The organism is Frigoribacterium sp. SL97, from assembly GCF_026625765.1.
In the GTDB taxonomy this organism is placed as follows: Bacteria; Actinomycetota; Actinomycetes; order Actinomycetales; family Microbacteriaceae; genus Frigoribacterium.
The window spans coordinates 507718-737104 of the sequence record NZ_CP113062.1; the positions used below are offsets into that span (position 1 = coordinate 507718).

Below are 229387 nucleotides of genomic sequence, written 5' to 3' on the forward strand. Positions count from 1 at the left end.
CGACGATCGACCCACTCGACGCCTCCGTCGGTGACATCGTCGGGGAGCGCTTCGAGATCATCAAGCGCCGCGGATCTGGATCGACCGGCGTCGCGCTCGAGGTCACGGACTACGAGCGAGACTTCGAGTACGTCATCTTGAAGCTCGCCAAGGACGATGCCGCTGCGGCCCGCCTCGCAGTCGAAGCAGAGATCCTCGACCGCCTCGACCACCCGCGGATCGTCAAGCGACTCGACGGCCCGGTCGCGGTCGGCACGCGTCAGGGCCTGCTGATGTCCGATGCGGGTCTTGAGACGATCGCTGATCGCATCCGCCTGGAGGGCAAGGCGACGATCGAGCAGCTCGAGCGCTACGCCCTCGACTTGTTCGACGCGGTCGCGCACCTGGAATCGAGGGGGGTGTTCCATCGCGATATCAAGCCCTCAAACCTCGCGGTGAAGCCGGACCCGGGAACACGCAAGCCGCACCTGACACTCTTCGACTTCTCCCTTGCGGAGGAACCGCTGACGAACATTCGCTCGGGCTCCAAGCCGTACCTTGATCCGTACCTTGGCCCGACCCGCCAGTACGACAGTGCCGCGGAACGCTTCGCCATCGCCGCGACGCTGTTCGAGCTGGCTACGGGCGACCCGATCTGGTGGGAGCAGGGCGACGCGCCAACCTCGGCGTCGGACGCGCCGATTGTCCAGCCGGGCATGTTCGATGCGGCGATCGCGGACGGGCTCGTCGCGTTCTTCCGAACGGCGCTCGCACCGAAACAGGCCGACCGGCACGCGAGCCTCGACGCGATGCGGAAGGCGTGGGTCGCCTCGCTCGCCGGTGCGGCGGCCGACCTCGACGTCGAGGCGAACGATGCGAAGGCGGCGGCGGCCACCGAGCCGACGCCGCTCGCCGAGGCGGGGCTCAGCGCCCGCGCCCTCTCGGCACTCGCCCGCCTCCGTGCGACGACTGTCGGGGAGCTGCTCGGGGTCCCGCCGATGCAAATCAACCAGATCCGCGGACTCGGTGAGCAGGTCCGTCGCGAGATTCAGGGGCGCATCCGGGAGTGGCGGCACCGTCTCGCCGCGACGACCGCGGAACACAATTTCACCGCCGAGGTCCCAGGACGCCGCGCCGTGGAAAAGTTCATTGCGACGATCTCGGTGAAGCAGGACGAGACCTCAGAGGACCGCTACAAGCGAGTTAAGAAGAACCAGACGCTGAAGGTGGTGACTGAGGACGTGGCGCGCTGGGTACGTGAGCTCGGCTACCTCGCGACGCTCGATGAAATCCAGCGGCGCCTGCTGCGGGAGTACGGATCGACACTGAACGACCCTCAGCGTACCGGCGCCGCGATCGCCGTGACCCGCTCGGTGCTCGAACTTGACAGCCGATCGCGCGAGCCACTATTCGTCTTCCAGGCGACCCGCGATCGGTCGAAGACGGCGGTCGCCTTCGCCCCCGAAGACGAGACTGGCCTCACTTTCGATGAGGCGGAATTGCACCTCGAGGCACTGCTCCACTTCGGCGGCGTGATCGATCAGCTCCTCGGCCAGCAGGAGATCGTCTCCAGCTCCAGATTGCGGGATGAGCTCCTCAGGTCCGGCGCTCCACCGCTGCGTGTGTCAGACACGAGGCTCGTGCAGCTTGCCGTTGGCCTGTCGGAACGCGGCCGTCTCTCGTCGATGGGCGAGGTGTATCGGTCTGATCTGGACCCAGCGAAGGCGGTCGAGCTGGCCCTCCGGGGCGCGCCGACGCGCGAGCTCGCCGTGCAGACGATCGAGCAGAGAGTCCGAGCTCGATTCCCGGAGGTGTCCGGTGTCCCTGGCCTCCCGGCACTCGATGCCCCGGTCAAGGCCGCGATGCCGCATCTGGAGTGGCAGGAGGCGGCGGGCAAGTTCGTCACGCGGGCCATCGACACGATTTCGCTTTCGCACACGAACTCCGCGACGACCTGGGGCCGGCCTGCGGAGGACCCGACCATCGCCGCAAAGCTCAAGGCGTCGATCCGCGACCGTGCCGCCCTGACCCTTGTCGTCCCGCGCAAGCAGAGCCTGCTCACCTCGACGGCAAGACTGGCGAAGGAGCATGGTCTCACCGTCGTCGATCTCGCCGACGTCGCAATCGAGTCACTGAAGTCGACGGCGACCGCGAAGAAGGTGGACTGGCCCACGGTTCTGAAGGCGGATGGCGAACCGGCCGACTCGCGCGGTCGGAAGAACCTGGAGCGCCTTGGGCGGGAGGCGATCATCCCCGCCTGGACGAACTTGCTCGCGATCGCCGAGCCCACAATCTTTATGAACGCCGCCGTGTTCGCTCGCTTCGGCCTCGTCGACCTCCTCGCGACGGTGACGGACCTCGCGACGCCGCGCGCGGCCGCCCGATGGTTCCTGCTGCCGAGGCCGCTCTCCGGTGGCACCCCGGACCTGGACGGCGTCCCGATGCCGTTTGGCGCGGACGGCTGGCTCGAGCTGAGCCTCGACGCATTCGAGCCTGCTGAATCCTCCGACTCGACCAGGGTGACCGCTCCCACAGAGCTGCCCACCCGGAAGGCGCCCACGACGTGATCGATTCCGCTGCTCTGCTCTCCGACCTCAAGCAGGTCCTCAAGGCCCTGGAGGCCGACCTCAAGGTTCGCGCCGAGGACTCGTCGACCGACTGGGGCGGACGCCTGCACGACGAGTACGACCGTGCTAAGGCGAAGGAGCGCACTGGCCTGGCCTGGATCGAGTGGCGTGACGGCGAGGTGTCGCAGGCAGCGGTCGCCTGGATCATCGCGACGGTGTTCATCCGCTTCGCCGAGGATAATGGCCTTCTTGCTGGTGCCGAACTTGACGGCCGACGGGTGGCACTCCCTTGGATCGCGGCACCCGGTGAAGGCCTGGAGCGCGCGGTGGAGAACGAGACCGCGTTCTACGCGGCATCACCGACGATGACGAGCCGTGACTGGCTGCACCAGGCGTTCCGCACGCTCGCCTCCCTGCCGGCCGGCCGGCCACTCGTCGACCCGGACCACTCGCCGGTGTGGCACGCCCGGATCTCGGCAACCGCCTCCGATGATCTGTTGAGGTTCTTCCGCCACACGACGCCGGCAGGCGAGCTTGTGCACGACTTCAGCGACGCGGAGTTCGACACCCGCTTCCTCGGCGACCTGTACCAGGACCTTTCCCAGTATGCGAAGAAGACCTACGCGCTGCTGCAGACCCCGGTCTTCGTCGAGGAGTTCATCCTCGACCTCACACTCACCCCGGCAATCGCCGAGTTCGGCCTCGCCGGGCTTAAGCTCATCGACCCGACCTGCGGCTCCGGCCACTTCCTGCTCGGCGCCTTCGACCGGCTCGTGAAGGGGTGGGCGGCGGCCGCACCGAATGTCGATCTCGGCGAGCGGGTGCAGCGCGCCCTCGACTCGATCCACGGCGTTGATCTCAACCCCTTCGCCGCCGCCATCGCCCGGTTCCGCCTCACCGTCGCCGCGATAGAGGCCGCCGGAACAAAGACACTCGTCGCTGCGCCGGCCTTCCATTATCACGTCGCGATCGGCGACTCATTGCTTGGTGGGCAGTCGGTGCAGCTCGGCTTCGACCTCGGAGACGAGAAGGAGTTCGAGTATTCAGTCGAGGACCTCCAACAGCACGCGGATATCCTTCGACCCGGGCAATATCACGTAGTTGTCGGCAACCCGCCATACATCACTATAAAGGATCGGGCTCTTAACCAGCGGTATCGGGAGATGTACTCAACATGCGCCGGTACATATGCACTGTCCGTGCCATTCATGGAACTGTTCTTTCGGCTGGCCCTGAAACCGGATGGCGGAGCTGCTGCCGGTTACGTCGGACAGATCACCTCCAACTCGTTCATGAAGCGGGAGTTCGGCAAGAAGCTGATCGAGCAGTTCCTGTCTGGAGTTGATCTCGGCACGCGAGTGGACTTGACCCACATCATCGATACTTCTGGCGCCTACATTCCCGGCCACGGCACACCGACTGTTGTTCTGATTGGTCGGCGTCGTAAGCCGGTAACGACGAATATCCGAGCGGTGCTCAGCGTTCGCGGCGAGCCGACCCAGCCTGCAGATCCCGCTCGGGGTGTCGTGTGGCGCGAGATCGTCGATCACGTTGGCGATATCACGTTCGATGGACCCCATGTCACAATTTCCGATATCGAGCGAGCGCTCTTCGCTGCCCATCCATGGTCCCTTTCGGGCGGTGGCGCAGGGGATCTTCAACAACATATCGAGTCGGGTCCGGGAGTTCGCTCACTAATCGTCGCTACCGGGGCCCAAATTGGCGGTGCAGTTCGAGCGGGGGCCGACGATGCCTTCATGCGTCCTCGCCCGCTAGCACGCGAGCGCAACATATACCCCTACTACCGGCACTTCGTGGTCGGCGATGGCGTGCGAGATTGGGGCGATCACGGGACCGAGCAGATTGTGTTCCCTTATAGCGAGCAACTGCTCCCAACAAGTCTCGTCGATCAAGTGTTGTGGCCGTGGCGGTCCCTGTTGGCCGCACGTGCCACATTCCAAGGCACCATGGCTGACGCCGGGTTGCGATGGACGGAGTACATGCAGTTCACTCACTGGGCCGCTGACAGTAGACCTGCGATCACTTTTGCGGAGGTGGCGACCCATAACCACTTCGTTCTCAATCGCGGCGGGGAGGTGTTTAAGCAGACGGCACCGATTATCAAACTGCCGAACGACGCGTCTGAAGACGACTACCTGGGCCTACTTGGGGTCCTCAACTCGTCGACAGCGCTCTTTTGGCTGCGCCAAGTAGCGCACAATAAAGGAAATTCGACGGACTCGAAGGGCGCGCGCGTTACCGGCGACCCGTCATTCGACACGTATCAGTTCAACTCGACGAAGGTGGGCGCGTACCCGCTACCGCAAACACTCCCGAGCGGCCTAGCTCGTCGAGTCGATCTGCTCGCGCGACTACTTTTGGATGAGGGACCGGCAGCTGTCGTCTCCGAGGGCCGCTCAGCGCTGATCGCAGCTCAACATCGCTGGAATGACGCCCGACGCACGATGGTCGCCCTCCAGGAGGAGCTCGACTGGCAGGTCTATGCGGCGTATGGCCTCGTGGACAGGGCTTTGGCACCCTCCGAACCGGAGATCGTGATGATCGAGCCAAGCGAACGGCCCTTCGAGGTGAGGCTCGCACGCGCGCTCGCGGAAGGAAGCGAGCAGTCGGCGTGGTTCGACCGGCACGGGCGCACGCCAGTGACAGAGGCCCCGAACTCGGGCTCTCAGGCCTGGAACGACCTTTGGCGGGCGCGCTACGATGCGGCCGAGTCCGGCTTCATAAACATGCTGGAGCGCCCCGAGTACAAGCGCCGCTGGGCCGGCGCGACCTGGAAGCAGCTCGTCGCCAAGGCGGCCGTCGAGGCGCTGCTCGACCGGCTCGAAGCGCCCGAGCTGTGGCGCGATGGGCGTGGCGTCCCGCTGGTGCGTTCCGTCGCGCAGGTCGCCGACGACCTGCGTCGCGACGACGCCTTCCGCGAACTACTGAGCATCCGCCTCGGCACTCAGGACTACGACCTCCATGCGGAGGTCGGCAAGTTGCTTGCCGGGGACGCCGTGCCCGGGCTCGCGGTGCTGCGCTACAAGGAGTCCGGCATCGAGAAGTTCCGGGCGTGGGAGCGCACCTGGGAGCTGCAGCGCGCCGAGGACTCCGGCGAGCGGGTCGATGTTCCCGTACCACCGAAGTACGCGCAAGGCGACTTTCTCAAGACGTCGTACTGGTCCGCGCGCGGCAAGCTCGACGTGCCGAGGGAGCGGTTCATCGCCTTCCCGGGCTCCCGCCTGCCCGAGGACACCACCGAGCTCTACGGCTGGGCCGGCTGGGACCACGGCGAACGCGGCCAGGCTGTCGCCCGCCTCGCGAACGACCTCAGCCGCGCAGGCTCGCACGATGAGCAGACCATCCCTCTGGTTGGGGTGCTGCTGGAGCTCGAACCGTGGCTGAAGCAGTGGCACCATGACATCGACGCCCGCTCGGGCGTCAGCCCTGCCACCGCCGTATCCGGGATCACCACATCGCTGCTCGGCCGCTTGGGGCTCGGGCGGGATCAAGTCGTCGCCTGGCGACCGCCGGCACCCACGCGCAGGAGGAAGAGCGCATCATGACCGACCTGAACAGCCCGCTGCGCGACCTCATCGGCATCCCCGAGCGAGTCGAGGCCGCCGACTTCGTCATCAAGCTCGACGAAGGCGTCGCCCGCCACCAGCAGACCATCAAGGACTACGTCGTCACCGACGCGATCGCGAAGGCCATCGCCGAGGGGCTCGACCTCGTCGGCAGCTCGCTGGGCGGACAGAAGTCGCAAGGCGCCTTCCTCGACGGCTCTTTCGGCTCCGGCAAGTCGCACTACATGGCCGTGCTCCACCTGCTGCTCACCGGCAGCGTCGCCGCCCGCCAGATCCCCGGCCTCGAAGCCGTCGTCGCTTCTCGCACCAGCACCCTCGACCAGCGGCTTCTCGTCCTTGACTACAACCTGCTCGGGGCGAAGTCCTTCGAGGATGCGATCTTCGCCGGCTACCTCGATTGGGCAGCCAAGCACCACCCTGACACGTCCGCGCCGGTGCTGCACGCCAGTGACGGACTCCTTGCCGACGCGCGGTCACTCCGCGCCCGCATCGGCGACGACGCCTTCTTCGACGGGCTCGGCGGCGGCGACAGCGGCTGGGGCGAGCTTGAGGGCGCCTGGGACGCCGCCGCCTTCGAAGCGGCCGCGGCGGAAGCCCCTGGCCACCCGGATCGCGACCGGCTCGTCGCCGACCTCCGCGACGCCTACTTCCAGGCCGCCGTGCGCGCCTCCGAATGGCTCCCCATGAAGGAGGGGCTCCGGGCGCTCACCGGACATGCCAAGTCGCTCGGCTACCAGGGTCTCGTCTTCCTTATCGACGAAGTCGTGCTCTGGCTCGGCCAGCACCTCGGCGACCAAAGCTGGGTGCAGGGCGAGATCGAGAAGGTCGTGCAGCTCGGAGAGAACGCCGCCGCGAACCTCCCCATCCCGATCACCTCCTTGCTCGCCCGTCAGCGCGCGCTCAGTGACTTCCTCGGCAGCCACGTTGCCGGCGCCCAACGGGTGGCCCAAGGGCAGCTCTTCCAGTACTGGGAGGACCGCTTCTCGAAGATCCGGCTCCAGGCCGCCGACCTCCCGAAGATCGTGAAGCAGCGGCTCCTCCGCCCCGTGTCAGACGGCGCCGCGGCCACCCTGGAGACCGCAGTCGCCGAGGTGAAGCGCGACTACACCGCCTGGGGCTACTTGCTCTCTGACGAAGCAAACTCCGACGAGAAGGCGTTCGCGAACGTGTATCCGTTCTCACCCTCGCTCGTCGACACGATGGTCGCGCTCTCCAGCCTCATGCAGCGCGAGCGCACCGCCCTGAAGCTCATGGCTGAGCTGCTCAGCGACGGCCGCGACAGCCTGCTCGCCCGCGATGTAATCCCTGTCGGCGACCTCTACGCGCCCGTCGTGCTCGGCGGATCGCAGCCGCTCACCGACGACATGAAGCAGCACTTCACCATCTCCGCCCGCTTCTACCGGACGAAGCTGCAGCCCTACCTGCTCCGCAAGCACGGGGTCCCCGAGGAGCAGGTTGTCACCCTGCCACGGAACCACGCCTACGTCACCGAGGACCGCCTCGCGAAGACCGTACTCCTCGCGGCGCTTGCCCCCGAGGCGAAGTCGCTGGCGAACCTTACCGCAGCGAAACTCGCGGCGCTGAACTGGGGCACCATCGACGCCTTCATCCCTGGCAGCGAGGCAGAGGATGCGCTCGCCCGCGCGAGGGCCTGGGCGAGCGAGTTCGGCGAAATCACCATCGGCGACGGCGCCGACCCGATCATCACCGCGACGCTGAGCGGCGTCGACTACGACTCGATCCTGGACCGCGTGCGCACTGAGGACAACCAGCAGACCCGGCGCGAGCTCGTCCGCAAACTCATCGCCGACGAGCTCGGCCTGCCGCCGGATAACCTCGTCGGTCGCACCCTCGACCACGTCTGGCGCGGCCACAAGCGCACCGTCACCGTGAAGTTCGGGAACGTGCGGGACGACACCGACGTGCTCGACAGCAACCTCATTCACAACGACACCGAGTGGCGGGCGGTCATCGATTTCCCCTATGACTCCGGCAGCCATAGCCCCGCCGACGACGTGGCGCGGCTCCGCAAGCTCCGTGAAGGCGGGCGGTCGGCAAACACGATCGCGTGGATCCCGAACTTCCTCTCGGACGCCCGGCAGAAGGACCTCGGAGACCTCGTCATCCTCGAGTACCTGCTCACCGGCAACCGCTTCGACCAGAACGCCGACCACCTGCCGCTCACTGATCGGGGCCCTGCTCGGCAGACGCTCGAATCGCGACGCCGCGCGCTACGCGACGTGCTGACCGCTGCACTCCGTCAGGCATACGGTGTGAACGCCTCCGACGAGTCGAACGTCGGCAGCGACCTCGCCGGGAACGAAATTTTCGGCACCCTCGCCGCCGGACTTACTATCCCGCCGCCAGCCACCGGCAACCTCCTCACCGGCTTCCGGCACGCACTGGAAACCGCATGGGCGAACGAGTTCCCCGACCATCCAGACCTCGGTGCCGAGGAGGTCCGTACGCCGCGGCTCACCGAGGCGGTCACACTTGTGACCCAGACCGTGGAAGGGGGCGGCCGTCGGCAGGGGCTCAGCGCCGCCGAGCAGCGGGTCGCCCGCGACCTCATCACCCCGCTCGGGCTCGCCACCGTCAACGAGAACGTCCTCGTCGTCGACAACGCACACTTCAAGTGGGGCGCGAACCTCGCGCGTTGGGAAGGGGAGCTTGGCGCTGGCTGCACGGTGGGTGCGCTCCGCACCAAGTTCGCGCCGTGGGGCATGACGACCGCGATGCAGGACGCGATCCTCATCCTTTGGGCGCTGCTCGACAACCGCGAGTTCGGCGGTGGCGCTGCGCCGCAGGTCGGGAACATCCCCGACGGAGCGACACCCCGTCGCGCTAACCTGCCCGCCGAGACCGACTGGTCGACGGCGAAGGACCGCGCCGGGGCGATCTTCGGCGTCGCCCCCGAGACGAACCTCACCCCGCGCGCCGTCAGCCGCTGGGCCGGGGCACTCCGCAACCAGGCGATCAGCTCGAAGGTCGCCGATTTTGCGGTGGCGCTCGAGGCGCACGCCGCCGTCCTCGGCATCGAGGGGGTCGCGGCGACCGGTCGTCTCGCCACCGCCAAGCGAGTCGCCGACGTGGTGCGGGCGGTTGCAGGCGCCCGTGAGGACAAGGCGCTCGTCGAGACGCTCGCGACTTTCGATCTGCCGGACGTGCTTACGCCGCACGGCAGTGCGCACGGCAGCGCCGAGCGACTCGTCCGGGAAGTAACCGGCCTCGACTGGGGCATGATCGACGCGGCCCGTGCCCGTAGCGACGCCGGATTCGATGCGGCGCTGACTGCCCTTCAGGAAGCCGCGCAACTCGACGAATCGGTGATGCCGTTGGAGTCACGCCTGCGCGATGTGGCGGCAAAGGCGCGCGCCCTCGTGGTGCAGGCGCAACCTCGCCCTGTGCAGCCCACGCGGACCCCGACCTCGCGCGGTGCCCACACCCGTAGTTTTGCCGTCGCCGACCTCGACACGCTACTGCAGCAGCTCCAGGCCGAGATCATCGCCGAGGTCGGCGAGTCCGGCGCGGTTACGATCACCTGGCAGGTCGACGAGTCGTGACAGCACCGAAGGCGACCGAGGCTGCGCTGCGGGACCATCTGGCGGCGTGGCTCAACGCGCCTCGGCGAAGGGCGCGCACAATCCTAATCCGTGCCCAGCCGAGCTGGTCCGGTCCCCGCTCCATCGACGTCGTGGGGCGCGCCGTCCGCGTGGTCGAAGGCGTCTCTGGGCTCGCTGCACTCGACGCGATGCGTGCGGCCGGCAAGGGCGAGTTCGTCGCAGTGCTCACTGACCTCGACGAGGCAGCGCTCGGTACTGCCGTCGTACTCGAATCCGAGCACGGGAAGCTCACCGACCTCGACGAATGGAACGCCGTGCCGATGATTTTCGGCGCCCGCGACCGCAACATCCCCCGGCCGGTGCGAGACCTCGGCCCCTGGGTGCCTCGGCTGCTCGGGTCGCTGCGTCGCGAGCGAGGCTTGTCGCCCGCACCAGGCGGCGTCCTTTCCGCCGATCATGTCGTGCGCTCCATCCTCGTCGCGCTGCTCGGTCTGGAGCGGCCCGAGTACCTCGACATCGCCGACGCGCTCACCCCCCTCGACGACATGGGCGTCCGCGCGCGCCTGACGGAGCTCAATGGCGACGCCCGCGCCGGCCTCATCAAAGCCGTCGGCACCCACATCGACCAGCACCTAGCCATGGCGCTCCGCGCGGCGACGGCACCGGGCCGGGTCTCCGTCGTCGCCGTCGGCCTCGTCGTCGCCGAACTCTGGTCGAGTGGCAACGTCGCTACTGATGCTGCCACTGCGGCCGCACGGGTGCGAGCAGAGCATTACGTCGGTCCCGGCCCCAGCGCCGCTGCGGCTTCCCGGTTCGGTGCTGCCGCGCAGCTCATAACCCGACGCTGGCTCGCGAGCGGCGACCACCATGCCCGCGACACCTTCGAGCAGGCGGAAGCGATCTGCACGGACCTCGGATGGGCCGAAAGCGCCGCCGCGTCCGCCTTCCTCCCGGCGGGTCTCCGGGCACGAATCAAGCAGTTCGCCGCGGCGATTGAGGCTGCAGCCTCGACCCCGAGCGTCGCATCCTCCCGCGCCGTCGATGTCGGGCTGGAGGCCGTCGAGACACACGGCGCTCGATCTCTATTTGACCGATCGTTGCCGACCGCCCGGATGACTGCCCGGCTCGCCCGCTGGCTGGCGGCTCCCCACGCAACCGCGCAGACGATCGACATGGCGATCCAGCAGTACGGGTCCGACGGGGCATGGGCAGAGCGCGCCCTCGGCGACCTTTGGGACGGCGACTCCGACCGCGGACTCGCCACCGCGTACAAGTCCCTCGCCCACGCCGTGCAGGTCGTCCGCCATCGTGACGACGCCGGTGCGGCTTCGCTGCTCACCGGTGCGCCGCCCTTCGGCTCCGGGGCGACACCGGTCGAGCGCCTGCTCGCCGACCTCGTCGTGCCGGTGGCGGCCGAAGAGCGAGTCCTGCTCATCGTGCTCGATGGGATGAGCGCGCCGACCGCGATCGAGCTCGCTGCCGAGCTCTCGGCGGCCGGGTGGAGCGAGCTTGTGCGTGCCGATCGACGCCGACGGATTGTGGCACTTGCCGCGCTGCCGACGATCACGGAGTACTCCCGAACTTCCCTCTTCGCCGGAGAGCTGTTTGCCGGGAACCAGCAGATCGAGAAGTCCAGATTCGCGGCGGCCGTCAACGGTATCGTCTTCCACAAGGACGACCTGCGATCCGAAGCCGGTCACTCACTCCCGCCCGCGGTCGCGGACACCATCGCCGATCCCGGCCGAAAGATCGTCGGCGCCGTCCTCAACACCATCGACGACGCGCTCGCCAGCGCCGACGTCGACGCACTTCGCTGGAGCCTGCGGTCCGTGGCGAACCTCGAAGCCCTGCTCGCCGCGGCCGATACCGCGGGGCGGATCGTCATCTTGACGTCCGACCACGGACACATCGTCGAGCGAGGGAGCGAGCTCCGTTCGGTGCCGGAATCATCGGCACGGTGGCGCACTGTCGAATCTGGTCCCACCGAGGCGGACGAGGTCACGGTGTCCGGGCCTCGCGTGCTCGCACCGGGTGGCTCCGCGGTCCTGGCCGTCTCCGACGGCATCCGTTACGCCTCGAAGAAGGCCGGCTACCACGGTGGCGCGTCACTCGCCGAGCTGACGATCCCGGTCCTCGTGCTCAAGCCGCGAGGCGCTGAAGACCCGACCGGATGGGTCGAGGCTCCGCCGCAGGAGCCGGCCTGGTGGAACGAGCCTAATCGTGCTGCGTTGCCGGCGAGTATCGAGCCGGTCAAGGCGAAGGCGCCGAAGGTGAAGGCACCGAAACAGCCGGACCCGGGAATCCCGACGCTCTTCGACCCCGAGCAAATGTCGGAGCCCACACCCGCCACCACCACGCGAAGCATCGCCGAGAGACTCGTGGCGAGCCCGACGTACCAGGTTCGGCGCGGCATCGCGGGACGTCACCCCATCGACGACGGCGTTGCCTCCATCATCATCTCGGCTCTCGACGCCGGGAATGGCCGCGCCCACCGCGACACGCTTGCGACCGCAGCTGGCGTCGCGACCGGCACCTTTGCCGGCCTTCTCGCGACCTTCCGTCGGGTGCTTAATGTAGACGGGTATCCCGTCATTGAGCTCGACGCCGACGGGGTCACCGTCGTCCTCGACCGCGAGCTGCTCCGCGAGCAGTTCGAGCTCGGGAGCGCATGATGGTCGCTGTCAGCCCGCGCCGCCGCCGCGAAATCATCGACGCCCTTCGCCGCGGTACCGTGCCGCGGCGGGGCCTCGATGTCATGGCCGTCGGACTGGAGCGCTTCGAGCGCACGCTGTTCGCCGAGCTCGACGTCGTCGCCGACGGCGGCGCCGTGTTCAAGGCGGTCCGCGGTGAGTACGGCGCCGGTAAGACCTTCTTCGCCCGCTGGCTCACGGAGACCGCGAAGCAGCGAGGCTTCGCCACCGCGGAAGTGCAGATCTCCGAGACCGAGACGCCGCTGCACAAGCTCGAGACCGTGTACCGGCGTCTTACCGAAAGCCTCGCCACTGAGTCGACCGCGCCGAGCGCCTTCCGCGAAGTGATCGACGGCTGGCTCCGAGTCCTGGAAGAGGACGTGATCGCTGCTGGGGCCGACGCGGCCGACCATGCGGAAGTGTCCCGCCGTGCGACTGACTTGCTGGAGCAGCGACTCACCGTCGTATCTCGGACCGCACCAGCGTTCGCCGCCGCACTCCGTGGCTATCACGTGGCGACCCTTTCCGGGGACATCGAGACCTCCGACGGATTGGCCGCATGGCTGGCCGGACAGCCGCACGTTGCCGCCCGTGTCCGCCAGTCCGCGGGCATCCGCGGTGAGCTCGATCACTTTGGTGCATTCGGATTCCTTCAGGGGCTTCTCGCCGTCCTCCGGGACTCTGACTATCGCGGACTCGTGCTTGTCCTCGACGAGGTCGAGACCCTCCAGCGGGTACGCAGTGACGTGCGCGAGAAGTCCCTCAACGCATTGCGCCAGCTCCTCGACGAGGTTGACGCAGGTCGCTTCCCTGGCCTCTTTGTTCTCATCACCGGCACCCCTGCCTTCTACGATGGCACCCAGGGCGTGCAGCGACTGCCGCCCCTTGCCGCGCGAATCGGCGTCGATTTCAGCGGTGACCCGCGCTTCGACAACCCGCGCGCGCCGCAGGTGCGACTCCTCGGTTTTCAGCGCGACAGTCTGCTTGAGCTAGGGCAGCGTGTCCGCGACATCTACTTGACCGGCAGCCCGGTGGCTGACCGGATCGAGACCCTAATCGGCGACGACTATCTCGGCGTCCTCGCCGATACCGTGGCAGGCAGGCTCGGCGGTCGAGTCGGGATCGCGCCGCGGCTCTACCTGCGGAAACTCATCGACATCCTCGACAAGGTCGAACAGTTCCCGGACTACATCCCCGAGGATGCTGGCCGCGTCGCCGTCGCGGATGCCGAGCTGAACGATGACGAGCGCGCAGCCGTGGGCGGGGTCGACGAAATCAAGCTCGATGTCTGAGGTCGCGGCGCTGAGCCCCTCGCTCGAGTATCACGTTGCGAACACGCTCGGCTGGAATGACCTCCGGCCCCTTCAGCGGGCGGCTATTCAGCCCGTGCTCTCCGGCGACGACTGTCTCCTGATCGCCCCGACAGCGGGCGGCAAGACCGAGGCGGCGTTGTTTCCCGTGCTGACTCGGATGGTCGAAGAGGGTTGGGTCGGCCTCAGTGTCATCTACGTCGCTCCGCTCAAGGCGCTGCTCAACAACTTGCTGCCACGGCTAGAGCAGTACACGGCCTGGCTGGGCCGCAGCGTCGCGCTGTGGCATGGCGACGTTGGTGACGGCGACCGTCGCACCATCCTCAGCGAACCGCCGGACATCCTTCTCACCACCCCGGAGTCGTTGGAGGCGATGCTCGTCTCGCGCCGGATCGATCACCGCCTGCTCTTCCGCGGGCTCCATGTGGTGATCGCTGACGAGATCCATGCCTTCGCCGCCTCTGACCGCGGCTGGCACCTCGTAGCTGTGTTGGAGCGGCTGCAGCGGGTCGCGTCCGACCACATTCAGCGGGTCGGCCTCTCCGCGACGCTTGGGAACCCGACGGAGGTGCTCGCCTGGTACCAGGGCTCCAATGCAACTGCAGGCGCCGGACAGGTCGTTGTGGCAGGTGACCCGCCTGCGGCGCCAGACATCACCCTCGACTACGTCGGGTCGCTAACGAATGCCGCGCTGGTGATCTCCTCCTTGCACCGTGGCGAGAAGCGGCTCGTCTTCTGCGAGTCACGTGCACAGGCCGAACAGGTCTCGTTCGACCTGCGCGAGCAGGGCGTCACCGTCTTCATCTCCCACTCGTCGCTGTCCCTCGATGAGCGAAGGCAGTCGGAGCGCGCCTTCGCCGAGGCTCGCGACTGTGTCATCGTCTCGACCTCCACGCTGGAGCTCGGAATCGACATCGGCGACCTCGACCGGATGATCCAGATCGACTCGCCTCGGTCCGTCGGCTCGCTTCTGCAGCGGCTCGGGCGCACTGGTCGCCGCGCGGGTACATCGCGAAACGCACTTTTCCTAGCCACGGAGCACGAGACATTCCTTCGCGCGGCCGGGCTCCTCCACCTTTCAACGAGAGGCTTTGTCGAGCCGATAACGCCGCCGCCGTCCCCGCGTCACATCGCGGCGCAGCAGTTCCTCGCCCTCGCGTTACAGGAATCCCGCTTCGCCCGGACAACCTGGCACAAATGGTGGTCAGAGAGCCCGGTCATGGCCGACGGTGAGGTCGTGCTCGACTGGCTCGTGGAGGAGGGATTCCTCGCCGAGGACGGCGGCTGGCTCTTCATCGGCCCCGCCGCCGAGAAAGCCTTCGGCGGCCGCCACTTCCTAAAGCTGATGAGCACCTTCGTCTCCGGCCTAGAGCTCGTCGTGCAGGTCGGCCTGAAACAAATCGGCTCCGTCGAACCAATCTCCCTCAACACGGGCGTACTCCGAGGTGAGAAACCGCTGCTGCTCGCTGGCCGCGCCTGGCGCGTCCGCAGCGTCGACTGGGAGCGTCACGTCGTCGAGGTTGAGGAAGACTCCGTCCGCGGCAAGACACGCTGGTCGTCCTCCACGCTCCCGGAGTCCTTTGAAATGGTCCGCGCCCGTCGGGATGTCCTGCTCGGCGCTGACCCCGGCGTGACGCTGTCGCAGCGCGCCCAGTCGCTGCTTCCGCAACTTCGCGAGGAATGGGCCGGCCGAGTCGACCCGGGCGGCATCGTCCTTGAACGAGGCGAGAAGGGTGTCACTCTTTGGGCAATGGCAGGTCTCCGCGCTCACGAGACACTCGCTGCAGCCCTCTCGGTTAAGTACCAGGCACGCAGCACTAACGAGACAATCTTGCTGTCGTCCGCTTTCCCCACGAACGGTTTATCCGGTCTCGACCTGGCGGGGGTTGTGCCTCTTATCCCCGAGGAGGCCGTCGAGGGACTGAAGTTCGCCACGGCACTCCCGCCGAAGCTGGCGCGAAAGACGTTGGCCGAACGATTCGTCGACAGAAATGGAGCCGAGGCTGTCACGTCGGCACAAATCGCAGTTCGACATTGGAAGGCCTAATGGGATTTTGGTGTGGCGGTTTAGGCTGGCGCATCGGCGCCACGAGCTGACTTCATGGGCGCCGAGATCATCGCGCATCTACGTCGGCGTGACGTCTGGCGATTCGGCTGCAGACCGTGCCGACCGCCCCGAAAGCGTCGACGGGTTGTTCTCGCCGACAACGCTCTATCACGTCAGAGGGACGCCCGGCAACGAACCGCCTTTAGGATAGCCGCGCAAGCTAGTTCCTTGTCAGGTGGACGTGGTGATCGCCGGAGTACCGAAGGCCGGTCACGTCCGAACGCTCGAAAGTGCCCAAGTGCCCCATGGAGTCGACGTCGACGCGGATGTTCCACATGGCAGGGATGAGTGGGTTCTAGTCGATTTCCGGCAAGTGCGCCGCTCGCTCGGCGAGGTGCCGGTACCAGCCGAGGGCGATATCGTTGTATTAGAGGCCAAAAGGTATGCCTTTGTGGGGGACGAAAGGTTACTGGGGTCGTTGTCTTCATCGAGTTCGCCACGGGCGGGGCCAGCAATGTGGCCTCCGTGCTCGAGGTGCTTGCCATGTGGAGTTCTGGCGAGGTCCGACTCAGCGTCTGCATGGCGTTGAAACATCCAATTCGGTAGGGATGACATCAGGGGGACACGGGGGCCATAAGGAGTTGATTCGAGAGTGCTCGATGGATCTCGTCGGCCGACGTCCCGATCATCGGCAAGGCCTCCGGGGCGAGCACTGAGGTGTTCCTCCTCGAGGACTTCACGCTCACCCGGTCGTTCCTCACGTCACCGCGGATCGTCGAGCTGACCGAGAACGCTGCTCGCCTGACGGCTCACAACGACGAGCAGATGGCTATCGAGCGCCGCATGCGAGAACAAGCTGCTGCCGATCAAGCTCGACGCGACGCGAACATGGCCGCTGCGAGCGAGCGGAAGAAGCGGGAGCGCGAGGCCCTGGCTGCCGAGATCCGGACGGCGCTCGACGCACCTGTGGCCTGGGCGCCGGGACACCCTGCCGTCAGTCTCATCAAGACCTATTTCGAGCGACGATCGCGACGGGACCTCGGGATCATCTTCCAGCCCGGAGGCGCCGACGCGATCCCCGAGCGGTGGCAGTGCGTTGCGTACTTCCACCGGGTCGCCGGGCAGACAGCGAGCTTCGACACCAGCGAGGTCGCCGGGACACTCCGCGAGCACAAGGTGCGTCTCGAGGAGCGCTTTTACCGCACCGTGGGACGGTGGCTCCACCAGCTCGTCGACGGCGACCTCCTCTTCGAGGACAGCAGCGGCACGTACTCGACCTACGAGCCGACCTACAAGGGAACGTGGTGGTGACCGCCGTCTCTCCCCCCCCAACCAGATCTCTGTCGCCCCTCCCGGGCGGCGGGGGTCTTCTCTTTGCCTCACCCCGTCGTTACGGTTCTGGAAGCGCCGACCCGGCGACGCACCCCCGACGATCCCGAAAGACGCAACCCATGCAGACACCGCGCGAGTACGCGACCCTGGAAGAAGCGATGCGCGTCCACGGGTTTCCCGAATGGAACCTCCACATCTATCGCAACGTCATCGAGGCGATCCCCTTCAGGCGCATCTCAACGCACAAGGACCGCGGCATCAGCCTAGAAAGACAGGACGGTCGCGAACCGTTGTGGATGGTCTACGGATACATCAGTGGCTTCGTCACGAAAGAGGAAGCGCGCGCCGCGACGTCAGGCCTCACCCCGTGGCAACGAGGTCAGAAGAAAGGTGAGGCGCCGAAGCTCGTCACGGACAAGACCCGCTGGGGCGTGACCTTGCCCGAGAACAGGAACCGCGAGACGGGCGCAGCTGGCACCACACCTCGCCATGGCGATCCCTGTCGCGACTGCGGCATGGTGCTTCCCCTCAGCGGCGTGCACGACTGCGCGTAGGTCGGCTCTTGCCTTTAGCTGCGCTCGACGCGGCTCAGGGTCTCCGCGATCGGGGCTGACACCGCTCACTCACGCGGGGGATGCGGCGCCAGCGCCCTCTACGTACCGTCGGGGTCATGGACGACACGACGAAGCCGAGCCCAGAGAGTCCCGCCGACGACGCCGCAGACTCGAGCAGCGCCGAGGATGACGACTGCAACAACAACAACGTCAAGCTCGGCATCGTGTTCGCCTCGGTCGGCTTCACGCTCGGTATCACGCTCGATAGTCCGTGGGCGGGCGCGCCGATGCTCGTGCTCGGGCTCTACTTCTTCGGCAGGAGCTTCACGGACCAGCGTAAGAAGCGCCGCGGCGTTGACCCGGCCGGCGAGGTCTAAGACGCTCACCTACTCGAGCCGGACCTGACCCCCTCACCCTGACCGGGTGCGGGGGTCTCTCTTTTTCTCGGGCGCCCCGATCCATGCGCCGAGGCGCGGGCAGCGACGCCCTTAGTTCCCCTGTAGGGCGCCGATGATCAGGCCGAGCACCAGCAGAACTCCGAAGACGAGGCCAAGGAGGCCAAGGCAGCTGCTGCAACCTCTTTCATCGGATGTGGCTGCGGGATCGGTAATGGAGGGAGAGACGTAGTTGGGGTCTGGTCTCGCCGCCGGACGTTCCGAGAGGGGGCGGTCCTCGGGATCGGTCATTAGATTGTCTCGACGACGGCAACGAGCTCGGTGCCCGGCGCAAACGGCGACTCGCGTACCTGAAGGTCGATGACCTTAACCGGCGGGTAGGCCTCGAGAACTTCCAAGAGCTTCGCCCTCGCCTTCACGGTGTCGCCGCCCAGCGCGGTCACAATCACGATGTCTTGCTGGCTCACCAATGGCACAGTTCCGCCTCAGGTCAGTTCGCACAGTAGCGGGATGAAGGCCGCGTCTTCCAGCCCGCGCCACCTTTTCACCCGTCGGACCGACGGTCGCACTTCCCCACCTCCCCCATCATCGGTCGCGAGGGCTCTCTTCTTGCCGGCGCCCGCTGATTTGACGCCGATGCGTCGGGCTTAGCCCACTTCGTCATCCAGTGAGAACGTCGATGCGTCGCTGAGCTTCTTCGCTGAGACCGTGTGGCCGGTATCCGAGTCCAGCGGGAACTCGATGAGGGCCATGTCAGCGGACGCCTCGAGAACGAGGACCCTGAATTGGTCACCCCCGGCGAGAACGACGCCTCCGCCAACATCGGCGGACATAGTCGCGTAGTAGATCGGAAGCGACTCCAGCGGCGGCCCTTGTGTCCACTTCCGGAAGACCTTCGCCCCGTTCTTCACGCCGGCGCGGACACCGACCTCACTCAGACGCACAACCCCGTATCCGACGACAGCGACTCCGATCAGAAGGTATCCGGGTCCACCCATCGACTTCGCCGCCTTGACGATCTTGATGTAACCGCCCAAGTTGTTGCCCATGTCCGCCACCCTCGAAGTTGATCTCTCCAACTCTACTGAGGCGGGTACGAGCCTCTGCCGCGTCTTAGCCCCGCGCCGGCACTAAGACCTCATGGAGGGCTGGTCCCGGGCCGTGTCCGGCCCGATCGTGTCCAGATCGCGGCCACGCAGGGCCGCGCTGTGTCTGTCCCAGCCGCCTCGGTGGCTGTATCGATATCGACCGGATCGTGGCCAGGGCCGGGCCAGTGTCTGGCCATGATCCGGTCAGAGACCCAGAAGAGCACCCGTAAGGCCCCTCCGACCCTCGGCTAGGGCCTTGGAGGCGTCTGGGCGACCAGTTCCTGGTCACATCCGGGCCGCAGCCGGTCATAAACGGACCAGTTATGACCGTCTTATGACCACAGAGTGACCACCGCCAATAAGCAATGAGCTTATGCGTCGCAGCCATAAGGAGCCGGCGGAGGGACCGAACTGAAGGGCAAGAGTGGGCGGAGGCGGGGCGCGATGGAAGCGCGATCAGGGGCCGGCCGAGGAAGCATCAGGAGCTCCCCCAGCTCCTCCTCGTCCAGCTGTCATTCGCGTCTTCTTCGCTGGCTCGTCGTCGCTGGATCGCACCTGTCGTTTCCTCGAAGGATGCGAGAGGACGGCCCCATGGAGCATCGACATCGCGGAACTGACGGGCCGCGACCCCGCCCCGCTGAGGGGATCTCCACCAGGCAGCAGACCCGTCGAGCCGGCGGCCGAGGGAGTGGGCCGAAGCAGGGCAGAGGCGCGATCGGCGGCCAGGGCCGCCACGAGCTCACGCTCCGCACCCCTCGGCTACGTCTTGTCGCGCCCCGACTTGGGCGGGATCGTCTAATGGCCCCGCTATACCTTCACGCCATGAAGGCAGATCCATTTACTCAGCGGTGGGCCAGCGGAGAGGGTGCCGACAGCTAGGTGAAGTGCTGCAACTTCAGGGATTGTCATCGTCGACTCGCCCATTATTAAGTCGTCTTGAGGCGATTGCCTTTTGCCCTTAGCGTAAGGCCGTGACGACAGAGCGCACGTCGAGGGGCCCCCAACAGAATCCGTGCGTCGACTCCGGCGACCCTCAGCAAAGCCCACACGGGCAGCCTGTTGTGAACGACGTGATTGCCGCTCTTGCATCTGGTGCCCGACTGAACATGGCGGGGAAATCCGTCAAGGCATCGTTCCTTCGGGCGCTCCTGTTTGATCCGGCATCGTTTCAGGTCCCGCATCCTGTCGCCCTGAGAATCGACGGAGCCCGAATCGAAGGCAGGGCCAACTTCGGTGGGATGACTATCCCGTTCAGTGTTGCGTTCACGCACTGCACCTTCAGCCACTTGGTGATCTTCGCCAAGGCGACCTGTGTCAACTTGAGCCTGAACGGGAGCCATGTCCCCCGCTTTCGGGCAGCCTTCCTCACCGTCGAAAAGACTTTGTCGCTGGGACATGGATTTTCTTCTTCCGGGCAGGTACGCCTATTCGGCGCGGACATCGGAAAGTTAGACGCTGAAGATGCTCGAGTAGACAACCCGGACGGGTACGCTATAAACGGCGATTATTGCCACGTCCGCAGTTACGCGACTCTCGAAAAGAGCACCTTTCGTGGAACCGTCCGTATGCTGAGCGCAGCTGTGGACGGCCAACTTGACTTCACCGGTGTAGTCATCCGAGGACGTCGCGGCGACGACGCACTCGTTCTCGACTCGGTGCGTGTACCCGGAGGAATAACTGCCAGCGGTGCCACAATTTTCGGTCCGACGTGGCTCGTAGCGGTTCAGAGCAGCCACGAGATCAATTTCTCACACGCGAGATTTGTCGCACCGAATGAACGTGCACTCGATGCTTCCCGCCTTTCGGCAGGTAGCCTCAATCTGACGGAGGCGCACATCTTCGGCGAGCTCAAAGCGGCCGGTGCGCGGATGGAAACATTGGATTGCACAGACTCTGTCTTCAAGGCCCCGGCTGATTACAGCCTCGACCTCGACTCTTCTCGAATTAGCGGGGCGTTTCACGCAAACTTCGCCGTAGTCCAAGGTGCGCTCGACCTAACGAACACGGACATTCACGTGTATCGAGACCGACGCATCTCCTGGCCCGAAAGCATCAAACTCATCGGAGCCCACTACGACCGGCTCGAGGGGGATGGAGAACGTATGGGAGTTACTCGGACTTCAACGCGCGAGCGGCTCGCATGGCTCCTCCGAGACCCCGACTTCCACCCCCAGAAATACCGATCCGTAGCACAGGCGTATGCAAATGTTGGCCAGGCGCGCCTTCAACGCGCCGTCTTGATCGAAGGCGAGCACCAACGGCGCATCGCGCGGACACACGGAATGCAACGCGGCCTCAGCACGGCATGGAGCGGAGTTCTTCGTGGTCTCATCGGCTACGGATACCGTCCGGGGCGCGCAATACTGTGGTTACTGGCGCTTATCCTCGCTGGCACTGGAATTGCCTGGCTGGAGCATCAATCTGGCACCATCACAAATACTGGCGATGCGACTACAACCTTCAATCCCTTCAGGTACGCCGTTGCAGTGCTCTTTCCGGTCGCGAGCCTGACCGACGCGACGGGGTTCACCGTGACTGGTCCGGCAGCATGGACAAGCTTCGCTTTGGCTATCGCGGGGTGGTTCCTCGCGGCGATCGTAGTTGCTGGCTTGGCCGGCATCTTTCGCCGTGACTCGAGGCAGACGTCGATACTTGGCCGAGGTGGTTAGTGCTCGTGGGCCTGCGATCTCAAGTGTCGGCCCTTGGCGTCCAGGGCTCGAATGCCCCAGCAAGTAAGGCTTTTCGAAAGCCAGAACTCATGGGTGCTTAGTAGTCGAGAGCAGTGGCCCCGGGATTGCAAGGGGTCTCACGGCTAGCTGCTCACTTACACGCCGTCACCCCGGCCGCAGCACCTTCGCCATCGGCCGGCCGCGCGCGATCTCGTCCACGAGCTTGTCGAGGCGGCGGATGTTCGCGGTGAGCTCGTCGTCGAGGGCCTCGATGCGGACGCCGCAGATGACTCCGGTCACGAGTGAGGCCCGGGGGTTGAGTTCGGCTGCCGCGAAGAAGTCACGGAAGGTCGTGCCGTCTGCGACGTGTCGGTCGATTAGGGCCTGGTCGTAACCGGTCAGCCACGTCACGACCTCGTCGACCTCGGCCCGCGACCGTCCCTTGCGCTCGACCTTGGCCACGTACAGGGGATAGACCCTGCCGAACGGCATGTCGTCCAAGCGACTCATGCCCGGCATCGTACGCGCGCCCCGGTCGCGCCACGAGCCTTGGACGCTGCTAGCGTCACCCGCGCCGTCGTCGAGGCCTGCCTCGCCGCGTGCCGCTCGTGCGCCGACGAGTGCGCCCAGCACGTCGACATGCACGACCACTGCCGCATCTGCGCCGACGCCTGCCTCCGCTGCATCGATGCCTGCACCGCCCTGCTCGAGACCCTCTGACCTCCGGCGAACGAGCGGGCAACCACGGGGCGCGCCGCCGTTGCACGGGGCGAACACGGCCACCCACACACCTGCAGTGCCCTGCCGAACCTGGTTCCCACAGGGCCTGGTTGCCCCGAACCACCAACCGTAGGGTCGGAGGCATGGACAACCGAGCCGAGGTCCGCGACTTCCTCGCCACCCGCCGCGCACGCCTCTCGCCCGAACAGGCCGGCGTCGTCAGCGCCGGCGGCCAGCGACGCGTCCCCGGGCTCCGCCGCGACGAGGTCGCCCGCCTCGCCGGCGTCAGCGTCGACTACTACACCCGACTCGAACGCGGCAACCTCGGCGGGGTGTCCGACAGCGTCCTCGACGCCATCGCCCGCGCCCTCGGCTTGGACCAGGCCGAAACCGACCACCTCTACGACCTCGCCCGCGCCTCCGTTCCCTCCCGCCGCAGGCCCCCGGTCTCCAGCGAGCAGAAGATCGCGCAGTCACCGGTGCAGCACATGCTCGACGCCATGACCGGCGCCGTCGCCATGGTCACCAACACCCGCATGGACCTCGTCGCCGCCAACGCCCTCGGCTTCGCCCTGTACTCCGACATGTACCGCAGCACCCTGCGCCCCGCCAACCACTCCCGCTACATCTTCCTCGACCCGGGCGCCCACGACTTCTACCCCGACTGGGAGCGCGCAGCCAACGTCAACGTCGCCATCCTCCGACGCGACGCCGGCCGCAACCCGCACGACGCCGGCATAGCCGCCCTCGTCGGCGAGCTGTCCATCCGCAGCGACGAGTTCCGCGCCCGCTGGGCCGCCCACGACGTCCGCCGCCACTACGTCGGCGCGAAAGAGTTCCGGCACCCGGCCGTCGGCCTGCTCGAGCTGGACTTCCAGGTGATGGAACTCCAGGACACCCCCGGGCACTCGCTCACCGTCTACACGGCCGCCCCCGGCTCCGCGTCCGACGAGGGGCTGCGCCTCCTCGCCTCGTGGGCGGCGACCGCGAACGTCGTCGAACGGGCCCGGTCCGCCGACCCCGTCACCTGACCCGCGCCTCCTTCTTCCTCCCGCACCACCGGGCTCACCCCCAGGAGGCGCGGTTCCGCGCCCGAAAGGACCTCACCATGTCGGCAGCGCCCGTCCCCACCCGCGCTCACCGCGCCTCCGTCGCCGGAGGCCCCGTCGAGCGGCTGCCGGTGTTCTCGCTGGTCGTCCTGGCGACGATGGGGTTCATCCTCGTCGCGATGGAGACGATGCCGGCGGGCCTGCTGCCCGTCATCGCGGACGGCCTCGACACGAGCGAGGGTGCCGTGGGACTGCTCATCAGCGCCTACGCCCTCGGCACCGTGGTCGCGACCGTGCCGGCCATCACGCTCACCCGGGGGATGCGTCGCAAGCCGCTCCTCCTGATCGCGATCACCGGCCTGGTCGTCGCGAACACGGTGACGGCGCTCTCGCCCGTCATCGCGCTGGCGCTGGTGTCGCGGTTCGTGGCCGGCGCGTTCTCGGGCGTGATCTGGGGCATGCTCGCGGCCTACGGACGCCGGATCAGCCCGCCCGACCGTGCCGGACTGTCGCTCGCGATCGTCTCGGCGGGTGCGCCCGTCGGGTTCGCGTTCGGGACGCCGCTGGGCTCGTGGCTCGGGACGGCCTTCGACTGGCGGTGGTCGTTCGGCGGGCTGACCCTGCTCGGGGTCGTCGTCTTCGCGCTCGTGGCGAGCATCGTCCCGGACGCGGCACCGGCACCGGCGGGGGCGCGGCTCTCGCTCGGGCGGGTGTTCCGCATCCCGGGGATCGCCGTGATCCTGGCCGTCATCGCCGCGTGGATGCTCGCCCACAACACGATCTACACCTACGTCTCGCCGTACCTGCGGGCCGGTGGGTCGGGGCTCGGCGTCGACGTCACGCTGCTGATCTACGGCATCGCCTCGATCGGCGGGATCGTCGTCACCGGGGCGCTGCTCGACCGGCACCCGCGCGCCCTGCTGCACGGCAGCGTCGTGGTGTTCGTCGTCGCGGGGGTCGTCCTGCTCGTCGGTCACGCGTCGGTGCCGGCGGTGGTCGTCGCCGCGGTGCTCTGGGGCGTCACGTTCGGTGGCGCGTCGGCCCAGCTGCAGGCCGCGCTCACCACCGTCGGCGGCGACAACGCCGACGTCGCGAACGCCTTCCTGCCGGTGGCGTTCAACGTGGCGATCTTCTTCGCGGGGATCGTCGGGGCGGCCCTGCTGACCGTGGCGGACGGGCTCGTGCTGCCGGTGCTGATGATCGGGTTCGGGGTCGTGGCGTTGGCGCTGACGGTGTACGGGCGGCGGAACGCGTTCCCTGCGGCGCTCTGACCGGCTCGGCCCTGGGCATCCTCGATGCTCACCTCCTCAACGGCAAGGGGAAGAAAGTGCAGCAGATGCAACATCTCGAGCGGGGTTGAAAAAAAAGCAGACCCTTTTGTATGTTTGGGGCTTCAACGCACAGTTCAAGGGGGAATTGCATGAAGAAGCAGATGGTAGGCCTCAGTGTTGCGGCAGCAGTTTGCGTTTTGGGGACCACGTTGATGGGAGCGCCGGCGATCGCCGCCCCGGCGGGTGTGAGCCAGGTCGAACTCGAGAAGACGAAGTCGTCTCTCGCAGCTTCCGACATCGCTCCGGCGCAGCAGGCCGAGTTGTTGCAGAAAGTCACAGACGGCGAGCTGTGGGACGCCGCGTCTGGCAAGGCTGCGGTGTCGTCGACCACGAAGCAGCAGGGCGACTACAAGGTGACGAAGGACGTCTACGCAGACGGTTCCTACACCGAGATGGGCATTGAGCAGGGGCGCCAAGCTAGTCCCGCCGAACTGCAGGCCATGATCGCTCAGGCGAAGCCGTTCTTGGACGGAACCGCCAAGAGCAATGTCGTGCTGCCACCCAAGACGGGTGGAGTCTCCACTCAAGCCCAGGGCGTCAGCAACTGTGTCTTCGGTAACAATGGAGGCGTTCGCTACGCGCAGAGCTGCCACGTCTACTACCACGGTGTCACGTGGAGTAACAGTTTCAACGCGAATTACCAGATCACCCCGACGTCGTCCAAGTCGCAGCTCATCGCGAATTCCAACAAGGTCGTCACCGTGCTGGCCGTCTCGAATGAGATCGCGTTCTCACGAAACAACGGCCGCGACATCCGTCACCAGTTCAACCTGTCTGCCGGGGGATGGGGCAACACCCCGTTCTGGCTCGACCTGCGGACGACCACCGGTGGGGCATCCGTCGCCCGCGCCTAAAATAGAACGTAAGTTAGGAAGAAGGAGAACTTCATGTTCGGACTCGCGCCACTCGACCTTTTCTGGTCCGTAGTCCTCTTGGCTGGCTTGGTTCTCCTCGTCAGTGCCATCGTCTCCATCGTTCGCGACAAGGCGATGTCGGCACAGATGATGACCATCTGGCTCATCGTGGTCGTCGTGGCCCCCGTTGTCGGGCCACTGGTGTGGTTCGCCCTTCGGGGATCGCTTCACAAGAATGCGGCGAGGACCAGCTAACCCGCAGATGCGACCGGGGAGACCGCCATCCGTGCCCGGATGGCGGTCTCTCCTGTCTGCGGCACGGCATGCGACGCGACGCCCTGCTCTGTTGAACGGGCGCGCGTCGTGCCGACGTGACCACCGACGGCGGCGAAGGGGCTCCGCAGATCGTGCGGAGCCCCTTCGTCGAACCGGTGTCGTAGCGACGCTCAGCGCGGGCTGATCTTCACCGTCGCCGCGATGGTCTTCGCGGTGAGCATGGGAGGCAGGTACGGGCTGCCGTGGTACTTCGCCTCGTACGCGGCGTCGACCAGGTCGTCGGCGACCCCCGCAGCGGCCTCGAACGTGACGTCGTGTTCGTCGCCCGCGGCGCGGATGCGTCCTGCTCCCTGCTTCATCGCGGCTCGATACCACCGGGACGAGGTCCCGTTGTAGGCGCGGACGAAGAGCGCGTCGTCGACGACCACGGACCAGATCCAGGTGGGGGTGCCGTGGGTCACGCCGTCGTCCCGCAAGGGAGAGACGTGCAGGTCGTCGGTACCGCCGATGGCGGCCAGGGTGGCTGGGTCGAAGGTGGGCATCGTGAGACTCCTTCTGAGCTCGAGGGGAGGGGGAGGGGTGGAGCGGCCGGACCGGTCGTCTCCGGGGAGGAGGAGGCGCCCGCTCGCTGGACAGGCGCCTCCTCGGTCGTCACGGGCGGATGAGCACCTTGAGCGCCTCGCGGGAGTCCATCAGGCGGTAGCCCTCGGCGATCTCCGACAGGGGCAGTTCGCGGTCGAACACGCGGCCCGGGTCGATGGTGCCGTCGAGCACCTGCGGGATGGCGGCCTCGAGGTAGGCGCGCACCGTGGCAGGGCCACCGGTCAGGGTCGCGTTCTTGCCGAACAGCGAGGTGAAGCCGACCGGCGCCTCCTCGTATTGGGGCACGCCGACGCGGCTGATGGTGCCGCCGGGACGGACGATGCCGTAGGCCTGCTCGTAGGCGGGCATGTGACCGACGGCCTCGAGGACGACGTGCGAGCCCTCGCCGCCGGTGATCTCCATGACCTTCGCGACACCCTCGTCACCGCGTTCGGCGACGACGTGGGTGGCGCCGAACTCGCGACCGAGGTCGGTGCGGGCGGTGTGGCGGCCCATCAGGATGATCGTCTCGGCACCGAGCTGCTTCGAGGCGAGGACAGCGGAGAGACCGACGGCGCCGTCGCCGATCACGGTGACCGTCTTGCCCGGGCCGACCTGCCCCTGCACCGCGGCGTGGTAGCCCGTGAGGTAGACGTCGGACAGGGTCAAGAGGCTCGGCATGAGTGCCTCGTCCGTGCCGGCAGGGACCTTGACGGCGGTACCGTCGGCCTCGGGGACGATGAGCTTCTCGGCCTGGGTCGCCGAGGGTGCACCGTCGAAGAAGCCGCCGTGCACGCACGAGGTGGTGATGCCGTCACGGCAGAACGGGCAGGTGCCGTCCGACCAGGCGAAGGGCACGATGACGGTGTCACCGACGGAGAGGGTGCGGACGTCGTCACCGATCTCTTCGACGACGCCGATGGCCTCGTGGCCCATGCGGCGGCCCTCGGGGGTGTCGCCGAGGTCGTGGTACGGGTGCAGGTCCGAGCCGCAGACGCAGGCGTAGGTGACACGGATCAGGGCCTCGGTGGGCTTCTGGACGACGGGGTCGGGGACGTCTTCGACGCGGACGTCGCCGGCGCCGTACATGACTGTTGCCTTCATGGTGTTCCTCTCAGGGGTGTCGAGTCGGGGTCGACGGTAGGCGGGGCGCCACGAGGCAGGGAGGCCCGCTCAGGGCCTCCCTGCCTCGGCACCCGTGGTCGGCGGAGGCATCGGAACCGGTGCCGGGGCCGGCCGGGGTCAGCGGACGCGGGTCCAGGTGCCGTGCAGCTGGACGAACTCGCCACCGATGACGGAGCTCGCCATGCAGGCGCCGTTCGTGTAGTCCTCGATGTGGGTGACGTGGTCGCCCGAGTCGGGCTCGGTCCAGCGGACGACGTGCAGACCGTCGCGGACCTTCGTGGTGGTGTACTCCATCGTCTCGTGACGGCCCTCGATGGCACCGCCCGTGACCAGGAACGAGACCTGGGTCTCGGTGTCGAAGGTGATCTCGACGGTGAAGTGGCCGAGGGGCGTCTCGGGGCCGAGGTCGGCGAGCCAGGTCTGTCCGATGCTGGGGAGGGGTGCGGCGATGTCCATGGGATGTCCTCGTCTTGTGGTGGAGCTGGGTTCGGGAGTGGGGATCGGGTGGGTCAGAACTCGAGGATCAGACGGCCTCGGAGGCCGCCCTGCTCGAGCCGGGAGTGGGCGGTCGAGGCGTCGGCCGCCGGGAGGGTGCCGGCGACACGGGTCGCGATCTCACCTCGGTCGGCCAGCCCCGCGAGGGCGCTGATGACGTCGTGGCGACGGTGGGACCGCATCACGTACGACGAGAAGACCCGGACGTCACGGCCGGGGGTGCTGTCGGTGGGGAGGTAGAACGCCGCCTGTCCTCCGTCGCGGACGGCACCGAAGACGGATTCGCCGACGATCGCCGGGTCGGCGAGGGCGTCGGCGCCACGGCCTCCGGTCAGGGCCAGGACTCCGGCGGCGAAGTCCTCGCCGCGGTCGATGACGTAGGTCGCCCCGAAGCCCCGGACGAGTTCCGCTTCCGCCTCGGATGCCGAGGCGATGACGGTGATGCCTCGGCGGACGGCGAGCTCGACGAGGTAGCCGCCCACGGCTCCGGTGGCACCGGTCACGGCGAGGGTCGCTCCGGGGTCGAGAGCGAGGTGCTCGAGCGTGATCTCGGCGGTCAGGGCGTTGGAGAGGAACGACGCACCCTCGACGAACGTGAGGTCGCCGGGCAGCCGGGTGACCGATTCCGCCGGGAGGACGACGTGTTCGCTGTAGCCACCGTGGCTGCCCTCGGGGACCACGAACCCGATGACCGCGTCACCGAGCTGCAAGCCCTCGTCGGTGGCGAGGTCGTCGCCGAGCTCGTCGACGACGCCGGTGACGTCCGTTCCGGGGACGACCGGTTCGACGACGGCGCCGTCGTTGCCGGCGAAGCCGCCGGAGCGGATGATCGTGTCGACCGGGTTCACGGCCGCGGCGCGGACGCGGATGCGGACCTCTCCGGGCCCTGCGTGGGGTTCGGGGACGTCCACGGGGTGGAGGACGCTCGGTCCTCCGAATGCGGTGAGGCCGATGGCCTTCATGGTGTCCTCCTGTCGCCACCGAAAGGGGATCTTCCGGTGTCGTGAGATCACGTTGCCACTCGCATCCGGCGCTCCACAGGGGAAGGAAAATGACCCCCCAGCTCGTCGCTCGCGGCAGGACCGACGCTCCCGCCGTCACTCCGGAGGTCTGGCAGGATCGGCGCATGGCAGCGGAACCGAAATGGCGAGAGCTCGGCGACTTCCTCCGTGCCCGGCGAGCGGAATTGCAGCCCCACGACCTCGGTCTGACGGACGACGAGCACCCCCGACGCGTCCCCGGACTGCGCCGCGAGGAGGTCGCCCGGGCCGCCTCCATCAGCACGGATTACTACACGCGTCTCGAGCAGGGACGACTCCCGGCGTCGGCGCCCGTGCTCGACGATCTCGCTCGGGTCCTCCGACTCGGCCCGGATGAGCGGGCTTACCTGGCCGGACTGGCCGGGAAGGTCCTGCCCGACGACGCGCCTCGTGTGTCGGTGGGAGTCGCCCCCTTCGTCCTGAGGATGATCGACGACCTCGGCGCCACCCCGGTCTTCGTCATGGGCCCCCGGACCGAGATCGTCGCGTGGAACCCCATGGCGGCGTCCCTCATCACCGACTTCTCGGCCGTCCCCGAGGGCGAGCGGTACTTCATCCGCCTGTTGTTCACCGATCCCGCCCTCCGCACCCTGTACTCGGACTGGCTCGGGGTGGTCGACCTCGCCCTCGCGCAGTTGCGGATGGACAGTGCCCGGGACCCGGAGGACCCGCGGCTCCAGGCCCTGATCGCCGAGCTCGTCGCCCTCGGCACCGAGTTCGCGGGGCTCTGGACGGCGCACGAGGTGGCGACGCGCGGCACGGGCACCAAGGTGTTGCGGCATCCCGTCGTGGGGGAGCTGACGCTCGACTGGGGAGCCCTCGATGCCGGAGGCGGCCACACGGCCATCGTCTGGACGGCGGAACCCGGGTCGCCCTCGCAGGAGGGGCTGCGGCGTCTCGCCGACCTCGGAGCCGCCGGACGGGGGTCGTGATCAGCGGTGAGCTTCGCGCGAGCCGGTCAACCCGCACCGCGCCTCCTCGGTGTCCAGACCCCAAGAAGTCGCCGAGACCCCTGCTCGCGAGTGCGGGTCTCGGCGACTTCCTGGGGTCTCGGCGTCACAGCCGACGCCTCACCCCTCCCTCAGCACCTTCGCCATCGGGCGGCCGCGCGCGACCTCGTCCACGAGCTTGTCGAGACGGCGGATGTTCGCCGTCAGCTCGTCGTCGAGGGCCTCGATGCGGACGCCGCAGATGACACCCGTCACGAGCGAGGCCCGGGGGTTGAGGTCGGCGGCCGCGAAGAAGTCGCGGAACGTGGTGCCGTCGGCGACGTGCTGGTCGATCGCTCCCTGGTCGTAACCGGTCAGCCAGGTCACGACCCGGTCGACCTGGGCCTTCGTGTGGCCCTTACGCTCGACCTTGGCCACGTACAGGGGATAGACCCTGGCGAACGGCATGTCGTCCAAGCGGCTCATTCCGGAATCGTACGCGGACCGGTCGACCGACACTGCGCCTCCTCGGCCGACCTAGGGTGAAGGCGTGCCCTACGAACCGGACGGGACCGCAGCCGCGGCCGACGACACCTCGCCCTTCGCGCATCGGCTCGCCGATCGCTTCCTCGACGACTACGTGCCCGGCCTCACGCTGGAGCACGGCTCGTACCGCGTCACGGCGGACGAGATCGTCGACTTCGGCCGCCGGTTCGATCCGCACGACATGCACGTCGACACCGAACGGGCCGCGGCGACGCCGCTGGGCGGACTCGTGGCCAGTGGCTGGCACACCACCGCCATGATGATGCGCCTGATGGTGGCGTCCTACCTCAACCAGGGCGCCAGCGTCGCGTCGCCCGGCGTCGACGAGTTGCGCTGGTCGGCTCCCGTCCGCCCCGGGGACGTGCTCCGCGCCCGGTTCACCGTCGTCGACGCCCGCCTCTCGGCGTCCCGTCCCGACCGGGGAGTGGTCCGCACCCGCATCGAACTCCTCGACCAGCACGACCGGACCGTGATGACGCAGGTCATGGCGAACCTGATCCTGGCCCGCCCCGCCGCCGGCTGACCCGGCCTGCGACCAGCTGACCCCGCCCTGCGACCGGCCGACCCCGGCCTGCCCGCGACAGAGCCCGGATCACCCGGCCCGGGTCTCCGGACGCTCGACGCCGGCGTCCTCGAGGGCGCCGAGGTAGCTCGTGAGCGCGTCGCGGTTGTGGGTGAGGAACTCGATCTTCTCGGTCATCCGGTCGCGCTCGGTCTCGAGCAGCTCGACGAGCCCCGGTTCGGCGTTCTCGACGACGATCGTCTGTGGCTGGCCGAGGCAGGGCAGGATGTCCGTCACGATGCGCGTGGGGATGCCCGCGTCGATCAGGCCGCGGATCTTGCCCACCCGGTCGACGAGGCGCTCGTCGTAGTCGCGGTAGCCGTTCGCCAGTCGGGTCGGGGTGATGAGGCCCTGCTCTTCGTAGTAGCGGAGCATCCGCGACGGGACGCCCGTCCTCGTCGACAGTTCACCGATGCGCACGCGTCCTCCTCCGACTTGACCTTCACACTAATGGCAACGTTCATGCTGGAGGCATGTCTGACGTACGAGAAGAAGAACGAGCACACCTGACGATCGGGATCATCGGGGCCGGCTCCATCGGTTCCACCATCGCCCGCCGCCTCGCCCGCCACGGGCACGACGTCGCCATCGCCAACTCGCGCGGCCCCGAGACGATCGACGAGGCGGCCCTCCGCACCGGCGCCCGCGCCGTGGACGCCGCCGAGGTCGCCCGGGGCGTCGACGTCCTCATCGTCTCGGTGCCGATGAACCGCAACGCCGACATCGCCGAGTACGTCCGCTCGGCCCCCGAGGGCGCGGTCGTCGTCGACACGTCGAACTACTACCCGATGCGTGACGGCTCGATGCACGACTTCGAGCAGGGCGTCCCCGAGAGCGTCTGGCTGTCCGAGCTGTTCGGACGCCCGATCGCCAAGGCGTGGAACGCGATCATCTCGCAGTCGTTCGACGCGAAGGCCACCGAGCCCGGCGACCCCGCCCGCGTCGCCATCCCCGTGGCCGCCGACCGCGACGCCGACCGCGCCGTGGCCATGCAGCTCGTCGAGCAGACCGGGTTCGACGCCGTCGACGCCGGCGTCCTAGCTGAGTCGTGGCGCCAGCAGCCCGGCTCGCCCGTCTACTGCACCGACCGCACGCGCGCCGAGATGCCCGGGTGGCTCGCCGCCGCCGAGAAGGAGCGCGTCCCGCAGCGCCGCGACCTCGCGATGGAGGCCATCGGCGGCTACGTCGAGGCCGGCGGCACCGTCGACGGACCGTTCCTCGTGGCGATCAACCGCGCCTGCTACAGCTGACGCGACCGAGCGCAGGAGGCGCGGTGCCGGTCGGGCCGGCACCGCGCCTCCTCGACGTCACCGGTCAGCGCGCGGCGAGCTGCGGGTAGAGCGCCTCGAGCGGCGCCGACAGGCCCGCCTTCACCTGGCGTGAGGTCTCGTCGGCGAGGACCTCGTGCTCGCCGGCCTCGAGGGCGTAGAGCACGTCGGCGACCAGGGTCGCCGGGTCGGTCTTCGCGTCCGTGACGCCCGCGGCCATCGCGGTGTCGACGTAGCCCACGTGCACGCCGACGACCTGCACGCCCGCGGGCTGCAGCTCGAGGCGCAGCGAGTTCGTGGCCGACCACAGCGCCGCCTTCGTCGCCGAGTAGATGCCCGCGACGGCGAACCACGACAGCGCCGAGTGGATGTCGACGATGGCCGTGCCGCCGCCGTGCGCCGAGAGGAGCGGCGCGTAGGCGCGGGCGAGGAACAGCGGCCCGAGGAAGTTGGTCTCGACGTTGGCGCGGATCTCGTCGTCGGTGTGGCTGAGGATGCCGGGCGTGGGGGTGTTCGCGCCGGCGTTGTTGACCAGCACGGTGACGTCGGGCGCGGCCTCGACGACGGCGGCGATCGAGCCCTGGTCGGTCACGTCGAGGGTGAGGGGCACGACGCGCTCGTCGTCCCAGGTGCGCGGGGTGCGGGCCGTGGCGTAGACCTTCGCGGCGCCGCGGGCGAGGGCGGCCTCGACGAAACGGGTGCCGATGCCCCCGTTCGCTCCGGTGACGAGGACGACGGAGCCGGTGATGTCGGTCATGGGTGTTCCTTCCGGGGTGGTGCGAGGATGAGGCGGCTCGAGACCGAGTCGCCATAGGTGACTCATGTCATAATTGAGTTCAGTCAGTTTCTATTCCGGGAGATCCGAATGACGTCGTCAGCCCCGCCGCTCGGCCGGCGCGAGCGCAACAAGCAGGAGAAGCTCGAGCGCATCACGCGGGCCGCGTCCGACCTGTTCAGCCGACACGGGGTCGACGAGGTGACGACGCAGCAGATCGCCGAGGCGGCCGACGTCGGCGCCGGCACGCTGTTCCTCTACGCCCGCACGAAGGGCGAGCTGCTGCTGCTCGCGCAGAACGCGGCCTACGCGCGCTCCCTCGACGAGGGGATCCGCGCCTCCTCGTCCGCCACGACCGCGCTGGACGCGGTCGTCGCCGTGCTCGCGCCGATCGTGCACTGCAACCGGGCGCAGGTCGAGAACGGCCGCACCTACCTGCGCGAGATGGCGTTCGGCGACGCCGCCGAGCCGCACCACGCCGAGGCGCTCGCGATCGTGGCCAGGACCGAGGAGGCGGTGGCCGGGATCGTCGCGCGCCTCACCTCGGCGACGCCCTCCGACGCGGCCGCGTTCGCCCACGTCGTGTCGGCGGTGATGATGCTCGCGATGTCGTCGGCGGTCGACGAGTCCGTGCCGGACGACGAGATCGTGGCGGGGGTGCGACGCCAGCTCGAGGTGATCCTGCCGCGCTGACGCGTCCCGTCGGCCGTGGTGCCCCGCCACGTCGGCCGTGTGCCGACCGTCACGGGAGGGTGACGACCGCCTTGCCGCGGATGCGGACCTTCCCGAGGTCGTCGAGCGCGGTCGCCGTCTCGGCGAACGGGTGGGTCGCGCCGACGGCCGGGCGGATCGCGCCCGCGTCGACGAGGGCGGCGATCTCGGCCAACTGGCCGCCGTCGGCGCGCATGAAGAGGAACTCGTACGAGACACCGAGCTTCTTCGCCTGGGCACGCACCTTGCGGCTGAGGGCCGCGATGGCGAGGCGGACGACCGGGTTCAGTCCGGCGTCCTTCGCGAAGGCGGGGGTGGGCGGCCCCTGGATGCCGATCGCAAGACCACCGGGGCGGAGCACCCGGAGCGACTTCGCCAGGTTCTCGCCGCCGAGGCTGTCGAGGACAAGGTCGTAGCCGGACAGCTCCTGCTCGAAGTCCTGGGTGCGGTGGTCGATGACGACGTCGGCACCGAGCTCGCGCACGAAGTCGGCGTTCGACGAGGAGGCGGTGGTCGCGACGTGCGCGCCGAGGTGCTTCGCGAGCTGGATCGCGATCGTGCCGACCCCGCCCGCGCCCGCGTGGATCAGCACCTTCTGGCCGGGCTTCACGTCGCCTCGCTCGACGAGGGCCTGCCAGGCGGTCAGGGCGACGAGGGGGAGCGACGCGGCCTCGACGGTGCGGATCGAGGTCGGGGCGAGGGCGACGTCGGCCTCGTCGAGGGCGATGCGCTCGGCGAAGGCGCCGATCCGGTGGTCGCGGGGGCGGGCGAAGACCTCGTCGCCGGGCTCCAGGCTGCGGACCGAGCCGCCGGCCTCGATGACCGTGCCGGCGACGTCGTGGCCGAGGACGAGGGGCGTCCGGTACGGGAGGATCAGCGTGAACTCGCCCTCGCGGATCTTCGCGTCGAGGTGGTTCAGACCGGCGGCGGCGACCCCGATCAGGACGTCGTGGTCACCGACGGTCGGCTCGGGCACGTCGACTTCGTGCAGGGGTTTCGCGTAGGCGTCGAAGGCGAAGGCTCGCATGGGGTGCTCCTGGGGGGCTGGGGCTGAGGCTGCGGGTGATGGGCTCGCCGGCGCGGCCCGTGACGTCCTCAGTCCGAGGGGTCTCGGCGTCGAGCATCCGAGTGTGCTCAATCCTGAGTGCGCTCAACAAATTTGTCAAGAACGGACCTCGACGGTGACCGACCCGTCGCCGAGCGTCGTCGCGCCTCCTCGGCTCCGCCGTCCCCAGCCCACGGGGCCGTCCCCAGGCCGAGGCGTCGGGCGCGGCCCGCGGGGTCGGGCACGTGCTCAGTCCTCGGGGTGCAGGCTCTCGTCGGCGGCGGACGTCGTCCACGAGGTGAAGTGCACGGTGAGGTCGGCGCGCGAGGGGGCGCAGCAGAAGGGGCCGGCGCTCGCCGCGGCGTCCGGGGAGAGCGGGGCGACGCGGACCAGGCGCCACGGCTCGGCGTCGACCCGGGCCCGGATGGTGAGCGCGTCTCCGGAGCGGCTGGCTCGGATCGTCACGGTGCGGCCGGTCCAGTCGACCGGCGAGAGCGACCAATCCGACTGTCCCCGCGTCACGACCGCGCCGAGGCTCTGCTCGCCGTCGCTGAGCTCGACCCCGGCCTTGACCCAGGTCTCGGGGTCGACCGAGACGAAGATCCCGGCCTGGTCGAACTGGGCCGAGAAGTCGAGGACGAACGACACCTCCATGGCGGTGCCCTGCTCGAACGGGGCGACCAGGGCGTGCTCGGTGTCGTGGACGAACCCGTACGACGTGAGGCGCCAGGCGTCGCTGCCCTCGGCTGCCGTGACGCGCATGCCGTCGTCGGCGACGTCGACCGCGGTCGGCTCGGTGGTCCAGGTGCCGGTGGTCCAGGGGATGTCGGTCATGGGGGCCTCGTGCTCGGTGGTGGTCGGGGGGATTGGCGGTGGCGGTGCCGTCCGGGCTGCCGGCGTCAGCGCTCGTGCGTCGGGGCGTCGCCGGCCTCGAGGGCGGCGTGCTGCCTCTCGACGCGCCGGGTCACGGCCATGGCCCGCAGCCCGACCACGATCGAGGCCGACCCGCTGAGGATCATCAGCACGCCCACGAGGTCACTGCCACCCCTCGTCAGCAGTGCGCCGCACACGACCACTCCGGCGGAGAGGATGAGCTGCAGGGTCGTCCACGTCGTCGTCGTCATCCCTCGACCCTACGAGCGTTCGGCCGCGAACGGCTCGGCCGCGCGACGGAGCGACCCGAGGAGGCGCGGTGCCGGATCGAATCGCACCGCGCCTCCTCGGCGACTTCCTGGGGTCTCGGCGCCTCAGTCGGCGTCTCGGCCGGCGTAGTCCTCGTCGGTGATGCGCTCGAGCCAGGTCGTGGTGGTGGCCGGGTCGTCGGCCGCCTCGAGGACGGCGACGTGCTCCATGAAGCTGCCCTCGGCGGCGGCGTGGAAGTGCTCCTCGCCCGGCGCGAGGTAGATCGTCTGGCCGGGGTGGACGTCGACGACCTTCCCGTCGCGGGTGCCGAACCGGGCGACGCCCTGGGTGACGTACAGGAACTGGCCTCGCGCGTGGTGGTGCCAGGCGGTCCGCGCGCCGGGCGCGAAGCGGACCTTCGCGACCGTCGCGCGCTGGTCGTCGGTCTGCGGGGTGACGATGGGGTCGAGCCACACCTGGCCCGGGAACTGCTCGTCGGGGTTCAGGGTCGTGGGCTGCGGGGGCAGGATCTTCACGGGTTCCTCACTTCTCGTCGGTGTCGTCGTCTGCGTCGTCGGTGAAGAGCTCCTGGGCGACGCCCATGGCGGCCATCCCGCGGGGCCAGCCCGCGTAGAGCGTCACGTGGGTGATCGCCTCGACGAGCTCGTCCCGGGTGACGCCGTTCTCGACGGCGCGGCCGAGGTGGAACCGCAGCTGCTCGGTGTTGCCGCCGGCGGTGAGCACCGCGACGGTGACGAGGCTGCGGTCGCGCGCGGACAGTTCGGGGCGGTTCCAGACGTCGGCGAAGAGGACGTCGTCGGTGAGTTCGGCGAGCTTGGGGGCGAAGTCGCCGAAGAGGGTGCGCCCTCCGCCGACCTGGACGGGCTGATCTGACATGGCTGAGCTCCTGGTGGTGGGTGTCGGGGCCGGGACGTCCGGTGCCGGACGCCGGCTCCGGGCGGCGGGGTGCCCGCCGGGCCGGGTCGCTCTCGACGCTAGGCCGGCGCGGGCGGGGCAGGGAGGCCCCGCCAGGGTCCCTCGGCCCGACACGCCCCGCCCCGGCGGGAGCCGGGCGCCGACGTCGCACCGCCGACTGGACGTCGCACCGCGCACGTGGGCGGTGCGACGTTCAGTGGGCGGTGCGACGCGGGGCAGCGACGCGAGGGGGGTACTGCTGGGACAGGGGGCGGCGGGACCCGACGGGCACCGCGCCTCCTTGGTTGTCTGGGGTGCGGCGCGTCAGCGACCGCGACGCACGAGAGAGAAGAGACCACATGTCGACCTGGTTGATCACCGGCTGCTCCACGGGGTTGGGGCGAGCCTTCGCCGAGGAGGCGCTGGCCCGCGGACACGACGTCGTCGTCACCGCGCGCGACGCCTCGGCCGTGCAGGACATCGCCGACGCCCACCCCGACCACGCCGTCGCCACAGCCCTGGACGTCACCGACCCCGACCAGGTGACCGCGGCCGTCCGCCTCGCCACCGAGCGGTTCGGCGGCGTCGACGTCCTCGTCAACAACGCCGGCTACGGCTACCGCTCCGCCGTCGAGGAGGGTGACGACGCCGACGTGGCGCGCCTGTTCGACACGCACTTCCACGGCAGCGTCCGCACCGTCAAGGCCGTCCTGCCCGGCATGCGCGCCCGCCGCAGCGGCACGATCGTCAACCTGTCGTCGATCGGTGCCCGCCGCACGGGCCCCGGCTCGGGCTACTACGGCGCCGTCAAGGCCGCGATCGAGCAGATGACCATGGCCCTGCGCACCGAACTCGCCCCGCTCGGCATCACGGCGACGGTCGTCGAACCGGGCTCGTTCCGCACCGACTTCTCGGGGCGCTCGCTCACGCAGTCCGCCACGCCCATCGCCGACTACGCCGAGACCGCCGGACGTCGCCGCATCGAGGCCGACACCTCGGACGGCACCCAACCCGGCGACCCCGCCGCCGGTGCCCGCCTGCTCGTCGACGCGGTCGACTCGGGCGAGGCCCCGTACCTGCTGCTGCTCGGCTCGGACGCCGTCGAGATCGTCACGGGCGCACTCGACGACCTCCGCCGCGACGTCGACGCATGGGCGGAGCGCAGTCGCGCCACCGACTTCGACGCCTGAGCCGGTCGCCTCACCTGCAGGAGGTGCGGTGTCGGTTCAGACGACCCCGCTCCTCCTGCAGGCTGTCACCTCCGGAGTGCCCGCGACCCCCCGCGGTCACCCCGGCCCGACCGGTGACGCCCCTGCCACGACGACCCGACGGCGCCTCGTCGCCCGGGCCGGCCCACGCCGGTGACGTCGGCTGCCGGCGACGAGGTGACGCGATCGGCTGACGCGTGGCTTCGAGGTCACGCTAGTCCAGTTGGTACTAGTCATCAATGGACGGAGCGAAAAAAAGGTGCCCCGCTCTACGGGGCCCTGGGTGCCCCGATCTCGCCGTCGCGCGAGTAGTCCTCGACCCAGGCCCGCTCGCTGCGCAGCTGGTCGAGCAGGTGCCGGAACATCGCGACCGACTGGACGGGGAAGCGCGTCGCGTCGTCGTCGCTGGCGTCGAGGTAGGCCTGGGCCGTCGCCATGCGCTCGTCGAGGGCCTGGAGGCGCGTGGCGAAGATCGTCGCCCGCGTCGCCTCGTCGACCAGGTCCAGCAGCGCGAACCGGACGTAGAACTCCTCGTCGTCGCCGGCGCGGGAGAGGGGGAAGTCGGCGACCCGCCCGATCAGCAGGTCGCGGCCCGCGTCGGTCAGCGAGAACACCTGGCGGTTCGGGCGACCCGTGGTCTCCACGGTGCGACGGTCGAGCGCGCCCCGGTCGTGCAGGCGCTTCAGCGTCGTGTAGACGGCGTTGTTGTTGACCACGCCGAGGCCCGGGCGCCGCACGTTCCGCTTGATGTCGTACCCGTGCTGCGGGCCGGCGAGCAGGTTGCTCAGGATGAGGATCTCGGTGACCATCCCCACATCATGGGGGGTCGCGGCCGGGTCGACGCGACCGCGGCGCGACCGGCCCCGCCGCGGCGCCACCACACGCGGGAGGCGCGGTGCCGGTCGGACCGGCACCGCGCCTCCTCGGGGCCCCGACGTCAGTCGGTCGGCGGCGTGTAGAACTGCAGGTCGTTGCCCTCGGAGTCCTTGAAGGGCAGGATGCGGCCCCACGGGTGCTCGCTGATCGAGCCCGTCACGTCGGCGCCGCGCGCCTGCAGGTCGGCCAGGGCGTCCTCGAGGCTGCCGTCGGGCTGGAACGTGATGACCGCCCCGCCCTCGCTCGACGCCGCGGCCTCTTCGCGACCGTTGAGGCCGATCATCAGGCCGTTCGCGTCGATCTCGGTCCAGTCGTCGCTCTCGTCCTTCACCGTGAGGCCGAGCGCGTCACGGTAGAACGCCGTCGCCCGCCCCATGTCCGTCACGGGTACCCATACCGTTGCCACTCCGCTTGCCATGTCGACTCCTTCGTCCGGCACCGGACCACCCGGTGCTGCGTCTCGCTCCTTGCTACGCCGCGCACCGTGCGAGCCGAGCCGCGAGTCAGGGCACTTTCCCACCCGGAAGCGTGTCTCACGGTGACCGGTGCCCGAGCGGACCACCCGCAGGAGGCGCGGTGCCGGACGGTCGCGCACCGCGCCTCCTGCGGGCCGTCGCGTCGGGGGCCCTGCCAGGGCCTCCCACGATCGGCGCGGGGGCGTAGCGTCGATGACGAGGAGCCCGTCGTCGAGCACCGCGTTCCGACCCGCCCCTCGTCCCCGTACCGAATCCACCCCCAGGAGACCCATGCGCACCGTCAACGCCTACGCGGCACCGTCCGCCACCGAGCCCCTCGTCAAGACGACCATCGAGCGCCGCGACGTCGGCCCGAAGGACGTCATGATCGACATCGCCTACGCCGGCATCTGTCACAGCGACATCCACACCGTCCGCGGCGAGTGGGGCGAGATCCAGTACCCGCAGGTCGTCGGTCACGAGATCGTCGGCACCGTCTCGGAGGTCGGCTCCGAGGTCACCAAGTACGAGGTCGGCGACCGCGTCGGCGTCGGCTGCATGGTCAACTCGTGCGGCGAGTGCGAGTACTGCAAGCGTGGCGACGAGCAGTACTGCGCCAAGGGCAACGTCGGCACCTACACGGGCGTCGACCCGGCCGACGGCAGCATCACCCAGGGCGGCTACTCGCAGGCCGTCGTCGTCACCGAGGACTTCGTGCTGCGCGTGCCCGAGTCGCTCGACTACGACAAGGTCGCACCGCTGCTCTGCGCCGGCATCACGCTGTACTCGCCGCTGCACCACTGGGGCGTCACCGAGGGCACCAAGGTCGCCATCGTCGGCATGGGCGGCCTCGGCCACATGGGCGTCAAGATCGCTGCCGCACTCGGCGCCGACGTCACCGTGCTGTCGCAGACCACCTCGAAGAAGGAGGACTCGCTGCGTTTCGGCGCCAAGGCGCACTACGCGACCAGCGACGAGCAGACCTTCACCGACCTGGCGAACTCGTTCGACCTGATCATCAACACCGTCTCGGCGAAGGTCGACATGGGCGCGTACCTCGGCCTGCTGGCCGTCGACGGCACCCTCGTCAACGTCGGCGCCCCGTCCGAGCCACTCGAGGTGCCCGCGTTCGCGCTGATCCCGGCGCGTCGCAGCTGGGCCGGTTCCGCCATCGGCGGCATCCGCGAGACCCAGGAGATGCTCGACTTCTGCGCCGAGCACGGCATCGTGCCCGAGACCGAGCTGATCGACGCCGACCAGATCAACGAGGCCTACGACCGCGTCCTGAAGTCCGACGTGCGCTACCGCTTCGTGATCGACGCGGCGACCTTCGCCTGATCCGAGCCGTTCCGCCGGACGCCCCCGCACCGTGTGTGCGGGGGCGTTCGTCGTCCCCGGCGTGGTCGTGGGCGCACCGCACCGCACCGCACCGCGTTTCGTGCACTGCACCCCGACTAGACGCGGTGCAGTGCACGAAACGCGGTGCAGTGCGTGAGCCGGGTCGCGGTTCGCCGGACCGCATCGCTCGACGCGCCATGCGTGAGCTCCTGCGCCGATGAACCCGGTCCCGAACGATGCACCCGGAAGCTTCTGGGTGCATCGTTCGAAACCGGGTGTCTCGAGGCAGGCGTCGGCCGCTCAGCCCTTCCGCTGTGCCCGGTACGCCGTCGGTGAGACCCCGTGGACGGCCTTGAACTGGCGGGCGAAGTAGAAGGGGTCGACGTAGCCGACGCGCTCGGACACGAGGCCGACCGGCGAGTCGGTCGTGTCCAGCAGCTCGCGGGCCCGCGCCATGCGCAACTGGGTCTGGTACCGCAGCGGCGTGACGCCGGTCTCGCGGCGGAAACGGGTGGCGAAGTGCGAGGGGCTCAGCCGGGCCATCGCGGCGAGCTCGTCGACCGAGACGCGCTCGGTGACGTGCTGGCGCAGGTACTCCTGGGCCTGACCGACCGCGGACACCCGTGGTGCCCCGGCCGTCCGCTCGGACGACACGAGCGCCATGAGGTGCCACGCGGCTCCCGAGGCGGCCAGGGCGCTGGCGAAGGTCTGGTCGCGCTCCATGGCCTGGACGACCTCCTCGACCAGGGCCACGATGCGGTAGACGTCCGACAGCTCGCGCACCGGGGCGCCGGCCCGGACCCCGGCGACGCGGAGGAACTCGGCGAGGTCGTGCCCGGCCACGTGCAGCCACCAGAGGGTCCAGGGGGTGGCGTCGTCGGCGCCGTAGGCGTGCGCGACGCCCGGGGGCACGATCACGACCTGCCCCGACCGCACGGGGTGCCGCACCCCGGCGACCTCGCACCAGCCCGAGCCCCGGGTGCAGACCAGCACCACGCACTGGTCGACGCCGTCGGGCCGGGTCATGCCGTGCGCCCGGGCCCGGGGGAAGTAGCCCGCGTCGGTGACGACGAGGTGGGACGTGCCCGGCCGGGAGAGGGCGGCCCGCACCCGGGGTCGGGGCATGACGAGCAGGCGTTGACCGGGGAAGCCGTCCTCGAGGAGCATGCGGACGAGTCTGGCCCGCCGCAGTGGTTTCGTCCAGGCAGTAGGCAGGATCGGTCGTTCCGACGGGCTCGGGGCCTCCGTACGCTCGGACCATGCTCACCGCCGAGTCGAAGATGGCTCTTCCCCCCGTGCCCACTGATCAGGCCGACGCCGGAGTCGCCGTCTGGTCGGAACCCCTTGTCCTCGACACCTACCTGCCGGGCGAGCCCGACCGGTACCCCGCCTTCCTCGACGCCCGCGTCTACCAGGGATCGTCCGGGCGGGTGTTCCCGCTGCCGTTCCACGAGCGCATCTCCGCCGAGAAGCGGCCGCACGAGTGGCAGGCCGTCCACCTCGAGAACCGCTGGCTGCGCCTGGTGATCCTGCCCCAGCTCGGCGGACGGCTGCACGTCGCCTACGACAAGACCGCCGACTACGACGTCTTCTACCGCAACAACGTCATCAAGCCCGCCCTGGTCGGCCTGGCCGGTCCGTGGATCTCGGGCGGCGTCGAGTTCAACTGGCCGCAGCACCACCGCCCCGCGACCTTCCTGCCGACCGACGTGTCGATCGAGCGCGAGGCCGACGGGTCGGTGACGGTGTGGTGCTCCGACCACGACCCCTTCGCCCGGATGAAGGGCATGCACGGCATCCGCCTGCGCCCCGACTCGTCGCTCATCGAGGCCAGGGTGCGCCTCTTCAACCGCAGCGACGAGACGCAGACCTTCCTCTGGTGGGCCAACGTCGCCGCCGCCGTGGGCGACGACTACCAGTCGTTCTTCCCCACCGACGTGCGGCACGTGGCCGATCACGCCAAACGGGCCGTCGTGACCTTCCCCCGGGTCGAGGGCGACTACTACGGCGTCGACTACCCGGCCCGCGTCGACGACGAGCACCCCGACGCCGACCGCCTCGACTGGTACCGCAACATCCCCGTGCCGACCTCGTACATGGTGACCCACACCGACGACGACTTCTTCGGCGGCTACGACCACGGGCGCCGCGCGGGCTTCGTGCACTGGGCCGACCGGGCGATCTCGCCCGGCAAGAAGCAGTGGACCTGGGGCGACGCCCCCTTCGGCCACGCCTGGGACGCGAACCTCACCGACGGCGACGGCCCCTACGTCGAGCTGATGGCCGGCGTGTACACCGACAACCAGCCCGACTTCTCGTTCCTCACCCCGGGCGAGACGAAGACCTTCAGCCAGTTCTGGTACCCGATCACCGAGATCGGTCCCGCCCACCAGGCGACCCGTGACGCGGCCCTGCGCGTCGAGCAGCTCGACGACACCGCCGGGGCCGGGAACGTCCTGCGCATCGGTCTCGCCGTCACGGCCGTCCACCCGCGGGCCGAGGTCGTCGTCCGCACGGTCGACGGCACCGTCCTCGACTCGGTCACGGTCGACGTCGAACCCGGCCTGCCGTCGGTGCTCGACCGGTCCCTGTCGGCGGGCGTCCTCCTCTCCGACGTCGTCGTGGAGGCGCGCTCCGCCGGACGCACGCTCGTCACGGTCGCCGGCGCCACGGTCCAGGCGAGCCTCGACGCCGTGGCCGCGGCCGGCACCCCGGAGCCCGGCGCCCCCGAGATCGCCGCCCCCGAGGCCGCCGTCGCCCCGCCCGCCCCCGCCGACGTCGAGACCGTCGAGGAGCTCTTCCTCATCGGCCAGTACCTGCGGCAGTACCGTCACGCGACCCGCTCGCCCGAGCCCTACTGGCGTGAGGCGCTCCGCCGCGACCCGGGCGACGTGCGGAGCAACGTCGCCCTGGCGACCCTCCTCCACGCCGCGGCCCGCTACGACGAAGCCCTCGTGCTCCTCCGTGTCGCGGTGGGCCGTCAGTCGGCCTGGGCGCCGAACCCGGCCGACGGCGAGGCCCTCTACCGTCTCGGCCTCACGCTCCTGCGCCTCGGGCGCACCCCCGAGGCGAAGGAGGCGCTGGAGAAGTCCGCCTGGAACGCCGCCTGGGTGGCTCCCGCGTCGCTGGCCCTGGCCCGGCTCGCCGGTCCGGCCGACCCCGTCCGGGCCGAGGCCCTGCTGCGCACGGCCCTGTCGCACGGCACCGACAACCTGCAGGTGCGCGACCTGCTCGCGCTGACCCTGCGCGGCCTCGGCCGACACGACGAGGCGGACCGGCTGCTCGCCGAGACCCTCGAGCTCGACCCGCTCGACCAGTGGGCGCGACACCTCGCGGGCCGACGCCTCACGGACGACGCCCCGACGCTGCTCGACGTCGCGCTCGAGTACGGCTCGTCCGGGCACGTCGACGAGGCGCTCCGCGTCCTCGACCTCGCCCAGGGGGCCGTCGCGTCCACCGCGCTCGGGCAGGTGGCCGTCGGTCCGCTGCTCGCCTACCACCGCGCCTCCTCGTTGGCGAGGACCGGCCGCGTCGACGAGGCGCGCCGGGCACTCGCCACGGTCCACGCCCTCGACGCGACCAACTGCCTGCCCTCGCGCCTCGACGACGTCGCCGCCCTGCTCGACGCGGTCGCCCTCGAGCCGGCCGACGGCCTCGCCTGGTCGCTGCTGGGCAGCTGGTGGTACGACCGGGGCCGCGGGCAGGACGCCGTCGACGCGTGGCGACGAGCCGCCGCGACCGACCTGGACGACGCGCAGGCCGCCGTCGTGCAGCGGAACCTCGGCGTGGCCGCCTACAACGTGCTGGCCGACCCCGACCTCGCGGCACGTCACTACGACGACGCGCTGCGCGTCCGTCCCGACGACTCCCGGCTGCTCTTCGAGTCCGACGAGTTGGCCGGGCGGCTGGGGGCGTCCGCCGACGACCGGCTGGCCGAGCTCGAGTCACGGATCGACCTCGTCGCCGAGCGGGACGACCTCTGCGTGGTGCGCGCCCGACTGCTCACCGAGGTGGGACGTCCGGACGACGCGCTCGCCGTGCTCACCTCGCGCAGCTTCCAGCCCTGGGAGGGCGGCGAGGGCCAGGTGCTCGGCGCCTGGGACGACGCGTGCCTCGCCGTGTCCCGTCGGGCGCTGGCCGAGGGCGACGCCGACCGGGCGCGGTCCGCCGTCGAGGCCGCCCTCACGCCACCCGCCACCCTCGGCGAGGCACGGCACCCGCTCGCCACCACGGCCGAGCTGCACCTGGCCCTCGGCGACGCGCTCGCCGCGGCGGGAGACGCCGACGCCGCCCGGACCGCCTGGTCCGAGGCCTCCCGGTCGACCGGCGACTTCGCGGGGATGGCCACGCAGGCCTTCACCGAGCGCAGCGCGGCCACCGTCCGTGCCCTCTCCCGTCTGGGCGAGGCCGACCGGGCGGCCGACCTGCTGGGGGACTTCGACTCGTACGTGGACGAGCTCTCGCGCACACCGGGCGAGGTCGACTACTTCGCCACCTCGCTACCGTCGATGCTGCTCTTCCACGACGACCCGCAGGACGTGCGCGACGCCGAGGTGGCGACCCTGCGCCGCGTCGTCGCCGCCCTCTCGGCCGAGCTCGGGGTCACGACCGACCCGACCCGCGCCTCCTCCGACCCGACCCGCGCCTCCTCCGACCCGACCGCACCCGTGGTCACGCCCGGCGACGACGCCGTGCGCCCCTAGAAAGGAACCCCGACCATGTCACCCATCACCAGGACCCGACGGCGCGTCCTCGCCGTGGCCGCCGCGCTCGCCGCGTCGGTCGCGCTCGCGGGCTGCTCCATCCCCAGCGCCGACGGAGGCGACGGCGGCACCGAGCGCATCGGCGCCCTCTACCTCGACTCCCAAGGCTTCTACGGCGGCGTCAAGAAGGGCGTCCAGGACGCCGCGGACGCCGACTCGAAGAACGTCGACTTCCTCGAGTCCACCTCGGCGGGCGACGTGTCGAAGGAGAGCTCGTTCATGAACACGCTCACCTCGTCCGCCGTCAGCGCCATCATCCTGTCCGCGGTCTCGACCGACGGCAGCGTCCCCGCGGTCCGGCAGGCCAGCGAGGCCGGCATCCCGGTCATCTGCTACAACACCTGCGTCAGCGACGACGCCGTCGACCAGTACGTCACGGCGTGGGTGCTCGGCGACCCGCTGAAGTTCGGCGGCGACCTCGGGAAGCAGGCCGCGGCCTACTTCACCGAGGCCGGCATCACGGCGCCCAGGATGGGCGTCATCAACTGCGAGCAGTACGAGGTCTGCCAGCAGCGCTACAAGGGCTTCTCCGAGGCACTGACCGCGGCCCTGCCCGGCACCGTGTTCGTCGCCAACCAGGAGGGCGCCGAGGTCGACACCGCCGTCTCGACCGCCGAGCAGATGCTCAGCGCGAACCCCGACCTCGACGGTCTCTACGGTGAGGCGGGCGGCGCGACCGTCGGCGCCTACAAGGCCGTGCAGACCCGAGGGCTCGTCGGTCAGGTCGCCGTCTTCGGTTCGGACATGACGAGCGACATCGCCGCCGAGCTGGCCGACGGTTCGGTGCTCAAGGCCGTCGTCGACATCAGCGGCATCGAGGCGGGCAAGCTCGCCTTCGCCGCGGCCCAGGACGCCATCGACGGCAAGACGCCCGACGAGAAGGTCGTGGCCGCACCGATCGACCTGTACCTGCCGGCCGACGCCGCCGGGTGGACCGAGACCCACCCCGACGGCCTCCCCTGATCGGCGCCGGGGGCCCCGGCACGACGCCGGGCCCCCGCCGCCCCTCACCCCGTCCCCTCGATCCCAGGAGGATCCCCTTGTCAGAGTCGACAGCTCCCACCCCGGACGCGCCGCTCGATCCCGCCCGTGACCGCGGCGCCCCCATCGCCGAGGCCCGCGGCGTCAGCCAGATCTACCCCGGCGTCACCGCGCTCGACGGCGTCGACTTCGCCGTGCACGCCGGCGAGGTGCGGGCCCTGCTCGGCCAGAACGGTGCCGGCAAGTCCACGCTGATCCGGCTGCTGAGCGGGGTCGAGACCCCCACGACCGGCGAGGTCCTGCTCGGTGGCGTGCCGCTCGGCGCCGGCGGCGTGACCGCGGCCGCCGCCGCCGGCGTCGCCACGTGCTACCAAGAGCTCAGCCTCGTGCCCGGCGTGACCGTGGCCGAGAACCTGGCCATGGGCCGGTGGCCGCGCGGCCGCTTCGGCATCGACACCCGGGCCATGGTCGAGCGGGCCCGTGCCACCTTCGACCGCCTCGGCGCCGACATCGACGTGCACGCCGAGGTCGCCGGGCTGACCCTCGCGCAACAGCAGATCGTCGAGATCGGCCGGGCGTTGCAGGACGACCCGCGCCTCCTCATCCTCGACGAGCCCACCAGCGCGCTCGCCGCCGCCGAGGTCGACCTCGTGCTCGACACGGTCAAGCGCCTCGCGGCGCAGGGCGTCGCCGTGCTCTACGTCAGCCACCGCATGGACGAGATCCGGCAGATCGCCGACACGGCCACGGTGATGCGCAACGGGAAGGTCGTCGAGACGGTGTCGATCGCCGGCAGCGACACCGCCCACATCATCGAGCTGATGATCGGCGCCGACCCCGGGGAGCGCGCCGTCGCGACGCGCCCCGTCACGAGCGGCGAGGTGCTGCTCGCCGTCACCGACCTCGAGGTCGCCCCGAAGCTCTCGGGCCTCACCTTCGAGGGTCGGGCCGGCGAGGTGCTCGGCATCGCCGGCCTGCTGGGCTCGGGACGCACCGAGCTGCTCCAGGCGATCGCGGGGTTCCGTCCGGCGAGCGGGGGCACGATCGCGATCGCGGGTTCCGTCGTCGACCGGCCCAGCGCCTCCCGCATGCTCGCCCTCGGGGTCGGCATGACGCCCGAGGACCGCAAGGGCCGCGGCGTGATCCCCGGCCTCGGCATCGACGAGAACATCGTCATGAGCGACTTCGGCCGGGTGACCCGAGGAGGCGCGCTGTCATCGGGTGCGATCGCGACGGCCACGAAGGCGCTCGCCGAGCGTCTCAACATCAAGGCGCACGACCTGGGCCGGCCGATCGGCACGCTCAGCGGCGGCAACCAGCAGAAGGCGGTCATCGCGCGGTGGCTGCACGCCGACAGCCGCGTGCTGCTGCTCGACGAGCCGACGCGAGGCGTCGACGTCGAGGCGAAGGCGCAGATCTACGAGATCATGCGCGCCGTCGCCGACACCGGCAAGCTCGTCGTCTTCGTCTCGAGCGAGATCGAAGAGCTGCCCCTCGCCTGCGACCGCGTGCTCGTGCTGCGCGACGGCGGCCTCCGCGAGGAGTTCCGCGTCCCCGACATCTCCCTGCCCGTGCTGCTCCAGGCCTCCATGGTCTCGAGCTGAAGAAGGACGACCCGATGACCACCACACTCGACCCCACGACCACCCCGACCGGCGGACCAGGAGGCGCGCCTCGTGACTCCGCGCTCGGTCGCGTCCGCGACGCCTTCCGTCGCAACACCACGCTCGTCAACATCGTCGGCCTGCTGGTCGCGATCGTGCTGCTGTACCTCTACCTGATGTTCAACGCGGTCGGCTTCTTCACCGTGGCGAACCAGAGCGGCCTGCTGCGCGACGCCGCGCTGATCGGCATCGCCGCCACCGGCATGACCCTGGTGATCATCGCCGGCGAGATCGACGTGAGCACCGGCCCCGCCGTCGCGCTCTCGTCGGTGATCGTCGCCGTCGCCATGACCCAGTGGGGGCTGCCCGCCCTGCTGGCGATCCTCATCACGCTCGTGGTCGGAGCCGGTTGGGGCGCCCTCGCCGGCGTGCTGCGCGCGAGGTTCCTCGTGCCGTCGTTCATCGCCACCCTCGGGCTCTGGAGCGTGCTGCGGGGCCTCGGCCAGTTCGGCACCGACGCCCTGCCCGTGCCGCTGCCGCTCGACGACCCGGTCATGCCGTTCCTCACCGGCACGGTGTTCGGCGTCCCGACGCCCGCCGTCGTGATGATCCTGGCCTTCCTCGTCTTCGCCTTCGTCGCCCGCAAGACCGCGTTCGGCCGCTCGGTCTTCGCGATCGGCGGCAACGCGGCGGCCGCCCGGCTGGCCGGCATCAAGGTGGCCCGGGTGCGGATCGTGCTGTTCGCGATCATGGGCATGCTCGGCGCCCTCAGCGGCGTGCTGCTCGCGGCGCGCCTCGGCTCGGGCAACGCCGGCGCCGCCAACGGCCTCGAGTTCGACGTCATCGCCGCGGTCGTCATCGGCGGCACCGCGATGTCGGGCGGCCGGGGCAGCCTGATCGGCACCTTCCTCGGCGTGATCTTCATCACCCTGATCGGCAACGGGCTCGTGCTGCTCGGCGTCGACTCCTTCCTGCAGAGCGTCGTCCGCGGTGTCATCATCGTGCTCGCCGTGCTGCTCAACGTCACCCTGTCCCGCAAGCGCGGGTCGATCGAAGAGAGCTAGGCCATGACCACCACCGCACCCTCCGCCACCGCGTCCTCCGCCGGGGACGCGACCCGCGCCTCCTCGTCCCCCTCCGGCACCATGCAGGGCGTGTTCCTGCCCGGCGACGGCACCGCCGAGCTGCGGACGCACGACGTGCCGACGCCCGGCCCCGGGCAGGTGCTCGTGCAGGTCGGCGCGAGCGGCATCTGCGGCAGCGACATCGGCTTCATCTACCACGGCTACAAGACCCACAAGGGCCTCGACGGCGCCCCCGCCTACCAGGGCGTCGTCGCCGGCCACGAGCCGAGCGGCCGCATCGTCTCGGCGGGCCCCGGGGTCACGCGCTTCGGCGTCGGGGACGACGTCATCGTCTACCACATCCAGGGCTGCGGACGCTGCCGCAACTGCCGCTCGGGCTACTTCATCAGCTGCACCGACCAGCCGAACAAGGCGTCCTACGGCTGGCAGCGCGACGGCGGCCACGCCGAGTACGTCCTGGTCGACGAGTCGACCTGCGTGCCGTTGCCCGACGGGCTGTCCTTCGTCGACGGCGCCCTGATCGCCTGCGGATTCGGCACCGCCTACGAGGGCCTGCGCCGCACCGGCGTGCACGGCGGGGAGGACCTGCTCGTCGTCGGCCTCGGGCCGGTCGGCCTCGCCGCGGCGATGCTCGGCCGCATGCTCGGCGCCCGCCGGGTGATCGGCGTCGAGCGGTCGCCCGAGCGCATCGAGTTCGTCCGGGCGACCGGCCTGGTCGACGACGTCGTCCTCGCCGACGGCGACGCGGTCGCGAACGTGCTGGCCCTGACCGACGGCGTCGGCTGCCAGGTCACGGTCGACTGCTCGGGCAGCACGCCCGGCCGCCTGACCGCGGTCGAGGCCGCGGCCGAGTGGGGTCGCGTCGGCCTGCTCGGCGAGGGCGGGCGCCTCGAGACCGAGGTCTCGGACACCCTGCTGCACAAGCAGCTCACCCTCACGGCGTCGTGGGTCACCTCGGTGCAGGGCATGGAGGACGTCGCGCGCATGATCGCCGCGGACGGCCTCAGCCCCGAGATCGTCGTCTCGCACCGGCTCCCGCTGACCGACGCCGACGAGGCGTACCGGATCGCCGCGGCCGGGGCCACGGGCAAGGTCGTGCTGATCCCGGCGGGTGCGCCCGTGCGCGAGGAGGCCGGCGCGCGCGAGGAGGTCGGCTCGCGCGAACCGGCTCCGCGCGCGTGACGTCCCGTCCGGTCGTCGTCGAGGCGGGCACGCCCGAGCTGCCGCTGCTGCGGGTGACGACGCCCGACCTCGAGCTCGTCTTCGCACCCACCCGGGGCGGTCGGTTGCTGTCGCTGGTCGCCCACGGCCGCGAGCGGCTCTGGCGCGACCCGGATCTGATCGACGCCGACCTCGCACCGGTCGTCCCCGTGGCCGGGTGGCCGGCGGGCGACGGCGACATGTCGACCTGGGCCAACGTCGGCGGCTCGAAGACCTGGCCGGCGCCGCAGGGCTGGTCGGGCCCCGACGAGTGGGCCGGTCCGCCCGACCCCGTGCTCGACTCGGGGCCGTGGGCGGTCGGGTGGCAGCTCGACGACGGGACCGCGACCGTGGTGCTGACCAGCGCCGACGACGCCCGCTCGGGTCTCCGCGTCGAGCGCCGCTTCACGGTGCCCGCCGTCGGTGCCGGGTTCCGCCAGACGGCGACCTTCACCAACGTCTCGGACGTCCCGCGCACCTGGTCGATCTGGGAGGTCTGCCAGGTCGACACCCGAGGAGGCGCGGGTCGCCCCCTCGAGGACGCCGCGGTCGTCGTCGCCCACGCCGCGCCTCCCGTCGAGCTCGATCTCGGCGGCTGGGAGGGCGACGTCACGTCGTCGCGCCACGGGGACGACGTGCTGCTGCCTGTCGGGACCGGCGTGGCCAAGCGCGGCTACCCCGAGGCGTCGGGCTCCGCGGCCTACCGCGACCCCGACGGCACCACGCTCACGCTCGCCACCGAGCCAGCGGCCGGGGGCACCTGGCCCGACGGCGGCTCGAAAGTCGAGATCTGGCTGCAGCGCCCCACGGCGTCGCCGATCGGCGAGCTGGGCGACCTGCACCCCTCGGCGCACCTCGTCGAGCTCGAGGTGCTGGGGCCGCTCGTCACCCTCGCGCCGGGCGAGGCCACGAGCCTCGACGTCGCGTGGTCGGTGCAGCAAGGCTGAGCCGCTCCCGATCCCGTTCCGGCCATCGCCCTCGCACCCGGTTTCGAACGATGCACCCCGAAGCTTCCGGGTGCATCGTTCGAAACCGGGTGCAGCGCGGCACGGTTCACCTCCCGGACACCCGCCGCCCCTACGATGACCGCGACAGCGCCTAGGGTTCCGGGGTCCCACGATCCGACTGGTCCGAGCGGCGCCACGGTCGGGCGCCATCGCCGGGCCGTCATCTGAACGGACAAAAGCCTGGAGGACCCGTTCGGCGCGCCCCGCGCCGAGCCGATGGGTCCTCGCATGTCCACCACCGCCCTCCTGCTCGTCCTCGCCGCCGCCGTCTGCCACGCCGGCTGGAACGTCGTCGCCCACGGGGTGAGCCGCCTCGGCACCCCCTTCCTCTGGTGGGGAGCCGTCGCCAGCACCGTGCTCTGGCTGCCGGTCGTCCCCTTCACGGGCGGCCTCGGGGCGAGTGTCGGCGGCCTCGCGGTCGGGGCGGGCGTCTCGGCCGTGCTCCACGTCGTCTACATGACGGTGCTGCAGCGCGGCTACAAGGTGGGCACCCTGTCGACCGTCTACGCGACGGCTCGCGGCAGCGGCCCGGCCGTCAGTGCGGGTCTCGCCGTCCTGCTGCTCGGCGAGCAGCTCTCGGCGACGGCCGTGGTGGGCATCGCCGTGGTGGTCGCGGGCGTGGTGGCGACCGGACTGATCGACCGGCGGCCGACCGGCTCTCCGGCGCCGCGCCTCCTTCACGGGCCGTCGACCGCGTCGACGCCGGGCGCCCCCGGCCCGGCGCGCCGTCGCCTCGACCCGGGCATCGCCTGGGGCCTGCTCACCGGCCTCGCCATCGCGAGCTACACGATCTGGGACGCCCACGCCCTGCGCACCTGGGGCCTCTCGCCCGTGTCGTTCATGGTCGGCGTGACCCTCGTCGAGGTCGTCTTCTACAGCGCGTCGCTCGGCCGGCGTCGGGGCGAGCTCGTCGCGGTCGCCCGCGCCCACTGGCCGCGGGTGCTGGCCTTCGGCGTGTTGTCGCCGCTGTCGTACATCCTCGTGTTGACGGCGATCCGGACGGCGCCGGTCGCCCTCGTCGCCCCGGCCCGCGAGACGAGCGTGGTGATGGTGGCCGTGTTCGGGGCGCTCGTGCTGCGTGAGGGCTCGCTCGTGAAGCGGCTCGCGGCCTCGGGCGTCGTGCTCGGCGGCATCGCCCTGCTCGCCCTCTGACGGGCGACGCACGAGCCCAGGAGGCGCGGGTCGGCCTACAGGAACCCGGTCACCGCGACGGCGACCGCGGCCAGCAGCGCGACGGCGGCGAGCACCTTCGACGACCCCATGACGAGTCGGCGCCTCGGCCCACCGTCGTACGGCTCGTCGTCGGCGTCGCGCAGTTCGGGCGGGAGCTCGGCCTCACGGCGACGGCGCTCCTGCTCGAGGCGGGCGGCCCGTTCGACCCGCGCGACGCGCTCGGCCTCGTGCTGCCGAGCCTGCTCGGCCTCGCGGTCACGGGCGACGAGCAGCTCGAGTTCGCGGTGGGCCTCGTCCGACCAGGTCACGAGGTCGTCGCCGGGGGAGTCGGGGGTGCCGTCGTCGTGTCGCATGCGGAGGCCTTCGTCGCGGGAGCAGGGCGGGGTGGTGGTCCGAGGGTAGACCGCCGCACCTGGACCCGCCATGGCCGGGACGGCACCCCGTCCCGCCCCGCGGTCGGCTCGCCCGGGTTAGGCAGACAAGAGGTGAACTCTCGTTGAACGGGCCCGAAGATAGGTTCCTATGTCGGTCGGGCGCGTGCCACCATCGTCACGTCCTGCTCCCACCCGAAAGGCCGTCATGACCCTCCGCCGTCCCCGCGCCGCGACCGCCCTCGTCGGCGCCGCCCTGCTCGCCGTCACGCTGTCCGCCTGCTCGACCCCCGCCTCCTCGGCCACCGGTTCGTCCGACGCGGCCGGTGGCTACGCGGTCGACGACAGCACGCTCGTCTTCGGCGTCGTGCCCGACTCGGTCGACACCGAGACGAACTACCAGCCGCTGATGGACTACATCGCGAAGGAGACCGGCAAGACGGTCGAGTACCACGAGTCGACGGACTACGCGGCCCTGATCGAGGCGAGCATCGCCGGCCAGATCGACGTCGCCTCGTTCTCGGGCTTCACCTACGTCACCGCCACGAACAACGGCGCCGAGCTCACCCCGATCTCGTCGATCACCACGGCCGAGGGCCAGGAGCCCGGCTACTACTCGCAGGCCATCGTGCCGAAGGGCAGCGACATCACGTCGATCGCCGACATGAAGGGCAAGAAGATCTGCTTCGTCGACCCGTCGTCGACCTCGGGCTACCTCTTCCCGAGCTACGCGCTGCTCGAGGCCGGCATCGACCCCGAGAAGGACATCACCCCGGTCTTCGCGGGCAAGCACGACGTCAGCGTGCAGAAGGTCGGCGAGGGCACCGAGTGCGACGCCGGCTTCGCCGAGGACAGCGAGGTCGCCAAGAGCGACGCCGTCGAGATGATCGACGAGCAGATGGTGCCCGGCGCGCCCATCGTCGAGTCGGACTCGCTGCCCGACGACGTCAAGGCCCAGCTGAAGGACATCCTCTCGAACGTCACCGCCGACGACATGGTCGCCGCGGGCATCGAGGGTGCCGACAGCGAGGGCTTCCGTGCCGTGTTCTTCCAGACCACCCCGGTCGACGACGCGTACTACGACCAGATCCGCGACATCTGCGAGAAGACGAACGCGTCGCAGTGCAAGGCCTGACCCGCACGACGTAGCACCTCCCCACCCCGGGAACCCGCCGGGACCCTCGCGCGCTTGAGGGTCCCGGCGACGTCCCGGGGCCCGAGCACGACGAACCGGAGACGAACATGAACCCGCACACCGCCCCCGCCGAGACCGTCGTCCGGCTCGAGGGCATCACCAAGCGCTTCGGTGAGACCCTCGCGCTCGACGACGCCTCGATCAGCGTCCGACGCGGCGAGGTCGTCGTGCTGCTGGGCCTCTCCGGCTCGGGCAAGTCCACCCTGCTGCGTCACGTCGACGGCCTCGAACGGCCGACCGACGGCCGCGTCACGGTGCTCGGCCGCGAGGTCACCGAGCTCACCGGGCGCGCCCTGCGGCGGCTGCGCAGCGAGGTGGGGTTCATCTTCCAGCAGTTCGAACTCGTGCCGTCGCTGACCGTGCTCGAGAACGTCCTGACCGGCTCGCTCGCCTCCGTGCGCGGGCCCCGGCTCGGGCTCTGGTCGTACGGCCGGGCCGCGAAGGCCGAGGCGCTCGCCCGGCTCGAGCGAGTCGGCCTGCTCGACCGGGCCTACCAGCGCGCCGACACCCTCTCGGGCGGCCAGCAGCAGCGCGTCGCCATCGCCCGGGCCCTCATGCAGCGTCCCCAGGTGCTGCTCGCGGACGAGCCCGTCGCCTCGCTCGACCCCGAGTCGAGCGACCAGGTGATGGCGTTGATCCGCGAGATCGCGGCCGACGAGGGCCTCACCGTCATCTGCAGCCTGCACCAGGTCGACCTCGCCCTCTCGTGGGCCGACCGCATCGTCGGGCTGCGCCACGGTCGGGTCGTGCTCGACACCGGGACCGAGGGCCTGTCGAAGGCCCAGGTGATGGAGATCTACGGCCGCGTCGCCACGAGCACCGACCAGATGGCAGCCATCGAGCTCGAGCTCGCCGGGGACGCCGTCCGATGACCGCCGTCACCGAGCGCCCGCGCACGACCGGGGCGGCCCCCGCTCCCGTCACCGCGCCTCCTCGTCGCCGGGTCTCGCCCGAGCGCGTCGCGGCGGGCCTCACCCTCGTCGCCCTGCTGGTCGCGAGCCTCGTGGCCCTGCGCAGCGTCGACATCGACCCCGCGCGGATGCTGCAGAGCTGGGCCAACGCCGAGCGGTTCTTCGGCCGCGTCGGGGCGATCGAGTTCCCCCCGCTCGGCGAGCTGCTGCAGCTCACCGCCCTCACGCTCGGCCTCGTGATCTGCGGCACCCTGCTCGCCGCCGTCCTGTCGGTGCCGGTCGCCGTGCTCGCGGCCTCGAACACCACCCCCGGCCCCGCGTGGCGTGCGGCCGCCCGCTTCGTGACGGTGCTCGCCCGGGCCGTGCCCGACGTCGTGCTCGCCATGGTGTTCGTGCTGCTCTTCTCCCTCGGCACGCTGCCCGGCATCCTGGCCATCGGCCTGCACTCGGTCGGCATGATCTCGAAGCTCTTCGCCGACGCGATCGAGCAGATCGACGAGGGTCCGCGCACCGCCGTCCGTGCCGCCGGGGGCAGCCGCCTCCAGCAGTTCACCGCCGGCGTGCTGCCCCAGGTGCTGCCGTCGTGGGTGGCGACCGTGCTGCACCGCAACGACATCAACCTCCGCGGCAGCGTGATCCTCGGCTACGTCGGGGTCGTCGGCCTCGGCATGGAGATGTCGTTCGCCTTCAAGTCGCTCGACTACGGCCTCGGCCTCGGCTACGCCCTCGTCATCTTCGTTCTCTGCGTCGTGATGGAGATCGTCTCGAGCAGCGTCCGCGCCATCATGCTCGGCATCGCGCCGACCGGCCGCGGTCTTGGCGACCGCGTCGTCCGACGGGCCACCAGGAGGCGCGGCGCCGGTCACCCCGCCCCGTCGCGTCCCGTGCCCGCCACCGTCGAGTCCGCCCTCCGCCGACCGTGGGACCGCGCCCGTCGACGCACCGTCTCGTGGGGGTGGCTCGCGGTCGCCGTGGTCGTCGCGAGCGTCGCCGTCTGCGACATCGCCTGGTCCGACCTCGTCACCGTCTGGGCGAAGGTGCCCGCCGTCGCGACGCAGTTCTGGCCGCCGTCGTTCGGCAGCTACGAGGCGTCGACGATGGTCGCCGCCATGGGCGAGACGATCGCCATCGCGCTGGCCGCGACCGTGCTGACCCTCGTCGCCTCGATCGTGGTCGGGTCGCTCGCGGCCCGCAACGTCGCCCCGAGCCGAGGGGTGCGCAGCGGCATGCGCCTGCTGCTCGTCGGCATCCGCGGGGTGCCCGAGGTGATCCTCGCCATCGTGCTGATCGTCGTCACCGGGCTCGGCACGCAGGCCGGCACCCTCGCCCTGGCACTCGGCGGCGTCGGGCTGCTCGGCAAGCTGCTCGCCGACTCGTTCGAGGAGGTCTCGCCCGGCCCCGAACGCGCCCTCTCGGCCACCGGGGCGAGTCGCGTGCAGGTCTACGCCGGGGCGACCCTGCCGCAGGGCACCCGCGCCCTGATCGGGCACACCTTCTACATGCTCGACACCAACCTGCGGGCCGCGACGCTGCTCGGCATCGTCGGTGCCGGGGGAGTCGGCTACTACCTGCTCAACGCCAGCCAGGGCTCGAACTACGGGACGGTCACGGCGATCGTGCTGATGATCCTCGTCACGGTCCTGGCCGTCGAGGGGCTCGCCATCTGGATGCGGAGGGTCTTCCGATGACCGCGACACACGACACGGCCCACGGCACGGCCCGTCACTCCGCGGCCCCGACCGCGGCGGCAAGGCACGCGGCGGCACCGCACGACGTGGTCGTCGTCGGCTCGGGCGTCGTCGGCCTCGGTGCCGCCCTCGCCGCCGTCGACCGGGGGCTCTCGGTGCTGGTCGTCGACCGCTCCCCGGTGATCGGCGGCTCGACCGTGCGGAACTTCGGCCACCTCTGCCTCACCCCGCAGAGCGGCGAGGCCCGCCGCCACGCCCTCGCCGCCCGCGAGCTCTGGCTGCGGCTGGCCCGCGACGCCGGCTTCTGGCTGTCCCGGCGTGGCACCCTCGTCGCCGCCCGACACGTCGACGAGCTCGACCTGCTCGACGAGCTGGCCCTCGCCCGCACCGACCGCGTGCTGGGCGACCGGCCCGAGATCGAGCGGCTCGACGCGGCCGAGCTGTCGTCGCTGGCCCCGGTGGCTCCCGGTGCGGTCGTCGGCGGCGCCCTGCTCCCGTACGACCTGCAGGTCGACCCGAGGGAGGCGGCCGACGCGATCCGCCGGCACCTCGAGACGCGAGGGGTGCGCTTCCTGACCCGCACCTCCGTGGGGTCGGTCTCGTCGGGACGGGTCGAGACGAGCCGCGGTCCGATCGACACCGGGACGGTCGTCGTCGCGACCAACCACGACCTCGACCAGCTGCTGCCCGACCTCGCCGACCGACACGCCCTCGAGCGCTGCGGCCTCGACATGCTGCGGGTGCGGGCCGACCTCGTCCGGCCGCTCGTCGCCCCGCTGCTGACCGGTTGGTCGCTGATCCGCTACAGCGCGTTCGCCGGCACCGGAGCGGCCGACGCGGTGCGGTCCCGACTGCACGCCGAGCGCCCGGACCTGGCCGCGATGGACCTCAACCAGATGTACACGCAGCTGCCCGACGGGTCGGTGATCGTCGGCGACAGCCACCACAAGGGCGCCTCGATCGCGCCGTTCCAGGACGAACGGATCGCCGACGCCTTCCTCGACGAGTTCCGCGTGCTGTTCGGCGCCGAGCCGGTCGTCACCGAGCGGTGGCAGGGCGTCTACGCCTCGGGTCGCGACGAGTTCGTCGTCGACGAGGTCGCCCCGGGCGTGCTCGTCACGGTCGTCTCGACCGGCATCGGCATGACCACCGGGCTCGGTCTCGCCGAGCACGTCGTCGGGGCGCACCTCGACGGCGGGCGCGACCGGGCGCTCGACACCCTCGCCCCGACCTCGACCGTCCACTCGCCTGTCACCTCGCCCGTCCCCTCGGCCGTCCCCTCGCCCCTCACAGAGAGCCTCACCGCATGAGCACCACGACCGCCACCACCCCCGCCTCGTCCGGCACCCCCGCCGCCGAGGCCGCGACCCCGATCGAGCTCGTCGTGCTCGACATGGCCGGCACGACCGTCGTCGACGACGGCGTGGTCGAGCAGGCCTTCGCCCGCGTCGCCGACCGGGTCGACCTCGGCCCGACGCTGAGCCGCGACGAGGCCCTGCAGTACGTCCGCGACACGATGGGCCGCTCGAAGATCGAGGTCTTCCGGCACCTCACCGGGGGCGACGCGGCGCTCGCGCAGCGCGCGAACGACGAGTTCGAGGTGGCCTACGGCGAGCTCGTCGACGAGTCGGGAGTCGAGCCGATCGAGGGCGCGGGCGACCTCGTCGACGCACTCCGCGCCTCCGGGGTCTCGGTCGTCCTGACCACGGGCTTCTCGCCCGTCACGCGCGACCGCCTGCTCGACGCGCTCGGCTGGACGGTCGACGCCGCCCTCTCGCCCGTCGACGCCGGCCGCGGCCGCCCCGCACCCGACCTCGTGCTGACCGCGCTGCTGCGCACCCGTGCCTCGTCGGTCGCCGCCGTCGCGGTCGTCGGCGACACCGTCAGCGACGTCCTCTCGGGGCGCTCCGCCGGTGCGGGCCTCGTCGTCGGCGTGACGACCGGCGCGCACACCCGCGAGCAGCTGCTCGCCGCGGGGGCCGACGTCGTGCTCGAGAGCGTCCGCGACCTCGTCGGGCTGCCGGCCTTCGCCGGGGTCGCGGCCGCCGGCGCGTCGACGACCGCGGTCGCGTGACCACCGCCCTGCCGCGGACGGGGGTGCCGCCGCGGACGACGGACCAGGAGGCGCGGGTCGCTTCCCCGGCGGACCCCGCCTCCCCGGCCGCGCTGCCCCTCGACCCGGCCCCGACCGCCATGGTGTGGCTCGAACCCGGCCGTCCGCACGAGGCCGTCGCGGTGCCCTCGGTCGTCCTCGAGCCCGGCGACGCCCTCGTCGAGGTCGAGCTGGCGACGATCTGCGGCTCGGACGTGCACACCACCCGGGGTGACCGGAGCGCGCCCGCCCCGCTCGTCCTCGGACACGAGCAGGTCGGTCGCGTGGTCGCCCTCGGGCCGGGGGCGGCCGCCGTGGACGGGACGCCGCTCGCCGTCGGGCAACGCGTCGTCTGGTCGCTGACCGTCTCGTGCGGTCGGTGCGCCACCTGCCGACGCGACCTGCCGCAGAAGTGCGAGTCGGTGCGGAAGTACGGGCACGAGCGACTCCTCACGGGCTGGGAACTGAGCGGCGGCTTCGCCACGCACGTGCACGTGCGGTCGGGCACGGCGATCGTCCCGGTCGAGGCCGACCTGCCCGCCGAGCTGCTGGCCCCCGTGTCGTGCGGCACGGCGACGGCCGTGGCGGCCCTCGACGCCGCCTCGGCGATCGTGCCCCTGGACGGTGCCGTGGTGCTCGTCACGGGGGCCGGGCTGATCGGCCTCACGGCGACCGCGCTGGCCACCGACGCCGGGGCCCGGGTGGTCGTCGTCGACCCCGAGCCCGCCCGCCGTCGACTCGCCGTCCGCTTCGGCGCGGTCGCGACGGCCGACCCGTCGGCTGCCCCCGACGCGGACGACGGCCTCAGCACCGCGTTCTCGGTCGCGGGTGGTGCCCCTCTCGTCGCCGTGGAGGCCTCCGGGTCGCCGCACGCCGTGGCCTCGGCGCTCGCCGCGCTGGGCGTCGGCGGCGTGGCCGTGCTCGTCGGCAGCGTCTTCCCCGCTCCGGCCGTACCGCTCGACGCCGAGAGCGTCGTCCGACGTCTCGTGACCCTCCGCGGCGTGCACAACTACGCCCCGCGGCACCTCGTCGAGGCCGTCCGCTTCGTCGAACGGAGGCACGCGGCCTGGCCGCTCGACGCCCTCGTGGGCGAGGTCGTCGCCCTGCGCGACCTCGACGCCGGGATCGCGGCGGCCGCCGCCGGCGGGTCGGTGCGGGTGGGCGTCCGACCGGAGTGACCGGGGGCTGTGGCGGCCTGCGGGGGCTGCCCCGCGCCTCCTGCGTCCCGCCTCCTGCGTCCGCGGACGCGGGGGAGGGGCGGGCCGGCGCCGCTCAGGGGCCGATCGCGCGGATGAAGTGGTCGCCCTCGCGGGCCCGGCCCGACGCCGAGACGGTGAAGCGGACGATGTCGCTGCGGTACCGGTCGTCCGAGGCCTCGAAGGTGCGGCCGTCGGGGCCGCGCGTGATGCGGTGCAGCCGCAGGATCGGCGTGCCGGGCTCGACCCCGAGCAGCTCGGCGTCGAGCTCGTCGGCGGCGACCGCGTCGATCTCGTGGTCGATGTCGGCGTAGCCGAAGCCTCGCGAGTCGAGGTACTCGGTGATCGACACCGTGTCGAGGTCGACGTCGAACAGCACGCGGCCGACCTCCTCGATGAAGGTCAGGCGCTCGAGCATGGTCGGGCGGCCGTCGACGAGTCGGAGCCGGACGACGTCGACCACGAGGGCGCCCGGCTCGATGCCGAGCGACCGGGCCTTGTCGTCGTCGGCGCGGCGCAGCGACACCTCCTGCGTGCGGGCGCCGGGCTCGCCGCCGACGTCGCGCACCCACTTGGTGAAGGGGATCGACACGTCGACCGGGTGGTGCGCCTTGCGCGCGACGACCCGCGCCGGGCGGCCGCGCCGGGTCTCGACCAGGCCCTCGGAGCGCAGGGCGGCGAGGGCGTTGCGGATCGGCCCGCGGGAGGTGCGCCACTGCTCGGCCAGCTCGCCCTCGCTCGGCACGTCGTCGCCGACCGCGAGGTCGCCGCTCAGGATGCGCCGCCGCAGGTCGTCGGCGATCTGCTCGTAGAGGGTCGAAGGCACGTGCGGATCTTACCGAGCGGTGCGGTCGGGATCGTCATGGGCCCCGTCCGCGACGACGAACCCCGTTCGCGAAGACGAACCCCGTTTCATCGGGGTTCTTCTTCGCGAACGGGGTTCGTCCCGTCGTCGCGCCGAGGGGGTCACCACCAGGGCTTCCCACCGCGACCCGCCCCTGTCGTAGCGTCGAGGGCATGGACACCGAGAGCGAGATCCGCGACTTCCTGACCAGCCGACGGGCGCGGGTGCGGCCCGAGCAGGTCGAGCTGCCGGGCGGGCCCGGACGCCGCGTGCCCGGACTGCGGCGGAGCGAGGTGGCGCTGCTCGCGGGCGTCAGCGTCGAGTACTACACGCGGCTCGAACGCGGGCGCCTCGGCGGGGTGTCCGAGGTCGTGCTCGACTCGCTCGCGACCGCCCTGCTGCTCGACGACGCCGAACGCGAGCACCTGGCCGACCTCGCCCGCGCCGCGAACGAGTCGCCCGTGCGCGCCCGGCGTCGACGCCGTCCGCCCGAGACCGTCTCGCGCAGCATGCAGCTCGTGCTCGACGCCGTGACGGCCGGGCCCGCGTTCGTCCGCAACGGCCGCATGGACGTCCTCGCCGAGAACGCGCTCTTCCGTGCGCTCTACTCCGACCTCTACGCCCTCGACGAGCGGCCGGTCAACCTCGCCCGCTTCGTCTTCCTGCACCGCGAGCAGGCCGAGGCCTTCTACCCGTCGTGGTCGGTGGCCGCCGACATCAACGTCGCGATCCTGCGCACCGAGGCCGGCCGCGACCCCCACGACCGCGCCCTGCACGACCTGATCGGCGAACTGTCCACCCGCAGCGACGAGTTCCGCGTGCGCTGGGGCGCCCACGAGGTGCGCCACCACACGTCCGGCCAGAAGCGCTTCCACCACCCGGTCGTCGGTCAGCTCGACATGGTCTACGAGGCCATGGAGCCGATGGGCCGCCCGGGCCTGAACTTCCTCGTCTACAGCGCCGAGCCCGGCTCGCCGACCGAGGAGCGCCTCCGCCTCCTCGCCAGCTGGGCGGCGCCGCAGGCCGACCCGGCGGTCGTCCGCGCCGACGCCCCGGACCGACCCGACGTCGCGAGCGGACCGCGCGAGGCGGCCGGATCGTGAGCCGCCTCGCGATGTGGTGGCGCGCCTCCTGCGAGATCTCCGACCTCACGCGCGACCGAGAGCAGGAGGCGCGGGTGCTGGACGAGATGGCGGTGCGTCTCCAGCCGGGCCCCTGGGCGATCGCCGCGCTCTTCCACCGCCGCGCGCCCGGCGCGACCGACGCCGCAGAGGCCTCCGCCACCATGGAGAACCAACCACCCCCGAACGCCGAGGAGGCACGACCGTGAAGTACACCCGTCTGGGCAGCACAGGGCTGAAGGTCAGCCGCATCGGCCTCGGCTGCATGAGCTACGGCGACCCCACCCGGGGCCTGCACTCGTGGACGCTCGACGAGGCGGCCTCGGCACCGTTCTTCCGCCAGGCCGTCGAGCTCGGGGTCACCTTCTGGGACACCGCGAACGTCTACCAGCAGGGCACCGGCGAGGAGTTCGTCGGCCGCGCGATGCGCGAGTACTCCCGCCGCGAGGACGTCGTGCTGGCGACGAAGGTCGGCGGTCGCATGCACGACGGTCCGGGGGGAGCAGGTCTGTCACGCGGGGCGATCCTCGAGCAGGTCGACGCGTCGCTCACGCGACTCGGCACCGACCACGTCGACCTGTACCAGATCCACCGCTTCGACCCCGAGACCCCGGTGGAGGAGACGATGGAGGCGCTCCACGACCTGGTCCGGGCAGGCAAGGTCCGGTACACGGGCGCCTCGAGCATGTTCGCCTGGCAGTTCGCCAAGATGCAGACCGCCGCCGTGGTCAACGGTTGGACGCCGTTCTCGACCATGCAGGACCAGTACAACTTGCTGAAACGCGAGGAGGAACGCGAGATGATCCCGCTCTGCGCCGACCTCGGCGTCGGGCTCGTGCCCTACTCGCCGCAGGGCAAGGGGCGGCTGACGCGACCGCGTGGTGCGACCACCGAGCGGTTCGCCGTCGACGAGGTCGCGAAGGCCTTCGACGCCGACGAGGACGGCCCGATCATCGACGCCGTCGAGCAGGTCGCCGCCGAGCACGGGGTGTCGATGGCCCAGGTCGCCGTGGCGTGGGTGCTGCGGAACCCCGTCGTCTCGGCCCCGATCGTCGGCGCGACGAAGCCGCACCACCTCGCCGACGCCGTCGCCGCCCTGGACGTCGAGCTGACCGACGACGACGTCCGCCGCCTCGAGGAGCCCTACCGACCGCAGTCACCGTTCTGGTGGTGAGGGGCCCCCCTCACGACTGCAGCGCCTCCGTCGGCGGGATGCGCGCCGCCCGCACGGCCGGCCAGAGCCCGGCCAGAGCCCCGATCACGAGCGTCGCGACGAGCCCGGCGACCAGCACCGCGGGCGGTATCGCCGTCGGCCACCCCCGCAGCGCGGCGAACGCCGCGGTCACCGCCGCCCCGAGCAGCACCCCGGCGACCCCGCCGAGCAGCGACAGGACGAGCGCCTCGGCCAGGAACTGCCGACGGATGTGCGACCTCGTCGCCCCCAGCGCCCGCCGCAGCCCGATCTCGCGTCGACGTTCGAGCACCGAGATCACCATCGTGTTCGCCACCCCGATGCCGCCGACCAGCAACGCGACCCCGCCGAGGCCGACCAGCAACCCGGTGAACGCCTGGTCCGCGGCCTGCTGTGCGGCCAGCGCGTCGGACGGCCGCGTCACCTCGACGTCGGACGGGCTCCGCGGCTGGATGGACCGGGCGAGCAGGTCGTGCACCTCCTGCACGTGGGCGGGGTCGGCCCGGACGTGGACCGCCGTCGGGTGGACGGGCGCACCGGCCAGCGCCTCCGCGGCCCGTTCACCGATGAGCGCCGACGAGTCGATCTCGGCCGCCAACGGCACCGGTTCGAGGATGCCCGCCACCACGTACTCGGTGCTGCCGACGATCACGTGGCGCCCCGGCACGGTGATGCCCAACCGGGCCGCCGCCTCGGCCCCGAGCACGACCACGGGGTACCGCGCCATGCCGTCGGTGAGCCAGACGCCCGACGCCACGCGGGCCTCGAGCACCTCCAGCAGCGTGGGCGACGCCGACCGCACCGTGATGCCGTTCGTGTTGCCCGCGGGCACCGCGCTGCTGCGGTAGACGCCGACGTCGGCCACCGTGCCGGTCGTGGCTGCCGACCGGACCCCCTGGGTGTGCCCGGCCGACGCCCCCGCGGTGAGTGGCAGGTCGACCGCCTCGCCGAAGAAGTCCTTCCCCTGCGAGGCCGAGAGCAGGTTCGTGCCGAGCTCGTCCAGGGTCGCCGCGAGCTTCGCCTGGCTCGACGTCGAGATGCCGACCACGGCGATCATGGCCGCGATGCCGATGGCGATGCCGAGCGCCGACAGCACGGCCCTGGTGGGTCGCGACGCCAGCCCGGACACCCCCAGTCGCACGACGTCCGACCAGAGGAGGCGCGAGGGCGTCTCCGAGGCGTTCATGCGGTCACCCCCGCCCGCGTCGCGCTGTCGTGTTCGAGGTGCCCGTCGCGGATGGTCACCCGCCGCGGCAGCCGCCGGGCGAGCTCGACGTCGTGGGTGATGACGACGATCGAGGTGCCCTCGGAGTGCAGCTCGCCGAGGAGCGACACGATGCCCTCGCCGGCCTTCGTGTCGAGGTTGCCGGTGGGCTCGTCGGCGAGCAGCAGCGGCGGGCGGTGCACGACCGCCCGGGCGATGGCGACCCGCTGCCGTTCGCCACCCGAGAGCTGGTTCGGCCGGTGCGTCAGTCGGTGGCCCAGCCCGACGCGCTCGAGCGCCTCGCGCGCCCGCGCCCGTCGCTGCCGGATCGGCACCCCCGCGTAGAGCAGGCCGTTCGCGACGTTGTCGGTCGCGGTCACGCCCTCGCTGAGGTGGAACTGCTGGAAGACGAAGCCGATGCGGTGCGCCCGCAGGGCCGACAGCTCGCGGTCGTTCTGGTCCGCCACGTCGACGCCGTCGACGAGCACGGTGCCCGAGGTGGGCCGGTCGAGCGTGCCGAGGACGTTCAACAGCGTCGACTTGCCCGATCCCGACGGGCCGACGATCGCGACGAACTCGCCGCGCTCGACCCGGAGCGACACCGACGACAACGCGGTCGTCGGGGGTCGGCCGTACTCGCGCGTCACGTCACGCAGCTCGATCACGGCGTTCATGCGGGCACCACGACCTCGTCGCCGGCCTCGAGGGCTCCGGACACCTCGACCCGGTCGCCGGCGAACAGGCCGGCCTCCACCGGCACGGCCGTGGTCGTGCCGTCCGGCTGCAGCACCTCGACGACGAACCCGTCGCCGACGGCCGCACCCAGGGCGAGCACCGGCACGTGCAGCACGTCCTCCTCCACCTCGGAGACGAAGTCGACCTGCACGGACGCCTCGGTCAGGTCGCCGGCCGCCGCCGGGTCGTCGAGCGACACCGTCACGGGGACCGTCGTCGTGCCCGTGGTCTCGTCGGCCACGGCCGCGCCCACGTCGGACACGCGCCCGGGAACGCTGCCGTGGCCGGGCAGGTCGACCGACACGACCCCGTCGACGGCGGCGAGCGGCGACCCGACCGGCAGGTCGACCGACACGACCGCGTCGTCGCGCGCCGTGTCGTAGAGGTCGCCTCCCGAGGCGTCGCCGACGGCCGCCGCCAGGGTGCGGACCGTGAACGACCCCGTCACGAACTGCAGGGCGCCCTGGTCGATCGACCCGGTGCGCTCCTGGCCGGTGTCCTTCTGCCAGGCCGAGACGGCGGTCGCGGTGCGCCGGTCGAACCGGTCGTCCGGCGTGCCCGTGAAGTACCCCCAGGCTCTGAGGTTCTCCTCGACCTGCCGGACGTCCGGGCCCTCGGCCATGCCCTGTCCGAAGGCCCGCCACTGCGGCAGGGCGCCCTCGAACGCGGTGACCGGTTCGTCGTCGACGCGGAAGAGCTCGCTGCGTGCCGTGAGGACGTCGCCGACCTCCGGCAGCGACGTGATCGTGCCGGGTGCGGACCCCGTGATCGTCGGGCCGTCGAGGCGGCTGAGCGTGCCCGCCCTGGTCGTCGTGCCGGTCAGCGTGCCCTGCTCGACGACGGCCGTGGTCGGCCTCGGCGTCGTGCCCGCCGCGTCGTCGTCACCAGACGCTCCGGGGGGCCCGACCATCAACACGGCGGTGACGGCCGTCCCGACGACGGCCACACCGGCGACGGACCACCAGGCGACGGCTCGGCGCGACGGCCTCACCGGGTCACCGTCGTGGGCATGCTGCCGAAGGCGCCGCACTCCTCGAGCACGCCCGCGGGGACGTCGTCCATCGTGGCCGTGCCGCCCGCGCCGTCGAGCTGGTCGGTCACGTCGTATCCCGCCTCACGGACGCACTCGGCCGACTCGCGCAGCCTCGCGTCGAACTCGTCCTGGCTCTTCTTCTCGGACGCGGTCACGGGGCGCTCGCCGAGTTCGTCGGTCGTCGCCTCCGTGCACCGCTCCGACGCGGCCAGCAGGGCGTCCATGTCCACGGCGTCGCCGCGGGAGATCGACACGCCCCCGCCGTCGCCCGAGGGGTCGCCGATGTCGACGCCCTCCTCGCGGAGGCAGTTCGCGTTCGCGAGGTCCCACGCCTGGGCGTCGGCGGCGATCTGCGACTCGGACTTCGTCTCGGCGGCGGCGTCGTCGGCGGCGGTCGAGCAGCCGGCGAGGGCGACGACGAGCAGGGGGAGGGCGGCGAAGAGGGTGCCACGGGTTCTGGACATGAGGGGACTCCTGGTCTTCCACGATCACGGACCGCGACCGGCGGTCGCGGCGTCGCCCTCGTCGGGCGACGGGGTCCAGACCACCGCACGGCTCGTTGCCGGCCCGTAAACGGCGGGCTTTACGTTTCGGTGACATCCGACATGTCACCCTGGAGGAGGGCGTCCGCGTCCCGTCCGTCCCGACCCGAACAGGAGCCACCATGCGCGTACTCGTCGCCGAGGACGAGGTCTACCTCGCCGAGGCCGTCCAGAGCGTCCTCGAGCGCCACGCGATGGCCGTCGACGTCGTGCACGACGGCGACGCCGCCCTCGAGGCGATCGCGCTGAACGACTACGACGTCGTGCTGCTCGACCGCGACCTGCCGGGCACGCACGGCGACGACGTCTGCGCCGCGGTGGCGGCGGCCGGCGACGGTCCGGGCATCGTGATGCTGACCGCGGCCGGACGCACCCGTGACAAGGTCGACGGCTTCGAGCTCGGTGCCGACGACTACCTCGCCAAGCCGTTCGAGTTCCCCGAGCTGATCGCCCGGATGCGCTCGCTCGCCCGGCGCCCGCGTCGGTCGCGCCCGCCGGTCACGGTCCGCGGCGACCTGCGGTACGACGCGTTCCGCCGCGAGGTCTACCGCGACGGCCGGTACGTGAAGCTCACCCGGAAGGAGTTCGCGGTGCTCGGCGTGCTGCTCGAGGCCGACGGGGGCGTGGTCAGTGCCGAGCGCCTGCTCGAGAAGGCCTGGGACGAGAACGCCGACCCGTTCACCAACTCGGTGCGGGTCACGATCTCGAACCTCCGGCGACGCCTCGGCGAGCCCTGGGTGATCCACACCGTCCCCGGCAGCGGCTACCGCATCGCCGCCGAGGACGCCGAGGCCGTCGCCGACGGGGGCGACCGGTGACCGTCGAGACCGGCTCGTCGGCCGCAGAGCCCAGGAGGCGCGGGCTGCGTCACCGGGGCAGCGCCCGTCTCCGGCTCACCGCCACCGTCAGCGCGGTGCTGACGGTCGTGGGCCTGTCGATCGTGGCCTCGGTGTTCCTGGTGATGCGCTTCGTCCCGGACTACCGGATCACCGCCCTGCACGCGCCGGGCGCCGGCGCGGGCGACCCCGCGTCGCCGACGGCGACGTGGGCGCCGGCGGGCGACGGCGGCGTCGCCACCGCCGGGCCGTCGCCCGTCGCCGAGACCGCCGAGCTGCGCGCGGCGGTCACGATCTCGGGCGAGAACGACCTCCTGCGCGTCCTGCTCACGACGTCGTCGATCGTGTTCGTCGTCGCGCTGGTCGTCGGCGTCTGGTTGAGCTGGGTCGTCGCCGGGCGCCTCCTCCGTCCCGTCGAGCACCTCGCGAGTGCGGCGCGCGAGGCCGAACACGGCGCCGCGGGGTCGTTCCGGCAGCGGCTCGCCGCGCTCGCACCCGGGCGCCCCGACGACGAGTTCGGCCGTCTTGCGACCACGTTCGACGACATGCTCGATCGGCTCGACCGCTCGTACGAGGCCCGACGTCGCTTCGCCGCCAACGCCTCGCACGAGCTCCGCACGCCCCTCGCGACGACGCAGGCGATGCTCGACGCGGCCCTCGCGGCCGGCTCGCCGCCGTCCGTGACGATCCGACGCCTGCGCGAGATGAACACCCGCAGCATCGAGACGGTCGAGGCCCTGCTGACGCTGTCCGACGTCCAGTCCGGTGACGGCGTCGCCGCCGACGCGGTCCACCTCGTCGCCGTGGTCGACGAGGTGGTGGCCGCCTCGGCGTCCGCCGCCGCCCGGGCGCGGGTCGAGGTGCACTGCGTCGCCCGCCCCGCGCAGGTCACGGGCGACCGGGCCCTGCTCTCGGTGCTCGTCGGCAACCTCGTCCGCAACGGCATCGGCCACAACGAACCCGGCGGCCGGCTCGACGTGACGGTCGGCACCGACGGCTCGGGGGCGCCGACCCTGATCGTGTCCAACGGCGGGGCCGTGCTCGACCCGGCCGAGGTCGGGCGACTGACCGAGCCGTTCCACCGGCCGGCGGGCCGGGTCGCCGGCTCCCACGGCCTCGGCCTGGCCCTGGTCGCGGCCGTCGCCGAGACGCACGGGGCGACGCTGACCCTCGATGCGCCTCCTTCGGGCGGTCTCGTCGTGCGCGTGGTGTTCGCCGCGCCCGCGACCGGCCGGTGAACCGGCCCGACGGGCACGACGTCGCGTCGGTCCGGCCCCTGCGGGGGACACCGCGGTCGGCCAGCCAACCGACTGTGCGACCGGCTCGTCGCTCCTAGGCTCGGAACGTGCCCGCGAGGCGGGCCGACCGGCCAGGGGCGCCGGCGCCGCGACCGGGGGTGAGACGTTGACCGAGCAGGGTGGCGTCCCCGCGGACCGCCCGACGTCGACGGGGCGCCCGACGCCGGGGCGCCCGACCACGATCATGCGTCCGGGTCAGCCCCTCGGGTTGCGGCTCGACGCCCGGCACGACGAGTTCAGCGACCTGCTGCTCGACTGCTCGCTCGAGGACGTCGGGGCGACCGGCCGGTCGTGGCTGCGCGACCGGTACGCCGAGATCGTGCCGATCGTGCTCGGTCCGGCCCTCGCCGCGGTCGAGCACGGTCGTCCGGTGTCGGCCTCGTGCCTCGACGAGTTGCGTGCCGTCGCCCGCCGCAGTGCTACCTGCCCCGACGTCGACCTGGCCGTCGTCCTGCGGGGGGCCCTGCCCGCGCTGCGCATTTTCTCGCTCGTCATGCACTCGGCGTCGGGCGGGCAGGCCGGGGCGCTCGTCCTCGCGATGGCGCGCGCCTCGCAGGTCGCCCACGAGCTCGGGACCTGCTGGGCCGAGGAGTGGGCGCGGCACCGTCCCCGTCTCGTCGCCGCCCCGCCGGGCGGGGGACCAGGAGGCGCGGGCGGCCCCCAGCCACCCCCTGCGGCCCCGGGGCCCGACGTCGTGCTCGACCTCGTGGCCGACGCCCCCGACCTCGACGACGTCGAGCGGCAGATGCTCACGCTCACCGCCTACGGCCTCTCGAACGCCGAGATCGCCCGCGAGACGGCCTACAGCCGCCAGGCCGTGGCCTGGCACCTGGCCCGTCTCATGCGGACGTGGAGCGCCCCGAACCGGACGGCGCTCGTCTCGGTCGCGTTCGTCAAGGGCGTCATCCGGTCGCGCATCGTGCGGCGGGGGCGCCGTCGGGACGGCCAGGCGGCGGTCGAGGCGCCGAACCGACCCGCGCCTCCTGCCCTGCCGCCGGCCTGACGGCGCACGCGGAACCGCCCCGGCGTCCGGTGAGGACGTCGGGGCGGTTCCGCGGTGCCGCGGCGGGGTCAGCCGCCGTTGATGCTGATGACGTTGTCGGTCTTGACGTTGTTGCCGAGCACGCCCCAGTTCAGGTAGCCGCCGTCACCGTTGTTGGTGACCTTGCCGGGGCCGTCGAACCAGTAGATGACGTAGCTTCCACCCTTGATGTCGATCGGCTGGGCGTCGGCGATCGAGCCCTCGACGGTGATGTCCTGGTTCTTGTTCACGACCGCGACCGTGAGCCGGTCGGGGTTGCCGGCGTTGTAGTAGCCGACGTCCAGGGCGGCCAGCACGGCGCCCGACCGGTCGCCCTGGTCGTTGACGGCGGCGCTGATCGCGCTGACGATGGCCAGCGGGTCGAGGGTGACGCTGCCCGTGATCGGGCTGCCGGTGCTGGACTCCGGCGAGGCGGGGGCGGTGGTCGCCGCCTGTGCGGGTGCGGCGGCGAATCCGCTCAGCCCCGTGACGGCGACGCCGCTCACGGCGACGGCGGCGATGATCGTGGCGGTCTTCGACTTCAGCTTGCTCATGGTTCGTCCTCTTTCGTTGTCGTAGGAGTTCGAGTTGCGGTGCTTCGTGTTGTCGAGTGGAACTGCCTTGCGAGAACGATCCTGTGGCCGGCGGCGGTGCGATGCACGCGTTCACGGTCGACGTTGGTCGGGTGACCAACGATGGGCCCCGGTGGCGCGTCACCGGAGTACGACGCCGGCTCGTCGGGCCCGCGCGACCTGCTCAGAGGCTGCCCTCGGCCACCACCCACTGCTACTGGAGGCGACGAAGGCGTCCCTCCACAGGCGGACGCCGACGGGCACGCTCGGCGCCCCTCTGTGGAGGAGGCGATGGGCGGGCGGTGACGCGTCAGTCCGACCGCGCCGCGACGCCGTCGAACAGCAGGTCCACCGTGGCCTGGAGCGCGGCCGGCCCGGGATCGCGGCGCGTCACGACGTGCAGCAGCACGGTGCCGATCAGCGACTCGACGAGGGCCTCGAGGGGGCGCCGTCCCGGATCTGCCGCGCGCGCCTCCCGGACTCGAGGCGGGCGCGCAGCGCCGCCCGCGTGACCGAGGTGACCCGCTCCTCGTAGTGCTCGGCGACGGCGGCGTCCTCGGCGGTCGCCGCGATGGACGCGCGGATCAGCCCGCCCGCCGCGGGCGAGGCGAAGGTCGAGAAGGAGGCGCGGAGCCAGTCGAGCACGTCCCGACGGACGTCGCCCGTGTCGGCCACCTCGAGGTGGGGCAGCAGGTGTCCCGTGAGCATCCCCTCGGCCACCAGCGCCGCCTTCGCCGGGTACCAGCGGTAGATCGTCGCCTTGCCGACCCCCGCCGCCGCCGCGATGCGATCGAGCGAGAGCTTGTCGTAGCCACGCTCGGCCAGCTCGTCACGGGTCGCGTCGAGGATCGCGAGGCGGGCGGCCTCACTGCGGGCGCGGCCGGGGCGTGCGGTGGTCACCGGTCCATCCTCCCGCACGCCCGCCGCGGACCCACCCCTTCTACTGGACCGACCAGCCGCCGTCGCTCGCCAGGATCGCGCCGTTCACGTTCACCGCGTCGTCGCTCAGCAGGAACGTGATCGACGCCGCGAGCTCCTCGGCCGTCGCGATCGTCGGGATCGCCGCCTGGAACGGACGGAGCCGCGCCGACCCCGCCTCGGACACGTTCGCCGGGAACGGGATGCCCGTCGCGACGCCGCCGGGTGCCACCGCGTTGACCCGGATGCCCTGCTTCGCGTACATGAAGGCCGCCGACTTGGTCAGGCCGACGACGCCGTGCTTCGACACCGTGTACGCGTTGCCCGACGCGTTGCCGCGCAGTCCCGCCTCCGAGGCCACGTTGACGACCGAGCCGCGCCCGGCCCCGAGCATCACGGGGATCACGGCGCGCGACAGCTTGAACCCGCCGGTGAGGTTGATGCCGATGACGCGGTCCCACATGGCGTCGCTCGTCTCGTGCAGGGGCGAGAAGTCGTCGTTGATGCCGGCGATGTTGGCCAGGGCGTCGATGCGGTCGCCGGCCGCCGCGACGATCGCGTCGATGTCGTCCTGCTTCGTGATGTCGCCGGCCACGGTGACCACGTCGGCGTCGGGCAGGGAGGCGACCAGTGCCTCCAGCTTGTCGGCGAAGAGGTCGACGGCGACGACGCGACCGCCCTCGCGTGCCACCCGTGACGCCGTCGCCCGGCCGATGCCGGACGCCGCTCCCGTGACGATCACGGTCTTGCCGGCGAAGCGACCGGGGGTGACGGTCTCGCGCCACGGACCGTCGGCCTCGGCCGCCTCGTCGGGCACGACGCCGCCGTTGACCTGCAGCACCAGGCCGTCGACCAGCTCCTGCGGCACCTGCCCCTGGCTCATCGCGACCAGCTGCTGCAGCGGCAGGCCGCGGACCGGGGCCAGCGCGCCCTCGTCGAACGCGCCTCCCTGCCCGAGGGCGGCACGGAGCGCCGGCCCGCCCTCGGGGTGGTCGAGCCAGGTGCCGATGGTGCGGGAGCCGGTCAGGGGGGCGGTGGCGTCGGACATGTCGTCTCTTCTCTGAGGAGGGTCGGGTCGAGGCGCGGAGACCACGCCCTGAATCGAGACACTTCGTCTCGTAATGCGACGCTACCGCGGGCGGAGGCCCGCGCGGCTGTACGCCTGCCGAGAGAACGCCGACCGCCGACCCGGCCCCGGCGCATCCCGCCTAGCGTCCCCTGCATGACCGTCACCCTGCCTCCCGCCGCCCGCCTCGACGACCGGACCGTGGTCGTCACCGGAGCCAGCTCGGGCATCGGCCGCGCCGCCGCCCGCGAGCTCGCCCGCCTCGGGGCCACCGTCGCCGTCGTCGGCCGCAACCCCGACCGCACCCGCACCGTCGCGCACGAGATCGGCGGCACCGCCTACCTCGCCGACTTCTCCGACCTGTCGACCGTCCGCGACCTGGCCGAGCAGCTGCTCGCCGAGCTGCCGCGCATCCACGTCCTGGCGAACAACGCCGGCGCCACGATCCCCGAGCGCTCGATGACGGTCGACGGCCACGAGACGACGTTCCAGGGCAACCACCTCGCTCCCTTCCTCCTGACCGCGTTGCTGACGCCGCGCCTCCTCGAGACGGCGAAGGAGGCGCCGGCCGGGTCGGTCCGCATCGTCCAGACCTCGAGTGCCGGCAACCTCTTCGGCAGGGTCGACCTGGACGACCTCGACAACGCCCGGGGTGCGTGGGCCGGCGGCTTCCGCGCCTACGGCACCTCGAAGCTGCTCAACGTGCTGTTCACCCGTGAGCTGGCCCGACGCCTGCCCCGCGCCGGCGGCGGGGTCGACGCGTTCGCGTTCCACCCCGGGTTCGTCGCCTCGGGCTTCGGTGGCGACGGCGCGTTCATGACCGCGGCCAAGCGCCTGGCCGTCTCGACCGAGGACGGAGCCGAGCCGCTGATCCGCCTCGCGGGGGCGGCGACCGTGCCGGCGCCGAGCGGCAACTACTTCGACCGCCTCAAGGCCCCCGGTCGCGTGGCCCGTCAGGCGGCCGACGCCGACCTCGCCCGGCGCCTGTGGGACGAGAGCGCCCGGCTGCTCGACCTCGACGAGACGATCTAGCCCGGCTCCGGCGGCGCCCGGCCGTCCGGGCGCCCCGACCTCGACGGGCCGGTCGAGTGGGCAGAAGACGTCCTTCCGCCGCGGGGGAAGAGCAAGTTCTGCCCACCCGATCGAATCGACGAGAAAGTACTTGCTTATCGGGAAAGTACTTTCTAGAGTGGGAGTCCTACGAGAGGACGACCACCATGACCGCTGACATCACCGGCACGACCGGCACCCCCGACTCCGCCGAGGCCCGGCGCCTGCTCGACCGGGCGGACGCCGTGGGCCGCAGCGCGACGTCGGCGGCGAGCTGGCCCGCCGTCGCCTTCCTGCTCGGCCTGGGTGCCGCCGCGTCGATGGGCACCCTCGCCATGGGGCTCACGACGGGAACCGCCTACTTCGTCGCGATGGGTGGCCTGCTCGTCTGGATCGCCGTCCTGGTCGTGGCGTTCGTCCTGCTGAGGAGGTCGGCCCGCGTCGGCTTCGGTCGACGCTGGATGGCCTACCTGGCCGCGTTCTTCGCCTGCTACGTCGGGGCCATGCTCGTCGTCGGCTTCTCGCAGGGCCAGGACGTCGTCGGCAGTGCCGTCATGGCGGCGGTCCTGCTCGCGGTGTCGGTCGCCTGCGCGGCCGTCGAGGTGCGCGAGGCGCGACGATGACCGCGCGACCGCACCCGCGCCTCCGGCTGTCCGAGTTGTTGCACCAGCCCGTCCGTTTCTCGATGATGGCGGCGCTGGCCGCGGCCGAGGGTCTCGACTTCCGTGACCTGCGCGACGCCGTGCAGGTGACCGACTCGACGCTGAGCAAGCAGGTCAGCGCCCTCGAGGCCGCGGGCTACGTCGCCGTGACGAAGGGGTTCGTCGGCAAGCGGCCCCGGACGAGCCTCAAGGCGACGCCGGCCGGGCGCGAGGCCTGGGCCGCGCATCTCGCCACCCTCCGCGAGATCGCCGCCGACTAGCCGCCGGGGCAGGGGCGTCCCGTGGCCGTGCGCCGGGGGCGCCCCTCCTCGTCCGGTCGGCAGGACGAGGAGGCGCGGGGTGGCGGGGTACGGCGGCCGCGTCCCGGCCGCGCAAGTCCCAGCGACTCCCCAGCCGTCGTGGGTGCACCGAGTGCGTCGCTGCACTTAGTGTAGGCAGGTGACCGTCAAGACCCTGGTGCCCGACCGCCGTGCCGCCCTCAAGGCGAAGCACCGCCAGGCGATCCTCGACGCCGCCGACGCGCTCATCGCCGAGCGCGGGGCGCCCCGCTTCAGCGTCGACGAGCTCGCGGAGCGTGCCGACGTCTCGCGCCGCACGGTCTTCAACCACTTCTCGTCGCTCGACGAGGTCGTCATGACGGCCTGCACCCGCGTGCTCACCGGTGCCGTCGACGAGTTCCGGGCCGCGACCGCCGCGACGCCCGTCGGCGACGGCAGCCGCGCCTCCCTGTTCGCCGAGATCATCCAGGCCATGCAGGGCATCGACCTGCCGGCCGTCGTCTCGTACCTCTGGGGCGTCCTCGGCGACGACGGCGGCGACCCGCGGTCGCACAGCCTGATCCAGGACGTCTTCACCCGCGTCACCGAGCAGCTCTCGATCGAGATGGCCGACCGCAGCCCGGCCACCGACCCGCTCGAGGCCGAGGTGCTCGTCAGCTCGCTGATGAACGGCATCGCCGTCGTCGCGCGCCACTGGATCACGCGGACCGGCGCCGTGGTCGACGCGGACAGCCGCGACGTCTGGGCCGACCTGCTCGACCGGGTGACGACGAGCATCCGCGCCGGCTACGGGCCGCCGCCGGCGGGCGCCCGGACGCCCGCGGTCGATGCGGCGCCCTCGGCCGCCGAGACCCCCGCGGCCGGCCCGACGGGGCCCGACCCGACCACCCCCTGACCCGTCGGCCGGCACGCCCGGCCGACCCGCACCTCCTTCTCGACGACGCGACGTGAGGCCCACCCCCGCAACCCGCATCACCCCGCACCACCCCTGGAGGAACAGACACCCATGGCATCCCTGCTCTATCGACTCGGCCGGTTCTCGGCCCGGCGGGCCTGGCTCGTCATCGTGGCCTGGCTGGTCGTGCTCGGCCTCGCCGGCGGCGCCTTCGCGCTGTTCGGCGGCACGCTGACCACCGCCGTCAGCATCCCCGGCACGGCGACCCAGAAGGTCAGCGACGAACTCGCCGAGAAGTTCCCCCAGGCGAGCGGCGGCACCGGAACGGTCGTCTTCACGACCGCCGACGACGCGGCCTTCACCGACCAGCAGAAGTCCGACATCGCGGCCCTGCTGACCGACGCGAAGGACCTGGACGACGTCAAGGGCACCACCGACCCGTTCGCGACCCAGCAGCAGATCGACGACCAGGGGCAGAAGATCACCGACGGCCGGGCCCAGATCGCCGCCGGCGAGGCCAAGATCACCTCGGGCCAGGCGCAGATCGATGCCGCGAAGGCCCAGATCACCGCCGGCCAGCAGCAGCTCGACGCCGCGAAGGCCCAGGCGCAGGCCGCCGGCGGGGCCGCACTCGCCGCCGCCACGCCGCAGCTCGAGGCCCAGCAGGCGCAGCTCGACGCGGGGACGCAGCAGATCGCCACGCAGCAGTCCACCCTCGACGCGGGCAAGGCCGAACTCGAGACGCAGAGCACCACGCTCGAGCAGGGTGCCTCGTTGCTCGAACTGACCGACGGCATCCGTCAGGTGTCGACCGACGGCACCACGGCCGTGGCCAGCATCCAGTTCGACAAGGCGCTCAACCTCGTCACCAGCGAGAACAAGGAGGCCGTCGTCGAGGCGATGAACGACGCCGACATCGACGGCGTCCAGGTCGAGGTGTCGAACGACATCGCGGCCAGCATCCCCGAGATCCTCGGCCCGGGCGAGGTGGCCGGCGTGGTCATCGCGGCCATCGTGCTGTTCGTCATGCTGGGCACGCTCATCGGTGCCGGCCTGCCCCTCGTCAACGCCCTGATCGGCGTCGGCGTCGGCGTGCTCGCCTCGCTGTCGCTCTCGGGCGCCGTCGAGATGCTGTCGGTCACGCCCGTGCTGGGCGTCATGCTCGGCCTCGCGGTCGGCATCGACTACTCGCTGTTCATCCTCAACCGGCACCGCACCCAGCTGAAAGAAGGGGTGCCGCTGCACGAGTCGATCGGCCTGGCCAACGGCACGTCGGGCAACGCGGTCGTCTTCGCCGGCTCGACCGTGCTGATCGCCCTGCTCGCACTGAACCTGACCGGCATCCCCTTCCTCGGCCTGATGGGCACCGTCGGCGCCGTCTGCGTGTTCGTGGCGATCCTCATCGCCATCACGCTCACCCCGGCGCTGCTGCGCCTCGTCGGCCTGCGCATCCTCACCAAGAAGGCCCGGAAGAACGTCGGCAACACGGGTGCCGTCCGCGTGCCGACCAAGCCGATGAGCACCACCCGCGCCGTGCTGACCCTCGTGGCCGGCGTCGCCGTGCTGCTGATCGTCGCCATCCCCGCGCTCTCGATGCGCCTCGGCCTGCCCGCCGGGTCGTCCGAGCCGGTCGACTCGAGCGCCTACAAGGCGTACAAGCTGATCGACGAAAAGTTCGGCGCCGGCGTCAACGGCCCCCTGGTCGTCGTGGCCGACCTGCCGACCGCGATCTCGGACGACGACCTCGTCTCCGAGCAGGTGCGCATCGGCACGATCCTCAAGGACCAGGACGACGTCGCCGCGGTCGCCCCCATCGGCGCCTCGGACGACGACACCCTTCTGGCGTTCCAGGTCGTGCCGAAGGGCGGTCCGACCGCCGAGTCGACCGAGCAGCTCGTCCGCGACCTGCGCGGCCTCGACATCGACGACGTCTCGTCGCTCGGCGTGGCCGGCAACGCCTCGGGCAACATCGACGTCAGCGAGAAGCTGGCCGGTGCCCTGCCCCTCTACCTGCTCGTCGTGGTCGGGCTGTCGTTGATCATCCTGATCTTCGTGTTCCGCTCGATCCTCGTGCCGATCACCGCCACCATCGGCTTCGTGCTGTCGCTGTTCGCCGCGTTCGGCGGCGTCACCGCGGTGTTCCAGTGGGGCTGGCTCGGTCCGGTCTTCGGCGTGCACGACCCGGGGCCGATCCTGAGCTTCCTGCCGATCCTGATGGTCGGCGTCCTGTTCGGGCTCGCGATGGACTACCAGCTGTTCCTGGTCAGCGGCATGCGCGAGGCGTACGCCCACGGCTCGCCGGCCCGCCTGGCCGTGCAGCGCGGCGTCCACGCCGGTCGCACGGTGGTCACGGCAGCGGCGCTGATCATGACGGCGGTCTTCTCGGGCTTCGTGTTCTCGAACTCGGTGATGATCCAGTCGATCGGCCTGGGCCTCGCCCTCGGCGTGCTGGTCGACGCGTTCGTCGTGCGCCTGCTGCTCATCCCGGCCGTGATGCACCTGCTCGGCGACGCCGCGTGGTGGCTGCCGAAGTGGCTCGACCGCATCCTGCCCGACGTCGACGTCGAGGGCGCCTCCCTCGAGCGGTCGCGGCCGCACGCCTCGGCCGGCGACGCGTCGGGCTCGGGTTCGGGTTCGGCCGCGGGCTCGGGCTCAGGCTCGGGCTCGGGTTCCGGTGACGGGCACGTCTCGCACGTCGACCCGACCGCTCCCGTGGACGCCGTCCCCGACGGCAGCGACCCCGACCACCACGGGCGCCACGCGGGCTGACCCCGCACGTCGCACCGCCGACTGGACGTCGCACCGCCGAACTCGGCGGTGCGACGTCCCTTTCGTGGTGCGTTGTGGCCGTGGCCGTGGCCGTGGCCGTGGCTGTGGCCGTGGCTGTGGCCGTCGCCGGCCTCGGGGACGCGACCCGCGCCTCCTGGTCGGGTCGCACCATCGTCGCGTGGTCGAACCACCCTCGAGCGGGGTTCGACGACGCGGGCGTGGTGCGACCCGGCCAGGACGAGGAGGCGCGGGCGTCGTTGCCGAGGAGCGCTCACGGTCATAGGGTGGCCGGGTGATCATCCCGTCCGCACCTGCGACGCCCACCGGGCGTGAGGGGGTCGTCGGCGCCGCGTGCGCCGGCTGCAGGTAGTCGCGTCTCCGCTGCGGATCGACCGTCGAGGTCCGACCGCGCACCCGTGCCGCGTGGGCTGCAGCCCCGGCACGATCCCACGAGAACACCCGGGTCGGCCGACGCGTCGACGGCGGGCACCCGCGCGGTCGCCGATCGCGCAGGTGTGCGCGTCGACGGCACCGTGCCCCGGGCCCGACGACCGGAGAACCACATGATCCCCCTGACCGAGAAGACCGTCCGCGCCTCGTTCGTCAACGCGAGCCGCCGAGAAGCAGCCGACCTGACGCTGCCGCCCGAGTTCGCCGACCTCGACTGGACCGACCTCGAGTACCTCGGTTGGCGAGACCCCAGGCTCGCCCGCCGGGCCTACGTCGTCGTGCCGACGCTCGACGCGGACGGCGAGCCGGGCCCCGCGGTCGCCGGCGTCGTGCTGCGGCAGGCCGAGGCCTCGCCCCGGCAGCGTGCGCAGTGCACCTGGTGCCAGGACGTCCGCCTGCCGGCCGACGTGCTGTTCTACGGCGCCAAGCGAGCCGGCGCGGCCGGACGCAACGGCGACACCGTGGGCACGCTCGTCTGCGGCGGGTTCGAGTGCTCGGCCAACGTGCACGTGCTGCCGCCCGAGGCCTACCTCGGGTTCGACGCCGAGGCGGCCCGACTCGAGCGCATCGCGAGCCTGCGCGTGCGGGCCGCGGGCTTCGTCGAGAACGTGCGCCGCGCCTCGTGATGTGCGCCGCGCCTCCTGACGGTCGCCGCACCTCCTGGTCCGACGAGAACCGGGTGGCACCACGCCCGCGTCGTCGAACCACCCTCGTGCGTGGTTGGACGACGCGGGCGTGGTGCGACCTCGACCGGGCGGGCGCGGAGGCGGCCCGGTCGCCTGACCGCAGGAGGGCGGGTCGCACCGCCGACTGAACGCCGCACCGCCGAAACACGCGGTGCGACGCTCAGTTGGCGGTGCGCTCCGCCCCGAGAGCGCAGGAGTCCCGCCCCGAGAGCGCAGGAGGCGCGGGCCGGCACCGTGGGACCCGCGGGTGGGTGACGGCCCGGCCCGCTCCCCGGGGCTCGGCGGTACCCTGGTGGGCATGTCGTCACCCGCCTGCCCGTCCCGCGCCCCGCGCCGGGCGCGCACGGCGCAGCAGGCGTTCCCGAAGCGGCTCGTGCTGACGAAGCGCACCTGCGGCACGAACGGCTGGATGAGCCTGTGGGGCAGCAACGCCCACGGCGAGATCGCCGGGTGCCCGCCGCCCGTGGCCTAGCACCGCTCCTCGTCGTCGACGGGTCGAGCGGACGCCCCGCCCTGCCCGCCGACGCTCCCGAAGGACGACGACCATGACCGACCGCACGCCCCCCGACCGCACGCCCGCCGACCCCGCTCCGGCCAGCCCCGCCCCCGCCACCGATCCGGCCGCCGCCCCCGACCCGACCCCCGCTCCTCCTGCCCCCGCCCACGCGCCCCGTGCCGAGGGCCGGGGCGCGCGGCTCTCGCGGTTCCTCAGCCGCGACACGACCGGCGGACTGCTGCTGCTCGCGGCGACCGTGCTCGCGCTCGTCCTGGCGAACAGCCCGGCCGGCTCGTTCTACTCGGCCGTGCGCGACGTGTCGTTCGGCCCCGAGGCGCTGCACCTGAACCTCAGCATGGGCAGCTGGGCGGCCGACGGGCTCCTCGCGATCTTCTTCTTCGTGGTCGGCCTCGAGCTGAAGCAGGAGTTCGTCGCCGGCTCGCTGCGCGACCCCCGGGTCGCCGTGCTGCCCATCACCGCGGCGGTCGGCGGGGTCGCCCTGCCGGCGCTGCTCTTCACGCTGATCAACCTCGGAGCCGGCCCCGACGCGCTCCAGGGGTGGGCGATCCCGGCCGCGACCGACATCGCGTTCGCCGTCGCCGTGATCGCCGTCGTCGGCAAGCGGCTGCCCCCGGCCCTGCGCACGTTTCTGTTGACCCTCGCCGTCGTCGACGACCTGATCGCGATCACGATCATCGCGGTGTTCTACACGGCGGGCATCGCCTTCGTCCCCTTGCTGTTGGCGCTGCTGCCGCTCGCCGCGTTCGCCGTGCTCGTCCGGCGTGGCGTGCGGGCGTGGTGGCTGCTGATCCCGCTGGGCGTCCTCGCCTGGGCCCTCGTGCACGCCTCGGGGGTGCACGCCACGATCGCGGGCGTGCTGCTCGGCCTGCTCGTGCCCGCGGTGGCGACGGCCCGGGCCGGCGTCACGCACGTCGGACCCGACGGCCACGAGGTGCGGCACCCGCTGACCCACCACTTCGCCGAGCGCTGGAGCCCGGTCTCGTCGGGCGTGGCGGTGCCCGTCTTCGCGTTCTTCTCGGCAGGCGTGACGGTCGGCGGGTTCGACGGGCTGGTCGAGTCGCTGAGCGACAGCGTCGCGATCGGCATCGTCGTGGCGCTCGTGCTCGGCAAGTCGATCGGCATCACCGGGGCGTCCCTGCTCGTGACGCGACTGCCCGGCATCCGGCTCGATCCGAGCCTGCGCTGGGGCGACGTGCTCGGGCTGTCGTTCGTGGCCGGCATCGGGTTCACCGTGTCGCTCCTGGTCGGCGAGCTCGCCTACGGCGCCGGCAGCGAGCAGGACGACGTGGTCAAGGTCGGCGTCCTCGTCGGCTCGCTCCTCTCGGCCCTGGTCGGCGGCGCGATCCTGGCCGTGCGCGGCCGGGCCCGCGGCCGCCTCGACGCCTGACGGGTCCGCCGACCCGCGCCTCCTGCGGTCGCGTGCCTCGATCACGGCAGCGCAGGAGGCGCGGGTCAGCTCGCGGGACGCGTCGCGACGATCGCCTCCGCGGCCGCCACCAGCAGGCCCTTCATCTCGGGCGTGGCACCGCTCGCGTAGCCGACCTGCAGCCACGATCCGTCGCTCAGGAGGTCGACGTAGCACGAGCTGCCCTCCAAGCTGACGCAGACGAAGGTCGCCGCGTCCGCGCCGGCGACCGACACGGGTTCGCTGTCGTCGACCGGCTCGTAGGCCCATTCGCCGCCGGGGACGATGGTGACCCGGAACTCGCCGAAGGAGCCGTCCGCCACGGGCTGGTCACCGGCCTCGAGGGGCAACACCCATCGGCAGTCGACCGACGAGTCCTTCGTGTCGGAGATGCCGTCGCCGACCTCCGTCCATGTGTGCTCCGCCGGGCCGACCAGTTCCGGTGAACCGACGATGGTGGGGACGTCCGCGCCGCTGAGCACGGAGCAGGTGGCGTCGGCCCAGTCGGTGGCGGGCGGCTGCCAGACGGCCGTCGGCGTCAGCCCGACGAGAGCGGTCGAGAGGGACCGCAGGGCTGACGAGACGTCGGCCCGTGCCGTGTCCTCGCTCCAGGCGTCGGGTGACGGATCGAACGACCAGGACGAGTCGTCGTAGAACGAGAACGAGATCCACCACGGGTCCGCGACGACGGAGGCGCGGCAGGACGAATTCCCTTCCGTGCCGCACGAGATCACGGACGACCGTCCGAGGCCCAGCGAGGAGTCGCCGGCGTCGTGGCGCTCGCTCGTCCACCGTGTTCCGGTCGTCACGTCGTTCGACACCCGGACGACGACGTTCGAGTACGAGCCGGCTTCGGACCTCCAGACGCAGGAGAGCACGCCCTGCTGGGCCAGACCGGCCTCCGTCGTGCGGTCGTAGTTCTTCGGCAGCAGTTCCGGAGCGTAGACGGGGTCGGGGATGAACGCCGTGAGATCGATGCCGTTCGTCAGCGTCGCGCAGTCGATCGGCGCCGACGGCACCGGTGCCACCACCGGCGCCACCGTCGGCGTCGGCCGCGGCGTCGCCGTCGGCCGGACCGTCGGCGTCGGGGTGGGCGTGCTCGTCGGCGTGGCCGGTGCCGACGCCTGGAACGGCGAGGGCAGCATGCCGAGCGCCAGCGCTCCCGAGCCGCCGCCGATCGCCAGCAGGGCGGCCAGGCCGAGGCCGAGGCCGAGGTTCCGGTTGCGCTTCCGGCGCGGGGACTCCGTGGTGCGTTCGAGGACGTTCTGCTTCATCGTGACGAGCATGCGGTTCAGCTCGTCTCCGGTGGGGGGCTCAGAGTTCATCGTTCATCACCGCCTTCTTCTTCAGTCGCGATCGGGTGCGCGACACGCGTTGGGTGACGGCGCCGATGCTCAGGCCGACCTGGGCGGCGGCCTCGCCGTAGGGGCGCCCCTCGATGAGGCAGAGCTCGACGATCTGCCGGTCGACCGGGCCGAGGGCGTCGATCTCGTCGCGGACCCAGCGCAGCCGGTCGCGCGCCTCCTCGCCGTGGTCGGGGGCGACGAGGTCGTCGGGCAGTTCGTCGGTGGCGGCACGGGCCTGCTTGCGGCGCAGGTTCGCGGCGTGGTTGCGGCAGACGACCAGCAACCAGGGCAGCAGCGAGTCCTCGGGCAGGTCGATCTGGTCGACCTTCTTCCAGAGGGTCACGAACGTGTCCTGCACGATCTCCTCGACGTCCATCCGGGTGGCGGCCAGCGCCCACGCGTAGCGGGTCACCGTCGCGGCGTGCCGGTCGAACAAGGCCGACAGTGCCCGCTGGTCACCCCCGACCGTGCGTCTGACGAGCTCGTCGTCGCCTTCCGTGTCGTGATCCACGTCCACCCCCTTCACTAGAGGAGTGTCGCGGAACCGGCGAACCTGACACGGGACCCCCGACGGATCGGCGGGCGGCGCGTCCCGACGGCACGGGACCCGGCCACCCGGGGTCGGTACGGTGTCCGCATGACCCCGACCCGCGCCTCCGTCCTGTTCGTCTGCCAGAAGAACGGGGGCAAGTCGCAGATGGCCGCCGGGCTGATGCGTGACCTCGCCGGCGACGAGGTCACGGTCGCGTCGGCCGGCACGACGCCCGGCACCGACCTCAACGCGCAGTCGGTCGAGTCGCTCGCCGAGCTCGGCATCGACCTCGGCGACGAGCACCCCAAGGCCCTCACCGAGCAGATGGTGCGCGACGCCGACGTGGTCGTCGTCCTCGGTCGGGAGGCGCGGGTCGACGAGGTCCCCGGCACCCGCTTCGAGACCTGGATCACCGACGAACCGTCCGAGCGGGGCGTCGAGGGCATGGAGCGCATGCGCCTCGTCCGCGACGACATCCGCGCCCGCGTCGCCGACCTGCACGCCCGCCTCTGACGCCGGGACGAACGAACGGAGGCGGTGGTGACCTCTCAACGTCACCACCGCCTCCCGGGCCGCCGCTGCCACGGCCACGGCCCACCCGCTCCGACCTCCACCGTGAACCGGGGGTCGGGGCGGGAGTCGGACCGGCTACCCCTTGACGCCGCCGGCGCTCAGGCCGGACTGCCAGAAGCGCTGGAGGAACAGGAACGCCACGACCAGCGGCAGGATCGACACGAACGACCCGGTCAGCACGGTCGAGAACAGCACCTGGGCGCCGCCGCCGCCGGTCGCCGCCTGCTGCCACTGCGCCAGGCCGACCGTCGCCGGGAACAGCGACGGGTCGTTCAGCATGATCAGCGGCAGGAAGTAGTTGTTCCAGGTCGAGACCAGGGCGAACAGCAGCACCGTGACGATGCCCGGCGCGAGCAGCCGGGACGCGATCGTCAGGAAGATCCGCAGTTCGCCGGCCCCGTCGATGCGGGCCGCCTCGAGCAGGCTGTCGTCGACCGCCTCGCTCGCGTAGACGCGCATCAGGTAGACGCCGAACGGGCTGACCAGCGACGGCAGGATGATCGCCCACGGGGTGTCGACGAGGTTCGCCGCGCTGAACAGCAGGTAGGTCGGGATCGCCAGCGCCGTCAGCGGCACCATGACCGCCCCGAGGATCAGCCCGAAGACGAACGACCTGCCCTTGAAGACGTACTTGGCCAGCGAGTAGCCGCACATCGTGGCGAGCACCGCCGCACCGACCGAGCTGACCACGGCGTAGAGCACCGTGTTGCCCATCCACTGCACGAAGATGCCGTCCTGGAACGTGAACAGCTGCGCCAGGTTGTCGCCCAGGGCGAAGGTGCGGCCGAAGGCCAGGCCGAACGTCGAGAAGATGTCGCCGTTGGTCTTCGTCGCCTGGATCGCCAACCAGACCAGCGGCAGCAGGAAGTACGCCAGCGTGATCCAGAGGATCACGGTGAGGATCGGCGTCTTGCGCTTGGACCGCTCGACGCGGCGTCGCGGGCGGCGATTGCCCGCGCCTCCGGAGCCCTCGAGGCGGCGGACGGGACGGTCGACGGACGTGGCCCCGGCGGTGTCGACGGGGGCGGGTGCGATCGTCACGACAGTCGCTCCTTGCGTGAGGTGGCGAGCTGCACCACGTAGCTGATGATCATGATGAGGAACCCGAGCAGGAACGCGATGGCCGCGGCGTAGTTGACGTCCTGGTTCTTGAACGCGACGTTGTACGCGTAGAGGTTCGGGGTGAAGTCCGACCCGATCGCGTTGGGCGCGATGCTGTAGAGCAGGTTGGGCTCGTTGAAGAGCTGGAACGACCCGATCACCGAGAAGATCACGGTCAGCAGGATCGCCGAGCGGATCGCCGGGATCTTGATGCTCCACGCCACCCGCCAGGGCCCGGCGCCGTCGATCTCGGCGGCCTCGTACATCTCGGTCGGCACGCTGCGCAGGGCGGCGTACAGCACGATCATGTTGTAGCCGATGAACTCCCAGCTGACGATGTTCATCGTGCTGCCGAGCACGTTCTGCGGCGACAGCAGGTCGGGCGGCGTGAGGCCGACACCGCTGATCACCTGGGCGATCAGGCCGGACTCGCGGCCGTAGAGGTAGCCCCACATCAGCGTCGCGACGACGCCGGGCACGGCGTACGGCACGAAGATCGCGAGGCGGACGAACTTGCTGCCGGCCACCCGGCCGGTGTCGAGGGCGAGGGCGACGAACAGGGCGATCACGAGCATGATCGGCACCTGCACGAAGAGGAACAGCGCGACCCGCCCGAGGCCGGCCCAGAAGCTCGGGTCGTTCAGTGCGCGGCTGTAGTTGGCGAGGCCCGAGAAGACCTGCCCGCCGACGAGCTGCGAGGTGAAGGTGCTCAGGTAGCCCGCGTAGCCGAGCGGCACGAGGAACATCGCCGCGAAGACGAGCAGGAACGGGATCGCCAGGGCCCAGGCCGCGACGAGCTGCGGTCGGTGCAGCGAGCTCGTGCGCCGCGGGGTGGCGGGCTGACGGGACGAGGAGGCGCGGGTCGCGTCTCGACGAGGGGTGACGGAGGTGGACATGGGGCTCCTTGCCGGGCCGAGGGGGTGCCGCCCGAGGGCGGGCGGCACCCCGTGAGCGCTACTTGACGGTGAAGCCCTGCTGCTTCGCGTAGGCGGTGACGTCGTCCTGCCACGCCGTGAGGGCGGCGGAGAGGTCGGAGTGGTCGGCGATCGCCTTGCCGAGCGTGTCGTTGAAGCTCGAGTAGACGTAGTCCATGAACGGCAGCCACTGGAAGTCGGTGCTGACCGTGTCCGAGACGCCGGCGAAGAGCTCGTTGACCTTCTGGCCGCCGTAGAAGTCCGAGGCGGTGTCGGTGAAGTCGCTGCTCGAGAGGGTGTCGGTCGTCGTCGGGAACAGGAACTGCTCGTTCGCGAAGGCGAGGGTCGCCTCGGGGTCGCTGTTCAGGAACTTGCTGAACTCGGCCGCGGCGATCGGGTTCTGCGTGCCCGTGATGACGGCGTCGCTCGATCCGCCCCAGTTGCCCGAGACGTCCTCACCGGCCTTCCACTGCGGGATCTTCGCGGCGGTCCACTTGCCGCTCGTGTTCGCGGCCGTGCCCTGCAGGAAGACGGGGCCCCAGGCGGCGGTCTGCCAGCTGGCGTACTTGCCCGACGAGAAGCCCTGGTACCAGGCGTCGTTGAAGTCGGCGTCGGTCGAGACGAGGTCCTTGTCGATCAGGTCCTGCCAGAACGTGACGACCTTCTGCGTCTCGGTCGAGTCGAGGTCGATGCCGACGGTCTTGTCGCCGTCGTACGAGAACGGCTTGGCGCCGGCCTGCCAGAACAGCCCGACGATCTGGCCGGGGTCGTTGCCGGGCAGGTTCGAGATGTACGAGTCGGTCTTGTCCTTGATCGTCTGCGCGTCGGTCGCGAAGTCGGCCCAGGTCTCGGGCGCCTCCGTCAGCCCCGCCTGCTCGTAGATGTCCGAGCGGTAGAGGTTGCCGAGCGGGCCCGAGTCCTGCGGTACGGACCAGACGCCGGTGTCGTCCGCGACCTGGTTCCAGACCCACGGGACGTACTTCGACTCGAGGTCCGCGCCTCCGTAGGGGGTCAGGTCGACGAGGCTGCCGGTCTGGCGGAAGGACGGGATGTACTGGTACTCGATCTGGGCGACGTCGGGTGCGCCCTTGCCGGCCTTCAGCGCCGTCCGCAGCTTCGGGTACTGCGCGGTGCCGGTGCCCACGTTGACGACGTCGACCTTGATCTTCGGGTACTTGGCCTCGAACAGGTCGACCTCCTTCTGGACGTCGGGCACCCAGGTCCAGAAGGTGAGGGTCGTGTCGGTGTCCATGGCCTTGTCGATGTCGGCCTGCGAGACGGGCGCGGTGTCGCCACCACCACCCGCGCCTCCGCCGGACGGGGCGCAGCCGGTCAGCACGAACGCCGACACGACGGCGAGTGACACGAGCGCCTTTGCTGTGGTCTTTCTCTTCATGGTGGTTCTTCCTCGAGGGGGTGGGGGAGTGGTGCAGGGGATCGGGTGGTGCAGGGGGGACGTGGTGCGGGTCGGTGGGGTGGGGTGGTGCGGGCCGGGTGCTGCGGGGGACGTCGTGCGGGTCGGGCGGCCGGGTCGGGGAGGCCGGGTCGGGCCGCCTACGAGGCGTCGGCGTCGACGAGCTCGTACACGTGGGCCGCGCGCGGGGCGAGGGTCAGGGTGGTGCCGGCGGCGACGACCTCCCGGGTCTCGAGGTCGCGCACCGCGGAGGGCGTGGTGACCGTTCCCTCGTGGGCCGACCAGTTCGACACGAACGCGAGCCCTGGGGCTCCGGCCCGTGAACCGGTGGTGACCGTGACCGTCTCGGTCGCCGCCCACGTGCCCGCCGCCGTGGCGGGCACGAGCCACCGGGCGATCGAGCGCGAGAGCTCGGGGTTGGGCACGGTCGCGACGTAGCTGACGCGGCCGGCTCCGGAGGCGCGGGTCGTCAGCATCGCGTCGGCCCCGATCTCGGTCGGCGCGGCCCGCAGCACGACGGTGGCGTCCTCGACGTGCAGGACGTCGGCCCAGCGGGTGCCGGCGGAGCCCGGCTCGAGGACGAAGGGTGCGTCGGCGGGGAGGCCGGGGCGGTGACGTCCTCGGCGGCCGCGGCCGCGCCTCCTGCGGTCGTGCCGTCGCTGCGCTCGGCGGTGCCGGCGTCCGCGACGTGGACGGCGAGGGGGTGGTCGAGGTTGGTGTACTCCTCGTACCAGACCCCCGCGGGGCCCGAGAGCCGGGCGGGTGCCGGGTCGCGGCGGGCCCGGGCGAGCTCGTCGCCGTAGGCCGTGCGGATGCCCACCACCAGGTGGCCGCCCGCCTCGGCGTAGGCGGTGAGCGCGGTGAGCGTGGCGTCGTCGACGACGTACAGCGCCGGCACGACGAGCACGGGGTGCGTCGCGGCCAGCTCGGCCGGGTCGGCGGCGAGGAACTGCGTCACGTGCTGGATGCGCACCTGCACGCCCGCCTCGGCGAGCCCGCGGTAGTGCGCGTCGAACAGGTGGAGGTACGACTCCGGGTCGGGGGTGCCGTCGGGCAGGGCCAGCGGCGGGTACGTCTCGAACGACCACTTGGTCTCGGTCGACCAGAGCATCAGCACGTCGGCGTCGGGCTCGAGGCCGTCGACGGCGCCGCCGACCGCCTTGAGCGTGGCGCCCAGGGCCGAGACCTCGCGGTGGATGCGACCGGGACGCTGGCTGTGCGGCAGCACGCCGCCCCAGTACGTCTCGACGCCGAAGTGCAGCGTGTGCCAGTGCCAGTACTCGACCATGCGGGCACCGCGGGAGACGAGCGCGAGCGCGGCCTGCTTGATCTGCCCGTCGAACGGCGGGTGGTTCTGCCAGGGGCCGCCGATCGACTGCGCGTTGGTCTCGGTGACGAGGAAGGGAGCCTGCGCCGACGAGAACGCCCGGTCGCCCCACTGCTGCAGGGCCCAGACGCCGGTGTGCCACCAGCCGGCCTCGCGGGGCACCTCGACGCCGAGCGTCAGGCCGTCCTGCATCTTGTAGTACGGGTTCCCGGCGGTGACGTCGAGGCTCTCGACGAGCCGCTCGTCGGCGACCTGCGGGCGCGAGTACGAGATGCAGGTGGTGACGAACTGGTCGTCGCGGGCGTACTCGCGGACGACGTCGGCCTGCCAGGCGATCAGCTCGTCGGCCAGCTCGCCCTGGAAGCGCCGCCACTCGAGGTCGTACTGCGGCTGCACGTTGCCGTCGGGACGCCAGAGCTGCGACCACTCGGTCAGCCGGTGCGACCAGTAGACCAGGCCCCACTCCTCGTTGAGGCGCTCGACGGTGCCGTACTTGCGCTGCAGCCAGGCCACGAAGCGGTCGAAGACCTGGTCGTTGCGCGGGCGCTCGTTGCCGGGCTCGTTGTCGACCTGCCAACCGATCACGGCGGGGTGCTGCGCGTAGCGCTCGACGACCTTGCGGACGACGCGCTCGGCGTAGAAGCGGTAGGCGGGGTGGCTCTGGTCCATCTCCTGTCGGGCGCCCCAGCCGGCGCGGACGCCGGTGGTCCGCTCGGCGGCGATCTCGGGGTGGCGCACCTGCAGCCACGGCGGCACCGCGTAGGTCGGGGTGCCGAGCACCACCGCGATGCCGCGGGCGTGGGCGCCGTCGAGCACGGGCTGGAGCCAGTCGAGGTCGAACTCGCCCTCGCGCGGCTCCCACGTCGACCAGACCGACTCGCCCACGCGGATCACCGTGAAGCCCGCCTCGACCATCAGGTCGAGGTCGCGGTCGAGGGTGCCCGCCTGCTGGTACTCGGCGTAGTAGGCGGCTCCGAAGAGCACCCCGGAATGGCGTGGAGCAGAAGTCATCGTTGACCCGTTCGTGTGTGTCGGCTGCGGTGGCGACCGCCGACGTCGTCCCGCGCGTACTCGGGACGTCGATCGATGTTCGGTGGATGTTGTCGATAACATCGGCGTCTGCGGAGAACGTAACCCACGTGCCGCCACCTGCGCAAGACCCCGTCGTCGACGGGTCCCCGGGGGAGGAGGCGCGGGTCGGCCCGCGCGGCTCGGCCTGCGCCGGTGGGCCTGCGCCGATGGGCCCGCGCCCGGGGGCGTCAGCCGCGCGCGGGTGCGGTCGAGGCGCGCGCGACGAGGGACGGCACCGGCAGGCGGCTGGCCGTGTCGGGGCTGCGTCCCTCGATGTGGGCGATCAGCGACGTCATCACGTGTGCCCCCTCGAAGCCGAAGTCGAGTGCCACGGTGGAGAGCGACGGCACCATGAACCGCGCCTCGGGAGTGTCGTCGTTGCCGACCACGCTGACCTCGTGCGGCACCGAGACGCCCTCGGCGGCGAGGGCGGCGAGCAGCCCCATCGCCATGGCGTCGTTCGCGACGGCGATGGCGGTGAAGTCGTCCGTCCGGGCGGCCAGTCGCAGCCCGATGTCGTAGCCGGCCGCCGCGGACCAGTCGCCGACGTCGGTGACCGTCACCGCGCCTCCGGACCCGGTCACCGCCTGGCGGAACCCGTCGGCGCGCTCGCGGGCGGCCAGCCACTGGTCCGGCCCGGCGACGTAGGCCACGCGGCGGTGGCCGAGGCGCACGAGGTGCTCGGCCGCGACCCGGCCGGCGTGCTCGTTGATCGACTCGGTGGTGCCCTCGACCATCAGCCCGAAGTCACGCGCCACGGGCACCGAGATCGCCCGGCGTTCGAGCGCCGACCGGGCGACGGCGGTCTGCGCGGTCACGACGATGCCGGCGATCTGCTGCCCGAGCATCAGGTCGAGGGCGTCGTCGACCGAGCGCTCGTCGCCGCCGTCCATCGAGACGATGTCGGTGACGTAGCCGAGCGAACGCGCGGCCTCCGTGGCCCCGGCGATCGTGCGGGCGGGCCCCGACTGGTGCATGTTGTCGGCGAGCAGCCCGATGCGGTTCGTCCGCTGCAGGCGCAGGTAGCGGGCCGCCGAGTTGGGGCGGTACTCGAGCTCGGCGAGGGCCTGCTCGACCTTCTCGCGGGTGGCGGGACGGATGCCCTCGAACCCCCGTAGGAACCTGCTGACGGTCTGGTGCGAGACGCCCGCGCGCTTCGCCACGTCGTAGATCGTGGCGTCCTTCATGCCCCGAGGGTAGCGGTGCCCGGAGGCCCGTGCCCCGCCCGGGGGCGAGCCCGGGACGTGGACGGACCCGGGGTGTGGACGGACCCGGGGTGTGGACGCGCCCGAGGTGTGGACGCGCCCGGCTAGGCGGTGCGCTCGATCTCGCGGGTGATGCCGACGAGCACGCGGCGCATGTACGGCGCCCAGGCGAAGCGCACGATGCCGCGCACGATCGCCCCGCGCCCCGGTCGGGCGAAGAACGAGTAGGTCCAGTCGACCCGCGTGCGCCCGCTCGGGGTCGCCCGGTAGCTCCAGTCGGCGCGGCCGCCCGTCACCAGCCGCCCGAGCAGCCCGGTGAACTCGCTGAGCTCGTAGACGAAGACTCCGTCGGGCTCCACGCGCACGAGGCTCTCGACGACGCTGCTGCCGTCCGACAGCTCGAGCCGGCGGGTGCGCCCCACGGCGTCCCACGGGCCGGTCTGATCGTGGACGGCCACGACGGCCGGGATCACCCCCGCCCTCGGATAGAACCCGACGGGGGTCAGCGGCGTCGCGATGCTCCACGCCCGGTCGAGCGGAGCGGCGGCGACGCGCGCGGTGCTCGCGCTCGCGGTGACGGTCATGCCGAGGGGTTCGGAACGGAGGGCGCGAACGACGGGACGGGTCCTCCCCAGGCGCCCCGCGCCTCCTGACCGTCCCCCCAGGAGGCGCGGGTCGGCTCCCGGGTACGCCGGACGAGAGCAGACTGGCCGCGTGAAGACGACGACGTTACCCACCACCGACCGCCCCGCCTCGACCATCGTCCTCGGGCTCATGCGCATCTCGGGCATGACCGACGACGCGATCCGTGAACTCGTGGCCGAGGCCCGAGACCTCGGCATCGACTTCTTCGACCACGCCGACGTGTACGGCGACCACCCCCACCACTGCGAGCAGCGCTTCGGCGACGCCGTCACCATGACCTCGTCCGAGCGCGACGCGATCCAGCTGCAGAGCAAGGTCGGCATCCGTGACGGCTTCTGGGACTTCTCGACCGAGCACATCCTCGAGTCGGTCGACGCCTCGCTCGCCGCCCTGCACACCGACCGCCTCGACGTGCTGCTGCTGCACCGCCCCGACGCCCTGGTCGAGCCCGACGAGGTGGCCGCCGCCTTCGACCAGCTGCACGCCGCCGGCAAGGTGCGCCACTTCGGCGTCTCGAACCACACGCCCGCCCAGGTCGAGCTGCTCAAGCGCAGCGTGACGCAGCCGCTGATCGTCAACCAGGTGCAGCTCAGCATCACCCACGCCCCGCTGATCGCGGCGGGCGTCGCGGCCAACATGGCCGGGCTCGACCAGTCCGTCGACCGCGACAACGGCATCCTCGACCACAGCCGCCTGAACGACATGACCTTGCAGGCCTGGTCGCCGTTCCAGAAGGGGTTCTTCGACGGCGTGTTCCTCGGCGACCGTGACGGCTACCCCGAGCTCAACGACGTCATCGACGAGCTCGCTGCCAAGTACGACGTCCCGCCGTCGGCGATCCCCGTGGCCTGGATCACCCGGCACCCGGCCCGGATGCAGGTCGTGCTCGGCACCACGAGCGTCGCGCACCTCCGCGACAGCGCCGCGGGGTCGGACGTGCCCCTGACCCGGCCCGAGTGGTACCGGCTCTTCACGGCGGCCGGGCACACGCTGCCGTAGCGCGCTGCGCTGCGCTGCGCTGCGCTGCGCTGGGCTGCGCCCGCCGGTCCGCCCCCCATCCCTTTTCCCCCGCTCGCCGCCACGAAGCAAACACACCGCCATCTTTTTGCGTGGCGGGTTGTTTACTCCGTGGCGGGGTGGCGGGGTGGCGGGGTGGCGGGGTGGCGGGACGAGCGGCCGAGCGGCGGGGCAGCGGGCCTCATGCGGGGTCACACTCCGACCGGCGCGGAGGGAATGTCCTAGGGTCGACAGGGCGTTGGGACGCACAGATCGGTGCAGAGACCGAGGTGCCTCCCGCGCCCCGTCCGCACCCCGAAGGGACCATCGTGACCCAGCCCAAGATGAACGTCGAGTCGTTCAACCTCGACCACCGCACCGTCGCCGCGCCCTACGTGCGCGTCGCCGACCAGAAGACGTTGCCGCACGGCGACGTCATCACCAAGTTCGACGTCCGGTTCACGCAACCGAACGAGGCTCACCTCGACATGGCGTCGGTCCACTCGCTCGAGCACCTCTTCGCCGAGCACTCCCGCAACCGCTCCGGCGACGTCATCGACTTCTCGCCGATGGGCTGCCAGACCGGTTTCTACCTGATCCTGCAGGGCGACCCCGCGATGGACGACGTCCTGTCGCTGATCGAGGGCACCCTCACCGACATCACCACCGCGACCGAGGTCCCCGCGGCCAACGAGGTCCAGTGCGGCTGGGGTGCCAACCACACGCTCGAGGGTGCCCAGGGCGTCGCCCGCGACTTCCTCGCGGCCCGCGACGAGTGGTCGACCGTCACCCGATGAGCGGAACGCACGCCGCGCCTCCTGCCGACGGGGTCGCGGCGGTCGCCGTCCCCCCGATCATCGTCGTCGTGGCGATGGCCGACGAGGCGGCGCCGTTCGTCTCCCGGGCGTCGCGCGTCGACGAGCCGGTCGCCGTCGGCGGGTCGCTGCAGCGGGTCGTCGAGATCGACGGGGTCGAGCTGCTGCTCGTGCAGAGCGGCATCGGGTTCGTCAACGCCGCCGGAGCGACCACGTCGGCCATCGTGCGGGCCGGCTCGCTTGAGGGTGTCGTGCCGACCGTGATCAGCGCCGGCACCGCTGCGGGCATGGGCGCCGGCATCGAGATCGGCGACGTCGTCGCGGGCTCTGAGTACGTCAACCTCGACGCCGACGCGCGCGTGTTCGGCTACCGGCTGGGGCAGGTCCCCGGGATGCCGGCCAGCTTCCACGCCGACGAGTCCCTGATGGAGGCGGCGGTCGCGTACGACACGTCCGTCCCGTCCGACGCGTCGGCCGGCTCGGGCGAGCCGTCGGCCGGGTCGGACGGCACGTCGGCTGGTCCGTGGGCCGTACGCCCGGGGTTGATCGCGTCGAGCGACGCGTTCATGACCGCCGAGCGCGTGATCGGCGTGCGCAGCGCCTTCGCCGACGTCGTCGACGTGGACGCCGTCGACATGGAGTCGATGGCGATCGCGCAGACCTGCCACGTCCACCACGTGCCGTTCGTCTCGGTGCGCGGCATCAGCGACCTCGCCGGTCCGGACGCCCACGACGTGCACGACGAGAACCTCGCCCTGACGGCGGGGCGATCGGCGGACGTCACGATGCACCTCGTGCGGGCGATCACCGCGCGCTGAGCGACGGGCTGCGCCGGCCGCGCTGCGCCGGCTGCGCTGCGCTGGCTACCGCGCGGTGCGGCGCTGCGCGGCGCCGCGCCGCGCCCGCGTCGCCTGGTGACGGCGCCGGCTGCCGTCGCGCTCCTCGGCTGCCAGCCCGCGCCTCCTTCTCGATGCACCCGGTGTCGAACGATGCACCCGCTTGCTCGTGGGTGCATCGTTCGGAGGCGGGTGCATCGGCACGAGCGGCACCGAGCGCATCCACCCCGCTGACGACACGAGCCTGAAACACGCGTGCCGTCGCGACGAAACGCGCGTTTCGTACGCTGGCGGCGACCACCCGACATCCCCACGATCAGGAGTCCCGATGTCACAGTCCTCGCCCGAGTCGCCCGAGTCGCCCGAGCCGCCCGCTTCCCCGGTCGCGACCGCCGGGCCGCCCGAGACGACACACCCCGTCGACCGCGTCCCCCCGCTGCGGAGGCTCTTCCCACTCGGCCTGCAGCACGTGCTCGCGATGTACGCCGGGGCGGTCGCCGTGCCCCTCATCGTCGGCGGAGCGCTGGTCGGCATGGGCCAGCTCGAGCCCGGCGACATCGCCTACCTGATCAGCGCCGACCTGTTCGTGGCCGGCATCGCGACGATCGTGCAGTCCGTCGGGTTCTGGCGCTTCGGGGTGCGGCTGCCCCTGATGCAGGGCTGCACCTTCGCCGCCGTCGGACCGATGATCGTGATCGGTGGCGAGTACGGCATCACGGCCATCTACGGCTCGGTCATCGCGAGCGGCGTCTTCATGATGCTGCTCGCCCCGTTCTTCTCGAAGCTGGTGCGGTTCTTCCCGCCGATCGTCACGGGCACGGTCATCCTGATCATCGGCGTCTCGCTCATGGACGTCGCCGCCGGCTGGGTCGGAGGAGGCGCGGGTTCCGACGACTTCGGACGCCCGCTCGACGTCGCCTTCGCGGCGGGCACCCTGCTGCTGATCATCCTGATCGAGCGGTTCGCGCCTCCTGCGCTCCGCCGCCTGTCGATCCTGCTGGGGCTCGTCGTCGGCACCCTCGTCGCGTGGCCGTTCGGGCTGACCGACTGGAGCGGAGTGGGCGAGAGCGCCTGGTTCGGGCTCGCCCTGCCGTTCCACTTCGGGCTGCCGACCTTCCCGGTGAGCGCGATCGTGTCGATGTGCATCGTCGGCCTGGTGATCATGACCGAGACCACCGGCGACATCATCGCGGTGGGCGAGATCGTCGACCGCCCGGTGACGCCGCGACGACTGGCCGACGGGCTGCGGGCCGACGGCCTGTCGACCGTCATCGGCGGCGTCTTCAACACGTTCCCGTACACCGCGTTCGCGCAGAACGTCGGCCTGGTCAGCATCACCGGTGTGAAGTCGCGGTACGTGGCGACGCTGGCGGGGGGCATCCTCGTGGTGCTCGGGTTGGTGCCCGCGCTCGGGGCCGTCGTCGAGGGCGTGCCCGTGGCGGTGCTCGGCGGGGCGGGCGTCGCGCTGTTCGGCATGGTCGCAGCGAGCGGCATCCGGACGCTGTCGAAGGTGCGGTTCACGAACTCGAACATCCTGATCGTGGCGGTTGCGCTGGGCGTGAGCCTGCTGCCGACGGTCAGCCCCGAGATCTACGCGCAGTTCCCGACCTGGTTCACGATCGTCTTCGACTCGGGCATCAGCGCCGGCGCGATCGTCGCCGTGCTGCTGAACCTGCTGCTCAACTCGCCGCGGATGCAGGCGCGCGACGAGGGTGCGGACCGTGACGTGTCGGCGCACGACGCCGTGCGCGGGCCCGCGGCACCGGCCGGAGCGACCGAGCGCAAGGGCTGAGCCCGGTCCCGGGCCGGGCCCGGGCTGGCCGGCCGGGGGCTGGACCTGGCCCCCGGGCTGGCCCGGCCCCGGGCTGGGCTGGCCCGGGCCCAGCCCGCGCTCGCGTCGCACCGTCGACTGAACGTCGCACCGCGCATGTCGGCGGTGCGACGTTCATTCGGTGGTGCGACTCGTGGTCCGGTCGCGGCCCCGGCCCGCCCGGCCCCGGCCCGGACGCGGCCCGGACCCGCCCCGCCCCGCTCTGCCCGGCTCAGCGACCGCCGGCGAGGCGCCAGAGGCGGTCGCGCGACATCGGCAGTTCGTGCGGCCGCACGCCGAGGGCGTCGCGGATCGCGTTGGCCAGGGCGGGTGCCACCGGGTTGTACGGCGCCTCGCTCATCGACTTGGCGCCGAGCGGACCGAGGTCGTCGTGCGTGGTCGCGAAGTGCACCTCGGTCTGGGGCACGTCCCCGAACTTGGGCATCCGGTAGTTGCGGAACGCCGTCGTCAGCACACGACCCTCGTCGTCGAGCATCATCTCTTCGTAGAGGGCCGTGCCGATCGCCTGCGCCGTGCCGCCCTCGACCTGCCCACGCAGCTGCTCGGGGTTCAGCACGACCCCGGCGTCCGCCGCCTGCACCGAGCGCAGCAGGCGCACCTCGCCGCTCGCCCGGTCGACGGCGACCTCGAAGCCGTGCACGTTGAACGCCACCGAGCGTGGGGTGCCGTCGTGGGAACCGTCGGCGGTGAGCGGACCGTCGGCCAGCAGCCGGTCGCCGGACACCAGGACGGTCGCGTCGACACCGGGGCCGACCCGCACCACGACGCCGCCCGCGACCACCTCGGGGGCGGTGCCGGTGTCGACGGCGTGACCCGCGCCTCCGGCGATCGCCAGCGCGCGGTCGACCATCGCCGCTCGTAGCTTGTGGGCGGCGGCGAGCAGGGCCTTGCCGGCGACGACGACGCCGGCCGACCCGTACGCGCCCGTGTCGTACCGGGCCACGTCGGTGTCGGACTGCCGGACGACGACCCGGTCGGGCGTGGTGCCGAGCGCCGAGGCGACGAGCTGGGTGTGCACGGTCGTCGTCCCGTTGCCGAACTCGGCCGTGCCGACGCCGATGTCGTAGCGGCCGTCGGACAGCAGCTCGATCGAGGTGTCGGCGAAGTGACCGCGTGGCGGGATCGTCGCGATCATGGCGAGCGCCATGCCGCGCCCGGTGACCCAGGTCGGGCCGACGGGGGCAGGAGGCGCGCCCTCGGGGGCAGGGGACTCCAGCGCCTGCTCGACCAGGTCGAGGCACTGGTCGAGACCGTAGCTGCCGATCAGCAGATCGCTCTCTTCGTCGGGGTCGGTGACCACCATCGGGTCGCCGGGGACGATCACGTTGCGGCGGCGCAGCTCGAACGGGTCGATGCCGAGCTCGCGGGCCAGTTCGTCCATCGCGGACTCGACGGCGAAGACGACCTGCCCCAGCCCGTACCCGCGGAACGCCCCCGAGGGCAGGTTGTTCGTGTAGACCGACTCGGCGTCCACGCGCTTGTTCGGACAGCGGTAGACGCTCGTCGACTCGTGCACCGAGTGGTACATGACGCCGACGCCGTGGTTGCCGTAGGCGCCCGTGTCCATCAGCTGGTCGACGTGCAGCGCGGTCAGCACCCCGTCGCTCGTCGCTCCCACGCGCACGCGGACGCGCATCGGGTGGCGGGTCGGCGCGATCGTGAACTCGTCCTCGCGGGTGAACTCGTACTGCACGGGTCGACCGGTGCGCAGCACGGCGAGGGCGACGAGGTCTTCGGTGATGAGCTCTTGCTTGCCCCCGAAACCGCCGCCCACGCGGGCGGCGAAGACCCGGACCTGCTCCTGCGGCAGCCCGAAGACGTGGGCCAGCTCGTCCCGCACGAGGAACGGCACCTGGCTCGCCGTGCGGACGACGAGGCGCCCGCCGTCGTCGAGCCAGCCGCGTGAGGCGTGCGTCTCGAGGGCGCCGTGCGAGACGCGCTGTGTGCGCCATGTGCCCTCGACCACCGCGTCCGCCGCCGCCAGACCGGCCTCGACGTCGCCCGTCTCGTCGTGCATGGCGGCCACGGTGTTGCGCTCGGGGAACGCGATCCGCGACGCCTCGACGGTCTTCTCGCCGTGCAGCAGCGGGGCCCCGGGGGAGCGCGCCGTCTCGGGGTCGAACACGGCGGGCAACGGTTCGTACTCGACCACGATCGCGGCCAGGGCGTTCGTCGCCGTGCGGACGTCGTCCGCGACGACCGCGGCGACGCGCTGCCCTCGGAACCGCAGCACGGGGTCGAGGACCAGGCCGTCGTCCGGGTCGTCCTCGCGGTCTTCGTGGCGACCGGTCGAGAACAACGTCGCGGGGGAGTCGCGGTGGGTCAACACCAGGTGCACGCCGGGCAGCGCCTCGGCGGCACTCGTGTCGATCGAGGTGATGCGGGCGTGGGGGTGCGGGCTGCCGAGCACGGCGAGGTGCAGCAGCTTCGTCGTGCTGCGGAAGTCGAGCGTGTACGGCTCGCTGCCGGACGCCACGCGCAGGGCCGCCGGGGCCTTCACCGACCGACCGGCCGCCTCGCCGTCGGCCGGGGCCACCGTGTTCGAGACGCCGCAGATCGCGTCGCCGATCGCCCGGTACCCCGTGCACCGGCACAGGTTGCCCTTCAGGAGGCGCGGGAGGTCGTCCGCGTCGGCCTCGGTGAACGTCGAGGCCGTCACCACCATGCCGGCCGTGCAGAAGCCGCACTGGAACCCGGCCGCGTCGGCGAACGCCTGCTGCACGGGGTGGGGGTGCTCGGGGGTGCCGAGACCGGCCGCCGTCGTCACCGCCCGGCCCTCGAGCCGGTGCGCGGGATAGATGCACGAGTGCACGGGTTCGCCGTCGACCAGCACCGAGCACGCGCCGCAGTCGCCCGCGTCGCAGCCCTTCTTGACCGAGTGGACGCCGTGCTCGCGCAGCACCGTCCGCAGCACCTGGCCGGGGTCGACGTCGGCGTCGAGCGGGAGGCCGTCGACCTCGAACGTGACGTGTCTCGGGGTCATCGCGCGCCTCCGGGGGTCGTGGTGGTGGGCGGCGTCCGCCTCGCGCGGGCGGCCGCGCTGCGCGGGTCGTGGGTCGACTCGCGCACGGGTCGCACCGGTGCGTCGGTGGCGGGCCGTCCGAGCTCGACCCGCAGCTCGTCGGCGAAGCGGGCGCTCATCGCGCGGCGCCAGTCGGGGTCTCCGTGGGGGTCGGAGTACCAGCAGTCGATGCGGCCGAGAGCGTCCGCCAGGGCCCGCTCGCCGGGCACCTCGTCGAAGCGCAGCTGGACGGGACGGGTCGTCCCCGCCGTGATCGTGACCACGAAGTCGCCGTCGAGGCCGAGCCGGGCCGTGACCAGCGTGCCCGAGCGGCCCAGGGGGCTCAGCGAGATGCGCCGGAACCCGGTGCGGGAGCGCAGGGACCCGAGCGGCACCTCGAGGGCGCGCAGCACCTCACCCGGCTCGAGGGTGGTCTGCACCACTCCGGTGACGAAGGTGGACACGGGCTCGCGGCGCTCGCCACCGTCGGCCGTCCAGACGACGGCCGTGGCGTCGAGCGTGGCCATCAGCGACGTCATGGCGCCGGCCGGCAGCCCGAGGGCGACGTTGCCGCCGACCGTCGCGACGTTCCAGATCTTGAACGAGGCGAGCAAGGAGTTCGCGCACTGGTCGACGAGCGGGTGGGCGACCCAGTCGTCGTCGGCGGGCAGCCGCAGCAGCTCGGCGATGGTGCAGGTGGCGGCGACGCGGAGGACGTCGCCACCGCCGTCGACGTCGACTCCGCGCTCGACCGGCGTCCACCCGAGCGAGGTCAGGTCGACCAGGCCGGTCAGCCCGGGCTGCCGCTCCGAGAACAGCCACGTGCCGCCGCCGAGGGGGCGCTCGCCGGGCGCGAAGACGATCTCGTCGCGGCGTGAGGGGGTGCGGATCTCGCGAACGGTGGTCAGGTCCATGGGAGACCCCACTCTGCACGACCGGGGTTTCGAGCATGTGTCGGCTCGCTCGGCGTCGAACGACCGGCCCCGGCGCGGAGCCGCCGACACCGCAGCCGCGTCGGGTCAAGGGCCGGGACGGGAGCCGGGGCCGCGGCGAGGGCCGGGGACGGGGTCGCACCACCGTCGTGTCGTCGAACCACGCTCGCGGGTGGTTCCACGACGCGGACGTGGTGCGAGCGGACGCGGACGTGGTGCGAGCGGACGCGGACGTGGTGCGAGCGGCCACCCGCCGGGGCGCGCCTGGGTGCCGCGTCGCCGGACGCCCGGGAGGCGCGGGTCGGCCAGCCGTGCCCGTCGCCTCGGGGCACCGTCGCTAGGGTGTGCGTCATGATCGAGCTCGACGACGCCACCCTGCGTTCGCACCTGCTGGCCGCCCTGAACGTCGAGCGGTGGGCCGACGACGTCGCCGCGCAGTCGCCGTTCGCCGACGCCGACGCCCTGATCACGGTCGCGGCCGCCGCGGCGACGCCGCTCAGCGCCGCCGAGATCGACGAGGCGATGGCACACCACCCGCGGATCGGCGAGAAGCCGGTCGGCGACGGGGCCGCCCAGGAGTTCAGCCGACGCGAGCAGGGTTCGGCGGCCGACGCCGACGACGAGACCCTCGCGCAGCTGCTGGTCGAGGGCAACGCGGCGTACGAGCAGCGCTTCGACCGGGTGTTCCTGATCCGTGCCGCCGGTCGGAGCCGGGCCGAGATCGTGGGCGAGCTGCACCGGCGACTCGGGCTCGACGACGACACCGAACGGCGGATCGTCGGGGCGGAGCTGCGCGACATCGCCCTGCTGCGGTTGCAGTCGACCTTCGCCGAGTCGGCACCCACCGGGTCGGCACCCGCCGGGTCGGCACCTGCCGGGTCGGCGTCCGCCGAGTCGGCACCCGCCGGATCGGCACCCGCCGGGTCGGTGTCCGCCGACCACGACGAGGCCCGAGCATGAGCCACGTCACGACGCACGTCCTCGACGCCGCACTGGGTCGCCCGGCCGCCGACGTCCCCGTCGCCCTCTACGACGCGCGGGGCACCGAACTCGCCACCGGCGTCACGAACGCCGACGGGCGCGTGCCCGAACTCGGCCCGGACGCCCTGCCCGCCGCCGACTACCGACTGGTCTTCGAGACCGCCGCCTACTTCGCGGCGGCCGGGCGTGACACGTTCTACCCGCGGGTGACCATCGACTTCACCCTCGCCGACGAGTCGAGCCACTACCACGTGCCCGTGCTGCTCAGCCCGTTCGCGTACTCGACCTACCGCGGCAGCTGACCCCCCTCGCACGACGGCTCAGTAGTCGGTGCGGTGGTCGTGGCTCGCCCACGCCTCGAACGGCGCCGGTGCGTTCGCCGGGCGCACCTCGTCGACGGGGAGGTCCCAGGTCGACCGGTCGCGCGCGAACAGTTCGTAGAACTCGAGGTCGTCGAAACCGCCTCGCGCGGCGTCGTGCCGGTCCGCGGCGTACACGACCCGGTCGACCCTGGCCCAGAGCGACGCCGAGAGGCACAGCGGGCACGGTTCGCACGAGGTGTAGAGGGTCGTGCCGGCGAGGGAGAAGTCGCCGACCGCCCGGCACGCCGCCCGGATCGCGGTCACCTCGGCGTGTGCCGTGGGGTCGAGGTCGGCCGTCACGCGGTTCCGACCCTCGGCCACGAGTTCGTCACCCCGCACGATGACGGCCCCGAACGGTCCGCCCCCGTTCGCGACGTTCTCGACGGCCAGTTCGATGGTGCGGGCCAGCCAGCGGGCGTCGTCGGCGTCGGTCACGGTGTCTCCTCGGGGTGGGGCGGGGGTGGGGCGGTTCGGCTCGACGAGGCTCATGCGAGACCCGCGGAGGCGCGCCACGCGTCGTGGGCCGGCGGGGCGTCGTCGCGCAGCACGGTCGCCTCGATCAGACCGTACGGGCGATCGGCGGCCCAGAAGACCTCGCCCGGGTTCTCGAGGCCGAAGGGCGACAGGTCGTAGGCGAAGTGGTGCTTGTTCGGTGCCTTCAGGCGCACCTCGACGATCGAGGGGATCGCCTCGAGGACGGCCGTGCCCATGTGCCACAGGGTCTGCTGCAGGGCGAGCGACTGCAGGGTGGCGAACTCGCGGACCATCAGGCGCTTGACCTCGGCGTACGTGGCCTCCCAGTCGACGTCGGTCGTGCCGAAGCGCCACTTCGCGTCGAGCGCCGTCGCCATGACCCGGTCGTGCGTCTCGGGCAGGGTCGTGAACTCGTCGGTCAGGAAGCCGGCGAACTCGGAGCCGGTCGACTTGAGCAGGACCAGGTCTTTCAGCCCGCCCACGACGTACTCGCCGGTGCCGTCGACCGTGACGGCGGCGGTGCGCACCTCTTGACCCGAACGCAGCCAGGTGTGGTCGTGCTCGCTGCCGTCGACCACGGCCCGCTGCCAGTCGTACTGCTCGATCTCGATGCGGGCACCCGTCACGGGTTCGACGTCGTGCACGAAGTGGCGGGCGAGCTCGAGCCCGAAGCGCTCGACGGCTTCGACGCCCTTCGACTTCGCGAACGCGAACGCGGTGTTCTTCTGGGTGTCGGTCGGCAGGACGGCACTCTGGTCGCCGCGGAGGTACGCCGCGTCGAAGGGGCCCCGCAGTGCCGTCGTGACGTTGACGTCGCGGATCTCGTGTCGGGGCCCGTCGCGGTAGAAGCGCACGAGCCGCGACTCCGCCTTGCCGTACTGGTTGTCGCCGAGGATGATCGCCATGCGGCGATGATCACACAACCGTGTGAACGACTTGTTTCACGATCGACGATTTGTGAACAACTCGTTTCAGAGGGCTTATCGGGACGAGGCGTCCACTCGCTACTGTGCTGGGCATGGCGATCTCCGAGGCGACCCCCGCACCCCCGTCGGGCCCCGTTCCTGCGACCCCGATCCTGCAACCCCTGTCGCCCGGCGATCGTGGCGATGCCCTCCCCTACGTGCCGGCGACCCTCGCCACGACACTGTGGGGGCGCCTGCCCTGTGCCTCCGACGAGCCCGTGCTCACCATCGACCCGGGCACGGCCGTCCTCATCGACACCCTCAGCCACGAGGGCGTGCTCGACGACCAGGGCCGTGATCCTCAGGCCTTCTTCGCCCGCCACGGGGTGCCCCCCGAGCACGTGCTCGACGACGCGGTCGCCCTGGCCGCCGCGAGCGACGACCAGCACGGTCGCGATCCGGGTGCCGACGGCCCGCACGTCGTGACGGGCCCCATCGCGATCCGCGGCTCCCAGCCCGGCGACGTCGTCACGATGACCCTGCTCGACGCGACACCTCGCGTGCCGTACGGCGTCATCTCCAACCGCCACGGTCGCGGGGCCCTCGCCGGCGAGTTCCCGCTCGGCGCCGATCCGGTCAGCGTCTTCGCGGCCGTCGACCACGAACCCGACGGCTCCCTGGTCGGCACGTTGCCGCTCGTGCCCGGTGCCGGCCATACGGTGCGGTTCCCGCTGCACCCGTTCCTCGGCATCATGGGGGTCGCCGTCGCGGGCGACGAGCGACCGCACTCGGTGCCACCGGGTCCGCACGGGGGCAACGTCGACATCGCCCTGCTGACCGAGGGTGCGTCCCTGCACCTGCCCGTCCAGGTGCCCGGGGCCCTCGCCTACGTGGGTGACCCGCACTTCGCCCAGGGCGACGGCGAGGTCGCACTCACCGCGATGGAGGCCAGCCTGCGCGTGACCGTCCGGTTCGACCTGGTGCCGCGCGCCGAGGCCGTGGCGCTGTTCGGCGAGATCTCCGGGCCGCTCGCCGAGACCGCCGAGTCGCTGGTGCCGACCGGCCTCGACGAAGACCTCGACGAGGCGGTCCGCGCCTGCGTCCGAGCGGCGATCGACCTGCTCGAGGCCCGCTACGGCATGGACCGCAGCCTCGCCTACGCCTACCTCTCGGCGGCGACCGACTTCGACATCTCGCAGGTCGTCGACCTCGTCAAGGGCGTCCACGCCCGCATCCGCAAGGCGGACTTCGGTGGCTGACGCGACCGGTACACCGCCGGGCCACCCCGAGGAGGCACGGGTCGGCTCGGGCACCGTCCCCACCTCGGTCGAAGGCGAGCTGCCCGACGGCCTGCTCGAGGCGTTCGACGCCTACGAGCGCGCACTCGCCGCCGACGACCAGGCCGCGCTCGCCGCGGCCTTCGAACCGACCGCCACCGTCATGCGCGCCGACGCCGGTGGGCTGCTGGTGGGGCACGACGCGATCACGGCCTTCCGGGCGAGGCGCGGGTCCGGCCCTGTGCGACGGGTGGTCGAGTGCCACGTCCAGGTCGTCACCGCCGACGTGGCGATCGTCGTGTCGGTCAACGCCCCGGCCGCCGGGGGTCGTGGTGTCGTCACGCAGCTCTGGCGCCGCGATCCGGATGCCGGCCCGGGGGTGCCCGCTCCTGGCGGATCGCCTCGGCCCAGGTACAGGCGTCGCCGCCGGCGATCGACCGCCGGGTCTGGCGGGTCGTGGGCGAGCCGCTCGTCTCGGGAAGCCGAGGGGACGACCCGACCGGCACGGCGCCTCCTGCCCTCTCGGGCGAGACGGTCGCCGTGAAGGACTTGTTCGCGGTCGCAGGCCACGCGATCGGGGCCGGCGTGCCTGCCCGGCTCGCGGGTGCGGCCCCCGAGTCCCGGCACGCGGCCGCGGTGCAGCACCTGCTCGACGCCGGGGCCGACCTGCGCGGCATCGCGCAGACCGACGAGTTCGCGTACAGCATCGCCGGACGCAACTCGGCCTACGGCACCCCTCCCAACCCGGCCGTGCCGGGTGCGATCCCCGGCGGCTCGACCAGTGGCCCGGCGGCGGCCGTGGCCCTCGGGCAGGTGAGCATCGCCCTGGGCACCGACACCGGCGGATCGCTCCGCGTGCCCGCGTCCTACCAGGGGCTCTGGGGCATCCGCACCACCCACGGGGCGGTCGATCGCGCCGGGCTGCTCCCGCTCGCGCCGAGCTTCGACACGGTCGGCTGGCTGACCCGCGAGGTCGACACCCTCCGTCGGGCGGCCCGAGCGTCGGTGTCCCTGGCCGACCAGGTGTCGGTCGAGCCGTCGTACGTCGTCGATCCGCGGGTGCTCGCGTCGGTCGAGCCCGGCGTGCGTGCCGGGTTCGTGAGGGCTCTCGACGAGGCGACCGCCGCGGGGCGGGTCGAGCGTCCCGAGGAGGTCGTGCTGGGCGACGTCGCCCACCTCTTCGAGCTGTTCCGCGTGCTGCAGGCCTTCGAGGCCTGGCAGTCCGACGGCGACTGGATCACCGAGCACCCGGGCGAGCTCGCCGCCGACGTGTCGGCCCGCTTCACGTTCGGCGCGACGGTCTCGCCTGGGCAGGCCGAGGAGGCGCGGGTCGCCCTCGGCCACGAACGTCGTCGTCTCGAGGCCCTGCTCGACGGCCGGGTGCTGCTCCTGCCCAGCGCGTCCTCGGCCGCGCCCGCGCTCGGTGCGACCGCCGCCGAGGTGGACGCCGTGCGCTCGGCGACCCTCGGGCTGACCTGCATCGCCGGCGTGCTGGGCGCCCCCGCCGTCTCGGCGCCGGTCCTCGAGGTGCCGCTCGCCTCCGGGCGGAGAGCGCCCGTCGGGCTGTGCCTCGTGGGCCCCCGCGGGGCGGACCTGTCCCTGCTCGATCTCGCGGCGACCTGGGCGACCTGATGCCCGCCGGCCTGTGCCCGACGAGTTCACCTGGCTGAAACACGGGTTGCGTAGGGTGGGACGGGTGAAACGCGTCTTCCAGCCGATCGACCCTCCCGCCCGCCTCCTGATGGGCCCCGGCCCGATCAATGCCGATCCCCGGGTGCTCCGCGCGATGTCGGCGCAGCTCGTGGGGCAGTACGACCCTGCCATGACCGCCTACATGGACGAGACCCAGGCGCTGTACCGCGAGGTGTTCCAGACCTCGAACGAGCAGACCCTGCTCGTCGACGGCACCTCGCGCGCCGGCATCGAGGCCTCGCTCGTGTCGTTGATCGAACCGGGCGACAAGGTGCTCGTGCCCGTCTTCGGTCGCTTCGGGCACCTCCTGCGCGAGATCGCGGAGCGCTGCGGGGCCGAGGTCCACGTCATCGAGGTGCCCTGGGGCCAGGTCTTCCCGCTCGAGACCATCGTCGAGGCGATCGAGCGCGTCCAGCCGAAGCTGCTCGCTGTCGTGCACGGCGACACCTCGACGACGGTCGCCCAGCCCCTCGAGGGGCTCGGCGAGGTCTGCGCCCGTCACGGCGTGCTCTTCTACACCGACGTCACGGCGTCGATCGTCGGCAACGCCTTCCGCACCGACGAACTCGGCCTGGACGCCGTCAGCGCCGGCCTGCAGAAGTGCCTCGGCGGCCCCTCGGGCTCGTCTCCCGTCACCTACGGCGAACGGGCGGTCGAGGTCATCCGGGCCCGCACGTCGATCGAGGCGGGCATCCGCACCGACGGCGACACGACCAGCAGCCGACGCATCGCGTCGAACTACTTCGACCTCGCCATGATCTTCGACTACTGGGGTCCTCAGCGCCTCAACCACCACACCGAGGCGACCACCATGCTCTGGGGCGCCCGCGAGTGCGCCCGCCTCGTCGTCGACGAGGGCGTCGACGCCGTGGTGGCACGACACGAGCTGCACGGCCGCGCGATGCTCGCCGGGGTGCAGGGGCTCGGCCTCGAGACGTTCGGCGACCTCGCGCACAAGATGAACAACGTGGTCGCCGTGGTCATCCCCGACGGGGTCGACGGCGACCGGGTGCGCGGTGCCCTGCTCACCGACTTCGGCATCGAGATCGGCACCTCGTTCGGCCCGCTGCACGGCAAGGTCTGGCGCATCGGCACGATGGGCTACAACGCCCGTCGCGACACCGTGCTCACGACGCTCGCCGCGCTCGAGGCCGTGCTCCGCCGCGAGGGCGCACCGATCACGAGCGGGGGCGGCGTCGGGGCCGCGTACGACGTCTACCTCGACGCCGACCGGGCAGGAGGCGCGGCGTGAGCGACGAGGCCCGCCTCGTCCTCGAACGCTGCGACGCCCTGGCCGCGGTCTCGAGCAGCCCCACCGGCGTCGAGCGCGTGTACCTCTCGCCCGAGCACGCCCGGGTGAACGCGATGGCCGGCGAGTGGATGCGACGGGCCGGCATGACCACCTGGCAGGACGCGGCCGGCAACCAGCGCGGCCGCTACGAGGGCACCGAGCCCGGCCTGCCCGCCCTGCTGCTCGGCTCGCACCTCGACACGGTGCCCGACGCCGGCCGCTACGACGGCATCCTCGGCGTGCTGCTCGGCATCGCCCTCGTCGCGCGGCTCGAGGCGTCCGGCACCCGTCTGCCGTTCGCGATCGAGGTCCTCGCCTTCGGCGACGAAGAGGGCACCCGTTTCGGCACCGCCCTGCTCGGTTCCCGTGCAGTCGCCGGCACCTGGCTGCCCGAGTGGTGGTCCCTGGCCGACGCGTCCGGCACGACGCTGCACGAGGCATTCGTGGCGTTCGGCCTCGACCCGGACCGGGTCGGCGACGCCGCCTACGAACCGGCCGACGTGATCGGCTACCTCGAGACCCACATCGAGCAGGGCCCCTACCTCGAGGAGGCCGACCGGGCGCTCGCCGTCGTCTCGTCGATCGCCGGGGCACGACGTTTCGAACTGACGCTGACCGGGGTCGCCGGTCACGCGGGGGGCGTCCCGTTCCACCGTCGGCACGACGCGCTCGCCGGGGCCAGCGAGATCGTCCTCGCGGTCGAGCGACTGGCCCGAGAGGCCGACTGCATCGCCACGGTGGGTCGCCTCCAGGCGTTCCCCGGCGGCGTCAACGTCATCCCCGGTCTCGTCGAGTTCAGCCTCGACCTCCGCGGCGAACACGACGACCGACGCGACGAGGTCTGGGCCGGCATCCAGGCCGTCGCGGCCGAGGTCGGCGAGCGTCGAGGGCTGACCCTCGCGGTGGACGAGACCCACCGTGCGCCGGCCGTCGTGGCCTCACCGCGCCTCCGGGGGTTCGTCCGCGAGGGCATCGCCGCCACCGGCGACGCCGACCCGATGGTGCTGTTCTCGAAGGCCGGGCACGACGCCATGGCCGTCGCCGAGCTGACCGAGTGGGCCATGCTCTTCGTCCGCTGCGGCAACGGCGGCATCAGCCACCACCCCGACGAGATCGTCACGATCGACGACGTGGCCGTCGCGCTCGACGCCTTCGAGGCCGCCGTGCACGCGGTCGCCGCGGCGCACCCGGTCGCGGCGCGGGCGTCCGCGTGAGCGGCCGCCGCGGAGACGGTGCTCACGGCGACGACACGCACGGCGATGTCGCCGCTGCCACCGCTGCCGCCGGCGCGGACGCGGCCGAGGGTGAAGGAGGCGCGGGCCCGGTCGAGGGGGCGGGCATCCGTGACCGCATCGACTCGGGCTACGTCCGCCTCTCGCCGCAGGAACAGCGAGCGGCCGACTTCATCCTCGACCACCTGGACGATCTCGCCGTCTACACCGCCACCGAGATCGCCGAGCAGAGCGGCGTCTCGAAGGCGACGGTGTCGCGGCTGTTCCGGCGGCTCGGCTTCACCGACGCGCAAGAGGTGCGCGACCAGGCGAGGGCGTCGCGCAGCCGTGGCGTCCCGGTCGGGCCGACCCGCGCCTCCGGTGGGCTCGCCGAGCACGCCGAGGCCGAACGTCACAACCTCGACGTGATGCTCTCGGGGCTCTCCGACGGCCGACTCGAGCGTGCCGCGGCGTTGGTCGCCGGGGCCGAGCGGGTCGTTGTGGCCGGGTTCCGCAACAGCTACCCGGTGGCGCTCCACCTGCGGCAGCAGCTGGTCCAGGCGCGGGACGACGTGCGCGTGGCGCCGCAGCCGGGCCAGTCCATCGGCGAAGAGCTGGTCGGGCTCGGGGCGCGCGACGTCGTCGTCCTGGTGGGGTTCCGTCGTCGGCCGGCCGGGTTCGCCGGCGTGCTGTCGTCCCTGGCTGCGCGCGGCGTGCCCGTGGTGCTCGTGGCCGATCCGTCGCTGCGTGGCGTCGACGTGACGGTGAGGCTCGACTGCCCGGTCGAGACCCCTGCCCCGTTCGACAGCTACGCGAGCGCGATGAGCCTGGCCGCCCTGCTGGCCGGGGCGGTGCTGACCGAGACCGTGCGCGCCGGCCGGCCCGAGGGTGGCCGCAGCCGCGTCGCCGAGATCACCGAGCTGTACGCCGAGCTGTCCGAGCTCGAATGAGCCTGACGTCAGCTCACGGGGCTGACCTCACGACCTCGGCTCGCGTCCAGAGTGGCCTGGGCCGGGTGGGTGGCACGCCGGGCGGCCGGGCGGCGGGGCGGCCTGCTCGGTGCCTCGCGGGTTCGCCCGGGCGCTATGTTGTCGGACGGAAACACCGGTCTCGGCTCGAGCGGTGGGGGTGACGAGAGGCGACGAGATGAACGAGATCGTGACGACGCGGCGGACGATCGGGGCATTGGTGGCCACGGCGGCGCTGACCGCCGTGTTCTGCACGTCGATCCCCGTATCCGCCCGGGCTGCGGAAAGCGACGCGGTCGTCGTCCGTGTCGCCGGCGACGACCGTTTCTCGACGGCCGTCCGCATCAGTCAGAGCGTCTTCTCGGACGACGAGACGCCCGTCGAGCCCGTCGGGCCTGCGATCGACAGGACCCGGGAGGCGCGGGTCGTCTACCTCGCCTCGGGACGCGGTTTCGCGGACGCCCTGAGTGCCGCCCCCGCGGCCGCACACCTCGGCGGGCCGTTGCTCTTGTCCGACACGACTGAGGTGCCGGCGGTCGTCCTCGCCGAGATCGCGCGGCTCGACCCCGAACGCGTCGTCGTGGTCGGTGGCGAGACGTCGCTCTCGCCCCGGGTCGTCGACCAGGTCGAGCGCGTCGTTCCCGGCGCCACCGTCGACCGTGTGTTCGGAGCGGACCGCTTCGCCACGTCGCGCGCCATCTCGATCGACGCGTTCGTGGACGACACCTGGCAGGCGCCGGCCGTCGGGAGGCCGCGAGACGTCATCTCCCTCTACGACCCCGCCGACCACACCGGCTACGACGTCAGCTTCGACGACGGAGCGCTCTTCGTCGCCACGGGTCGATCGTTCCCCGACGCCCTCGCGGCCTCGGCCGCTGCCGGCGCCCACGACATGCCACTCATCCTCGTACCCGGAGAAGCACCGTCACTCGACGAGCCGACCCGAGACCTCATCGCCGCCGTCGATCCGGGCTACCTGTATCCGGTCGGCGGTCCCGCGGTCATGAGCCAGGGCATCGTCGACGACCTGAGACGCGTCGCGCCCGTCGACGGCACGGCCCATGAAGTGGAGAGGCTGTCGGGTGGCGACCGCTACGAGACCTCGCACTGGACAGGGTCGACCGCTTTCTCGACGCACTGGGGACTGCCCTACGGCGTCGACCACTTCACCGAGACGAGCGTCTTCGTGGCGAACGGGGAGAACTTCCCCGACGCCCTGGCCGGTGCTGCCGCTGCGGGGTACCTGCGCCAACCCCTCTTCACGTCGCGCGCCGCGTGCATGCCCAGCGCGACGTACCATGCCGTGGACTTCCAGCAACCCGACGAGGTCGTGCTGCTCGGCGGTCCGTCCGCCCTCGCAGATCGGGTCGCGGACCTCAGCCGGCTCTGCTGACCGGGATCGCGCGCGTCGCCATGACCGGGGCCGGCGGCCGGCACGAGCCGGACGGCCCCGTGCTGTGTCGTCAGCGGCGCAGCACCGGCCCGTGACCCGGCAGCACCACCCGTGCCCCTCGGTCGACCAGCCGCCCGTAGGTGCGGCCCGCCTCGGCGAGGTCGGAGTGGAAGATCGGGTGCAGCATCTGCACGCCGTCGAGCCGTGAGGTCGGGTGGCCGGTGACAAGGGCGTCGCCCGTGATCAGGACGTCGTCGTCGGGTAGCGCGAAGACGGTGTGCCCGGGGGTGTGACCGACCGCGGCCGTCGGCACGACACGGTGACCGCTGAACGTGCGCGACGCCCCGAGGTCGAGCGGCACGACGTCGGTCACGGCCACGTCGCCCAGGCCTCCGGCGCGCACCGCGTGCAGCACCCAGCGGGCGAACCGCGGCTTGTACAGGTGCGGCAGGACGTCGCCGACGGTGACCTGGTGCAGCTGCTCGCGGGTCACGTTCGGCACCTCGGCGTGCGCCGCGAAGACCTCGAAGCCGTGCCGCCGACGCAGGGCCGAGACGGTGCCGATGTGGTCGCTGTGCCCGTGCGTCACGAGCACCGACGTGAGCCGGGCGTCACCGGCGCCCGTCGCCGACGCCACGGCCCGGAGCGACGACTCCACCAGCTCGAGGTCGGCCGGGTAGCCGGCGTCGACCAGCGTCAGGGTGCCGTCGCCCGCGAGGATCGTCCAGTTCGACGCGGGACCCTCGACGAAGTGCACGCCCGGTGCGACCTCGACGGGAGCCGCCGCCTTCGTCGGACTCACGCCGCGACCTCGGCGAAGGCGCTGGGGCCGCCCCTCGCGAGGCGTCCCCGGTGTCGGGACGGACGAGCAACCGCGCAGGAGGCGCGCTCGGCCCCGCCAGCCGGCCCCCCACCCACGTCGCCGCGACCTCGCCGAACAGGCGTGCGTCGTCGTACGCGGTCACGGGGTTGCGGTGCGAGAGGTCGTCGACGTCGATCGTCACGGGTGTCTCGGGGGCGAACGCGACGAGGTCGGCGTCGGCGCCGACGGCGATCCGCCCCTTCGTGGGCAGGCCGACGAGGGCCGCCGTGCTCCGGGACATCCAGCCGACGACGGCCTCGAGCGGGATGCCGCGCTGCCGGGCCCCGGTCCACACGGCACGGAAGCTCAACTCGAGACCCGAGATGCCGCCCCACGCCACGTCGAAGTCGCCGTGCGCGGCGTCGGGGCCACCGGCGAACTTGAGCTCGCGGGTCGAGGGGGAGTGGTCGCTCGCGACGACGTCGATCGTGCCGTCGACGAGCGCCTGCCAGAGCAGCTCTCGGTTGGCCTCGCCACGGATCGGCGGGCAGCACTTGAACTGCGTCGCGCCGTCACCGATGTGCTCGGCGTCGAAGGTGAGATAGTGCGGGCAGGTCTCGACCGTGAGCCGCAGGCCCTCGGCCTTGGCGGCGCGGATGGTGTCGAGCGCCGTCGCGGACGAGAGGTGCAGGACGTGGGCACGACCACCCGTGGCGCGGAGGGCGTCGACCACTTGTTCGATCGCCGTGCGCTCGACCACGTCGGGACGCGAGCGGACGAACGCGTCGTACGCCGCGCCTCCTGCGGGTGTTTCGGTCGGGGAGGCCGCGGCGGCGTCGAGGCCGTCGGGGTCCTCGGCGTGCACGATCAGCAGACCGTCGAAGACCGCCAGTTCGGCCATCGCCTGGTGCAGCTGCTCGGTCGACAGGTGCGGGAACTCGTCGACCCCCGACGGCGAGAGGAAGGCCTTGAACCCGAAGACGCCGGCCTCGTGCAGCGCCCGCAGGTCGCCCGTGCCGAGGTTCGCCGGGATCGCCCCGCCCCAGAACCCGACGTCGACGACCGACTGGGGGCCCGCGGCGGCGCGCTTCTGCTCGAGGGCGTCGACGGTCGTCGTCGGCGGGATGCTGTTGAGGGGCATGTCGACGATCGTCGTGACGCCCCCGGCGGCGGCGGCACGGGTCGCCGTCGCGAAGCCCTCCCACTCGGTGCGTCCGGGCTCGTTGACGTGCACATGGCTGTCGACGATGCCGGGCAGCAGCACCTGGTCGTCGGGGAGGGTCACGTCGACGGTGGCGTCGACCTCGTCGGTGAGGCCGCCGATCGCGACGACGCGGCCGTCACGGATGGAGACGCTCGCCTCGCGCCAGACGCCGTCGACCCAGGCGCGACGGGCCCGGACCACCAGGTCGTGCCGCACGGCGTCAGCCACGGGTCGCCCCGGCCGCCGCCGCGGCCGCCTCGGCCTCGCGCGCCTCGAGCTCTTTCCGTCGCTCGCGCAGCAGGTGTCCGGTCAGGGCGACGAGCAGCGTCAGCCCGCCCGCGACGCCCATGCCCACGCCGATGTGCACCTGCAGCAGCAGGGCCCCGACGCCTGCCCCGGCGAGGATGAGAACCACGGCGAGCACCCGCCGGGGGAAGTTCTTGCCCGTGCCGCCGGCGAGCTTCGACTCGGACGCGAGCCCGACGATCGTCGACGTGACCACCACGGTCGTGACGTCGGCCACGGCGATCTTGCGGGCGGCGGCGGCCTGCAGGCCCATGGCGGCGCCGAGCAGGCCGGTGATCGTGAAGGCCCACGGCGTGTTCTCTTCGGGCACGACGAAGAAGGTCGAGATGCCGAGCCCGAGCAGCACGCCGCCGGTCACCCCGAACGAGATCGTGCTGCGGCCCGACCAGCCGGCACGGCCGCCTCGCAATACACGGCCGCCGATAGCGGCTCCGAGCAGGAACGCGGCGAGGGCCACGATCGGGCCGACGATCGGCAGACCGTCGGCCTGCGCGATGGCCATGCCGAGGATGACCACGTTGCCGGTCATGTTCGCGGTGAACACCCGGTCGAGGCCGAGGTAGCCGACGGCGTCGATGATGCCGGTGGTGAACGTCAGCGTCAGCATCATGACGAGGTGCATGCGCGCCTGGTTGCGGCGGAACTTCTTCACGGGGGTCCTCAGGTGCTCGGCGCCGCGGGGCACGGCGGGGCGGGCGACTACGGCGACGTCGGCGCATCGGTTCTGCCGTCGATCGTATTGTCGCGGCTCGCTCGCACGCGAACCCCGGGCCGTGCCTGTGGACGAGCGGCGGCTGGCCCGTGGACGAGAGGGGCCGTGCCCGGGGACGAGAGGGGCCGTTCCTGTGGACGAGAGAGAGGCGCGGGCGAGGGCCCCAGGAAGGACCGGCTCAGCCGCGGTGGACGACCAGGGTGTCGGCGAGGCCGGCCGTCGCGTCGGCGGCCACCGTGCCGGTGCGGGCGAAGTCGGCCCAGACCTGGCGCACCTTGCGGCCGCGACGGTCGACGTCCTCCCAGTCGGTGGTGCCGACCAGGCGGGTGTGCGCCCAGGCCTCGCGGCCGCCGAGCAGCAGCGGCAGCTCGGTGATGTGGGCGGCGCCGAACGCCGTGCCCTCGGGCTCCCAGGTGAACTCGAACGTCGAGACGCGTCCGCCCGCGGCGCGGTGCCGCTCGGCGAAGGCCCGACCGGCCCGGTGGTAGACGGCCCTCGTCGTGGCGTCGATCATCAGGCGTCGGATCGCCCGGCCGACCACGGGCAGGCCGAACATCCGCTGCAGCAGGGGGGAGAACTCGGCGAACACCGCGGTCTCGTCGGCCGTCGCGCCGATCAGCAGGTCGATCTCGGGCGCGACCTCGCGCCACGCGGCGTCGGCGGCGGACTCGGTCGGCAGCGGGGCCCGCCCGTACTGCAGCCCGAAGGCCATGCCGCCGCGCAGGCCGAAGCGCTTCGCCGCCCGTTCGGCCACGGACTGCCCGGCGAGCAGCTCGTCGAGCGGAGCGTCCTTGCGGGGCGTGCCCACCGCCTCCGTCATCGCCTTCACCATGCGGCTGCGGCCGCGCGCGATGCCGAGCGGGGCGCTCTGCACGATGGCCCGGGCGAAGAGCCCCCGGGCGCCCTCGCTGATCATCAGGTGCGCGATCGCGTCGCCGCCGGCCGACTGGCCGAACAGGGTGATGCGAGACGAGTCGCCACCGAACGCCTCGATCGTGTCGTGCACCCAGCGGACCGCCGCGAGCTGGTCGAGCAGCCCGAGGTTCGCGGGCACCTCGTCGCCGACGCCGAAGAAGCCGAGCATGCCCAGCCGGTAGGTCACGGTGACGACGATCACGCGCTGCTCGGCGACGAGGGCGCGCGGGTCGTAGACGCGCAGGTCACCCGCCCCCGACACGTACGAGCCGCCGTGGATCCACACCATGACCGGCACGCGCTCGTCGGCGAGCAGGTCGGCGGGCAGGGTGATCGAGAGGCGTTGGCAGTGCTCGTCGTCGACCATGCCGACGGCGGCACCCTCGATCAGGGCGTCGAGCCCGGGTGCCGCGACCTGCGGCGAGGCAGGAGCACGGTCGAAGGCGAGCAGCGGGGACGACCAGGGCGCGACCGGACGCGGCGGCTCGAAGCGGTCGGCCTCGGCGTAGGGCACCCCGAGCACCCGCACGACCGCACCGTCGACGCGGCCCACGACGCGGCCCGAGGGGGTGTCGAACTCGCGGCGCGCAGCCCGGTCGTCGGTGTCGACGACGGGTTCGCCCGGCGTGGTCGGCGTGCTGGCGGTCGAGCGGGGAGCGTCCTGGGTCACCCGACCATCGTGCCCCTCACCGCCCGTCTAGGCTCGCGGGATGACCGCCGACACCCCGCCCGCACCCGGCTTCTACCGCCACTTCAAGGGCGGCCGTTACGAGGTGCTCGGCACCGCCCGGCACAGCGAGACCGACGAGCCGCTCGTCGTCTACCGCGCGCTCTACGGCGAGCAGGGACTCTGGGTTCGGCCGCTCGCCGCCTGGTCCGAACACGTGCGACGCGACGGGTACGACGGCCCGAGGTTCGCGCCCGAGGGCTGACCGGCCCACCCGGTGGCCGGTGCGCCCACCGTGCGGCGGTCGAGGGCGAGCCGAGGAGGCGCGGGGCGGGTCAGCGAAGTCACAGCCGGTTGATAGCCCCGCGGCCGGACACTCGGCTCATGAAGTTCTCACGTCGCTCCCAGCACCCCCAGGGTGCAGCCACAGACGGGGGCGTCGCGGACGACGCGACCCGCACCGCCGACCCGGCCGAGGCCGCGCCGCCCGTGGCCGTGCTGCCCCCGGCCACGCTGCCCCCGGGCATGCTGATCGCGGGGGCCTGGGCCTGGCGCCTGCTCGCGGTCGCCGCGGCGCTGGCCGTGCTCTTCTGGCTGATCGCCACGCTCGAGGAGATCGTCGTGCCGCTGTTGATCGCGATCCTCGTGTCGGCGTTCCTGGTGCCGGTCGCGGGGTTCCTGCACCGGCACCGGTGGCCGCGGTGGCTCGCCATCGTCGCCGCGTTGCTGGCCGGGGTGGTCGTCGTCGGGGGCCTCGTGCTGCTCGCCGTGACGCAGATCCGGGCCGGACTGCCGCAGATCGAGAAGCAGTCCGTCGCGCAGTACGACCAGCTGACGACCCTGCTCCAGGCGCCGCCGTTGAGCCTCACGAACGCCGACGTGACCGGCTACCTCAAGGACGCGCAGAACGCGCTGCAGACCGAGAGCAAGGCGATCCTCAGCGGCGTGCTGTCGATCGGCACCGCGGCCGGACACCTGCTGGCCGGGGGACTGCTGACCCTGTTCGCCACGATCTTCCTGATGATCGACGGTCGCGGGGTCTGGGCCTGGACCGTCCGCCTCTTCCCGAAGGCGGCGCGCCCCGCCGTCGACGGGGCCGGCCAGGCCGGCTGGCACACGCTGACCTCGTTCGTCCGCGTGCAGATCGTCGTCGCCGCGGTCAACGCCGTCGGCATCGGCCTCATCGCGTTCTTCCTCGGGCTGCCGCTCGCCGTGCCGATCGCGATCCTGGTATTCCTGGCGTCGTTCATCCCGGTCGTCGGGGCCATCGTGACCGGCGCGCTCGCCGTGATCGTCGCCCTCGTCTTCGCGGGGCCGGTCCAGGCCGTGGTCATGCTGGCCGGAGTGCTCGTCGTGCACCTGCTCGAAGCCCACGTGCTGCAGCCGCTGGTCATGGGCTCGGCCGTCCGCGTGCACCCGCTCGCGGTGGTCTTCGCCGTGGCGGGAGGGTCGTACGTGGCCGGCATCCCGGGCGCGCTCTTCGCCGTGCCGACGGTCGCCGTGCTCAACGTGATGGTCAAGTACGTGGCGACGGGGGCCTGGCGTCGGACCCGCGTCGCGGACGACCTCGTGGCGGCGCCCGAGGCGTCGTGATCGCGAGCCGCTGACCTGCCCGGCCCGCGCCTCCTTCGCTCGGATGAGGGAGGCGCGAGCCGATGTCATCCGCTGGGATGATGCGCCGGACTGCCCGGTTCGACAGTGCATTGTGTGGTTCTACTCAGGAAGTCTCTGCATACTCGTCACTTCGCCCGGGCGCGTGCGCCCCTCCCGATCGAGTCCCGACTCGGCAGGGCAGCTGCGGCGGACGAGTCGGGGCCCCACGGCCTCGCGAGACCGACACCGACCTGTCACGGCTTCCCCCGCCTCCGCCGCGGGGCCCCGCCGCCCCGAGCGCCCCGCGCCCGTGCGGCACCGCCGTGTGCGCCCTGCCCGAACGGAGGCGCGGGTCGGCCGAGCACGAGGACCACATGACCCCCGAGAACACCCCTGCCTCCGGCGCGGACGCCGCGACCGCCGCCGAGGCTCCCGCCACGCGCCGCTCGCTCTCCGCCGGACGCCGTCGCACCGCCCGTCGTCGCCTCTCGCTGATCGGTGGCGTCGCCGCGGTCGCCCTCGTCACGGGCACCGGCTTCGCGGTCACGTCGATGTCGGCCGCCGGTGCCGACACCATCTCGGTCGAGCAGCACGCCGCCGACGTCAAGCAGCAGAAGGCGGACATCGCCACATCGTTGGCCCAGGCCAAGGCGCGCTCGACGATCCAGATCGCGAACCAGGTCGTGGCCTCGACCTCGAGCCGGACCGACGCCAGCGACTTGCAGACCCAGGTCGCCTCCCTGGCCGACTACGAGAAGCTCGACGCCTCGACGCTGAACGACCGCGTCGAGAAGACCGCGCTCTCGGCGCAGACCGTCCAGTCGGCCGCCGCCGAGGCCGACCGACAGGCCGCTGCCGCCGCCGCTGCCGCGCAGGCCGCCGCAGAGGCCCAGGCAGCCGCCGAGGCGAAGGCCGCCGCCGACGCCGCGGCCGCCGCCGAGGCCGCCCGCGCCGCCGCCGACAACTCGGTCGACGGGGCCAAGGCCACGGCCCAGTCCCTCGCGTCGTCCCAGTACGGCTGGGGCAGCGACCAGTTCTCGTGCCTCGTCTCGCTCTGGACGAAGGAGTCGGGCTGGAACTACAAGGCCTACAACCCCAGCGGCGCGACCGGCATCCCGCAGGCGCTGCCCGGCAGCAAGATGGCCTCGGCCGGGAGCGACTGGGCCACGAGCGCCAAGACGCAGATCACCTGGGGGCTCGGCTACATCAAGTCGGTCTACGGCACCCCGTGCGGCGCCTGGTCGCACTCGCAGTCCGTCAACTGGTACTGACCGGATCGGCCCGGGCTCGGGTCGCCTCGCCTGCCGGACGTCGCACCGCCTCCTGAACGTCGCACCGCGGAGATCCGCGGTGCGACGTTCAGTTCGTGGTGCGATGCCGCGCCACGGGGGCGTACTGCCGCGCCACGGGGGCGCGACCGCTAGTTCTGCGGGGGGATCGTCTGCCGGTCGGTGGGCTTGTCGGTGGTGACCGGTGTGGGACGCGGGCTCGGGCTGGTCGGGCCCGGCGACGGCGTCACGATGCCGTCGGTGGGAGGCGCGGGTGCCGGTGTCGGGCTCTCGGGCGTCGCCGACGGGCTGACGCTCGGGCTGACGGTCACCACGGGGTCGCCGTCGTCGTCGCTGCAGGCCGTCAGCAGCCCCGAGACGAGCAGGACCGTCGCCGCGGCCACCCCCGTGCGAGCAGTGGTCGTGAGCAGCGTCCGCGTCGTCGTCCCCATGTCGGGAGCCTACGCGCGGCGGGTCCCACGCATCGAGGGATGCCGGCCCGACGTCACCCGGGTCAGACCGCGCCCACCAGCGTCCACGCCCCGCCGTCGCGGCGCGTCACGCGTCCCTGGACCACGTCGGCCAGCTCGCCCACGGTCGCCTCGACGACGGCCCCGATGCGGTGCGCGGGCTCGTCGGCGGCACATTCGTAGCGCACCACCAACCGTGGCTCACCGCGCACGAGCGTGACGTCGCTGGCCTCGACGGTCGTCAACCCGGCCGCACTCGCAGCGGCCGCGGGCAGCACCGAATCGGGCCGCACCCCGGGGCGCAGGGTGCCGACGGTGAGCGTGACGCGGTACGAGGGCATGCGCTCATCCAACCCGCCACCACCGACATCGAGCGACGGTCCCAGCAGGGTCGCAGCCGCTTCACGGCGGACCCCGAAACACGTTCGACTCACGACCGTGCCACCCTCTGGTCATGAAGCGCACCGCGTCCGCCCGGCTCGAGTTCGACGTCGACGGCCCCGCCGAGTTCGTCCTGTCGATCGCCGCCTCCCGCGCCTACGCCGCGCCCGACGCGGTGGCGCAGGCCGGCACCGCCCGCATCACCGAGGAGGCGCTGGCCGTCACCCAGCACGGCGCACCCCTCGAGGTCCGCGAGCTGCACGACCACCACGGCACCCTCCTCCACCTGTGCGAGGTCGGGGCCGGCCGGGTCACCGTCGACTACCGGGTCGTCGTCGACGGACGGCTCGACGAGCCCGCCGTCGACGACCTCGACCTCGTGCGCTACCGGCGCCCCAGCCGCTACTGCGAGTCGGACACGCTCAGCCCGACGGCCCGCGCCGAGTTCGGCGGGCTCGAGGGGCGCGAGCTGCTGGCCGCGGTCGCGACGTGGGTCGGCTCGCACCTCGCCTACGTGCCCGGGGCCAGCGCGCCGACCGACGGCGCGGTGCAGACCCTGCTCGACCGGCAGGGCGTCTGCCGCGACTACGCGCACCTCGTGATCGCCCTGCTGCGGGGGCTCGACGTGCCCGCGCGGCTCGTCAGCGTCTACGCCCCGGGCCTGTCGCCGATGGACTTCCACGCCGTGGCCGAGGCCTACGTCGACGGTGCCTGGCACGTGGTCGACGCGACCGGGCTGGCCCCGCGTCAGACGCTCCTGCGCATCGCCACCGGACGGGACGCCTCCGACACGGCGTTCCTCTCGAGCCACGGCGGCCGCGTCACGGTCGCGGGCATGCAGGTGGGAGCCGTCGCCGACGAGCTGCCGCGCGACGACGTGAGCACCTTCGTCAGCCTCGGCTGACCGCCCGACGGCACCGCGCCTCCTGCACGGGACACGACCCACGCCGCCACGATGTAAACAGCCCGCCATGAGATCGTGTGGCGGCCTGTTTACACCGTGGCGGGTGGCGGGTGGCGGGTGAGGGCTGAACGCCGTGGCGGCGAGCCGCTGCCGGCACCCCGGCTCAGTCCTCGCGGTGCGCCAGCTTCGCGCCCTCGCGCGCGCGGACGGCGGGCTCGTTCTGGTGGACGCCCGCGGGCCAGGACGTCGGTCCGGCCGACCCCGCCGGGTACTCGTCGATCGCGACCTCGCCGGACTTCCAGGCCTTCACGACGGGGGCGACGATGCGCCACCCCTCCTCCGCCGAATCGCCGCGCACCGAGAGCGTCGGGTCGTCGTCGAGGATGCCCTCGAGCACCTCGCCGTACGCCGTCAGGTCGGCCGCGCCGAAGTCGGCGTGCAGGGAGGCGCGCGACAGGTCGTACGAGTCGCCCGGGCCGTTGACGTTCAGCTCGAGCGACATCTCGTCGGGTGAGATCGCGATGCGCAGGCGGTCGGGGGTGCCTCCGCCGACGAACTCCTTCGGGACGTGGGTGGGCGGCCGGAACGTGATGACGATCTCGCGGCGACGCGAGGCCAGGGCCTTGCCGGAGCGCAGCAGGATCGGCACGCCGGCCCACCGCCAGTTCGCCACCTCGACGACGACCTCGGCCAGCGTCTCGGTCTCGAGCGACGCGTCCACGCCGTCCTCGTCGACGTAGGCGGGCAGGGTGCGGCCGTCCACCTCGCCCTTCCCGTAGCGGGCACGGCGGGAGTTCGCGACGGCGTCGTCGTCCCAGACGTGGGTCGCGCGCAGCACCAACTCCTTCTCGTCGCGCAGGTCGGCCGCGCCGAGCGTGGCGGGGGCGTTCATCGTCAGCACGGCCATCACCTGCAGCAGGTGGCTCTGGATCATGTCGACCATGGCGCCGGCGTGGTCGTAGTAGCGCGCGCGGTTCTCGAGGCCGAGTTCTTCGTCGTAGACGATCTCGATGCTCTCGACGTGCTGGTTGTTGAGCATGGGCTCGATCAGGCGGTTCGCGAACCGCAGGCCGAGCAGGTTGAGCACGGTCGAGCGGCCCAGGAAGTGGTCGACGCGGTGCACCTGGTCCTCGTGCACGAGCTTCAGCACCTCCCGGTTGAGCTTCTTCGCACTGGCGAGGTCGGTGCCGAACGGCTTCTCGAGGGCGAGCGCCGTGCCCTCGGGCAGGTCGACCTCGCGGAGGGCGGCACAGGCCTTCTCGGTGATGGCCGGCGGCAGCGCGAAGTAGATGGACGGAGGCGCGTCACAGGCCTCGAGGAGGCCGCGGAGGCCGTCGGCCCCGGTCACGTCGGCCGTGATGTACGTGGTCGACTCGAGCAACGCGTCGACGGCGGGGCCGCTCGCGTGGACGCTGTCGAACGACGTCTTCACGCGTGCCTTCCACTCGGCATCGGTGTACTCCTCGACGCCGGCGCCGATCAGCTGCACGCGCCGGGGAGGCTCGATCGACAACAGGCCGCCGAGGCCGGGCATCAGGAGGCGCGCGGCGAGGTCCCCGCTCGCGCCCAGGATCAACAGGGTCGCCGGCTCGGGGGCCTTCTTCTCGCTCATGCCGTGAACGGTAGTGGGCCACGCCCGGCCGCGCCCGGGAGGGGGTGCCACGGACCGCCTCGGAGCACCCGGCGTACCGTCCACGCCATGAGCGACCAGACCTACACCGCCCGCTTCGTCGGCCACGACGAGACCACCACCGAAGAACTCACCCTCATCGACGGGCTGCCGCAGAAGAGCGTCACGCGTCCCGGGGCCTCCGACGGCGAGGACCTGATGTGGGAGCTCGACGACGACGCCAGCGAGGGCGGCGAGTACGTCTACCGGTCCCTCGGCGTCTCGGGCCACGACTACAGCTGACCCACCCGCGGTCGGCACCACCCGCGGTCCGCACCGCCCGCGGTCCGCACCACCCGCGGTCCGCACCACCCGATGGGCGTCGCACCGCCTGATGAACATCGCACCGCCGAAGTGGGCGGTGCGATGCTCGTTCGGCGGTGCGACACCCGTCCGGCCTCGCTGCCCGGCGGGTTAGGCGCGGCGGGTGGGGCGCACCGAGACGACCTCGGCGGTCGCCCCGTGCGGCAGGTCGACCACGAGCCGCACCGCGTCCGCGACGGACTGCGGTTCGAGGTAGAGCGACGTGTCGTACGTGCCGCCCTCGGCCGTGACCAACTCGTGCTGCATGTCGGTGTCGACGCGGCCCGGGTGCACCGAGCTGACCCGGACGCCGTGCGGACGTTCCTCTTCGCGCAGGGCGTCGGTCAGCGCGCGCAGGGCGAACTTGCTCGCCGCGTAGGTGCTGCCGTCGGGCCCTGCCGTGAACCCCGAGCCGCTGTTGATCGACACGACCGTGCCCTGCGCCGCCCGCAGCGCCGGCAGCAGCTGCCGCGTCACCTCGGCGACGGCGAACACGTTGACCTCGAAGACGCGCCGCCAGTCGTCGCGCTCCGTGTCGGCGACGGCGCGCCCGCCGATGACGCCGGCCGCGTGCACCAGCACGTCGAGCCCGTCGAGCTGCGGCACCGTGAGGGCCGGGCCCGAGAGGTCCGCGGCCCACGCCGTCGCGGACGGGAGGTCGGCGGTGATCGCCCGCAGCGCCTCCTCGTCCCGTCCGTGGACGATCACGTGGTGGGTGCGGGCGAGGTCGCGGACGACGGCGAGGCCGATGCCCCGCGAGCCCCCGGTGACGAGTGCGGTCTTCATCCGACCAGTCTGCCGGTCCCGCGGGCCGCCGGTCGGCCCGGTCGGGCCGGTCGCCGGTCAGGCCAGCGGGTCGTGGCCCCAGTTCATGAGCGACCAGCGCCACTTCGTGTCGGTGACGTCACCCGAGGGGCGCTGCTTCGAGTGGCGCGCGACGTAGCCGTGGACCTTCTCCATGTGCTTCCAGTCGGCGTCGGTCAGGTCGGCCTTCTTCTTCTCGAGGATGCGCACGATGTGCCGGCCGCTCTCGTGCCCGACGGACTCGCCGCCGTCCTTCTGCCCCACCTCGCGCGACTCGTCGGTGTCGAGCCACTCGCGCAGCGTCGAGGCCGTCATGTTCACGTCGTCGTGGAACTCGTCCCAGGTCTGCTGTCGTCCGTCGTCTGCCATGCGACGAGCCAAGCACGCCCCGGACGGGACCGCCCCGCACCGCACCGCTCCGCCGGATCGACGAAGATGGCACGGTGCGCACCCTGACCGCCGGCACCGCCGCCCTGCTGCTCGCCGCCTCGCTCGCGGTCACGATGTCGTCGTGCTCGGCCGACGGGAACAACCCGACGGTCGCGCCGCAGGCGAAGATCCCGGCAGGGCTCGCGGTCGAGGGCTACGCCATCGCCTCACCCGACGCGACGACGGCCGCCGTCGAGGCGCTCGACCGCAGCGGGTCGGCGATCGACACGGTCGGCGTCTCGGGCGTCGCGATCACGACCGGCGGGGCCGGGGTCGCACCGAGCGACGAGTCCGCCAACTCCCTCCGCGAGGCCGCCCAGTCGGCGGGCGGGAAGGCCGAGTTGCTCGTCGTCAACGCGGGCCAGGACGGCTTCAGCGGTGAGCTCGCGTCGCAACTGCTGTCGAGCCGGGCCAACCGCGAGTTCGTCGTGTCGGGCCTCACCGGAGAAGTCGTCAACGGCGGCTGGGACGGCGTCCAGATCGACTTCGAGTCGCTCTCCGCCGCGGACGCCCCGGGGCTGGTGGACTTCGCCGCCGAGCTCCGCGACGCCCTGCCCGACGACGCGAGCATCTCGATGGCCCTGCAGCCCAGCGCCGACCCGGCGGGATACGCGGACCTCGGCTACGACCTCGCCGCCCTGTCCGACTCCGTCGACCGGTTCGTGCTCATGGCCTACGACCAGCACGGCGCCGGGTTCAGCGAACCGGGGCCCGTCGGCGGCCTGCCCTGGGTCGGTGAGGTCCTCGACGCCGCACTCGAGTCCGTCCCGGCCGACCGCCTCGACCTCGGCGTCGCGGGGTACGGCTACCGGTGGACGGGCGACGGCACCGCAGGAGGCGCGCTGACGGTCGCCGAGGCCCGCACCGCTGCGCAGTCCACGGGTTCGTGGGACGCCGACCAGGCCGAGTACACCGCCTCGCCCGGTGACGGCTCGACCCTCTGGTGGTCGGATGGTCGCTCGATCACCGCGCGCGCCGATCTGGCCGAGTCGAAGGGGCTCCACGGCGTCGCGATCTGGCAGCTGACGACGGGGGACCCGATCCGCCGCGGCTGACGTCCGGGCGACGGGCCGCCCTGCGGCCACGGATGCGGCTCGTGCCGGATCGCCGCCGGAGGTGCCGCCTACGGCGTGACGACGCCGATCGGGCCGGTCAGCTGGGGGATGTCCCGGTCGCTCAGCAGCCAGTGTTCGCCGCGGCCGGTGATCAGCAACGCGAGCGGACCCGGACGGCAGACGACGAGCGCGCCGCCTTCTTGGTGCAGCACGCCGTCGAGGGCGCCGCCGAGGTCGCGGTCGTCTTCGGAACCCGACGCCGACAGGACGGCGCAGCGGCCCTCTGCTCCCATCGCCTGCAGCAGTCGGCGCATGCCCTCGGGGTCGCTGCGGTCGGGACCGAGCGGGTGGGCGACGGCCATGTCGACCCACTCGACCGACCCGGTCAGGTCGGCGAGGGCCTGCTCTTCGGGGCCGGCAGGGTCGACGGCGAGGTCGTGCACGGATTGTTTGCGATCGGGCGCGGCGAAGGCCTCGAGTGCGGTGATGACGGAAAGGGGGAGCGACGCCACGGGTGATCTCCTGTCGAGGGGTTCCCACAATCCTCCCACCCGAGCTGCCCTCACAGGTCCGTCCACAGGCGGAAACCGGAGCGGGCGCCGAGTCGAGCCGCCGCACTACGCTGCCGGAGAGCGGCCCGACGCGCGACGACGACCCGACCTGCCCACCCACGACGACGACGGAGACACCGTGAGCGACGCCCCCGGCCAGCAGCCCTGGCAGAACCCCCAGAACCCCCAGAACCCCCAGACCCCCCAGAACCCCCAGACCCCTCAGGACCCCCGGAGCTCCCAGAACCAGCAGGACCCCCGGTACTCCCCGCCGTACCAGGGCCAGCACCCCCAGGCGCAGCAGCCGGGGCAGCAGCCCTACCCCGGGCCCGGTGGGTACGCCGACCCGCTCAAGGGCACCAACCCCGGCGTCAGCACCTCGACGCCGTTCGTCTGGGTGCTCGTCCTGCTGCCGCTGGTGCAACTGATCGGGCTCGCCTTCTGGGACGTCGGCGACTACCTCGAGCGCACCGCCACGATCACCCCGGGCGTCTACCAGTCGCCCTTCACGCCGGGCTACCTCGCCTACATGGGCATCGGCCTGCTCGTCTACGCACTGACGGTCGTCTTCGCCTGGCTCGACCACCGGGCGTTGACGGCCCGGGGCATCGTGAAGCCGTTCCCGTGGCCGTGGGCGTTCCTCACGGTCGTCTACGTCGTCGGTCGCTCGGTCGTCGTGAAGCGTCGCACCGGTGGCGGGCTCGCGCCGCTGTGGCTCTTCATCGCCGTGTACCTGATCACGATCGTCGTCGCGTTCTCGGTGTTCATCGTGGCCTTCGCCGAGTTCGTGCAGACGATGCCGTCCCTGCCGACCGCCCCGTAGCCGGACCTGCTGCGAGGATGGTCCCGTGACCTCCTCCAGCGCACCCCGCCTCGGCCTGCTCCTCGACGTCGACGGCCCGATCGCCAGCCCCGTGACCCGCAGCATCGCGCTGCCCGCGATCACGCGCGACCTCGTGGCGCTCGCCGCCCTCGGCGTGCCCATCGTCTTCAACACGGGGCGCTCGGACGCGTTCATCCGTGAGGAGGTCGTCGGTCCGCTGCTCGCCGCCGGCCTGCCCGAGGGGGCGCGGGTGCACGGCGTCTGCGAGAAGGGTGCCGTCTGGTTCACGATCGGCCCCGAGCACGGTGTCGACGGCATCGGCCCGATCGAGGTCGACTCGTCGCTCGCCATGCCCGCCGACTTCGGCGCCGAGATGCAGGCGTTGGTGGCGGACGAGTTCGCCGACCTGGTGTTCTACGACACGACCAAGCACGCGATGGTCTCGATCGAGCAGCTCACGAGCGTCGAGTCGTCGACCTACCTGGGCCGGCAACGCGACCTCGACGAGAAGGCGATGCAGGCGCTGGTCCGCCGGGGCTTCGGCGTGCGCCGACTCGACGACGTGCGGCCCGACGCCTCCGGGGCCGTGCAGTGGCGCGTCGACCCGACGATCATCTCGACCGACATCGAGTCGGTGCGGCTCGGCAAGGACCTCGGGGCCGAGCGGGCGCTCGAGCTGCTGGCGGCCGACGGCGAGCCCCCGCTCGCCTGGCGCACGGTCGGCGACTCGCGCAGCGACTACGCCATGGCCGACTGGCTGCACGCGCAGGGTCACGCGGTCGCGCACGTCGACGTCCGCCCGGCCGACGGCGTGCCGGCGACGCCGTACCCGGTGCTGACGAGCTCGACGGGCGCGATCCACGACGAGGCCGGGGCCGAGTTCCTGGCCGGCTGGCTGGCCGACCTCACCGTCTGACGCCCGGCCGGGACGCGGCCGGGCCCGCGACGGGCACTGCCCACGACGGCACCGGCCTGCGACACGCCCGGGCGTGGCCGTCCTCGAGGACACCACCCGCGCCTCCTCGGCCCGCCCGCCCGGGTCGGTGCCACCCGCCCCGCGGCGTGCCCCCCGGACGGGTGAGACGGGTGAGCCTCGGGCCGGGACGGGTGTCACCTCCCCGCTGTCCATGCGGCCTGTGACCCCTTCGAGGGGGCGTACCCCCCGAACGGGTGTCGCGAATCGGCAGGAACGACCCTGTACTGTTTCGACACGTCCCCGGAACGGTCCCCCGAAAGGCCCACACCGGAGGCGAACCCGTCGATCGAGTGGCCCGAACCGCTCGCAGTCGACGGACCCGAAACGGGAGCCCCTGGCTCCCACCCGACCGCCGCCCACCCCGGCGCGTCACCTCGAGTCGCCGCCGTCGCCGACGCCCCTCCGGACGTCCGACGGCGGTCACCCACCGCCGCCGGCGTCCGGTCGTCTCTCAGACCCGAACCCGGAGAGAACACGCATGTCCCGAACCATGCGCGTCCGCGACAGCGACGCCGAAAACCGACCCGACACCGGTGCACCCGACACCGGCCCCGCCCTCGACGTGGCACCTCGCTCGCGCAGCGAACTGAGGCGCCTGGCACACCACGACGAGGAGCGGGGATCGCGGGCACGCCCCACGACGCGCATCACGAGCGACCACCACGCGTCGGTCGTCTCGCGCACCGAGGGGCGTGCCCACTCACCCTTCATGGTGCTGCTCGTGCTCGCCTGCACCATGGGCATCCTGCTTTACGGGCAGTTCCTGCTGAACCCCGCCAACCGCGGTGACCTGCTGCCCTACGTCGCGGTGATCATCGCCGAGGCCGTCCTGGTGCTGCAGGCCCTCCTGGCCATGTGGACGATCCTCTCGGGCGGTCAGAACCCCCGGGACTTCGACTTCCACTCGACGCAGGACACGCTCTACGACGAGGACGCGATCGACCGGCTCGGCGTCCGCGACCAGCCGCACCTGTGGCCGATCGTCGTCGACGGGAAGACCGTCGTCGTCGACGTCTTCGTCACGGTCTACGGCGAAGAACTGTCGAAGATCGCGATGACGGTCCAGGCCGCCGTCGCGATGCAGGGCGCGCACCGCACCTGGGTGCTGGACGACGGTCGGAGCGACGAGGTCAAGGACCTCACCGCGAGGCTCGGCGCCCGGTACATCCGCCGGCTGACCAGCCACGGCGCCAAGGCGGGCAACGTCAACTACGCCCTGTCGGTGGCCAAGGGCGACTACTTCGCCATCTTCGACGCGGACTTCGTGCCCAAGCCGATGTTCCTGCACGAGACCGTGCCGTTCTTCATCGACGAGAAGGTCGCCTTCGTCCAGACCCCGCAGTCGTACGGCAACCTCGTGAGCATCGTCAGCCGCGGCGCCGGCTACATGCAGGCCGTCTTCTACCGGTACATCCAGCCCGGCCGCAACCGGTTCAACGCCGCGTTCTGCGTCGGCACCAACGTCATCTTCCGCCGTGCGGCGATCGACGAGGTCGGCGGCATCGACACCGACTCGAAGTCCGAGGACGTCTGGACGAGCCTGTTCCTGCACGAGGCCGGGTGGCGCTCGATCTACATCCCGATGACGCTCGCGATCGGCGACGCCCCCGAGACCATCGAGGCGTACAGCAAGCAGCAGCTGCGCTGGGCGACCGGCGGCTTCGAGATCCTCTTCCGGCACAACCCGCTGAGCCCCCGCCGCACCCTGACGATGGACCAGCGCTTCCAGTACACGCTGACGGCCACCCACTACCTGACGGGCATCGCCCCGCTGCTGCTGATCATGGTGCCGCCGATGGAGATCTTCTTCGACCTGCGCCCCATGAACCTGCACATCTCGGTGCTGCAGTGGCTGCTCTTCTACTCGGGCTTCTACCTGCTGCAGATCGCGCTCGCCTTCTTCACGCTCGGGTCGTTCCGCTGGGAGGTGCTGATGCTCGCGTCGGTGTCGTTCCCGATCTACGTCAAGGCGTTGTGGAACGTGCTGAGCGGCAAGGACACGGCCTGGCACGTGACCGGCGGAGGCAAGGCGTCGAGTCCGTTCAACGTGCTCGTGCCCCAGGTGCTGTTCTGGCTCTTCCTGTCGCTGACCTCGCTCGTCGCGATCTGGCGGGACTGGGACAACCGGGTGCTCACGCTCGCCACGGTCTGGAACCTGATCAACACCGCCGTGCTCTCGGCCTTCCTGCTCGCGGCCCTGCGTGAGGCCGGAGCCATCAAGCGTGCCGCCCGCTCGGGGTCGAGCGCTCGCACGACCGTCGCCGGTCCGATCACGACCGGGCCCGTGGCGACTCAGACCCTCCGCACCCAGGTCGCCCGGCCCCTGCCCCGGAGCCACGACGAGTTCCTCGAGCTGTCGTCCGAGCAGCGACTCGAGCAGCGCCGACGCGACGACGAGCGGCGTCACCTGCTCGAGGCCCGACTGGCCGTGGCCGACGACCAGCACGCCCACGAGGCGCAGCACGGCGACGAGGCGTCGCACACACAGCACGCGGGACCGGTGTCCGGACCCGACCGACACGACACGAACGACCGAGAGAAGGTGGTCTCATGACCTGGGGCAACAGGATCAAGATGACCGTCGGCATCCTGGTGGTGCTCGCCCTCGTGGCCGTCTTCACCGTCATCTTCACGCAGCGGCAGGCCCAGGTCATCAGCACCAGTGCCGCCATCGCCAGCCAGGACTTCTCCGTCGGCACCGACTACAGCGGCACGGTCACCTCGACCGACGCCGAGGTCGGCGACCGGGTGAAGAAGGGCGACGTGCTCTTCTCGCTGCAGAGCCCCTCGCTGCAGAAGGACCTCGCGGACGACGTCGTCGTCCCCGACACGGACGCCTACACGGTGGACGACGACGGCACCATCACCTTCATGGCCACCGTCGACGGCACGCTGTCGCAGCTCGACGTCCGCGAGGGCGGGTTCCTCGGCTCGGGAACGTCCGTCGCGACCATCGAGAAGGCCGGCACGCTCTTCGTGGACGCCGACTTCACGCTCACTCCCCGCGACTACGAGCGCATCCAGGACGGCGCGACCGTCGACGTGATGCTGGCCCAACCAGCAGGTCGTCGAGGGCAGCGTCGACCTGGTCAGCGTGCAGACCAAGGACGGCGCGGCCGCGGCCACCGTCCGCGTGGTCAGCGACCAGCTGAGCGAGGGGGCCTACAACGGCCTCGTCGCGAGCGGCACGCCGGTCGAGGCGACCATGCACCTCCGCGACGACGGCATCCTCGCCGGGCCCGTGGACACCATGCAGGACTTCCTGCGCCAGATCGGGGTCTGACGATCCCCGGCGCACGGAGAAAGACGACGGGTCGGTCCGGCCGACGGGATCGTTCGGGATCACCGATCGCTTCCGGGCCGGCTCGTCACCCCCGGGAGGCGCGGGTCGAGATCCGACCCGCCCCGCGCCTCCCGACCCTCCGCCGGGTCCTCGCCGGCGTCGCCCTCGGCACGGCCGGCGTGCTCGTGCTGGCCGGCTGCACCGGCGGCTCGGACACGGACGCCGACACCACGGGCCGCCCCGACGCCGGAGGCGACGTGTTCCCCGCCTCGCAGGTCGACCCCCTGGTCGCCGCCCTGCCCCAGGAGTCGGTCGGCACCGTCCCGACCATGCGCCTCGCCGACGGCCTCGTCCCGCCCACCAACACCTGGTTCTCGGGGCTGGTCTTCGGTGACGAGCCGACGCCCGTGTTCCCGTTCCCGATCTCGTTCCAGCTGACGCAGGCCGGCTTCGCCGCGGGACTCCCGGTGCCGGTGGCCTCCGAGAAGGCGATCGTCTCGCCCGCCCTGCCCGACGTCACCCTCGACGTCCAGGCCTCGGCGACCGAGATCAGCGCCTACGACGACGTCTCGGTGACGGTCGCGCACCTCGACGGCGACGCGGTGCTCGGTCACACGACCGTCGCCGAGGGCTCGCCGGTCGTCTCGTACACCGCCGCGACCGCGCAGACCGACACCCTCGGGACTGCCGTCACGACCGTCGGCGACGGGCGCGGCACGTTCACCGTCGGCAGCACGACGTGGGGCGTCGCCGTGACGGACGGCGGCCTCGACGGCACGGCGGTCCGGCTCGACGAGGGCGGCTCGGTCGTCCTCGTGCCGCTGCCCGACGGGGCCACCGACGAGCAGGTGCGGACGGTGCTCGACGCGGCCGCCTCGCCGCTGACGTCGGTGACCACCGCGCACCGCGCCTCCGGGTCCGGGTCGTCGGCGGTGTCGACCACCGAGCTCGGCTACGAGACGGCGGCCGGGGGAGACACCCTGCTCGTCCCGGCCCCGCACATGGGCGACGCGGCGACGGGTGGCGGCACCGGGCTGGGCTACGACACGATCTACGGCACCGTCCCGTTGTCGATCGGCTCGACGCTGGCGTTCGACGCACCGGTCACCACGGCCTCGACCGGGCTCGACCTCTCGGGGCTGAGCGACGACCAGAGGACGCAGCTCGAGGACCAGGTCGAGGTCGACGTCGCCCGCACGGCGGAGACGCCGGTCGACACCTATTACGGCGGCAAGGCGCTCTACCGGTCGGCGATGCTCCTGCAGCTCGCCCGGCAGCTCGGGGACGACGCGTCGGCCGAGACCCTCCGCACGTCGGTCGTCGACCGACTCGACCGGTGGACCGACCCCTCGGGCTGCGAGACGCGCGAGCAGGAGTGCTTCGTCTACGACCCCGCCGTGAAGGGCGTCGTCGGCAAGGCGGCGTCGTTCGGCTCGGACGAGTTCAACGACCACTACTTCCACTACGGCTACTTCCTCTACGCCGCCGGCGTCGTCGCGGCCGACGACCCCGAACTGGCCGAGCGCTGGCGTCCGGTCATGGACCTGCTCGCCGCCGACATCGCCTCGGGCGCCGACAACGGGTCGTTCCCCGACCGGCGCGCCTTCGACCCCTACTGGTCGCACAGCTGGGCCTCGGGCTACTCGCCGTTCGCCGACGGGAACAACCAGGAGTCGTCGTCCGAGGCGGTCAACGCGTACGCGGGCCTGTCGCTCTGGGCCGCGGCCACGGGTGACGACGCGCTCGGCGACGAGGCGTCGTGGATGCTCAGCGGCGAGGCCTCGTCGGCGTTGGCCTACTGGCTCGCCCCCGACCTGACCGGCCCGACGTCCGCCGGCTACGGACACGCGATCGTCTCGCTGACCTGGGGTGGCAAGCGCGACTACGGCACCTGGTTCTCGGCCGAGCCGTCGGCGATCGCCGGCATCCAGTTGATCCCGCTGAGCCCGACCTCGGTGTCGTACCTGACGTCGTCGGCGGGCGGAGGCGCCCGGCAGATCGCGCGCGTGGTCGACGAGGCGAGCGCCTCGGGCTTCGACCGGCCGCTCGGCGACTACGTGCTGATGTACTCGGCCCTCGAGGGGCCCGACCAGGCCGCGGCGGCCCTGACGGCACTGGCCGACCTGCCCGAGACGGGCATCGACGACGGCAACTCGCGGGCCTACGCGATGGCCTACGTGATGACCGCCGGGGCGCGGTAGGGCCGAGCGCAGGAGGCGCGGGTCGGCGAGGGCGGGCCCGGCTCAGCCGACGAGGCGCACCGGTTCGACCAGGCGCACCGGGTCGACGAGGCGTTGCACGCTGCCGTCGGGGTGGTTCGCGACGAGCGTGCCGCCCCAGAAGCCGAGCTGGTCGCGCTCGGTGTCGAGCTGCCAGAGGCGGCGGCCGTCGGACAGGTCGAAGGCCGTGACGGTCGAGGTGCGACCGCTCGAGGCGGTCGTGGCGTAGCCGGTCGTGCGGCCGACGAGCGCGATCTGGGACTCGCCCGGCACCACCGCCCGGGCCAGCTCGTGGCCCGACGCCGCGTCGAGCAGGCGGACGGTGCGCTGGGCCGCCTCGTCCGACGTGAGGTCGCCGGACACCGCCCCCGCGCCTCCTGGTTCGCAGGTCTGGGCGAAGACGAGCGACCCCCGGTCGCCGGCCGGGTCGGTGGTCACCCGCGCGAGCCCGTGGCGGCGGTCGCGGGGCGGGGTCGTCCAGAGCTCGGCGCCCGTGCGGCGGTCGACGCAGACGACCCCGGGCGTGGTCGAGAAGACGAGGCAGTCGCCGGTCGCCTGCACCCCGCGGTCCTGGCGGAAGCCGTGCCGCCAGAGTTCGCGCCCGTCGAGCGAGAGCGCCACCACCGTGCCGTCCGTGTCGTCGGTCGAGGTGGGGATCGCCGGGTCGAGGCCCACGACGACGAGGTCGCCGTCGACGACGAGGGTCGTGGCGGTCGGCAGGTCGGGCCCCCAGTCGTGCGTCTCGCCGGTGCGTCCGTCGACCGCGGTGATGGTCCCGCCGTCGAGGACGAGCAGACCGTCGGGGGTCAGGGCCTCGTCCTGGCTGCCGGTGGTCTCGCCCGTCCACACGGGGGTGTCGAGGTCGTCGGCGGCGTAGAGCGAGAACTCGCCCGTGCCGGGCTCCGCGTCGTAGTAGACGCGGGAGTCCTGGTACGAGAACTGCGGGTCGCTCGAGACGAGGGCCCAGGAGGCGGTGGCGTCGGTCAGGCGCGCACGCCCGTTCGGCGAGGTGGTCACGTCGGTCAGTTCGCCGGTCCCGAGGTCGAGGCGGGCGTACGACGAGGCGAACCCGTCCCCGCCGAAGCCCAGCGTCGAGACGAGGGCCGTGTCGGTGGCGCCGTCGGCGGGCCAGACCTGGACGAAGCCGCTGCCGGCGTCGAGCTCGGTGCCGAGGTCGACCCACCAGCGGACGGTGCCGTCGACGGGGTCGACCCGGGCGAGCCGGCTGACGGCCTGCGCGGTGCTGCCGAAGCCGCCGTCGAAGCGGCAGTCGGCGCCGACGTCCGTGGCGGCGCTCGTGCCCCTGCCGTCGTCGCCCGCGGCACCGCCGGCGCTGACGAGGACGTCGCCGTCGAGCCGGTCGGGGCCCACCGCGGGCTCCGCCTGCCAGAGCAGGCACCGACCCTGGTCCGCCGGCACGCCGACGTCGGCGGGCGTCAGCGTCCACGACCCGGGGACGGGCTCGTGCCGCAGGTCGTCGCCGACGACGCCGTCGAGCGCGGCGGCCGACGAGTACCGCGGTGCCTCGACCAGGCCGGCGGTGGTCACGAGCGCCGCGGCGGCGACCACCGCGGCGGCCACGAGGGCGAGACGGCGAGGGCGGGAGGCGCGGTGCCAGACGGCGGCCCCGCGGCGGCGGGCGCGCGCGAACGGCTGGTCGCTCGGTCGGGCGTCGTCCGTCACCCGGCCATGGTACGAGGCGGGCGTGCGGGCGGGCCGTGAGCGGTCCCGGGGTCGCGACCCGCGCCTCCTGGGCTCCCGGGGTCGGCCGTTAGGCTGGTGCGGGCCGTCCGGTCCCGCCCGCCGGTGCACGAGCGGCGCCGCCCGTTCGCCCTCTCGTCGCCCGTCCCCGAAGGAGCCGCGCCATCGAAGCCGTCGTCATCTCGATCCTCGCCCTGGCGATCGTCGTGCTCGTGGTCATCCAGGTGATCTACCGTCGCCGCGTGCTGCAGCGCCGGGAGGCCTCCGGTCAGCGGGTCGTCGGCCGCGGCACCTACGTCGTGTTCGGCGTGATGGCGGCGTTCTTCCTCTTCGCGGTGTTCGTGTTCCCGCTGCTGGTGCGGGGGTAGTCCGTGTCGAACCGGGTCGTGTCGCACCGGGTCGTGTGGCACCGCACCGCGTCTCGTGCATCCCACCGTGTCTAGTCGCGGTGCCGTGCACGAACTGCGGTGTGCTGTGCCGGCCGACGTCGAGGCGTGCCTGGCCGTCTGGGTCGCGGCGTGTGCTGCACGCGACGGGCGAGCGTTCGATGGGGTCGCCGAGCGGGCCCGGCCGAAGTTCGGCGCGGGCGTCGTCTGGCTGGTCGCGGACGCGCCCGTCGTGGACGGGCCCGACGTGGACGGGCCTCGTGGCGTCGACGGGTTCGTGCTCGCGACGCGGCCCGGCAGCGGTTTGCCGGGCGACCCCGAGGACGCCCCCGTCGTCGGCCTGCTGGCTACCAGGCCCGGCGCCCAGGCGCGCGGGCTGGGGCGTGCCCTCTTGAGGGAGGCGACCCGCCAGCTCGGCGCGCTCGGCCACCACCGCGTCGCCTTGCACGCGCTCCTCGACAACGTCGCCGCGGTCGGGCTCTACGAGAGCGAGGGGTGGGTGGCCGCGGGCGACCCGTTCGAGCACTCGCTGCTGAAGCGGCCCACGCAGCGGTTCGACCGGCTGCTCTGAGCCGAGCTCGTCGGCGCCGCAGCCGTGACGTCAGCGGTCGGCCACCGCCGTCGGATCGGCCAGGCGTCGGACGACGCCGTCCTGGGTCACGACGACCAGGTGCTGCCCCCAGAACTCGTACGTCAGCACGTCGTCACGCGACGTCCGCCAGAGCTCGCGGCCGCTCGACCGGTCGAGGGCGACGATCGCCAGACGCCCGTCGACCCCGAAGGTCTGCTGGTAGACGGTCGTGCGGCCCTGGGCGAGGGGTGCCGAGTACCCCGGCAGGGTCGCCTCGAAGACCACGCGCCCGTCGTGGGCGTCGAACGTCGTCACGGTCGAGGTCTCGTCGCCGAAGTCGCTGGACGGTGAGACGGTGACCTGCACGTCGTCGAAGGCGGAGCTCGGCGAGGGGTTCCACCCCGACTGCACCGTCTGTCCGCGGGCGACCGGGACCGTGGTCGACCACACGGTCTCGCCGGTCGAGGGCGACAGGCAGGTGACCGCGCTCCGACCCACGGGTCCGTCCGCGTCGGCGGTGTCGCCCGCGTCGGCGGTGTCGCCCGAGTCGTCGGAGCCCCTCGGCCCGGCGACCACCGGGTCGCCGCTCACGACGGGGGCCGTGACCGTGACGCACCGGTCCGACACGATCAGCGAGGCGTCGCCCGACAGGTCGGCGGACCAGTCCACGGTGCCCGGCCGGTCCTGCGAGAAGGCGACCAGCTGCTGCCCGGAGGGGGCGGCGAGCGTCACGACGACGTGGTCGCCGGCCGCCTCGGGCCAGCCGTAGGTGTCGTCGTCGATCGGCAGGCGGTGCACGTCACCGGTGGCGGCGTCGATCACCCGTGATCCGTCGCCGGCCGTCGTCAGCACGTAGAACTCGTCGTCGACGAGCCTCACGGTGGCCTGCGACGGTTCGTCGGCTCGCCACGACACGGCGTCGGGGGCGTCGAGGGCACGGAGCTCGTACCCCGTCACGTCGCCCTCGTCGGTGGTCGGCCCCGAGCCGTCGGGCCCGAACCTCGTCCGGGGCTGGTGCGAGACGAGGACGGTCGTCGTCGAGACCTCCTCGATGCGCGTCACCTGGTCGGGATCTGACGACTCGACCGCAGACGACCAGTCGGTGACCTCGCCCGTCCGCAGGTCCAGCCGGGCCAGGGTCGAACCCGCGTCGACCTCGACGACCAGGGTGGCGGTGCGTCCGTCGGCGTCCGGCGTCACCCGGACCGACCGCACGGCCCGCCCCAGGGCCGTGGCCACGTTCGCGCTCCACACCACGTCACCGGTGTCGCCGTCGACCCGGGCCAGGCGCCCTCCGGCACCCCCGCAGCGGTCGGACTGCTCGGCCGACTGGGCGGTGACGAGCGCGTCGTCACCGACCATCCCGGCGAACGCGTAGTAGGCGCACCCCGAGGGCATGCCGGGCGTGGCCGCACCGGCCAGGTCGGTCCGCCAGACGGTCGCCGTGGGCTCGGACCGCAGGTCGTCGACGAGCATCGTGGGGCGCACCGGCTCGTCGTACCGCGGTTGCATCGCGAGGCCCGCGCCGGCGACGAGCGCGGTCACCACGGCGACGGCGCCGACCGTCAGCCCGAGGCGGCGAGCCCGGGAGGCGCGGCTCCACCCCCGGCGCAGCGCACGACCCGTCCGGCGTCCGACCGCCTGCAGCGGGGGTCGCCCCGCGCGCCGTCCTGCTCCGGTGGCCTCCACCCCGTCGTACCCGTCGCGAGCATCGACGTCGGCTGCGTGCTCGTCGGGGTGACCGGTCGCGGAGGCGGGCGTCGCCGGGGAGCCGGCCCGCGCCTCCCGGGCTGCCGCCGGGCGCTCGGGACGCGTCGGCTGCCACGGTCGTCCGTCCACGATGCCCCCCTCGCCCGCCATGCTACGAGACGCGGCCGGTCCGCCGGTATGCTGGCGCGTCGTCCCCCGAGACGGGGCGACCCCATCGCCCGCACCACCCAGGAGGCAGCATGAGCACCGTCCCCAAGGCCCGGGGTCTCAGCACCCTGTGGCGCACGAAGTCGGTCGAGTCGTCGCTCGCCGACTCGACGGGGCCCGAGAACGGGCTGAAGCGCTCGCTCGGCGTCACCGACCTGACCCTCATGGGCATCGCCGTCGCCGTCGGGGCCGGCATCTTCTCGGTGGGCGCCAACGCCGCCGCGAACTTCGCGGGCCCGGGCGTGACGCTGTCGTTCATCCTCGCGGCCGTCACCTGCGGCCTGGCGATCATGTGTTACGCCGAGTTCGCCTCGACCATCCCCGTCGCGGGCAGCGCGTACACCTTCACCTACGCCACCCTCGGCGAGTTCCTGGCCTGGATCATCGGGTGGGACCTCATCCTCGAGACCCTCACCGGCGCGGCCGTGCTGGCCAAGTACTGGGGCATCTACCTCAGCACCGTGTTCTCCGGCTTCGGTCTCGACGTGCCCGACACCCTGTCGATCGGGCCGCTCGAGCTGAGCTGGGCGCCGTTCGTCATCGTCGCGTTCTTCACCGTGCTGCTCGTCCTGGGCACGCAGCTCAGCTCGCGCGTCGGCAGCGTCTTCACCGTGATCAAGGTCGCGATCGTGCTGTTCGTCATCGTCGTCGGCTTCTTCTTCGTCAAGTCGTCGAACTACACGCCCTTCGTCCCGGCGTCGCAGCCCCGCCCGGCCGGCGAGGGAGACGTCTGGACGCAGTCCCTCTTCTCGTTCGTCTCGGGTGCCGAGCCCGCGCAGTACGGCGTCTTCGGCCTGCTCGCCGGCGCCTCGCTCGTCTTCTTCGCCTTCATCGGGTTCGACGTCGTCGCGACCAGCGCCGAAGAGGTCAAGAACCCGCAGAAGACGATGCCCCGCGGCATCTTCCTGGGCCTGGCCATCGTCACCGTGCTCTACGTCATGGTGTCGATCGTGCTCACCGGCATGGTGTCGTACCGCGACCTCGCCGCCGTCGAGGCCCCGACCCTGGCCACGGCCTTCGACCTGGTCGGCGTCGGCTGGGCCGCCCAGGTCATCGCCATCGGAGCCCTCATCGGCCTGACGACGGTCATCATGGTGCTGCTGCTCGGCCTCGCCCGCATCGTCTTCTCGATGGCACGCGACGGCCTGCTGCCCCGCTGGCTCGCGAAGACCTCGGCCGTCCGCAAGACGCCCGTGCGCGTCCAGGTCATCGCCGGTGTGCTCGTCGCCCTGATCGCCGGGTTCACCGACGTCGGCGTCCTGGAGGAGATGATCAACATCGGCACGCTGTCGGCCTTCGTGCTGGTCAGCATCGGCGTCATCGTGCTGCGGCGCACGCGGCCCGACCTGCCGCGCGCGTTCCGGGTGCCGCTGTCGCCCGTGCTGCCGATCCTGTCGGCGGTGCTCTGCGTCTGGCTGATGTTCAACCTGACCACGCTCACCTGGGCACGGTTCGCCGTCTGGCTCGTGATCGGCGTCGTCGTGTACTTCGCCTACGGGCGTCGGCACTCGCGGGTGGGTCTCGGGGAGGACGCCGCCGCCCCGGCACCCGCCGTCGACGCCGGTGGCCGTCCGAACTGAGCGGCACCGCCGACCGACGGAGGACCCCGTCCCGGACGATGCATCCCGATCCTTCGGGGGCCGTCGTCGGGGACGGGGTCCTTGCGCTGTGCCTTGGGGAGTGGCCGGCGGGGTGTGACCGGCGGGGCCGGGCCGGGCGCGCCTCCTCGGCCTCAGGAGGCGCGGTGCGGCGCAGGAGGCGCGGCGCCGGTCAGGAGGCGCGGTGCGGCGCAGGAGGCGCGGTGCCGGTCAGGAGGCCGGGGGCGTGTCGAGCGCGTCGACGGCGGCGACGACCTCGTCGACCTCGGTGCGGGTCGTGTAGTCGACGTGGACGTCGGCAAAGACGACCTTGCCGTCGCGGTCGACGACGAGGACGGTCGGGAACGGAACGTCGGCGGTCGCGTCGGCGTTGCTGTCGGCGACGTCGAATCCGAGGTCGGAGTGCACCGCACGGGCGGCCGCGACCGGCTCGGTCTGGATGCCCAGGGCCCGGACGAACACGTTGCCCGGGTCGGACAGCACCGGGAACTCGAGGCCGCCGTTCGCGACGGACCGTTCGCTGCCCTCGGGCGTCTGGGGGCTGATCGCGACCAGGGCGACGCCGCGCTCCCGCAGTTCGGGCAGCAGGTCGGCCTGGTAGGTCTTGAGCGTCAGGTTGCAGTACGGGCACCAGGCGCCGCGGTAGAAGACCAGGACGGCCGGGCCCTCACCGACGGTCTCCGACAGCGAGACCTCGTCGCCGGCGGTCGTCACGAGCGTCGCGTCCACGATCGTGTCGCCCACCCGGACGGCGGCCGCGGGGACGCCCGTGTCGCGGAGGGCCGACTGCTCGTCGTCGAGGACCTTCGTGGCCTCCGTGCCGATCTCGGCGGTGAACCCCTCGTTGAACTCGGTCACCTTGTCGGCGATGCGGGTGGGGATGGGGGAGTCGGCGTTCGACATGGGGTCCTCTCGACCGTGACGGGGTGCACCGGGTTCGGGCCGGTCACCTCGGTCGAGGGTAGGCGGATGCGCGCCCGGGGGACCGCACGGGGCGGGGTGGTGTTCGCAATCGTCCGGCCGCGGCCCGGCTCGGGACCGGCCGCGCGCCCGTCCTCGGCGGCCGCACGGCGCCCCGCACGGGCGTGTTGGCTGGTGCGGTGCAGACGTTCCTTCCCTACGCCGACTTCCGTGCCAGCGCCGAGGTGCTCGACGACAAGCGTCTCGGCAAGCAGCGGGTCGAGACGCTCCAGGTCATGCGGGCGCTCGTCGTGCCCGGCTACGGCTGGCAGAGCCATCCGGTCACCGCGATGTGGCGGGGGCACCGGCCGGCGCTGATGGCCTACCAGGTCGAGACCTGCGCGGCGTGGGTCGCTCGGGGCTTCGCCGACACCTGCCTGGACAAGACGCTGGCCACCCTCGACGAGGTCCCCGCCGACGCGGCGGCGTTCCGCGCGGACGAGTTCGAGCTGCCTCCGTGGTTCGGTCGGGAGGACGTCCACCGCTCGCACCGGTCGAAGCTGCTGGCGAAGGCACCCGAGGCCTACGCCGCGGCGTTCGGCGACGAACCCGCCGACCTGGACTACGTCTGGCCCGTGCCGACCTCGGGCGACGCGTCGCGGTGACCGCGCGGGGTGACCGGGCGGGGTGACCGGGCGGGGTGACCGGCGGGGTCAGGCCGTGCGCGGTGACCGGACGGGGTGACCGGGCGGGGTCAGGCCGCGCGCGCCTCCAGCAGGTCGAGGGCGGCGACGATCTCGTCGACCTCGGTCCGCGTCGTGTAGTCGGTGTGGACGTCGGCGAAGACGACGACCCCGTCGTGGTCGATGACGAGCACGGTGGGGAAGGGGATGTCGCCCGTCGCGTCGGCGTTGCTGTCGGCGACGTCGAACCCGAGCTGGGTGTGGACGGTGCGGGCGTCGGCGCTCGGTTCGGTGCGGATGCCGAGCGCGCCGCTCAGCACGTTGCCCGGGTCGGACAGCACGGGGAACTCCAGGCTGCCGTTCGTCACCGACGCCTCGGAGCCCTCGGGGGTCTGCGGGCTGATCGCGACGAGCGCGACGCCGCGCTCCCGCAGGCGCGGCAGCAGCTCGGCCTGGTAGGTCTTCAGCGTCAGGTTGCAGTAGGGGCACCAGGCACCGCGGTAGAAGACGAGCACGGCGGGCCCCTCGCCGACGGTCTCGGCGAGCGAGACCTCGGTGCCCTGGGGCGTCAACAGCGTCGCCTCGACGACGGTGTCGCCGGGTCGCACGGCGTCGTCGGGCACGCCGGCCTCGCGCAGGGTGCTCCGCTCGTCGTCGAAGACCTTCGAGAAGTCGGGGCCGATCTGCGCGGTGAAGCCCTCGTTGAACTCGGTCACCTGCTCGGCGATGGTGGTGGGGGTGCTGGCGGTGCTGCGGGTGTCGGTGGGGTTGCTGTTCGACATGGTCGTCCTCTCGCGCTGACGGGCTCGCCGGGTACGGCCGTCGGGTGTCGCTGATCGTAGGCACGTCACCTCGGACCGACGCCGATCCGCGTCACGGGGCGTCACACGCGGCCGGACGGCCGGGCGCTCGGGCTCTCAGGCGCTCGGACCCTGCCCTGCCGATCGCCCCTGCATCCCGGCGCTGCTCGGTCGCCGACCCATGCCGCCACGATGTAAACATCCCGCCACACGATTGCGTGGCGGGATGTTTACATCGTGGTGGCGTGGTGGCGTGGTGGCGTGGTGGCGTGGCGGTCGGGCAGGCGACCGTCAGCTCTGGCAGTGAGGGCACCAGTACGTGTCGCGCAGTTCGAGTTCGCTCTCGCCGAGCTCGCCCCTCATGATCTTGGTGCCGCAGCGCAGGCACGGTTTGCCCGCCCGGCCGTAGACCCAGTCGGTCGTGCCGCGGAGGTTGCCGGTCGTCGTGCGGTCGACGCGGTCTTTGTTGGCCTGGATCAGCCGGTGCGCGAGGTCGATCATCTTGGGCCGGTTCTCGACCTCGCCGACGGGACGGGTCGGGAGCACGCCTCTCAGGAAGCAGAGTTCGTTGCGGTACACGTTGCCGACACCCGCCAGCACCCGTTGGTCGAGCAGCGCGAGCCCCACCTCGCGGGACGGGTCGGCCTCGAGGTTGGCGAGGGCGCGCGCGGCGTCCCAGTCGGGGCCGAGGAGGTCGGGGCCGAGGTGCGAGACCACGCTGTCGTCGTCGTCGCGGGCCACGAGCTCGACGATGCCGAGGTCGAACCCGACGGCGACCCAGTCGGCGGTCTCGAGCACGACGCGCGCCTGGTAGGCCGGACGTCTCCACTTCGTGCCGTGCCGGTAGACGTGCCACGAGCCCTCCATCTTGAGGTGCGTGTGCAGCGTCAGGTCGCCGATGTGGTGCAGCAGGTGCTTGCCGCGGGCGATCACGTCGTCGATCACCTCACCGCTGAGGTCGACGGTCGCGAACGCCGGCACCCGGAAGTCGCTGGCGGTGAGCGTCTGGCCGTGCAGGACCGCGTCGAGGTTCTTGGCGGCGCGGTAGACGGTGTCTCCTTCGGGCATCGGTCAGGCCCTCAGCCGAATGCCGCTCGGCGTCGGTGCGAACCCCGCGTCGCGCAGGGCGTCGCCGAGGGCGGTGCCCAGAACGAACTCGCCGTCGACCCGTTCGACCGCGAGCTTGCCGATGCGGTTGCGCACGGTGGCGGCCAGCGAACCCGCGGCCAGGGCGAGCTCGCGCTCGTCCGGCTCACCGAAGGTCAGCACCGTCTTGCCGCCGCGCTCCACTTAGACGACGAGCCGCCCGTCGACGAGCACCACGAGCGAACCGGCCTTGCGCCCCGGGCGGTGACCGGACTTCTTCTTGCCGCCCGCGCCTCCTGGGGTGTCGCTCGTCGCACGGTCGTCGCCCCCGAGGAGGCGCGGGTCGAGCCGGCGGCGGAGCCCGCCTCGGCGCGCTCCCCGGCTCCGGTCGCCGTGGTCGCCGCCGCCGCGGTGGCGGCTCGTGCCGCCGCGCTCGCCACGGCCGCGGCCTCGTCGGCGGAGGCGCCGTCGAGCGTCTGCCCGGGCCAGGGCAGGGCCGCCCCGTAGGGGTTCGCCGGGTCGGTGGCGGCCAGGGTCACCACGGGCACGTCGCGCTGACGACCCGCGGCGACGAGGGTGTCGTCGTCGCGGCGGTCGCCCTCGTCGCGCACGAACGACCGCAGGCGGTCGACCGTGGGCCCGGTCGCGAACTGGGCCGCCCCGAGGCCCTCGACGAAGTAGCCCCGTCGGGCCCGCCCCGTCTCTTCGAAGCCGCTGAGCACCTTGTAGGCCGTCGAGAAGCCGCCACGGACGCCCTCGTTGACGACGGCGCCGCGGGTGACGACGCCGTGACGTTCGAGGAGGATCTCGGCCGTCGCGGCGGCGCGCACGGTGCCGTCGGGTTCGGCCAGCGGCAACAGCGACCAGCGGCCGCCGACGGTGGGCGGGCCCGCCTGTCGAGGCATGGCGACCCGGCCGCGGCTGCGGTACGACGAGCGCGACCGCGTCGGGGTGCGCGGCCTCGGCGTGCGTCCGCCGCCCACCTGGGTGCGCAGGGGCGCGAACGTGTCGTTGGTGATCTGCCCGGCCCAGACGAGCTGCCAGATCGCGGTGACCAGGGCGTCGTCGTCGGTGCTGCCCACGGCGTCCGACAACTGGCGGAAGAAGTACGCCCCGCCACCGGCCAGGGCCGCCAGCACCTCGCGCTGCAGGTCGTCGGTCTCGGCTCCGGACGGCTCGGGCAGGGTGACCTGGGCTCCGTCGGCGAGGTGCAGGCTGACCCAGCCGTCGTTGCCGGGCAGGGTGCCGGTGCCGGACCAGATGACGTCGCCGGTGGCCGTGAGCTCGTCGAGCATCGACGGGTTGTAGTCGGTCACGCGGGCCGGCAGGATCAGGGACTCCCAGGCCGAGGCAGGCAGCGAGACCCCGCTGAGCTGGTCGACGACCTGCACGACGCCGTCGAGGCCGCGCAGGCCCGACCCCTTGAGCCCGGTGGCGACGTGCTGCCAGGCGGGCAGGAAACGCCCGAGCGTCTCGGGGGCGACCGGCTCGACCTCGTGCCGGAGCGCGGCCAGCGACTTGCCGCGCAGTCGGCGCAGCACCTCGGAGTCGCACCACTCGCTGCCCTGCTGTCGGGGGCGGAACTCGCCCTCGACGACGCGACGCTGGGTGGCGAGCTTCCGCAGGGTGTCCATCACGACGGCGGTGCCGAGGCCGAGACGGTCGGCCACCATGGCGGGAGTGAAGGGGCCGTGGGTGCGGGCGAACCGGCCGATGAGGTCGCCCAGCGGGTCGTCGACCGGTTCGACGAAGGCGGTCGGCACGCCGATCGGCAGGGCGACGCCGAGGGCGTCGCGGAGGCGCGAGGCGTCCTCGATGCCGGCCCAGCGCACCGTGCCGGCGTGGGTGAAGCGCAGGACGCGGTTCGACCAGGCGAGGTCGGTCAGGGCGGTCTCGAGCGCGCGGTGGGCGTCGTCGCGGGCGGCCACGTCACCGGCGACGAGAGTCGCCGCGAGCCAGCTGCGGTCGATGATCTCGTCGGTGGTCAGCGGGCCGAGCAGACGCAACAGGTCGACGACGCCCTCGATGTCGCGGGCCCGGCGGTCGGGGGCGAGGCGCTGCAGTTCGAGCTCGTGCTGGTCGATGACGTCGGCGTCGAGCAGCTCGCGCAGCTCGGCCCGGCCGAGCAGCTCTTGCAACAGGCTCGAGTCGAGCGACAGGGCGGCCGCACGACGCTCGGCGAGCGGCGAGTCGCCCTCGTACATGAAGGCCGCGACGTAGCCGAAGAGCAGCGACCGGGCGAAGGGCGAGGGCACCTCGGTCTCGGTCTCGACGATGCGCACGGTGCGGCTGGCGAGGTCGCGGGTGAGGCTCATCAGGGCCGGCAGGTCGTACACGTCCTGCAGCACCTCGCGCACGGCCTCGAGCACGATCGGGAACTGCGGGTACTTGCGGGCGACGTCGAGCAGCTGCGACGAGCGCTGACGCTGCTGCCAGAGCGGCGACCGCTTGCCGGGGTTGTACCGGGGCAGCAGCAGGGCCCGGGCGGCGCACTCGCGGAAGCGTGACGAGAACAGGGCGGAGCCGCCGACCTCTTCGGTGACGATCTCGTCGAGGTCGTCGAGCTCGAACGAGAACAGCTCGGCCCCGGGAGGCTCGGCATCGGTGTCGGGGATGCGCACGACGATGCCGTCGTCGGCAGCCATGGCCCCGCCGTCGACCCCGAGCTGGTCGCGGATGCGGGCCGAGACCGCCAGTGCCCACGGCGCGTGCACCTGCATGCCGTAGGGGGAGTGCAGGATGAGGCGCCAGTCGCCGAGCTCGTCGCGGAAGCGCTCGACCACGAGGGTGGTGTCGGTCGGCACGTACGACGTGGCGGCCTTCTGCTCGCCGAGGAACGCGATGAGGTTGCGTGCCGCGCGCTCGTCGAGCCCACCGGCGGCGACGCGCGTGGTGGCGTCGGCCTCGCTCGAGTTCGACAGCTCGCGGACGTAGCCGCCGATGGCCTTGCCGAGCTCGGCCGGGCGGCCGATGCCGTCGCCCTTCCAGAAGGGGACGCGACCGGGCTGGCCGTAGGCGGGCGAGACGAGCACGCGGTCGTGCGTGATGTCCTCGATGCGCCAGCTCGTGGCCCCGAGGGCGAACACGTCGCCGACCCGGGACTCGTAGACCATCTCTTCGTCGAGTTCGCCGACGCGGGCGGCCTTCTCGCCGACCATGAAGACGCCGAACAGACCCCGGTCGGGGATGGTGCCCCCGCTCGTCACCGCGAGGCGTTGGGCCCCGGGGCGACCGGTCAGGGTGCCGTGCACGCGGTCCCAGACGATGCGAGGTCGCAGCTCGGCGAACTCGTCGGAGGGGTACTTGCCGCTGAGCAGGTCGAGGGTGGCGTCGAAGGCGGAGCGCGGCAGGGTGGCGAACGGGGCGCTGCGACGCACGGTGTCGAACCAGGCGTCGGCGTCGAGTTCGTCGAGGGCGACGGCCGCGACGGTCTGCTGGGCCAGAACGTCGAGGGGGTTGGTCGGCACGCGCAGCTCTTCGATGAGCCCGGCGACCATGCGCTCGGCTGCGACGGCGGAGTGGATCAGGTCGGCCCGGTGCTTGGGGAACAGGACGCCGCGGGAGGTCTCGCCGACCTGGTGCCCGGCGCGGCCGACGCGTTGCAAGCCGCTGGCGACCGACGGCGGCGACTCGACCTGGATGACCAGGTCGACCGCACCCATGTCGATGCCGAGCTCGAGCGAGCTCGTGGCGACGACGCAGCGCAGTCGGCCGCTCTTGAGGTCGTCCTCGATGAGGGCGCGTTGGTCTTTCGACACCGAGCCGTGGTGGGCCCGGGCGAGCAAGGGATCGCTGCCGGCGGTCTGCCCCGAACCGCCCATGAGCTGGGCCGGCGCCCCGCCGCCGACGGCCGGGTTGCGCTGCGCGGCGGGTGCCGGGGCGAAGGGGTCGACGGCGTCGGCGGCCGCGTCGTCGCCGACCGGGCCGGCGGTGACCAGCTGGCCCCGCGCCTCCTCGGTGGCACGCTCGGCGGCTTCGAGGTCGCCGCCCTGGCGTTCGATCCAGATGTCGTTGAGGCGGGCCGTGAGGCGTTCGGCCAGGCGGCGTGAGTTCGAGAAGACGATGGTCGAGCGGTGCGCGGCGATCAGGTCGACGATGCCCTCTTCGACGTGGGGCCAGATGGAGCCCTGCGGCGCGGCGCCGGCGGCCGAGCCCTCGAGCGGGGCGGCGGTGCCGAGCTCGGTCATGTCGTCGACCGGGACGACGACCCGCAGGTCGAACTTCTTGTCGGCGCGGGGGTTGACGATGGTGACCGGTGCCGGGCCGGCGAGGAACCGCGCGACCTCTTCGGGCGGCCGGACGGTCGCGCTGAGCCCGATGCGCTGGGCGGGTTTCTCGAGCATGGCGTCGAGGCGTTCGAGCGAGAGGGCCAGGTGGGCACCGCGCTTCGTCGAGGCGACGGCGTGGACCTCGTCGATGATGACCGTCTGCACGCCCTTGAGGGTCTCGCGCGCCTGCGACGTGAGCATGAGGTAGAGCGACTCGGGCGTCGTGATGAGGATGTCGGTCGGCGTGCGGGCGAGACGGCCGCGGTCGCTCGAGCTCGTGTCGCCGGAGCGCACGCCCACCGTGATGTCGGGAGCCTCGGTGCCCAGGCGTCTCGCGGTCTGGGTGATGCCCACGAGCGGTGAACGGAGGTTGCGTTCGACGTCGACGCCGAGCGCCTTGAGCGGCGAGATGTAGAGGACCCGGGTGCGGTGCAGCTTCTCGTCGGGCGGGGGTGACGAGGCCAACGAGTCGATCGACCAGAGGAACGACGCGAGCGTCTTGCCCGAACCGGTCGGCGCGATGACGAGGGCGTGGTCGCCCTGGCTGATGGCCGTCCAGGCGCCTTCTTGAGCCCGGGTCGGCGCGGCGAACGCCCCCCGGAACCACTCACGGGTCGCGGGGGAGAAGCGGTCGAGCACGTCGGTCATCGTTGCCATCCTGCTCTGCACCACCGACATTCCGCCGAGGGGCTCAGCTCAGCACGGTGGCCTCGCCTCGGCGTCCCGAGCGTGCCGCGAACGCGTCCAACGCCTCGAGGACATCGTCCGCGCGCCAGATGGTGCCCATCTTGTACTCGGCCTTCTCCTTCAGCACTCCCGATTCGACCAGCCGTCGGAGCAGGGGGTAGACGTTGCTCGGGGCGAGCGAGAGCCGGGAAGCGGCCGTCGTGGCGTCGAGGACGGGTTGGTGGACGAGCAGGTCGAGCAGGCGCCAGACCGACGAGTCGCTCCGCGCGGTGACGCGGGTCGACCAGGATGCCCGGACGTCGTGGAGCTCGTCGACGAGCGTCCGGGCGTTCGCGACTGCCCGGAGGGACGCCTCGGCCGTCAATCGCACGATGGGGTCGAGTTCACCTGCCCGGTACGCCGTCAAGGCTCGGTGGTAGGCATCGACGTCGGTCAGCAGGCCTGCCGAGACCGGCACCGTCACGGACCGCGTGACCCCCTTGGACCGCAGCATCGCCTGGGTGAGGGAGCGCCCCGTCCGACCGTTTCCGTCGGTGAACGGATGGATCGTCTCGAACTGGGCGTGCGTCACGGCCGCCTGGACGAGGACGGGCAGGTCGTCGCGTCGTGCGAATTCCAGGCAGTCGTCGAGGAGTCCGGGGACCCGCGCGCTGACCGGGGCGACGAACTCGGCACCGAGGGGGCTGGTACTGCTCCGACCGATCCAGACCTGCTCGTTCCGGAGGGCGCCCGGAGTGTGTCGTGGGTCCGCAGCCATCAGCGTGGCGTGCATCGTGAGGACGGACGCCCTGGTCAGTTCGTCCGCCAGGTCGATCGCGGCCGACATGGCGCGTGTGTTCGCCGCGATCAGGGTCGCGTTGCGCTTGCGTTCATCCCCGAGCTCGGCCGAGAACACGGATCGGGCGTTGGCGGTCAGGTTCTCGATGCGCGACGAGGCGAGGGCCTCGCTGCGGAGCAGCAGCGGGGCGAAGGCCGCCACTTCGCCGCCGAGGGTGGCATCGAAGCGAGTCAGTTCGAGAGAGGCGTCCTCGGCCAGAGCGCGGACCTCGGGCGACGGAGCGGGGTCGAGTGCGCCGATGAGGGGCGGCACCGCCGCGCGGAACACGGTCGACCCGAACGGCTCGGCACGGAATCCGGCCGTCGGGCGACCGGACGGCACCCATGCGACCTCTTCGTGGTCGAGCGGCGGCCAGGTGGCGGTCACGGCACCTCACAAGTCAGAATCCGAGCGCGTACTTTTATGACTTATCACCTCAAGTCATAATTCGCTGGCACGAGATTATGGTGTCTCCACCCGGTGTGCAACCTCGCCGACCGTGTCGGTCGCCCCGGCTACGGTGGGCGCATGCCGAACCTGCTCCACCTCGACTCGTCCGCCGACCTCACGACGAGCCGCTCCCGTGCGATCACCGCCGCGTTCGCCGACGCCTGGCGCGACCTCGGCGCCGACCACGCGGTCACCCGGCGCGACCTGCACGTCGACCCGCTGCCTCACCTGAGCGACAGCTCGTTGCACTGGCCGCCGCGGCTCCGGCAGCCGGGCGACGCCCCCGATCCCGCCCACGAGGCCCTGCAGCAGGCCCTGATCGCCGAGCTCGTCGCCGCCGACGTCGTCCTGATCGGTGCGCCGCTCTACAACTACTCGCTGCCCTCGACGCTCAAGGCCTGGGTCGACAACGTCCACCTGCCCGGCGTCACCGCGCCCTTCGACGGCGACGACCAGCAGCCGATGCTCGGACGACCCGCGGTCGTGGTGACCAGCCGCGGCGGCGTCTACGACGACGGCACGCCCACGGCCGGCTGGGACCACGCCACCCCGGTCCTCGAGATCGTCCTGGGGGCGACGCTCGGCATGCGCGTCGAGACGATCGCGACGAACCTCACGCTCAGCGACCGGCTGCCGATGCCCGAGGCCGCCCGCGAGCGAGCGACGCGCGAACTGCGAGAGGCGAAGGAGGCGGCGGTCGCCTCGGCTCGTCGCCTCGGGTGACCGTGTCGTCGCGTCGACGAGGCGGCCGTCGGGCCGGGGCCGCACGCCGCGTGAAGTCGGTCGTCGCGCGCGTGTTCGGCATGCTGGCCGCGGCTCTCGCGATCGTCGGACTCGTCCGGCTCCTGCAGGGGCAGGCCGGGTTCGGGGCGGCGTTCCTCTTCGCGGCGTTCGTCTCGGTCGTCGTCGCCTACGCGCTGGTCCGCAGCGTGAACGCGTCGCGCCGCTGAGCCCCTGCAGTCTGGGCGGGTCGGCGGGCGGCGTGGCTAGGCTCGACGGCATGCAGAGCCGCACCCTCGGAACCCGTTCACCCTTCCTCGCCGACCGTCCCGTCTCGGTCATCGGTCTCGGCACCTGGCAGCTCGGTGCCGACTGGGGCGACGTCAGCGAGAGCGACGCGCTCGACGTGCTGGGCGCCTCCGTCGAGTCCGGGGTGACCTTCTTCGACACCGCCGACGTGTACGGCGACGGGCGCAGCGAGCAGATCATCGGGCGCTTCCGTGCGTCGAACCCCGACGTGCCCCTCACTGTCGCGACGAAGATGGGCCGTCGGCTCGACCAGGTGCCGTCGAACTACGTCCGCGACAACTTCGTGGCCTGGACCGACCGTTCGCGTCGCAACCTCGGCGTCGACACGCTCGACCTGGTGCAGCTGCACTGCCCGCCCACCCCCGTCTTCGAGAGCGATGCGGTCTACGACGCCCTCGACGAGCTGGTCGAGAACGGTGCGATCCGTGCCTACGGCGTCAGCGTCGAGGAGACCGCCCAGGCCCTCACCGCCATCGCCCGACCGAACCTCGCGACCGTGCAGATCATCTTCAACGCGTTCCGTCTCAAGCCCCTCGACGAGGTGCTGCCGACCGCACGACGGGCCGGCGTCGGCATCATCGCGCGCGTCCCCCTCGCCAGCGGACTGCTGTCGGGCACGTACACGACCGAGACGACGTTCGCCGAGAACGACCACCGCACGTACAACCGCCACGGCGAGGCCTTCGACCAGGGCGAGACCTTCAGCGGTGTCGACTTCGAGCAGGGCGTCGCCGCCGCGCAGGAGTTCGCCGCGGCCGTGCCCGACGGCGTCACCGTGCCGCAGGCCGCCCTCGCGTGGATCGTCGAGCAGCCGGGCGTCAGCACGGTCATCCCCGGAGCGCGCAACGTCGCGCAGGCCACGGCGAACGCCGCGGCCGGCAGCGTCGGCGAGCTCGACGACGGGCTCGACAGCGAGGTCGTCCGCATCTACGACCAGTACTTCCGCGAGGCCGTCCACCCCCGCTGGTAGACCGGGTGCCGGCGGGCCGGCCCGGGGTCAGCGCCCGCGCGGTGCCGACACGAGTCGGCCCAGCAGTGCGACGCCCGACCCGATGAGCAGCCCGCCGACGACGTCGGACGTCCAGTGCGCCCCCACGTGGAGGCGCGACCACGAGACCGCACCGGCCAGCGGCAACAAGGCTGCCGCGGCTCCCGGCGACTCGATCGCGACGCCCGTCACGAAGCCGGCGGCACAGGCCGCGTGGCCGGACGGGAACGACGCGGACAGCGGCTGGCTGCGCAGACGTCGCTCGATCGGGACGTCGTCGATCAGGGGCCGGTTGCCGCCGAAGATGCGCTTGCCGACGATGTTCGCCATGGCGCTGGCGAAACCGAGCGACAGGGTGCCCCGCACCGCGGCACGACGCTGGCCGACGAGGGCGAGTCCCGCGGCGACCGCGGCCCACAAGAGTCCGTGGTCGGCGAAGTGGCTGAGGCGGCTGAGGTTGCGGTCGACGACCGGCACTCCTCGGACCGAGTTGATGCGTTTCGCGGCCCGTCGGTCGGCGCGCAGCACCCAGGCGGGCAGGACCTGACGGGGAGTCTCGGAAGGCAGTGGCAGCAGGGGCACGCGACCACCGTATCTTTCCCCGGGGGTGGTGCCGCGCCTCCTCGGTTCCTGTCGTCGCTCCGCGCCGTCGACGTCACCCCCGACCGGGGTACAAGCTGGGCCGGCGCGCCCACTCCGCCGCGTACACCGGGGGCATGGCAGACAACATGTACACCCCGCAGAACCCCGTCACCCAGTACCCCCAGCCTCCGTTCGAGCACCAGCAGCAGAGCGCTCCCGGCGACGTCCACGCCATGAAGCCCGAGCCCGACCACGGCGAGACCAGCTACGTCGGCAGCGGTCGCCTCGCCGGCCGCAAGGCCCTCGTCACCGGTGCCGACAGCGGCATCGGCCGCGCGACGGCCATCGCCTTCGCCCGCGAGGGTGCCGACGTCGCGCTGAGCTACCTCGCCGAGGAGCAGTCCCAGGCCGAGGAGGTCGCCGCACTCGTCCGCGAGGCAGGTCGTACCGCCGTGCTGTTGCCCGGCGACCTGCAGGTCGAGCAGACCAACGTCGACGTCGTCGAGAAGACGGTCGCCGAGCTCGGTGGCCTCGACATCCTGGCGATCATCGCCGGCGTCATGCCGACCGTCAGCAGCATCGACGACTTCGAGACCGAGACGCTCGACCACGTCCTCAAGGCCAACATCTACCCGCTGTTCTGGTTGACCAAGGCCGCCTCGACGCACCTGAAGCCAGGGGCCTCGATCATCACGACCTCGTCGATCCAGGGCTTCCAGCCCTCGCCCGACCTCGCCGAGTACGCCGTGTCGAAGGCCGGCATCGCGAACTGGACCCGGGCCATGGCCCAGCAGCTGGCCGAACGCGGCATCCGCGTCAACGGCGTCGCGCCCGGCCCCGTCTGGACGCCGCTGCAGCCCGCCTTCGTGCCGAACGAGAAGATCGAGAGCTTCGGCTCGGAGGCCGCCTACGGCCGCCCGGGCCAGGCCGTCGAGCTCGCCCCGTCGTTCGTCTTCCTGGCGAGCCAGGAGTCGAGCTACATCAGCGGCGAGACCATCGCCGTGACGGGTGGCACGCCGATCCACTGATCACCCTCCGCCCTCGAGGACGCCGTCCAGTGGACCGGGCCCCGCGACACCACGCGGTGCCCCGTCCGCTGGGCGGCGTCCTCGCGCGCGAGGCGGGCGAGGTGGGCGAGGTGACCCCCCCAATTCGGACCGGCGGGCGTGGGTCCACCCGGCCCGCACCGGCGGGCGTGGTCCACACGGCCCGCACCTGCGGGGCAGGTCCGACAGGCCCGCACCGCCTGGCCCGAGCCGGGCTGGGCCCGGCTCAGGGGTGCCGCACGCCCTCGCCCGCGATCACGGCCCGGTACCCCTCGCGGAAGGTCGGGTACTCGAAGGTGAATCCCGTGCCGCGTAGTCGTGCGTTCGACAACCGCTTGTCGCCGCCCGCCTGACGACCCCGAGGAGGCGCGCTCGGCGGCACGGGCGACCCCAGTTCGTCGGCCACGAACGCCAGCACGTCGTCGAGCCTCGACGGCTCGTCGTCGACCCCCACGTACAGGACGTCGGTCGGCTCCGAGGTGGTGGTGAGGTGCACGATCGCGGCCGCCGCGTCGTCACGGTGGATGCGGTTCGTGTGGGGAGAGCTGCCGGCCGGCTCGGCCAGCCGCGCGTCACCGTCGCGCACCTGGGTGATCAGTCGCTCCCGGCCCGGGCCGTAGATGCCGCCGAGGCGCAGGACGATGCCGTCGGGACGACGTGCGTGCAGCAGGGCCTCGGCCTCGAGGATGACCTCGGCCGTGGGGGAGGCACCGGTCGCCGGCGTGGTCTCGTCGACGACGCTGCCGTCGTCGACGTCGTACACGGCGGTCGACGAGACGAACAGCACCCGGGCGTCGACCGCCCCGGCCTCGTCGAGTGCGTCGAGGACGTTCCGCAGGCCGTCGACGTAGGACGCCCGGTAGGTGTCGACGTCGCGGGACCCGGCCGAGAGGGCGACGACGACGATCTCGGTGTCGGCGGGCAGCGTGGGGCGGGTGTTGCTCAGGTCGATCGAGACTCCCTCGATCGAGGTCGGCAGCTTGCCCGCCGAGCGACGGAGGCCGAGGACGCGCTGCCCGAGGGCGACGAACCGCAGGGCGGCCTCGGTGCCGAGGTCGCCGCAGCCGGCGAGGACGACGGTCACCGGCTCGCCTCGTCACGCGAGGGCGTCGACTCGGACGCGAACCGGTCGGTCGCCGCGATGAGCGCGTCGAGGATGCCCGGCTCGTCGAACGAGTGGCCGGCGTCGTCGACCAGGACGAACTCGGCGTCGGGCAGGGCGGCGTGCAGGTCGAAGGCCGTCGTCGCCGGTGTGCACAGGTCGTAGCGGCCCTGCACGATCACCGTCGGGATGTGCGAGACGAGGTGTGCGTCGCGGATCAGCTGGCCCTCGTCGAGGAAGCCACGATGGACGAAGTAGTGGTTCTCGATGCGGGCGAAGGCCAGTGCGAACGCCGGGTCGGAGTACCGCTCGACCAGGTCGGGGCGGGGCAGCAGGGTGATCGCCGAGGCCTCCCACGACGACCAGGCCACGGCCGCGGGGCCGTGGACGGCGGGGTCGGGATCGGCGAGGAGTCGCGCATAGGCCTCGATCAGCCCGCCGCGGCGCCGCTCGTCGGGGGGCACCGGGGCGAGGTAGCCCTGCCACCGGTCGGGCAGGACGTTCGACGCCGGGCCCTCGTAGAACCAGTCGAGCTCGCTCTGTCGCAGGGTGAAGATGCCGCGCAGCACGAGCTCGGTGACGCGTTCGGGGTGGGTCTCGGCGTAGGCGAGCGCGAGGGTCGAGCCCCACGAGCCGCCGAACACCTGCCAGCGGTCGATGCCCAGGTGCTCGCGCAGGGTCTCGAGGTCGGCCACGAGGTGGCGGGTCGTGTTCGTCGAGAGGTCGGTGCCGAACGTGCCGGCGTGGGGTGTGCTGCGACCCGCCCCACGTTGGTCGAGCAGCACGATGCGGTACCGGTCGGGGTCGAACAGGCGGCGGTGCGCGGGTGACGACCCGCTGCCGGGCCCGCCGTGCAGGAAGACCACCGGCTTGCCGTCGGGGTCGCCGCATTCTTCCCACCAGACCTGCTGGCCGTCGCCGACGTCGAGCAGGCCGGAGTCGTGGGGTTCGATCTCGGGGTAGAGCTGGCGCATGCGGACGAGCGTAGCCGGGGGAGCCGACACCGGCAGGGGAGGCGCGGCGCCTGGGGGCGACGACCCGCGCCTCCTCGTCCGGGGAGGAGCCGTCGTCCGACGGACGGTCGCGGACGGGCTCAGAGGCGGGCGACGGTCAGGTCGTCCTCGACGCCGTCGAACCAACGATCGAGCACGGCCCGGAACTCGGGTTCGGCCGGGTCGGCCCGCGCGAACAGGGTCATCGACGAGCGCAGCTTGAGGGCGTCGATCCCGCCCATCAACTCGCCGGCGCTCGCGGCGTCCGCCCGGGCCGCGACGCCCGCCGCCTCGCGCAGGCGCGGGCCGAGCAGGGGATGGGCGAGGTAGGCCCGCGCCTCGTCGAGCGATCGGATCGCGTAGGTGCGGTCCATGCCGCTGCGGCCGAGGCCGGAGATCTGCGGGAAGACGAACCACATCCAGTGCGAGGTCTTCCGCCCGCGGCGCAGCTCGGCCAGGGCCTGGTCGTGGGTGCCGCCGGCGTCCTGCGCGTCGACGTACCGTCCGAGGTCGAAGGGATCGCTCATCGCCCCGTTCTACGCGCCGCGGATCGAGCCGTCTCCCCCCTGGCGCGGAGGCCGAGGACGGCGCTACCCTGGTCGGCTGCCCTGCCGGGCGGCGGACCACGTCCCCGCCACGACCCCGGAGCCCCCGTGACCGACATCGTGATCGATGGGATCGTCGTGCCCGACACCCTCGAGCCCCGTTCCGACGCCGGAGCCGACGCCGATGCCGGCCACGACGCCGATGCCAACCGCGCCGACCGCGCTGACCACGCCGCACGCGTCGCCGCCTACGTCGAGGCCATCGGCCTCGAGAACGCCGTCCAGGCCGAGGTGCTCGGCTTCGGCGACCTCGACTTCGGCCCGGCCGAACAGCTGCCGCAGTGGCACGACCGGTTCACGCCGCGGCGGCTGTTCGTGGTGCGGTCCGGTGGTCGCATCGTCGGCCAGGCCACCTACGAGACGCTCGCCGACCCGACCGTCACGACCTGCTGGCTCTGGGTCGCCGTCGCCCCCGAGCACCGCCGCCGGGGGCTCGGCACGGCCCTGCTCGACCACGTCGAGGCCGTCGCCCGCGCGGCGGGCAGGACCGACGCGATCTCCTTCGTCGCGTCCGGCCAGGGCTCGCGCCCCGCCCCGGGCGACCGCCTCGAGGCCTCGACCGGTCACGGATGGGTGCCCCGCGCCTCCTCGGAGGTCCGGTTCGCGCTCTCGCGCGGCTATGCGCTCGGCCAGGTCGAGCGCATCAGCCGCCTGCCCCTGCCGGTCGACGAGGAGGCGCTGGCCGCGATCCGCTCCGAGGCGCTCGCCGCGGCGGGGGACGAGTACCGCGTCCACACCTGGTCCGGCCCCACGCCTCCGCGCTGGCGGTCCGACGTCGCGGCGATGGCGACCGCGTTGAGCACCGACGCACCGATGGGTAACGTGCCGGAGCCCGAGGACGTCTGGACCGTCGACCGCCTGGTCGAGGCCGAGCAGCGACGCGCCGCGAGCGGGCGGGCCTCGCTGACCGCGGCGGCCGAGCACGTGCCGACCGGCCGACTCGTCGCGTGCTCCGACCTCGCGGTTCCCGACGACGCGTCGCGGCCCGCGATGCAGCAGATGACCCTCGTGCGGCGTGAGCACCGCGGGCACCGGCTGGGCTGGCTCGTCAAGGTCGCCAACCTCGACCGACTGATCGCGGAGAAGCCGGGACGCCCGTCCGTGCTGACCTTCAACGCCGAGGAGAACCGGCCCATGCTCGCGGTCAACGAGGCCGTCGGGTTCGTGCCGATCGGCGTCGAGGGGGTGTGGCACCGGCTGCTGTGAGGCGGGAGGCGGGCCTGCCGGTCGGTCGGGCCCGGAGACGGGTCAGGCGACGAAGTCGGCGCTGACCTCGGCGGTGACCTCGATGTCGTCCGGGTGCAGGTCGAACGCCACGGGGCCGCCCGACGAGAACGTCGCGACGGCACGGGCCAGGCCGAACGGGCTGCCTCCACCGGGAGCGCCGGGCCGCAACCCCGGCTCGAAGACCGACTGCAGCGTCGGCCGACCGAGCCCGAGCGCCTCGGCGTAGTCGCCGGCCCGGGTGACCGCGTCGGCGATCGCGGCGACCCGCACGGCCTTCTCGACCTCGGGCCGGCGGTCGTGGCTGAGCGACCACTCGATCCACTCGACGGTGACGCCCGGTTCGACGGCGACGTCGCCCACCCACGACGCCAACGCGTCGAAGTCGCTGAACCGCACGTCGACGGCGGCCCGGGTGCGGAACCGCACCACCGAGGAGGCGCGGGTCGCGTCGGCCCCGTCGCCCCGGTCGGTCGTCGCCTCGGTCTCGACCGCGACCGTGACGCTCTGTGCGCTCCACCAGGTGGCGGCCTCCTGGCGGCGCCAGGCAGTGGCCTGTTCGGTGAGGCGGGAGTGCACCGCGGCGGTGTCGCGGACGACCTCCTCGCGGTCGTCGCCGTCGAAGCCCACGGCGAGGTGGACGACGCCGCGCTCGGCACGGTGGCGGTGGGTGGCGGAACCGGACACCGAGAGCGTCGCCATCGCGCGCCTCCTTCGTTCGTCGGGTGGTGCGGGGCCGGGTGGGGCCCGGTGGTCAGTCGGCGGAGGCGGCCTCGCCGGCCACCACGGAGGCACCGCCGTCGACCACCGGCGCGGCGGTGACGCGACCGATGAACGCGTTGAGGTCGTCGAGTTCTTCTTGCGAGATGCCGTGGGCCAGCCCGGGGTAGACGGTCTGCTCGGCGTCGGCGTGCGTCTCGAGCCAGGCGGACGTGCGCTCGACGGCGTCGGCGGGGATGACCTGGTCGACGTCGCCGCGACCGTAGAAGACGGCGGGGCGGGCGGCCGTGACGGCGTCGTCGCGTGCGGCCGCGCGCTCGAGCGTGGCGTCGTCGCCCGCGGCGGGGACCACGAACCCGGCGAGCACGGCCGCGAACGCGAACCGCTCGGGCGCGTGACGGAGCAGCTGCAGCGAGAGCGACCCGCCCTGCGAGAACCCGAGCAGGCTGACGGACGGATGGTGCGCCCCGAGCGAGTCGAGCCAGGCGAGCACGGCCTCGGCCGCGTCGTCGACGGCGCCCGGATCGGGTGCGCCGGGAGTCGACAGCGAGTACCACGAGAAGCCGTCGCCGTGGGGCAGTGGTGCCCGCAGCGACGCGACCACGAACTGCTGCGGCAGGTAGGGGGCGAGCGCGATCAGGTCGCCCTCGTGCGAGCCCACGCCGTGCAGCAACACGAGCAGGGGACGCCCGTCACGCTCGGCCTCGACGGCGGACCACTGGACGAGGGACGGGTCGATCTGCACCATGGGCCGAGCCTAGCGACGGGTGCCGACATCGGGGCCGGTGCTGTTCGCCCGTAGCGTCACGTCACGCGATCGGGCCCCCGAGCCGGTAAGAATGGCCCATGAGCTCCGTGCGGACACCCGACCCCGACCCCAATCCCGGCTGGCTCTCGGAGGACGAGCTCTTCCAGGCGCGTCAGCACCTGCCGATCCTCTACGTCGAGGCCGTGCCCGTGCGGACCGACGGCCTGGGGGTCGTGACCGAGGTCGGGGTGCTGCTCCGCGCCTCCGACGAGGGGTCGATCTCGCGCATGCTCGTGTCGGGCCGGGTGATGTACGGCGAGAGCCTGCGCACCGCGCTGTTCCGCCACCTCGAGAAAGACCTGGGGCCGATGGCCTTCCCCCAGCTGCCGCCGTCTCCGGTGCCGTTCCAGGTCGCCGAGTACTTCCCGCTGCCCGGTTCGTCGGTCTACACCGACCCTCGTCAGCACGCGGTGTCGCTCGCGTACGTGGTGCCCGTCACGGGCACGTGCGACCCGCGGCAGGACGCCCTCGAGCTCACCTGGCTGACGCCGCACCAGGCCGCCTCCGACGAGGTCGCCGCCGAGATGGAGGGCGGGCGCGGCACCCTGCTGAGCAGCGCCCTCGCCTCCGTCGGCGCCCTGCACTAGCGGCGCTCGCAACACCCCCGGCGCGGCGTGACACCCGCGGATCTCGGGGTGTCTCGCCGGTTCGGGGGTGTCGCCCAGCGCCTCTCCACAGGCGAGGAGGCGCTGGCCCCGTCCCTGACGGCGCTCGGCCAGGCTGGACCGATGCGCGACACGTCAGGCCTGCTCATCCGTCGGTCCCGGCTCGTCGACGACGGCGTGGATGCCTCGTCCATCGAGCGGGACGCGCGACGTGGCCTCGCGGTGAGGCTCGCCGCCGGCGTGTACGTCCGGACGGACGACTGGCGGTCGCTCGGCCCGGCGTCGCAGCACACCGCCCGCGTGCACGCGGTGCTGCCCCGGCTCGGACCGGACGCCGTCGTCTCCCACGAGTCCGCCCTCGCCATTCGGGGGTTTCCGCTGCTGGGCGAGTGGCCTCGGAGGGTGCACGTCGTGGCACGTCAGCGCGCTCGTGACAAGGTGACCGGGTCCGTCCACCAGCACGCGGCGCCCCTCGGCGACGGCGAGATCGACACGGTCGACGGGTTGCCGGTGGTGGGTGCCGCCCGCGCGGCCGTCGACAGCGTGCGCCGGCGCGACCTGCGCGGGGCGACCGTCGTGCTCGACCACGGGCTGCACGCGGGTGCGTACGACCGGTCCGCGCTCGAGGCCGCCCTGGCCGCACGGCCCGGGGTGCCCGGGCGTCGTCGGGCGGCGGTCGCCGTCGCGTTCGCCGACGGGCGGTCCGAGTCGCCGGGTGAGTCGCTGAGTCGGGCGGGCATGAGGGCCGCCGGGCTCACGGGGCCCGTGTTGCAGGCCCGGTTCCCGGTGACGGGCCCCCTGATCGGCTTCGTGGACTTCTGGTGGCCGCAGTTCGGCGTCATCGGCGAGTTCGACGGCGAGGTGAAGTACCGCGACGAACGGATGCGGGCCGGGCGCAGCCCCGAGCAGGTCGTGATCGACGAGAAGCGGCGCGAGGACGATCTGCGAGCGCTGCCCGGCGTGCGCACGGTCGTCCGATGGACCTGGGGCGACGCCCTGCGCGCCGAGCCCATGGTGCGGGCCCTCGCGCGCGCCGGGGTGCGCTGAGGGGGCTGGCAGCGCAACACCCCCGAACCGGCGTGACACCCTCGGATCAGAGGGTGTCACGCCGGTTCGGGGGTGTGGTAGCCGGTCGGGTCAGCGACCGCCGCGCTGGCCGCCGCCGGTGCGGGCCTTGCCGCCCACGAGGCCGCCGACCTTGAGCGAGCCGGGACGGCCGCCCTCGGACGAGGCGCGGCGTCCGCCGCTGCGCTGGCCGCCGTCACGCTGGCCGCCCTCGCGCGAGCCGCCGAGCGACGCGGCGAACTCGGCCTGGTCGTTGCGGACGGCGTTGGTGCGGCTCTGGCCGCCGTCGCTCTGGGTGCCGCTGCTCTGGGCGCGGCGACCGGTCTGGCGGGTGCCACGGGTCTCGTCGCGAGCACCGTCGCGCGTGCCACGGGCGTCGTCGCGGACGGGCGTGGACGAACCGCGGCCCGACTCGGTCGAGTAGAAGGTCGAGGCGCCACCGCGGGGAGCGGCGTCGCGGCGGGCGCCGTCGCGGCCACCCTGGCGGCCGCCGTCACGCGAGCCACCCGAACGACCGGCACCGGCACCGGCGCGACCGGCGTCGGAACCGCGACCCGCGCCTCCTTGGCTGGGGCGACCCGAACGGTCCTGGCGGGCGATGGGGTTGCCCTGCGAGTCCTGACGGGCGGCGCGCTTGCGCTGGGCGTTCGCGCCCTGCGAGCGTCCGCCGCCACCCTGCTGCTGCTGGACGGCAGCCTTGGGCGAGGGCTTGACGTAGGCGGCGACCTGGCCGACGAGGGCGTCGACCTCGGGCGAGTTCGGCGTCACGGCGGTGATGGTCGGGCGGATGTCCGCCTTCTTCATCAGCTGGGCGACGTCGCGCTTCTGGCTGGGGATGACGAGGGTGACGACGTCGCCCTCGGCTCCGGCGCGGGCGGTGCGGCCCGAGCGGTGCAGGTACGCCTTGTGCTCGGTCGGCGGGTCGACGTGGATGACGAGCTCGATGTCGTCGACGTGCACGCCACGGGCGGCGACGTCGGTGGCGACGAGCACGCGGGCCGAACCGTCCTGGAAGGCGGCGAGGTTGCGGTCGCGCTGCGGCTGCGACAGGTTGCCGTGCAGGTCGACCGAGGGGATGCCCGACTCGGTGAGCTTCTTGGCGAGCTTCTTCGCGTGGTGCTTGGTGCGCATGAAGAGGATGCGACGGCCCTGGCCGCTCGCGAGCTTCTGGATGAGCGCGTTCTTGCTGTCGACGTCGGGCGTCTCGAAGACGTGGTGGGTCATCTTGGCGACGGGCGAGTTGGCCTCGTCGACCGAGTGCAGCACCTCGTTGTGGAGGAACTGCTTGACCAGCTTGTCCACGCCGTTGTCGAGGGTGGCGCTGAAGAGCAGGCGCTGGCCGTCGTTCGGGGTGGCCTTGAGGATGCGCGTGACGCCGGGCAGGAAGCCCAGGTCGGCCATGTGGTCGGCCTCGTCGAGGACGGTGATCTCGATGGCGTCGAGCTTGACGAAGCCCTGCTTCATGAGGTCTTCGAGGCGGCCGGGGCAGGCGATGATGATGTCGACGCCGGCCTTGAGGGCCTGCACCTGACGGTTCTGCGAGACGCCGCCGAAGATCGTGGTGGTGCGCATGCCGTAGGCCTCGGCGAGCGGGGCGAGGACGGCGTCGATCTGCGTGGCGAGCTCGCGGGTGGGGGCGAGGACGAGGCCGAGGGGGCGACCGGCGCGACGGTTGCCGCCGGCCAGCTTGCCGCCGAGGCGTGCGGCCATGGGGATGGAGAAGGCGAGGGTCTTGCCCGAGCCGGTCTTGCCGCGGCCGAGGACGTCGCGACCGCCGAGCGTGTCGGGCAGCGTGTCGACCTGGATCGGGAACGCGGTGGTCTTGCCTTCTGCGGCGAGCGACTTCACGATCGGGGCGGGCACGCCCAGCGAGCTGAAGGTGACGGCGTCGGCCGTCTCGTCGACGCTCGTGGCGCCGGTGGTGTTCTCGGTGTCGAGGGTGTTCGTTGACATGTGGTGCACCTTTCGGGGCATCGGTGTCGAGCCGGGCCGAGGCTGCCTGGCCGCCTGCTGGTGAGGAGGCACGTCGGGGACGTGCTCGCACGAGGGCGGGGCAGTGCCGGGAGGACGGCTGTCGTAGCCGGGCTCGAGGTGTGGCGACGGTGCAGGTGTGCACGATCGTTTCGCCGCAGAGTGAGCTTCGCGCGCCTGCTGGTCTGCCTGGGTGTGTGCCAGGACGGAGAGGCGGTGAGGGGCGTGCTACGACGCAGGGAGCCGATCGGGCCGGCTCGCAAGTGACCCCAGCCTAGCGGCTGGCGCCGGAAAACGCGACGGGTGTGGTTGTGCACGGCCGTGCGGGGCGCCGCGTGGCGGCGCCGGGGACGAGCCGAGGAGGCGCGGGTCGTCCCCTCGGGACGCCTCGCCCCCACCGCGCCTCCTGACGTCCGACCTGCCTCCGCTACGAGAACAGGCGCCGGATGGCCTTGCCCAGCGCCGTGCGTCGGCGGTGCCAGCCGTGGGCCTCGAGCGTGCGCTTGACCGGGCCGACGACCTTCGCCGAGTTGAACGTGTACGAGCCGCTGACCGAGCCGCGCTGCCGCTCGACGCCGATCTCGGACCTCTTGTACTCGGAGGTCTCGGGGATCAGGGTGATGCGCAGCCGGTACGACTGCTCCCGGCTGCCGAACGGCCCCGATGCCTTGTCGTAGACCCAGGTGAAGACGATGCGTCCGCCCTCGATGCTCGTGGTGAAGGGATGCTCGGGTCGCGAGCCGAGGTCGAGCAGCGCCTGCGTCACGACCTCAGGGCTCGACGGGCTCGACGGGGTCGAGGGGCTCGACGGGGTGGTGGGCGGCGTCGTCGGGGTCATGATCCGACGCTAGTCGACGTGCGCGCGAGGATCGACCTGTCGTTCTACCGCCCGGACGACGTGGTTGGCTACGCGTCGGGGGCGCGAGGGCCGCGGCTCCGGGGGCACGCACCGCGGTCTCCTCCTCGTCCGGAAGGTCTGCACCCATGCGCACATCGACAGTCGTCTCGAGCGTGATCACCGCCTCCGTCCTGGCGACGGCCCTGGTCGGATGCACCGCTTCGGCCTCGATCGACCGGACCGTGTCGTCCAGCGCCTTCGCCACCACGGTCGCCGACGCCCTCGAGAAGGAGGTCGGCACCCGCCCCGACGTCGACTGCGGCGACGACGCGGTCTCCGTCGTCGACCAGGCGGAGGTGCACTGCGACGTCAGGACCCCGGGCTCCGACGTCGTCTACGACTCGGTCTCGGTGATCAGCACGGACGGCGGTGACGACTACGGCGTCGCGGTGGAGGTCGACTCCGAGCCGAAGGGCTAGGCGCAGACCAGCCCGCGGGGTTCGAGCGGTGCGCGCGTCCGCTCGCGGGGCTGGAGCGGTGCGCGCGTCCGCCTGCGGGCCCCGATCAGTGCGCGCGCCCGTACCGTTCGCCGACGGGGATCTCGACCGCGACGGTGTTGCCGGGCTGGGCGAGCGGGCAGGCCCAGGCGGGGTCGTAGGCGCAGCTGGGGTTGTACGCGAAGTTGAAGTCGAGCACGATCGTGCCGGGTTCGCCGCCGGCGCCGAGGTCGGCGCCCTTGACCGAGTCGATCAGGTAGCGCCCTCCGCCGTAGGTGCCGCCGGGCTTGCCCGCCAGCGCGTCCTTGACCGGGATGAACAGGCCGCCGGCGTACTGCGCCAGCTTCCACACGTCGAGGCTGCCGACGCCGGGCACGTCGGCCACGCCGACGAGGTCGAAGAGCACGTCGCCGTCGGTGCCGGTCTCGACCACCATGCGTCGCGGTTCCGCCGACTCGACCGACACCTCGAAGCGCCAGGCCGGGTCGTACGGCTTCGTCGGTAGGCCGGTGAAGTCGGGGCGGTCCTCGGGCAGCAGCGGGGTCGAGGGGTGCGTCGAGAACAGCTCGTCGCGGGTGCGTCGCCACAGGTCGTGCGCCGCCGCCAGGTCGGTCGCCTCGCGCACGTCGCGGTAGAGCCCGTGGATCGTCCGCCGCCACGAGGCGATGTCGAGCGCTCCCTGGGCGGGCCTCGGGGCGGTGCTGGCGGCGGCGTCGGCGGTGGTCTCGGCAGAGGCGTCGACGCCGGTGTCGGCGGTGGTCTCACCGGTGGACGAGGAGGCGCGGGTCGGGTCGGTCACCTCTGCCACCGTACGCAGGCGGTCGCCCCGCCGCCCGTGGCTCGCTCACAGGCAGGTCGCCCGTCCACAGCTCGCCGTCCCGGCCGCGGCGGACGGTGCTCCCTGGCTACGCTCGCCCCATGACGACCGACACCACGACTCCCGACCCCACCGTCACCCCGGCCGACCTGGCGCGGTTGCACCGCGCGATCGAGGTCGCGCAGCAGGCTCGCGACCACGGCAACCATCCCTTCGGTTCCCTGGTGCTCACGGCCGACGGAGACGTGGTCGAGGCCGAGAACACGGTCGTCACCGAGGGCGACCCGACGGGCCACGCCGAGATGAACCTCGTCCGGCTCGTCGCGCAGCGGTTCGACAAGTCGACGCTCAAGGCCGCGACCCTCTACACGAGCACCGAACCGTGCGCGATGTGTGCCGGAGCGATCCACTGGGCCGGCATCGGCCGCGTCGTCTACGCGCTCGCCGAGCAGCAGTTGCTCGGCATGGTCACCGAGCAAGAGGGCGAATCCACGCTCGACCTGCCCTGCCGCGAGGTCTTCGCGCGTGGCGGCGGCGCGGTGTCGGTGTCGGGGCCGGCCCTGTTCGACGAGGCCTCGGCCGTGCACGCCGGCTTCTGGGGCTGACGCGGAGCGGTCGACGCGCGACGGCCGACGCGCGACGGCCAGCCCGGCACGGTCGAACTGTGACGGCCAGCCCGGCACGGTCGACCTGCGACGGCCGACCTGCCACGGCTGAGTGCTGCTCCGGACCGCGCCGCGGGTCAGACGTGCTTCGGGTGGGTCGACGCCCCGCGCCAGGTCGGGGCGAGCGCCTTCATCCGCAGGGCGCGCCACTGCCAGGTCGCCCAGAGCCCGGGCCAGAGCACGAGGCCCAACGGCCCGGCGTGGAACTCGAGCCGGTCGCGCAGCAGCGTGTGGCCCGGACCGTCCGGCACGACGGCCATCCGGTGGTTGATGCGCATGCGGGCGAACTGGCCACTCGTGCCACGCCCGGTGTCTCGCTGGATCCACGCACCGTCGCGCTCGTGCCAGTCGAGGTCGACGTGCGTGCTGCCGAGCGGCAGGACGCCGAGGATGCTCGCCGACACCGGGTGCGCCTCCTCGGTCCAGCGGTCGGGGAAGCCCGACGGCGACTCGGACCGGTAGACGACCAGCGGCTTCGTCACGGCGACCATCACCCGAGGGTCGCGCAGGGCGTCGGTCGCGACATCGACGGGGCAGGCGAGGCGGAGCTTGAGCTGCACGTGCATGCCCCGATCCAACTCCCGCCGCCTGATCGCACGTCACGTCGCGTCACGCACGGGCGACGTCCGAGTGCGGCTGCCTACGCTGGTCGGATGAGTCCGCACGGCCAGCAGAAGTACCAGGTGAGGTTCGACCACGGCGTGGCCGGAGCCGCCCGCATCGCCCCGGGCGCGCACGTCCTCGTCGTGGTCGACGTGCTCGACGGGCACGGCACGCTGACGCGGGACGAGACCGTGCGCGTCGTCGCCGGTCTGCCCGAGGTCGCGAGCGGGGCCGACGTCCTGGTCGTCACCGGCGCCGGGGCGGCACCCGAGGTGGCCCGGCACGTGGTCGAGCGTCAGGCCCGACGAGGCGACCGTGCCCTCGTGGCGATCGTCGCCGCGGGGGCGGTCGACGCGGACGGGTTCCGGCCCGCCGTCGAGGACCAGCTCGCCGCCGGGGCGGTGGTCGACGCGCTCGCCGCGGTCGGCATCGACTTCTCGTCGCCCGAGGCCGCCGTCGCCTGCGCCGCCTCCGGGGCGCTCGCCCGGGCCTCGTCGCACCTGCTGACGGCCTCGGCCTCGGCGGCCGAGCTGGTCGCCACCGACCGAGGCGACGTGGTCGACGCGGCCCGCGCCTCCTCGTCCTCCGCTGCCCTCGCCGTCGTGGCCCCGTCGGGCTCCCGAGGGGAATTCACCCCCTCGGCGTAGCGTTGAGGCCAGAGCGACCCGAACGTCGCCCCGACCGCAGGAGGAACCATGAAGGCAGTGCTCACCGACGGAACCGTCGTCGCCGAGGCCCCGAAGGACGAGCTGATCTCGATCGAGGGCAACTGGTACTTCCCGCCCGCGAGCGTGAACTCCGACCTGCTGACCGAGAGCCCCACCCAGTACCACTGCCCGTGGAAGGGCGACACGCAGTACTTCAGCGTCACGTCGGGCGACGACCTGCTGCAGGACCGTGCCTGGAGCTACCCGACCCCGATCCCGACCTCGTTCGACCGCGTCGGCAAGGACTACTCGGGCTACGTCGCCTTCTGGAAGGACGTCTCGGTCGTCGACTGACCGACCGTCGCCTCCGTGCTCGATGCGGCCCCAGCCGGGGCCGCACCGCTCACGCCGCCACGTACTCGACAACCCGCCACCGAATCGCGTGGCGGGTTGTTCAGTTCGTGGCGTAGAGGGGCAGAGAGCGATCGTGGGCGGCAGGTCGGGGCGGCAAGCCGAAGCGGTGGCCGAGCGGGGCGGCCCGGCGACCGGAGCGCACGAAAGGCCTGCGCGGCTCCCTGCTCAGGCGCGGGCGGCGCGGGCCCGGTGCGCCCGGACCTTGGCCCGGTTGCCGCACCGCTGCATCGAGCACCAGCGGCGGCTGCCCGCGCGCGACTCGTCGAAGAAGACGAGCCCGCACGCCTCGTTCGTGCACCGACGGAGGCGCGAGTCCGGTCCGCCGACGAAGCCGACGGCCGTGAAGAGGGTCACCGCGTCGCGCGCGACCGACGCCATCGCCTGCCCGAGCCGCAGGCGCCCGGCCCCGGCCTGGCGTCGTCCGCCCTCGAGCGACGGCGGGACGTCGGGCAGGGCCGCGAACAGGTTGAGGGTGTCGACGTCGTCGGGGTCGGTCGAGGTGCCGTCGGCCGCGGCGACCGCGAGCCGGGCGACCGCGTCGCGCAGGCCCCGGGCGTCGGCGAGCTCGCGATCCCCCGCCGAGCCCGCGATGCCGTCGAAGCGCTCGCCGATCCAGTCGTCGAGGTCGGCGGGCAGCAGGAGGCCGTCCCAGGGGGTCGACCCGTCGGCGGGCAGGTCGAGGCCCGACTCCGGGCCGAACCGCGACCCGGCACGGAACCCGCCGAGGTACGCGAAGTCGAGGCTGAGCGCGCCCGAGTCGAAGAACCACCGGGTGTCGGTGTCGGATCTGAGCCACTGTCCGGTCTGCACCTGACCACCCTAACCGGTTACGCGCCTCCTGACGGCCCTCGTCCCGCCCGGACCGGGCCCGGGAGGCGCGGTGTCAGACCGCGCGCTTCGTCCAGGTGATGAGGTGGGCCGGGTCGTACCGCCGCGAGCACTTCCCGCAGGCGAGTGGTCGCGCCGGTTGACGGTAGCGGTAGTGCTCGTGCCCCGCCGGACAGACCCCGACCCACGGGGCGAGCTCGCTGGCGATGGCTCCGTCGTGCAGGCGCGAGCCGACGTAGCCCAGGTCGGTGGCGACGGCCTTCCACCGGGGACCGTGACCGGCGCGGGAGCCGGCGAGGGCGTGGGCGACCTCGTGGAGCAGCACCTGGTGGATCTCGTCGTCGTCGTAGCGGCCGGCGAGGTGCCGCGAGACCGTGATGCGCTTGGTCGTGTAGTTGCACAGGCCCGCGCGCGTCTTGGCGTTGTCGAAGCCGAAGGTCCACACGGCGGGGTCGAGGTGCAGGTCGATGAGCGCGGCGGCCCAGCGCCGCACCCGGTCGAGGTCGGCCACGTCGAGGTCAGGAGGCGCGGGTCAGCGCCGCGGGAACGGCCAGGTGGTGGGCTCGTCGTCGCGCGGGAGGCCGTCCACCACGCCGGTCACGCCGGTGCCGCCCGTGCGGGGTCGCTCCCCGGTACGGCCCTCGTCGGCGCCGCGACGCTCGGCGTCGCCCCGCCGCTCGGCGTCGAACTCGTCGGAGTCGCGGTCGCGGTGACCCGCGGCACGCTCGGCGAGGTGGCTGATCTTGCCCCAGAGCCCACCGTCGCGTGGTGCGGCCGGAGCCGTCGCGGCGACCTTCTCGGCGCGGGCGGCGGCGGCCTCGGCCACCGGCGACGCGGCGGCCTCGTCGGGCATGGACTCGGGGTCGAAGCTGATCGCGGCGGTGCGCGCGGCGTCCATGGGCTGGCGGGCGGGGACGACGTCGGCCCCCGCGCCGTCGCCGGCGGCCGCGGCCGCGGTGCCCGCGGGCACCTCCGGAGCAGAAGCCGGGGCGGGAGCGGACGCCGGCGTCGACGTGGGCGCACCACCGTAGAGCGAGGCGATGCCGTCGAAGCGGGGCACCTGGGTCCGGCCCTGGGATCGGGCCGGGGCAGGGGCCGACGTCGGCGACGCGGTCAGGGGCTGGAGCGGCACCGGGTTCGTGTCACCCACGGCCGGGGCCTCGAGTCGTGGCTGCGGGCCGGTGTCGCTGAGGTAGGCGCGCATGACGCCCTCGATCGCGACGCGCAGGCCGTTCGTCCGGTCGCGCGGGGCACCGGACGCCTCGTACGCCTCGAGCGCCTTGGCCAGGGTCTCGCGCGCCTCTTCGTTGCGGCCCAGGTCGTAGAGCGTGTAGCCCTCGAGCTCGGCGGCGGCGGCCTCGAGCTCGCGCCATTCTTCGGTGGCGGCCGTGATGCGGCTGGTGTGCAGGTCGTTCAGTGCACGGTCGAGCTTGCCCTGCTCGCGGAAGATGTGGGCCCGTCGGATGCGGGCCGCCGTCGAGTCGGCCCGGTCGCCGGTGAAGTGCGCCAGACGGAACGCCTCTTCGGCGATGGCCAGGGCTTCGTCGAGGCGGCCGAGCAGGCGCAGCAGGTCGGCGCGCTCGCCGAGGGCGGCGGTGCTGCGGCTCTGGCCCAGGGCGGCGAGGCGGGCCTCGGCGACGGGCACGTCGACGGCCGTGCGCAGGCTGACGGGGTCGAAGCCGCCGGCACCACCGGTCCCGCGCACGACGGGCGCGGCGAACCCCGGCGGCACGGTCTGGGGGCGGGCGCTGCCGGGTGCTGTCGTGTCGGGTCGGTCGTGCTGGCTCATCGAGTACGAGGGTAACCGCCCGGCCCCCGAACAGGCCGCGCGGCGCGCAGCGTGTGAGCGAGTGTCGGGGTCGGTGTGCGGAACCCGCCCCGCGCCTCCTGGGGCCGGTGTGCGGAACCCGACCCGCGCCTCCTCCGGTGGCGCCCGCCGGGTCAGGGGGCCGGGGTGAGGGGGACGCTGACGATGCGGTCGTCGCCGGCGCTCGGCGTGCCGCGCCCGTCCGTGTTGTTCGTCACGAGCCAGAGGGTGCCGTCGGGACCGGGCAGGACGTCGCGGATGCGGCCGAGCGACCGGTCGCCGGCGAAGAGTTCGGTCGGCACGGCCTCGGAGCCGGGAGCCACCTGGATCTCGAACAGCTTCTCGCCGCCGAGCCCGGCCAGGTAGAGCGTCGTGCCGACCGCCGTGAGGCCGCTCGGGCTGGCGTCGTCGGTCGACCACTGCAGCACCGGGTCCGCGAAGCCCGCGACGTCGCCGCGCCCCTCGACGTCCGGCCAGCCGTAGTTCGCCCCGGGCTCGAGCGCGTTGAGCTCGTCGTAGGTGTTCTGCCCGAACTCGGCCGCCCAGGCGGCGCCGGTGGCGTCCCAGGCGATGCCCTGCGGGTTGCGGTGGCCGAGCGAGTAGACGAGCGACCCGGGTTCGGGGTTGTCGTCGGGCACGCCGCCGATCGCGGTCGCGCGCAGCACCTTTCCGCCGAGCGAGCCGGGGTCCTGGGCGTTCGGCCGCTGGTTCGCGTCGCCGGTCGTCACGTACAGGGCCCCGTCCGGGCCGAACGCGATGCGGCCGCCGTCGTGGTTGCTCGCCCTGGGGATGCCCGTGATCACCGTCTCCTGCTCGCCCAGGCCGTACGAGCCGACCTCACCCGTGATCGGCGCGCGCACGACGCGGTTGTCGTCGGCGGTGGTGGCGTAGGCGTAGAGGTACGACGGCGAACCCGCGAGCACGGCCAGGCCGAGCAACCCGCCCTCGCCCTCGTGCACGACCCCGCCGATGGTGCCGGCCTCGCGCGTGCTGCCGTCGGCGAGCAGTTCGAGCACGGTGCCGGTGTCGCGCAGGCTGACGAACGACGACCCGGTGTCGAGTCGCACGACCGACCAGGGGGCGGCCAGGTCCGTGGCGACGTCGGTCGTCACGGCGTCGGCCGCGACGGTGACGGCGGTCGCGTCGGCGGTCGGCGCGACCGGACCGGGTCCGGCGGCGGCCGTCGGGTCGGTCGGGGTCTCAGACGCCGGACGCGTGGCGGCCGGACCGCCCGAACCCGGGGCGTCGTCCCCGGTGGAGCAGCCGACGAGCAGGACGGCGGTGACCGCCGCCATCGTGCCGACGGCGAACCGGTGCCGTGCGGTGCGGGGTGTCGTGATCATGATCGCGCCTCCTGCGTCCCAGGCAAGCCGATGGGCGCGACGGCCGCATCGGTCGTCACCACACCGTGACCGCCTTCGCAGCCCGTGCCCAGCCGAGGGGCGAACCCGTGCCCAGCCGAGGGGCGAGCCGGTGCCCAGCCGAGGGGCGAACCCGTACCCAGCCGACGGGCGACCCGGTGCCCGACCGCCGGCAGGTGGCTACGCGCGGGGGCTCAGCTCGGCGCGCAGCGGCCAGTCCTGGCCTTCGAGGATCAACTGGGCGCCCGCTCCGGTGCGCACGTTGACCACGATCGGCGCGAGCAGGTTGACGGTCATGCCGGTCGACGCGGGTGTCGCGACGACGAGCAGCAGGGCGTCGGCGGCGTCCTGCAGGTCGAGGGTGGCGGACTGGTCGTCCGACACGACGGGCGAGTAGTCGGGCAGGTGCACCGACGCGTCGAGCACGAACAGTCGCACCTCGGACCCGTTCGCCCGCAGGGCGAAGAGCCCGTGGGCGCCGTCGATGCGCTCGAGCGAGAAGTCGGTGAGCGGCTCGAGACCGAACGGAGGCGCGACGAACGTCACGACGGAGCCCGCGACCTCGCGGGCGGCGTTCGCGCTCATCGGAGGAAGTCCATCAGCGTGGGCTGCAGCACCTTGGCGGTGACCGCGAGGGCCGCCTGGTACGAGGTGTTCTGCATCTGCAGGTCGAGCACGGCCTCGCCGAGATCGAGGTCCATGATGCCGGCGCGCTGCGCCTCCAGCGTGGTCTTGGTGTCCAAGAGGGTGTCCTCGGCTCTCAGGATCTGGGACTGTCGTGCCCCGATGTCGGACTGTACGCCGCGCACGGCCGTCAACCGGGCGTCGACCTCGGTGAGCCGCGTGCGGACGTTGACGCGGGCCCGCAGGTCGGTGGCGATGCGGTCGAGCATGCTGAAGACCGAGTCGGCGCCGGTGCCGAAGGCGGCGGCTCCGTCGGCGTCGACGCGCACGTCGGTCTCGACGCCGATCTGGCGGGTGACCGACGAGCCCGGGGTGCCGGTGTAGCTGAAGTCGGGGCGGAAGGCGACGCCCGCGTCCGACGTGCCGGCGAAGACGCTGCGGCCGTTGTACGAGGTGTTCGCCACGGCGAGCAGGTCGGCCTTGAGACCGTCGATCTCGGTCGCGATGGCGTCGAGGGCGGGTTGCGACAGCGCGCCGGTGTTGGCGCCCTGCACCGTGAGGTCGCGCACCTTCTTGAGCACGTCGTCGGTGGACGACAGCGCCGAGTCTGCCAGCGAGAGCCACCCGTTGCCGTCGCCGACGTTGCGGGAGAACTGCACGTTGGCCGCCTGCTCGGCCTTGACCCGCAGGGCGTCCGCCGTGCCGGCCGGATCGTCCGACGGCTTCGAGATGCGGTCGAGGCTCGCGGCCCGCTGCTGGGCCTGGTCGACCCGGTACGAGCTGGTCTGCAGGTTGCGCTGCGCGGTGAGCATGGCCATCTGGTTCGTGGTGCGGGTGATCATCGGTTACCTCCCGACCCGTCCCATGCCGTTGATCAACGTGTCGAGCATCTCGTCGATCGCGGTCATGACGCGGGCCGCGCCCTGGTAGGCGTGCTGATAGGTGAGCAGGTTGACGTTCTCCTCGTCGAGGCTGACCCCGGCGGTCGAGAGCTGGCGACCCTTGGCGGACGTCGCCGCGAGGTCGGTGAGGGTCGAGCGGTCGGCCTCGGTGCGGGCCGTGGCCCCGATCGTGCTGACGATCGAGCCCCAGGCGCGGTCGGGCGATCCGGTCGAGAGTCCGATCCGGCCGACGGCGCGGGCGATCGACCCGTCGAGGGCGCCTCCCGTGCCGTTGCCCGACGCGATGGTCGAGGCGCCGGTCGGCAGCACGGTGAGGCCGCGCGCCGCGGGCACCCCGGCGGTGAGGGCGAAGAAGTCGTGGCCCGTGGTGCCGTCGGCGGTCGTGCCGGTCGCGTGCACGGCGTTCACCTGGCTGGCGAGCTGGGTCGCGAGGGCGTCGTAGCTCGCGGCGGCCTCGGCCAGCACCCCGCCGGTGCCGCCGGGCGCGGCCGGGGCGAGCACCGACAGCGAACCGGCGATGCTGCCGCCGTCGAGCGAGATCGGGTCGCCGGCGCGGTGGGTCCACTCGAGCGAGACCCCCGAGGAGGCGGTGGCCAGCGTGTAGTCGCCGGTCACCCTCACCTGGCGGGCCGAGTCGCCCGACACGAGGGCGTTGCCGCCGACCAGGACGTCGACCGTGCCGTCCGCGTTGTCGCGCACCGTGCCTCCGGCGAGCGTCGCGATCTTCTCGGTCAGTGCCGAGCGGGCGTCCACCAGTTCGTTGGTGCTGACGCCCTGCTGGGTCGCGGTGCGGATGCGCACGTTGAGGTCGGCCACCTGGGTCGCGGCCGAGTTGAGTTGCGAGGCGAGGCCGTCGAGCTGCTGACGCTGCGAGGTCCACTGGTCGTCGACGGCCTTGTAGCCGGTCGAGAGGGTCTGGGCGATCGTGTTCGCCTGGCCGAGCAGGACGGCCGCGGGGGCCGCCGCCGAGGGGTCGTTCGACACGTCCTGCCAGGCGGACCAGAACTTCGTCAGCTGCGAGGCGATGCCGGTCGTGCTGGGCTCGTTCAGGGACGACTCCAGGGCGGCCGTGACCGACGCCCGCACGCCCTGGTAGCCGGCTGCCCCGGCGGCGCCGCGGACCTGGGCGTCGGCGAACCGGTCGCCGATGCGGGCGATGCCGTCGACCGACACGCCCTGTCCGGGCTGGACGCCGTTCGAGAACACGCCCACGCGGGCGGCCGCCTCGATCGAGGACTGCGTGACCCGTTGCCGCGTGTAGCCCTCGGTGTTGACGTTGGCGATGTTCTGGCCGACCACGTCGAGCCCGGTGCGGGCCGCGGTGAGCCCGCGGTAGGCGGTGGCCAGGCTGCCGAAGGTGCTCACCACGTCAGAGCCGCCCGTCGAAGAGGTGACCGCCGGAGGCGCTGGCCGAGCTCGCGTGACCGGTCTGGCCCGTCGCGTCGTACGTCGCGGTCGCGGGGCCCGTGGACGCGGTGGCCAGGGTCTCCTGCGTGGCGCGGGCGGCGGCCCGCAGGAAGCGTTCGTTCTCGTCGCGCAGCTGGGCGATGCGCCCGGTCAGCTCGGTCATGGCGCGGAGGTGGGCGGTGAAGATCTCGCCCCACGGGCCGGAGGGTGCCGCGGAGATGATCTCGCGCAGGGGGGCCTCCTCGTCGGTGCCCCACTCGCGGGCGACGGCCGACACCTCGACGCTGCGCTCGAGCCCCGCGGAACGGAGGCGACCGAGCACCTGCTCGACCTCGCGCGTGGCGTGGTCGACCCAGCGGCTGCGGCCCGCGGTGAGCAGCAGTTGCTCCTCCTCGAGCTTGAAGGTCAGCAGCTCGAGCAGCTCGCGCTCTCGCCAGAGCAGCGCGGAGAGTTCGTTCGCGCCCATGGGGGCCTCCTCGGTCGGTCGCATCGGGGTGTCGGGTTCGTCGTCCGTCGGCGAGGAGTGCCCGGCGTCCTCTGCACCGGTGACTATCGGCGGAGGCGCGGGGCCCGTTAGTCATCGGCCCGAACCCTGCACCTAGCCTTAAAGCATCGCTCGGAGGAAGGGGCGTTCCGACCCAGTACGGGGGTGAGGGCACGAGGTGTGTCCCCCGAAGAGATGACGGTCGTTCCCCCGCACTGGGGGCAGTCCCGGCCTGCCGCCGCCCCCCTCCGGCTCGGTAGCGTTGCAGAGCAGCGACGGGCCCCCGACGGGTCGGTCGCCACGCATCATCTGCGGTCCGGACGACGTCTCGTCCGGTGCACCGCGCCTCCTCGGCGAACCCTGTCGACGTGCCCTGATCAGAGGGCCGTTCGTCGCGCCCGGAGTCACGATCACCGGACCACGAGGTCCCCTATCGCACTGGGAGTCGCGATGAACCGCACCGAACGGAACGCCATGGTGGTGGAGAACCTGCCACTGGTCGGCTACCTCGTCTCGGAGGTGTGCGCCCGCGCCACCCACCTGTCGCGTGACGACCTCGCCTCGGTCGGTGCCGTCGCCCTCGTCCAGGCCGCCGACGCCTTCGACCCCACCCTCGGCATCCCGTTCGGCGCCTACGCCCGCACCCGCATCGTCGGCGCGTTCGCCGACGACATGCGCTCGGGGGACTGGGCCAGCCGCGGCACCCGCAAGCGCATCAAGGAGACCCTGGCCGTCCAGGAGGCGCTCACCGCGACCCTGGGACGCGCCCCGAGCGTCGACGAGATCGCCGGAGCCCTCGGCGTCGACCGCCAGACGGCGGCCGGTGCCCTGACCGACGCGGCCCGCACGGTCTCGGCCCTCGACGACACCGTCGCGGACCACCTCGCGGCCGACCTGCCGCTGCCCGAGGAGAACCTGCTCGTCTCGGAGCGCAGCCGCTACGTCGCCGCCGCGGTCGAGGCCCTGCCCGAGCGCATGCGCCTGATCGTCGAGGGCGTCTACTTCGGCGACCGCACGGTCACCGAGATCGCCGACGAGCTCGGCATCACCCACAGCGCCGTCTCGCAGCAGCGCACCGAGGCGGTCCGCCTGCTGCGCGACGCCCTCGAGTCGCACTACGCCGACGACCCCGACGCCGAGTTCACGCCGGTCTCGAAGACCGCGCCGGCCCGCCGCAGCGCCTACCTGTCGCGCGTCGCGACGAACGCCGCCGTCGGCATCGCCCGCGCCATGCGCGAGCCCGACGCCGCCGGCATCAGCACGGCGGTCTGAGATCGCCCGAAAAAACTTCTGCGGCTGACTTACAGCCGCGGTCGACCGGCCGACAGTAGCCGGTGTCAGCCCACGGATGGGCCGACGAACACCACCCAGTCACGGAGGAGAACACCATGGGTATGCAGATCAACACCAACCTCGCGGCCAACAACACCTACCGCAACCTCAACAGCACGCAGAACGACCTGTCGAAGAGCCTCGAGAAGCTCTCCAGCGGTCTTCGCATCAACCGTGCCGCTGACGACGCGGCGGGTCTCGCGATCTCCGAGGGCCTGCGCTCGCAGGTCGGCGGACTCACGGTGGCCGCACGTAACGCCCAGGACGGCATCTCGGTCGTCCAGACCGCGGAAGGCGGCCTGACGGAGGTCCACTCGATCCTCCAGCGTGTCCGCGACCTCGCTGTCCAGTCGGGCAACGACTCGAACAACGCCGACGCTCGTACGGCGATCCAGACCGAGGTCACGGCCCTCGGCGACGAACTGACCCGCATCGGCAACTCGACCAACTTCAACGGAATCGACCTGCTCAACAGTGCCGGCTCGCTGACGTTCCAGGTCGGAGCCGGCTCGACGGCTGCGAACGACCAGATCTCGGTGAACCTCACCGACATCACGGCCGTCGCGACCGCCGTCAAGGCGCTCACGTTCGACTCGTCGGCCAACGCCCTCACCTCGATCGCCGCCATCGACACGCAGATCAAGGACGTGTCGTCGGCCCGTTCCGAGCTCGGTGCCGTGCAGAACCGCTTCGAGCACTCCATCGCGTCGACCAACGTCGCGAAGGAGAACCTCACGGCGGCTCAGTCGCGCATCCGCGACGTGGACATGGCCGAGGAAATGGTCAAGTACACCCGCTCGAACGTGCTCAGCCAGGCCGGCACCGCGATGCTGGCCCAGGCGAACCAGAGCAGCCAGGGCGTGCTGTCGCTCCTCCGCTAGTCGTAGCCGAGGAGGGTCCCGAGCTCCCAGCCCGGGCCTGACCCACCACCTCACCGCGGTTCGAGACCGGGTGGCGTCGACGGTGCAGCTGATCCTGCGCCGTCGGGCCACCCGGTCTCAGCGCTCCCCCCCCCACTTCGATCTGCCCCACGGTCCGACCCGGACACCCCACCTCGACAGGAGCACCTGATGGCCTCGCTCGGCATCGACGGCCTCGTCAGCGGGCTCGACACGACCACGCTCATCAACACGTTGATGCAGTCCGAGGCCGTGCCCCAGACGATCCTGAAGAACAAGGCCACCGTCGGCCAGACGCTCGTCACGGCCCTGCAGGGGCTCAACACGAAGATCGCCGACCTGGCGACCCTCGCGACCTCGACCGCCAAGGCGGGCTCGCTCTCCCTCTTCACCCCGACCAGCAGTTCGACGGCGGTGACGGCCACCACCGCTCCCGGTGCCGTCTCCGGCTCGGTCGACCTCGTGGTCGGGGCCACCGCGTCGTCCAAGACCGCGGTGACCGCGGCGATGACGGCGTGGCCCGACTCGCCCGCGACGCTCACCTTCGTCTCGGCCGCGGGAACGACGACCGAGGTGACCGCCGCCTCCTCGTCGCTCGACGACGTCGTGACGGCGATCAACGCCTCCGCCGCCGGTGTCTCGGCCGTCAAGGTCGCCTCGGGCAAGGACGCCTCGGGTGCCGTCCAGTACCGTCTCCAGCTGTCGAGCCAGAAGAGCGGAGCCGAGGGTGGCTTCGACGTCTTCCGCGGCACCACCGCCGACGTGGCCGCCGGCACCGCCCCCGACCTCATCGCCCAGCCCGGCGCCGCCGTGATCTCGCAGGCGCGCGACGCCTCGATCACCCTCTGGGCGGGCACGGCGGCCGAGCAGGTCGTCACGAGCAGCAGCAACACGTTCACCGACGTCCTGCCCGGCGTCTCGGTCACCGTCTCGGCCACGACGACCGAGCCCGTGCACCTCGCGATCGCCCGGGACGCGACCGCCGCCACCAAGGTCGCCACCGACCTGGTCGCCGGTGTCAACGGGGCCTTGAGCCTGATCAGCACCAGGAGCGCGGCCACCACCACGACCAACGCGTCCGGCGTGACCACGGTCACCGCGGGCGTCTTCGGTGGCAACTCCACCACCCGTGGCATCACACAACGCTTGACCGACTCCGTGCTCAGCCCCGTCGACGGGCAGTCGCCGAGCGTCATCGGCATCTCGATCGACGCCAAGACCGGCCAGTTCGCCGTCGACGCCACGAAGTTCGCCGCCGCCCTCGCCGCCGACCCGGCCAAGGTGCAGGCGACGATGAGCGCCATCGCGGCCCGGGTCGCCTCGACGGCCACGGCCGTCTCGGACAAGTTCGACGGTTCGCTGACGAAGACCATCACGGGGCAGCAGTCGGTCGTGAAGGACCTCACCAACCGCGTCAGCGAGTGGGACGACCGCCTGGCGGCCCGTCGTGCGGGTCTGCAGAAGACCTACTCGGCCCTCGAGACCTCGCTCAGCGCCCTGACCGCGCAGCAGAAGTACATCTCGAGCCAGCTCGCCAGCCTCTCGACGAGCAGCAGCTGATGGACGCCACCTCGTTCGCCGCCTTCGCCGCGGCCTCGGCCGGCCCCTCGGCCGTCGTGCAGAAGCAGCGCGCCCAGTACACGAGCGACGCCGTGCTGTCGGCGACGCCCGTCCAGCTCGTCACGATGCTCTACGACCGCCTCATGCTCGACCTGTCACGTGCCGAGGCCGCACAGGTCGCCGCGAACTGGGCCGCCGCCTCCGAGCAGTTGCTGCACGCCCAGGCGATCATCGCCGAGCTGTCGTCGTCGCTCAAGATCGACGTCTGGGACGGCGGCGAGGGCCTGCTCGCCTTGTACACCTACACGTCGACCGCCCTGGTCAACGCCAACGTGCACCGTGACGTCGCGCAGACCCGCGAGGTCGCCGGGCTGCTCGAGCCCCTGCGCCAGGCGTGGCACGAGGCCGCGGCCTCGCTGCAGGCCGGCGCCGCCTCGTCGGTCCCCGGCCTGGCCGGAGGCGTCGGTGTCGCCTAGGACCGAACGGACGCATGACGCCTGGCGCGCGGCCCTCGACGAGCTGGAGGCGCTGGTCACCGAGGCGGACGCCTCGCTTCCCGCCGGCGACGGCGACCCCACCGCGCTGCCCACGCCGGCCCGTCGGTGGACGCCGCCCGTGGGATTGGGGCCGTTGCCGCAGGAGTTGGCGACCCGCGCCTCCTCGTTGGCCGAGCGCCAGCGCGACGTCCTCGGCCGCCTCGAGGCCGCCCGGGTCGCCGTGCTGCAGCACCTCGGAGCCGTCCGCACCGTCGAGGCGTCGCACGAGCCCTCGCGCCCGGTCTACCTCGACGCCACCGGCTGACCCCGCTCGGGTGGCCTCAGCCGGGTGGCCTCAGCCGAAGGGGATGACCCCGACGACGACGGCGACCACGAGCATGACGACCGAGACGACGGCCGCCCGCCAGAGCACCTTCTTGTGGTGGTCGCCGAGGTTGACGTTCGCCAGGCTGACCAGCAGCAGGATCGCCGGCACGAGCGGGCTCTGCAGGTGCACGGGCTGGCCGATCACCGAGGCGCGCGCCATCTCGACCGGTTCGATGCCGAACGCCGCGGCGCTCTGGGCGAGCACGGGCAGGATGCCGAAGTAGAAGGCGTCGTTGCTCATGAAGAAGGTGAGCGGCAGGCTGAGCAGTCCCGTGATGACGGCCAGGTACGGGCCCAACTCGTTCGGGATCACCTGCACGAGCCACTGCGCCATCGCGTCGACCATGCCCGTCCCGTTGAGCACGCCGATCAGCACGCCGGCGGCGAAGACCATCGAGACGACGCCGACGATGCTCGGCGCGTGGGCGACGATCTCGGCCGACTGCTGCTTGACCTTCGGGAAGTTGATCAGCAGCGCGACCGCGACGCCGACCATGAACACGTAGGCCAGGGGGAAGAGGTCGAGCACGAGCAGCACCATCACCACGACGGTCAGCGCGAAGTTGAACCAGATCAGCCCGGGGCGCAGGGTCTCGCGGGTGGGGTCGAGCATCGTGTCGGCCATCGTGCCGGTCAGGGGCGTGCCGTTCTCGCTGGCGCCGCTGCCGCCGGGGTTGTCGACCGCGCGCTCGCCGGGGGCGTCTGCGCGGCTGCCGTCGGCGCGACCGCCGCGCAGGCCCAGGGCGACCGTGGGGCTGGTGAACATCGAGACGCCGACGCCCGCCTTGCCCGGTCCGCCACCGCGGGCGGCCGTGGCCAGCTCGCGCGACAGGGGCGACATCTTCTCGGCCGCGGCGGCCAGCACCGACCCGCCGAGCTCGACCGTGCCGAGGCGGCGGCGCTCGCGCAGGCCCATCAGCCAGGCGAACACGAACACGATGACGAGGCCCGTGATCAGCGACGGCACGAGGGGCACGAAGATGTCGGACGGCGCGACGTTGAGCGCCGCGGCGGCCCGCACGGTCGGCCCGCCCCACGGGACGATGTTGAGGGTGCCGTTGGCGAGGCCGGCGACGCAGGTCAGCACGACCGGGCTCATGCCGAGCTTGAGGTAGATCGGCAGCATGGCGGCGGTCGTCACGATGAAGGTCGTCGACCCGTCGCCGTCGAGCGAGACGGCTCCGGCCAGCAGGGCCGTGCCGAGCACGATCTTCGCGGGGTCGTTGCCGGTGACGCGGAGGATGAACCGTACGAGCGGGTCGAACAGCCCGACGTCGATCATGAGCCCGAAGTACATGATCGCGAACATCAGCAGCGCCGCGGTCGGGGCCAGGTCGCCGATCGCCTCGATCACCATGTCGCCGATGCCGAGGCCGGCCCCCGCGAACAGGCCGAAGATGGTCGGCACCATGATCAGGGCGAGCATCGGCGAGAGCCGCTTGGTCATGATCAGCACCATGAAGGTGGCGATCATCAGATAACCGAGGATGACGAGCATCTGGACTCCTTCGTCCGGTTCGTGTGTCCGGGCACGCTAGCCGCGCCTCCCGAGCCGCGTCGCGCTTGTGCGCATTGGCCGACTATCGCGCGTTGGCACCGTTCTGCGCGTTCTGCTCACGCCCGGCCTGCCCCCCGACCCCGACCCCACCCCGGCTTGGCGCCGCGTCTCGTGCACCACACCGTGCCTAGACGAGGTGCGATGCACGGGACGCGGTGCGGCGCGTGCACGAGGGCTGGGCGGGGCCGCGAGGAGGCGCGGGTCGCGTCGGCCGCGCCGGGTACCCTGGCGGGCGTGACCGACGACAGCTCACCACGGGGACGCCGCACGCCGGCGAGCCGTCGGGCGGGTGCGCGAGGCGGGTCGGGGCAGGGGGCGGCGCCGCGCCTCCGGAAGCGACGTTTCGCGACCGAGGTGCTGTTGCTCCAGCTCGCCGTCGTCACCGCCATCGTGCTGTTGACCAGTGCCGTCTTCGCGACGATCGCCGTCCAGCGCCTGGCGCGCGAGGCCGAGTCGACCGCGCTCGCCGTGGCGCAGAGCGTCGCGAGCGACACCGACGTCCGGGAGCAGGTCGCCCTGCTGAGCGTCGACGGCACCGAGATCGACCAGGAGGCGCTGGCCCGGGGAGCCCTGCAGCGCACCGCGGTCGCGGCCCAGCAGCGCACCGGGGCGCTCTTCGTCGTCGTGACCGACGATCGCGGGGTGCGGCTGGCGCACCCGGACCCCTCCCGGATCGGCGAGCGCGTCAGCACCAGCCCCGACGCCGCCCTGCGCGGGGAGGAGGTCGTCGCCTGGGAGCGCGGCACGCTCGGCGACTCGGCCCGCGCGAAGGTGCCGATCTACGCTCCGGGCGTCTCGGTCGGCGCGGCGTCGGTGGCCTCCGGCTCGGCGGCGGACGTCGTCGGCGAGGTCAGCGTCGGGTACGCGCCGACCCGGGTCTACGACACCCTCGTGCAGGACGCCCTGCCCGTCGTCGGGGTGGCCGTGCTCGCCCTCGCGCTCGGCGTCGTCGCGTCGGTGCTGATCCGTCGGCGGCTCGACCGCGCCACCCTCGGGCTGCAGCCCGAGGAGCTGTCGAGCCTCGTGCAGAACCAGCAGGCCGTGCTCGGCGGGGTCGGCGAGGGGGTGCTCGCGGTGTCCGGGGACGGCGTCGTGACGGTGTGCAACGACCAGGCCGCGCGACTGCTGGCGGTGGACGCATCGACCGCCGTGGGGAGGCCGCTGGCCGGGCTCGGTCTGCCCGAGGGGCTCGTCGCGCTGCTCGGTCCGAGCGGGCCGAGTGAGCCGCGCAGGCCGCGCGACGCCGTCGACGAGGCGTCGGCCGGCACCTCGGCGGGCACCCCGGCCGACACCACGCTCGTGGTCGGCCACCACGTGCTGCTCGTCGACGTGCGTCCGGTGTCGCGCGACGGGGTCGACCTGGGCCGGGTCGCGGTGGTGCGCGACCGCACGGCCGTCGAGGCCCTGACCCGCCGGCTCGACGCCGTCGGCGCGATGACCACGGCCCTCCGCGCGCAGCGACACGAGTTCGCCAACCGGCTGCACGCCCTGTCGGGGATGCTCGAGCTCGGTCGCGCCGAGCAGGCCCGCGCCTACCTCGCCGACGTCCTCGACCACGGGCCGTTGCGCTACCCGGTCGCCCACGCCGACCGGCTGACCGAGCCGTACCTGCAGGCGTTCCTCGGGGCGAAGGGCGTCGAGGCTGCCGAGCGGGGCGTCCTGCTGAAGCTCGGGCCCGAGACGCTCGTGACGGGGTCGGTCGTCGAGCCCGGCGACGTGACGACCGTCCTCGGCAACCTGGTCGACAACGCGGTCCGGGCGGCCGTCGCCGGACGGGTCACGCCCGCCTGGATCGAGGTCGAGGTGCTCGACGACGGCACCGACCTGCACCTGTCGGTGATGGACTCGGGCGACGGCGTCGCCGACGTGGACCAGCTGTTCGATCGTGGGCCGCACCGTGCCGACGACGAGCCCGACCCCGCACGCGTGCACGGTCTGGGGTTCGGGCTGCCGCTCTCCCGGGACATCGCCCGACGCCGCGGCGGCGACGTCTGGCTCGGCTCGCCGGGCGGCGACGGGCACGGCGCCGTGTTCTGCGCGAGGCTCGTGGGCGCGGTCTCGCGCGAGGCGGTGGCGACGGGCGAGGCGGTGGTGACGGGCGCGTCCGGGCCGGCCCGCGCCTCCTCGTCCCGTGGCGGCGACGACCCGCGACCGCCCGGCGTCGGCACGTCCGCCGGCAGCGCCCCCGCCCCCGGACCGCCCGCCCCCGACACCCCCGAGAGGACCACCCCGTGACGACCGAACTCACCGTGCTCGTGGTCGACGACGACTTCTACGTCGCCGACCTGCACCGCCGCCAGGTCGAGCAGCTGCCCGGCCTGCGGGCGCTGCCGGCCGTCGGCACGGTCGCCGAGGTGCGCCGCGTCCTCGCCGAACGGCACGTCGACCTGTTGCTGCTCGACGTCCACCTGCCCGACGGCAGTGGGCTCGACCTGCTGCGCGAGGTCGACGTCGACGCGTTCGTGCTCAGTGCCGCGTCGGACGCCACGACCGTGCGGCGGGCCCTGCGGCGCGGGGCGCTGGGCTACCTGATCAAACCGTTCGCGTCGGGCACGTTGGTCGACCGGCTGCGCGCCTACCAGCGGTACCGCAACGTGCTCGACGAGCGGACGGCCGTCGACCAGGAGGCGCTCGAACGGGCCCTGCGCATCCTCCATTCCGGCGACGCGGCGAAGGCGGCCTCGCCGTCGCGGTCGGCGACCGAGCAGGCGGTGCTCGAGCAGTTCGGAGCCGAGGCGGATGCGGTCGCCGCGGACCCCGACGCCGAGGTCGGAGCCGGAGCCGGAGCCGGAGCCGGGGCCGGGGCCGGGGCCGGGGTCGGGCCGCTCGAACTGTCGGCGGCCGACGTCGCCGCCCGGGTCGGGGTCTCGCGGGCCACGGCGCAGCGGTACCTCGCGGCGCTCGCCGCCGACGGTCTCGTCACGATGAAGCTCAGCTACGGCACCACCGGCCGCCCCGAGCACCGCTACTCGCGCCCCTGACCCGACCCGCGCCTCCTGCTCGTCGCCCGCTCGCTCGTCCGCCTGCTCGCCACCGCGTCGCACCGCCCACTGAACATCGCACCGTCCTTTTCGGCGGTGCGACGTCCAGTCGGCGGTGCGAGGCCACCCGCTCGTCGGGGCGGGCCGCCGAGGAGGCGCGGGCCGGCTCAGTCCGCCGGTGCGGTCTCGACGACCGGACCGTTCACCTGCACGTCGATGAGGCGGCTGAGGGAACTGTCGGGTCCGCCCTGGAGGGTCACGGTGTAGGGCTCGTCCGCACCCTCACCGGGTCCGGTCACGATCCGCCGTGAGCCGCTCGGCGTGGTCTCGTCCTCGAAGACGGTGAAGCCGTCGGTGACGAGGGCGTCGACCAGCGCTGCCGTCGTCGCGTCCCGTGAGGCGCCCGGAACGAGCACGACGGAATGCGTGACGGTCCACTGTCGGATGCTGCTGTCCGGGTCGTTCGGCGTGCCGGCCACACCGGCGTCGCCGTCCTCGAACACCTCGACGCTCTCGACGACGGCCGGGTCGACGAGCGCGACCACCCGGTCGACGAGGTCGTCGGCACGTCGGCCGGTCTCTTCGATGGAGGGGGTCGACTTCCCCGTGGGGGTCTCGTCGACGGTCGGTCCGACCACGCCGAGGAGGAGGTAGTTCTGCCCGGGGGACGCACCGTTGTCACCGGCCTGCACGGTCAGCTCGAAGCCGTCGTAGCGGTCCTCGTCCGAAGTCAACGTGACCCAGCGACCTCCCGCGTTCGACGTCTCCCGGTCGAGACCCACCGTCCAGCCGTCCGCGACGCGGGCATCGATCACGGACTCGGCGACGTCGAGCTGGGGTGCGTCCGGCACGAGGTTCACGTACCGCAGCACCCGCCACTCCTGGATGCTGCCGTCGGCGTCGTCCGCGGAGCCGCCGATCGACGCCGCGCCGTCCTCCTGGGCCTCGACGCTCGCCACGAGGGTCGGGTCGACCTGGGCCTGGAGGCCGTCGATCAGTTCCGTGGCGATCGTGCCGGTCTCCTCGAGGGTCCTTCCGTCGTCCACATCGCGAGGGCTCGTCGTGCCGGTGCTGCACGCGGTGAGGAGGACGATGCCCAGCGCCGCGAGGCAGAGCGCTCGTCGATCACCCATGGAGACCCACGAACCACCAGAGCGACGCGATCTCGGCGGGCTCCTGCTGGAGGCCGATCCACAGACCGACCGGCCACAGGAGCAGGGGCAGCACGACCCCGACCGCGACCACCGCGACCACGAGGGCGAGGAACACGAGTCCGACCGCGGCACCGACCGACCGAGGACCCAGAGCGGCCTCCGCGGCCGCCTCGTCGTCGTCCACGACGATCTCCTCGTCCGGGTCGGGAGCGTGCTCGTCCCCGAGGCCCCACAGCCGTCGACCGTCCTCGTCCATGCGCGCGCCTCCGTCCCCCCGGTCCTGGGCGCGACGCTAGCAGCAGGGGGCGCCCGCCCCCAGTACGGGGCAGCCGCCTGCGCACCGCTTACGTCGCCCCGCGCCCCGCCGATAGAGCGCCGTGAGCACGGATCGCTCGCACACCGGCCACGGATCGGCCCCTCGCACTCCATCGACCCCACCGGGACAGGCATGCCACTCGAATCCGTGACGCAAGCGGCGCTGCAGAGCGCCCTCGACGGTCTCTCGCTGCGTCAGAAGACGATCGCCGCGAACATCGCGAACGTCAACACCCCGAACTACACCGCCAAGCGCGTGCAGTTCGAGGAGGCGCTGGGCCGGTCGGTCGCGTCCGGCAGCGGGGCGGTCCAGGCATCCACGTCGCGCAGCCTCGAGCCGACCCGTCTCGACGGCAACAACGTGAACCTCGACACCGAGACCCTGTCGAACGTCGACACCGTGCTGCGGTACCAGTTCGCCACGCAGGCCATGAACTCCGAGCTGACGGCCGTGCGCGCCGCGTTCCGGACGAACTCGTGACCGCCTTCGACGCGATCGGCATCGCGAGCACCGGCCTGACCGTGCACCGCAAGTGGCTCGACGCCGTGTCGGACAACATCGCCAACGTCAACACCGTCAAGTCGATGGACGACACCGCCTTCCAGGCCCGCTACGTCGAGGTGCAGGAGGGCGCAGGCACGTCCGGCGTCTTCGTCAAGGCCGACCGCTACGGCAGCGAGGCCGGCCGCGTCACGTACCTCCCCGACCACCCGCTGGCCGACGCCGAGGGATACGTGCGCATGCCCGACATCGACCTCGGCGCCCAGATGGGCGACCTGATCATGGCGCAGCGTGGCTACCAGGCCAACGCCGCCGTGGTCGACCGTGCCAAGACGGCCTACGAGGCCGCACTCCAGATCGGACGTGGCTGATGCCCATCGCAGGAATCCAGGCCCTCGGGGCCGTGCAACAGACCGGCTTCGCCGACGCGGGCTCGCTCATGGGGGCCGGCGGTGCGTCCGACGTGACGGGCGTGGCCGGCGCGACCGGCGCCTCCTCGGCCTCGGGCGCGACCTTCGGCGCGACCATGACCGGAGCCGTCGAGGGGCTGCAGCAGTTGCAGTCCGAGGCGAAGACCCTCGCGGTCAAGGCCGTCACCGGTGACCTGACCGACATCCACGACGCGACCATCGCGGCGACGCGTGCCCAGGTCACGCTCGAGCTGGTCAGCGCCGTCCGCAACAAGGGCGTCGACGCCTTCAACGAGATCATGAGGATGCAGGCCTGATGCCGAACGCCGTCAAGGGCCAGCTCGCCAAGCTCGGTGCCGCCCTCCAGAGCTTCACGGTCGCGCAGCGCACGATCGCCGTCATCCTGGTCGCCGCCCTCGTGCTCGGCGTCGTCGCGCTCGTCAGCTGGCTGGGCAAGCCCACCTACACGCCGCTGTTCAGCGGCATCGACCCGACCGACGCGAGCGCCATCGTCGAACTGCTGCAGACCGACGGCGTGCCGTACGAGCTGACCGCGGGCGGCGGCACGATCCTCGTGCCCGAGAACGTCGTCTACGACGAGCGCCTCAAGGCCGCGGCCGCGGGGCTGCCCGCCGCGAGCTCGGGCGGCGGCTACTCGCTGCTCGACACCATGGGCGTCACCTCGTCCGAGTTCCAGCAGAACGTCACCTACAAGCGTGCGATCGAGGGCGAGCTCGCCAACACGATCAAGGCGATGGACGGCGTCAAGAACGCCAGCGTGCAGCTCGCGATCCCCGAGGAGTCGGTGTTCGTCGCCGAGCAGCGCGACCCGACCGCCTCGGTGTTCGTCGAGACCCAGGCCGGTGCGACGCTGGACTCCAAGCAGGTGCAGGCCATCGTCAACCTGACCAGCGCCTCCGTCGACGGCATGAAGGCGACCGACGTCGCCGTCACCGACGCCTCGGGCACGGTGCTCTCGGCCGTCGGCAGCGGAGCGGTCGGAGGCGCGGACGGCGACGCGAGCGACTACGAGTCCAAGGTCCAGGCCTCGGTCCAGGCCATGCTCGACAAGATGGTCGGCCCCGGCAACTCGTCCGTCGTGGTGGCCGCCGACCTCGACCAGAGCTCGGGCACCAAGGTGACCGAGTCGTTCTCGCAGCCGACCTCGGGGCCGATCGCCCTGAACGAGTCGGGCACCACCGAGCAGTACGGCTCCGGGGCGAACGGGGCGAACGGCACCGGTGCGACCGGCGTGCTCGGCCCCGACAACATCGCGGTGCCCAACGGCACGGCGGCCGACGGCACGACCACCGCGGGCACCGGCGCCGACGGGGGCTACACCAACGAGTCGACCACCAAGAACAACGCCGTCGACAAGGTCACCGAGAGCCTCAACGTCCCGGCTGGCGAGGTCAGCCGCCAGACGGTGTCGGTCGCGCTGAACTCGGCCGCGGCCAACGGCGTCAACATGCAGAGCGTCCGCGACCTCGTCGGTGCCGCCGCCGGCATCGACGCCGCCCGCGGCGACACCGTCCAGGTCGCGCAGGTCGACTTCGACACCTCGGCCGCGGACGCCGCCGCCGAGGCGCTCAAGGCCGCCGACGCGGCGAGTGCGAGCGAGGCCATGTGGGGCACCATCCGCACGGTCGGCATCGTCGCGGCCATCGCGATCGCCGCCATCGTGGGGCTCATCGTCTTCGCCCGTCGCAGCCGCCGCCAGGACCGCGAGGACGTCGACCTCGGCGAGCTCTCCCCGCAGAACGGCGCCCAGACCTGGGACGCCACGATGCCGCTGTCGCTCGACGACGCCGTCGCCACCTCGCGCCTGACCCTGCCCGGCATGGGCGAGCCGAAGACCGAGCTGCTCGAGGTCGACGCCCCGACGCCGTCGCCCGAGTTCGTCTCGGCCGAGCGCCGCCGGGCCGAGATCGACGCGATGGCCGAGCGCGACCCGGGCAAGACCGCCGAGCTTCTCCGTGGCCTGATGGACGACCGGCAGCCCGCATGAGCCTCGTCCCCACCACCTTCGGCGCCCCCGCGGTCCCCGGGGTCGGCAAGCCGTTGACCGGCGCCCAGAAGGTCGCGGTCATCCTCATGCAGATGGACCAGGCCCGCGCGGCCGCGGTCATGAAGGAGTTCAGCGAGGTCGAGGCCGAGGAGATCGCGGCCGAGATCGTGCGCCTGCGTCGCGTCGACCCCGCGCTCGCCGAGGCCACCGTGGCCGAGTTCCACGACCTCAGCGTCAGCGGCCGCTACCAGCGCCGCGGCGGCCACGACGTCGCCGTCGGTCTGCTCGAGGCGTCGTTCGGTTCCGAGCGTGCCGCCGGCGTCATGGAGCGCATGGCCTCCAACATGGCCGGCAAGTCGTTCGAGTTCCTCGACGAGGCCGAGGCCGGTCAGGTCGTGGCGCTCCTCGACGGCGAGCTGCCCCAGACCATCGCCCTGGTGCTCGCGCACCTCAGGCCCCAGCAGGGTTCCGCCGTGATGTCGGGCCTCGACGTCGAGCTGCGCGCCGACGTGGCCCAGGCCATCGCGACGATGGGCACGGCCACCCCCGAGTCGGTCGGCATCGTCGCGGCCACCCTCAAGGTGCGGGCCGGCGCCGTCGTCGCCCCGCGGGACCAGGTCGAGGTCGTCGGGGGCATCCAGCCGCTGATCGAGATCCTCAACCGCAGCGACGTGGCGACCGAGAAGGCGCTGCTCGAGGGCCTCGACGAACGCGACCCCGAGCTGGCCGAGGAGGTGCGCTCGCGCATGCTCACCTTCGAGGACATCGTCAAGCTCGAGTCGCGCGACATCCAGCAGGTGCTGCGCGGCATCGACGCGGCGATCCTCGCCACGGCGATGAAGGGCGCACCGGCGGCGGTCACCGAGGTCATCCGCGGCAACGTCTCCGAGCGCAACCGCGAACTGCTGGACGACGAGCTGCAGTCGATGGGTCCGGTCCGCAAGTCGCAGATCGAGGAGGCGCGGGCGTCGGTCGTGCGCGCCATCCGCGAACTCGAGGCGATGGGCGCGATCACCATGCACCGCTCGGACGACGACGCCCTCGTCGAGTAGCCCGGCCCCCCTTCGGGGCAAGGGCTAACGCCGTCCCGGCCGAGGTCGAGAGTCGCCGGTGAGCACGGATCGCTCACCCACCCCAGGCCACGGATCGGCCGTCACCCCCAACGCCGAACGGCCCTGTGATGCTCGATTCCGTGATGACCCCCGAGGGCGCCGCCCCGGCCTTCGCGCGCGTCAGCTACCCGTCCGTCACGCTGCCGGGGTCCGACGCCGCCACCACGCGAGAGGCGCACGACGCCCGGGCCGAGGCCCGGGGGCACGCCGCCGGGTACGCCGCCGGCCTCCGCGCGGCCGAGCTCGAACTCGCCGCCCGCCGGGCCGTCCTCGAGGCCGAGCACTCCGACCTGCTGCACCGCCTCCAGGCCGCGACCGTCTCGGCCGTCGAGGCCCTCGCCTCGTCGGCCCGCGCGCTCGACGCCCGCGTCGCGCCCGTCCTGGACGACGCCGAGGAGGCGCTGGTCGCGACCGCCTTCGAGCTCGCCGAGGCGGTCCTCGGCTACGAACTGCGCGCCTCCGAATCCGTCGACGGCGGCTCGTACGGGGCCGACGCCACCGCCCGGGGCGCCGCCGACACGGTCGACCCCCGCGAAGGACGGACCGCCCGTGCGGCCGTCGCCCGCGCCCTCGCCGTGACCGACCCCGGCGACGTCGTGACGGTCCGCCTCCACCCCGCCGACCTCGCCCAGCTCGACGCGGCGACCCGCGACTCCGTGGCCGCCGAGGTGGCCTTCGTCGCCGACGCGACCCTGGCCCGCGGCGACGCCGAGGCCGAGCGTCGCATCGGCCAGGTCGACGCCCGCCTCGGCACCGCGCTCGACCGGGCGCGGACGGCCCTGCTCGGCGACCCGGCGTCGGACGGGGGCGCCTCGTGACCCTCACCGCGCCTCCTGCCCTCGTAGCGACGGGTGCCGTCGTCGACGGCGGGCGTCCGCGCGTGCCGGCCGTCCTCGCGCCCCGTCTCGCCGCCGCCCGCGTCGCGGCCCGTCCGCAGCGCGTGGGCCGGGTCAGCTCGGCCGTGGGCCTCGGCCTCACCGTGCAGGGCCTCGACGCGGCCGTCGGCGAGATCGTCGCCGTGGGCGACGCGACCGCGACGTCCGGTGGCACCACCGCCGGTTCGGACCTCGCCGAGGTCGTCGCGACCACGCCCGACGGCGTGCGCTGCATGCCGCTCGGCCGGCTGACCGGCATCACGACCGGCACGCCCGTCCGGTCGACCGGCCGTCCGCTGCTCGTCCCCACCGGCACGGGCCTGTTCGGCCGCGTGCTCGACGGCCTCGGCCGACCGATCGACGGCAAGGGGCCGCTCGTCGGCGCCGACGGGGGTCGCGTCGACCTCGTGCCGCTCGACCACGAGACCCCGTCCGCCATGCACCGCGCGCGCATCGACACGCCCCTGCAGCTCGGCGTGCGCGTGCTCGACACCCTGACCACGGTCGGCAAGGGGCAGCGCGTCGGCCTGTTCGCCGGCTCGGGCGTCGGCAAGTCGTCGCTGCTGTCGATGATCGCCCGCGGCTCGGACGCCCAGGTCAGCGTGATCGCCCTGGTCGGCGAGCGCGGCCGCGAGGTGCGGGAGTTCCTCGAGGACGACCTCGGGCCCGAGGGCCTCGCCCGCTCGATCGTCGTCGTCTCGACCAGCGACGAGCCCGCCCTGATGCGCCTCCGGGCCGCCTTCGTCGCGACCCGCATCGCCGAGTCGTTCCGCGACCAGGGCGCCGACGTCGTGCTGATGATGGACTCGCTCACCCGCGTGGCGATGGCCCAGCGCGAGATCGGCCTGTCGGTCGGCGAACCGCCCGCGACCCGCGGCTACCCGCCGTCGACGTTCTCGGTGCTGGCCGGTCTGCTCGAGCGGGCGGGGACCGACCGCATCGGCTCGGTCACCGGGCTCTACACGGTGCTGGTCGACGGCGACGACCACAACGAGCCCATCGCCGACGCGGCCCGCAGCATCCTCGACGGGCACGTCATGCTCGACCGCAAGCTCGCCGTGACCGGGCACTTCCCGTCGGTCGACGCGCTCGGCTCGGTCTCGCGCGTCGCCTCGAAGGTGACCAGCCCGCCGCAGCGCGCCGCCGCGACGACGCTGCGCAAGGTCATGGCCGCCCGCCGGGCCGCGCAGGACCTGCTCGACGTCGGTGCCTACCAGCGCGGCACGAACCCGCTCGTCGACGCGGCGGTCGACCACCAGGGCGCCATCGACGCGTTCCTGCAGCAGGGCATGGACGACCGGGCGGCCTCGGCCGACTCGTGGAACGCCCTGGCCTCGCTCACCTCGCGGTTCGGAGCGATCTGATGGCGCGCCCGTTCTCGCTGCTCGGCCTGCTGCGGCTGCGCCACGCCCAGCAGGACCAGGCCGGTGCCGTCCTCGCCGAGGCCAACGACCGTCTGCGCGAGGCCGCCGACGAGCGCGTGCGCGCCAAGCGCACCCTGGCCGACGAGCCGTCCGAGGTCACCGACGCGGCCATGCTGAGCGCGCTGGCGGCCTCGCGGGCCTCGTCGCGCGGCATGCTCGCCGAGCTCGACGCCGTCACCCAGCGCCGTCAGGCCGACGCCGACGCCGCCCAGGCCGCCTTCAACGATGCCCGTCGCGCGGCGATCGGCCTCGAGAAGCTCGAGCACAAGCACGCGGTGGCCGAGGCGGCCGCCGACCTGCGCGACGAGCAGATCGCCCTCGACGAGATCGCCTCGCGCCCCCGCGCCGACGGCTCGCCGTCCGGCACCGACCCCGAGAACCCAGGAGGCGCGGCGTGAGTCCCGTGACCGAGGTCCTGTCCCGCATCCAGGACATCCAGGCGACCATCGCCCAGCTGCGCGCCGGCACCACCGGTGCGACGTCCGCGACGGCCACCGCGGCGTCCGCGACGTCGGCCACGGCCTTCGCCGACGCGCTCGCCGGCACGTCCGGCACGGGGGCGACGGCGACCAGCGCCTCCGTGGACGCCGTGGCCGGGTCGGTCGCGAGCGGCAGCGGAGCCGACGGCTCGGACGTGGTCGAGGCCGCGAAGAAGTACCTCGGCGTGCCGTACGTGTTCGGCGGCGAGGACCGGACCGGCATGGACTGCTCGGGCCTCGTGCAGACCGTGTTCGGGGACCTCGGCGTCAGCATGCCGCGGGTCGTGCCCGACCAGGCGAAGATGGGCGCCGAGGTGCCCTCGCTCGCCGAGGCGAAGCCCGGCGACCTGCTCGTGCCGAAGGGCGAGGGCCACATCGTGATCTACCTCGGCGACGGCAAGGTGCTGCACGCACCCCGCCCGGGCAAGGACGTCCAGATCGTCGACAACTGGTACAAGGACTCCGACCTCAGCACGATCCGGCGCATCGTCCCGGCCGAGGGCGCGACGGGTGCCGCCTCGGCGTTGTCCGCCTCGTCCGCCTCGTCCGCCTCGTCCGCGTTGTCGAGCCTGTCCGGCCTCTCGGGCCTGTCGGGCTTGTCGGGTCTCTCCGGTGCCGCCGGTGCGTCGGGCGCGTCCTCGTCGGGGACCGACCTGATGACCGCGGCCCTGCAGAAGCTGATGAGCGCGGGGGTGGCCTCGTGACCCTGTCCCGCACCCTGCCGTTCGCGCCTCCTGCCCTGTCCGATGCGTCGTCGCTCCGCCCTTCCGCGGGGTCGCGGGGCCCGGGGGCCGGCACCGCCCGTGACGCCGACCGCGCGGCCACCGGCTTCGGTGCCGCCATGCGCGACGAGGGCTCCTCGACGCGAGACGCCGACCGAAACGCCTCCGTCGCGTCTCCTCCTGCCCCCACCCCGGCTCCGGCGTCCGCCTCGGCCGTGACCGGGTCGTCGTCGCTCGACGCCCCGTCCGTCGCCCCGTGGCGCTGGCCCCTCGCCGAGGCGACCTCGGCACCGACCGCCCCGGTCGACGAGTCCGACACCGCGACCACCACGACCGAGGCCGCCGCGACGACCGACGGCACCCCCACCGTGCCGAGCGACGCGTCGGTGGCCGGGGGCTCCGTACCGGTCGAGGTCGCGACGTCGGCCGCCCCGGCCGAGATGGTCGCCGCCCTCGCCGCTCTGTTGCGCCCCTCCGCCCTCACCGCTCCGGTGCGCGTCGCGTCGCCGGCCGCCGGTGGCGCCGGGGCCGAGCCGCTCGACCCCGCGCGCGACGGATCGGCGCCCGATCCGTCCGCCGCCTCCGCCGCTCTTGCTCGGACGGCAGCGGCTGTCCTGGCGGCACCGGCGGTGCAGGCATCCGCAGCCGCAGCTCCCGCCGCGGCCCTCGCCGCGACCGCCGTCTCGACCGTGCAGCCCGCGACCGCTCCGGCCCCGGGTCCCGCCGGCACGTCCGCCACCGCGGCGAGCCCCGCGGCCGCCGGCGCGGGTGTGCCCGTCGCGCCCGGCGAGCCGACGCCGTCCGCTCCCGGTGGTGCGGCCCGCGCCGAGTCGGCCGCCGGTCCCGACACGGCCGCCGTCGTCGGCGACTCGGCCCGGAACGGTTCGCCGATGCGGGCGCCCGCTCCCACCCCCGTCCCGGCAGCGGTCGACCGCCCCCTCGCGCCGGCCGCCCTCGTGGTGCCCGGCACGCCCGGTCCCTCGAGCGCGACGACCGGCACACCGTCCGGGCCGTCCGCGACGCCCACCGCGGCCTCCCCGGCCGGAGCCTCCGCCCCCGCGGCGACGCCCGCGGCGTCCACCTCCGCACCCGTCCCGGCACCCGCGACCACCGACCCGATCGTGTTCGCCGCCCCCGCGGTCGGCGCGACGTTCCCCGTCGCCGCGACCGCCGCCTCCTCGTCCGCGACCCCGTCGCCGGTCGCCACCCCGCCGGCGCCGTTGACCTCGCAGCTCTCCCGGCCCCTGTTCACGCTCGCCGCGGCGGGCCCCGGGGTGCACGTCGTCACGGTCGACGTCGCCCCCGAGGCGCTCGGACCGGTCACCGTCCGGGCCCACGTCTCGGCACACGGCACGCACGTCGAGATGTTCGCCGCGTCGGACGCCGGCCGTGACGCCGTGCGGGCGATCCTCGGCGACCTCCGCCGCGACCTCGCGACGGCCGCCTCCACGACCGCGGGAGGCGCGGGTCACCAGACCAGCGTCGACCTCTCGTCCCAGGACCAGCCGTCCGACGGCCGGGGTGACCGCTCCGGTCAGCTCGGCTCGACCGGGGCGCAGGCCGGTGCCGACGGAGGCGCCGGGCGACGTGCCCGTGACGCCGCCGAGGCGCGCGGCGCCACCGGCCGCACGCCGCGCGACGGAACCGACCCCCTCGACGCGACGGGCGCGGTCGACCGTGCCCGCGCCTCCTCGTCCCTCTCGACGTCCCTCGACGTCCTGGCCTGAACCGGAGACCCCATGCCCTCGATCGACCAGATATCGGGAACCGTCGACGTCGCGACCCAGATCGCCGCCGCCAACGCCGCGAAGAGCGGCTCGAGCCGTGCGACGGCGAACACGATGGACAGCGAGATGTTCATGAAGCTGCTCGTCACGCAGCTGAAGAACCAGGACCCGTCGACCCCGATGGACACCAACGCCATGATGTCGCAGACCACCCAGCTGGCGATGATGGAGCAGGTCACCGCGCAGACGACGACGGCCAACGAGAACTTCTCGCTGCAGATGCGCATCGCCGCGTCGAACCTGGTCGGCCGCGAGGTCAGCTACACGGGACCCGACGGCGTCGAGGTGAAGGGCACCGCGACGAGCGTGTCGTTCGCCGAGGCCGTCCCGAAGGTCTCGGTCGGCGGGAAGGAGGTCGCGTTGGATCTCATCTCGGGCATCGCCACCACGAAGGCGTGACACGCGTCCCCGACGCGCACCCCGCAGCACCACCGGCACCACCCGCACGACCCGCACCACCCGCACGACCCGCACCACCCGCACGACCCGCACCACCCCTCGAACCACACCGGGAGCAGGACGCGACCGGCACCACCCGCGCAGGACGCGCCTCCAGATCTCTCCCCAGCTGAAAGGCAGCACCCATGCTCCGCTCCCTCTACTCCGGCATCTCGGGCCTCCGCTCGCACCAGACGATGCTCGACGTCACCGGCAACAACATCGCCAACGTCAACACCGCCGGCTTCAAGTCGTCGACCACCCAGTTCCAGGACACGCTGTCGCAGATCACGCAGGGCGCCGGCGGCCCGCAGACCGGCATCGGCGGCACGAACCCCGCCCAGATCGGCCTCGGCGTGCAGGTCGCCGGCATCTCGACGAACTTCGCCCAGGGGTCGGCGCAGGCCACGGGCAAGGCGACCGACCTGATGATCTCGGGCGACGGCTTCTTCGTCACCCGCCTCGGCAACGACACCGTCTACACCCGCTCGGGCGCCTTCGACTTCGACGCCGACGGCCGTCTCGTGTCGTCCGACGGCAAGATCGTGCAGGGCTACTCGGCCACGAACGGCGTCATCAACGACGGAGGCGCGCTCGGCGACATCACGCTGCCCCTGAACGCGGCGGCCCCCGCGACGGCGACCTCGAGCGCCACGGTCGGCGGCAACCTGCCGAGCGAGTCGGCGGTCGGCGACAAGATCGTCCGCGACACCAAGGTGTTCGACGCCAACGGCCTCGAGCGCACCCTGACGCTCACCTTCACCCGCACGACGGCCGGCTGGGACGCCTCCGCGACCGACGGCAACGGAGGCGCCACGGCCTCGCTGGCCTTCGCCGACGGCAAGCAGGCGGGCGCGGCGTCGCTGCGACTCAACGGCGTCACCGTCGACCTGTCCGGCATCACCGGGTTCGCGGCGCTGAACACGACGTCGATCACCGAGCAGAACGGCCGTGCGGCCGGCACGTTGCAGGGCTTCTCGCTGTCGAAGGACGGCACCCTGATGGGCCAGTTCAGCAACGGTTCGACGGTCGGCCTCGGCCGCGTCGTCCTCGCGACCTTCACGAACCCCGGCGGCCTCGAGAAGGAGGGCAACTCGGGCTACCGCGCCACCGCCAACTCGGGTGCCGCGACCGTCGGCGCCCCCGGCTCGCCCGGCATCGGCTCGCTCTCCAGCGGCTCGCTCGAGATGTCGAACGTCGACCTGTCGCAGGAGTTCACCAACCTGATCGTCGCCCAGCGCGGCTTCCAGGCCAACGCCCGCATCATCACCACCTCGGACGAGGTGCTGCAGGAGCTCACCAACCTCAAGCGCTAGTCGGCCGGCTGCCCGCGGCAGTCCGCGGCACCCTCCGCACCGCGTTCCGTGCACCACACCCGATCTCGTCGCGGTGCGGTGCACGGAATGCGGTGCGTTCGTCGTCAGGAGGCGCGGCGCCGGTCAGGAGGTGCGGCGCCGGTCACCGGGGGACGCGCGCGAAGGCGGCGCGCAGCCGGGCCCCGCGCCCGGGGTTCAGCTGCTCGACCCAGCCGATGCGCCCCCAGAGCTGAGCGGCGAAGTCCGGGTGCCCGGCCCGGTTCTGCGCCTCGAGCCCGGTGGTGGCGGCGTTGTGCAGCACGGCCCGCAGCCGGTCGTACTCGGAGCGCATCGTGTTCGTGCCCGCGTTGACCACCACGCCGGTGACGACCTGTCGCGTGGCGGCTCCGCGCACCCGGGTCTTCGTCGCGTTCAGCAGGTGTCCCTCGTCGCCGACGATGCGTCCGACGCCCCGCACGAACGCGTCGGCCCGCCCCGCCAGCGTGCCGTCGCCGCTGAACGCCAGGTCGTCGGCGTACCGCGTGTAGGTCGCTCCCGCGGCCCGGGCGTAGCCGGCGAGCCGCGAGTCGAGCCTCCGCACCGCCACGTTCGCGAGGGTCGGCGAGGTCGGGGCTCCCTGGGCGAGGTGGGCGGCCGAGAGCGCGTGACGCAGGGCGAACCGCTGCTCGGGGCTGCCGCCCGGCGGCATGCGCGACAGCACGCCCGGCGGCACGGAGGTCGTGCAGAGCCCGGTGAGCACGTGGGCGACGGCGTCCGGCAGGCCCTCGCGGCGCAGCGCGCCGAACACCTGCCCGGCGGTGACCCGGGCGAAGAACGAGGTCAGGTCGAGGGCGATGACGACCTCTCGGCCGACGTGCCGTCGCGCGCCGGTGACGGCGCTGCGCCCCGGGACGAAGCCGTGCGCCGCGTCGTGCAGCGGCACCGCCGCCAGCACCTCGTCGAGCACGACGCGGTGCAGGTCGCGCAGGCGGAACCCGGGCACCTCGAGCAGCCGCGGCGTGCGTCCGGGCCGTGCACGCCACTCGTACCGGTGGTGCTGCAGCGGACCTCCTTCGATCCGGCGGTTCCACCGGCCGGGGTCGGCGAACCAGTCGAGCTCGCCCACGGTCAGGTGCAGCAGTCGGGCGACGTCGGCCACGGTGCCCAGACGCAGGAGGCGCGGGTCGGTCGAGCGCGCCTCCTGCGTCACGGGCACGTGGTGGACGATGCGCAGGGGCCGGCCGCGCCTCCTGGCCTCGGTCACCGCCTCGGTGAAGGCCGGATCGCGGCGGATGAGGGCGACGAGCGTGCGGGGGTCGTCGTGTGGTGACCGGGGCAGGACGCGGACGAGGCCGCGGGCGAGCGGACGCCAGAACCTGGCCGGTCCGTCGACGGCCTCGCCTGCGGCGGCGGCCAGTGCGCCCACGGTCCACTCGGCCGCGAGCAGGGCGTCGGCGAGGGCGGTCGCGACGGCATCGGGACCCGGGTCGGGCTCGCGGGCGCCCACGGCGGACGCGGGGGAGTGGGCGGTCACCCGGTGGTCGTCCGACCGCCGGCCGCGCGGGTCGCGGTCGGGTGCCGCCGGGGCGGGTGCGGAGTCCGTGTCGGGGGTGACCCGCCTGCGTCCGCGGCGGGTGCGGTGGGGTGGCTGCGGCGGTGCCTCGGCGACTCGTGCATCGGTGCGGGCCGCGAGCCGCGCGGAGCGCGGTCACCGGCCTGCGGAGCGGTGCCGTGGTCGATCTGCGTGCCCCGGGGTAGCCCCGGAGAGGACGGCGCAGCGCGTGTGCCCTCCACCTCGCCGAGACACCGTCGCATGCCCACACGCTAACGGCGACCCCCGACGATCGCGATCCCCCGCAGGGCTGAGCCCCTCGGCGGGCTGGGCCCCCCCGCAGGGCTGAGCCCCGTGCGTGGTCGGGCCTACGGGCCCGCGACGCGAAGGAGGCGCGGTGCCTGCTCTGCAGACGCCGCGCCTCCTGTGCTCCCCGGCTCGTGCGCCGGGTCGATCGACCTAGTAGGTCTGGACCTGTGCCATGCCGGCGCTGAACGCCGAGATGCCGATGATGATGCCGCCGACGAGGAAGACGGCGCTGAGGATCACGCCGGCCAGGGCGAGGCCGTGGCCGCGCTCGCCGGTCTTCTTGATCTGCGACAGGGCGATCAGGCTGACGATGAGGCCGGCGAGGCTGAAGACGAAGGCCAGGATGAACCCGACGATCGCGAGGACGTTGTAGCCCGCGGCGGTGCCGGCGGACTGGGGCATGGCGGTGTTGTTGGACATGAGACTCCTAGGTGGTGTGACGTCCGGGGACGTGCAAGAAGAAAGTGACCGCTTCGAGACGAGAATGCCTCAAACAGACCGGTCGTGCACGGAAGTCTGGCAGAAAGGTGTGATCACGTGTGTCCGACGTACCGGCCGGCCTTGTGGTTCATCGCCAGTACGAGGTTCAACACGACGGCGCCGAGGGCCGAGAGCAGCACGATCCACGGCGAGACGACGGTCAGCGAGGTCAGCACGATGACCACGTCGAAGCCCATCTGGACGTAGCCGGCGCGCAGCCCGGCGCGTTCCTGCAGCACAAGGGCGAGGATGTTGATCCCGCCGAGGCTGGCCCCGTGCCGGAACAGGATGAGCAGGCCGACGCCGACGAGCAGGTTGCCGGCGAGGGTGCCGTAGATCGGGTTGATCCCGTCGATGTCGAACATCAGCGGGTGCAGGTACGAGAAGGCGGACAGCATGACGACGGTCAGGATCGTCCGCAGGGTGAACGGCCAGCCCTTCTTCCACACGGCGAGCGCGAAGAACGGCACGTTGACGAGGACGAACAGCACGCCGAAGGTCCAGCCCGTGGCGTAGCTCGTCAGCAGGGCGAGACCGGCCGTGCCGCCCGACACGGCCCCGCTGGTCTTGAGCAGGAAGAGCCCGAACGAGGCGAGGAAGACACCGGTCACGACGCCCATCACGTTCTCGGCGAGCGTGTGTTTGTTGACGTCGACGGTCTCGATCGAGCCGGTCAGGGCCGGGTCGTCGATGCCGTGCCGGGCGGGGGCTGCGGCGTCCGGGGTCGCGGCGTCCGGCAGGCCTGCCGGGGAGGACTCGGGGGCGGGCCCGTCGTCGCTGCCGACGGCGTTCCGCTCGGAGCTCGCGGCGCGGGACATGCTCGCGGTCGGGGTGGGGGAGGAGGTGCGGGTGACGTCGTCGGCGCGGGCGGCGGGGGTGGTGCCGGGGCGCGACTCGTCGAGGGGTTCGTGGGTCACCGGCACATCCTGCCAGCCCCCTGTTTCGCGCACGTGACGCGCCGCGCGCCCGCTTGTCAGCCTGCCGCACCGTCGAGTGGACGTGACGCCGCCGCATGCCGCGGTGTCTCGTCCACACGGCGGTGTCCTTCCGGAGCGATCAGGCCACGCCGCTCATCACCATGGCGATCGGCACGACGACGGCGATCAGACCGGCGACCGCCACGAGGGCGCAGAGCACCGGACGGCGGTTCGTCAGCGGGATGACACCTGGCACGATGGCGGCTGCGTTCTTGCCCGAGAAGACCTGATCGGCCGGCATGATCGTGAGTCGTCCGTGCTGGGCGATCTCGAGCAGCTGTTCTCCGGGCCAGTTGGCCTCGGTGAGGACGAGCCGGCGGCCCTTGCCGTCCCGGACGGCGAGGTATCCGAGCGTCTGCACGCCCTGGTTCAGCATGCAGAGGATGCCCTGGTGGTCGCCGTCCAGGGCGACGGTCGTCGTGCGTCCCCAGCGCCGACGGGCGACCGCCGTGCCCGAGACCGAGAGGGTCGTCGTCCGAAGGTAGATCCCCAGGCCCACGGCCATCACGACCACCCCCGCCACGAGGTAGGGCAGGGCGGAGACGCCCATCCTGTTGATGCACACGAGGAAGGCGAGGGGGACGAGGAACGCCCTGCCCTTGGCCTTCGCCCAGAAGTGCGACCATGTCGGTCGGTAGGTGACGGGGGTGCTGAGGGGAGTGGTGGTCATCGATCTTCTCTCCGGTCGGACGAGGCGTGGGGGCTGCCCTGCCGGTCGGAGCGCGTCGCGGCATCCCGTCATCCGACATGAGCAATGTCACCAACCTACCGATCGTCGAGACGGGCACGGCAGGGCTGTGGACAACCGCGACCCGCACCTAACGCCCTGCCACCCCCGGCCGATAGTCACCCGTAGCCGCTCAGGACGAGCAGCGACACCTGCCCCACGGATGGCGGCAGGAGACACAGACCTAGGACGGGCCGATGATCGTCGTCACGCGACTCAACGACAGCAGATTCGCTGTCAACCCTGACCTCATCGAGCGCATCCACGAGACGCCCGACACGGTCCTGATCATGGTCGACGGCGCCAAGTACGTCGTGACCGAGCCGATGGCCGAGGTCATCGAGATGATCGCCCGTTACCGGGCCCGCATCGTCTCGCTCGCCTACGACGAGCCGTCCGCCACCGCGTCGACGCCTCAGGCGCTCGGCAACCGCACCTCCACCGGTCCGCAGCTCGGCATCGTCCGAGGCTCGTCGGGTGCAGGAGGCGCGGGTCGCGTCACCGAGTTCCGTCCCGCCGTGCAGGCTCCCGCCGTCCACGCGCCGACCGCGCCGTTCGTGCCGGCTGCGCCGGCCGCATCGGCCGACACCACGCAGGGACGCTGACCGTGGATCCCGCAACGATCATCGGCATCGTCCTCGCCCTGGGTGCCCTCTTCGGCATGATCCAGCTCGAGGGCGTCAGCATCGCCGGGCTGCTGTTGCCCGCCCCGATCATCCTCGTCTTCGGCGCCACCATCGGCGTCGGCATCGCCGGCACGACGATCAAGGACGCGATCCTCAGCTTCAAGAAGATCTCCCGCGCCTTCACCGGCAAGGTCGTCCCTCCGCAGTCGGTCATCGACGGCGTCGTGTCGCTCGCCGAGAAGGCCCGCAGCGAGGGCCTGCTCTCGCTCGAGCAGGAGGCCGAGAAGCTCGACGACCCGTTCATGAAGGGCGCCCTGCAGAACATCGCCGACGGCACCGACGGCGAGGAGCTGCGCATCCTGCTCGAGGACGAGATGGAGTCCCGTCTCGCCGCCGACCGCACGGCCAGCAAGTTCTTCATGAGCCTCGGCGGGTACGCCCCGACGGTCGGCATCGTGGGCACGGTCGTCAGCCTCACCCACGTGCTCGAGAACCTCGCCGAGCCCGACGAGCTCGGCCACATGATCGCCGCGGCGTTCGTCGCGACCCTGTGGGGCCTGCTGACGGCGAACTTCCTCTGGCTGCCGCTCGGTGCGCGCCTCAAGAAGCTGGCCGACCTCGACGAGCTGCGCATGACGCTGCTGATGGAGGGGGTGCTGGCGGTCCAGGCCGGAAGCCAGCCGCGCCTCCTCGGCGAACGCCTCAAGGCCATGGTGCCGACGCACGCGCTCGACGGCGGCGACGGCAAGGGCGGCAAGGGTGGCAAGGGCGCCAAGGCCAAGGCCGGCGCGAAGACCGGTGGCGACGACCAGGGGCTGGCCGCATGAGCGGGGCACGCGGCGGTCGCAAGAAGAAGGGGCACGCCGAGGACGAGCACCCCGACGAGCGCTGGATGGCCTCGTACATGGACATGATCACCGTGTTGATGTGCATGTTCATCGTGCTGTTCGCCATGTCGAACGTCGACCAGGACAAGTACATCGCCCTGCGCAACTCGCTCGCGACCGGCTTCGGCCAGACCGACGTGGGCAAGGTCGACACGGCCTCGGGCACCGTCGTGAACGCCGCCGACGTGACGAAAGAGGGGAAGGGCTACTCGTCGGGCGACGAGACCGACCTGAGCAAGGCCGCCGCCTCGGGGGAGGCCCAGACCGCCGAGCAGGCCGCCGCCGCCACGGTCGCGGCCCAGGGCGAACTGGAGGACCTCACCGCCATCAAGGCCGCGATCGCCGCGAACCTCGAGGGCTCGGGGCTCAGCGCCGACGTCGAGTTCGCCGTCGACGCCCGGGGTCTGACCGTCCGCCTGATCGGCTCCGAGACCTTCTTCGGCACGAACAGCGCCGACCTCAGCGGCACGGCCGTGAACGTCATGAACGCCATCGGGCCGGTGCTGAAGACCTCGGGTCACGACGTCTCGGTCGAGGGCCACGCCGACCAGCGCAGCTCGACCGCGCCCTTCGCGACCAACTGGGAGCTCTCCTCCGCCCGCGCCACCCAGGTGCTGCGCGACCTCGTCGAGCGGGGCGGCATGGGTGCCGACCACATCCAGTCGGTCGGCTTCGGCTCGTCGCGTCCGCTCAGCACCGGCACGACCGACGCCGACCTCGCGTCGAACCGCCGCGTCGACATCGTCGTCCTGTCGAACCAGTCCGACACGGTGAGCGCGCTGCTGCCGCAGCTCGAGCAGGCCGCCGCCGCCGCGGGAGGCGCGGTGACCGACGGTCGCAACCCCACCGTCCAGCAGGCGGCCGACACCTCGACCACGGCCGAGTCGGGTGACGCGTCGACGACGGACGCCGCGGCCGAGACGAAGACCGAGAAGAAGACGGAGAAGAAGGAGGAGTCCTCGGGCCACTGACCCCCGACGGGCCCCTCCGGCCCGGGAGCGCGACCCCGCGACGCAGCACGACGACGGCAACCCAGTCCGGGGGGTACGACCGATCCTGGGCTAACGCCCAGGTGGGGCGGGCCGATAGCTCCGTCCGTGACACTCCTCGACGCCCCGACGGGCAGCAGCGCACCGACCTCGACGGTCGGCTCGTCGACGCGCCCGCAGAAGACCGTCGAGGTCTACGACTTCCGCCGACCGACGACCCTCGCCCGTGAGCACTCGCGCGTCCTCGAGCTCGCCTTCGACACCTTCGCGCGGCAGTGGGGCACCCAGCTCACCGCCAAGGTCCGGGTGCTCTCGCAGGTGACCTGCGACCAGGTGCAGATGCTCACCTACGACGAGTACGCCTCGTCCCTGCCGCCGACCACCGCCATGGTGCTCTGCACCCTCGAGGGCGTCTCGGCGAAGGCCGTCATCCAGTTCCCGTCGTCCGCCGCGCTCACCTGGGTCAGCCACATGCTCGGCGCCGTCAAGCCCGCCACGCTGCCCGAGCGCACCTTCACGCCCATCGAGCAGGCCCTCGTGCGCCGCTTGATGGACGACGCCCTCGACGACCTCCGCTACTCGTTCGGCACCATGCTCGCCGACCCGATCAGCGTCGGCGGGTTCCAGTACAACTCGCAGTTCGCCCAGGCCGCCCAGAAGTCCGACCTGATGATCGTCGCCTCGTTCGAGATCCGCGTCGGCGAGCGCGTCGCGCCCGGCACGGTCGCGATCCCCGCCGACGTCCTGCTGTCGCAGCTCGGCGAGTCCAACCCGACGATCGACGCCGCCGACGCCCGCGACCTGCTCGGCGCCCAGCTGGCCTCGGTGCCGGTCGGCGTCTCGCTGACCTTCGCCCCCGCCGCGGTGCTGCCGAGCGTCGTGCTCGGGCTGGCCGTCGGCGACCTGCTGCCGCTTCCCCACCCGCAGCACCGCCCGCTCGAGATCAGCGTCGACGGCCAGCCCGTCGGCCGTGCCGCCGTCGGAGCCGCCGGCTCCCGCCTGGCCGGCATCGTCGTCTCCACCTCCCTGACCGGCACCGAAGAAGGAACCTCATGACCGGCACGACCATCACCCTGCACACCGCGGCGGTCGAGGCGCTGGTCGCCCAGCTGCCGACGCCCACGCCCCTGCGTGCCGTGGCCGTCGACCCGGCCTCCGCGCACGGCCTCCGCCTCGCGGGTCCGTCCGTCGTGGTCACGTCGTTCGTCGGGTCGGTCTCGGCCGACACCGCGGTCCTGCTGGCCGACATGGACCAGCTCGCCGCCGCGGCGGGCACCGACAACCCGATGGTCTCGGTCTCGGACGTCCTGCGTCCCGCGCTCGAGGCCGCGACGGGCGTGCTCGGCACCGGCGTGCTCGGCGAGAGCCGTCGCGAGTCGGCCGACGCGCTCCTGACCGACCCCGAGACGGTCGTCTTCGAGCTGACGGCCGCGGGTCAGCCCGCCGGCTGGTTCGCCCTGCGCCTCCGCGAGACCGGCACGATCGGCGGCTCGTCGCCCGTGGCGCCGACCGTGGGCGCGGTGTCGACCGGCAACCTCGGTCGCATCAACAACGTCGAGATGGCCCTGACGGTCGAGATCGGCCGCACCCGCATGTCGGTCCGCGACGTCCTGGGCCTCGAGCCCGGTGCCGTCATCGAACTCGACCGCTCGGCCGGCGCCCCCGCGGACGTGCTGCTCAACGGTCGCCTGATCGCGCACGGCGAGGTCGTCGTCGTCGACCAGGACTACGCCGTCCGCATCACCAAGATCCTCGACGTCGCCGACGGCATCGCCTGATCGTGGACACCGTCGTCGTCGGCCTGCGGGTCGTCCTCTCGTTGGGCGTCGTCCTCGCCCTGCTCTGGGTGCTGCAGAAGCGCCTGGTGAAGGGCGGTCGTGCGGGCTCCCGCGCCACGTCGCAGGTCTCGGTCGTCGCCCGTCAGGGCGTCGGCGCGAAGGCCAGCGTCGTGGTGGTCGACGTCGAGGGCGAGCGTCTCGTGCTCGGCGTGACCGAGTCGTCCGTGACCGTCCTCGCGGCCGCCGACCGTCCCGTCGACGCCGGCGCCCTGACGCTGGTCCCCGAGCCCGAGGAGTCCGCGACCGAGTCCGTCACGCAGGAGGCGCGGGTCACGTCGATCGCCCCCGTCGCGTTCGCGTCCGTCCTCTCCGCCGAGGGCGCCGCGGCCCGCGACGAGCTGCCCGCCCGCCCGGCCGACGCGACCCCCGTCGAGTTGCTGCGCCCCCGCGGCGCCGCCCGCCGTGCCGCCGTCTCGCGTCCTCGTGACCTCGACGCCCGTCGTCGCGGTCGCACCGCCAAGTCGATCGAGGGCTCGATCCTCGCACCCGACACCTGGCGTCAGGCGGCCGCGGCCCTGCGCAGCGGACGAGCCGGATGACCGGCCGCCGGTCGTCCGCGTCCCCGACCCGCCCCTCCTTCGCGTCCGCCCTGCGTCGCCTCGCCCGCCCGACGCTGCGGGACGGCCTGCACGGGGCCCCCCTCGGCCGCTCCCTGGTGGCCGCACCCGTGCGCTTCGCCGACACGCGCTTCGCCCGGGCCGTCGTCGTCACGCTGCTCGCGCTCGTCGTGGCGTCCGCCCTCGTCATGCTGATCGGTCAGCAGGCGAACGCGGCCCCCGTCTCGCCGACGGCCCCCACCGCTCCCACCGCCCCGGCCACGGACGGCACCGACGCCACCACCGGCACGACCCCCACCGACTTCACCGACACCGACCAGACCACGTCGGACGGCACCGGCTCGGGCGGCCTGAACATCGACATCAACGGCCCCGACGGTGCGCCCAGCCAGGCCGTCGTCACCCTGATCGGCATCACGCTGCTGAGCGTGGCGCCCGCGCTGCTGCTGATGATGACGTCGTTCACCAAGATCTTCGTGGTGCTCGCGATGACGCGGAACGCGCTCGCGCTGCCGTCGATCCCGCCGAACCAGGTGCTCGCAGGGCTGGCCCTGTTCCTGAGCCTGTTCATCATGGCTCCGATCCTGACCCACATCAACACGGACGCCGTGCAGCCCTACCTCGACGGCCGCCTCGACCTGCAGGGCGCGATCGACGCCGGCATCGCGCCGTTGCGGGAGTTCATGCTCGCCCACACCCGCGAAGAGGACCTCGCGCTGATGACCCGGTCGGCGAACCAGCCGAACCCCGACAGCCAGGCCGACGTGCCCATGCTGACGCTCATCCCGTCCTTCATGATCAGCGAGCTGCGCGCCGCGTTCATCATCGGCTTCGTGATCTTCATCCCCTTCCTCGTCATCGACCTCGTCGTCAGCGCCGCGCTCATGTCGATGGGCATGATGATGCTGCCGCCGGTGATGATCTCGCTGCCGTTCAAGATCCTGCTGTTCGTCCTCGTCGACGGCTGGGGCCTCATCATCAAGAGCCTCATCGAGAGTTACCAGGTGGGTGCCTGATGGATTCCAACGCCGTCCTCGACCTCTCGATGCAGGCCCTGATCATCACGGGCAAGCTCGCCGCACCCGTGCTGATCACCTCGCTCGTCGTCGGTTTCGCGATCTCGCTGCTGCAGTCGATCACGCAGATCCAGGAGGTCACCCTCTCGTTCGTGCCGAAGGCCGTCGCCGTCGGCATCGCGCTCATCGTCACCGGCCACTGGATGATCAGCGAGATGGTGTCGTTCACGACCATGGTGTTCGACCGCATCCCCCAGCTGCTCAGCGGCGGGTAGGGACGCACCGTGTCGTTCGACCTCAGCTGGCTCGAGGCCACCCTCCTCGCCGCCGTGCGCATGACCGCGTTCCTCGTGATCGCGCCTCCGTTCTCGTACCGGGCCTTCCCGGCGAGGGTGAAGGCCATGCTCGGCATCGGGCTCGCGCTCGCCGTCGCGCCCCGCGTCGCCCCCGGCTACGTGTCCCTCGAGACGGGACCGTTCGTCATGGCCCTCGTGCTCGAGCTCGTCGTCGGCGCCGTGCTGGGCTTCCTGGTGTTCGTCGCCTTCGCCGCGGTGCAGGCGGCCGGCAGCCTGATCGACCTCTTCGGCGGCTTCACGCTCGCCCAGGCGTTCGACCCGCAGTCGATGGTCAACGGCGCGCAGTTCACCCGGTTGTTCCAGATGACCGCGCTCGCCCTGATGTTCGCGACCGGGGGGTACCAGCTGATCATCGGCGGCCTCACGCGGTCGTTCGACGCCGTGCCGCTCGGGCTCGGCATGGACCTCTCCCGTCCGGTCGAGCTGCTGACGACCGGCGTCAGCCAGCTCTTCCTCTCGACCATCCAGATCGCCGGGCCGCTCTGCGTCGTGCTGTTCCTCGCCGACGTCGGCCTCGGGCTGCTCTCCCGCGTCGCGCCGGCCCTCAACGCCTACGCGATGGGCTTCCCGCTCAAGATCCTCATGACGGTCATGCTGGCCGGCGGCGTCTTCCTCGCCCTGCCCGGCGTCGTGGCCTCGTTGACCGGCGACGCCGCCGACATGCTGCTGGGGGTGGGCTGACATGGCGGACGACTCCGGCGAGCGCTCCGAGGCCGCGACCGAGAAGCGGATGAAAGAGGTCCACTCGAAGGGCCAGCTGTCCCGGTCGCAGGACCTCAGTGCCTGGGTGGGCGTCGGCGCCGCCGCCGTGATGATCCCCTCGACCATCGAGCGCGCCTCCTCGGCGGGCGTCGACCAGATGTTCTCGATCCGCCAGGCCATCACGCACCCCGACTCGGCGACCGTGGTCACCGAGCTGATGCAGGGCGCGGGTTCGATGGGGGCCACGATCGGGCCCATGCTGGCCGTCGTCGGCGTGGCCGTCCTCGCGACCGCGATCGTGCAGGGCGGCGTGCACATCAAGCGCATGACCGGCAACTACGAGCAGTTCAACCTGCTCAACGGCCTCAAGAACACCTTCGGCACGCAGGCGCTCTGGAACGGCGCGAAGGCGTTGATCAAGACGACCGTCGTGGGCCTCGTGCTCTGGTTCGCGATCCAGGGTCTGATGCCCGTGCTCATGAGCGGCGGCGGCCTCAGCGTCTCCGCCGTGCTCGAGGAGGCCAAGGCCGGCACCGGCATCCTGATCAGGGCCGCGATCGCGGCCGGCCTGCTGCTCGCATTCGCCGACGTCTTCGTCGTCATGCGCCGCAACCGCAAGAAGACCCGCATGACCAAGAAAGAGGTCAAGGACGAGAACAAGTCGAGCGACGGCGACCCCCTGGTCAAGTCGCAGCGGCGTTCCCGTCAGCTCGCGATGAGCCGCAACCGCATGATCGGGGCCATCGCCGACGCCGACGTCGTCATGGTGAACCCGACCGACTACGCCGTGGCGGTCAAGTACGAACCCGGCAAGTCGGCTCCGCGCGTCGTCGCGAAGGGCGCCGGCACGGTCGCCGCCCGCATCCGCGAGCAGGCCACCGCCGACGGCGTCCCGCTCGTCGTCGACGTCCCGCTGACCCGAGCCCTCCACGCCGCCTGCGGCCTGGGCGAGGAGATCCCCGTCGACCTCTACACGCCGGTCGCCCGGGTGCTCACCTTCGTCATGGCGCTCAAGGCCCGCGGCACGCTGAAGGGGACGCACACGCCGCCCCGCGTCACCACGGCCGACGAGGTGGCCGGCGTCCTGGCTCCCGAGTCGCTCGAGGCCGACGCCGTGCCCCGCCGCCTCCGCATCGCCCGCGAGGCCGCGACCGGCGCGACCGGCGCGACGGGCACGACCGGCGCGACCTCCGCACCGTCCCGCACCGCGCCTCCTGCGCTCTCCCGCTCCGTCCGCCCCGCCACCCCTGGAGGCACCCGATGAAGTCCACCCTGCCCAAGCTCGCCGTCCCGGTCGGCATCGTCGGCATCGTGCTGCTGCTCGTCGTGCCGGTGCCCGCGCCGATGCTCGACGTGCTGATCATCCTCAACATCCTGTTGGCGCTGGTGATCCTGCTGACGACGCTGTTCGTCAAGAAGCCGCTCGACTTCTCGGTCTTCCCGTCGCTGCTGCTCGTGGCGACGCTGTTCCGCCTCGGGCTCAACGTGGCCTCGACGCGCCTCGTGCTCGGCGACGGCTTCGCCGGCGACGTCATCGCCGCGTTCGGGCACGTCGCCGTGAGCGGCTCGATCATCATCGGCTCGGTGATCTTCCTGATCCTCGTCGTGATCCAGTTCGTGGTCGTGACCAAGGGTGCCGAGCGCGTCGCCGAGGTGGGCGCCCGGTTCACCCTCGACGCCATGCCGGGCAAGCAGATGGCCATCGACGCCGACCTCAACGCAGGCCTCATCACCGACGAGGTCGCCAAGCAGCGTCGCGCCGACGTCAGCGCCGAGGCCGACTTCTACGGCGCCATGGACGGTGCGTCGAAGTTCGTCAAGGGTGACGCGATCGCCGGCATCATCATCATCATCATCAACCTGGTCGGCGGCATCGCGATCGGCGCGCTGCAGAACGGCATGGCCATCGGCGACGCCCTCTCGCACTACGGACTGCTCACCATCGGCGACGGCCTGACCACGCAGATCCCCGCCCTGCTGATGGCCGTCTCGACCGGCATGATCGTCACCCGCTCGGGCGCCGACACCGAGATGGGCGCGCAGGCCGCGTCGCAGCTCGGCCAGTCGCGCATCGCGCTCGCCGTGGCCGGGACCGCCGCCATCGGCATGGGCTTCATCCCCGGCATGCCGATCGTCGCGTTCCTGCTGATCGGTGGGGCGCTGCTGCTCGTCGCCTACCGGCTCGGCGTGGCCGCCAAGGCCGAGGAGGCGCGCGCGGCCCTCGCGGAGCAGCAGGCGGCGGTCGTCGCCCCCACCGACACGACCGACGACCTGCTCGAGCAGATGCGGGTGCACGCGCTCGAGATCCTGCTCGCGCCCGACCTCGTCGACATGGTCGGGGGAGCGTCGGACGACCTGCTCGGCCGGGTCAAGGCCCTGCGTCGCAAGATCGCTGTCGACCTCGGCATCGTCGTGCCGCCCGTCCGCACCCGGGACAGCGTCGACCTGCCGCCGGCCACCTACTCGATCCGCATCGCGGGCGTCGAGGCCGGTCGCGGTCAGGCGCCGGCCCGCTCCGTGCTGGCCCTCGGCGACGCGCTCGACGGCCTGCCCGGCACCGCCACGGTCGAGCCGGTCTTCGGCCTCGCCGGCAAGTGGGTGCCCGCCGAGATGCGCCACAGTGCCGAGATGACCGGCGCCACGGTGATCGACCGCGTCTCGGTGCTCGTCACGCACCTGTCGTCGATCATCGCCGACAACGCCGCCCGACTGCTGACCCGCGAGGACGTCCGCGTGCTGACCGAGGGCGTCAAGCAGGTCAACGCCCCGGCCGTCGACGACCTCGTGCCGAACATGCTGTCGCTCGCCGAGCTGCAGCGCGTCCTCCAGGGCCTGCTGTCGGAGCGCATCCCGATCAACGACCTCGCGCGGATCTGCGAGGGGCTGACGCTGCGGGCGAAGGTGTCGACCGACCCGGAGGGGCTCGTCGAGGCGGCCCGCGCCTCCCTGGGCCCCGCGCTCACGGCGCAGTACCTCGACGCCCGCGTGCTGCGGGTCATCATGATCGACCCGACCCTCGAGCAGTCGATGCTCGAGGGGCTGCGACCGAGCGACCAGGGGACGCAGATCCTGCTCGACGGGCACCGGGTCGAGCAGGTGCTCGGGTCGCTGCGCGAGGCCGTGCAGTCGGTCGAGGCGCAGGGTCTCAGCGCGGTGCTGGTCTGCGCCCCGGCGTTGCGACCGGCCATCCACCGACTCGTGTCGGCGCAGCAGAACGGCCTGCCGGTGCTGTCGTACCAGGAGGCCACCGCCGCCGGCTCGACCATCGAGACCGTCGGCGTCGTCCGCGCGACCGACTCGATCGTGGCCTGAGATGCCGACCACGATCGTCATGACCGGCGAGACGCTCGACGGGCTGCGCCGCGAGGTGCGGGCGACCCACGGGGCCTCGGCGCGCATCGTCGCGGCCCAGAAGGTGACCGTCGGGGGAGTCGGCGGCTTCTTCGCCCGCAAGCACTACGAGGTCACCGTCGAGGTGCCCGACCCCGCGATCGACCTGCCCGTCGCCCGGGTGCGCATCACGACGCCGGTGCCGGCCGAGCGTGCGGGCATCGCGGCGTTGCTGGCGTCGGCCGACGAGGCCGAGGACGCCCTGCAGGCGGGGGCTCCGGCAGCCCGGGCCGCGTGGTCGGCATCGCTGGCCGCGGGGGACGCCGCCGCCACGGCGGCGACGCCCGCGCGCGACGGCTTCGACGACGTGCTGACCGGTTCGGCCGTGCCCGTGAGCCCGCGTCGGGCCGCTCGTGCCGCGGCGGCCGCCGCGACGGGTCCCGGCGGGGCCTCGGGTGCGGGCGGGGCCTCGGCCGCGCCGTGGAGCGCAGGAGGCGCGGTGCCGGTCGCGTCCCCGGCCGACGTCTCGACGCGCACCGACGCGTTCGCCTCGATCATGGACGACCTCACCTTCAACGGCATCGCTCCCGCCGCCGGTGCCGCCGCCGGCCTCGGAGCCGGTGTCGCGGCGACGGGCCCGGGCCCCACCGCCTTCGCCGACGGTGACGCCGCCGACCCCGATGCGCCGCACGGGGCCGCTCCCCGTCGGACGGCGGCGTCGCTCGCGGCCGCTGCCGACGCCCTCGCCGCGCAGGCCCGGGCCGTGGCCTCCCCGGGCGTGCCGCCCGCCCCCGACGTGTCGCGCGGGGCAGGCGACCTCGTCGTGGTCGTCGGCCGCCCCGGCGACGCCTTCCGCGTGGCCGCCCAGATGGCCTCGACGTTCGGGCTGCGCTCCGTCGACGTGTCGGATCGCCGGAGCGGCATCCTGGCCCGGGCCACCGGCGTGCACGAGAACTCGGCCGTCGTGACGGCACTCGCCTGGGACGCGGCCGCTCCCGCCGCCCTCGAGGCGATCGCCGCCGACCAGGTCTGGGTCGCGGTCGACGTCGGCCGCAAGCACGACGACACGGCCCGCTGGGTCGAGGCCGTCCGGGCGGTCGCGCCCGTGGTCGCGGCCGCCGTGGTCGGCGAGGACGGCACGGCGACCCCGGGCACGGTGCACCTCCTCGGCGTGCCGGTGGGCTGGCGCGAAGGAGGCGCGACCCGCTGAGTCGCGCCTCCTCCGGTGGTCGTCCTCCCGCGGCCGCGCCTCGGGGCCGGTGTCGTCCCGCGATCGCCGACCCGCGCCTCCTGCCTGTCGTCGTGGCCGGTGCGCCCCGCGCTCGGTAAGCTGGTCCGATGCTGGTGCTGACACGCAAGGTCGGAGAACGCATCGTGATCGGCGACGACATCGTCATCACGGTGCTCGACTCCCGTGGCGACGGCGTGCGCATCGGGATCGACGCACCGCGCGGGGTCAAGATCCAGCGCGAAGAGGTCATCAAGGCCGTGACCGAGGCCAACGTCGAGGCGTCGAAGGCCCCCGACGACGCCGAGGCCCGCCTGCGTGCCGCCCTCGGCGCCCCCGCCCCCCGCGCCGACCAGTAGCCCGCCGCGCGGCCCCTCCGCACCTGGCCCGGCCGCTCTGGCCTCGTGCCGCGGCGCCGCTCGTGCCGCCCCGCCGCCGTGCCCTCACGCCGCCACGATGGACACAGCGCCACCTTTTCGCCTGGCGTCGTGTCCACATCGTGGCGGGATGCCGGAGAGAACCGCAGCCTCTGACGGTTCTGAGTAGTCGCGGCACTGTGGCTCGTGTTCTTCTCACCTGTCGCGCCCCTCGCCTCGGCCGCCGTCGTGGGCGCCACGGGGGCGGCCCACTGGCTCGACCGGGGCGTCGTCAGCGCGCCCCGAACACGCTCCGTGACGGCTCGGGCGAGGGCACGGCCGTCGCGTCGGTGACGACGGGCGCCCCGGCGACGAAGTCGCGCAGCTCACGGCCGTGGACGACCTTGGCCGGCAGCGGGTCCGACGAGTAGAGCCGGGGCATGCGGTCGGTCGGCAGCGGCGACGGCGAACCGATCAGCACGACGTTGCCGAAGCGACGGCCCTTGAGCGTCGCGGGGTCGGCCACGGCGACGACGTGCTCGAACACGGTCGCGAGGGTCGACGCCTGGCCGCGGGCGAAGGCCAGCCCCGCGCCGTCGGCCGAGTTGACGATCAGCATGCCGGTCGGCGACAGGAACTCGGCCGCCGCCGTGTAGAACTCGAGCGACGTGACGTGGGCGGGGATCTGCGAGCCACCGAACACGTCGACGATCAGCAGGTCGACCGTGCCGCGCAGTCCGGCGGGCAGCTTCACCATGACCTCGCGGGCGTCGCCGTAGCGCACCCGGATCGAGGCCCCCCGCGGCAGCGGCAGGGTCTCTCGCACCAGGGCCACGAGGTCGGCCTCGAGCTCGATCACCTGCTGGCGCGAACCCGGTCGGGTGGCCTCGACGTAGCGGGGAAGGGTCAGGGCGCCGGCGCCGAGGTGCAGTGCGGTGACCGGCCCCTCGGGCAGCAGGTCGACGGCGTGCCCGATGCGCCGGACGTACTCGAAGGCCAGGTGCGTCGGGTCGTCGAGGTCGACGTGCGACTGGGGCGTGCCGTCGACGACGAGGGTGTACGAACCGGGGCGGTGCCGGTCCTCGTCCACGCGGGCGAGACCTGCCCCGATCGAGATCTCGACGGGCGGGTCGTCGTGCTGTGCGGCCATGCCCCAAGCCTCCCATCCCGGGGACGAGGAGGCGCGCGCGGCCCTCGATCCCGTGGAATGCCTGTGCATGCGCCCGGGTTATACCGAAGCTCGGGCGAAAGGTCAACGACAGGGCTTGCCAGGCGTGTCCGGGGCGACCTAGTATGGACATTTGCGCTCCCCGTGCGTCCTGTCGTCATATTGCGGTCGACAACGTCTCGAGACACCCACCCCCGAATATGACGGCGGGGTGGATGGTGTCCGCCGGGTAGGGCCGTTCACTCACTCACCACATACTGTCCGACAGTGATGACCCGACGGGGTCCACGGAGGTTACTTCCTTGGCTGCTGCGAACAACGCATCCACCAACTCACCCAAGAACGGTCGCAACGCATCGCGGCTCTCGTTCGCCAAGATCACCGACACGCTGACGGTCCCCGACCTGCTGGCACTCCAGACCGAGAGCTTCGACTGGCTCGTCGGCAACGACATCTGGAAGGACCGCCTCGCCGAGGCGACCGAGCAGGGTCGCACCGACCTGGCCCTCCACTCGGGCCTGGAAGAGATCTTCGAAGAGATCTCGCCGATCGAAGACCTCGGCGAGACCATGCAGCTCTCGTTCACGGCCCCCGAGCTCGAAGAGCCCAAGTACACGATCGACGAGTGCAAAGAGCGTGGCAAGACCTACGCCGCACCGCTCTACGTGAACGCCGAGTTCATGAACCACCTCACCGGTGAGATCAAGACCCAGACGGTCTTCATGGGCGACTTCCCGCTCATGACCGAGCGTGGCACGTTCATCATCAACGGCACCGAGCGTGTCGTCGTCTCGCAGCTCGTCCGCAGCCCGGGCGTCTACTTCGAGCGCGCCTCCGACAAGACCAGCGACAAGGACATCTACTCGGCTCGCGTCATCCCGAGCCGTGGTGCCTGGCTCGAGTTCGAGATCGACAAGCGCGACCAGGTCGGCGTGCGCATCGACCGCAAGCGCAAGCAGAGCGTGACCGTCTTCCTCAAGGCCCTCGGCCTGACGAGCGAAGAGATCATGGAGGAGTTCAAGGGCTTCGCCTCGATCGAGGCCACCCTCGAGAAGGACGCCATCCTCACCAAGGAAGAGGCGCTCAAGGACATCTACCGCAAGCTCCGTCCGGGCGAGCAGGTCGCTGCCGAGGCCGCGCGTGCGCTCCTCGACAACTTCTACTTCAACCACAAGCGCTACGACCTGGCCAAGGTGGGTCGCTACAAGATCAACCGCAAGCTCGGCATCGACGCGCCCCTGGGCGACTCGGTCCTGACCGTCGACGACATCGTCGCGACGATCAAGTACCTCGTGTCGCTGCACGCCGAAGAGAAGTCGATGAACGGCACGCGCGACGGCGAGCCCGTCCAGCTGCGCCTCGACGTCGACGACATCGACCACTTCGGCAACCGTCGCATCCGCGCGGTCGGCGAGCTGATCCAGAACCAGGTCCGCACCGGTCTGTCGCGCATGGAGCGCGTCGTCCGTGAGCGCATGACCACGCAGGACATCGAGGCGATCACGCCGCAGACCCTGATCAACGTGCGCCCCGTCGTCGCCGCGATCAAGGAGTTCTTCGGCACCTCGCAGCTCTCGCAGTTCATGGACCAGAACAACCCGCTCTCGGGACTGACGCACAAGCGTCGTCTGAGCGCGCTCGGCCCCGGCGGTCTGTCGCGTGAGCGCGCCGGCGTCGAGGTCCGCGACGTCCACCCCTCGCACTACGGCCGCATGTGCCCGATCGAGACCCCTGAAGGCCCGAACATCGGCCTGATCGGCTCGCTCGCGTCCTTCGCGCGCATCAACTCGTTCGGCTTCATCGAGACGCCCTACCGTCGCGTGGAGAAGGGCAACGTCACCACGACGATCGACTACCTCACCGCCTCCGAAGAGGACGACTACGTCGTCGCCCAGGCGAACGCGCCCCTCGACGACAAGTTCGACTTCGTCGACGACAAGGTGCTCGTCCGCAAGAAGGGCGGCGAGGTCGAGCTCGTCGACAAGGCCGAGGTCGACTACATGGACGTCTCGCCGCGCCAGATGGTGTCGGTGGCCACGTCGCTGATCCCGTTCCTCGAGCACGACGACGCGAACCGCGCCCTCATGGGTGCGAACATGCAGCGTCAGGCCGTCCCGCTCGTCCGCAGCGAGAGCCCCCTCGTCGGCACCGGCATGGAGGGCTACACCGCGATCGACGCCGGTGACGTCGTCACCGCCGACGCCGCGGGCGTGGTCTCCGAGGTGTCGGCCGACGTCGTCACCGTCCAGCTCGACGACGGCGGCACGCAGGACTACTACCTGCGCAAGTTCGACCGCTCGAACCAGGGCGCCAGCTACAACCACCGCGTGATCGTCGACGCCGGCCAGCGCGTCGAGGTCGGCGAGGTCATCGCCGACGGTCCCGCGACCGAGAACGGCGAGCTCGCGCTCGGCAAGAACCTGCTCGTCGCGTTCATGCCCTGGGAGGGCTACAACTACGAGGACGCGATGATCCTGTCGCAGAACCTCATCAAGGACGACACGCTCTCGTCGATCCACATCGAAGAGTACGAAGTCGACGCCCGCGACACGAAGCTCGGCAAGGAGGAGATCACCCGTGATCTCCCCAACGTCAGCCCCGACCTGCTGGCCGACCTCGACGAGCGCGGCATCATCCGCATCGGTGCCGAGGTGCGCCCCGGCGACATCCTCGTCGGCAAGGTCACGCCCAAGGGCGAGACCGAGCTCAGCGCCGAAGAGCGCCTGCTGCGCGCGATCTTCAACGAGAAGAGCCGTGAGGTCCGCGACACGTCCCTGAAGGTGCCCCACGGCGAGCAGGGAACGGTCATCGGCGTCAAGGTCTTCGACTCGCAAGACGGCGACGACGAACTCGGCTCGGGCGTCAACCAGCGCGTCGTCGTCTTCATCGCCCAGAAGCGCAAGATCACGGCGGGCGACAAGCTCGCCGGTCGTCACGGCAACAAGGGCGTCATCTCGACGATCCTGCCCGTCGAGGACATGCCGTTCCTCGCGGACGGCACGCCGGTCGACATCATCCTCAACCCGCTCGGCGTCCCCGGTCGGATGAACTTCGGCCAGGTGCTCGAGATCCACCTCGGGTGGATCGCGGCGCAGGGCTGGAACGTCGAGGGCGTCCAGGAGTGGGCGAAGAACCTGCCCGAAGAGGCGCTCAGCGCCGCTCCCGGCACGAAGGTCGCCACCCCGGTGTTCGACGGTGCCGCCGAGCGCGAGATCGAGGGTCTGCTCGACTCGACCCTGCCGACCCGCGACGGTGAGCGTCTGATCGGTTCGTCCGGCAAGGCGCGCCTGTTCGACGGTCGCTCGGGTGAGCCGTTCCCGAACCCGATCTCGGTCGGTTACATGTACATCCTGAAGCTGCACCACCTCGTCGACGACAAGATCCACGCGCGTTCGACGGGCCCGTACTCGATGATCACGCAGCAGCCGCTGGGTGGTAAGGCACAGTTCGGTGGCCAGCGCTTCGGTGAGATGGAGGTCTGGGCCCTCGAGGCCTACGGCGCCGCGTACGCGCTGCAAGAGCTCCTGACCATCAAGTCGGACGACATCCTCGGCCGCGTGAAGGTGTACGAAGCCATCGTCAAGGGCGAGAACATCCAGGAGCCCGGCATCCCCGAGAGCTTCAAGGTCCTCATCAAAGAGATGCAGTCGCTCTGCCTGAACGTCGAGGTCCTCTCGGCCGACGGCCAGACGGTCAGCCTGCGCGACACGGACGACGAGGTCTTCCGTGCCGCCGAAGAGCTCGGCATCAACATCTCCTCCCGCTTCGAATCGTCGAACGTCGACGAGATCTAAGCCCCCTTCCCACAACGACACGTCGATACATCTGACAAGGGATTAAATTTTGATCGAAGCAACAACTTTCGATGAGCTGCGGATCGGCCTCGCCACTGCCGAGAACATCCGCGCCTGGTCGCACGGTGAGGTCAAGAAGCCGGAGACCATCAACTACCGCACGCTGAAGCCCGAGAAGGACGGCCTCTTCGGAGAGCAGATCTTCGGGCCGTCGCGTGACTGGGAGTGCGCGTGCGGCAAGTACAAGCGCGTCCGCTTCAAGGGCATCGTCTGCGAGCGCTGCGGCGTCGAGGTCACGAAGTCGTCCGTGCGTCGTGAGCGCATGGGCCACATCGAGCTCGCCGCTCCCGTCACGCACATCTGGTACTTCAAGGGCGTCCCCTCGCGCTTGGGCTACCTGCTCGACATGGCACCGAAGGACCTCGAGAAGGTCATCTACTTCGCGGCCTACATGGTCATCTCGATCGACGAAGAGGGCCGTCACGCCGACATGCCCGGGCTCGAGAACGAGCTCCGCCTCGAGATCAAGCAGCTCGAGTCGCAGCGCGACACGCGCATCGCCGACCGCCTCCAGAAGCTCGAGGACGACCTGGCCGTCCTCGAGGAAGAAGGCGCGAAGAGCGACCAGAAGCGTCGTGCGAAGGACGGCGCCGAGAAAGAGATGTCGCAGACGCGCAAGTCGTTCGACGAGGACATCAACCGCCTCGAGCGCGTCTGGGAGGACTTCCGCAACCTCAAGGTCGGCGACCTCAAGCCCGAGGACGCCGTCTTCCACGAGCTGCAGGACCGCTTCGGCATCTACTTCGAGGCCCACATGGGCGCCGAGGCGATCAAGAAGCGCCTCGAGGGCTTCGACCTCACCACCGAGGCCGAGAACCTCCACCTGCAGATCTCCGAGGGCAAGGGTCAGAAGAAGATCCGCGCCATCAAGCGCCTGCGCGTCGTGAGCTCGTTCCTGGCCACCGGCAACTCGCCGGCCGCCATGGTCCTCGACGTCGTCCCGGTCATCCCGCCCGAGCTGCGCCCGATGGTGCAATTGGACGGTGGCCGCTTCGCGACCAGCGACCTGAACGACCTCTACCGTCGCGTGATCAACCGCAACAACCGCCTCCGTCGCCTGCTCGACCTCGGTGCTCCCGAGATCATCGTGAACAACGAGAAGCGCATGCTGCAAGAGGCCGTCGACGCCCTGTTCGACAACGGTCGTCGCGGTCGTCCCGTCACGGGTACCGGCAACCGCGCCCTGAAGTCCCTGAGCGACATGCTCAAGGGAAAGCAGGGTCGCTTCCGCCAGAACCTGCTCGGCAAGCGCGTCGACTACTCGGGTCGTTCGGTCATCATCGTCGGCCCGACGCTGAAGCTGCACCAGTGCGGTCTGCCCAAGCAGATGGCCCTCGAGCTGTTCAAGCCGTTCGTCATCAAGCGCCTGATCGACCTGAGCCACGCTCAGAACATCAAGTCGGCCAAGCGCATGGTCGAGCGTTCGCGCCCGCAGGTCTGGGACGTCCTCGAAGAGATCATCCGCGAGCGCCCCGTGCTGCTGAACCGTGCGCCCACGCTGCACCGTCTCGGCATCCAGGCGTTCGAGCCCCAGCTGGTCGAGGGCAAGGCCATCCAGCTGCACCCGCTCGTCTGCGCGGCGTTCAACGCCGACTTCGACGGTGACCAGATGGCCGTGCACCTGCCGCTGTCCGTCGAGGCCCAGGCCGAGGCGCGCATCCTGATGCTCGCGTCGAACAACATCCTGAAGCCGTCCGACGGCCGTCCGGTGACCCTGCCCGCACAGGACATGATCATCGGTCTGCACTACCTCACGACGGTCACCGAGGGTGCCGAGGGTGAAGGCCGAGCCTTCTCGTCGGTCGCCGAGGCGATCCTCGCGAAGGACCAGGGCACGCTCGACCTCAACGCGATGGTCAAGATCCGCATGAACGGCGTGCACTTCGCCGAGGGCGAGGCTCCCGAGGGCTACGAGGTCGGGCAGGACATCCTGCTCGAGACGACCCTCGGTCGCGCGCTCTTCAACGAGAACCTGCCGGCGGACTACCCGTTCGTCCAGCAGGTGACCGACAAGGGCATGCTCTCGACGATCGTCAACGACCTCGCCGAGCGCTACCCGAAGGTCGCCGTCGCGGCGGCACTCGACAACATCAAGGACGCGGGCTTCTACTGGGCCTCGCGTTCGGGTGTCACCGTCGCGCTGTCCGACGTGCTCACGCCTCCGCGCAAGCCCGAGATCGTCGCGGGTTACGAGAAGCAGGCCGCCGCCGTGCAGTCCGAGTTCGACAAGGGCTTGATCTCGGACGCCGAGCGTCGCGCCGACCTGATCAAGATCTGGACGGAGGCCACGAACGAGGTCGCCGCCGAGATGCGCGCGAACTTCCCGATCGACAACACCATCAACCGCATGGTGACGTCGGGTGCTCGTGGTAACTGGCTGCAGGTGCGCAACATCGCCGGCATGCGAGGCCTGGTGAACAACCCGAAGGGTGACATCATCCCCCGCCCGATCATCTCCTCGTACCGTGAGGGTCTGTCGGTGGCCGAGTACTTCATCGCGACGCACGGTGCCCGCAAGGGTCTGGCCGACACGGCCCTCCGTACGGCCGACTCGGGGTACCTGACCCGTCGTCTCGTCGACGTGTCGCAGGACGTCATCATCCGTGAGGACGACTGCGGCACCTCGCGTGGCCTCGAGATGCCGATCGCCGCACCCGACGCCAACGGCGTCATGGTGCGCGACGCGACCGTCGAGAACACCGTGTTCGCACGGTCGCTCGCGGCTGCCGCGGTGGACGCGAAGGGCACGGTGCTGGCCGAGGCCGGCGCCGACGTCGGAGACGTCCTGATCGACGAGCTCGTGGCGGCCGGTGTCGAGACCATCAAGGTCCGCTCCGTCCTCACCTGCGAGGCCGCCGTCGGTGTCTGCGCCCAGTGCTACGGCCGCTCGCTGGCCACCGGCAACCTGGTCGACATCGGTGAGGCCGTCGGCATCATCGCGGCCCAGTCGATCGGTGAGCCCGGCACGCAGCTGACCATGCGTACCTTCCACACCGGTGGTTCGGCCTCGGCCGACGACATCACGCAGGGTCTGCCCCGCGTGACCGAGCTGTTCGAGGCGCGTACCCCCAAGGGTGCGTCCCCGATCGCCGACTCGGCCGGTCGCATCACGATCGAGGACACCGACAAGGCTCGCCGCGTCATCCTGCAGCCCGACAACGGCGACGAAGAAGTGATCTACCCCGTGCTCAAGCGTTCGACCCTCCTCGTCGAGGACGGTCAGCACGTCGAGCTCGGTGAGCAGATCATCGCCGGTGCGGTGGACCCGAAAGAGGTCCTGCGCGTCAAGGGCGTCCGTGCGGTGCAGCAGCACCTCGTGGGTGGCGTCCAGGACGTCTACCGCTCGCAGGGCGTGCCGATCCACGACAAGCACATCGAGGTCATCGTCCGTCAGATGCTCCGCAAGGTCACCGTCGTCGACCACGCCGACACCGACCTGCTGCCCGGTGAGCTCGTCGACCGGTCGAAGTACAACGAGATCAACCGTGCGGCACTGACCGAGGGCAAGCGGACCGCGTCCGCTCGTCAAGAGGTCATGGGCATCACGAAGGCCTCGCTGGCGACCGAGTCGTGGCTGTCCGCCGCGTCCTTCCAGGAGACGACCCGCGTCCTGACGCAGGCCGCCATGGAAGGCAAGAGCGACCCGCTGGTCGGTCTGAAGGAGAACGTCATCATCGGAAAGCTCATCCCCGCGGGCACCGGCCTGTCGCGTTACCGCGACGTGTCGGTCGAGGCGACGGAAGAAGCGAAGGCGGAGCGGTACCCCAACCGCGTCTTCACCGACGACGCGTCGTTCAACGAAGCCGACCTGAGCTTCGTGGACTTCGACTCCTTCTCGTCGGACGACTTCACCCCCGGCACCTACAACTGAGAATCCCGTCAGGAGGCGCGGTGAGGGTCTGACCCCCACCGCGCCTCCTGAGGGCCTCACCTCGAAGGGCCCCGGCTCGCACTCCGTGCGGACCGGGGCCCTTCGTCGTCCCCTCCCGGTCCGAGCGGCGACGCGAGCGGGTGTTCCCCCGTCGGGCTGAGGCGACGGCGGGAGCCGACCCGGCAGGATGGAGGGATGCCTGACGACCAGCCCGACGAGACCGCCACCCTGACGACCGGCGTCGCCGCCACTGCCGCCGCCGTCGGAGCACCGGCCACACCGCCCCCGGTCGTCGTCGCCCGAGGCGAGGCCGCCGAGGGGGTCGGCATCGGCACGGCCGACCGCCCCGTCCGCGAGCGGGTGACGGCACCCGACGTCGTGGCGTCACCGGAGCCCGTCGCCGGTGTCACCTGGCGACCGCTCACCCTCGACGACCTCGTGCCCCTGCACGCGCTCTGTGCCCGCATGGGGTCGGTCGACCACCCCGACCGCGGCCATGCGCTCGAGGTCGTGCGTGACGACCTCACGTCGCCCGGCATCGACCTCGTGCGGGACAGCATCGTCGGGGTGGACGCCGACGGCCGCTTCGTCGCCTGGGGCCTCAGCCACCTCGGCCCGACGCGGGTCAGCCTCGTGCGGGTGGGGGTCCCCGGCGGTGTCGACCCCGGCCGACGCGGCGAGGGTCTCGGTCGCCGCCTCCTGGACTGGCAACGGGTCCGGGGCGAGCAGCACCTGGCCACCTGTGACGAGGTGCTGCCGGCCGGTCTCGTGACCGACGTCGAGGAGGACGCCCTCGCCACGCGGGCGGCGTTCCGTCGGGCGGGGTTCGACGAGTCGCGGTGGTGGACCGAGCTGCGGCGCGACCTGACGGAACCGGTCGAGCGCGTCGCGCTCGACCCGGCCGTCCGCCTGGTCACGATGACCGACGAGTGGGTCGAGGCGACGCGCCAGGCCCGCAACGACGCCTTCCGTGACCACTGGGGCAGCCAGCCGACGAGCGAGGAGCGATGGGGGCGGATGGTCGGTGCCGGCACGTTCCGGCAGGACCTCTCGCTGCTGGCCGTCGCCCGTCCCCTCGACGACCCCGAGGCCGCCGAGCAGGTCGTCGCGTTCGTGCTGAGCGACGTCGACCCCGAGGACTGGGCGGCCCTGGGGCGGCGGTGCGCCTACGTCGAGTACGTCGGCGTCCGGCGCTCCTGGCGGGGACGACACCTCGCGCAGTCCCTGCTCGCGTCGACGCTGGAGGCGCACGTCGCCGAGGGGCTCGAGGTCACCGTGCTCGACGTCGACTCCGTGAGCCCGACGGGCGCCCTGGGGCTCTACGACCGGGCCGGGTTCGTCGCCGCGAGGCGCTCCGCCACGGTGGTCCGCGCCTACTGAGTCCGACCGGGGGGCGACCGGCGCACCCCTTCGAGGGGCACCCGCTCTGGGACGTGCCGCCGACGGCGTCGCCACCGTAGCGTGAGGCAAGCTCGGACCCGACCCCGAGCGTCGAACGGCCTCGTCGTCCTACCCCCGAGGCCCTGTACTTCCGAGGAGGTACGCGTGGCTTCCATGACCGAGATCCTGATCTTGCACGGGCTGTTGCCGATCGAGCAGCTCGACGTGATCCCGCGCGGCCCTGCCGAGGAAGAGGCGTCCATCCGCGACCTCCTCTCGCGGGGCGTCGTCACCGAGATGCAGGTGGCGAGGGCCCGGGCCACCGCCGCCGACCTCGACTTCGTCGAGCTGATCGACTACCCGGTCGACCGCTCGGCCGTGACGATGGTGCCCGCGGCCGTGTGCCGACGGCACAAGGTCCTGCCGATCGGCGTGCGCGACGGTGCGTTGATCCTCGCCATGGAGGACCCGGGCGACGTCTTCGCCATCGACGACGTCCGCGCCGGCCTGCGCATGGGCGTCGACCCCGTCGTCGCCGAGAAGAACGACCTGCGCGCCGCCATCGACCGGTACCTGCGTGCCGACGACGAGCTGAACGACCTGACGTCGACCCTCGAAGAGGAGAGGGCACACGAGACGGCGGCCGACATCACGGACGGCCCCGACGACGACGTGCCGATCGTCCGGTTCGTCAACCTGCTCGTCAGCCAGGCGATCACCGACCACGCCTCCGACATCCACATCGAGCCGTCCGAGACCGACGTGCGCATCCGGTACCGCATCGACGGCGTGCTGCACGAGATGCAGCCGGCGCCCAAGGCGATCCAGAACGGCGTGATCTCGCGCCTCAAGATCATGAGCGAGATCGACATCGCCGAGCGCCGCAAGCCGCAGGACGGCCGCATGTCGGTCCGCCACGGCGGCCGGCAGATCGACCTGCGGGTGGCGACGCTGCCGACCGTCTGGGGCGAGAAGGTCGTGATGCGCATCCTCGACAACTCGAACACCTCGATGAGCCTGCGCGACCTCAACCTGCTCGAGCGCAACTTCGACGTCTACGCCGAGTCGTACTCGAAGCCCTACGGCATGATCCTCGTCACCGGCCCCACGGGTTCCGGCAAGTCGACGACGCTGTACACGACGCTGAACGCCGTCGCCCGTCCCGAGATCAACGTCATCACGGTCGAGGACCCGGTCGAGTACCGGATGAAGGGCATCAACCAGGTGCAGGTCAACCCCAAGGCGGGCCTGACCTTCGCGAGTGCGCTCCGCAGCATCCTGCGGTCCGACCCCGACGTCGTCCTGCTCGGCGAGATCCGCGACCACGAGACGGCGCAGATCGCGATCGAGGCGTCGCTGACCGGCCACCTCGTGTTGAGCACGTTGCACACGAACGACGCCCCGAGCGCGATCACCCGACTCACCGAGATGGGCATCGAGCCCTTCCTCGTCGGGTCGGCCATCGACTGCGTCGTCGCCCAGCGCCTCGCGCGCCGGCTCTGCGACCGGTGCAAGACGCCCACGGCCTACTCCCCGTTGCAGCTGGCGCACCTGAAGTTCCGGGTCGAGCCCGACGAGAACCCCACGGTGTACCAGCCGGTGGGCTGCCAGCAGTGCTCGAACACGGGCTACCGCGGCCGCATCGCGCTGCACGAGGTGATGAGCGTCTCCGAGGACATCGAGCGGCTCGCGGTGAGCCGTGCGTCCAGCGCCGAGATCGGCCGGGTCGCCCGCGAGCAGGGCATGTTGAGCCTGCGTCAGGACGGATGGGAGAAGGCCAAGCTCGGCCTCACCAGCGTCGAAGAGATCCTGCGGGTCGTCGCGTGACGCCCGCCTCCGGCCGAGCCCGGACCGACCACGAGGAGCCCCTCTCATGAGCGCTTCGATCTACGACATCCCCGACGACGCAGCCGCCGAGGACGCCGCCCTCGCGGGGTGGACGCCGGGCCGTCCGGGCAACGAGGTCCGGTCCGCCACCGCGACCGCGACCGGCTCCGCGACCGCGTCGTCGACGGCTCCGGCCGACGCGTCGCCGTTCCCGTCCGCTCCCGCGTCGCCCGGCGGTGCCGCGACGGGCCCCGTCTACAGCCTCGACGGAGGCCAGGACCCGGTCATGGGCTGGACGCCCACGCGTGCCCCCTCGAGTCGTCGCGCCGCGCGGCTGGCCGAGGCGCTGGTCGACAAGGCCGCGCTCGCCGACCAGGAGGCCCTGCTCGTCCCCGACACCGGCCCCTCGCCCGTCCTGCCCCGATCGGCCGTGGCCCCGTCGTCGGTCTCCGCGCCCTCCTCCGTGGCCCCGTCGCCCGCGGCAGCAGCCCCAGCACCGCTCAGCCCGCCCCCCGCCGGCCACGTGCTCCCGTCGACGCCGCGACCCGGCTGGGTCGACCCGCGCTTCGAGGAGCCGATCCGCGCCTCCCGGGCTCAGGCGTCCCCCCTGCAGGAGGCGCGGGCCGGTTCCGCGACGGACCTCGCCGCCCCCGCCCCCGCCGTCGCGGACACGGCCGCGGTCGGCACCACGGCCAGCACGACGGCCGCGTCCGCGTCGCTCGCGTCGTCCTCGCCGTTCGCCGCCGAGGGCGTCGTCCTGCCGAGCCCTGCCGGCGCCTCGGCCGGCCCGACCGCGACGGCCCCCTGGGACGCTCCGGCTCCGCAGCACGTCGCCGCCGACGCGCCGACCGCCGTCCTCGCGACGGCCGAGGACGCGGCCGACTTCCACGGCATCGAGCTGCACCGCCACCCGCGCGACCACGCGCACGCCGGGCTCGTCTCGGCGCTGATCCAGGTCGTGCTGCAGAACGCCTCCGACCTGCACGTCACCACCGACGCCATGCCCACGATCCGCGTCGACGGCGACCTCCGACCCGCCCTCTCCGGCGGTACGGTCTGGGACGCGGCCATCGTCCGCACGGCGCTGGAGAGCCTGCTCACGCCCGAGCAGCAGCAGCGCTTCGACGAGGAGCTCGAGCTCGACTTCGCCTACTCGCTCTCGGACGAGTCGCGTTTCCGCGTGAACTTCTACCAGCAGCGCGGCTCGTTGGGGGCGGCTTTCCGGTTGATCCCCACCGAGATCAAGCAGCTCGGCGACCTGGGCGTGCCCGAGTCGGTGTCGACCTTCGCCAAGCTCCCGCGCGGTCTCGTGCTCGTCACGGGCCCCACGGGTTCGGGCAAGTCGACGACCCTCGCGGCGCTGATCGACCTCGTCAACCGCACGCGGGCCGACCACATCGTGACGGTCGAGGACCCGATCGAGTTCATGCACCAGCACAAGAAGTCGCTCGTGAACCAGCGAGAGGTCGGGCACGACACCCACAGCTTCGCGGCGGCGCTCAAACACGTGCTGCGGCAGGACCCCGACGTCATCCTCATCGGCGAGCTCCGCGACCTCGAGACCATCTCGGTCGCGCTGACCGCCGCCGAGACCGGCCACCTCGTCTTCGCGACGCTGCACACGCAGAGCGCGGCGCAGACCATCGACCGCGTCATCGACGTGTTCCCGCCGTACCAGCAGGACCAGGTGCGCACCCAGCTCGCCTCGACGCTGCAGGGCGTCGTCTGCCAGACGCTGCTGCCCAAGGCCAGCGGCCGCGGCCGGGTCGTGGCGACCGAGATCATGATGATGACCCCGGCGATCGGCAACCTCGTGCGCGAGGGCAAGACGTACCAGATCGCCTCGTCGATGCAGGCGGGCCGGGACCTCGGCATGCACACGATGGACCAGAAGCTCGCCGACCTGGTGAACACCGGCGTCGTGACGCACAAGGCCGCGATGGAGAAGGTGCACGACCGTGAAGGGTTCGACCGCCTCGTGACGCGAGTGATCAACAAGTCCGAGAGCCAGGGGCTCGACAGCGGCATCGACTTCGGCGACTCGTTCTCGGGCGGGGCCGCCTGATGGCCGGGGCAGTCGCCTACGCCTACAAGGGGCGTGACGGGGCCGGCAAGGTCGTCAAGGGCAAGGTCGACGCGTCGAGCGAGGGCGCGGTCATCACCCGCCTCCGCACGATGGGCGTGCAGCCGATCTCGATCAGCGAGGCGGGTGCCGGCACCGGCCTGCAGCGCGAGGTGTCGATCCCCGGGCTCGGCGACCGTGCGGTCAAGATGAAGGACATCGCGGTCATGTCGCGCCAGATGGCGACCATGATCGGTTCGGGGCTGTCGCTGCTGCGCACCCTGACGATCCTCGCCGACCAGGTCGACAACAAGCGGCTGGCCAAGATCATGGCCGAGGTGCGCGACGACGTCGAGACCGGCGTCTCGTTCTCGGACGCGGTCGGCAAGCACGACAAGGACTTCCCGCCGCTGATGATCAACATGATCAAGGCGGGCGAGACCGGCGGGTTCCTCGACAAGGCGCTCGAGTCGACGGCCGAGAACTTCGAGAAGGAGGTGGCGCTGCGGTCGACGATCAAGTCCGCCATGACCTACCCCGTCGTCGTGCTCGTGATGTCGCTCGTCGCGGTCGTCATCATGCTGCTGTTCATCGTCCCGATCTTCCAGGACATGTTCACCAACCTCGGCGGTCAGCTGCCGTTGCCGACGATGATGCTCGTCTACGCCTCGCGGGCGATGCCGTACGTCGTGCCGGCCGGCATCGTCGTGGGGATCGCGTTCTCGATCTGGTGGCGGACGAACAAGAACTCGGTCAAGGTGCGGGCGTTCCTCGACCCGCTGAAGCTGAAGCTGCCCGTCTTCGGTGCACTGTTCCGGAAGATCGCGATCGCGCGGTTCAGCCGCAACTTCTCGAACATGATCGGCGCCGGCGTGCCCATCCTCACCGCCCTGCGCATCGTGGGCGAGGTGTCGGGCAACTACGTGCTCGAGGAGGCGCTGGTCAAGGTCGCCGAGTCGGTGCGGCAGGGCGAGTCCATCGCCGGCCCGCTGACCGAGTCGGGCGTCTTCCCGTCGATGGTCACGCAGATGATCTCGGTCGGCGAGGACTCGGGTTCGCTGCAGACGATGCTCGAGAAGGTCGCGGACTTCTACGACCAAGAGGTCAAGTCGACGACCGAGTCGCTGACGGCCCTGATCGAGCCCCTCCTGATCGCCTTCCTCGGCGTCGTCGTCGGCGGCATGATCGTGGCGCTGTACCTGCCCATCTTCCAGATCACCTCGCTGATCAAGTAACGCACCAGGCACCCCCGCAGGAGGCGCGGGCCGGCTCACGAGGCCGGCTCGCGCCTCCTTCTCGTCCCGGACGTCCGGCGACCGTGCGGTCTACCCCGCAAACGGGTGTTGACCAGCGATTTCCGGCCCTTCGGGGGATACCCGAACTGGGGCCGTGTCGCAGGCCAAAACCCCCCTTCCAAGGGATTCTGGGGCACTTTCCCAGGTGGCACCATCGATCTCGGCGGGAGCTCAGTGACCGCCTCACCCCCTCACCGGGCATCACTCCCGCACCCGATCGAACAGGACCAGCGACATGTACTTCACCCTCATGGGCAAGCTCAGCGCCCGCCGCCAGAACCTCACCGAAGACAAGGACAAGGGCTTCACCCTGATCGAGCTCCTCGTCGTCGTCATCATCATCGGCATCCTCGCCGCGATCGCCATCCCGGTGTACCTCGGCGTGCAGAACAACGCCAAGGACTCGTCGGTCAAGAGCGACCTGACCAATGCCAAGACTGCCGTCATCGCCTACCAGACCAACACGGGCGCGCTGCCGACTGCGGGCACCCTGGACCCGGCAGGAACGGGCCAGAACGCTGACCTGGCTAAGGCTGGCCTGACCAAGGGGTCGAACACGGGCGCCATCACGCTGGTGGTCTCGACCGACAAGACCGCTTTCTGTGTGTCGGCACCGCGGACGGGGACCGGTGGAGACACGTTCGCCGCCAGCGACCGATCTGGCGTGGACAAGGGAACCTGCACCTCTGCCGGTGCCTTCGCCGCTCCGAGCGCCGCTACCACGCCGTAGTACGGACTGGGCGGCGCGGGGGATCTGCCCCCGCGCCGCTCATCTCTGCAACCCACAAGAGTTCCACCCTCGACCCGACCGGGAGGTGACCACCATGTTCCAGAAGCTCAGCCAGCGCCTCCGTCCGTCCGAGGACGTCGACCGCGACGCGGGCCTGACCCTCGTCGAGGTGATGGTCGCCATGATGGTCTTCGCGATCATCTCGGTCGGTGTCGCCTACTCGATCACCAACGCGCTCGTCCTGACCCGCGAGTCGCGGGCGCGGGCGATCGCCACCAACCTCGCCGCGCAGCAGGTCGACCTGGTGCGGGCCACCCAGAACGTCTTCACGGTCGACGCCAAGGAGATCGACAGCAGGGTCTCGGGCATCGACTTCCGTCTGTCGCAGACCGTGCGCTGGGTCGACTCGACCTCGACCGTCACCGACTGCGGCACCGGTACCGGAACCCTGCAGTACAAAGCCGTCACGATCAGCGTCAGCTACACCGGCCAGCGGTCGATCACCGCACCCGTGACGACCGAGACCGTGCTCGCCCCGAGCGACCGCATCAACGACCCGGCCCTCGGCACGATCGTCGTCAAGGTCACCGGCGCCGGCGGCACCGGCAATCCGGGCGTCGCCGTCGCCATCGCGCCGGCGGCCGTGCCGAACGGCGCCTCGGCGCCCACGACCCCGGCCGTCACGAACACCCAGGGCTGCACGTACGCGCTCAAGGTGAAGCCGGGCAACTACTCCGTCGGCGTCGTCGAGTCGGGCAACCTCGACATCAAGCAGGTCGCCGCCCCGAAGACCACGCCCGTCGTCGTCAAGGCCGGCACCTCGTCGTCGGTCAGCTTCACCTACGACACGGCCGCCACGTACACGCTCAAGTACGCCTCGAACTACAGCAGCAGCGTCCTGTTGCCGACCGACCTCGAGACCACGTTCGTCAGCACCCTCGGCGGGGTCCAGACGGTCAAGTCCGCCGCGAACCCCGCGACCCTCTTCCCCGTGGCCTACACCGTCATGGCCGGGGGCTACGTCGCCCCGATCAAGGACGACAAGGGCGTCGTCACGAACACGCCGTGCGTCGACGTCGACCCGTCGGCCTGGGCCGCGACTCCCGGAAACGGTGCCGGCCAGCCGCTCACGGCAGTCGCCGCGCCACCCGGCGGCACCGCCACGGTCGACGTCCCGATGGGTGTCGTGCGCCTGCCGAAGATGAACGGCACGGCCACGGTCGTCGCCACCTCGGTCGGCACCAAGGCCAACGGTGACCCGGGCTGCAACACGAACAAGGCCTACACCTTCACCGTCAGTGGCCAGAAAGACGTGGCGCTGCCGTTCGGCACCTGGAAGTTCTCCGTCGTCGTGCTCGACCTCCTCGGCGTCGTGACGGCGCAGAGCCCGGTCACCCTCGACGCCGACGCGATCCGCACCCGCGGCACGATCGACAAGTCGACCGGTGCGGCCACCCTCGACCCCCGACCGGCCGGCTGATGACCATCGCCCTCGCCCGCCGCCTGCGCCGGCTCGTCGACCAGCCCGAACGGGGCATCTCGCTCGCCGAGATGCTCGTCGCGATGGCGCTCTTCGCCGTCCTCATGGCCCTCACCGGGGGCTTCGTCGTCACGGCGTACCGTGCCTCGGCCTCGAGCCGCACGATCGACGCCGCCACCCGTACGGCCACGGTCGGCATGACAGAGGTCACCCGCACCGTCCGGGCCGCGACGAACAACCCGGTCTCGACCTCGAACATCGCCGACGCCGCGTTCGTCACGGCGACCGACCAGAGCCTCAAGATCTACGCCTACGTCAACCTCGCGTCGTCCGAGGAGAAACCCGTGACCGTCGAGTTCAAGGTCGTCGACGGCAAGCTCGTCGAGACCACCTGGGCGTCGTACGACCTCGGCGGCGGCTACTGGGGGTTCCAGACCACCCCGAGCTCGGTCCGTACGATCGCCTCGCCCGTCGTGGGCACGGCGCAGGGTGCACCCGCGCTGTTCCGCTACGTCGACTCGGGGGGCTCGACGATCCCGCTGACCGCGGGAGCCGTGCCAATCGGCCTGGTCCGGGGCATCTCGGCCGTGCAGGTCTCGCTGCAGGTCGGCTCGTCCGCCGATCTGTCGAAGTCCACCGTCCTGACCAACACGGTCGGCCTGCCCAACCTGACGTCGTAGGAGTCGAGATGATCACGCTGCTGCACGCCCGGCTCGGTCGCCGCTGGGCCCGCGCTCGCCAGGACGGCGAACGGGGCGTCGCCCTCATCACCGTCATCGGATTGGGGGCAGTCCTGCTGCTCCTGAGCGCCACGATGGTCTCGGTCGCGATCAGTGGCGCGACAGCGTCACGCACCGACTCCGACTTCAACGCCGCGATCGCCGCCGCCTACGCCGGCGTCGAGGACTACCAGAGCAAACTCGCCAACGACAACACGTACCCGCAGTACGGCGTCAAGGGAACCGAGTTCAGCAAGACGAGCACCTTCACGGGCGCGGCCGGCAACCCGGCCTTCGGCGTGGGTGCGGCGGGCACCTGGATGCCCGTGGCGGGCAGCCCCACGTCGTCGTACCGGTACGAGGTCGACAACTCGGCCTACTCGAAGTCCGGCATCCTGCGCCTGCGCGCCACGGGCAAGGTGGGCACGACGACGCGTACCGTCGTGGCCGGCCTGAAGCAGAAGGGCTTCATCGACTTCCTGTACTTCACCGACTACGAGCTGTTCGACCCTCAGCTGTCGAACACCTCGTGCACCCCGGCCTACGAGTGGGCGGTCACCGACCGTCCCGCCTGCACGACCCTGCAGTTCGGTTCGGCCGACGTCATCGACGGCCCCCTCCACAGCAACGACACCCTGCTGATCTGCGGCGCCACCTTCAACGGAGCGGTGACGAGCGCCAATCCCGACAGTCCCCGGTACAGCACCCCGTCGGGCTGTGGCACACCCAAGTTCGTCAACCCGAACTACCCTCTCTTCGCCAAGCGCGTCGACATGCCCGCGACCAACCAGAGCCTGCGCCAAGAAGTGCGGTCCGACCTCACGAGCTCGACCGTGCCCCGCCCGGGCTGCCTCTTCACCGGTCCGACGACCATCACGTTCAACTTGGGCGGAACGATGAGCGTCTACTCGCCGTACACCGTGGCGACCAACGTCAGCGGCGAGCCCGCCACGGGTGGTTCCGTCGCGTCCGGCTGCGGCACGCCGGGCTTCAGCAGCTCAGGAGGCACGCTCGGCAGCCCGGGCGGCCAGACCATGCCCGTGATCGCCAACAACCTGATCTTCGTCCAGGA

The 229387-nt window shown here is 72.0% G+C and carries 211 protein-coding genes and 2 pseudogenes (2 of these 213 running past the window's edge); 129 read left to right on the forward strand and 84 right to left on the reverse strand.

The window, feature by feature from the left end:
- From OVA02_RS02515 to OVA02_RS02555, 9 genes are all read left to right on the forward strand, one after another.
- Positions 1-2546 carry the 3' portion of a protein kinase domain-containing protein gene (locus tag OVA02_RS02515; RefSeq protein WP_267659166.1) on the forward strand. 1540 nt of this gene lie to the left of the window's left edge, so the window shows 2546 of its 4086 coding nt (coding positions 1541-4086); its start codon lies off the left edge, out of view; it ends in the stop codon at positions 2544-2546.
- Entirely contained in the window at positions 2543-6112 is a 3570-nt protein-coding gene (gene pglX / locus OVA02_RS02520) for a BREX-2 system adenine-specific DNA-methyltransferase PglX (protein WP_267659167.1), read from the forward strand. Before OVA02_RS02515 ends, pglX begins: the two co-directional genes overlap by 4 nt.
- Positions 6109-9696: a hypothetical protein gene (locus OVA02_RS02525; RefSeq protein WP_267659168.1), complete on the forward strand. Its 3588-nt coding sequence runs from the start codon at positions 6109-6111 to the stop codon at positions 9694-9696. The genes pglX and OVA02_RS02525 overlap by 4 nt, the downstream gene beginning before the upstream one ends.
- The gene (pglZ, locus tag OVA02_RS02530) at positions 9693-12368 is read left to right on the forward strand and encodes a BREX-2 system phosphatase PglZ (protein WP_267659169.1); all 2676 of its coding nucleotides are present in this window, start codon (positions 9693-9695) and stop codon (positions 12366-12368) included. The genes OVA02_RS02525 and pglZ overlap by 4 nt, the downstream gene beginning before the upstream one ends.
- On the forward strand, positions 12365-13678 hold the full coding sequence (brxD, locus tag OVA02_RS02535; protein WP_267659170.1) for a BREX system ATP-binding protein BrxD: 1314 nt from the start codon (positions 12365-12367) through the stop codon (positions 13676-13678). Before pglZ ends, brxD begins: the two co-directional genes overlap by 4 nt.
- The gene (locus OVA02_RS02540) at positions 13671-15743 is read left to right on the forward strand and encodes a DEAD/DEAH box helicase (RefSeq protein WP_267659171.1); all 2073 of its coding nucleotides are present in this window, start codon (positions 13671-13673) and stop codon (positions 15741-15743) included. Before brxD ends, OVA02_RS02540 begins: the two co-directional genes overlap by 8 nt.
- Before the next feature lie 717 nt (positions 15744-16460).
- Positions 16461-17054: a hypothetical protein gene (locus tag OVA02_RS02545; protein ID WP_267659172.1), complete on the forward strand. Its 594-nt coding sequence runs from the start codon at positions 16461-16463 to the stop codon at positions 17052-17054.
- 140 nt (positions 17055-17194) lie between these two features.
- A complete protein-coding gene (locus OVA02_RS02550; RefSeq protein ID WP_267659173.1) occupies positions 17195-17629 on the forward strand; it encodes a hypothetical protein in 435 nt (144 codons plus the stop codon).
- Positions 17630-17745: 116 nt separating this feature from the next.
- Positions 17746-18006 (forward strand): hypothetical protein, encoded by a 261-nt coding sequence (locus OVA02_RS02555; protein ID WP_267659174.1) that lies wholly within the window; start codon positions 17746-17748, stop codon positions 18004-18006.
- Between the two features lie 308 nt (positions 18007-18314).
- On the opposite strand, the gene OVA02_RS02560 is transcribed toward OVA02_RS02555, so the two are convergent.
- Both OVA02_RS02560 and OVA02_RS02565 read right to left on the reverse strand, forming a co-directional pair.
- Complete coding sequence (locus OVA02_RS02560; protein ID WP_267659175.1) at positions 18315-18491, reverse strand: hypothetical protein; 177 nt, start codon at positions 18489-18491, stop codon at positions 18315-18317.
- Positions 18492-18671: 180 nt separating this feature from the next.
- Entirely contained in the window at positions 18672-19073 is a 402-nt protein-coding gene (locus OVA02_RS02565) for a hypothetical protein (RefSeq protein WP_267659176.1), read from the reverse strand.
- Positions 19074-20083: 1010 nt separating this feature from the next.
- On the opposite strand from OVA02_RS02565, the gene OVA02_RS02570 reads away from it, so the two are divergent.
- Positions 20084-21781, forward strand: coding sequence for a hypothetical protein (locus OVA02_RS02570; protein ID WP_267659177.1), 1698 nt, complete (start codon positions 20084-20086; stop codon positions 21779-21781).
- Between the two features lie 165 nt (positions 21782-21946).
- Here OVA02_RS02570 and OVA02_RS02575 read toward each other — a convergent pair whose 3' ends face one another.
- Entirely contained in the window at positions 21947-22291 is a 345-nt protein-coding gene (locus OVA02_RS02575) for a DUF2200 domain-containing protein (RefSeq protein WP_267659178.1), read from the reverse strand.
- A gap of 39 nt (positions 22292-22330) precedes the next feature.
- On the opposite strand from OVA02_RS02575, the gene OVA02_RS02580 reads away from it, so the two are divergent.
- The 5 genes from OVA02_RS02580 to OVA02_RS02600 all read left to right on the forward strand — a co-directional run bounded on the left by OVA02_RS02580 (position 22331) and on the right by OVA02_RS02600 (position 25990).
- Complete coding sequence (locus tag OVA02_RS02580; RefSeq protein WP_324289765.1) at positions 22331-22501, forward strand: hypothetical protein; 171 nt, start codon at positions 22331-22333, stop codon at positions 22499-22501.
- A 143-nt stretch (positions 22502-22644) separates the two neighbouring features.
- Complete coding sequence (locus tag OVA02_RS02585) at positions 22645-23532, forward strand: helix-turn-helix transcriptional regulator (RefSeq protein WP_267659179.1); 888 nt, start codon at positions 22645-22647, stop codon at positions 23530-23532.
- A gap of 77 nt (positions 23533-23609) precedes the next feature.
- Positions 23610-24821 (forward strand): MFS transporter, encoded by a 1212-nt coding sequence (locus OVA02_RS02590; protein ID WP_267659180.1) that lies wholly within the window; start codon positions 23610-23612, stop codon positions 24819-24821.
- 149 nt (positions 24822-24970) lie between these two features.
- Positions 24971-25735: a hypothetical protein gene (locus tag OVA02_RS02595; RefSeq protein WP_157489809.1), complete on the forward strand. Its 765-nt coding sequence runs from the start codon at positions 24971-24973 to the stop codon at positions 25733-25735.
- Between the two features lie 33 nt (positions 25736-25768).
- Complete coding sequence (locus OVA02_RS02600) at positions 25769-25990, forward strand: PLDc N-terminal domain-containing protein (protein ID WP_043594607.1); 222 nt, start codon at positions 25769-25771, stop codon at positions 25988-25990.
- Positions 25991-26181: 191 nt separating this feature from the next.
- Here OVA02_RS02600 and OVA02_RS02605 read toward each other — a convergent pair whose 3' ends face one another.
- From OVA02_RS02605 to OVA02_RS02620, 4 genes are all read right to left on the reverse strand, one after another.
- Positions 26182-26553 (reverse strand): DUF2255 family protein, encoded by a 372-nt coding sequence (locus tag OVA02_RS02605; RefSeq protein WP_043594612.1) that lies wholly within the window; start codon positions 26551-26553, stop codon positions 26182-26184.
- 109 nt (positions 26554-26662) lie between these two features.
- Positions 26663-27697 (reverse strand): zinc-binding dehydrogenase, encoded by a 1035-nt coding sequence (locus tag OVA02_RS02610; RefSeq protein WP_123571421.1) that lies wholly within the window; start codon positions 27695-27697, stop codon positions 26663-26665.
- 138 nt (positions 27698-27835) lie between these two features.
- Positions 27836-28174: a MoaF-related domain-containing protein gene (locus OVA02_RS02615; RefSeq protein WP_123571420.1), complete on the reverse strand. Its 339-nt coding sequence runs from the start codon at positions 28172-28174 to the stop codon at positions 27836-27838.
- Positions 28175-28227: 53 nt separating this feature from the next.
- Positions 28228-29175, reverse strand: coding sequence for a quinone oxidoreductase family protein (locus OVA02_RS02620; RefSeq protein ID WP_267659181.1), 948 nt, complete (start codon positions 29173-29175; stop codon positions 28228-28230).
- A gap of 164 nt (positions 29176-29339) precedes the next feature.
- Between OVA02_RS02620 and OVA02_RS02625 the strand changes: the two genes are divergently transcribed.
- The gene (locus OVA02_RS02625) at positions 29340-30185 is read left to right on the forward strand and encodes a helix-turn-helix transcriptional regulator (RefSeq protein ID WP_267659182.1); all 846 of its coding nucleotides are present in this window, start codon (positions 29340-29342) and stop codon (positions 30183-30185) included.
- A 138-nt stretch (positions 30186-30323) separates the two neighbouring features.
- Here the strand turns inward: OVA02_RS02625 and OVA02_RS02630 are convergent, their stop codons facing one another.
- Positions 30324-30668, reverse strand: a complete 345-nt coding sequence (locus tag OVA02_RS02630; RefSeq protein WP_267659183.1) for a DUF2200 domain-containing protein — start codon at positions 30666-30668, stop codon at positions 30324-30326.
- Positions 30669-30732: 64 nt separating this feature from the next.
- Here OVA02_RS02630 and OVA02_RS02635 point away from each other — a divergent pair, with 64 nt between their 5' ends.
- Positions 30733-31251 (forward strand): MaoC family dehydratase, encoded by a 519-nt coding sequence (locus OVA02_RS02635; RefSeq protein WP_267659184.1) that lies wholly within the window; start codon positions 30733-30735, stop codon positions 31249-31251.
- A 69-nt stretch (positions 31252-31320) separates the two neighbouring features.
- Here the strand turns inward: OVA02_RS02635 and OVA02_RS02640 are convergent, their stop codons facing one another.
- Complete coding sequence (locus OVA02_RS02640; RefSeq protein ID WP_123571417.1) at positions 31321-31710, reverse strand: MerR family transcriptional regulator; 390 nt, start codon at positions 31708-31710, stop codon at positions 31321-31323.
- A gap of 47 nt (positions 31711-31757) precedes the next feature.
- Between OVA02_RS02640 and OVA02_RS02645 the strand changes: the two are divergent.
- Positions 31758-32540 (forward strand): annotated as a pseudogene (locus OVA02_RS02645) (NADPH-dependent F420 reductase); the annotation flags it as partial.
- Between the two features lie 64 nt (positions 32541-32604).
- Here OVA02_RS02645 and OVA02_RS02650 read toward each other — a convergent pair.
- Positions 32605-33315, reverse strand: a complete 711-nt coding sequence (locus tag OVA02_RS02650) for an SDR family oxidoreductase (RefSeq protein WP_267659185.1) — start codon at positions 33313-33315, stop codon at positions 32605-32607.
- A gap of 108 nt (positions 33316-33423) precedes the next feature.
- Between OVA02_RS02650 and OVA02_RS02655 the strand changes: the two genes are divergently transcribed.
- Positions 33424-34026, forward strand: a complete 603-nt coding sequence (locus OVA02_RS02655; RefSeq protein ID WP_267659186.1) for a TetR/AcrR family transcriptional regulator — start codon at positions 33424-33426, stop codon at positions 34024-34026.
- 49 nt (positions 34027-34075) lie between these two features.
- Here the strand turns inward: OVA02_RS02655 and OVA02_RS02660 are convergent, their stop codons facing one another.
- The 5 genes from OVA02_RS02660 to OVA02_RS02680 form a co-directional block, all read right to left on the reverse strand.
- On the reverse strand, positions 34076-35071 hold the full coding sequence (locus tag OVA02_RS02660; RefSeq protein WP_267659187.1) for an NADP-dependent oxidoreductase: 996 nt from the start codon (positions 35069-35071) through the stop codon (positions 34076-34078).
- A 267-nt stretch (positions 35072-35338) separates the two neighbouring features.
- The gene (locus OVA02_RS02665) at positions 35339-35923 is read right to left on the reverse strand and encodes a DUF1349 domain-containing protein (RefSeq protein WP_267659188.1); all 585 of its coding nucleotides are present in this window, start codon (positions 35921-35923) and stop codon (positions 35339-35341) included.
- Between the two features lie 65 nt (positions 35924-35988).
- Entirely contained in the window at positions 35989-36213 is a 225-nt protein-coding gene (locus tag OVA02_RS02670) for a hypothetical protein (RefSeq protein ID WP_267659189.1), read from the reverse strand.
- Between the two features lie 123 nt (positions 36214-36336).
- Entirely contained in the window at positions 36337-36747 is a 411-nt protein-coding gene (locus OVA02_RS02675; protein ID WP_267659190.1) for a cupin domain-containing protein, read from the reverse strand.
- A 7-nt stretch (positions 36748-36754) separates the two neighbouring features.
- Positions 36755-37108, reverse strand: a complete 354-nt coding sequence (locus tag OVA02_RS02680; RefSeq protein WP_173153786.1) for a carboxymuconolactone decarboxylase family protein — start codon at positions 37106-37108, stop codon at positions 36755-36757.
- A gap of 377 nt (positions 37109-37485) precedes the next feature.
- Here OVA02_RS02680 and OVA02_RS02685 point away from each other — a divergent pair, with 377 nt between their 5' ends.
- Positions 37486-38316, forward strand: coding sequence for an oxidoreductase (locus OVA02_RS02685; RefSeq protein ID WP_200412576.1), 831 nt, complete (start codon positions 37486-37488; stop codon positions 38314-38316).
- Between the two features lie 287 nt (positions 38317-38603).
- Here OVA02_RS02685 and OVA02_RS02690 read toward each other — a convergent pair whose 3' ends face one another.
- Both OVA02_RS02690 and OVA02_RS02695 read right to left on the reverse strand, forming a co-directional pair.
- Positions 38604-39143, reverse strand: a complete 540-nt coding sequence (locus tag OVA02_RS02690; RefSeq protein WP_159828065.1) for a PadR family transcriptional regulator — start codon at positions 39141-39143, stop codon at positions 38604-38606.
- 128 nt (positions 39144-39271) lie between these two features.
- Positions 39272-39595 (reverse strand): VOC family protein, encoded by a 324-nt coding sequence (locus OVA02_RS02695; RefSeq protein WP_324289766.1) that lies wholly within the window; start codon positions 39593-39595, stop codon positions 39272-39274.
- A 361-nt stretch (positions 39596-39956) separates the two neighbouring features.
- Between OVA02_RS02695 and OVA02_RS02700 the strand changes: the two genes are divergently transcribed.
- The gene (locus OVA02_RS02700) at positions 39957-41003 is read left to right on the forward strand and encodes an NAD(P)-dependent alcohol dehydrogenase (RefSeq protein ID WP_056043968.1); all 1047 of its coding nucleotides are present in this window, start codon (positions 39957-39959) and stop codon (positions 41001-41003) included.
- Positions 41004-41303: 300 nt separating this feature from the next.
- Here OVA02_RS02700 and OVA02_RS02705 read toward each other — a convergent pair whose 3' ends face one another.
- On the reverse strand, positions 41304-42170 hold the full coding sequence (locus OVA02_RS02705; RefSeq protein WP_043594638.1) for an AraC family transcriptional regulator: 867 nt from the start codon (positions 42168-42170) through the stop codon (positions 41304-41306).
- Positions 42171-42262: 92 nt separating this feature from the next.
- On the opposite strand from OVA02_RS02705, the gene OVA02_RS02710 reads away from it, so the two are divergent.
- The 7 genes from OVA02_RS02710 (at position 42263) to OVA02_RS02740 (ending at position 52795) form a co-directional block, all read left to right on the forward strand.
- Positions 42263-45706, forward strand: coding sequence for a DUF5107 domain-containing protein (locus OVA02_RS02710; RefSeq protein ID WP_267659192.1), 3444 nt, complete (start codon positions 42263-42265; stop codon positions 45704-45706).
- A 15-nt stretch (positions 45707-45721) separates the two neighbouring features.
- Positions 45722-46729, forward strand: coding sequence for a substrate-binding domain-containing protein (locus OVA02_RS02715; protein ID WP_123571405.1), 1008 nt, complete (start codon positions 45722-45724; stop codon positions 46727-46729).
- A 77-nt stretch (positions 46730-46806) separates the two neighbouring features.
- Positions 46807-48351 carry a sugar ABC transporter ATP-binding protein gene (locus OVA02_RS02720; protein ID WP_267659193.1) on the forward strand — a complete coding sequence of 515 codons (1545 nt, stop codon included), beginning with the start codon at positions 46807-46809 and terminating at the stop codon, positions 48349-48351.
- A gap of 14 nt (positions 48352-48365) precedes the next feature.
- A complete protein-coding gene (locus tag OVA02_RS02725) occupies positions 48366-49415 on the forward strand; it encodes an ABC transporter permease (protein WP_043594640.1) in 1050 nt (349 codons plus the stop codon).
- A gap of 3 nt (positions 49416-49418) precedes the next feature.
- Positions 49419-50618, forward strand: a complete 1200-nt coding sequence (locus OVA02_RS02730; RefSeq protein ID WP_267659194.1) for a zinc-dependent alcohol dehydrogenase family protein — start codon at positions 49419-49421, stop codon at positions 50616-50618.
- A complete protein-coding gene (locus OVA02_RS02735; RefSeq protein WP_267659195.1) occupies positions 50615-51583 on the forward strand; it encodes a hypothetical protein in 969 nt (322 codons plus the stop codon). The genes OVA02_RS02730 and OVA02_RS02735 overlap by 4 nt, the downstream gene beginning before the upstream one ends.
- A gap of 288 nt (positions 51584-51871) precedes the next feature.
- Entirely contained in the window at positions 51872-52795 is a 924-nt protein-coding gene (locus tag OVA02_RS02740; RefSeq protein WP_267659196.1) for an EamA family transporter, read from the forward strand.
- Between the two features lie 35 nt (positions 52796-52830).
- On the opposite strand, the gene OVA02_RS02745 is transcribed toward OVA02_RS02740, so the two are convergent.
- Complete coding sequence (locus OVA02_RS02745; RefSeq protein WP_267659197.1) at positions 52831-53169, reverse strand: hypothetical protein; 339 nt, start codon at positions 53167-53169, stop codon at positions 52831-52833.
- Between the two features lie 226 nt (positions 53170-53395).
- On the opposite strand from OVA02_RS02745, the gene OVA02_RS02750 reads away from it, so the two are divergent.
- The 6 genes from OVA02_RS02750 to OVA02_RS02775 all read left to right on the forward strand — a co-directional run bounded on the left by OVA02_RS02750 (position 53396) and on the right by OVA02_RS02775 (position 60251).
- Positions 53396-54322, forward strand: coding sequence for a phosphate/phosphite/phosphonate ABC transporter substrate-binding protein (locus OVA02_RS02750; RefSeq protein ID WP_123571400.1), 927 nt, complete (start codon positions 53396-53398; stop codon positions 54320-54322).
- Positions 54323-54429: 107 nt separating this feature from the next.
- Positions 54430-55254 (forward strand): phosphonate ABC transporter ATP-binding protein, encoded by an 825-nt coding sequence (phnC, locus tag OVA02_RS02755; RefSeq protein ID WP_267659198.1) that lies wholly within the window; start codon positions 54430-54432, stop codon positions 55252-55254.
- On the forward strand, positions 55251-56981 hold the full coding sequence (gene phnE / locus OVA02_RS02760) for a phosphonate ABC transporter, permease protein PhnE (protein WP_267659199.1): 1731 nt from the start codon (positions 55251-55253) through the stop codon (positions 56979-56981). The genes phnC and phnE overlap by 4 nt, the downstream gene beginning before the upstream one ends.
- Positions 56978-58291: a TIGR03364 family FAD-dependent oxidoreductase gene (locus OVA02_RS02765; protein WP_267659200.1), complete on the forward strand. Its 1314-nt coding sequence runs from the start codon at positions 56978-56980 to the stop codon at positions 58289-58291. Before phnE ends, OVA02_RS02765 begins: the two co-directional genes overlap by 4 nt.
- Entirely contained in the window at positions 58288-59055 is a 768-nt protein-coding gene (locus OVA02_RS02770; RefSeq protein ID WP_267659201.1) for an HAD family hydrolase, read from the forward strand. Before OVA02_RS02765 ends, OVA02_RS02770 begins: the two co-directional genes overlap by 4 nt.
- On the forward strand, positions 59052-60251 hold the full coding sequence (locus OVA02_RS02775; RefSeq protein ID WP_267659202.1) for an alcohol dehydrogenase catalytic domain-containing protein: 1200 nt from the start codon (positions 59052-59054) through the stop codon (positions 60249-60251). Before OVA02_RS02770 ends, OVA02_RS02775 begins: the two co-directional genes overlap by 4 nt.
- Before the next feature lie 94 nt (positions 60252-60345).
- Here OVA02_RS02775 and OVA02_RS02780 read toward each other — a convergent pair whose 3' ends face one another.
- Positions 60346-61095: a GntR family transcriptional regulator gene (locus tag OVA02_RS02780; RefSeq protein ID WP_043594651.1), complete on the reverse strand. Its 750-nt coding sequence runs from the start codon at positions 61093-61095 to the stop codon at positions 60346-60348.
- 191 nt (positions 61096-61286) lie between these two features.
- Between OVA02_RS02780 and OVA02_RS02785 the strand changes: the two genes are divergently transcribed.
- The 3 genes from OVA02_RS02785 to OVA02_RS02795 are packed head-to-tail and all read left to right on the forward strand — an operon-like array spanning position 61287 to position 63408.
- Complete coding sequence (locus OVA02_RS02785; RefSeq protein WP_082460081.1) at positions 61287-62216, forward strand: helix-turn-helix transcriptional regulator; 930 nt, start codon at positions 61287-61289, stop codon at positions 62214-62216.
- Positions 62213-62443, forward strand: a complete 231-nt coding sequence (locus OVA02_RS02790) for a hypothetical protein (RefSeq protein ID WP_123571394.1) — start codon at positions 62213-62215, stop codon at positions 62441-62443. Before OVA02_RS02785 ends, OVA02_RS02790 begins: the two co-directional genes overlap by 4 nt.
- The gene (locus OVA02_RS02795; RefSeq protein WP_267659203.1) at positions 62440-63408 is read left to right on the forward strand and encodes an aldo/keto reductase; all 969 of its coding nucleotides are present in this window, start codon (positions 62440-62442) and stop codon (positions 63406-63408) included. The genes OVA02_RS02790 and OVA02_RS02795 overlap by 4 nt, the downstream gene beginning before the upstream one ends.
- Before the next feature lie 10 nt (positions 63409-63418).
- Here OVA02_RS02795 and OVA02_RS02800 read toward each other — a convergent pair whose 3' ends face one another.
- Genes OVA02_RS02800 through OVA02_RS02815 form a run of 4 tightly spaced genes read right to left on the reverse strand, consistent with a single transcriptional unit; the run spans position 63419 to position 66862 of the window.
- Complete coding sequence (locus tag OVA02_RS02800; protein ID WP_267659204.1) at positions 63419-64612, reverse strand: ABC transporter permease; 1194 nt, start codon at positions 64610-64612, stop codon at positions 63419-63421.
- A complete protein-coding gene (locus OVA02_RS02805; RefSeq protein ID WP_207114357.1) occupies positions 64609-65304 on the reverse strand; it encodes an ABC transporter ATP-binding protein in 696 nt (231 codons plus the stop codon). Before OVA02_RS02805 ends, OVA02_RS02800 begins: the two co-directional genes overlap by 4 nt.
- The gene (locus tag OVA02_RS02810) at positions 65301-66356 is read right to left on the reverse strand and encodes a peptidoglycan-binding protein (protein WP_267659205.1); all 1056 of its coding nucleotides are present in this window, start codon (positions 66354-66356) and stop codon (positions 65301-65303) included. The genes OVA02_RS02805 and OVA02_RS02810 overlap by 4 nt, the downstream gene beginning before the upstream one ends.
- Positions 66353-66862, reverse strand: a complete 510-nt coding sequence (locus OVA02_RS02815; protein ID WP_267659206.1) for a hypothetical protein — start codon at positions 66860-66862, stop codon at positions 66353-66355. The genes OVA02_RS02810 and OVA02_RS02815 overlap by 4 nt, the downstream gene beginning before the upstream one ends.
- Positions 66863-67062: 200 nt before the next feature.
- Between OVA02_RS02815 and OVA02_RS02820 the strand changes: the two genes are divergently transcribed.
- From OVA02_RS02820 to OVA02_RS02830, 3 genes are all read left to right on the forward strand, one after another.
- Entirely contained in the window at positions 67063-67758 is a 696-nt protein-coding gene (locus tag OVA02_RS02820) for a response regulator transcription factor (protein WP_200413145.1), read from the forward strand.
- Positions 67755-69014 (forward strand): sensor histidine kinase, encoded by a 1260-nt coding sequence (locus tag OVA02_RS02825; protein WP_267659207.1) that lies wholly within the window; start codon positions 67755-67757, stop codon positions 69012-69014. The genes OVA02_RS02820 and OVA02_RS02825 overlap by 4 nt, the downstream gene beginning before the upstream one ends.
- Before the next feature lie 166 nt (positions 69015-69180).
- The gene (locus tag OVA02_RS02830) at positions 69181-70077 is read left to right on the forward strand and encodes a helix-turn-helix transcriptional regulator (RefSeq protein ID WP_267659208.1); all 897 of its coding nucleotides are present in this window, start codon (positions 69181-69183) and stop codon (positions 70075-70077) included.
- A 68-nt stretch (positions 70078-70145) separates the two neighbouring features.
- Here OVA02_RS02830 and OVA02_RS02835 read toward each other — a convergent pair whose 3' ends face one another.
- From OVA02_RS02835 to OVA02_RS02845, 3 genes are all read right to left on the reverse strand, one after another.
- Positions 70146-70649, reverse strand: coding sequence for a hypothetical protein (locus OVA02_RS02835; protein WP_056043909.1), 504 nt, complete (start codon positions 70647-70649; stop codon positions 70146-70148).
- 435 nt (positions 70650-71084) lie between these two features.
- Positions 71085-71567 (reverse strand): TetR/AcrR family transcriptional regulator, encoded by a 483-nt coding sequence (locus OVA02_RS02840; protein ID WP_267659209.1) that lies wholly within the window; start codon positions 71565-71567, stop codon positions 71085-71087.
- Between the two features lie 40 nt (positions 71568-71607).
- Positions 71608-72633, reverse strand: a complete 1026-nt coding sequence (locus OVA02_RS02845) for an SDR family NAD(P)-dependent oxidoreductase (protein ID WP_267659210.1) — start codon at positions 72631-72633, stop codon at positions 71608-71610.
- Between the two features lie 174 nt (positions 72634-72807).
- Here OVA02_RS02845 and OVA02_RS02850 point away from each other — a divergent pair, with 174 nt between their 5' ends.
- The 8 genes from OVA02_RS02850 (at position 72808) to nhaA (ending at position 81345) form a co-directional block, all read left to right on the forward strand.
- On the forward strand, positions 72808-73683 hold the full coding sequence (locus tag OVA02_RS02850; protein ID WP_267659211.1) for an SDR family NAD(P)-dependent oxidoreductase: 876 nt from the start codon (positions 72808-72810) through the stop codon (positions 73681-73683).
- Positions 73684-73868: 185 nt separating this feature from the next.
- Complete coding sequence (locus OVA02_RS02855) at positions 73869-74324, forward strand: hypothetical protein (protein WP_056043896.1); 456 nt, start codon at positions 73869-73871, stop codon at positions 74322-74324.
- Positions 74321-74623 (forward strand): winged helix-turn-helix domain-containing protein, encoded by a 303-nt coding sequence (locus tag OVA02_RS02860; RefSeq protein WP_056043893.1) that lies wholly within the window; start codon positions 74321-74323, stop codon positions 74621-74623. The genes OVA02_RS02855 and OVA02_RS02860 overlap by 4 nt, the downstream gene beginning before the upstream one ends.
- A gap of 178 nt (positions 74624-74801) precedes the next feature.
- Positions 74802-75536 (forward strand): TetR/AcrR family transcriptional regulator, encoded by a 735-nt coding sequence (locus OVA02_RS02865; protein ID WP_267659212.1) that lies wholly within the window; start codon positions 74802-74804, stop codon positions 75534-75536.
- Positions 75537-75647: 111 nt separating this feature from the next.
- Entirely contained in the window at positions 75648-78305 is a 2658-nt protein-coding gene (locus OVA02_RS02870) for an MMPL family transporter (protein WP_267659213.1), read from the forward strand.
- 563 nt (positions 78306-78868) lie between these two features.
- A complete protein-coding gene (locus OVA02_RS02875) occupies positions 78869-79381 on the forward strand; it encodes an FBP domain-containing protein (protein WP_267659214.1) in 513 nt (170 codons plus the stop codon).
- Between the two features lie 358 nt (positions 79382-79739).
- The gene (locus tag OVA02_RS02880; protein ID WP_157485188.1) at positions 79740-79913 is read left to right on the forward strand and encodes a hypothetical protein; all 174 of its coding nucleotides are present in this window, start codon (positions 79740-79742) and stop codon (positions 79911-79913) included.
- Positions 79914-79986: 73 nt separating this feature from the next.
- Positions 79987-81345, forward strand: coding sequence for a Na+/H+ antiporter NhaA (gene nhaA / locus OVA02_RS02885; RefSeq protein WP_267659215.1), 1359 nt, complete (start codon positions 79987-79989; stop codon positions 81343-81345).
- A gap of 65 nt (positions 81346-81410) precedes the next feature.
- On the opposite strand, the gene OVA02_RS02890 is transcribed toward nhaA, so the two are convergent.
- Positions 81411-82688, reverse strand: a complete 1278-nt coding sequence (locus OVA02_RS02890) for a hypothetical protein (protein ID WP_267659216.1) — start codon at positions 82686-82688, stop codon at positions 81411-81413.
- Complete coding sequence (locus OVA02_RS02895; RefSeq protein WP_082460151.1) at positions 82678-83220, reverse strand: RNA polymerase sigma factor; 543 nt, start codon at positions 83218-83220, stop codon at positions 82678-82680. The genes OVA02_RS02890 and OVA02_RS02895 overlap by 11 nt, the downstream gene beginning before the upstream one ends.
- 126 nt (positions 83221-83346) lie before the next feature.
- Between OVA02_RS02895 and OVA02_RS02900 the strand changes: the two genes are divergently transcribed.
- Entirely contained in the window at positions 83347-83754 is a 408-nt protein-coding gene (locus tag OVA02_RS02900; protein ID WP_267659217.1) for a low molecular weight phosphatase family protein, read from the forward strand.
- Between the two features lie 135 nt (positions 83755-83889).
- Here the strand turns inward: OVA02_RS02900 and OVA02_RS02905 are convergent, their stop codons facing one another.
- The 7 genes from OVA02_RS02905 to OVA02_RS02935 form a co-directional block, all read right to left on the reverse strand.
- Complete coding sequence (locus tag OVA02_RS02905) at positions 83890-84855, reverse strand: carbohydrate ABC transporter permease (RefSeq protein WP_082460077.1); 966 nt, start codon at positions 84853-84855, stop codon at positions 83890-83892.
- A complete protein-coding gene (locus tag OVA02_RS02910) occupies positions 84852-85811 on the reverse strand; it encodes a carbohydrate ABC transporter permease (protein ID WP_056043881.1) in 960 nt (319 codons plus the stop codon). Before OVA02_RS02910 ends, OVA02_RS02905 begins: the two co-directional genes overlap by 4 nt.
- 58 nt (positions 85812-85869) lie before the next feature.
- Entirely contained in the window at positions 85870-87225 is a 1356-nt protein-coding gene (locus OVA02_RS02915) for an ABC transporter substrate-binding protein (RefSeq protein WP_159829069.1), read from the reverse strand.
- Between the two features lie 158 nt (positions 87226-87383).
- A complete protein-coding gene (locus tag OVA02_RS02920; protein ID WP_267659218.1) occupies positions 87384-87758 on the reverse strand; it encodes a hypothetical protein in 375 nt (124 codons plus the stop codon).
- A complete protein-coding gene (locus OVA02_RS02925; RefSeq protein WP_267659219.1) occupies positions 87713-89581 on the reverse strand; it encodes a beta-galactosidase in 1869 nt (622 codons plus the stop codon). Before OVA02_RS02925 ends, OVA02_RS02920 begins: the two co-directional genes overlap by 46 nt.
- 248 nt (positions 89582-89829) lie before the next feature.
- Positions 89830-90828, reverse strand: a complete 999-nt coding sequence (locus OVA02_RS02930) for a LacI family DNA-binding transcriptional regulator (protein ID WP_267659220.1) — start codon at positions 90826-90828, stop codon at positions 89830-89832.
- Between the two features lie 122 nt (positions 90829-90950).
- Complete coding sequence (locus OVA02_RS02935) at positions 90951-91430, reverse strand: SRPBCC family protein (RefSeq protein ID WP_056043870.1); 480 nt, start codon at positions 91428-91430, stop codon at positions 90951-90953.
- Between the two features lie 130 nt (positions 91431-91560).
- Here OVA02_RS02935 and OVA02_RS02940 point away from each other — a divergent pair, with 130 nt between their 5' ends.
- The 4 genes from OVA02_RS02940 to OVA02_RS02955 all read left to right on the forward strand — a co-directional run bounded on the left by OVA02_RS02940 (position 91561) and on the right by OVA02_RS02955 (position 95930).
- Positions 91561-92490: an aldo/keto reductase gene (locus tag OVA02_RS02940; RefSeq protein WP_056043866.1), complete on the forward strand. Its 930-nt coding sequence runs from the start codon at positions 91561-91563 to the stop codon at positions 92488-92490.
- Between the two features lie 341 nt (positions 92491-92831).
- Positions 92832-93284, forward strand: coding sequence for an S-ribosylhomocysteine lyase (locus tag OVA02_RS02945; protein WP_043597358.1), 453 nt, complete (start codon positions 92832-92834; stop codon positions 93282-93284).
- A complete protein-coding gene (locus OVA02_RS02950; RefSeq protein WP_267659221.1) occupies positions 93281-94120 on the forward strand; it encodes a 5'-methylthioadenosine/S-adenosylhomocysteine nucleosidase in 840 nt (279 codons plus the stop codon). Before OVA02_RS02945 ends, OVA02_RS02950 begins: the two co-directional genes overlap by 4 nt.
- Before the next feature lie 346 nt (positions 94121-94466).
- Positions 94467-95930 (forward strand): nucleobase:cation symporter-2 family protein, encoded by a 1464-nt coding sequence (locus OVA02_RS02955; RefSeq protein ID WP_267659222.1) that lies wholly within the window; start codon positions 94467-94469, stop codon positions 95928-95930.
- A gap of 250 nt (positions 95931-96180) precedes the next feature.
- On the opposite strand, the gene OVA02_RS02960 is transcribed toward OVA02_RS02955, so the two are convergent.
- Entirely contained in the window at positions 96181-98952 is a 2772-nt protein-coding gene (locus OVA02_RS02960; RefSeq protein ID WP_267659223.1) for a molybdopterin-dependent oxidoreductase, read from the reverse strand.
- The gene (locus OVA02_RS02965) at positions 98949-99884 is read right to left on the reverse strand and encodes an FAD binding domain-containing protein (RefSeq protein WP_267659224.1); all 936 of its coding nucleotides are present in this window, start codon (positions 99882-99884) and stop codon (positions 98949-98951) included. The genes OVA02_RS02960 and OVA02_RS02965 overlap by 4 nt, the downstream gene beginning before the upstream one ends.
- 369 nt (positions 99885-100253) lie before the next feature.
- Between OVA02_RS02965 and uraD the strand changes: the two genes are divergently transcribed.
- Positions 100254-100862 carry a 2-oxo-4-hydroxy-4-carboxy-5-ureidoimidazoline decarboxylase gene (gene uraD, locus OVA02_RS02970; protein WP_267659225.1) on the forward strand — a complete coding sequence of 203 codons (609 nt, stop codon included), beginning with the start codon at positions 100254-100256 and terminating at the stop codon, positions 100860-100862.
- Positions 100859-101185: a hydroxyisourate hydrolase gene (gene uraH, locus OVA02_RS02975; protein WP_159827984.1), complete on the forward strand. Its 327-nt coding sequence runs from the start codon at positions 100859-100861 to the stop codon at positions 101183-101185. Before uraD ends, uraH begins: the two co-directional genes overlap by 4 nt.
- Positions 101186-101203: 18 nt before the next feature.
- Here uraH and OVA02_RS02980 read toward each other — a convergent pair whose 3' ends face one another.
- Both OVA02_RS02980 and pucL read right to left on the reverse strand, forming a co-directional pair.
- Positions 101204-101680, reverse strand: coding sequence for a nucleoside deaminase (locus tag OVA02_RS02980; RefSeq protein ID WP_267659226.1), 477 nt, complete (start codon positions 101678-101680; stop codon positions 101204-101206).
- A 50-nt stretch (positions 101681-101730) separates the two neighbouring features.
- Positions 101731-102624: a factor-independent urate hydroxylase gene (gene pucL / locus OVA02_RS02985; protein ID WP_056043854.1), complete on the reverse strand. Its 894-nt coding sequence runs from the start codon at positions 102622-102624 to the stop codon at positions 101731-101733.
- A gap of 113 nt (positions 102625-102737) precedes the next feature.
- On the opposite strand from pucL, the gene OVA02_RS02990 reads away from it, so the two are divergent.
- The 7 genes from OVA02_RS02990 to OVA02_RS03020 all read left to right on the forward strand — a co-directional run bounded on the left by OVA02_RS02990 (position 102738) and on the right by OVA02_RS03020 (position 110456).
- Positions 102738-103883: an acetamidase/formamidase family protein gene (locus tag OVA02_RS02990; protein WP_267659227.1), complete on the forward strand. Its 1146-nt coding sequence runs from the start codon at positions 102738-102740 to the stop codon at positions 103881-103883.
- On the forward strand, positions 103876-104445 hold the full coding sequence (locus OVA02_RS02995) for an AtzH-like domain-containing protein (RefSeq protein ID WP_267659228.1): 570 nt from the start codon (positions 103876-103878) through the stop codon (positions 104443-104445). The genes OVA02_RS02990 and OVA02_RS02995 overlap by 8 nt, the downstream gene beginning before the upstream one ends.
- Positions 104442-105533: an amidase family protein gene (locus OVA02_RS03000; protein ID WP_267659229.1), complete on the forward strand. Its 1092-nt coding sequence runs from the start codon at positions 104442-104444 to the stop codon at positions 105531-105533. Before OVA02_RS02995 ends, OVA02_RS03000 begins: the two co-directional genes overlap by 4 nt.
- Before the next feature lie 109 nt (positions 105534-105642).
- Positions 105643-106845 carry a pyridoxal-phosphate-dependent aminotransferase family protein gene (locus OVA02_RS03005; protein ID WP_123571496.1) on the forward strand — a complete coding sequence of 401 codons (1203 nt, stop codon included), beginning with the start codon at positions 105643-105645 and terminating at the stop codon, positions 106843-106845.
- Complete coding sequence (locus OVA02_RS03010) at positions 106842-108098, forward strand: allantoate amidohydrolase (protein WP_267659230.1); 1257 nt, start codon at positions 106842-106844, stop codon at positions 108096-108098. The genes OVA02_RS03005 and OVA02_RS03010 overlap by 4 nt, the downstream gene beginning before the upstream one ends.
- The gene (locus OVA02_RS03015) at positions 108095-109045 is read left to right on the forward strand and encodes a MurR/RpiR family transcriptional regulator (RefSeq protein ID WP_267659231.1); all 951 of its coding nucleotides are present in this window, start codon (positions 108095-108097) and stop codon (positions 109043-109045) included. Before OVA02_RS03010 ends, OVA02_RS03015 begins: the two co-directional genes overlap by 4 nt.
- Positions 109046-109241: 196 nt before the next feature.
- Positions 109242-110456 carry a cell wall-binding repeat-containing protein gene (locus tag OVA02_RS03020; protein ID WP_157485186.1) on the forward strand — a complete coding sequence of 405 codons (1215 nt, stop codon included), beginning with the start codon at positions 109242-109244 and terminating at the stop codon, positions 110454-110456.
- 70 nt (positions 110457-110526) lie between these two features.
- Here the strand turns inward: OVA02_RS03020 and OVA02_RS03025 are convergent, their stop codons facing one another.
- The 4 genes and pseudogenes from OVA02_RS03025 to OVA02_RS03040 form a co-directional block, all read right to left on the reverse strand.
- Positions 110527-111213, reverse strand: coding sequence for an MBL fold metallo-hydrolase (locus OVA02_RS03025; protein ID WP_420709626.1), 687 nt, complete (start codon positions 111211-111213; stop codon positions 110527-110529).
- Between the two features lie 103 nt (positions 111214-111316).
- Positions 111317-112690: pseudogene (allB, locus tag OVA02_RS03030) on the reverse strand (allantoinase AllB); the annotation flags it as partial.
- The gene (locus OVA02_RS03035; RefSeq protein ID WP_267659233.1) at positions 112683-113420 is read right to left on the reverse strand and encodes a DUF1275 family protein; all 738 of its coding nucleotides are present in this window, start codon (positions 113418-113420) and stop codon (positions 112683-112685) included. The gene OVA02_RS03035 and the pseudogene allB, both read right to left, overlap by 8 nt.
- A 238-nt stretch (positions 113421-113658) precedes the next feature.
- A complete protein-coding gene (locus OVA02_RS03040; RefSeq protein WP_267659234.1) occupies positions 113659-115065 on the reverse strand; it encodes a carboxylesterase family protein in 1407 nt (468 codons plus the stop codon).
- 40 nt (positions 115066-115105) lie between these two features.
- On the opposite strand from OVA02_RS03040, the gene OVA02_RS03045 reads away from it, so the two are divergent.
- The 3 genes from OVA02_RS03045 (at position 115106) to OVA02_RS03055 (ending at position 117926) form a co-directional block, all read left to right on the forward strand.
- Entirely contained in the window at positions 115106-115327 is a 222-nt protein-coding gene (locus tag OVA02_RS03045; RefSeq protein ID WP_055975322.1) for a DUF1653 domain-containing protein, read from the forward strand.
- 119 nt (positions 115328-115446) lie between these two features.
- Positions 115447-116655 (forward strand): AI-2E family transporter, encoded by a 1209-nt coding sequence (locus OVA02_RS03050; protein WP_267659235.1) that lies wholly within the window; start codon positions 115447-115449, stop codon positions 116653-116655.
- 374 nt (positions 116656-117029) lie between these two features.
- On the forward strand, positions 117030-117926 hold the full coding sequence (locus OVA02_RS03055; protein ID WP_267659236.1) for a phospholipase: 897 nt from the start codon (positions 117030-117032) through the stop codon (positions 117924-117926).
- A 149-nt stretch (positions 117927-118075) separates the two neighbouring features.
- On the opposite strand, the gene OVA02_RS03060 is transcribed toward OVA02_RS03055, so the two are convergent.
- Positions 118076-118375 carry a hypothetical protein gene (locus OVA02_RS03060; RefSeq protein WP_192123020.1) on the reverse strand — a complete coding sequence of 100 codons (300 nt, stop codon included), beginning with the start codon at positions 118373-118375 and terminating at the stop codon, positions 118076-118078.
- A 62-nt stretch (positions 118376-118437) separates the two neighbouring features.
- Complete coding sequence (locus OVA02_RS03065) at positions 118438-118734, reverse strand: hypothetical protein (protein WP_043596776.1); 297 nt, start codon at positions 118732-118734, stop codon at positions 118438-118440.
- A gap of 113 nt (positions 118735-118847) precedes the next feature.
- Here OVA02_RS03065 and OVA02_RS03070 point away from each other — a divergent pair, with 113 nt between their 5' ends.
- Positions 118848-119678, forward strand: a complete 831-nt coding sequence (locus OVA02_RS03070; RefSeq protein ID WP_267659237.1) for a transglutaminase-like domain-containing protein — start codon at positions 118848-118850, stop codon at positions 119676-119678.
- Positions 119679-119841: 163 nt separating this feature from the next.
- Here the strand turns inward: OVA02_RS03070 and OVA02_RS03075 are convergent, their stop codons facing one another.
- Entirely contained in the window at positions 119842-121290 is a 1449-nt protein-coding gene (locus OVA02_RS03075; protein ID WP_267659238.1) for a glucose-6-phosphate dehydrogenase, read from the reverse strand.
- A gap of 87 nt (positions 121291-121377) precedes the next feature.
- On the opposite strand from OVA02_RS03075, the gene OVA02_RS03080 reads away from it, so the two are divergent.
- Entirely contained in the window at positions 121378-121590 is a 213-nt protein-coding gene (locus tag OVA02_RS03080; protein ID WP_043596779.1) for a hypothetical protein, read from the forward strand.
- A gap of 171 nt (positions 121591-121761) precedes the next feature.
- Here OVA02_RS03080 and OVA02_RS03085 read toward each other — a convergent pair whose 3' ends face one another.
- Both OVA02_RS03085 and OVA02_RS03090 read right to left on the reverse strand, forming a co-directional pair.
- Positions 121762-122436: an SDR family oxidoreductase gene (locus tag OVA02_RS03085; RefSeq protein WP_056043834.1), complete on the reverse strand. Its 675-nt coding sequence runs from the start codon at positions 122434-122436 to the stop codon at positions 121762-121764.
- Positions 122437-122493: 57 nt separating this feature from the next.
- A complete protein-coding gene (locus OVA02_RS03090) occupies positions 122494-122823 on the reverse strand; it encodes a DUF3140 domain-containing protein (RefSeq protein ID WP_056043833.1) in 330 nt (109 codons plus the stop codon).
- A 74-nt stretch (positions 122824-122897) separates the two neighbouring features.
- On the opposite strand from OVA02_RS03090, the gene OVA02_RS03095 reads away from it, so the two are divergent.
- Positions 122898-123938 carry a glycosyl hydrolase family 18 protein gene (locus OVA02_RS03095; protein WP_056043825.1) on the forward strand — a complete coding sequence of 347 codons (1041 nt, stop codon included), beginning with the start codon at positions 122898-122900 and terminating at the stop codon, positions 123936-123938.
- A gap of 68 nt (positions 123939-124006) precedes the next feature.
- Here OVA02_RS03095 and OVA02_RS03100 read toward each other — a convergent pair whose 3' ends face one another.
- Positions 124007-124450 carry a hypothetical protein gene (locus OVA02_RS03100; protein ID WP_043596785.1) on the reverse strand — a complete coding sequence of 148 codons (444 nt, stop codon included), beginning with the start codon at positions 124448-124450 and terminating at the stop codon, positions 124007-124009.
- 178 nt (positions 124451-124628) lie between these two features.
- Here OVA02_RS03100 and OVA02_RS03105 point away from each other — a divergent pair, with 178 nt between their 5' ends.
- The 4 genes from OVA02_RS03105 to OVA02_RS03120 all read left to right on the forward strand — a co-directional run bounded on the left by OVA02_RS03105 (position 124629) and on the right by OVA02_RS03120 (position 131772).
- Complete coding sequence (locus OVA02_RS03105) at positions 124629-125312, forward strand: hypothetical protein (protein WP_056043822.1); 684 nt, start codon at positions 124629-124631, stop codon at positions 125310-125312.
- Positions 125313-125337: 25 nt separating this feature from the next.
- Positions 125338-126228: a hypothetical protein gene (locus OVA02_RS03110; protein WP_123571355.1), complete on the forward strand. Its 891-nt coding sequence runs from the start codon at positions 125338-125340 to the stop codon at positions 126226-126228.
- A 538-nt stretch (positions 126229-126766) separates the two neighbouring features.
- Positions 126767-128842 carry a glycosyltransferase family 2 protein gene (locus OVA02_RS03115; protein WP_235452281.1) on the forward strand — a complete coding sequence of 692 codons (2076 nt, stop codon included), beginning with the start codon at positions 126767-126769 and terminating at the stop codon, positions 128840-128842.
- Entirely contained in the window at positions 128839-131772 is a 2934-nt protein-coding gene (locus OVA02_RS03120; RefSeq protein WP_267659239.1) for a glycosyl hydrolase, read from the forward strand. The genes OVA02_RS03115 and OVA02_RS03120 overlap by 4 nt, the downstream gene beginning before the upstream one ends.
- Positions 131773-131814: 42 nt before the next feature.
- Here OVA02_RS03120 and OVA02_RS03125 read toward each other — a convergent pair whose 3' ends face one another.
- The gene (locus OVA02_RS03125; protein ID WP_267659240.1) at positions 131815-133473 is read right to left on the reverse strand and encodes a PQQ-binding-like beta-propeller repeat protein; all 1659 of its coding nucleotides are present in this window, start codon (positions 133471-133473) and stop codon (positions 131815-131817) included.
- Positions 133474-133703: 230 nt separating this feature from the next.
- Here OVA02_RS03125 and OVA02_RS03130 point away from each other — a divergent pair, with 230 nt between their 5' ends.
- Both OVA02_RS03130 and OVA02_RS03135 read left to right on the forward strand, forming a co-directional pair.
- Positions 133704-133859, forward strand: coding sequence for a hypothetical protein (locus OVA02_RS03130; protein WP_156155614.1), 156 nt, complete (start codon positions 133704-133706; stop codon positions 133857-133859).
- 67 nt (positions 133860-133926) lie between these two features.
- Complete coding sequence (locus tag OVA02_RS03135; RefSeq protein WP_162234587.1) at positions 133927-134448, forward strand: GNAT family N-acetyltransferase; 522 nt, start codon at positions 133927-133929, stop codon at positions 134446-134448.
- Positions 134449-134478: 30 nt separating this feature from the next.
- On the opposite strand, the gene OVA02_RS03140 is transcribed toward OVA02_RS03135, so the two are convergent.
- Positions 134479-136287 (reverse strand): PQQ-binding-like beta-propeller repeat protein, encoded by a 1809-nt coding sequence (locus OVA02_RS03140; protein WP_157485183.1) that lies wholly within the window; start codon positions 136285-136287, stop codon positions 134479-134481.
- A 110-nt stretch (positions 136288-136397) separates the two neighbouring features.
- Here OVA02_RS03140 and OVA02_RS03145 point away from each other — a divergent pair, with 110 nt between their 5' ends.
- Positions 136398-137945 carry an APC family permease gene (locus tag OVA02_RS03145; protein ID WP_056043796.1) on the forward strand — a complete coding sequence of 516 codons (1548 nt, stop codon included), beginning with the start codon at positions 136398-136400 and terminating at the stop codon, positions 137943-137945.
- Between the two features lie 228 nt (positions 137946-138173).
- Here the strand turns inward: OVA02_RS03145 and OVA02_RS03150 are convergent, their stop codons facing one another.
- Positions 138174-138866, reverse strand: a complete 693-nt coding sequence (locus OVA02_RS03150; protein ID WP_056043793.1) for a peroxiredoxin-like family protein — start codon at positions 138864-138866, stop codon at positions 138174-138176.
- 197 nt (positions 138867-139063) lie between these two features.
- Here OVA02_RS03150 and OVA02_RS03155 point away from each other — a divergent pair, with 197 nt between their 5' ends.
- Positions 139064-139528, forward strand: coding sequence for an MSMEG_6728 family protein (locus OVA02_RS03155; protein ID WP_056043790.1), 465 nt, complete (start codon positions 139064-139066; stop codon positions 139526-139528).
- 89 nt (positions 139529-139617) lie between these two features.
- Here OVA02_RS03155 and OVA02_RS03160 read toward each other — a convergent pair whose 3' ends face one another.
- The 5 genes from OVA02_RS03160 to OVA02_RS03180 form a co-directional block, all read right to left on the reverse strand.
- The gene (locus OVA02_RS03160; protein ID WP_056043787.1) at positions 139618-140328 is read right to left on the reverse strand and encodes a peroxiredoxin-like family protein; all 711 of its coding nucleotides are present in this window, start codon (positions 140326-140328) and stop codon (positions 139618-139620) included.
- Between the two features lie 309 nt (positions 140329-140637).
- Complete coding sequence (locus OVA02_RS03165) at positions 140638-141414, reverse strand: Fpg/Nei family DNA glycosylase (protein WP_267659241.1); 777 nt, start codon at positions 141412-141414, stop codon at positions 140638-140640.
- Positions 141415-141417: 3 nt separating this feature from the next.
- Positions 141418-141636, reverse strand: coding sequence for a hypothetical protein (locus OVA02_RS03170; RefSeq protein WP_267659242.1), 219 nt, complete (start codon positions 141634-141636; stop codon positions 141418-141420).
- Positions 141609-146348: a DEAD/DEAH box helicase gene (locus OVA02_RS03175; protein WP_267659243.1), complete on the reverse strand. Its 4740-nt coding sequence runs from the start codon at positions 146346-146348 to the stop codon at positions 141609-141611. Before OVA02_RS03175 ends, OVA02_RS03170 begins: the two co-directional genes overlap by 28 nt.
- 43 nt (positions 146349-146391) lie before the next feature.
- Positions 146392-147591, reverse strand: a complete 1200-nt coding sequence (locus OVA02_RS03180; protein ID WP_267659244.1) for a Fic family protein — start codon at positions 147589-147591, stop codon at positions 146392-146394.
- Between the two features lie 141 nt (positions 147592-147732).
- On the opposite strand from OVA02_RS03180, the gene OVA02_RS03185 reads away from it, so the two are divergent.
- The 3 genes from OVA02_RS03185 to OVA02_RS03195 are packed head-to-tail and all read left to right on the forward strand — an operon-like array spanning position 147733 to position 149653.
- Complete coding sequence (locus OVA02_RS03185; RefSeq protein WP_267659245.1) at positions 147733-148377, forward strand: FMN-dependent NADH-azoreductase; 645 nt, start codon at positions 147733-147735, stop codon at positions 148375-148377.
- A 50-nt stretch (positions 148378-148427) separates the two neighbouring features.
- Positions 148428-148604 (forward strand): hypothetical protein, encoded by a 177-nt coding sequence (locus OVA02_RS03190; protein ID WP_157485182.1) that lies wholly within the window; start codon positions 148428-148430, stop codon positions 148602-148604.
- Between the two features lie 50 nt (positions 148605-148654).
- Positions 148655-149653 carry an aldo/keto reductase gene (locus OVA02_RS03195; RefSeq protein ID WP_267659246.1) on the forward strand — a complete coding sequence of 333 codons (999 nt, stop codon included), beginning with the start codon at positions 148655-148657 and terminating at the stop codon, positions 149651-149653.
- Between the two features lie 27 nt (positions 149654-149680).
- On the opposite strand, the gene OVA02_RS03200 is transcribed toward OVA02_RS03195, so the two are convergent.
- Positions 149681-150253, reverse strand: coding sequence for a phosphatase PAP2 family protein (locus tag OVA02_RS03200; RefSeq protein WP_056043774.1), 573 nt, complete (start codon positions 150251-150253; stop codon positions 149681-149683).
- A 134-nt stretch (positions 150254-150387) separates the two neighbouring features.
- Here OVA02_RS03200 and OVA02_RS03205 point away from each other — a divergent pair, with 134 nt between their 5' ends.
- Positions 150388-151281 carry an SDR family oxidoreductase gene (locus tag OVA02_RS03205; RefSeq protein WP_123571344.1) on the forward strand — a complete coding sequence of 298 codons (894 nt, stop codon included), beginning with the start codon at positions 150388-150390 and terminating at the stop codon, positions 151279-151281.
- 244 nt (positions 151282-151525) lie between these two features.
- On the opposite strand, the gene OVA02_RS03210 is transcribed toward OVA02_RS03205, so the two are convergent.
- The 3 genes from OVA02_RS03210 to OVA02_RS03220 form a co-directional block, all read right to left on the reverse strand.
- Entirely contained in the window at positions 151526-152383 is an 858-nt protein-coding gene (locus OVA02_RS03210; protein ID WP_267659247.1) for an NAD-dependent epimerase/dehydratase family protein, read from the reverse strand.
- Positions 152380-153375 carry a prolyl aminopeptidase gene (gene pip / locus OVA02_RS03215; protein WP_267659248.1) on the reverse strand — a complete coding sequence of 332 codons (996 nt, stop codon included), beginning with the start codon at positions 153373-153375 and terminating at the stop codon, positions 152380-152382. The genes OVA02_RS03210 and pip overlap by 4 nt, the downstream gene beginning before the upstream one ends.
- 119 nt (positions 153376-153494) lie before the next feature.
- Positions 153495-153920 (reverse strand): DUF1810 domain-containing protein, encoded by a 426-nt coding sequence (locus tag OVA02_RS03220; RefSeq protein WP_267659249.1) that lies wholly within the window; start codon positions 153918-153920, stop codon positions 153495-153497.
- A gap of 126 nt (positions 153921-154046) precedes the next feature.
- Here OVA02_RS03220 and OVA02_RS03225 point away from each other — a divergent pair, with 126 nt between their 5' ends.
- Positions 154047-155204: a GNAT family N-acetyltransferase gene (locus tag OVA02_RS03225; RefSeq protein WP_267659250.1), complete on the forward strand. Its 1158-nt coding sequence runs from the start codon at positions 154047-154049 to the stop codon at positions 155202-155204.
- Positions 155205-155246: 42 nt separating this feature from the next.
- On the opposite strand, the gene OVA02_RS03230 is transcribed toward OVA02_RS03225, so the two are convergent.
- Complete coding sequence (locus OVA02_RS03230; RefSeq protein WP_123571340.1) at positions 155247-155924, reverse strand: SIMPL domain-containing protein; 678 nt, start codon at positions 155922-155924, stop codon at positions 155247-155249.
- A 52-nt stretch (positions 155925-155976) separates the two neighbouring features.
- Entirely contained in the window at positions 155977-156690 is a 714-nt protein-coding gene (locus tag OVA02_RS03235; protein ID WP_267659251.1) for an alpha/beta hydrolase, read from the reverse strand.
- A gap of 98 nt (positions 156691-156788) precedes the next feature.
- Between OVA02_RS03235 and OVA02_RS03240 the strand changes: the two genes are divergently transcribed.
- Both OVA02_RS03240 and OVA02_RS03245 read left to right on the forward strand, forming a co-directional pair.
- Positions 156789-157337 (forward strand): NUDIX hydrolase family protein, encoded by a 549-nt coding sequence (locus OVA02_RS03240; RefSeq protein WP_267659252.1) that lies wholly within the window; start codon positions 156789-156791, stop codon positions 157335-157337.
- A 141-nt stretch (positions 157338-157478) separates the two neighbouring features.
- Positions 157479-158402 carry a type IV toxin-antitoxin system AbiEi family antitoxin domain-containing protein gene (locus OVA02_RS03245; protein ID WP_267659253.1) on the forward strand — a complete coding sequence of 308 codons (924 nt, stop codon included), beginning with the start codon at positions 157479-157481 and terminating at the stop codon, positions 158400-158402.
- A gap of 90 nt (positions 158403-158492) precedes the next feature.
- On the opposite strand, the gene OVA02_RS03250 is transcribed toward OVA02_RS03245, so the two are convergent.
- Together OVA02_RS03250 and OVA02_RS03255 are read right to left on the reverse strand one after the other, a co-directional pair.
- Positions 158493-160373 carry a DEAD/DEAH box helicase gene (locus OVA02_RS03250; RefSeq protein ID WP_267659254.1) on the reverse strand — a complete coding sequence of 627 codons (1881 nt, stop codon included), beginning with the start codon at positions 160371-160373 and terminating at the stop codon, positions 158493-158495.
- A 445-nt stretch (positions 160374-160818) separates the two neighbouring features.
- Positions 160819-161229, reverse strand: a complete 411-nt coding sequence (locus OVA02_RS03255) for a hypothetical protein (protein ID WP_267659255.1) — start codon at positions 161227-161229, stop codon at positions 160819-160821.
- A gap of 146 nt (positions 161230-161375) precedes the next feature.
- On the opposite strand from OVA02_RS03255, the gene OVA02_RS03260 reads away from it, so the two are divergent.
- The gene (locus OVA02_RS03260) at positions 161376-161708 is read left to right on the forward strand and encodes a hypothetical protein (RefSeq protein WP_157485181.1); all 333 of its coding nucleotides are present in this window, start codon (positions 161376-161378) and stop codon (positions 161706-161708) included.
- A gap of 85 nt (positions 161709-161793) precedes the next feature.
- Here the strand turns inward: OVA02_RS03260 and OVA02_RS03265 are convergent, their stop codons facing one another.
- Positions 161794-162393 carry a DUF1684 domain-containing protein gene (locus OVA02_RS03265; protein ID WP_267659672.1) on the reverse strand — a complete coding sequence of 200 codons (600 nt, stop codon included), beginning with the start codon at positions 162391-162393 and terminating at the stop codon, positions 161794-161796.
- Between the two features lie 251 nt (positions 162394-162644).
- Here OVA02_RS03265 and OVA02_RS03270 point away from each other — a divergent pair, with 251 nt between their 5' ends.
- Entirely contained in the window at positions 162645-163148 is a 504-nt protein-coding gene (locus OVA02_RS03270; protein ID WP_267659256.1) for a nucleoside deaminase, read from the forward strand.
- A gap of 137 nt (positions 163149-163285) precedes the next feature.
- Here the strand turns inward: OVA02_RS03270 and OVA02_RS03275 are convergent, their stop codons facing one another.
- The gene (locus tag OVA02_RS03275; protein WP_173153562.1) at positions 163286-163774 is read right to left on the reverse strand and encodes a hypothetical protein; all 489 of its coding nucleotides are present in this window, start codon (positions 163772-163774) and stop codon (positions 163286-163288) included.
- A gap of 87 nt (positions 163775-163861) precedes the next feature.
- Between OVA02_RS03275 and OVA02_RS03280 the strand changes: the two genes are divergently transcribed.
- On the forward strand, positions 163862-164458 hold the full coding sequence (locus tag OVA02_RS03280) for a hypothetical protein (RefSeq protein WP_192122994.1): 597 nt from the start codon (positions 163862-163864) through the stop codon (positions 164456-164458).
- 48 nt (positions 164459-164506) lie between these two features.
- Positions 164507-164812 carry a DUF427 domain-containing protein gene (locus OVA02_RS03285; RefSeq protein WP_267659257.1) on the forward strand — a complete coding sequence of 102 codons (306 nt, stop codon included), beginning with the start codon at positions 164507-164509 and terminating at the stop codon, positions 164810-164812.
- A gap of 225 nt (positions 164813-165037) precedes the next feature.
- Here the strand turns inward: OVA02_RS03285 and OVA02_RS03290 are convergent, their stop codons facing one another.
- The 8 genes from OVA02_RS03290 to OVA02_RS03325 all read right to left on the reverse strand — a co-directional run bounded on the left by OVA02_RS03290 (position 165038) and on the right by OVA02_RS03325 (position 172267).
- A complete protein-coding gene (locus OVA02_RS03290; protein ID WP_123571330.1) occupies positions 165038-165682 on the reverse strand; it encodes a CGNR zinc finger domain-containing protein in 645 nt (214 codons plus the stop codon).
- Between the two features lie 73 nt (positions 165683-165755).
- Positions 165756-166211: a SprT-like domain-containing protein gene (locus OVA02_RS03295; RefSeq protein ID WP_056043729.1), complete on the reverse strand. Its 456-nt coding sequence runs from the start codon at positions 166209-166211 to the stop codon at positions 165756-165758.
- Positions 166212-166232: 21 nt separating this feature from the next.
- Positions 166233-167489 carry a hypothetical protein gene (locus OVA02_RS03300; RefSeq protein WP_267659258.1) on the reverse strand — a complete coding sequence of 419 codons (1257 nt, stop codon included), beginning with the start codon at positions 167487-167489 and terminating at the stop codon, positions 166233-166235.
- A 152-nt stretch (positions 167490-167641) separates the two neighbouring features.
- Positions 167642-168850 (reverse strand): PQQ-dependent sugar dehydrogenase, encoded by a 1209-nt coding sequence (locus tag OVA02_RS03305; protein WP_267659259.1) that lies wholly within the window; start codon positions 168848-168850, stop codon positions 167642-167644.
- Between the two features lie 198 nt (positions 168851-169048).
- Positions 169049-169453, reverse strand: coding sequence for a flagellar assembly protein FliW (locus tag OVA02_RS03310; protein WP_056043721.1), 405 nt, complete (start codon positions 169451-169453; stop codon positions 169049-169051).
- Positions 169450-170334 (reverse strand): flagellar hook-associated protein FlgL, encoded by an 885-nt coding sequence (gene flgL, locus OVA02_RS03315; RefSeq protein ID WP_267659260.1) that lies wholly within the window; start codon positions 170332-170334, stop codon positions 169450-169452. Before flgL ends, OVA02_RS03310 begins: the two co-directional genes overlap by 4 nt.
- Positions 170335-170337: 3 nt before the next feature.
- Positions 170338-171762 carry a flagellar hook-associated protein FlgK gene (gene flgK / locus OVA02_RS03320; RefSeq protein ID WP_307785097.1) on the reverse strand — a complete coding sequence of 475 codons (1425 nt, stop codon included), beginning with the start codon at positions 171760-171762 and terminating at the stop codon, positions 170338-170340.
- Position 171763: 1 nt separating this feature from the next.
- Positions 171764-172267 carry a flagellar protein FlgN gene (locus OVA02_RS03325; RefSeq protein ID WP_056043714.1) on the reverse strand — a complete coding sequence of 168 codons (504 nt, stop codon included), beginning with the start codon at positions 172265-172267 and terminating at the stop codon, positions 171764-171766.
- A 468-nt stretch (positions 172268-172735) separates the two neighbouring features.
- Between OVA02_RS03325 and OVA02_RS03330 the strand changes: the two genes are divergently transcribed.
- The 5 genes from OVA02_RS03330 to OVA02_RS03350 all read left to right on the forward strand — a co-directional run bounded on the left by OVA02_RS03330 (position 172736) and on the right by OVA02_RS03350 (position 176877).
- Positions 172736-173557 carry a sigma-70 family RNA polymerase sigma factor gene (locus tag OVA02_RS03330; protein WP_056043710.1) on the forward strand — a complete coding sequence of 274 codons (822 nt, stop codon included), beginning with the start codon at positions 172736-172738 and terminating at the stop codon, positions 173555-173557.
- A gap of 116 nt (positions 173558-173673) precedes the next feature.
- A complete protein-coding gene (locus tag OVA02_RS03335) occupies positions 173674-174498 on the forward strand; it encodes a flagellin (RefSeq protein ID WP_274598573.1) in 825 nt (274 codons plus the stop codon).
- 189 nt (positions 174499-174687) lie between these two features.
- Complete coding sequence (fliD, locus tag OVA02_RS03340) at positions 174688-176076, forward strand: flagellar filament capping protein FliD (RefSeq protein ID WP_267659261.1); 1389 nt, start codon at positions 174688-174690, stop codon at positions 176074-176076.
- Positions 176076-176552 (forward strand): flagellar export chaperone FliS, encoded by a 477-nt coding sequence (fliS, locus tag OVA02_RS03345; protein WP_123571322.1) that lies wholly within the window; start codon positions 176076-176078, stop codon positions 176550-176552. Before fliD ends, fliS begins: the two co-directional genes overlap by 1 nt.
- Complete coding sequence (locus OVA02_RS03350; RefSeq protein ID WP_267659262.1) at positions 176542-176877, forward strand: hypothetical protein; 336 nt, start codon at positions 176542-176544, stop codon at positions 176875-176877. Before fliS ends, OVA02_RS03350 begins: the two co-directional genes overlap by 11 nt.
- Positions 176878-176907: 30 nt before the next feature.
- Here OVA02_RS03350 and OVA02_RS03355 read toward each other — a convergent pair whose 3' ends face one another.
- Entirely contained in the window at positions 176908-178437 is a 1530-nt protein-coding gene (locus OVA02_RS03355) for a CitMHS family transporter (protein ID WP_056043702.1), read from the reverse strand.
- A 294-nt stretch (positions 178438-178731) separates the two neighbouring features.
- On the opposite strand from OVA02_RS03355, the gene OVA02_RS03360 reads away from it, so the two are divergent.
- Both OVA02_RS03360 and OVA02_RS03365 read left to right on the forward strand, forming a co-directional pair.
- Positions 178732-180732, forward strand: a complete 2001-nt coding sequence (locus tag OVA02_RS03360) for a sensor histidine kinase (protein ID WP_267659263.1) — start codon at positions 178732-178734, stop codon at positions 180730-180732.
- Positions 180729-181478 (forward strand): response regulator, encoded by a 750-nt coding sequence (locus OVA02_RS03365; protein WP_267659264.1) that lies wholly within the window; start codon positions 180729-180731, stop codon positions 181476-181478. Before OVA02_RS03360 ends, OVA02_RS03365 begins: the two co-directional genes overlap by 4 nt.
- A 167-nt stretch (positions 181479-181645) precedes the next feature.
- Here OVA02_RS03365 and OVA02_RS03370 read toward each other — a convergent pair whose 3' ends face one another.
- Positions 181646-182611 carry a hypothetical protein gene (locus tag OVA02_RS03370; RefSeq protein ID WP_267659265.1) on the reverse strand — a complete coding sequence of 322 codons (966 nt, stop codon included), beginning with the start codon at positions 182609-182611 and terminating at the stop codon, positions 181646-181648.
- Positions 182604-182888 carry a hypothetical protein gene (locus tag OVA02_RS03375; protein WP_267659266.1) on the reverse strand — a complete coding sequence of 95 codons (285 nt, stop codon included), beginning with the start codon at positions 182886-182888 and terminating at the stop codon, positions 182604-182606. Before OVA02_RS03375 ends, OVA02_RS03370 begins: the two co-directional genes overlap by 8 nt.
- A gap of 192 nt (positions 182889-183080) precedes the next feature.
- Between OVA02_RS03375 and OVA02_RS03380 the strand changes: the two genes are divergently transcribed.
- From OVA02_RS03380 to OVA02_RS03435, 12 genes are all read left to right on the forward strand, one after another.
- Positions 183081-183428, forward strand: coding sequence for a flagellar basal body rod protein FlgB (locus OVA02_RS03380; RefSeq protein ID WP_055975153.1), 348 nt, complete (start codon positions 183081-183083; stop codon positions 183426-183428).
- Entirely contained in the window at positions 183425-183820 is a 396-nt protein-coding gene (locus OVA02_RS03385; RefSeq protein WP_043596823.1) for a flagellar basal body rod protein FlgC, read from the forward strand. Before OVA02_RS03380 ends, OVA02_RS03385 begins: the two co-directional genes overlap by 4 nt.
- A complete protein-coding gene (fliE, locus tag OVA02_RS03390; RefSeq protein ID WP_267659267.1) occupies positions 183820-184176 on the forward strand; it encodes a flagellar hook-basal body complex protein FliE in 357 nt (118 codons plus the stop codon). Before OVA02_RS03385 ends, fliE begins: the two co-directional genes overlap by 1 nt.
- Entirely contained in the window at positions 184176-185867 is a 1692-nt protein-coding gene (fliF, locus tag OVA02_RS03395; protein WP_123571315.1) for a flagellar basal-body MS-ring/collar protein FliF, read from the forward strand. Before fliE ends, fliF begins: the two co-directional genes overlap by 1 nt.
- Positions 185864-186919 carry a flagellar motor switch protein FliG gene (fliG, locus tag OVA02_RS03400; protein WP_173153523.1) on the forward strand — a complete coding sequence of 352 codons (1056 nt, stop codon included), beginning with the start codon at positions 185864-185866 and terminating at the stop codon, positions 186917-186919. Before fliF ends, fliG begins: the two co-directional genes overlap by 4 nt.
- 140 nt (positions 186920-187059) lie before the next feature.
- Complete coding sequence (locus OVA02_RS03405; RefSeq protein ID WP_267659268.1) at positions 187060-187797, forward strand: FliH/SctL family protein; 738 nt, start codon at positions 187060-187062, stop codon at positions 187795-187797.
- 62 nt (positions 187798-187859) lie between these two features.
- Entirely contained in the window at positions 187860-189218 is a 1359-nt protein-coding gene (locus tag OVA02_RS03410; RefSeq protein ID WP_267659673.1) for a FliI/YscN family ATPase, read from the forward strand.
- Positions 189218-189676 carry a hypothetical protein gene (locus OVA02_RS03415; RefSeq protein ID WP_267659269.1) on the forward strand — a complete coding sequence of 153 codons (459 nt, stop codon included), beginning with the start codon at positions 189218-189220 and terminating at the stop codon, positions 189674-189676. The genes OVA02_RS03410 and OVA02_RS03415 overlap by 1 nt, the downstream gene beginning before the upstream one ends.
- Entirely contained in the window at positions 189673-190461 is a 789-nt protein-coding gene (locus OVA02_RS03420; RefSeq protein ID WP_267659270.1) for a C40 family peptidase, read from the forward strand. Before OVA02_RS03415 ends, OVA02_RS03420 begins: the two co-directional genes overlap by 4 nt.
- Positions 190458-192206, forward strand: coding sequence for a flagellar hook-length control protein FliK (locus OVA02_RS03425; protein WP_267659271.1), 1749 nt, complete (start codon positions 190458-190460; stop codon positions 192204-192206). Before OVA02_RS03420 ends, OVA02_RS03425 begins: the two co-directional genes overlap by 4 nt.
- Positions 192207-192218: 12 nt before the next feature.
- Positions 192219-192665 (forward strand): flagellar hook assembly protein FlgD, encoded by a 447-nt coding sequence (locus tag OVA02_RS03430; protein ID WP_052505459.1) that lies wholly within the window; start codon positions 192219-192221, stop codon positions 192663-192665.
- Positions 192666-192850: 185 nt separating this feature from the next.
- Positions 192851-194020, forward strand: a complete 1170-nt coding sequence (locus OVA02_RS03435) for a flagellar hook protein FlgE (protein WP_056043669.1) — start codon at positions 192851-192853, stop codon at positions 194018-194020.
- A gap of 142 nt (positions 194021-194162) precedes the next feature.
- Here OVA02_RS03435 and OVA02_RS03440 read toward each other — a convergent pair whose 3' ends face one another.
- The 4 genes from OVA02_RS03440 to OVA02_RS03455 all read right to left on the reverse strand — a co-directional run bounded on the left by OVA02_RS03440 (position 194163) and on the right by OVA02_RS03455 (position 197987).
- The gene (locus OVA02_RS03440) at positions 194163-195533 is read right to left on the reverse strand and encodes a reverse transcriptase family protein (RefSeq protein WP_267659272.1); all 1371 of its coding nucleotides are present in this window, start codon (positions 195531-195533) and stop codon (positions 194163-194165) included.
- Positions 195534-196010: 477 nt separating this feature from the next.
- A complete protein-coding gene (locus OVA02_RS03445) occupies positions 196011-196280 on the reverse strand; it encodes a DUF4190 domain-containing protein (protein ID WP_054146307.1) in 270 nt (89 codons plus the stop codon).
- Between the two features lie 113 nt (positions 196281-196393).
- A complete protein-coding gene (locus tag OVA02_RS03450) occupies positions 196394-197158 on the reverse strand; it encodes a YitT family protein (protein WP_192123137.1) in 765 nt (254 codons plus the stop codon).
- Between the two features lie 238 nt (positions 197159-197396).
- The gene (locus OVA02_RS03455; protein WP_267659273.1) at positions 197397-197987 is read right to left on the reverse strand and encodes a hypothetical protein; all 591 of its coding nucleotides are present in this window, start codon (positions 197985-197987) and stop codon (positions 197397-197399) included.
- Positions 197988-198241: 254 nt separating this feature from the next.
- On the opposite strand from OVA02_RS03455, the gene OVA02_RS03460 reads away from it, so the two are divergent.
- The 13 genes from OVA02_RS03460 to csrA all read left to right on the forward strand — a co-directional run bounded on the left by OVA02_RS03460 (position 198242) and on the right by csrA (position 209932).
- Positions 198242-198649 carry a flagellar FlbD family protein gene (locus tag OVA02_RS03460; RefSeq protein ID WP_267659274.1) on the forward strand — a complete coding sequence of 136 codons (408 nt, stop codon included), beginning with the start codon at positions 198242-198244 and terminating at the stop codon, positions 198647-198649.
- A gap of 2 nt (positions 198650-198651) precedes the next feature.
- Positions 198652-199497 carry a motility protein A gene (locus tag OVA02_RS03465; protein ID WP_056043640.1) on the forward strand — a complete coding sequence of 282 codons (846 nt, stop codon included), beginning with the start codon at positions 198652-198654 and terminating at the stop codon, positions 199495-199497.
- Entirely contained in the window at positions 199494-200528 is a 1035-nt protein-coding gene (locus tag OVA02_RS03470) for a flagellar motor protein MotB (protein WP_324289767.1), read from the forward strand. The genes OVA02_RS03465 and OVA02_RS03470 overlap by 4 nt, the downstream gene beginning before the upstream one ends.
- Positions 200529-200654: 126 nt before the next feature.
- On the forward strand, positions 200655-201602 hold the full coding sequence (locus OVA02_RS03475) for a flagellar motor switch protein FliM (protein ID WP_056043639.1): 948 nt from the start codon (positions 200655-200657) through the stop codon (positions 201600-201602).
- Positions 201599-202324, forward strand: a complete 726-nt coding sequence (gene fliN / locus OVA02_RS03480) for a flagellar motor switch protein FliN (RefSeq protein WP_056043636.1) — start codon at positions 201599-201601, stop codon at positions 202322-202324. The genes OVA02_RS03475 and fliN overlap by 4 nt, the downstream gene beginning before the upstream one ends.
- A 2-nt stretch (positions 202325-202326) precedes the next feature.
- On the forward strand, positions 202327-202923 hold the full coding sequence (locus OVA02_RS03485; protein ID WP_173153488.1) for a FliO/MopB family protein: 597 nt from the start codon (positions 202327-202329) through the stop codon (positions 202921-202923).
- Entirely contained in the window at positions 202920-203957 is a 1038-nt protein-coding gene (gene fliP / locus OVA02_RS03490; RefSeq protein ID WP_371740455.1) for a flagellar type III secretion system pore protein FliP, read from the forward strand. Before OVA02_RS03485 ends, fliP begins: the two co-directional genes overlap by 4 nt.
- Positions 203957-204232, forward strand: a complete 276-nt coding sequence (fliQ, locus tag OVA02_RS03495) for a flagellar biosynthesis protein FliQ (RefSeq protein WP_043596053.1) — start codon at positions 203957-203959, stop codon at positions 204230-204232. The genes fliP and fliQ overlap by 1 nt, the downstream gene beginning before the upstream one ends.
- Positions 204233-204241: 9 nt before the next feature.
- Positions 204242-204994, forward strand: a complete 753-nt coding sequence (locus OVA02_RS03500; RefSeq protein WP_255350769.1) for a flagellar biosynthetic protein FliR — start codon at positions 204242-204244, stop codon at positions 204992-204994.
- 1 nt (position 204995) lies between these two features.
- Complete coding sequence (locus OVA02_RS03505; RefSeq protein ID WP_324289768.1) at positions 204996-206279, forward strand: EscU/YscU/HrcU family type III secretion system export apparatus switch protein; 1284 nt, start codon at positions 204996-204998, stop codon at positions 206277-206279.
- On the forward strand, positions 206276-208327 hold the full coding sequence (locus OVA02_RS03510; RefSeq protein ID WP_267659275.1) for a flagellar biosynthesis protein FlhA: 2052 nt from the start codon (positions 206276-206278) through the stop codon (positions 208325-208327). Before OVA02_RS03505 ends, OVA02_RS03510 begins: the two co-directional genes overlap by 4 nt.
- 1 nt (position 208328) lies before the next feature.
- A complete protein-coding gene (locus OVA02_RS03515) occupies positions 208329-209555 on the forward strand; it encodes a hypothetical protein (RefSeq protein ID WP_267659276.1) in 1227 nt (408 codons plus the stop codon).
- Positions 209556-209683: 128 nt separating this feature from the next.
- Positions 209684-209932: a carbon storage regulator CsrA gene (gene csrA, locus OVA02_RS03520; RefSeq protein ID WP_056043620.1), complete on the forward strand. Its 249-nt coding sequence runs from the start codon at positions 209684-209686 to the stop codon at positions 209930-209932.
- A 289-nt stretch (positions 209933-210221) separates the two neighbouring features.
- Here the strand turns inward: csrA and OVA02_RS03525 are convergent, their stop codons facing one another.
- A complete protein-coding gene (locus tag OVA02_RS03525) occupies positions 210222-211079 on the reverse strand; it encodes a spermidine synthase (RefSeq protein ID WP_123571300.1) in 858 nt (285 codons plus the stop codon).
- A gap of 320 nt (positions 211080-211399) precedes the next feature.
- Here OVA02_RS03525 and rpoB point away from each other — a divergent pair, with 320 nt between their 5' ends.
- The 10 genes from rpoB to OVA02_RS03575 form a co-directional block, all read left to right on the forward strand.
- Positions 211400-214891 (forward strand): DNA-directed RNA polymerase subunit beta, encoded by a 3492-nt coding sequence (gene rpoB / locus OVA02_RS03530; protein ID WP_056043614.1) that lies wholly within the window; start codon positions 211400-211402, stop codon positions 214889-214891.
- A gap of 49 nt (positions 214892-214940) precedes the next feature.
- A complete protein-coding gene (locus OVA02_RS03535; RefSeq protein WP_056043611.1) occupies positions 214941-218822 on the forward strand; it encodes a DNA-directed RNA polymerase subunit beta' in 3882 nt (1293 codons plus the stop codon).
- A gap of 195 nt (positions 218823-219017) precedes the next feature.
- Positions 219018-220202: a GNAT family N-acetyltransferase gene (locus OVA02_RS03540; RefSeq protein ID WP_056043608.1), complete on the forward strand. Its 1185-nt coding sequence runs from the start codon at positions 219018-219020 to the stop codon at positions 220200-220202.
- Positions 220203-220367: 165 nt separating this feature from the next.
- The gene (locus tag OVA02_RS03545) at positions 220368-222029 is read left to right on the forward strand and encodes a GspE/PulE family protein (protein WP_056043605.1); all 1662 of its coding nucleotides are present in this window, start codon (positions 220368-220370) and stop codon (positions 222027-222029) included.
- A 46-nt stretch (positions 222030-222075) separates the two neighbouring features.
- Positions 222076-224094, forward strand: coding sequence for a type IV pilus twitching motility protein PilT (locus OVA02_RS18075; RefSeq protein ID WP_324289769.1), 2019 nt, complete (start codon positions 222076-222078; stop codon positions 224092-224094).
- Positions 224094-225326: a type II secretion system F family protein gene (locus OVA02_RS03555; RefSeq protein WP_056043602.1), complete on the forward strand. Its 1233-nt coding sequence runs from the start codon at positions 224094-224096 to the stop codon at positions 225324-225326. Before OVA02_RS18075 ends, OVA02_RS03555 begins: the two co-directional genes overlap by 1 nt.
- A gap of 295 nt (positions 225327-225621) precedes the next feature.
- Positions 225622-226116, forward strand: a complete 495-nt coding sequence (locus OVA02_RS18080; protein ID WP_082460061.1) for a type II secretion system protein — start codon at positions 225622-225624, stop codon at positions 226114-226116.
- Positions 226117-226210: 94 nt separating this feature from the next.
- Positions 226211-227596 carry a type IV pilus modification PilV family protein gene (locus OVA02_RS03565; protein ID WP_157485178.1) on the forward strand — a complete coding sequence of 462 codons (1386 nt, stop codon included), beginning with the start codon at positions 226211-226213 and terminating at the stop codon, positions 227594-227596.
- A complete protein-coding gene (locus OVA02_RS03570; RefSeq protein WP_056043596.1) occupies positions 227596-228276 on the forward strand; it encodes a PulJ/GspJ family protein in 681 nt (226 codons plus the stop codon). Before OVA02_RS03565 ends, OVA02_RS03570 begins: the two co-directional genes overlap by 1 nt.
- Positions 228277-228284: 8 nt before the next feature.
- On the forward strand, positions 228285-229387 hold the 5' portion of the coding sequence (locus OVA02_RS03575; RefSeq protein WP_267659277.1) for a hypothetical protein. Its footprint extends 748 nt past the window's final position; 1103 of the gene's 1851 nt are visible here — the first part of the coding sequence; its start codon is at positions 228285-228287; its stop codon lies off the right edge, out of view.

Coding starts and splice junctions, on each gene's coding strand:
- OVA02_RS02860 (WP_056043893.1), top strand. CDS start 74,321: ATGACCGCGCGACCGCACCCGCGCCTCCGGCTGTCCGAGTTGTTGCAC.
- OVA02_RS03055 (WP_267659236.1), top strand. CDS start 117,030: ATGACCCCCGAGAACACCCCTGCCTCCGGCGCGGACGCCGCGACCGCC.
- OVA02_RS03145 (WP_056043796.1), top strand. CDS start 136,398: ATGAGCACCGTCCCCAAGGCCCGGGGTCTCAGCACCCTGTGGCGCACG.
- OVA02_RS02800 (WP_267659204.1), bottom strand. CDS start 64,612: ATGAACGCCTCGGAGACGCCCTCGCGCCTCCTCTGGTCGGACGTCGTG.
- OVA02_RS03565 (WP_157485178.1), top strand. CDS start 226,211: ATGTTCCAGAAGCTCAGCCAGCGCCTCCGTCCGTCCGAGGACGTCGAC.
- OVA02_RS02965 (WP_267659224.1), bottom strand. CDS start 99,884: ATGGACCTGACCACCGTTCGCGAGATCCGCACCCCCTCACGCCGCGAC.
- OVA02_RS03525 (WP_123571300.1), bottom strand. CDS start 211,079: ATGGCCGCACAGCACGACGACCCGCCCGTCGAGATCTCGATCGGGGCA.
- OVA02_RS02540 (WP_267659171.1), top strand. CDS start 13,671: ATGTCTGAGGTCGCGGCGCTGAGCCCCTCGCTCGAGTATCACGTTGCG.
- OVA02_RS03310 (WP_056043721.1), bottom strand. CDS start 169,453: ATGAGCGCGAACGCCGCCCGCGAGGTCGCGGGCTCCGTCGTGACGTTC.
- uraH (WP_159827984.1), top strand. CDS start 100,859: ATGAGCCACGTCACGACGCACGTCCTCGACGCCGCACTGGGTCGCCCG.
- fliP (WP_371740455.1), top strand. CDS start 202,920: ATGACCGGCCGCCGGTCGTCCGCGTCCCCGACCCGCCCCTCCTTCGCG.
- OVA02_RS03325 (WP_056043714.1), bottom strand. CDS start 172,267: ATGGGCGCGAACGAACTCTCCGCGCTGCTCTGGCGAGAGCGCGAGCTG.
- OVA02_RS02935 (WP_056043870.1), bottom strand. CDS start 91,430: ATGACCGTCACCGCGAGCGCGAGCACCGCGCGCGTCGCCGCCGCTCCG.
- OVA02_RS03120 (WP_267659239.1), top strand. CDS start 128,839: ATGACCTGGGGCAACAGGATCAAGATGACCGTCGGCATCCTGGTGGTG.
- OVA02_RS02815 (WP_267659206.1), bottom strand. CDS start 66,862: ATGTCCAGAACCCGTGGCACCCTCTTCGCCGCCCTCCCCCTGCTCGTC.
- OVA02_RS02960 (WP_267659223.1), bottom strand. CDS start 98,952: ATGACCCCGAGACACGTCACGTTCGAGGTCGACGGCCTCCCGCTCGAC.
- OVA02_RS02890 (WP_267659216.1), bottom strand. CDS start 82,688: ATGAACTCTGAGCCCCCCACCGGAGACGAGCTGAACCGCATGCTCGTC.
- OVA02_RS02880 (WP_157485188.1), top strand. CDS start 79,740: ATGTCGTCACCCGCCTGCCCGTCCCGCGCCCCGCGCCGGGCGCGCACG.
- OVA02_RS02910 (WP_056043881.1), bottom strand. CDS start 85,811: ATGTCCACCTCCGTCACCCCTCGTCGAGACGCGACCCGCGCCTCCTCG.
- OVA02_RS02805 (WP_207114357.1), bottom strand. CDS start 65,304: ATGAACGCCGTGATCGAGCTGCGTGACGTGACGCGCGAGTACGGCCGA.
- OVA02_RS02610 (WP_123571421.1), bottom strand. CDS start 27,697: ATGAAGGCAACAGTCATGTACGGCGCCGGCGACGTCCGCGTCGAAGAC.
- OVA02_RS02945 (WP_043597358.1), top strand. CDS start 92,832: ATGAACGTCGAGTCGTTCAACCTCGACCACCGCACCGTCGCCGCGCCC.
- OVA02_RS03205 (WP_123571344.1), top strand. CDS start 150,388: ATGGCAGACAACATGTACACCCCGCAGAACCCCGTCACCCAGTACCCC.
- OVA02_RS03450 (WP_192123137.1), bottom strand. CDS start 197,158: ATGTCCCGCGCCGCGAGCTCCGAGCGGAACGCCGTCGGCAGCGACGAC.
- OVA02_RS03280 (WP_192122994.1), top strand. CDS start 163,862: ATGAGTCCGCACGGCCAGCAGAAGTACCAGGTGAGGTTCGACCACGGC.
- OVA02_RS03050 (WP_267659235.1), top strand. CDS start 115,447: ATGAAGTTCTCACGTCGCTCCCAGCACCCCCAGGGTGCAGCCACAGAC.
- OVA02_RS02615 (WP_123571420.1), bottom strand. CDS start 28,174: ATGGACATCGCCGCACCCCTCCCCAGCATCGGACAGACCTGGCTCGCC.
- OVA02_RS02700 (WP_056043968.1), top strand. CDS start 39,957: ATGCGCACCGTCAACGCCTACGCGGCACCGTCCGCCACCGAGCCCCTC.
- OVA02_RS02785 (WP_082460081.1), top strand. CDS start 61,287: ATGGACACCGAGAGCGAGATCCGCGACTTCCTGACCAGCCGACGGGCG.
- OVA02_RS02605 (WP_043594612.1), bottom strand. CDS start 26,553: ATGCCCACCTTCGACCCAGCCACCCTGGCCGCCATCGGCGGTACCGAC.
- OVA02_RS03380 (WP_055975153.1), top strand. CDS start 183,081: ATGCCACTCGAATCCGTGACGCAAGCGGCGCTGCAGAGCGCCCTCGAC.
- OVA02_RS02555 (WP_267659174.1), top strand. CDS start 17,746: ATGGACGACACGACGAAGCCGAGCCCAGAGAGTCCCGCCGACGACGCC.
- OVA02_RS02715 (WP_123571405.1), top strand. CDS start 45,722: ATGTCACCCATCACCAGGACCCGACGGCGCGTCCTCGCCGTGGCCGCC.
- fliQ (WP_043596053.1), top strand. CDS start 203,957: ATGGATTCCAACGCCGTCCTCGACCTCTCGATGCAGGCCCTGATCATC.
- OVA02_RS02620 (WP_267659181.1), bottom strand. CDS start 29,175: ATGAAGGCCATCGGCCTCACCGCATTCGGAGGACCGAGCGTCCTCCAC.
- OVA02_RS03230 (WP_123571340.1), bottom strand. CDS start 155,924: ATGGCGACGCTCTCGGTGTCCGGTTCCGCCACCCACCGCCACCGTGCC.
- OVA02_RS03115 (WP_235452281.1), top strand. CDS start 126,767: ATGTCCCGAACCATGCGCGTCCGCGACAGCGACGCCGAAAACCGACCC.
- OVA02_RS02730 (WP_267659194.1), top strand. CDS start 49,419: ATGACCACCACCGCACCCTCCGCCACCGCGTCCTCCGCCGGGGACGCG.
- OVA02_RS02725 (WP_043594640.1), top strand. CDS start 48,366: ATGACCACCACACTCGACCCCACGACCACCCCGACCGGCGGACCAGGA.
- OVA02_RS02915 (WP_159829069.1), bottom strand. CDS start 87,225: ATGAAGAGAAAGACCACAGCAAAGGCGCTCGTGTCACTCGCCGTCGTG.
- OVA02_RS03060 (WP_192123020.1), bottom strand. CDS start 118,375: ATGGGGACGACGACGCGGACGCTGCTCACGACCACTGCTCGCACGGGG.
- OVA02_RS03430 (WP_052505459.1), top strand. CDS start 192,219: ATGCCCTCGATCGACCAGATATCGGGAACCGTCGACGTCGCGACCCAG.
- OVA02_RS02525 (WP_267659168.1), top strand. CDS start 6,109: ATGACCGACCTGAACAGCCCGCTGCGCGACCTCATCGGCATCCCCGAG.
- OVA02_RS03570 (WP_056043596.1), top strand. CDS start 227,596: ATGACCATCGCCCTCGCCCGCCGCCTGCGCCGGCTCGTCGACCAGCCC.
- OVA02_RS02710 (WP_267659192.1), top strand. CDS start 42,263: ATGCTCACCGCCGAGTCGAAGATGGCTCTTCCCCCCGTGCCCACTGAT.
- OVA02_RS03540 (WP_056043608.1), top strand. CDS start 219,018: ATGCCTGACGACCAGCCCGACGAGACCGCCACCCTGACGACCGGCGTC.
- OVA02_RS02705 (WP_043594638.1), bottom strand. CDS start 42,170: ATGCTCCTCGAGGACGGCTTCCCCGGTCAACGCCTGCTCGTCATGCCC.
- OVA02_RS03075 (WP_267659238.1), bottom strand. CDS start 121,290: ATGAGCGAGAAGAAGGCCCCCGAGCCGGCGACCCTGTTGATCCTGGGC.
- OVA02_RS02630 (WP_267659183.1), bottom strand. CDS start 30,668: ATGAGCCGCTTGGACGACATGCCGTTCGCCAGGGTCTATCCCCTGTAC.
- OVA02_RS03275 (WP_173153562.1), bottom strand. CDS start 163,774: ATGCACGTGCAGCTCAAGCTCCGCCTCGCCTGCCCCGTCGATGTCGCG.
- OVA02_RS03435 (WP_056043669.1), top strand. CDS start 192,851: ATGCTCCGCTCCCTCTACTCCGGCATCTCGGGCCTCCGCTCGCACCAG.
- OVA02_RS02665 (WP_267659188.1), bottom strand. CDS start 35,923: ATGACCGACATCCCCTGGACCACCGGCACCTGGACCACCGAGCCGACC.
- OVA02_RS02650 (WP_267659185.1), bottom strand. CDS start 33,315: ATGACCGACATCACCGGCTCCGTCGTCCTCGTCACCGGAGCGAACGGG.
- OVA02_RS03070 (WP_267659237.1), top strand. CDS start 118,848: ATGAAGCGCACCGCGTCCGCCCGGCTCGAGTTCGACGTCGACGGCCCC.
- OVA02_RS02855 (WP_056043896.1), top strand. CDS start 73,869: ATGACCGCTGACATCACCGGCACGACCGGCACCCCCGACTCCGCCGAG.
- OVA02_RS02595 (WP_157489809.1), top strand. CDS start 24,971: ATGAAGAAGCAGATGGTAGGCCTCAGTGTTGCGGCAGCAGTTTGCGTT.
- fliE (WP_267659267.1), top strand. CDS start 183,820: ATGCCCATCGCAGGAATCCAGGCCCTCGGGGCCGTGCAACAGACCGGC.
- OVA02_RS03005 (WP_123571496.1), top strand. CDS start 105,643: ATGGGCCCCGGCCCGATCAATGCCGATCCCCGGGTGCTCCGCGCGATG.
- OVA02_RS03505 (WP_324289768.1), top strand. CDS start 204,996: ATGGCGGACGACTCCGGCGAGCGCTCCGAGGCCGCGACCGAGAAGCGG.
- OVA02_RS03460 (WP_267659274.1), top strand. CDS start 198,242: ATGATCGTCGTCACGCGACTCAACGACAGCAGATTCGCTGTCAACCCT.
- OVA02_RS02550 (WP_267659173.1), top strand. CDS start 17,195: ATGCAGACACCGCGCGAGTACGCGACCCTGGAAGAAGCGATGCGCGTC.
- pip (WP_267659248.1), bottom strand. CDS start 153,375: ATGCGCCAGCTCTACCCCGAGATCGAACCCCACGACTCCGGCCTGCTC.
- csrA (WP_056043620.1), top strand. CDS start 209,684: ATGCTGGTGCTGACACGCAAGGTCGGAGAACGCATCGTGATCGGCGAC.
- OVA02_RS03260 (WP_157485181.1), top strand. CDS start 161,376: ATGCGCACATCGACAGTCGTCTCGAGCGTGATCACCGCCTCCGTCCTG.
- OVA02_RS02925 (WP_267659219.1), bottom strand. CDS start 89,581: ATGACTTCTGCTCCACGCCATTCCGGGGTGCTCTTCGGAGCCGCCTAC.
- OVA02_RS03065 (WP_043596776.1), bottom strand. CDS start 118,734: ATGCCCTCGTACCGCGTCACGCTCACCGTCGGCACCCTGCGCCCCGGG.
- OVA02_RS03175 (WP_267659243.1), bottom strand. CDS start 146,348: ATGACCGACGTGCTCGACCGCTTCTCCCCCGCGACCCGTGAGTGGTTC.
- OVA02_RS02585 (WP_267659179.1), top strand. CDS start 22,645: ATGGACAACCGAGCCGAGGTCCGCGACTTCCTCGCCACCCGCCGCGCA.
- OVA02_RS03455 (WP_267659273.1), bottom strand. CDS start 197,987: ATGACCACCACTCCCCTCAGCACCCCCGTCACCTACCGACCGACATGG.
- OVA02_RS03255 (WP_267659255.1), bottom strand. CDS start 161,229: ATGACCCCGACGACGCCGCCCACCACCCCGTCGAGCCCCTCGACCCCG.
- OVA02_RS02740 (WP_267659196.1), top strand. CDS start 51,872: ATGTCCACCACCGCCCTCCTGCTCGTCCTCGCCGCCGCCGTCTGCCAC.
- OVA02_RS03330 (WP_056043710.1), top strand. CDS start 172,736: ATGAACCGCACCGAACGGAACGCCATGGTGGTGGAGAACCTGCCACTG.
- OVA02_RS03235 (WP_267659251.1), bottom strand. CDS start 156,690: ATGGTGCAGATCGACCCGTCCCTCGTCCAGTGGTCCGCCGTCGAGGCC.
- OVA02_RS02670 (WP_267659189.1), bottom strand. CDS start 36,213: ATGACGACGACGACGTGGACGACCCTGCAGCTCATCCTCTCCGCCGGA.
- OVA02_RS03285 (WP_267659257.1), top strand. CDS start 164,507: ATGAAGGCAGTGCTCACCGACGGAACCGTCGTCGCCGAGGCCCCGAAG.
- OVA02_RS02690 (WP_159828065.1), bottom strand. CDS start 39,143: ATGGTCACCGAGATCCTCATCCTGAGCAACCTGCTCGCCGGCCCGCAG.
- OVA02_RS02575 (WP_267659178.1), bottom strand. CDS start 22,291: ATGAGTCGCTTGGACGACATGCCGTTCGGCAGGGTCTATCCCCTGTAC.
- OVA02_RS03300 (WP_267659258.1), bottom strand. CDS start 167,489: ATGAGCCAGCACGACCGACCCGACACGACAGCACCCGGCAGCGCCCGC.
- phnE (WP_267659199.1), top strand. CDS start 55,251: ATGACCGCCGTCACCGAGCGCCCGCGCACGACCGGGGCGGCCCCCGCT.
- OVA02_RS03415 (WP_267659269.1), top strand. CDS start 189,218: ATGGCGCGCCCGTTCTCGCTGCTCGGCCTGCTGCGGCTGCGCCACGCC.
- OVA02_RS02875 (WP_267659214.1), top strand. CDS start 78,869: ATGATCCCCCTGACCGAGAAGACCGTCCGCGCCTCGTTCGTCAACGCG.
- OVA02_RS03370 (WP_267659265.1), bottom strand. CDS start 182,611: ATGGGTGATCGACGAGCGCTCTGCCTCGCGGCGCTGGGCATCGTCCTC.
- OVA02_RS02625 (WP_267659182.1), top strand. CDS start 29,340: ATGGCAGCGGAACCGAAATGGCGAGAGCTCGGCGACTTCCTCCGTGCC.
- OVA02_RS03020 (WP_157485186.1), top strand. CDS start 109,242: ATGAACGAGATCGTGACGACGCGGCGGACGATCGGGGCATTGGTGGCC.
- fliN (WP_056043636.1), top strand. CDS start 201,599: ATGACCGGCACGACCATCACCCTGCACACCGCGGCGGTCGAGGCGCTG.
- OVA02_RS02900 (WP_267659217.1), top strand. CDS start 83,347: ATGACCCCGACCCGCGCCTCCGTCCTGTTCGTCTGCCAGAAGAACGGG.
- OVA02_RS02765 (WP_267659200.1), top strand. CDS start 56,978: ATGACCGCGACACACGACACGGCCCACGGCACGGCCCGTCACTCCGCG.
- OVA02_RS02850 (WP_267659211.1), top strand. CDS start 72,808: ATGACCGTCACCCTGCCTCCCGCCGCCCGCCTCGACGACCGGACCGTG.
- OVA02_RS03515 (WP_267659276.1), top strand. CDS start 208,329: ATGCCGACCACGATCGTCATGACCGGCGAGACGCTCGACGGGCTGCGC.
- OVA02_RS03195 (WP_267659246.1), top strand. CDS start 148,655: ATGCAGAGCCGCACCCTCGGAACCCGTTCACCCTTCCTCGCCGACCGT.
- OVA02_RS02820 (WP_200413145.1), top strand. CDS start 67,063: ATGCGCGTACTCGTCGCCGAGGACGAGGTCTACCTCGCCGAGGCCGTC.
- OVA02_RS03160 (WP_056043787.1), bottom strand. CDS start 140,328: ATGTCGAACAGCAACCCCACCGACACCCGCAGCACCGCCAGCACCCCC.
- OVA02_RS03090 (WP_056043833.1), bottom strand. CDS start 122,823: ATGGCAGACGACGGACGACAGCAGACCTGGGACGAGTTCCACGACGAC.
- OVA02_RS03185 (WP_267659245.1), top strand. CDS start 147,733: ATGCCGAACCTGCTCCACCTCGACTCGTCCGCCGACCTCACGACGAGC.
- OVA02_RS02745 (WP_267659197.1), bottom strand. CDS start 53,169: ATGCGACACGACGACGGCACCCCCGACTCCCCCGGCGACGACCTCGTG.
- OVA02_RS02565 (WP_267659176.1), bottom strand. CDS start 19,073: ATGGGCAACAACTTGGGCGGTTACATCAAGATCGTCAAGGCGGCGAAG.
- OVA02_RS18080 (WP_082460061.1), top strand. CDS start 225,622: ATGTACTTCACCCTCATGGGCAAGCTCAGCGCCCGCCGCCAGAACCTC.
- OVA02_RS03305 (WP_267659259.1), bottom strand. CDS start 168,850: ATGATCACGACACCCCGCACCGCACGGCACCGGTTCGCCGTCGGCACG.
- uraD (WP_267659225.1), top strand. CDS start 100,254: ATGATCGAGCTCGACGACGCCACCCTGCGTTCGCACCTGCTGGCCGCC.
- OVA02_RS03270 (WP_267659256.1), top strand. CDS start 162,645: ATGACGACCGACACCACGACTCCCGACCCCACCGTCACCCCGGCCGAC.
- OVA02_RS03220 (WP_267659249.1), bottom strand. CDS start 153,920: ATGAGCGATCCCTTCGACCTCGGACGGTACGTCGACGCGCAGGACGCC.
- OVA02_RS02770 (WP_267659201.1), top strand. CDS start 58,288: ATGAGCACCACGACCGCCACCACCCCCGCCTCGTCCGGCACCCCCGCC.
- nhaA (WP_267659215.1), top strand. CDS start 79,987: ATGACCGACCGCACGCCCCCCGACCGCACGCCCGCCGACCCCGCTCCG.
- OVA02_RS02590 (WP_267659180.1), top strand. CDS start 23,610: ATGTCGGCAGCGCCCGTCCCCACCCGCGCTCACCGCGCCTCCGTCGCC.
- OVA02_RS02870 (WP_267659213.1), top strand. CDS start 75,648: ATGGCATCCCTGCTCTATCGACTCGGCCGGTTCTCGGCCCGGCGGGCC.
- OVA02_RS02680 (WP_173153786.1), bottom strand. CDS start 37,108: ATGTCAGATCAGCCCGTCCAGGTCGGCGGAGGGCGCACCCTCTTCGGC.
- OVA02_RS03375 (WP_267659266.1), bottom strand. CDS start 182,888: ATGGACGAGGACGGTCGACGGCTGTGGGGCCTCGGGGACGAGCACGCT.
- OVA02_RS02600 (WP_043594607.1), top strand. CDS start 25,769: ATGTTCGGACTCGCGCCACTCGACCTTTTCTGGTCCGTAGTCCTCTTG.
- OVA02_RS02750 (WP_123571400.1), top strand. CDS start 53,396: ATGACCCTCCGCCGTCCCCGCGCCGCGACCGCCCTCGTCGGCGCCGCC.
- OVA02_RS03150 (WP_056043793.1), bottom strand. CDS start 138,866: ATGTCGAACGCCGACTCCCCCATCCCCACCCGCATCGCCGACAAGGTG.
- OVA02_RS02950 (WP_267659221.1), top strand. CDS start 93,281: ATGAGCGGAACGCACGCCGCGCCTCCTGCCGACGGGGTCGCGGCGGTC.
- OVA02_RS02660 (WP_267659187.1), bottom strand. CDS start 35,071: ATGCGAGCCTTCGCCTTCGACGCCTACGCGAAACCCCTGCACGAAGTC.
- OVA02_RS03085 (WP_056043834.1), bottom strand. CDS start 122,436: ATGAAGACCGCACTCGTCACCGGGGGCTCGCGGGGCATCGGCCTCGCC.
- fliD (WP_267659261.1), top strand. CDS start 174,688: ATGGCCTCGCTCGGCATCGACGGCCTCGTCAGCGGGCTCGACACGACC.
- OVA02_RS18075 (WP_324289769.1), top strand. CDS start 222,076: ATGAGCGCTTCGATCTACGACATCCCCGACGACGCAGCCGCCGAGGAC.
- OVA02_RS03335 (WP_274598573.1), top strand. CDS start 173,674: ATGGGTATGCAGATCAACACCAACCTCGCGGCCAACAACACCTACCGC.
- OVA02_RS02835 (WP_056043909.1), bottom strand. CDS start 70,649: ATGAGCAAGCTGAAGTCGAAGACCGCCACGATCATCGCCGCCGTCGCC.
- fliG (WP_173153523.1), top strand. CDS start 185,864: ATGAGCCTCGTCCCCACCACCTTCGGCGCCCCCGCGGTCCCCGGGGTC.
- OVA02_RS03250 (WP_267659254.1), bottom strand. CDS start 160,373: ATGTCAACGAACACCCTCGACACCGAGAACACCACCGGCGCCACGAGC.
- OVA02_RS03045 (WP_055975322.1), top strand. CDS start 115,106: ATGACCGCCGACACCCCGCCCGCACCCGGCTTCTACCGCCACTTCAAG.
- OVA02_RS03355 (WP_056043702.1), bottom strand. CDS start 178,437: ATGCTCGTCATCCTCGGTTATCTGATGATCGCCACCTTCATGGTGCTG.
- OVA02_RS03470 (WP_324289767.1), top strand. CDS start 199,494: ATGAGCGGGGCACGCGGCGGTCGCAAGAAGAAGGGGCACGCCGAGGAC.
- OVA02_RS03240 (WP_267659252.1), top strand. CDS start 156,789: ATGAGCTCCGTGCGGACACCCGACCCCGACCCCAATCCCGGCTGGCTC.
- OVA02_RS03080 (WP_043596779.1), top strand. CDS start 121,378: ATGAGCGACCAGACCTACACCGCCCGCTTCGTCGGCCACGACGAGACC.
- OVA02_RS03445 (WP_054146307.1), bottom strand. CDS start 196,280: ATGTCCAACAACACCGCCATGCCCCAGTCCGCCGGCACCGCCGCGGGC.
- pucL (WP_056043854.1), bottom strand. CDS start 102,624: ATGGCGATCATCCTCGGCGACAACCAGTACGGCAAGGCGGAGTCGCGG.
- OVA02_RS02655 (WP_267659186.1), top strand. CDS start 33,424: ATGACGTCGTCAGCCCCGCCGCTCGGCCGGCGCGAGCGCAACAAGCAG.
- OVA02_RS03245 (WP_267659253.1), top strand. CDS start 157,479: ATGCGCGACACGTCAGGCCTGCTCATCCGTCGGTCCCGGCTCGTCGAC.
- OVA02_RS02685 (WP_200412576.1), top strand. CDS start 37,486: ATGTCGACCTGGTTGATCACCGGCTGCTCCACGGGGTTGGGGCGAGCC.
- fliF (WP_123571315.1), top strand. CDS start 184,176: ATGCCGAACGCCGTCAAGGGCCAGCTCGCCAAGCTCGGTGCCGCCCTC.
- OVA02_RS03555 (WP_056043602.1), top strand. CDS start 224,094: ATGGCCGGGGCAGTCGCCTACGCCTACAAGGGGCGTGACGGGGCCGGC.
- flgL (WP_267659260.1), bottom strand. CDS start 170,334: ATGATCACCCGCACCACGAACCAGATGGCCATGCTCACCGCGCAGCGC.
- phnC (WP_267659198.1), top strand. CDS start 54,430: ATGAACCCGCACACCGCCCCCGCCGAGACCGTCGTCCGGCTCGAGGGC.
- fliS (WP_123571322.1), top strand. CDS start 176,076: ATGGACGCCACCTCGTTCGCCGCCTTCGCCGCGGCCTCGGCCGGCCCC.
- OVA02_RS02845 (WP_267659210.1), bottom strand. CDS start 72,633: ATGTCCGACGCCACCGCCCCCCTGACCGGCTCCCGCACCATCGGCACC.
- OVA02_RS02990 (WP_267659227.1), top strand. CDS start 102,738: ATGGCGATCTCCGAGGCGACCCCCGCACCCCCGTCGGGCCCCGTTCCT.
- OVA02_RS02955 (WP_267659222.1), top strand. CDS start 94,467: ATGTCACAGTCCTCGCCCGAGTCGCCCGAGTCGCCCGAGCCGCCCGCT.
- brxD (WP_267659170.1), top strand. CDS start 12,365: ATGATGGTCGCTGTCAGCCCGCGCCGCCGCCGCGAAATCATCGACGCC.
- OVA02_RS03165 (WP_267659241.1), bottom strand. CDS start 141,414: ATGCCCGAAGGAGACACCGTCTACCGCGCCGCCAAGAACCTCGACGCG.
- OVA02_RS02930 (WP_267659220.1), bottom strand. CDS start 90,828: ATGAAGGACGCCACGATCTACGACGTGGCGAAGCGCGCGGGCGTCTCG.
- OVA02_RS03510 (WP_267659275.1), top strand. CDS start 206,276: ATGAAGTCCACCCTGCCCAAGCTCGCCGTCCCGGTCGGCATCGTCGGC.